The 228,185-nt window shown below is 66.7% G+C and carries 203 protein-coding genes, 1 pseudogene and 3 riboswitches (1 of these 207 running past the window's edge); of the genes and pseudogenes, 110 read left to right on the top strand and 94 right to left on the bottom strand.

Features of this window, described 5'->3' with window-relative positions:
• On the top strand, positions 1-1,547 hold the 3' portion of the coding sequence (locus tag Q1A36_RS09890) for a TRAP transporter large permease subunit (RefSeq protein WP_299842893.1). It extends 400 nt beyond the left edge of the window; the window shows 1,547 of its 1,947 coding nt (coding positions 401-1,947); its start codon lies beyond the left edge, outside the window; its stop codon occupies positions 1,545-1,547.
• Here Q1A36_RS09890 and Q1A36_RS09885 read toward each other — a convergent pair.
• Together Q1A36_RS09885 and Q1A36_RS09880 are read right to left on the bottom strand one after the other, a co-directional pair.
• Positions 1,544-1,687, bottom strand: a complete 144-nt coding sequence (locus Q1A36_RS09885; protein ID WP_299842890.1) for a hypothetical protein — start codon at positions 1,685-1,687, stop codon at positions 1,544-1,546. The two genes, Q1A36_RS09890 and Q1A36_RS09885, sit on opposite strands and share 4 nt — an antisense overlap.
• A complete protein-coding gene (locus Q1A36_RS09880) occupies positions 1,684-2,913 on the bottom strand; it encodes an MFS transporter (protein ID WP_299842888.1) in 1,230 nt (409 codons plus the stop codon). Before Q1A36_RS09880 ends, Q1A36_RS09885 begins: the two co-directional genes overlap by 4 nt.
• Positions 2,914-3,048: 135 nt before the next feature.
• On the opposite strand from Q1A36_RS09880, the gene Q1A36_RS09875 reads away from it, so the two are divergent.
• Together Q1A36_RS09875 and Q1A36_RS09870 are read left to right on the top strand one after the other, a co-directional pair.
• A complete protein-coding gene (locus Q1A36_RS09875) occupies positions 3,049-3,510 on the top strand; it encodes a MaoC family dehydratase (protein ID WP_299842885.1) in 462 nt (153 codons plus the stop codon).
• A 3-nt stretch (positions 3,511-3,513) separates the two neighbouring features.
• Positions 3,514-4,104, top strand: coding sequence for a TetR/AcrR family transcriptional regulator (locus Q1A36_RS09870; protein ID WP_299842882.1), 591 nt, complete (start codon positions 3,514-3,516; stop codon positions 4,102-4,104).
• Here the strand turns inward: Q1A36_RS09870 and Q1A36_RS09865 are convergent.
• Positions 4,101-5,693, bottom strand: coding sequence for a gamma-glutamyltransferase family protein (locus Q1A36_RS09865; RefSeq protein ID WP_299842879.1), 1,593 nt, complete (start codon positions 5,691-5,693; stop codon positions 4,101-4,103). The two genes, Q1A36_RS09870 and Q1A36_RS09865, sit on opposite strands and share 4 nt — an antisense overlap.
• Positions 5,694-5,820: 127 nt before the next feature.
• Positions 5,821-8,265 carry an AMP-binding protein gene (locus Q1A36_RS09860; RefSeq protein ID WP_299842876.1) on the bottom strand — a complete coding sequence of 815 codons (2,445 nt, stop codon included), beginning with the start codon at positions 8,263-8,265 and terminating at the stop codon, positions 5,821-5,823.
• 776 nt (positions 8,266-9,041) lie between these two features.
• Here Q1A36_RS09860 and Q1A36_RS09855 point away from each other — a divergent pair.
• The 3 genes from Q1A36_RS09855 to Q1A36_RS09845 all read left to right on the top strand — a co-directional run bounded on the left by Q1A36_RS09855 (position 9,042) and on the right by Q1A36_RS09845 (position 12,282).
• On the top strand, positions 9,042-10,181 hold the full coding sequence (locus tag Q1A36_RS09855) for a carbohydrate porin (protein WP_299842873.1): 1,140 nt from the start codon (positions 9,042-9,044) through the stop codon (positions 10,179-10,181).
• 264 nt (positions 10,182-10,445) lie between these two features.
• Positions 10,446-11,483, top strand: a complete 1,038-nt coding sequence (locus Q1A36_RS09850; protein ID WP_299842870.1) for a Dyp-type peroxidase — start codon at positions 10,446-10,448, stop codon at positions 11,481-11,483.
• Position 11,484: 1 nt separating this feature from the next.
• On the top strand, positions 11,485-12,282 hold the full coding sequence (locus Q1A36_RS09845; RefSeq protein WP_299842867.1) for a family 1 encapsulin nanocompartment shell protein: 798 nt from the start codon (positions 11,485-11,487) through the stop codon (positions 12,280-12,282).
• Between the two features lie 57 nt (positions 12,283-12,339).
• Here Q1A36_RS09845 and Q1A36_RS09840 read toward each other — a convergent pair whose 3' ends face one another.
• From Q1A36_RS09840 to Q1A36_RS09825, 4 genes are all read right to left on the bottom strand, one after another.
• A complete protein-coding gene (locus Q1A36_RS09840; protein WP_299842864.1) occupies positions 12,340-14,400 on the bottom strand; it encodes a calcium-binding protein in 2,061 nt (686 codons plus the stop codon).
• Positions 14,401-14,853: 453 nt separating this feature from the next.
• The gene (gene glcF / locus Q1A36_RS09835) at positions 14,854-16,149 is read right to left on the bottom strand and encodes a glycolate oxidase subunit GlcF (protein ID WP_299842861.1); all 1,296 of its coding nucleotides are present in this window, start codon (positions 16,147-16,149) and stop codon (positions 14,854-14,856) included.
• Position 16,150: 1 nt separating this feature from the next.
• The gene (gene glcE / locus Q1A36_RS09830; protein WP_299842979.1) at positions 16,151-17,251 is read right to left on the bottom strand and encodes a glycolate oxidase subunit GlcE; all 1,101 of its coding nucleotides are present in this window, start codon (positions 17,249-17,251) and stop codon (positions 16,151-16,153) included.
• Between the two features lie 14 nt (positions 17,252-17,265).
• Complete coding sequence (locus Q1A36_RS09825; RefSeq protein WP_299842976.1) at positions 17,266-18,708, bottom strand: FAD-linked oxidase C-terminal domain-containing protein; 1,443 nt, start codon at positions 18,706-18,708, stop codon at positions 17,266-17,268.
• Between the two features lie 148 nt (positions 18,709-18,856).
• Here Q1A36_RS09825 and Q1A36_RS09820 point away from each other — a divergent pair, with 148 nt between their 5' ends.
• On the top strand, positions 18,857-19,633 hold the full coding sequence (locus Q1A36_RS09820) for an FCD domain-containing protein (protein ID WP_299842858.1): 777 nt from the start codon (positions 18,857-18,859) through the stop codon (positions 19,631-19,633).
• 61 nt (positions 19,634-19,694) lie between these two features.
• On the opposite strand, the gene Q1A36_RS09815 is transcribed toward Q1A36_RS09820, so the two are convergent.
• The 8 genes from Q1A36_RS09815 to Q1A36_RS09780 all read right to left on the bottom strand — a co-directional run bounded on the left by Q1A36_RS09815 (position 19,695) and on the right by Q1A36_RS09780 (position 29,711).
• On the bottom strand, positions 19,695-20,732 hold the full coding sequence (locus Q1A36_RS09815) for an HlyD family secretion protein (protein WP_299842855.1): 1,038 nt from the start codon (positions 20,730-20,732) through the stop codon (positions 19,695-19,697).
• Positions 20,729-22,312, bottom strand: a complete 1,584-nt coding sequence (locus Q1A36_RS09810) for an MFS transporter (protein WP_299842852.1) — start codon at positions 22,310-22,312, stop codon at positions 20,729-20,731. Before Q1A36_RS09810 ends, Q1A36_RS09815 begins: the two co-directional genes overlap by 4 nt.
• Positions 22,313-22,404: 92 nt before the next feature.
• Entirely contained in the window at positions 22,405-22,827 is a 423-nt protein-coding gene (locus tag Q1A36_RS09805) for a MarR family transcriptional regulator (protein WP_299842849.1), read from the bottom strand.
• A gap of 498 nt (positions 22,828-23,325) precedes the next feature.
• A complete protein-coding gene (locus Q1A36_RS09800; protein ID WP_299842846.1) occupies positions 23,326-23,691 on the bottom strand; it encodes a hypothetical protein in 366 nt (121 codons plus the stop codon).
• 331 nt (positions 23,692-24,022) lie between these two features.
• Positions 24,023-25,885, bottom strand: a complete 1,863-nt coding sequence (locus tag Q1A36_RS09795) for an OmpA family protein (RefSeq protein ID WP_299842843.1) — start codon at positions 25,883-25,885, stop codon at positions 24,023-24,025.
• A 130-nt stretch (positions 25,886-26,015) separates the two neighbouring features.
• Positions 26,016-27,275, bottom strand: a complete 1,260-nt coding sequence (locus tag Q1A36_RS09790; RefSeq protein WP_299842840.1) for a phosphatidylserine decarboxylase — start codon at positions 27,273-27,275, stop codon at positions 26,016-26,018.
• Positions 27,276-27,368: 93 nt separating this feature from the next.
• The gene (locus Q1A36_RS09785) at positions 27,369-28,502 is read right to left on the bottom strand and encodes a CaiB/BaiF CoA-transferase family protein (protein WP_299842837.1); all 1,134 of its coding nucleotides are present in this window, start codon (positions 28,500-28,502) and stop codon (positions 27,369-27,371) included.
• Between the two features lie 9 nt (positions 28,503-28,511).
• The gene (locus Q1A36_RS09780; protein WP_299842834.1) at positions 28,512-29,711 is read right to left on the bottom strand and encodes an acyl-CoA dehydrogenase; all 1,200 of its coding nucleotides are present in this window, start codon (positions 29,709-29,711) and stop codon (positions 28,512-28,514) included.
• 115 nt (positions 29,712-29,826) lie between these two features.
• On the opposite strand from Q1A36_RS09780, the gene Q1A36_RS09775 reads away from it, so the two are divergent.
• Positions 29,827-30,720, top strand: coding sequence for a LysR family transcriptional regulator (locus Q1A36_RS09775; protein WP_299842973.1), 894 nt, complete (start codon positions 29,827-29,829; stop codon positions 30,718-30,720).
• 10 nt (positions 30,721-30,730) lie between these two features.
• Here Q1A36_RS09775 and Q1A36_RS09770 read toward each other — a convergent pair whose 3' ends face one another.
• The 3 genes from Q1A36_RS09770 to Q1A36_RS09760 are packed head-to-tail and all read right to left on the bottom strand — an operon-like array spanning position 30,731 to position 33,130.
• Positions 30,731-31,459, bottom strand: a complete 729-nt coding sequence (locus tag Q1A36_RS09770; protein WP_299842832.1) for a ribonuclease activity regulator RraA — start codon at positions 31,457-31,459, stop codon at positions 30,731-30,733.
• Between the two features lie 37 nt (positions 31,460-31,496).
• Positions 31,497-31,916, bottom strand: a complete 420-nt coding sequence (locus Q1A36_RS09765) for a RidA family protein (protein ID WP_299842829.1) — start codon at positions 31,914-31,916, stop codon at positions 31,497-31,499.
• Positions 31,913-33,130, bottom strand: a complete 1,218-nt coding sequence (locus Q1A36_RS09760; RefSeq protein WP_299842826.1) for a pyridoxal phosphate-dependent aminotransferase — start codon at positions 33,128-33,130, stop codon at positions 31,913-31,915. Before Q1A36_RS09760 ends, Q1A36_RS09765 begins: the two co-directional genes overlap by 4 nt.
• Before the next feature lie 111 nt (positions 33,131-33,241).
• On the opposite strand from Q1A36_RS09760, the gene Q1A36_RS09755 reads away from it, so the two are divergent.
• Positions 33,242-34,099: a LysR substrate-binding domain-containing protein gene (locus Q1A36_RS09755; protein ID WP_299842824.1), complete on the top strand. Its 858-nt coding sequence runs from the start codon at positions 33,242-33,244 to the stop codon at positions 34,097-34,099.
• Positions 34,100-34,117: 18 nt separating this feature from the next.
• Here Q1A36_RS09755 and Q1A36_RS09750 read toward each other — a convergent pair whose 3' ends face one another.
• The 5 genes and pseudogenes from Q1A36_RS09750 to Q1A36_RS09730 all read right to left on the bottom strand — a co-directional run bounded on the left by Q1A36_RS09750 (position 34,118) and on the right by Q1A36_RS09730 (position 37,089).
• A complete protein-coding gene (locus Q1A36_RS09750) occupies positions 34,118-34,561 on the bottom strand; it encodes a TRAP transporter large permease subunit (protein WP_299842822.1) in 444 nt (147 codons plus the stop codon).
• Entirely contained in the window at positions 34,558-35,253 is a 696-nt protein-coding gene (dctP, locus tag Q1A36_RS09745) for a TRAP transporter substrate-binding protein DctP (protein WP_299842970.1), read from the bottom strand. The genes Q1A36_RS09750 and dctP (Q1A36_RS09745) overlap by 4 nt, the downstream gene beginning before the upstream one ends.
• 71 nt (positions 35,254-35,324) lie before the next feature.
• Positions 35,325-35,426 (bottom strand): annotated as a pseudogene (locus Q1A36_RS21465) (hypothetical protein); the annotation flags it as partial.
• 395 nt (positions 35,427-35,821) lie between these two features.
• Entirely contained in the window at positions 35,822-36,784 is a 963-nt protein-coding gene (locus Q1A36_RS09735; RefSeq protein ID WP_299842820.1) for an AMP-binding protein, read from the bottom strand.
• The gene (locus Q1A36_RS09730; RefSeq protein ID WP_299842818.1) at positions 36,781-37,089 is read right to left on the bottom strand and encodes a citrate/2-methylcitrate synthase; all 309 of its coding nucleotides are present in this window, start codon (positions 37,087-37,089) and stop codon (positions 36,781-36,783) included. The genes Q1A36_RS09735 and Q1A36_RS09730 overlap by 4 nt, the downstream gene beginning before the upstream one ends.
• A 233-nt stretch (positions 37,090-37,322) precedes the next feature.
• On the opposite strand from Q1A36_RS09730, the gene Q1A36_RS09725 reads away from it, so the two are divergent.
• Positions 37,323-37,868 (top strand): cupin domain-containing protein, encoded by a 546-nt coding sequence (locus Q1A36_RS09725; RefSeq protein ID WP_299842815.1) that lies wholly within the window; start codon positions 37,323-37,325, stop codon positions 37,866-37,868.
• 100 nt (positions 37,869-37,968) lie between these two features.
• The gene (hisD, locus tag Q1A36_RS09720) at positions 37,969-39,261 is read left to right on the top strand and encodes a histidinol dehydrogenase (RefSeq protein WP_299842812.1); all 1,293 of its coding nucleotides are present in this window, start codon (positions 37,969-37,971) and stop codon (positions 39,259-39,261) included.
• On the opposite strand, the gene Q1A36_RS09715 is transcribed toward hisD (Q1A36_RS09720), so the two are convergent.
• From Q1A36_RS09715 to Q1A36_RS09650, 14 genes are all read right to left on the bottom strand, one after another.
• Positions 39,249-40,601 carry an amidase gene (locus Q1A36_RS09715; RefSeq protein ID WP_299842809.1) on the bottom strand — a complete coding sequence of 451 codons (1,353 nt, stop codon included), beginning with the start codon at positions 40,599-40,601 and terminating at the stop codon, positions 39,249-39,251. The two genes, hisD (Q1A36_RS09720) and Q1A36_RS09715, sit on opposite strands and share 13 nt — an antisense overlap.
• The gene (locus Q1A36_RS09710; protein ID WP_299842806.1) at positions 40,588-40,749 is read right to left on the bottom strand and encodes a hypothetical protein; all 162 of its coding nucleotides are present in this window, start codon (positions 40,747-40,749) and stop codon (positions 40,588-40,590) included. Before Q1A36_RS09710 ends, Q1A36_RS09715 begins: the two co-directional genes overlap by 14 nt.
• Positions 40,749-41,444 carry an RraA family protein gene (locus tag Q1A36_RS09705; RefSeq protein ID WP_299842804.1) on the bottom strand — a complete coding sequence of 232 codons (696 nt, stop codon included), beginning with the start codon at positions 41,442-41,444 and terminating at the stop codon, positions 40,749-40,751. Before Q1A36_RS09705 ends, Q1A36_RS09710 begins: the two co-directional genes overlap by 1 nt.
• Entirely contained in the window at positions 41,444-42,136 is a 693-nt protein-coding gene (locus tag Q1A36_RS09700) for an alpha/beta fold hydrolase (protein WP_299842801.1), read from the bottom strand. Before Q1A36_RS09700 ends, Q1A36_RS09705 begins: the two co-directional genes overlap by 1 nt.
• 10 nt (positions 42,137-42,146) lie before the next feature.
• The gene (locus Q1A36_RS09695) at positions 42,147-43,118 is read right to left on the bottom strand and encodes a cupin domain-containing protein (RefSeq protein ID WP_299842967.1); all 972 of its coding nucleotides are present in this window, start codon (positions 43,116-43,118) and stop codon (positions 42,147-42,149) included.
• Positions 43,119-43,141: 23 nt separating this feature from the next.
• The gene (locus tag Q1A36_RS09690) at positions 43,142-44,146 is read right to left on the bottom strand and encodes an ester cyclase (RefSeq protein WP_299842798.1); all 1,005 of its coding nucleotides are present in this window, start codon (positions 44,144-44,146) and stop codon (positions 43,142-43,144) included.
• Complete coding sequence (locus tag Q1A36_RS09685; RefSeq protein WP_299842796.1) at positions 44,143-45,117, bottom strand: nuclear transport factor 2 family protein; 975 nt, start codon at positions 45,115-45,117, stop codon at positions 44,143-44,145. Before Q1A36_RS09685 ends, Q1A36_RS09690 begins: the two co-directional genes overlap by 4 nt.
• Entirely contained in the window at positions 45,117-46,136 is a 1,020-nt protein-coding gene (locus Q1A36_RS09680) for a LacI family DNA-binding transcriptional regulator (protein WP_299842793.1), read from the bottom strand. Before Q1A36_RS09680 ends, Q1A36_RS09685 begins: the two co-directional genes overlap by 1 nt.
• Complete coding sequence (locus Q1A36_RS09675; protein ID WP_299842790.1) at positions 46,136-46,900, bottom strand: SDR family oxidoreductase; 765 nt, start codon at positions 46,898-46,900, stop codon at positions 46,136-46,138. The genes Q1A36_RS09680 and Q1A36_RS09675 overlap by 1 nt, the downstream gene beginning before the upstream one ends.
• Before the next feature lie 3 nt (positions 46,901-46,903).
• Positions 46,904-48,232, bottom strand: coding sequence for a histidinol dehydrogenase (gene hisD, locus Q1A36_RS09670; RefSeq protein WP_299842787.1), 1,329 nt, complete (start codon positions 48,230-48,232; stop codon positions 46,904-46,906).
• 69 nt (positions 48,233-48,301) lie between these two features.
• The gene (gene ugpC, locus Q1A36_RS09665; protein ID WP_299842785.1) at positions 48,302-49,354 is read right to left on the bottom strand and encodes a sn-glycerol-3-phosphate ABC transporter ATP-binding protein UgpC; all 1,053 of its coding nucleotides are present in this window, start codon (positions 49,352-49,354) and stop codon (positions 48,302-48,304) included.
• A 6-nt stretch (positions 49,355-49,360) separates the two neighbouring features.
• Positions 49,361-50,242 (bottom strand): carbohydrate ABC transporter permease, encoded by an 882-nt coding sequence (locus Q1A36_RS09660; RefSeq protein ID WP_299842782.1) that lies wholly within the window; start codon positions 50,240-50,242, stop codon positions 49,361-49,363.
• Positions 50,243-50,246: 4 nt separating this feature from the next.
• Complete coding sequence (locus Q1A36_RS09655) at positions 50,247-51,275, bottom strand: sugar ABC transporter permease (RefSeq protein ID WP_299842780.1); 1,029 nt, start codon at positions 51,273-51,275, stop codon at positions 50,247-50,249.
• Positions 51,276-51,366: 91 nt separating this feature from the next.
• Positions 51,367-52,605 carry an extracellular solute-binding protein gene (locus tag Q1A36_RS09650; RefSeq protein WP_299842777.1) on the bottom strand — a complete coding sequence of 413 codons (1,239 nt, stop codon included), beginning with the start codon at positions 52,603-52,605 and terminating at the stop codon, positions 51,367-51,369.
• 208 nt (positions 52,606-52,813) lie between these two features.
• Here Q1A36_RS09650 and Q1A36_RS09645 point away from each other — a divergent pair, with 208 nt between their 5' ends.
• Positions 52,814-53,881: an ester cyclase gene (locus tag Q1A36_RS09645; protein WP_299842775.1), complete on the top strand. Its 1,068-nt coding sequence runs from the start codon at positions 52,814-52,816 to the stop codon at positions 53,879-53,881.
• A gap of 62 nt (positions 53,882-53,943) precedes the next feature.
• Here the strand turns inward: Q1A36_RS09645 and Q1A36_RS09640 are convergent, their stop codons facing one another.
• From Q1A36_RS09640 to dctP (Q1A36_RS09625), 4 genes are all read right to left on the bottom strand, one after another.
• On the bottom strand, positions 53,944-55,110 hold the full coding sequence (locus tag Q1A36_RS09640; protein ID WP_299842773.1) for an ester cyclase: 1,167 nt from the start codon (positions 55,108-55,110) through the stop codon (positions 53,944-53,946).
• A gap of 133 nt (positions 55,111-55,243) precedes the next feature.
• Complete coding sequence (locus Q1A36_RS09635; RefSeq protein WP_299842769.1) at positions 55,244-56,542, bottom strand: TRAP transporter large permease; 1,299 nt, start codon at positions 56,540-56,542, stop codon at positions 55,244-55,246.
• Between the two features lie 5 nt (positions 56,543-56,547).
• Positions 56,548-57,063, bottom strand: coding sequence for a TRAP transporter small permease (locus Q1A36_RS09630; protein ID WP_299842766.1), 516 nt, complete (start codon positions 57,061-57,063; stop codon positions 56,548-56,550).
• Positions 57,064-57,092: 29 nt separating this feature from the next.
• Positions 57,093-58,106, bottom strand: coding sequence for a TRAP transporter substrate-binding protein DctP (gene dctP / locus Q1A36_RS09625; RefSeq protein ID WP_299842763.1), 1,014 nt, complete (start codon positions 58,104-58,106; stop codon positions 57,093-57,095).
• Between the two features lie 315 nt (positions 58,107-58,421).
• On the opposite strand from dctP (Q1A36_RS09625), the gene Q1A36_RS09620 reads away from it, so the two are divergent.
• From Q1A36_RS09620 to Q1A36_RS09610, 3 genes are read left to right on the top strand one after another with little or no spacing between them, the layout of a single operon-like run.
• The gene (locus Q1A36_RS09620) at positions 58,422-59,363 is read left to right on the top strand and encodes a dihydrodipicolinate synthase family protein (protein ID WP_299842964.1); all 942 of its coding nucleotides are present in this window, start codon (positions 58,422-58,424) and stop codon (positions 59,361-59,363) included.
• Position 59,364: 1 nt separating this feature from the next.
• Positions 59,365-60,711, top strand: coding sequence for an FAD-binding oxidoreductase (locus tag Q1A36_RS09615; RefSeq protein WP_299842760.1), 1,347 nt, complete (start codon positions 59,365-59,367; stop codon positions 60,709-60,711).
• 28 nt (positions 60,712-60,739) lie between these two features.
• Positions 60,740-61,699: a LysR substrate-binding domain-containing protein gene (locus tag Q1A36_RS09610; protein WP_299842757.1), complete on the top strand. Its 960-nt coding sequence runs from the start codon at positions 60,740-60,742 to the stop codon at positions 61,697-61,699.
• Between the two features lie 26 nt (positions 61,700-61,725).
• Here the strand turns inward: Q1A36_RS09610 and Q1A36_RS09605 are convergent, their stop codons facing one another.
• Positions 61,726-62,139, bottom strand: a complete 414-nt coding sequence (locus Q1A36_RS09605) for a cyclic nucleotide-binding domain-containing protein (protein ID WP_299842754.1) — start codon at positions 62,137-62,139, stop codon at positions 61,726-61,728.
• A 12-nt stretch (positions 62,140-62,151) separates the two neighbouring features.
• Entirely contained in the window at positions 62,152-64,011 is a 1,860-nt protein-coding gene (locus Q1A36_RS09600; protein WP_299842751.1) for a SulP family inorganic anion transporter, read from the bottom strand.
• A gap of 465 nt (positions 64,012-64,476) precedes the next feature.
• Between Q1A36_RS09600 and Q1A36_RS09595 the strand changes: the two genes are divergently transcribed.
• Both Q1A36_RS09595 and Q1A36_RS09590 read left to right on the top strand, forming a co-directional pair.
• On the top strand, positions 64,477-66,054 hold the full coding sequence (locus Q1A36_RS09595) for a hypothetical protein (RefSeq protein ID WP_299842748.1): 1,578 nt from the start codon (positions 64,477-64,479) through the stop codon (positions 66,052-66,054).
• A gap of 23 nt (positions 66,055-66,077) precedes the next feature.
• Positions 66,078-71,348: an AAA family ATPase gene (locus Q1A36_RS09590; protein WP_299842744.1), complete on the top strand. Its 5,271-nt coding sequence runs from the start codon at positions 66,078-66,080 to the stop codon at positions 71,346-71,348.
• A gap of 164 nt (positions 71,349-71,512) precedes the next feature.
• On the opposite strand, the gene Q1A36_RS09585 is transcribed toward Q1A36_RS09590, so the two are convergent.
• The 8 genes from Q1A36_RS09585 to Q1A36_RS09550 form a co-directional block, all read right to left on the bottom strand.
• Positions 71,513-73,342, bottom strand: coding sequence for a Hint domain-containing protein (locus Q1A36_RS09585; protein WP_299842742.1), 1,830 nt, complete (start codon positions 73,340-73,342; stop codon positions 71,513-71,515).
• 623 nt (positions 73,343-73,965) lie between these two features.
• On the bottom strand, positions 73,966-75,030 hold the full coding sequence (gene ugpC / locus Q1A36_RS09580) for a sn-glycerol-3-phosphate ABC transporter ATP-binding protein UgpC (protein WP_299842740.1): 1,065 nt from the start codon (positions 75,028-75,030) through the stop codon (positions 73,966-73,968).
• Positions 75,031-75,033: 3 nt separating this feature from the next.
• Positions 75,034-76,023, bottom strand: a complete 990-nt coding sequence (locus Q1A36_RS09575) for a levansucrase (RefSeq protein ID WP_299842737.1) — start codon at positions 76,021-76,023, stop codon at positions 75,034-75,036.
• Positions 76,024-76,041: 18 nt separating this feature from the next.
• The gene (locus Q1A36_RS09570; protein ID WP_299842734.1) at positions 76,042-76,920 is read right to left on the bottom strand and encodes a carbohydrate ABC transporter permease; all 879 of its coding nucleotides are present in this window, start codon (positions 76,918-76,920) and stop codon (positions 76,042-76,044) included.
• Entirely contained in the window at positions 76,920-77,990 is a 1,071-nt protein-coding gene (locus Q1A36_RS09565; protein ID WP_299842731.1) for a sugar ABC transporter permease, read from the bottom strand. Before Q1A36_RS09565 ends, Q1A36_RS09570 begins: the two co-directional genes overlap by 1 nt.
• Before the next feature lie 55 nt (positions 77,991-78,045).
• Positions 78,046-79,305 carry an extracellular solute-binding protein gene (locus Q1A36_RS09560; RefSeq protein WP_299842728.1) on the bottom strand — a complete coding sequence of 420 codons (1,260 nt, stop codon included), beginning with the start codon at positions 79,303-79,305 and terminating at the stop codon, positions 78,046-78,048.
• A gap of 51 nt (positions 79,306-79,356) precedes the next feature.
• The gene (locus Q1A36_RS09555; RefSeq protein WP_299842725.1) at positions 79,357-80,400 is read right to left on the bottom strand and encodes a LacI family DNA-binding transcriptional regulator; all 1,044 of its coding nucleotides are present in this window, start codon (positions 80,398-80,400) and stop codon (positions 79,357-79,359) included.
• Between the two features lie 146 nt (positions 80,401-80,546).
• Positions 80,547-81,443 (bottom strand): LysR family transcriptional regulator, encoded by an 897-nt coding sequence (locus Q1A36_RS09550; RefSeq protein ID WP_299842722.1) that lies wholly within the window; start codon positions 81,441-81,443, stop codon positions 80,547-80,549.
• Between the two features lie 132 nt (positions 81,444-81,575).
• Between Q1A36_RS09550 and Q1A36_RS09545 the strand changes: the two genes are divergently transcribed.
• Both Q1A36_RS09545 and ygiD read left to right on the top strand, forming a co-directional pair.
• Complete coding sequence (locus Q1A36_RS09545) at positions 81,576-81,983, top strand: DoxX family protein (RefSeq protein WP_299842719.1); 408 nt, start codon at positions 81,576-81,578, stop codon at positions 81,981-81,983.
• Positions 81,984-82,035: 52 nt separating this feature from the next.
• Positions 82,036-82,860, top strand: coding sequence for a 4,5-DOPA dioxygenase extradiol (gene ygiD, locus Q1A36_RS09540; RefSeq protein WP_299842716.1), 825 nt, complete (start codon positions 82,036-82,038; stop codon positions 82,858-82,860).
• 76 nt (positions 82,861-82,936) lie between these two features.
• On the opposite strand, the gene Q1A36_RS09535 is transcribed toward ygiD, so the two are convergent.
• Positions 82,937-83,653 carry a helix-turn-helix domain-containing protein gene (locus tag Q1A36_RS09535; RefSeq protein ID WP_299842713.1) on the bottom strand — a complete coding sequence of 239 codons (717 nt, stop codon included), beginning with the start codon at positions 83,651-83,653 and terminating at the stop codon, positions 82,937-82,939.
• A 352-nt stretch (positions 83,654-84,005) separates the two neighbouring features.
• On the opposite strand from Q1A36_RS09535, the gene Q1A36_RS09530 reads away from it, so the two are divergent.
• The 3 genes from Q1A36_RS09530 to Q1A36_RS09520 are packed head-to-tail and all read left to right on the top strand — an operon-like array spanning position 84,006 to position 86,835.
• Positions 84,006-85,043: a TRAP transporter substrate-binding protein gene (locus tag Q1A36_RS09530; RefSeq protein WP_299842710.1), complete on the top strand. Its 1,038-nt coding sequence runs from the start codon at positions 84,006-84,008 to the stop codon at positions 85,041-85,043.
• 6 nt (positions 85,044-85,049) lie between these two features.
• Positions 85,050-85,541 (top strand): TRAP transporter small permease, encoded by a 492-nt coding sequence (locus Q1A36_RS09525; protein WP_299842707.1) that lies wholly within the window; start codon positions 85,050-85,052, stop codon positions 85,539-85,541.
• Positions 85,534-86,835: a TRAP transporter large permease gene (locus tag Q1A36_RS09520; protein ID WP_299842704.1), complete on the top strand. Its 1,302-nt coding sequence runs from the start codon at positions 85,534-85,536 to the stop codon at positions 86,833-86,835. The genes Q1A36_RS09525 and Q1A36_RS09520 overlap by 8 nt, the downstream gene beginning before the upstream one ends.
• Positions 86,836-86,937: 102 nt before the next feature.
• Here Q1A36_RS09520 and Q1A36_RS09515 read toward each other — a convergent pair whose 3' ends face one another.
• From Q1A36_RS09515 to Q1A36_RS09505, 3 genes are all read right to left on the bottom strand, one after another.
• A complete protein-coding gene (locus Q1A36_RS09515; protein WP_299842701.1) occupies positions 86,938-87,387 on the bottom strand; it encodes a MarR family winged helix-turn-helix transcriptional regulator in 450 nt (149 codons plus the stop codon).
• A 162-nt stretch (positions 87,388-87,549) separates the two neighbouring features.
• Positions 87,550-89,043, bottom strand: coding sequence for a sodium:solute symporter family protein (locus tag Q1A36_RS09510; protein ID WP_299842698.1), 1,494 nt, complete (start codon positions 89,041-89,043; stop codon positions 87,550-87,552).
• Positions 89,040-89,225, bottom strand: coding sequence for a hypothetical protein (locus Q1A36_RS09505; protein ID WP_299842695.1), 186 nt, complete (start codon positions 89,223-89,225; stop codon positions 89,040-89,042). The genes Q1A36_RS09510 and Q1A36_RS09505 overlap by 4 nt, the downstream gene beginning before the upstream one ends.
• Positions 89,226-89,934: 709 nt before the next feature.
• On the opposite strand from Q1A36_RS09505, the gene Q1A36_RS09500 reads away from it, so the two are divergent.
• The 16 genes from Q1A36_RS09500 to Q1A36_RS09425 all read left to right on the top strand — a co-directional run bounded on the left by Q1A36_RS09500 (position 89,935) and on the right by Q1A36_RS09425 (position 109,301).
• Complete coding sequence (locus Q1A36_RS09500) at positions 89,935-91,431, top strand: 6-hydroxynicotinate reductase (RefSeq protein ID WP_299842692.1); 1,497 nt, start codon at positions 89,935-89,937, stop codon at positions 91,429-91,431.
• Positions 91,428-92,312 carry a UPF0280 family protein gene (locus Q1A36_RS09495; RefSeq protein WP_299842689.1) on the top strand — a complete coding sequence of 295 codons (885 nt, stop codon included), beginning with the start codon at positions 91,428-91,430 and terminating at the stop codon, positions 92,310-92,312. Before Q1A36_RS09500 ends, Q1A36_RS09495 begins: the two co-directional genes overlap by 4 nt.
• Positions 92,299-92,880: an amino acid synthesis family protein gene (locus Q1A36_RS09490; protein WP_299842686.1), complete on the top strand. Its 582-nt coding sequence runs from the start codon at positions 92,299-92,301 to the stop codon at positions 92,878-92,880. Before Q1A36_RS09495 ends, Q1A36_RS09490 begins: the two co-directional genes overlap by 14 nt.
• Positions 92,877-93,461, top strand: coding sequence for an amino acid synthesis family protein (locus Q1A36_RS09485; protein WP_299842683.1), 585 nt, complete (start codon positions 92,877-92,879; stop codon positions 93,459-93,461). The genes Q1A36_RS09490 and Q1A36_RS09485 overlap by 4 nt, the downstream gene beginning before the upstream one ends.
• Before the next feature lie 106 nt (positions 93,462-93,567).
• On the top strand, positions 93,568-93,897 hold the full coding sequence (locus tag Q1A36_RS09480) for an antibiotic biosynthesis monooxygenase family protein (RefSeq protein ID WP_299842680.1): 330 nt from the start codon (positions 93,568-93,570) through the stop codon (positions 93,895-93,897).
• 118 nt (positions 93,898-94,015) lie between these two features.
• Entirely contained in the window at positions 94,016-94,342 is a 327-nt protein-coding gene (gene fdxA / locus Q1A36_RS09475; protein WP_299842677.1) for a ferredoxin FdxA, read from the top strand.
• A 33-nt stretch (positions 94,343-94,375) separates the two neighbouring features.
• Positions 94,376-95,197, top strand: coding sequence for a ferredoxin--NADP reductase (locus Q1A36_RS09470; RefSeq protein ID WP_299842674.1), 822 nt, complete (start codon positions 94,376-94,378; stop codon positions 95,195-95,197).
• A gap of 103 nt (positions 95,198-95,300) precedes the next feature.
• A complete protein-coding gene (locus Q1A36_RS09465; RefSeq protein WP_299842671.1) occupies positions 95,301-96,500 on the top strand; it encodes an amidohydrolase family protein in 1,200 nt (399 codons plus the stop codon).
• A gap of 87 nt (positions 96,501-96,587) precedes the next feature.
• A complete protein-coding gene (locus Q1A36_RS09460; protein ID WP_299842668.1) occupies positions 96,588-97,076 on the top strand; it encodes a (2Fe-2S)-binding protein in 489 nt (162 codons plus the stop codon).
• Positions 97,069-100,506, top strand: a complete 3,438-nt coding sequence (locus Q1A36_RS09455; RefSeq protein WP_299842665.1) for a molybdopterin cofactor-binding domain-containing protein — start codon at positions 97,069-97,071, stop codon at positions 100,504-100,506. Before Q1A36_RS09460 ends, Q1A36_RS09455 begins: the two co-directional genes overlap by 8 nt.
• 569 nt (positions 100,507-101,075) lie before the next feature.
• Positions 101,076-102,044 carry a TAXI family TRAP transporter solute-binding subunit gene (locus Q1A36_RS09450; RefSeq protein WP_299842662.1) on the top strand — a complete coding sequence of 323 codons (969 nt, stop codon included), beginning with the start codon at positions 101,076-101,078 and terminating at the stop codon, positions 102,042-102,044.
• Between the two features lie 94 nt (positions 102,045-102,138).
• Positions 102,139-104,040: a TRAP transporter fused permease subunit gene (locus tag Q1A36_RS09445; RefSeq protein WP_299842659.1), complete on the top strand. Its 1,902-nt coding sequence runs from the start codon at positions 102,139-102,141 to the stop codon at positions 104,038-104,040.
• 54 nt (positions 104,041-104,094) lie between these two features.
• Positions 104,095-104,931 carry a carboxylating nicotinate-nucleotide diphosphorylase gene (nadC, locus tag Q1A36_RS09440; RefSeq protein WP_299842656.1) on the top strand — a complete coding sequence of 279 codons (837 nt, stop codon included), beginning with the start codon at positions 104,095-104,097 and terminating at the stop codon, positions 104,929-104,931.
• Between the two features lie 39 nt (positions 104,932-104,970).
• Complete coding sequence (gene phnN, locus Q1A36_RS09435) at positions 104,971-107,049, top strand: phosphonate metabolism protein/1,5-bisphosphokinase (PRPP-forming) PhnN (RefSeq protein WP_299842653.1); 2,079 nt, start codon at positions 104,971-104,973, stop codon at positions 107,047-107,049.
• Entirely contained in the window at positions 107,046-108,068 is a 1,023-nt protein-coding gene (locus tag Q1A36_RS09430) for an AbrB family transcriptional regulator (RefSeq protein WP_299842649.1), read from the top strand. Before phnN ends, Q1A36_RS09430 begins: the two co-directional genes overlap by 4 nt.
• A 168-nt stretch (positions 108,069-108,236) precedes the next feature.
• Positions 108,237-109,301 carry a tyrosine-type recombinase/integrase gene (locus tag Q1A36_RS09425; RefSeq protein ID WP_299842646.1) on the top strand — a complete coding sequence of 355 codons (1,065 nt, stop codon included), beginning with the start codon at positions 108,237-108,239 and terminating at the stop codon, positions 109,299-109,301.
• A 4-nt stretch (positions 109,302-109,305) separates the two neighbouring features.
• On the opposite strand, the gene Q1A36_RS09420 is transcribed toward Q1A36_RS09425, so the two are convergent.
• The 4 genes from Q1A36_RS09420 to Q1A36_RS09405 form a co-directional block, all read right to left on the bottom strand.
• Positions 109,306-109,614, bottom strand: coding sequence for a type II toxin-antitoxin system RelE/ParE family toxin (locus Q1A36_RS09420; protein WP_299842643.1), 309 nt, complete (start codon positions 109,612-109,614; stop codon positions 109,306-109,308).
• On the bottom strand, positions 109,601-109,846 hold the full coding sequence (locus Q1A36_RS09415; protein ID WP_299842640.1) for a type II toxin-antitoxin system ParD family antitoxin: 246 nt from the start codon (positions 109,844-109,846) through the stop codon (positions 109,601-109,603). Before Q1A36_RS09415 ends, Q1A36_RS09420 begins: the two co-directional genes overlap by 14 nt.
• Before the next feature lie 185 nt (positions 109,847-110,031).
• Positions 110,032-111,147: a ParB N-terminal domain-containing protein gene (locus Q1A36_RS09410; protein ID WP_299842637.1), complete on the bottom strand. Its 1,116-nt coding sequence runs from the start codon at positions 111,145-111,147 to the stop codon at positions 110,032-110,034.
• Entirely contained in the window at positions 111,144-112,445 is a 1,302-nt protein-coding gene (locus Q1A36_RS09405; RefSeq protein WP_101754527.1) for an AAA family ATPase, read from the bottom strand. The genes Q1A36_RS09410 and Q1A36_RS09405 overlap by 4 nt, the downstream gene beginning before the upstream one ends.
• A 523-nt stretch (positions 112,446-112,968) precedes the next feature.
• On the opposite strand from Q1A36_RS09405, the gene Q1A36_RS09400 reads away from it, so the two are divergent.
• From Q1A36_RS09400 to Q1A36_RS09385, 4 genes are all read left to right on the top strand, one after another.
• Positions 112,969-113,655 (top strand): DnaA N-terminal domain-containing protein, encoded by a 687-nt coding sequence (locus tag Q1A36_RS09400; protein ID WP_299842632.1) that lies wholly within the window; start codon positions 112,969-112,971, stop codon positions 113,653-113,655.
• A gap of 79 nt (positions 113,656-113,734) precedes the next feature.
• A complete protein-coding gene (locus tag Q1A36_RS09395) occupies positions 113,735-113,953 on the top strand; it encodes a hypothetical protein (protein WP_299842629.1) in 219 nt (72 codons plus the stop codon).
• On the top strand, positions 113,953-114,417 hold the full coding sequence (locus Q1A36_RS09390) for a nitrous oxide reductase accessory protein NosL (RefSeq protein WP_299842627.1): 465 nt from the start codon (positions 113,953-113,955) through the stop codon (positions 114,415-114,417). Before Q1A36_RS09395 ends, Q1A36_RS09390 begins: the two co-directional genes overlap by 1 nt.
• Positions 114,418-114,481: 64 nt before the next feature.
• The gene (locus tag Q1A36_RS09385) at positions 114,482-115,162 is read left to right on the top strand and encodes a Crp/Fnr family transcriptional regulator (protein ID WP_299842624.1); all 681 of its coding nucleotides are present in this window, start codon (positions 114,482-114,484) and stop codon (positions 115,160-115,162) included.
• Between the two features lie 5 nt (positions 115,163-115,167).
• Here Q1A36_RS09385 and Q1A36_RS09380 read toward each other — a convergent pair whose 3' ends face one another.
• Positions 115,168-116,343, bottom strand: coding sequence for an NnrS family protein (locus tag Q1A36_RS09380; RefSeq protein WP_299842621.1), 1,176 nt, complete (start codon positions 116,341-116,343; stop codon positions 115,168-115,170).
• 212 nt (positions 116,344-116,555) lie between these two features.
• Between Q1A36_RS09380 and Q1A36_RS09375 the strand changes: the two genes are divergently transcribed.
• Entirely contained in the window at positions 116,556-117,443 is an 888-nt protein-coding gene (locus Q1A36_RS09375) for a cation diffusion facilitator family transporter (protein ID WP_299842618.1), read from the top strand.
• Here the strand turns inward: Q1A36_RS09375 and Q1A36_RS09370 are convergent.
• The 8 genes from Q1A36_RS09370 to Q1A36_RS09335 all read right to left on the bottom strand — a co-directional run bounded on the left by Q1A36_RS09370 (position 117,440) and on the right by Q1A36_RS09335 (position 125,903).
• Positions 117,440-118,900 carry a mannitol dehydrogenase family protein gene (locus Q1A36_RS09370; protein WP_299842615.1) on the bottom strand — a complete coding sequence of 487 codons (1,461 nt, stop codon included), beginning with the start codon at positions 118,898-118,900 and terminating at the stop codon, positions 117,440-117,442. The genes Q1A36_RS09375 and Q1A36_RS09370 overlap by 4 nt on opposite strands.
• 2 nt (positions 118,901-118,902) lie before the next feature.
• A complete protein-coding gene (gene uxuA, locus Q1A36_RS09365; protein WP_299842612.1) occupies positions 118,903-120,105 on the bottom strand; it encodes a mannonate dehydratase in 1,203 nt (400 codons plus the stop codon).
• Positions 120,102-121,274 carry an alpha-hydroxy acid oxidase gene (locus Q1A36_RS09360; protein ID WP_299842609.1) on the bottom strand — a complete coding sequence of 391 codons (1,173 nt, stop codon included), beginning with the start codon at positions 121,272-121,274 and terminating at the stop codon, positions 120,102-120,104. Before Q1A36_RS09360 ends, uxuA begins: the two co-directional genes overlap by 4 nt.
• Positions 121,275-121,278: 4 nt before the next feature.
• A complete protein-coding gene (locus Q1A36_RS09355) occupies positions 121,279-122,322 on the bottom strand; it encodes an L-idonate 5-dehydrogenase (protein ID WP_299842606.1) in 1,044 nt (347 codons plus the stop codon).
• Position 122,323: 1 nt separating this feature from the next.
• Complete coding sequence (locus Q1A36_RS09350; protein ID WP_299842603.1) at positions 122,324-123,601, bottom strand: TRAP transporter large permease; 1,278 nt, start codon at positions 123,599-123,601, stop codon at positions 122,324-122,326.
• Positions 123,598-124,101 (bottom strand): TRAP transporter small permease, encoded by a 504-nt coding sequence (locus Q1A36_RS09345; protein ID WP_299842600.1) that lies wholly within the window; start codon positions 124,099-124,101, stop codon positions 123,598-123,600. The genes Q1A36_RS09350 and Q1A36_RS09345 overlap by 4 nt, the downstream gene beginning before the upstream one ends.
• 106 nt (positions 124,102-124,207) lie before the next feature.
• Positions 124,208-125,197 (bottom strand): TRAP transporter substrate-binding protein, encoded by a 990-nt coding sequence (locus tag Q1A36_RS09340; RefSeq protein ID WP_299842597.1) that lies wholly within the window; start codon positions 125,195-125,197, stop codon positions 124,208-124,210.
• Between the two features lie 25 nt (positions 125,198-125,222).
• Positions 125,223-125,903, bottom strand: coding sequence for a GntR family transcriptional regulator (locus tag Q1A36_RS09335; RefSeq protein ID WP_299842594.1), 681 nt, complete (start codon positions 125,901-125,903; stop codon positions 125,223-125,225).
• 162 nt (positions 125,904-126,065) lie between these two features.
• Between Q1A36_RS09335 and Q1A36_RS09330 the strand changes: the two genes are divergently transcribed.
• Positions 126,066-127,301 (top strand): Hsp70 family protein, encoded by a 1,236-nt coding sequence (locus Q1A36_RS09330; protein WP_299842591.1) that lies wholly within the window; start codon positions 126,066-126,068, stop codon positions 127,299-127,301.
• Between the two features lie 39 nt (positions 127,302-127,340).
• On the opposite strand, the gene Q1A36_RS09325 is transcribed toward Q1A36_RS09330, so the two are convergent.
• Together Q1A36_RS09325 and Q1A36_RS09320 are read right to left on the bottom strand one after the other, a co-directional pair.
• Complete coding sequence (locus Q1A36_RS09325; RefSeq protein WP_299842588.1) at positions 127,341-128,111, bottom strand: YbaY family lipoprotein; 771 nt, start codon at positions 128,109-128,111, stop codon at positions 127,341-127,343.
• A gap of 117 nt (positions 128,112-128,228) precedes the next feature.
• Positions 128,229-129,275: a LacI family DNA-binding transcriptional regulator gene (locus tag Q1A36_RS09320; RefSeq protein ID WP_299842585.1), complete on the bottom strand. Its 1,047-nt coding sequence runs from the start codon at positions 129,273-129,275 to the stop codon at positions 128,229-128,231.
• 310 nt (positions 129,276-129,585) lie between these two features.
• Here Q1A36_RS09320 and Q1A36_RS09315 point away from each other — a divergent pair, with 310 nt between their 5' ends.
• The 31 genes from Q1A36_RS09315 (at position 129,586) to Q1A36_RS09165 (ending at position 167,365) form a co-directional block, all read left to right on the top strand.
• A complete protein-coding gene (locus Q1A36_RS09315; protein WP_299842582.1) occupies positions 129,586-130,854 on the top strand; it encodes an amino acid ABC transporter substrate-binding protein in 1,269 nt (422 codons plus the stop codon).
• Positions 130,855-130,986: 132 nt separating this feature from the next.
• A complete protein-coding gene (locus Q1A36_RS09310; protein WP_299842579.1) occupies positions 130,987-131,682 on the top strand; it encodes an ABC transporter ATP-binding protein in 696 nt (231 codons plus the stop codon).
• Positions 131,682-132,410, top strand: a complete 729-nt coding sequence (locus Q1A36_RS09305; protein WP_299842576.1) for an ABC transporter ATP-binding protein — start codon at positions 131,682-131,684, stop codon at positions 132,408-132,410. Before Q1A36_RS09310 ends, Q1A36_RS09305 begins: the two co-directional genes overlap by 1 nt.
• A gap of 11 nt (positions 132,411-132,421) precedes the next feature.
• Complete coding sequence (locus Q1A36_RS09300; RefSeq protein ID WP_299842573.1) at positions 132,422-133,300, top strand: branched-chain amino acid ABC transporter permease; 879 nt, start codon at positions 132,422-132,424, stop codon at positions 133,298-133,300.
• Positions 133,300-134,346 (top strand): branched-chain amino acid ABC transporter permease, encoded by a 1,047-nt coding sequence (locus Q1A36_RS09295; protein WP_299842570.1) that lies wholly within the window; start codon positions 133,300-133,302, stop codon positions 134,344-134,346. Before Q1A36_RS09300 ends, Q1A36_RS09295 begins: the two co-directional genes overlap by 1 nt.
• A 4-nt stretch (positions 134,347-134,350) precedes the next feature.
• Positions 134,351-135,160 carry a glutathione S-transferase family protein gene (locus Q1A36_RS09290; protein ID WP_299842567.1) on the top strand — a complete coding sequence of 270 codons (810 nt, stop codon included), beginning with the start codon at positions 134,351-134,353 and terminating at the stop codon, positions 135,158-135,160.
• Between the two features lie 28 nt (positions 135,161-135,188).
• On the top strand, positions 135,189-136,115 hold the full coding sequence (locus Q1A36_RS09285; RefSeq protein WP_299842564.1) for a dioxygenase: 927 nt from the start codon (positions 135,189-135,191) through the stop codon (positions 136,113-136,115).
• A gap of 9 nt (positions 136,116-136,124) precedes the next feature.
• Entirely contained in the window at positions 136,125-136,877 is a 753-nt protein-coding gene (locus tag Q1A36_RS09280) for an SDR family oxidoreductase (protein WP_299842561.1), read from the top strand.
• Positions 136,877-137,755 carry a 3-keto-5-aminohexanoate cleavage protein gene (locus Q1A36_RS09275; RefSeq protein ID WP_299842558.1) on the top strand — a complete coding sequence of 293 codons (879 nt, stop codon included), beginning with the start codon at positions 136,877-136,879 and terminating at the stop codon, positions 137,753-137,755. Before Q1A36_RS09280 ends, Q1A36_RS09275 begins: the two co-directional genes overlap by 1 nt.
• 29 nt (positions 137,756-137,784) lie before the next feature.
• A complete protein-coding gene (locus Q1A36_RS09270; protein WP_299842555.1) occupies positions 137,785-138,789 on the top strand; it encodes a zinc-binding alcohol dehydrogenase family protein in 1,005 nt (334 codons plus the stop codon).
• 6 nt (positions 138,790-138,795) lie between these two features.
• A complete protein-coding gene (locus Q1A36_RS09265) occupies positions 138,796-139,128 on the top strand; it encodes a cupin domain-containing protein (protein WP_299842552.1) in 333 nt (110 codons plus the stop codon).
• 23 nt (positions 139,129-139,151) lie between these two features.
• Positions 139,152-140,210 (top strand): alpha/beta hydrolase, encoded by a 1,059-nt coding sequence (locus Q1A36_RS09260; RefSeq protein WP_299842550.1) that lies wholly within the window; start codon positions 139,152-139,154, stop codon positions 140,208-140,210.
• A 185-nt stretch (positions 140,211-140,395) separates the two neighbouring features.
• Positions 140,396-141,640 carry an acyl-CoA dehydrogenase family protein gene (locus tag Q1A36_RS09255; RefSeq protein ID WP_299842547.1) on the top strand — a complete coding sequence of 415 codons (1,245 nt, stop codon included), beginning with the start codon at positions 140,396-140,398 and terminating at the stop codon, positions 141,638-141,640.
• A gap of 57 nt (positions 141,641-141,697) precedes the next feature.
• A complete protein-coding gene (locus Q1A36_RS09250; protein WP_299842544.1) occupies positions 141,698-142,447 on the top strand; it encodes an electron transfer flavoprotein subunit beta/FixA family protein in 750 nt (249 codons plus the stop codon).
• Positions 142,447-143,394, top strand: coding sequence for an electron transfer flavoprotein subunit alpha/FixB family protein (locus tag Q1A36_RS09245; protein WP_299842541.1), 948 nt, complete (start codon positions 142,447-142,449; stop codon positions 143,392-143,394). The genes Q1A36_RS09250 and Q1A36_RS09245 overlap by 1 nt, the downstream gene beginning before the upstream one ends.
• A gap of 50 nt (positions 143,395-143,444) precedes the next feature.
• On the top strand, positions 143,445-144,413 hold the full coding sequence (locus Q1A36_RS09240; RefSeq protein WP_299842538.1) for an AraC family transcriptional regulator: 969 nt from the start codon (positions 143,445-143,447) through the stop codon (positions 144,411-144,413).
• On the top strand, positions 144,410-144,883 hold the full coding sequence (locus Q1A36_RS09235) for a 2Fe-2S iron-sulfur cluster-binding protein (protein WP_299842535.1): 474 nt from the start codon (positions 144,410-144,412) through the stop codon (positions 144,881-144,883). Before Q1A36_RS09240 ends, Q1A36_RS09235 begins: the two co-directional genes overlap by 4 nt.
• On the top strand, positions 144,880-146,979 hold the full coding sequence (locus Q1A36_RS09230; RefSeq protein WP_299842533.1) for a molybdopterin cofactor-binding domain-containing protein: 2,100 nt from the start codon (positions 144,880-144,882) through the stop codon (positions 146,977-146,979). Before Q1A36_RS09235 ends, Q1A36_RS09230 begins: the two co-directional genes overlap by 4 nt.
• A 132-nt stretch (positions 146,980-147,111) precedes the next feature.
• A complete protein-coding gene (locus tag Q1A36_RS09225) occupies positions 147,112-148,950 on the top strand; it encodes a phosphoenolpyruvate carboxykinase (GTP) (protein WP_299842530.1) in 1,839 nt (612 codons plus the stop codon).
• Positions 148,951-148,971: 21 nt separating this feature from the next.
• Positions 148,972-150,660 carry an amidohydrolase gene (locus Q1A36_RS09220; protein WP_299842527.1) on the top strand — a complete coding sequence of 563 codons (1,689 nt, stop codon included), beginning with the start codon at positions 148,972-148,974 and terminating at the stop codon, positions 150,658-150,660.
• A 117-nt stretch (positions 150,661-150,777) separates the two neighbouring features.
• Complete coding sequence (locus tag Q1A36_RS09215) at positions 150,778-152,406, top strand: MFS transporter (protein ID WP_299842524.1); 1,629 nt, start codon at positions 150,778-150,780, stop codon at positions 152,404-152,406.
• A 318-nt stretch (positions 152,407-152,724) separates the two neighbouring features.
• Positions 152,725-154,125, top strand: a complete 1,401-nt coding sequence (locus Q1A36_RS09210; RefSeq protein WP_299842521.1) for an NAD(P)/FAD-dependent oxidoreductase — start codon at positions 152,725-152,727, stop codon at positions 154,123-154,125.
• Positions 154,126-154,147: 22 nt separating this feature from the next.
• On the top strand, positions 154,148-154,738 hold the full coding sequence (locus Q1A36_RS09205) for a cytochrome c3 family protein (protein ID WP_299842518.1): 591 nt from the start codon (positions 154,148-154,150) through the stop codon (positions 154,736-154,738).
• A gap of 132 nt (positions 154,739-154,870) precedes the next feature.
• On the top strand, positions 154,871-156,133 hold the full coding sequence (locus Q1A36_RS09200) for an ABC transporter substrate-binding protein (RefSeq protein ID WP_299842515.1): 1,263 nt from the start codon (positions 154,871-154,873) through the stop codon (positions 156,131-156,133).
• Positions 156,130-158,103, top strand: coding sequence for an ATP-binding protein (locus Q1A36_RS09195; protein WP_299842512.1), 1,974 nt, complete (start codon positions 156,130-156,132; stop codon positions 158,101-158,103). Before Q1A36_RS09200 ends, Q1A36_RS09195 begins: the two co-directional genes overlap by 4 nt.
• On the top strand, positions 158,093-159,388 hold the full coding sequence (locus tag Q1A36_RS09190) for a sigma-54 dependent transcriptional regulator (RefSeq protein ID WP_299842510.1): 1,296 nt from the start codon (positions 158,093-158,095) through the stop codon (positions 159,386-159,388). The genes Q1A36_RS09195 and Q1A36_RS09190 overlap by 11 nt, the downstream gene beginning before the upstream one ends.
• A 135-nt stretch (positions 159,389-159,523) precedes the next feature.
• Positions 159,524-160,846, top strand: a complete 1,323-nt coding sequence (locus Q1A36_RS09185) for an extracellular solute-binding protein (protein WP_299842507.1) — start codon at positions 159,524-159,526, stop codon at positions 160,844-160,846.
• Positions 160,847-160,958: 112 nt separating this feature from the next.
• On the top strand, positions 160,959-162,710 hold the full coding sequence (locus Q1A36_RS09180) for an iron ABC transporter permease (RefSeq protein WP_299842504.1): 1,752 nt from the start codon (positions 160,959-160,961) through the stop codon (positions 162,708-162,710).
• A gap of 21 nt (positions 162,711-162,731) precedes the next feature.
• The gene (locus Q1A36_RS09175; RefSeq protein ID WP_299842502.1) at positions 162,732-163,796 is read left to right on the top strand and encodes an ABC transporter ATP-binding protein; all 1,065 of its coding nucleotides are present in this window, start codon (positions 162,732-162,734) and stop codon (positions 163,794-163,796) included.
• Between the two features lie 177 nt (positions 163,797-163,973).
• Positions 163,974-164,504 (top strand): SCP2 sterol-binding domain-containing protein, encoded by a 531-nt coding sequence (locus Q1A36_RS09170; RefSeq protein ID WP_299842499.1) that lies wholly within the window; start codon positions 163,974-163,976, stop codon positions 164,502-164,504.
• A gap of 80 nt (positions 164,505-164,584) precedes the next feature.
• Positions 164,585-167,365: an AMP-binding protein gene (locus tag Q1A36_RS09165; RefSeq protein WP_299842496.1), complete on the top strand. Its 2,781-nt coding sequence runs from the start codon at positions 164,585-164,587 to the stop codon at positions 167,363-167,365.
• Here Q1A36_RS09165 and Q1A36_RS09160 read toward each other — a convergent pair.
• Positions 167,338-168,108 (bottom strand): SDR family oxidoreductase, encoded by a 771-nt coding sequence (locus Q1A36_RS09160; RefSeq protein WP_299842493.1) that lies wholly within the window; start codon positions 168,106-168,108, stop codon positions 167,338-167,340. The two genes, Q1A36_RS09165 and Q1A36_RS09160, sit on opposite strands and share 28 nt — an antisense overlap.
• Before the next feature lie 134 nt (positions 168,109-168,242).
• Positions 168,243-168,469: riboswitch (cobalamin riboswitch) on the top strand.
• 84 nt (positions 168,470-168,553) lie between these two features.
• Here Q1A36_RS09160 and Q1A36_RS09155 point away from each other — a divergent pair.
• From Q1A36_RS09155 to cobJ, 7 genes are read left to right on the top strand one after another with little or no spacing between them, the layout of a single operon-like run.
• Positions 168,554-168,919, top strand: a complete 366-nt coding sequence (locus Q1A36_RS09155) for a DUF1636 domain-containing protein (RefSeq protein ID WP_299842490.1) — start codon at positions 168,554-168,556, stop codon at positions 168,917-168,919.
• Positions 168,912-169,946 carry a cobalamin biosynthesis protein CobW gene (cobW, locus tag Q1A36_RS09150; RefSeq protein WP_299842487.1) on the top strand — a complete coding sequence of 345 codons (1,035 nt, stop codon included), beginning with the start codon at positions 168,912-168,914 and terminating at the stop codon, positions 169,944-169,946. Before Q1A36_RS09155 ends, cobW begins: the two co-directional genes overlap by 8 nt.
• A gap of 8 nt (positions 169,947-169,954) precedes the next feature.
• Complete coding sequence (cobN, locus tag Q1A36_RS09145; protein WP_299842484.1) at positions 169,955-173,200, top strand: cobaltochelatase subunit CobN; 3,246 nt, start codon at positions 169,955-169,957, stop codon at positions 173,198-173,200.
• Positions 173,197-174,333 (top strand): precorrin-3B synthase, encoded by a 1,137-nt coding sequence (cobG, locus tag Q1A36_RS09140; protein ID WP_299842480.1) that lies wholly within the window; start codon positions 173,197-173,199, stop codon positions 174,331-174,333. Before cobN ends, cobG begins: the two co-directional genes overlap by 4 nt.
• Positions 174,333-174,962: a precorrin-8X methylmutase gene (locus Q1A36_RS09135; RefSeq protein WP_299842477.1), complete on the top strand. Its 630-nt coding sequence runs from the start codon at positions 174,333-174,335 to the stop codon at positions 174,960-174,962. Before cobG ends, Q1A36_RS09135 begins: the two co-directional genes overlap by 1 nt.
• A gap of 2 nt (positions 174,963-174,964) precedes the next feature.
• Entirely contained in the window at positions 174,965-175,705 is a 741-nt protein-coding gene (locus tag Q1A36_RS09130; protein ID WP_299842474.1) for a precorrin-2 C(20)-methyltransferase, read from the top strand.
• The gene (cobJ, locus tag Q1A36_RS09125; protein WP_299842471.1) at positions 175,702-176,439 is read left to right on the top strand and encodes a precorrin-3B C(17)-methyltransferase; all 738 of its coding nucleotides are present in this window, start codon (positions 175,702-175,704) and stop codon (positions 176,437-176,439) included. Before Q1A36_RS09130 ends, cobJ begins: the two co-directional genes overlap by 4 nt.
• On the opposite strand, the gene Q1A36_RS09120 is transcribed toward cobJ, so the two are convergent.
• On the bottom strand, positions 176,412-177,164 hold the full coding sequence (locus Q1A36_RS09120; protein WP_299842468.1) for a cobalt-precorrin-6A reductase: 753 nt from the start codon (positions 177,162-177,164) through the stop codon (positions 176,412-176,414). The genes cobJ and Q1A36_RS09120 overlap by 28 nt on opposite strands.
• Between Q1A36_RS09120 and cbiE the strand changes: the two genes are divergently transcribed.
• From cbiE to Q1A36_RS09085, 7 genes are all read left to right on the top strand, one after another.
• Positions 177,163-178,356, top strand: a complete 1,194-nt coding sequence (gene cbiE / locus Q1A36_RS09115) for a precorrin-6y C5,15-methyltransferase (decarboxylating) subunit CbiE (protein ID WP_299842465.1) — start codon at positions 177,163-177,165, stop codon at positions 178,354-178,356. The two genes, Q1A36_RS09120 and cbiE, sit on opposite strands and share 2 nt — an antisense overlap.
• A complete protein-coding gene (locus tag Q1A36_RS09110; RefSeq protein WP_299842462.1) occupies positions 178,338-178,718 on the top strand; it encodes a cobalamin biosynthesis protein in 381 nt (126 codons plus the stop codon). Before cbiE ends, Q1A36_RS09110 begins: the two co-directional genes overlap by 19 nt.
• Positions 178,715-179,494, top strand: a complete 780-nt coding sequence (gene cobM / locus Q1A36_RS09105) for a precorrin-4 C(11)-methyltransferase (protein ID WP_299842459.1) — start codon at positions 178,715-178,717, stop codon at positions 179,492-179,494. Before Q1A36_RS09110 ends, cobM begins: the two co-directional genes overlap by 4 nt.
• Positions 179,491-180,831: a cobyrinate a,c-diamide synthase gene (locus tag Q1A36_RS09100; RefSeq protein ID WP_299842456.1), complete on the top strand. Its 1,341-nt coding sequence runs from the start codon at positions 179,491-179,493 to the stop codon at positions 180,829-180,831. Before cobM ends, Q1A36_RS09100 begins: the two co-directional genes overlap by 4 nt.
• Positions 180,832-180,895: 64 nt before the next feature.
• A riboswitch (cobalamin riboswitch) is annotated at positions 180,896-181,112 on the top strand.
• Between the two features lie 33 nt (positions 181,113-181,145).
• On the top strand, positions 181,146-181,817 hold the full coding sequence (locus Q1A36_RS09095) for an energy-coupling factor ABC transporter permease (protein ID WP_299842454.1): 672 nt from the start codon (positions 181,146-181,148) through the stop codon (positions 181,815-181,817).
• Positions 181,818-181,888: 71 nt separating this feature from the next.
• Positions 181,889-182,647: a precorrin-6A synthase (deacetylating) gene (gene cobF, locus Q1A36_RS09090; RefSeq protein WP_299842451.1), complete on the top strand. Its 759-nt coding sequence runs from the start codon at positions 181,889-181,891 to the stop codon at positions 182,645-182,647.
• Between the two features lie 85 nt (positions 182,648-182,732).
• Positions 182,733-186,620: an ExeM/NucH family extracellular endonuclease gene (locus Q1A36_RS09085; RefSeq protein WP_299842448.1), complete on the top strand. Its 3,888-nt coding sequence runs from the start codon at positions 182,733-182,735 to the stop codon at positions 186,618-186,620.
• Between the two features lie 19 nt (positions 186,621-186,639).
• On the opposite strand, the gene Q1A36_RS09080 is transcribed toward Q1A36_RS09085, so the two are convergent.
• The 14 genes from Q1A36_RS09080 to Q1A36_RS09015 all read right to left on the bottom strand — a co-directional run bounded on the left by Q1A36_RS09080 (position 186,640) and on the right by Q1A36_RS09015 (position 198,752).
• Positions 186,640-187,368, bottom strand: a complete 729-nt coding sequence (locus tag Q1A36_RS09080) for an ABC transporter permease (RefSeq protein ID WP_299842445.1) — start codon at positions 187,366-187,368, stop codon at positions 186,640-186,642.
• Between the two features lie 11 nt (positions 187,369-187,379).
• Entirely contained in the window at positions 187,380-188,102 is a 723-nt protein-coding gene (locus tag Q1A36_RS09075; protein WP_299842441.1) for an ATP-binding cassette domain-containing protein, read from the bottom strand.
• Positions 188,099-188,776, bottom strand: coding sequence for a TenA family protein (locus tag Q1A36_RS09070; RefSeq protein WP_299842438.1), 678 nt, complete (start codon positions 188,774-188,776; stop codon positions 188,099-188,101). The genes Q1A36_RS09075 and Q1A36_RS09070 overlap by 4 nt, the downstream gene beginning before the upstream one ends.
• A complete protein-coding gene (locus Q1A36_RS09065) occupies positions 188,773-189,720 on the bottom strand; it encodes an ABC transporter substrate-binding protein (RefSeq protein ID WP_299842435.1) in 948 nt (315 codons plus the stop codon). The genes Q1A36_RS09070 and Q1A36_RS09065 overlap by 4 nt, the downstream gene beginning before the upstream one ends.
• Complete coding sequence (locus Q1A36_RS09060) at positions 189,717-190,709, bottom strand: HesA/MoeB/ThiF family protein (RefSeq protein ID WP_299842432.1); 993 nt, start codon at positions 190,707-190,709, stop codon at positions 189,717-189,719. The genes Q1A36_RS09065 and Q1A36_RS09060 overlap by 4 nt, the downstream gene beginning before the upstream one ends.
• Positions 190,706-191,302, bottom strand: a complete 597-nt coding sequence (locus Q1A36_RS09055; protein ID WP_299842429.1) for a thiamine phosphate synthase — start codon at positions 191,300-191,302, stop codon at positions 190,706-190,708. Before Q1A36_RS09055 ends, Q1A36_RS09060 begins: the two co-directional genes overlap by 4 nt.
• A complete protein-coding gene (locus Q1A36_RS09050; RefSeq protein ID WP_299842426.1) occupies positions 191,299-192,063 on the bottom strand; it encodes a thiazole synthase in 765 nt (254 codons plus the stop codon). Before Q1A36_RS09050 ends, Q1A36_RS09055 begins: the two co-directional genes overlap by 4 nt.
• Positions 192,064-192,066: 3 nt before the next feature.
• Complete coding sequence (gene thiS, locus Q1A36_RS09045; RefSeq protein ID WP_299842423.1) at positions 192,067-192,261, bottom strand: sulfur carrier protein ThiS; 195 nt, start codon at positions 192,259-192,261, stop codon at positions 192,067-192,069.
• Positions 192,258-193,235, bottom strand: a complete 978-nt coding sequence (gene thiO, locus Q1A36_RS09040) for a glycine oxidase ThiO (RefSeq protein WP_299842420.1) — start codon at positions 193,233-193,235, stop codon at positions 192,258-192,260. Before thiO ends, thiS begins: the two co-directional genes overlap by 4 nt.
• The gene (gene thiD, locus Q1A36_RS09035) at positions 193,232-194,035 is read right to left on the bottom strand and encodes a bifunctional hydroxymethylpyrimidine kinase/phosphomethylpyrimidine kinase (protein ID WP_299842417.1); all 804 of its coding nucleotides are present in this window, start codon (positions 194,033-194,035) and stop codon (positions 193,232-193,234) included. The genes thiO and thiD overlap by 4 nt, the downstream gene beginning before the upstream one ends.
• A 66-nt stretch (positions 194,036-194,101) precedes the next feature.
• Positions 194,102-194,206, bottom strand: a riboswitch (TPP riboswitch).
• Positions 194,207-194,216: 10 nt separating this feature from the next.
• On the bottom strand, positions 194,217-195,434 hold the full coding sequence (locus Q1A36_RS09030) for a glycosyl transferase (protein ID WP_299842414.1): 1,218 nt from the start codon (positions 195,432-195,434) through the stop codon (positions 194,217-194,219).
• The gene (locus tag Q1A36_RS09025) at positions 195,431-196,333 is read right to left on the bottom strand and encodes a glycosyltransferase family 2 protein (RefSeq protein WP_299842411.1); all 903 of its coding nucleotides are present in this window, start codon (positions 196,331-196,333) and stop codon (positions 195,431-195,433) included. Before Q1A36_RS09025 ends, Q1A36_RS09030 begins: the two co-directional genes overlap by 4 nt.
• Positions 196,330-197,376 carry a glycosyltransferase family 2 protein gene (locus Q1A36_RS09020; RefSeq protein ID WP_299842408.1) on the bottom strand — a complete coding sequence of 349 codons (1,047 nt, stop codon included), beginning with the start codon at positions 197,374-197,376 and terminating at the stop codon, positions 196,330-196,332. The genes Q1A36_RS09025 and Q1A36_RS09020 overlap by 4 nt, the downstream gene beginning before the upstream one ends.
• Complete coding sequence (locus Q1A36_RS09015; protein ID WP_299842405.1) at positions 197,373-198,752, bottom strand: hypothetical protein; 1,380 nt, start codon at positions 198,750-198,752, stop codon at positions 197,373-197,375. The genes Q1A36_RS09020 and Q1A36_RS09015 overlap by 4 nt, the downstream gene beginning before the upstream one ends.
• Positions 198,753-198,781: 29 nt before the next feature.
• Here Q1A36_RS09015 and Q1A36_RS09010 point away from each other — a divergent pair, with 29 nt between their 5' ends.
• Positions 198,782-198,946, top strand: a complete 165-nt coding sequence (locus Q1A36_RS09010) for a hypothetical protein (protein WP_299842402.1) — start codon at positions 198,782-198,784, stop codon at positions 198,944-198,946.
• Between the two features lie 13 nt (positions 198,947-198,959).
• Here Q1A36_RS09010 and Q1A36_RS09005 read toward each other — a convergent pair whose 3' ends face one another.
• Complete coding sequence (locus Q1A36_RS09005; RefSeq protein WP_299842399.1) at positions 198,960-199,715, bottom strand: sugar transferase; 756 nt, start codon at positions 199,713-199,715, stop codon at positions 198,960-198,962.
• 622 nt (positions 199,716-200,337) lie between these two features.
• Here Q1A36_RS09005 and Q1A36_RS09000 point away from each other — a divergent pair.
• The 15 genes from Q1A36_RS09000 to paaZ all read left to right on the top strand — a co-directional run bounded on the left by Q1A36_RS09000 (position 200,338) and on the right by paaZ (position 216,360).
• Positions 200,338-201,012 carry a PIG-L deacetylase family protein gene (locus tag Q1A36_RS09000; protein ID WP_299842396.1) on the top strand — a complete coding sequence of 225 codons (675 nt, stop codon included), beginning with the start codon at positions 200,338-200,340 and terminating at the stop codon, positions 201,010-201,012.
• Positions 201,013-201,039: 27 nt separating this feature from the next.
• The gene (locus Q1A36_RS08995; RefSeq protein WP_299842393.1) at positions 201,040-201,942 is read left to right on the top strand and encodes a sulfotransferase; all 903 of its coding nucleotides are present in this window, start codon (positions 201,040-201,042) and stop codon (positions 201,940-201,942) included.
• Positions 201,939-203,234, top strand: coding sequence for an O-antigen ligase family protein (locus Q1A36_RS08990; protein WP_299842390.1), 1,296 nt, complete (start codon positions 201,939-201,941; stop codon positions 203,232-203,234). Before Q1A36_RS08995 ends, Q1A36_RS08990 begins: the two co-directional genes overlap by 4 nt.
• Before the next feature lie 2 nt (positions 203,235-203,236).
• A complete protein-coding gene (locus Q1A36_RS08985) occupies positions 203,237-204,091 on the top strand; it encodes a sulfotransferase family 2 domain-containing protein (protein ID WP_299842362.1) in 855 nt (284 codons plus the stop codon).
• Positions 204,088-206,292 (top strand): exopolysaccharide transport family protein, encoded by a 2,205-nt coding sequence (locus Q1A36_RS08980; protein ID WP_299842359.1) that lies wholly within the window; start codon positions 204,088-204,090, stop codon positions 206,290-206,292. Before Q1A36_RS08985 ends, Q1A36_RS08980 begins: the two co-directional genes overlap by 4 nt.
• Positions 206,293-206,380: 88 nt before the next feature.
• Positions 206,381-207,400, top strand: coding sequence for a GSU2403 family nucleotidyltransferase fold protein (locus Q1A36_RS08975; RefSeq protein ID WP_299842356.1), 1,020 nt, complete (start codon positions 206,381-206,383; stop codon positions 207,398-207,400).
• Positions 207,401-207,477: 77 nt separating this feature from the next.
• The gene (locus tag Q1A36_RS08970) at positions 207,478-208,323 is read left to right on the top strand and encodes a PaaX family transcriptional regulator C-terminal domain-containing protein (protein ID WP_299842353.1); all 846 of its coding nucleotides are present in this window, start codon (positions 207,478-207,480) and stop codon (positions 208,321-208,323) included.
• 151 nt (positions 208,324-208,474) lie between these two features.
• Positions 208,475-209,680, top strand: a complete 1,206-nt coding sequence (gene pcaF / locus Q1A36_RS08965; RefSeq protein ID WP_299842350.1) for a 3-oxoadipyl-CoA thiolase — start codon at positions 208,475-208,477, stop codon at positions 209,678-209,680.
• 15 nt (positions 209,681-209,695) lie between these two features.
• Entirely contained in the window at positions 209,696-210,688 is a 993-nt protein-coding gene (gene paaA, locus Q1A36_RS08960) for a 1,2-phenylacetyl-CoA epoxidase subunit PaaA (RefSeq protein WP_299842347.1), read from the top strand.
• A gap of 24 nt (positions 210,689-210,712) precedes the next feature.
• A complete protein-coding gene (gene paaB, locus Q1A36_RS08955) occupies positions 210,713-210,997 on the top strand; it encodes a 1,2-phenylacetyl-CoA epoxidase subunit PaaB (protein WP_101754588.1) in 285 nt (94 codons plus the stop codon).
• Positions 210,997-211,848: a 1,2-phenylacetyl-CoA epoxidase subunit PaaC gene (paaC, locus tag Q1A36_RS08950; protein WP_299842343.1), complete on the top strand. Its 852-nt coding sequence runs from the start codon at positions 210,997-210,999 to the stop codon at positions 211,846-211,848. The genes paaB and paaC overlap by 1 nt, the downstream gene beginning before the upstream one ends.
• Before the next feature lie 6 nt (positions 211,849-211,854).
• Positions 211,855-212,385: a 1,2-phenylacetyl-CoA epoxidase subunit PaaD gene (gene paaD, locus Q1A36_RS08945; protein WP_299842340.1), complete on the top strand. Its 531-nt coding sequence runs from the start codon at positions 211,855-211,857 to the stop codon at positions 212,383-212,385.
• Between the two features lie 31 nt (positions 212,386-212,416).
• Positions 212,417-213,493, top strand: a complete 1,077-nt coding sequence (gene paaE / locus Q1A36_RS08940; protein WP_299842337.1) for a 1,2-phenylacetyl-CoA epoxidase subunit PaaE — start codon at positions 212,417-212,419, stop codon at positions 213,491-213,493.
• Between the two features lie 23 nt (positions 213,494-213,516).
• Positions 213,517-214,269 (top strand): Phenylacetic acid catabolic protein, encoded by a 753-nt coding sequence (locus Q1A36_RS08935; protein WP_299842335.1) that lies wholly within the window; start codon positions 213,517-213,519, stop codon positions 214,267-214,269.
• Positions 214,270-214,308: 39 nt separating this feature from the next.
• Positions 214,309-216,360 (top strand): phenylacetic acid degradation bifunctional protein PaaZ, encoded by a 2,052-nt coding sequence (paaZ, locus tag Q1A36_RS08930; RefSeq protein WP_299842333.1) that lies wholly within the window; start codon positions 214,309-214,311, stop codon positions 216,358-216,360.
• Positions 216,361-216,437: 77 nt separating this feature from the next.
• On the opposite strand, the gene Q1A36_RS08925 is transcribed toward paaZ, so the two are convergent.
• Genes Q1A36_RS08925 through paaG form a run of 4 tightly spaced genes read right to left on the bottom strand, consistent with a single transcriptional unit; the run spans position 216,438 to position 219,675 of the window.
• Entirely contained in the window at positions 216,438-217,037 is a 600-nt protein-coding gene (locus Q1A36_RS08925) for a TetR/AcrR family transcriptional regulator (RefSeq protein WP_101754595.1), read from the bottom strand.
• A 40-nt stretch (positions 217,038-217,077) separates the two neighbouring features.
• Positions 217,078-218,388 carry a phenylacetate--CoA ligase PaaK gene (paaK, locus tag Q1A36_RS08920; RefSeq protein ID WP_299842327.1) on the bottom strand — a complete coding sequence of 437 codons (1,311 nt, stop codon included), beginning with the start codon at positions 218,386-218,388 and terminating at the stop codon, positions 217,078-217,080.
• Positions 218,389-218,419: 31 nt separating this feature from the next.
• On the bottom strand, positions 218,420-218,884 hold the full coding sequence (gene paaI, locus Q1A36_RS08915; RefSeq protein WP_299842324.1) for a hydroxyphenylacetyl-CoA thioesterase PaaI: 465 nt from the start codon (positions 218,882-218,884) through the stop codon (positions 218,420-218,422).
• Positions 218,881-219,675, bottom strand: coding sequence for a 2-(1,2-epoxy-1,2-dihydrophenyl)acetyl-CoA isomerase PaaG (gene paaG, locus Q1A36_RS08910; RefSeq protein WP_299842320.1), 795 nt, complete (start codon positions 219,673-219,675; stop codon positions 218,881-218,883). The genes paaI and paaG overlap by 4 nt, the downstream gene beginning before the upstream one ends.
• Positions 219,676-219,874: 199 nt before the next feature.
• Here paaG and Q1A36_RS08905 point away from each other — a divergent pair, with 199 nt between their 5' ends.
• From Q1A36_RS08905 to Q1A36_RS08885, 5 genes are all read left to right on the top strand, one after another.
• Complete coding sequence (locus Q1A36_RS08905) at positions 219,875-221,020, top strand: ABC transporter substrate-binding protein (protein ID WP_299842317.1); 1,146 nt, start codon at positions 219,875-219,877, stop codon at positions 221,018-221,020.
• A gap of 81 nt (positions 221,021-221,101) precedes the next feature.
• Positions 221,102-221,974 (top strand): branched-chain amino acid ABC transporter permease, encoded by an 873-nt coding sequence (locus tag Q1A36_RS08900; protein ID WP_299842314.1) that lies wholly within the window; start codon positions 221,102-221,104, stop codon positions 221,972-221,974.
• A 2-nt stretch (positions 221,975-221,976) separates the two neighbouring features.
• Positions 221,977-222,933 (top strand): branched-chain amino acid ABC transporter permease, encoded by a 957-nt coding sequence (locus Q1A36_RS08895; RefSeq protein ID WP_299842311.1) that lies wholly within the window; start codon positions 221,977-221,979, stop codon positions 222,931-222,933.
• Positions 222,930-223,736 carry an ABC transporter ATP-binding protein gene (locus Q1A36_RS08890; RefSeq protein ID WP_299842308.1) on the top strand — a complete coding sequence of 269 codons (807 nt, stop codon included), beginning with the start codon at positions 222,930-222,932 and terminating at the stop codon, positions 223,734-223,736. The genes Q1A36_RS08895 and Q1A36_RS08890 overlap by 4 nt, the downstream gene beginning before the upstream one ends.
• Positions 223,723-224,424 carry an ABC transporter ATP-binding protein gene (locus tag Q1A36_RS08885; protein ID WP_299842305.1) on the top strand — a complete coding sequence of 234 codons (702 nt, stop codon included), beginning with the start codon at positions 223,723-223,725 and terminating at the stop codon, positions 224,422-224,424. The genes Q1A36_RS08890 and Q1A36_RS08885 overlap by 14 nt, the downstream gene beginning before the upstream one ends.
• 7 nt (positions 224,425-224,431) lie before the next feature.
• Here the strand turns inward: Q1A36_RS08885 and ade are convergent, their stop codons facing one another.
• Together ade and Q1A36_RS08875 are read right to left on the bottom strand one after the other, a co-directional pair.
• Positions 224,432-226,135: an adenine deaminase gene (gene ade, locus Q1A36_RS08880; RefSeq protein ID WP_299842302.1), complete on the bottom strand. Its 1,704-nt coding sequence runs from the start codon at positions 226,133-226,135 to the stop codon at positions 224,432-224,434.
• Between the two features lie 158 nt (positions 226,136-226,293).
• On the bottom strand, positions 226,294-228,185 hold a 1,892-nt coding region (locus tag Q1A36_RS08875), incomplete at its 5' end, for an autotransporter domain-containing protein (protein WP_299842299.1).

Below are 228,185 nucleotides of genomic sequence, written 5' to 3'. Positions count from 1 at the left end.
GGGAATATATCGGCTCCACCGGCATCTTCACCATGCCGACCTGGCCCTTCAAGCTGCTGACCGCCATCGGCTGTCTTGCCACCACCATCCAGTTCGCGCTGGAAGCAGTTGAAACCGCCCGCCGCCTGCCGCAGCTGATGACGCAGCGCGGGCGTTGGCTGATGCCGGTGGCTCTGGGCATCCTCGCCTTTGCCGCCGCTGTCGCACTGGTCGCACTGGGCGATGTCAGCCGCATCGGGCTGGGGCTGCTGGCAATTGTCGCGCTGCTGGTCCTGCTGATGGCCGGGATGCATGTGGCGGTGGTGCTGGGCGTGGTCGGCGTCGTCGCCATCTGGCTGATCCGCGACAACCCGAACGTGGCGCTGAACGCGCTGAAGACCTCGGCCACCGGCACCATCAACAAGTTCGATTTCGGTGTGGTGCCGCTTTTCGTGCTGATGGGTCTGTTCACCGACATTTCCGACATCGGCCGCGACGCCTATCGCGTGGCGGCGTGGTGGACGCGGAAGCTGCTGGGCGGTCTCGGCATTGCCACCGTTGCCGCCAATGCCGTCTTTGCGGCGGTAACGGGCATCTCCATCGCCTCCTCGGCCATCTTCTCGCGTGTCGCCGTGCCGCAGATGATCGCCCATGGCTATACCCCGCGCTTCGCCACCGGCACGGTCGCCGGCTCGTCGGTGCTGGGGATGCTGATCCCGCCGAGCCTGCTTCTGATCATCTACGGCTTTGTCACCGAGACCTCGGTCGGCAAGCTGTTCCTCGCCGCGCTGATCCCGGGCCTCATGATGGCGATCATCTTCTGCGTGACCATCCTGCTTCTGGCGAAGTTCCGCCCCGATTTCGTCGGCCGTCCCACAGGCAATGACGATCTGGAGCCGGAGACGCTGATCAGTTCCGCCCGCCGGCTGCTGCCCATCGCAGTGCTGGTCTCGATCGTCCTGGGCGGCATCTACCTGGGCTTCTTCACGCCCACGCAGGCGGGCGCGGTCGGGGCCTTTGCCACGCTGATCGTGACCGTGCTGCGCCGCCGGCTGACCCGCAGCGCATTGTGGGACGTGCTGCGCGAGACCGGGCAGATCAGCGTGACCGTGCTGTCGCTGGTGATCGGTGCCAGCGTGCTGACCAAGGCGCTGGTCATGTCGACCCTGCCCGCAGTCATGGTGCAGTATGCGGTGGATTCTGGCTTTAGCCTCTGGGGGGTGATGGCGCTGTTCCTTCTGGTCGTCATCGTCATGGGAATGTTCCTCGACTCGACCTCGATCATCGTCATCACCGTGCCCATCGTCGCACCGCTGATCGTCACGCTTGGCACCGCCACCATCGGCCCCGACGTGCTGATCTGGTTCGGCCTCATCACCGTCATCGCGGTCGAGATGGGGCTGTTGACGCCGCCCTTCGGGATCAGCGTCTTCGTGGTGAAAAGCACGGTCGGCGATCTGTGCAGCCTGCAGGACGTGTTCGCGGGCGTGATGCCCTATGTGCTGGCCATGGCGGTGCTGATCCTGATCTGCATGGCCTTCCCGGTGGTGGTCACGGGGATCCTCTAGCAGAGCATCCCGCCGCTGGTCAGCGCCACCGGCAGGCCATAGGCCCGCCACAGTGCCAGACCGGCGACCAGCAGAAGCAACAGCCCGGCCGCCGTCAGAACCCGCTGCGGCCGGGTCAATGGTGCCAACTCGCCGTTCATGCCACGGCCTCGCGCCGCAGCAGCGGCGCGTCCTTGATCGGCCAGTTCAGCGCGGCGGCCAGCACCGCGATGACGATCGACAGCTGCCAGGCGAGGTCATAGGAGCCGGTGACGCGATAGGCATAGCCCGCGCCCCATGCCCCGAAGAACGACCCGACCTGATGCGACAGGAAGACGATGCCGAACAGCATCGACATGTGGCGGATGCCGAAGATCTGACCCACCAGCCCGCTGGTCAGCGGCACCGTGCCAAGCCACAGAAAGCCCATGGCGCAGGCGAAGAGTGTGGCGCTGAGCGGCGTGATCGGGAAGGCCAGAAACAGCGCCATCACCACCGCCCGGCCCAGATAGATCGCCGCCAGCACATGCTTCTTGCGCCAGCTGTCCGCCGACATGCCGAAGACATAAGAGCCGAGGATGTTGAACAGCCCGACCAGCGCCAGTGCCCGCGCGCCGATGGAGGGGTCCAGACCCTTGTCGACCAGAAAGGCCGGCAGATGGGTGCCGATGAAGGCGACGTGGAAGCCGCAGACGAAGAAGCCGGCGTTCAGCAGCCAGAAGCCCGAATGGCCGGCGGCCTCGCGCAGCGCCTCGCCCAGACCCTGCGCCGGGGCGGCCGGGATCGTGGCGGGCGCGGCGGGACGACCGGCGATGCCGATGGCCAGCGCCACCATCACCGCCGCCAGCCCGGCATAGATCATCAGCGTCTCGCGCCAGCCAAAGGCGCCGATCAACCCCTGCGCCACCGGCACCAGCAGGCTTTGCCCGACCGAGCCGCCCGCCGTGACGATGCCGGCCGCCAGCCCCCGCCGCTCGGGCGGGACCGCGCGGACCGCCGCGCCGATGGCGACAACGAAAGTCACCCCGGCCATCGAGATGCCGACCAGCCCGCCAAGCGTCAGGTTCAGCCCCAGCGCGCTCGAGACCGTCGAGGTCAGCGCCAGCCCCAGCGCGTAAAGCGCCCCGCCGATGGCCGCGACGCGCCCGGCCCCGTGCTTGTCGGCCAGCGCGCCGACGAAGGGCTGCGCAAGGCCAAGGATCAGGTTCTGCACCGCGATGGCCAGACCGAAGGCCTCGCGGCCGATGCCGGTCTCGAGTTCGATCGGGCGCAGGAACAGGCCGAAGGACTGGCGGATGCCCATGGCAATTGTGACCAGCGCCGCCGCGCAGATCAGCACGATCCAGGGGTTGCGGGGGATAAGCGGGGTGTTCGGGGCAGCGGACATGAAGGCGCCTTGTGACCAAGCGGGACAGGGGATCGGATCGAATCGGGCTTGAGCTAAATAGATAATCGATATAATCTATTCTGGCGAGTCCCGATCTTGTCCCGGGGCAGCCCCGGTCCGCGAAGGAGAAACGGCATGAAAGACAAGGACGTGACGCAGCGCCTTTATCTCGACGATCTCGAGGTCGGACAGGAATTCCTCAGCGGCGAATACGCGCTGGATGCGGACCAGATCATCGCCTATGCGCGCCAGTTCGACCCTCAGCCCTTCCACACCGACCCCGAAGCCGCGCGCGAGACCTTCTTTCAGGGCCTCGCCGCAAGCGGCTGGCACACCATGTCGCTGACCATGCGGCTGTTGGTCGAGTCCGTCCCCTTCGCCCAAGGGGTCATCGGCGCGGGCGGCGAGGTCAGCTGGCCGCAGCCCACGCGTCCCGGCGACATCCTGCGGGTGAAAAGCCGCATTCTCGAGATCAGGCCCTCCCGCTCGAAACCCGACCGGGGGCTGGTCAAGGTGCAGAGCCTGACCCTGAACCAGGCGGACGAGGTGCTGCTGGACCTGACCGCAAACCTGCTGGCCTTCCGCAAGGAGGCCTAGGCGATGGGGCGGTCCTCGGCCGAACAGGCACAGCAGAACCGGGCACGGATCGTCGAGGGTGCAAGTCGGCTGTTCCGCGAGCGCGGGGTCGAGGCGGTGTCGGTGGCCGAGATCATGGCCTCGGTCGAGATGACGGTCGGCGGCTTCTACAAGCATTTCGCCTCGAAGGAGGCGCTGGTCGAAGAAGCGGCGGGCAGGGCCTTCGCCGATGCCGGGGCGTTGTGGGACCACAGGCTTGCCGGCGACCAGAGGCCTGCGGCGCTGAGGGCCAAGCTGGTCGCGCAGTACCTGTGGCCGCGCGCGGGGCGGCAATGCCCGATCATCGCCTTCGCGCCCCATGCGGCGGGCGAGGGGGCGATCTTGCGCGACATCTATGGCCAAGGCACCGGCGCGCTTCTGGAAAGATTTTTCAACAACCCGGGCGACGAGGCCGATCTGGCCCATGCCGATCCCCGGACGCTGCTTCTCTTCGCCGCCATGGTCGGGGCGCGGGTGATGGGCGAGGCGGCGGGTGACGCCCCCTGGGTCGAGGCTGTGAAGCAGGCCGTGGCTAACGAGGCCGAGCGTCAGGCCGCGCGGGGCGCGACGGGTTAAAGCCCCAGCGCCGCCCCGTCCTTGCGGCTGTCGGACGCGCCGGTCAGCACCCCGGTTTCCGGGTTGATGCGGATTGCCTGCGCGCCGCCCGTGGGTCCGTCGATGACGCTGATCCTGTGGCCGCGCCGCGCCAGCTCGTCGCAGATCTCGGGCGGCATGGTCGCCTCGACCTGCAGCACGCCGTCAAAAGCAAAGCTGCGCGGTTCCTCCATCGCCGCCTGCAGGTCCAGCCCGCGATCGATGATGGCCGACAGATAGGCCGCCTGGCCTGCCGCCTGATAATGCCCGCCCATGACACCGAAGGGCATCAGCCCGCCATCGGCGTCGCGCAGCATTCCCGGAATGATCGTGTGCATCGGGCGCTTCCTCGGACCAATGCAGTTCGGATGGCCCGGCTCCAGTCGGAAGGAGGCCCCGCGACTGTGGAAGAGCACCCCGGTTTCCGGGTCCAGCCGGGTCGAACCGAAGGCGTGGAAGATCGAGTTGATGAAGGAGATCGCATTGCCCTCGGCATCGACCACGCAGAGGTAAATGGTGTCCTTGTGCTCGGGCTCGGACCAGAGGGCCGGGGGCTGGGCACGGGCGGGGTCGATGCGGGTGCGCAGCGTGTCGATCACCTCATCCGACAAGAGCAGGTCGACCAGCCCCACGGAATGATCCGGGTCGGCGATCAGCGCGTCGCGGTGGTGATAGGCCAGCTTCGTCGCCTCGGCCTGCAGGTGGATGCGGTCGGCCAGTGGCACATCGGGGCCCATGTCGAAGCCCTCGAGGATGCGCAGGATCATCAGCGCCGCCAGCCCCTGACCGTTCGGGCCACATTCCAGCACCTCATGGCCGCGATATCGGGCACTGATCGGGTCTTCCCAACGAGCGGCAGTTTCGCCCTCGTGGAAATCCTCGAGTGTGTGCAGCCCGCCCAGCCCCTGCAGGTGGCGGGTCATCCGTTCGGCGGTCTCGCCATGGTAAAAGCCCGCCGCGCCCTTCTCGGCGATCTCGCGCAGGCGTTCCCCCAGCAGCGGCTGGCGCAGCACATCGCCAGCGCGGGGTGGCTGGCCACCCGGCAGGAACAGGCCCGCAGCATGGGCGTCACCGCGCAGCACCTCGGCATTGGCGACGAAATCGCGGGCGACGCGGGCCGAGACCGGGAACCCCTCCTCGGCATGGCGGATGGCCGGGGCGAAAAGCCGCGAAAGCGGCAGGCTGCCATGGTCGCGATGCAAGAGGCACCAGGCCGAGATCGCGCCGGGGATGGTGATCGCGTGAGCGCTGGTCTGCTCCAGCCCGGTCACGCAGACCTGCGCCAGCGCCTCGGGCGTGGCCGCCGCCGGGGCGCGGCCAGAGCCGTTCAGCGCCCGCACTTGGCCATCTTTCGGCGCATAAAGCACAAAGCAATCGCCGCCGATCCCGGTCATGTGCGGATCGACCACGCATTGCACCGCCACCGCCGCCAGCGCCGCGTCGACGGCATTGCCACCCTCGGCCAGAACCGCGAGACCCGCCGAGGTCGCCAGCGTGTGCGAGGTGGCGATCATCGCGCGGCTGGCATAGCTGGGCGGGCGGCGGCCCGAGAGAAAGTCGAATTGGGTCACGGCAGCGCCTTGATCAGGAACGGGGAAATCGGACCGACCATGCCCGCTGTAGACGCCCGGTGCAATCGCTCTGGTCGGTCCGCCGGCAGATTTCCCAACGCCGCCCAGCCATCATCTGTCTTGACGTTCACTCGCTGCGGGTAGCGATGGGAACGTCGGTATCCATGCCAGACATCCGTCGATAGGCCAAAACAACCTGACGCGAGGCCCAAGTGTAAAGATGCATCAGGATGACCCCGGCGATGATCGCTGCGATCAGCGTCACCCAGGGCCGCTCCTCGCCGAATATCTTGCGCACCACGGAGATCATCACCTCATGGTTGAGATAGATGAACAGCGAGGCCGCAGCGATCTCGGCCACCAGCACCTTCACGGGAGCCGGAACCGGGATCGACGGGACGAACAGGATCAGCGCACTGCCACCGGCGACGTAATAGGAAGCTGAAGAGAAACCCCAGTTGATCAGGGCCATGACGATCGCCACGGCCATAGCCAACAGCCTCGTCTGAAGATCCTTGGCGCTCGCCAGAACAATGCCAAGGGCGAAGGCCCAGGCATAGGTCCAGGGGGTCCGGTGGTAATTGTAGTCGAAATCCCAGATCGTATTGATTCCGCGACCGATGAGTGTGGCAGCCGCCAGCAGCACCAGCGCGCTGACCACCGGGCGGGTCTTGAACGCTTGCTGGACCTGCGGGATCGAGAAGAACAGCGCGGCAAGTATCAGCAATTGCAGATAAAATTCAGCGAAATAGAGCAGAAATCCCTTGAGGCTGGCGGGATCGAGATAGTTCGAGATCAGCAGCAGGGGCATGATCTCGAATCTCTGGGTTGCCACCTGAAGGAAGGCGACCATCAGAAAGGTCGGGATCGCCACATATCTGACCGTCCCCCACAATGTCTTGACACTGCCGGTCCGGATGATCTCGGGCAGCTGGAAGCGGGCGACCGAATAGCCGGCGAGCAGGATCAGGAAAAACGCCGCGCCCCAGTTAGAGCTGTAAATGAACGCATTGGTGTGCAGGGCAACGATGCAGATCATGAAGAAGGCGCGGGTCAGGGTCGGCGTTTCCAGCCGCCGCCAGCTGGTCTTCTCGATCTGGCCAAGGCTCTGCTGCAGCTGGGCCACGCTGAGGCTTTCCCAATGGTCCGGCAAGGTCCCGAACCGCTGCTCGAAGGCCAGAGTGAACTGGATGTAGTGCAGGGAATCGCCGCCGAGCGATTCAAAGCTGTCGTCAGGCTTGACCGTCTGCCCGGGGAATTCGTGCTGGAACAGGGCGAGCACGTCGCCGATCTCGTCCCCTGACGTATCGACCCGGGCGGCTTCAGCGGGTTGTTGCGCAAGGAACTGTTCGGCCAGCAGCTTGCGCTGGACCTTGCCGGTGCCGGTCATGGGAATGTCGTCGACGGCGACCACATGCAGCGCGCTGCCGGCCACCACACCCATGCCCTGGAGCGCGGAGATCGCAAGCTCCTTCACCTTCGCGGTTCCCGCCGCATCGCCCTCGACCGCCACCAGAATCCCGTCGCCCCGCTGCGCATCGGGAACCTTGGCAACCGCGATTTTCGTTCCGGGCAGGGTGCCCGACCGGATGCGCTCTTCCAGCTGGTCCGGGGACACTTTCACGCCGCCGCAATTGATCAGATCGTCGGCCCTGCCGTCGAAGAACAGATGGCCGTCCTGAATCCGGCCGAGGTCATTGGTCTGCAGCCAGCCCTCGGTATCCTGCAGGTCATGCAGGCCCTCGGCATCGATGCGCGAGCGGGCAACATGGGGGCCACGGATGCGGATGCGATTGTCGGGGCCGAGGGCGACCTCGCTCTGCCCATTGGTCCGACCGACCGAGTGCAACAGCGCCTCGGGCGCGTCCGAGACCGTCAGGAACGTACTGCGCGAGGCCTCGGTCAAGCCGTAATGCTGGACGATCCGGGCATTGGGGAACATCTTGCGGATGCGCAGCTTCTCATCCGCAGTCATGTGCTGCGAGCCGATTTCCATCCAGCGCAGCTTCTTGCCCGCCTCGCCGATCAGGCCGGGGGCGTCCAGAAGGATGCGCAGCAGCGTGGGCACCGCCGACAGCGCATTGACCTGACCCGCCGTCAGCATCCGCGCCAGTTCCATCGGGTCAAAGCCGCGCGGCGGCAGGTAGGCCTGCCCGCCCACGGCGCTGATCGCCCGGTAGCGCCCCATTCCAAAGCTGAAGGTCGCCGGTACCCCCACATATTCCCGGATCTCGGCGGTCATCTGCATCACCTCGATGATCCGCTCTGCGGCGTCGGCGAGGTTCTGATAGGTCAGCAGGATGCCCTTGGGCAGCCCCTCGGTGCCCGAGGTATAGCTGACCTGCGCGGGCAGGTCGTCATGGACCAGCGGATGGCGGGCCGTATACCAGCCCGATTGCTCGACCGGCACGATGCAGCGATCGATGACGATGCCGGACAGGGTTTGCGCCTGCGCCTCGTCATTGACCATGACCAGCGGACGGCGCGCCGCGTTCAGGGCAAAGACCTTATCGATGAAGTCGATCGAGTTCTTGCGGACCACCGCTGTGGCTTCGAGCTTCTGGAAATCCATTTGTCTCTGCACTCTCGTTACGTGACACCTTGCAGGCAGCCGGTACCCTTCTTGGCCGCCATCCGTTCATTCCCCGGCTTTGGCGGGGTGATCCCGGGCATGGACCGGTGCCGGAACAGGGCCGGGATGGTCCTTGATCGAACAACGGTGAAACTCAGGCTTGCGCGACCCGCCCCCGCAGGGGGCAGGCAAGAGGGCCTCGCGATGGAAAACGGCAGCGATGGCTTCAACAACCCTGCACCCTCAAGATCCCCATGCCGCGAAGGGCATTCGGCCGAGAACCGGAAAACACGCACATGATACCATACAGGTCAGCCTGGAAACCTGACCACCCGCCTATCAGCAAAGATTTAAATATCGCAAGCAATTTGATCGCCCCGGCTCGGTGAGTTGCCCTTTTCGACAACTGCCAGAGATTGCGCTGAGGCGGGGAAGGTCGCCAAATGCGGCAGGCTCGGCACTGAGCCATAGACTGTCGGACCTGCGCTGCAACGCGACGGTCCGGCTGCGACAAATTGCCCGCGTGGGTTGCGGCTGCGGTTCGTTGACCCGTTAGGCGGTCAAGAATATCGTTAACGACAGCTTGCAATCCCCTCTGAACGAGGCCGCAGATGCGCAATCGCACTGTCTTTCACACCATATCCGGCCGTCGTCGTCCCGAGCAACATCGTCGGAATCTGCGTGCGGCGAGGACAGGCCGGTCCTGGCCTTTCCCGCTTTTTGCGCTCGCCCTCGCGGCTTTTCCCGCCCATGCGCAGGACGCCCCGCGAACCACGTTGACCAATGACTGGTGGGGGCAGGGCGCGGCGATGCGACAGGCTGGCGTCGATATGCAGCTGGAATGGCGGCAATATGTGCAGGGCATGACCAAGGGGTCGGGCGATGTCGATCCCGCCTATGGCAGCCAGTTCTCGCTGAAAACCAATCTCGACCTGTCGAAGATGGGGTTCTGGGACGGGTTCAGCCTCAGCGCGCAGGCGCTGGCGAAGACGGGCTATGGCCTCAACAATACCGGGGGCATGCTGCTGCCGGTGAATGCCGGCCTGTTCTTTCCGGGTCGACATGGTGCAGACCGCTATGACCTGGCCTCGCTGTTCGTGACCCAGCAGTTCAGCGACACGGTCAGCGCCAGTTTCGGCAAGTTCTACACCGTCGAGATGGCGCGCGGCACGCCGATCCGTGGCGGTGTGGGCTCGGACGCCTTCTGGCATCTGCAACTGACCGCGCCGCTCAGCGGGCTGATCCCGCCGCAGATCAACGGCGCGGTGGTCTCGGTCGCGACGCAGCCGGTCAGCTATACGCTGATGGTCTTTGACCCCAAGGACGCGACCAACAGGCCGCTGTTCGAGGATCTGTTCGACAGCGGCGTGAATGTCGTCGGCACCGCGACCTATGCTACCAAGCTGGGTGGCAATAACGGCTTCTACAGCCTGACCGGCATGTACAGCACCAAGGAGGGCGCGGATTTCAGCCAGCTGGTCGTGCCACCGGGCACCGAGATCGGCACCCGCGACGGCTCCTGGCTTCTGGGCGCCAGCTTCCAGCAATACCTGCACCAGGACCCGGCCAACCCGGCGCGCGGCTGGGGCGTGTTCGGCGAGTTCAACGTGACCGACGGCAACCCGAACCCGATGGACTGGTCGGCCAGCCTCGGCGTCGCCGGCAATGACCTGATCCCCGGCCGGCCTGATGACAGTTTCGGTCTGGGCGTCTTCCATGTCGCCACCAGCGATGCGCTGAAGGACGAGCTGGCACCCTATTTCGATCTCGAGGACGAGACCGGCGTCGAGATGTTCTACACCGCCGCCATCCGGCCCTGGTTCCATGTCACGCTGGATCTGCAATATGTCGATCCGGCACCCGGGATCGCCAAGGACGGGGTCTTCGTCGGCCTCGGCAGCAGCCTGCGCTTCTGATCCGTGCGGCGAGGTCGCCGCATCCTGCCCGCACATCGGCGTTGAACCGAACGCGCCTTGGCACTGCGATTGACGCGGGCCACGGCTTTGCGCGTTCTGGACAAGGCCGATAAGCCCGATAAACTGGCGCCATGACTGGACAGCCCGGCAGGCTGACGGACAGCGCGGGCAATGTTCACCTGATCCGGTCAGAGCCATTGGCCTGACCGGGGCCGAGACGCGGAAACTGCTGGGCGGCACCCGCACAGACCGACAGGAGAGACCATGGCGCCACAGCCGCAACCCGTCACCTTCTCGCTGACCCGTTCGGCGATCTTCCTTGTTGTCACCCTGAATGACGGAGAGGCTGCCACGCGCGAGGTTCAGGGGCTTCTGGCCGATGTCTCGGGACTGGTGCGCGCCACGGGCTTTCGCCGCCCCGATGCGGCGCTGTCCTGTGTCGTGGGGATCGGGGCCGGGGCCTGGGAGCGGCTTTATCCCGGTCCGCGCCCGCGCGAGCTTGCTCCCTTCGCCGCCATCGAGGGCGTCCATACCGCCCCCTCGACCCCTGGCGATATCCTGTTCCACATCCGCGGCATGGAGGTGGACATGTGCTTCGAGCTGGAAAGCAACATCCTCACGCGGCTGGCAGGTCATGTGACCGTCGTGGACGAGACGCCGGGCTTCAAGTTCTTCGACAACCGCGACCTGCTGGGCTTTGTCGACGGCACCGAGAACCCGGACGGGCAAGACCGCGTCGAGGCGGTGGTGATCGGCGACGAGGATCCCGATTTCACCGGCGGCAGCTATGTCATTACCCAGAAATACCTGCATGACCTGGCGAAATGGAACGCCATCCCGGTCGAGCAGCAGGAACGGATCATCGGTCGCAAGAAGCTGTCGGATGTCGAGTTGCTGGATGCCGAAAAGCCCAGCTATGCCCATAACGTGCTGAACGTGATCGAGGACGAGGACGGCAACCAGCTGGATATCCTGCGCGACAACATGCCCTTCGGGCGCCCCGCTTCGGGCGAGTTCGGCACCTATTTCATCGGCTACGCCCGCAGCCCCAGCCGCACCATCCGGATGCTGGAAAACATGTTCATCGGCCTGCCCGCCGGGAATTACGACCGCATCCTCGATGTCAGCGACGCCGTCACCGGCACACTGTTCTTTGTCCCGACCGTGGAGATGCTGGGTGACACCGGCACCGTGCCAGAACCCACCGCCGCACCTACCGCCGAACCCGCGGCCGCCCCGGCCAAGGCGGACAAGGCCGCACCCGCCGCCTCGCTGGGGATCGGCTCGCTGAAAGGAGACTGACATGGACAACCTGCACCGCCCGCTCGCCCCCATCAGTGCCGCCGCATGGGAGGATATCGACGAGGAAGCCCGCCGCACGCTCCGCCGCTATCTGGGCGCGCGGCGGGTGGTCGACCTGGTCGGGCCCGAGGGCTACGACCATTCCTCGGTCAACCTGGGTCACATCCAGTCGATCAAGAGCGGCTTCGACGGCGTCACCATGGCGCAGCGCGCCGTCCTGCCGCTGGTCGAGATCAAGGTGCCCTTCACCCTGAACCGGGGCGAGATCGACAATGTCGCCCGCGGCGCACAGGATTCCGACTGGCAGCCGGTGAAGGATGCGGCGCTGAAACTGGCGACGGCGGAGAACCTGATGGTCTTCGAGGGGCTGAAATCGGCGGGGATCGAGGGGATGCGGCCCCTGTCCTCGAACAAGCCGGTGCCTATGCCCGAGGACGACGACGATATCCCCGAAGCCGTCGCCCGCGCGGTGGACACGCTGCGCGAAGTCGGCGTTCAGGGGCCCTATGCGCTGATCCTTGGCGACGATGTCTTCACCCGGATCACCGGCGGCTCGGACGAGGGCTACCCGGTGATGAAACATATCCGCGCACTTCTGGATCGTGACGTGATCTGGTGTCCGGGTCTGACCGGCGGCATCGCCCTGACCCTGCGCGGCGGCGACTTCCAGCTGCATCTGGGGCTGGACACCGCCATCGGCTATGACAGCCACAGCGCGGACGAGGTGGTGCTTTACCTGCTGGAAACCGCCGCCTTCAAGCTGCAGACGTCGGAGGCGCTGGTCTCGCTGCCCTCCTAGGGATGGGGCAATTCCCCTGCCGCCCGACGGCGGCAGGGGATGATCCGGGCCACCGGGTCAGATCATCAGGTCGTCGACAAGATCGCCCAGATGGGTATTGCGGACCGTCAGCACGTCACCGCCGCCAAAGTCGAACAGGACATCATGGCCCTGCTGGCTGGCGCGTGACATGGCCGCGGAGGCCGAGCTGAAGTTGAAGGCCCGCAGGTCGAGATTGTCGACATCATCCTGGAAGTCGTTGACGGCAAGCCGATCATGGCCGGTGCCAAAAACGAAGGTATCGGCACCGGCACCGCCGACCACGATATCTGACCCGGCGCCACCGTTCAGCACATCGTTGCCCGCATTCCCGTACAGCACGTCATGTCCCGAGCGGCCATAGATTGTATCGTTGCCGGCGTTGCCCGAGATCACGTTGCGACCATTGTCACCCACCAGCACGTCATTGAAGCGCGAGCCAGACAGGTTCTCGACGCCGGAAAAGCTGTCGCCGGCAGCTTCGCCCGAATTCAGATCCGCCCGCAGAAGATCGACCCGAACGGCCGCCGCAGCGTAGGAATAGATGGCATTGTCGACGCCCGTACCGCCGTTCAGGACATCCCCGCCGAGGCCCCCATTCAGCCGGTCGTTTCCATCGCTGCCGATCAGCAGATCATTCCCGCCGCGTCCGTGGATCCAGTCATCCCCGGCACCGCCGTTGAAGATGTTGTTGCCGTTCGACCCGGCGAGATCGTCGTTGAACCGCGACCCGAAGATGTTCTCGATGCTCGTATATCGGTCTCCGGCAGCCTCGCCGCGATTGAGTGCCGTTTGCAACAGATCGACCCGGACAGCCGCCCCGGCGAAGGAATAGATGGCGCTGTCGCTGCCGCCTCCGCCGTTCAGCGAATCGCTGCCCGCGCCGCCATTGAGCGAGTCGTTGCCCTCGCCGCCGATCAGGACGTCATTTCCAAGGCGTCCATGAAGCCAGTCGCGCCCGGTTGCCCCGTCGATGACATTGTTGCCGTGGGTCCCGGCGAGGTCGTCGTCGAAGCGCGAGCCGATCAGATTCTCGATGCTGCTATAGGTGTCCCCCACAGCCTCGCCGCGATTGTTGCCGGTCAGCAGCAGGTCGGCGCGCACATCGGCGACGGCAGTAGTATAGATGGCACTGTCGATCCCCGCACCGCCTTCGTGCCGATCCGCGCCGAGGCCGCCATAGAGCGCATCGTTCCCGCTCTGACCCATCAGCAGGTCATCACCGGTTCCGCCCGAAATCAGGTCATTTCCGGTGCCACCATCCAGCGAGTCGTTGCCGCCATCACCGCGCAGGACATCGTGCCCGCTGCCGCCCCAGATCCGGTCATTGCCCGCGAGGCCCGACATGACATCATTGTTCAGCCCGCCGGCCAGCAGGTCGCCGTTGTTGGTGCCGAAGATGGTCCTGAGGATGCTGGCCCTGCTGATCAGCGAGCCGTCGGCATTCTGATAACCACCGGTATGCATGTCATCGTCGTTGACGATGATTCCACCCTCGGCCTGGACGCCATGCGGGACATAGTTGTTCTTGTAGACGAAGGGGACCTCCTTCAGCTTGCTGAAGTCGGGCATGTAGTCCCGGTCGACGAAATGCGCCTCGGAATTGCCGTTGTTCGAGATGCCGTCCCCGTTCATGTCGGCCCGCGCCCCCTCAAGCGCGTAGAAAATCTTGCCGCCGGTTGGGGTGGTAATCAGCAGCCATTGCTGCGGCGTCGCGCCGGGGTCGTTATGGGCGCCGTTGAATTCGACGATCTTTACGTTTCTCGGCAGGTTGAAAAGGTCGATATCGCGACCCTCGATCTGGATCCGGTCCCGGCTGTAATCGAGGTCCTCGATCCGGCCGACGACCAGCTGTCCGGCGCGCACATTGCTGATATTGGTGAAGTTGAAAATGTCTTGCCCGCGATTTGTTGCCATATCGGCATCGCCGCGCGCGTGATGACCGAGCCAGAAGTTCTTCGTGCCGGCGGCAAAATCCAGGTGCACAACATCATTCCCGCCCTGCGCATAGATATGCCGTGCGCCCCCCGGCCCGGCGAAAGTCGTGGCGACGATGTGGTTGTCCTGTCCGTCGCCCATGTCTCTGTGTTCATGTTCCATGGATCTGGCTTCCTTAACGCTTCCTCGTGGTGGCGATGCCCGGCGAGGAGACGACCCCCACGTTCCTTTCGCGCAATCCCGATCCGCCCGGTGAATCCGGGGATATGAACTGTCGCAAAAGTTGAACGCTTGCCAGACACCTGCAGCATTTGCCGCGAGGTGATTAGTCACGTGCGTTGGTTAACTTAGTGTTAACCGCAGGTAGAAAACGTTAACTTATGGCCCGCGCATCTGGCGTGAGGCGGTGGTTCCGGTCGCGTCCGGCGGAACGGAAGCCATTGAGGTTAACCAATAATTACCCGCGGCCAAATCCGCATCCGGGTCAGACTATGTGACGTGATTTTTCTGAAGTATTCCGGGATACGCCGCTTCGCATTCGCCCGATCGGCATGTCCTGCCGAATCGCATAGGTTGATTCGCGCGGCGCAACGAATCAACCTCAGGGTCGGTGGATCAGACCCGCCCGCGCAAGGCCTGCGGCTCTGGGCCGCCGGTGGCCCAGTCCAGCAGCTCGGCGGTATGGACGACCGGGACGCCGGTGCCCGAGCCGATCTGCATCATGCAGCCGATATTGCCGGCGCTGATGACCTGCGGGGCCAGCGCCTCGAGCGTGGCGACCTTGCGGGATTTGAGTTCGCCCGAGATCGCCGGCTGCATCAGGTTATAGGTGCCGGCGGAGCCGCAGCAGAGATGGCTGTTCTTCGGCTCCAAAACGGTAAAGCCGGCGGCCTTCAACAGATCCTTGGGCGCGGATTTGATCTGCTGGCCATGCTGCAGCGAGCAGGCGGCGTGATAGCCGACGCGCAGGGCCGGGGCGTGGGTGGCGTCCTTGAGGCCGAGGCTGGCCATGACCTCGCTGATGTCTTTCGCCAGCGCCGAGACGCGCTTGGCGTCGGCTTCCAGCGGGTCGCCTTCGAACATGTGGCCGTAATCCTTGACGGTGGTGCCGCAGCCCGAGGTGTTGATGACCACGGCGTCCAGCCCGCCCGCCTCGATCTCGGCGGTCAGCGCCCGGATATTGGCCGCTGCCGCGGCGTGGCTGTCATCGGTGCGGCCCATGTGATGGGTCAGCGCGCCGCAGCAGCCGACGCCCTTGGGGATCACCACCTCGCAACCGTGGCGGCGCAGGAGGCGGATGGTGGCGTCGTTGATATCGGTGTTCAGCGCCCGCTGCGCGCAGCCGATCAGCAGCGCCACCCGCTTCACCCGCGGCTCGGTGGCGGGAAAGACCTGCGGGTCGTCATTGCGGCTGGGGGCGGGGATGTGGCGGGGCGCCATTTCCAGCATGGCGCGCAGGCGTGCATCGGGGATGAACCGGCGGAAGGGGCGGCCGAGTTTCGCGCCCAGAAGCGCCAGCCGGAAGCGGCTTGGATAGGGCAGGATGGCGGCCAGGACGCGGCGCAGGACCCGCTCGGACAGCGGGCGGCGGTAGTTCTGTTCGATATATTCCCGCGCGTGATCAACGAGATGCATGTAGTTCACGCCCGAGGGGCAGGTGCTCATGCAGCTGAGGCAGGAGAGGCAGCGGTCGATATGGCCGACGGTCTTGGCATCGGGGACACGACTGTTTTCCAGCATGTCCTTGATGAGATAGATCCGGCCGCGCGGGCTGTCCAATTCGTCGCCCAGCACCTGATAGGTCGGGCAGGTGGCGGTGCAGAAGCCGCAATGGACGCAGGTGCGCAGGATCTCGTTGCTGCGGGCGATGGCGGGGATGGCCAGCTGTTCGGGGGTGAAGGTGGTTTGCATGTCAGCCGTCCATCAGTCCGGGATTGAGGATGCCCGCCGGGTCGAAGCGGCGGCGCAGGCCCTGCGAAATTTGTGCCACGGGACCGGCTTCGGGCGGGAAGGCCGGGCCATTGAGGCCGCCGCGCCGGATCAGCGTGGCATGGCGGGCGATGGCCCGGATCTGCGCCGCCTCGCCCGGTCCGTGATACCAGATCAGCCCGCCGCCCCAGTCGAGCGCCACCTGACCGCCAAGCGCCGCGAGCAGGGCCGAAAGGGCAGGGGCCTCGGTCGGGCGGCAGAGGATGCGCCAGAGGGGGGCAGGGGAGCCGGCGAAGGCCGAGGCATCGCGCAACCCGCGCCAGAGCCGGTCGCTGTCGGACTGGTCCAGCAGCTCGGGCCTGTGCGCGGGGAAGAGTGCCATGAGACGATCACGGCGATAGTCGAGCTGCGGGCCGAGGCCTTCGATGCGCAGGAAGGCGGTGCCGTCCTGCCAGGCGGCGCCCGAAACCTCGAACGGGGTGGCGAGGGCGGTGGAAAAGATCGCCACGGCAGCGGCGGCAGCGACGCCCGGAAAGGCCAGTGTCGCACGGCGGGCGGGCAAGGGCAGGGTCTTCATCGACACTTCCGTCAGCGCGCCAAGCGTGCCCTGCGCCCCGGCCATCAGTTTCGACAGATCCAGCCCGGTGACGTTCTTCATCACCCGCCCGCCATTCTTCAGCACGCGGCCCTGACCGTCGACGAAGCGCACCCCCAGAAGGTGATCGCGGCAGGCCCCGGCCAAGAGCCGGCGCGGGCCGCTGGCATTGGCGGCCACCATGCCGCCGATGGTCGGCACGCCGTTGCTGCCCGAGATGCCGCGCAGATCTGGCGGCTCGAAGGCCAGCGATTGCCCTTCGGCGGCCAGCATCTCCATGACATCCGCCAGGGGCGTGCCGGCGCGGGCGACCAGCGTCATCTCGCCCGGCGAATAGGTCACGACGCCCGACAGCCGCGCGAGGCTGAGCGCCGCGCCGGCGCCGGGATTCTGGGTGCGGGTGCCGCCGCCGACGATCCGCAGCGGGGCGGCGCGGGCGAAGTGGTCGGCAACCAGCTCGGAGAGTTCTGCCTCGGAGGCGGGGGCCAGCAACTCGGTGACGCTCATTCCGCCGCCCTCGCGCGATAGGGGGCGCTGGCCTCGAGCGGCCAGACCTTGGCGGGGTTCAGCAGCCAGCCGGGATCGAACACGTCCTTGACCTCCATCTGGATCGCCAGATCCTCGGGCGCGTATTGGTCGCCCATCAGGTCGCGCTTTTCGATGCCCACGCCATGCTCGCCGGTCAGGCAGCCGCCGACCTCGACGCAGAGCCGCAGGATATCGGTCCCAAGCGCCTCGGCCCGGGCCAGATCGCCGGGGGTGTTGGCGTTGAAGAGGATCAGCGGGTGCATATTGCCGTCGCCGGCATGAAAGACATTGGCGACCTCCAGCCCGTGCTGGCGCGACAGTTCGCCGATGCGTCGCAGGGTGAAGGGCAATTGCCCGACCGGCACCGTGCCATCGAGGCAGATGTAATCCCCCAGACGGCCCATGGCGCCGAAGGCCGATTTGCGGCCCTTCCAGATCGCCGCCGCCTCGTCGGCGCTGCGGCTTTCGCGGAACTCGACCGGGTTCAGCGCATCGGCAATCTTGCGGATCTCGCCCAGCTGATGATCGATCTCGCCCGGCGAGCCCTCGACCTCGACCACCAGAACGGCGGCACAATCTGGATAGCCGGCATGGGCGAAATCCTCGACCGCGCGCAGGCAGGGTTCGTCCATGTATTCGATCGCCACGGGCAGCACGCCCGAGCGGATGATATTGGCCACGCATTCGCCCGCCACCTCGGCATTGTCGAAGCCGATCAGCACCGGCCGCGCGCCCTCGGGCCGTGGCAGGATTTTTAGAACTGCCTCGGTGACGATACCCAGCTGGCCTTCCGAACCGCAGAGGAGACCCAGAAGGTCGAGACCTTCGGGGGCAAGTTCCGGGCCGCCCAGTTCGATGACCTCGCCGGTGGTCAGCACCACGGTCGCGCCCAGCAGATTGTTGGTGGTGACGCCGTATTTCAGGCAATGCGCGCCGCCCGAGTTCATCGCGATATTGCCGGCGATGGTGCAGGCCAGCTGCGAGGAGGGGTCGGGGGCATAGAAGAAGCCATGCGGCTCCAACTCGGCGCTGACCGACAGGTTGGTGACGCCGGACTGCACCCGGATGAAGCGGTTCTGGGTGTCGATCTCGAGGAAATCGTTCAACCGCATGGTGCCGATGACGACGCAATCGGCGGTCGGCAGCGCGCCACCCGCCAGCGAGGTGCCGGCGCCGCGCGGCACCACCGGCACGTTCATCCGCGCGCAGACCTGCATCGCGGCGGCGACCTCGGCGGTCGTGCGCGGCAGGACCACGGCCAGGGGCGGGCAGCGATAGGCGGTGAAGGCGTCGCATTCATAGGCGCGGGTTTCCTGCAGGTCGGAAATCACCGCATCGCCGGGCAGCACCGCGCGGAGCGCGGCGACGATCTGGGGGGCGCGGTCAAGGATGCGCGGGTCGGGCTGGGGCATGGCGATGCCGGACATGGGTTCCTCTCGCTTTCCGCTGGCTGGCGTGTTGGTATTATTTTTAGACCATATCTGTCAAACGGTATTTCTGATGAACCAAACCTTGACCCCGAACGGGGATAGGCTAGTCTCTGCATAGCACAGGCGGAGCCATGCGATGACCCAATCTGCGGTAAAATCCGAGCGCGCGGCCGAGGCCGTGGCCCAGCATATCGAGGCGTTGATCCTTGAAGGCACGCTGAAGCCCGATGCCCGGCTGCTGCCCGAGCGCGAGCTGGCCGAGCGGCTGGAGGTGTCGCGCTCGACGCTGAGGGACGGGCTGAAGATCCTCGAGGCGCGGGGGCTGCTGGTTTCGGGCGGGCGCGGGGCGCAGGTCGCGGCGCTGGGGGCCGAGGCGATCACCGATCCGCTGATCGCGCTGCTGGCGCGGCACAGCGAGGGGGCCGACGATTACCTGGAATTTCGCGGCATCATCGAGGGGGCGGCGGCCGGGCTGGCGGCGGAACGTGCCACGCCGGTCGAGCGCGAACGGCTGCGGGATCTGATGGAGCGGATGGCGCGGGCGCATGAGGCCGAGGACCCGACCGCTGAGGGCGAGGCCGATGCCGAGCTGCACCTGATGATCTACGAGGCGAGCCACAACCTGACGCTCTTGCAGATCATGCAGGCGCTGTCAGGGGTGGTGCGCGCCGATGTGCTGCAGAACCGGGCGCGGCTGTTCGCCATCCCGGCGATGCGGGATGTGCTCTATGCCCAGCATTGCCGGATCGGCGAGGCGGTTCTGGCCGGGGATGCGGCGGCGGCGAGCGCGGCGGCGCTGGAGCATCTGGCCTATCTGCGCGCCGCGCGGCAGGAACTGAGTGCCGCCGATGCGCGGCTGGACCTGTCGATGCGGCGGCTTGGCGGCGGCGGATTACAGGCAACGAACAAGTGATAATGCGAATTATGGAACCGACTATCCTCATCGCACCGACCCGGCTTCGGCGCATGCAAGGTCAGTTCGCCCTAGTCTCCACATGGACGATCACCGACAGGCCCGGGGCCAGCAGCTCGGCCATCTCCTGACCCGGATCGATGGCGATTCGGACCGGCAGGCGTTGGGCGATCTTGGTGAAATTGCCCGTGGCATTGGTCCCTGCCAAAAGGCTGAATTCCGAGGCTGTGGCCGGCGAGAAGGAGGCGACATGGCCGGTGAACGCGCGCCCCCCCAGTGCGTCGACGGTAAAACTGACCGGCAGGTCACGCTTCATGCCGTTCAGCCCGGTCTCCTTGAAATTGGCGATCACCCAGACATCGCTGCCGACATGGCTGACCAGCGCCGTGCCCGGTGTCACATATTGTCCGACCCGGGCCGAGACCTGACCCAGACGGCCATCGGCCGGGGCGCGGATCACGGTGTTCTCCAGATCGATCCGCGCCAGCTGCACCGCCGCCTCGGCGCTGGCGATGCTGGCCTTGGCCGAAGAAACCTGGGTCTTGGCGCTGTTGATGTTCTCCTGCTGCACATCCAGCGTCGCCTGCGCCTGGCTGACGCCGGATTGCGCCTTTTGCAGCGCCAGCACGGTCTGCTCGCCGGCGGCCTGGCTGGCGACCCCGCGCGCCTTCAGCGCCTGGGTCCGCTGGTCGTCCGATGTCGCGGTGCTCAGCGCGGTTTGGGCGGCGGTCAGCGCGGCCTCGTCGGCGCGCCAGACAGCTTCGGCCGACTGGATGTTCTGCTCGGCCACGGCAGAAGCTGCGCGGGCGGTTTCCAGCCCGGCCTCGGCCTGCGCCAGTTTCTGGCGATAGATCCGGTCATCGATGCGGGCGATCACGTCGCCCTTGGCGACGGTCTGGAAATCCGCCACCTCGACGGCGGCAAGATAGCCCGACAGCTGCGGCGCCAGCGCCGTGACCTTGCCCCGGATATAGGCGTTCTCGGTGGTGGGCTGGGCCGGTCTGAAGGGCGGCAGGTGCCAGGCGAAGAGCAGCAGCAGAACGCCGGCGATGCCGATCAGCGTGGCGATGGCGGTGGGCAGGATCTTGGTCAGGGTCATGATGCGGTCTCGGTTTCAACAGGGGCCAGCCGGGCAGACAGCCAGTTGCGCAGAAGGTGCAGCAGCAGTGCCGCCGCCGCCCCGCTGGCCAGCAGGAAGGTCAGGAAATATAGGTCGTTATAGGCCATCACATAGGCCTGGCTGGCGGTCTCCTGCGCGATGCTCGACACCGCCTGCGCCCGGCGCAGCGCCGGGTCGGCGATCTGCGGGGCAAGGGCGGCCATGCGCGCGGCGATCTCGGCCATGGTCGCGGCACTGGTCGCCTGCAGCTCTTCGGTCAGAACCTGCAGGTGGAAGGCCTCGCGCCAGTTGATCAGCGTGGTGAAGCCGCCCGATCCGATCACCCCGCCGATGGACTGGGTGGACAGGAAAACGATGACGAAGGACAGCATGTATTGCGGTCCCTTGGCCAGCGCGGCGCCAAGCCCGGCCAGCGTCGCCGGGGTCAGGAACAGCAGGCTGGCGAAACCGATCAGCGCCTGAGAAATGATCATCTGCTCGGGCCGGGTGTCGACCGTGGCCTGCGCGTCCATCCACGCCCCGGCGGCGATCAGCAGAAGCGCGACCAGGTGGAACTTCGCCACCCGGTCGGGCCGGATCCAGGCGATGCAGGCCAGGCCGCCCATCAGGCAGGCGATGCAGATGACGGTGAACAGCGCGACCATCTGCGAAGGCGCCACGCCCAGAAGCTGGAACATCCGCGGCGCGCCGGCGCTTTGCTCGGACAGGATCAGGCGGAACAGGAACAGGGTGATGGTCAGGTGCAGGATCTCGGGCGTGACCAGCCAGCGCAGGTCGAAGATCGGGTTCTTGCGGTTCAGCTCCAGCACCGCCACGGCGGTCAGGGCCAGCACCGAGGCGACCAGCAGCCAGCCGATCCAGTCCTGCGCCGTCCACCAGTAGGTCGGCCCGATGATGAAGGCGACGATGAGGCCGCCAAAGCCGATGCCCAGAAGCAGCAGGGTGAGAAAGTCCAGCGGCTCGATCACCTTCTGATGCGGCACCGGGCGCAGCGGCAGCCGGAAGACCAGCGCCAGCGACAGCATCGCGAGACCAAGCGAGGTCAGATGCACCCAGGTCAGCCCGCCATCTCCGATCAGCGCGGGCGAGACCACCCGCGCCAGCAACGGGCCGATGGTGATGAAGGTCAGCGCGATCGGCAGGCCGAGGCGGATCTTCCACGCCGCGCCCAGAGGCTCCAGCGCATAGAGAAAGGCCAGCGTGGTCAGCGGCGCGGCGGCCATGCCCGAGAGGAATTGCAGCACCATGGCCGAGCGCAGGTCGGTGACCCAGATGGTGATGAAGGAGATCACGAGAAAGGCCACGATGCCCACCTCGGCGAAACGGCGCAGGCCGTACTGGGTGCGGATCTTGATCAGCATCAGCGGCAGCACCGCGCGCGGGATCATGTAGACGGCGGAAAGCCAGCTGGCCTGCGTGGTGGTCGCGCCCAGATCGCCGGCAACCTGCGGGATGTTCACCGAGACGAAGCCCTGCCCCAGCCCCTGAGTCAGCGCCAGCACGATCGAGGCAAGGATATAGGGCAGCGCCTGATGAAAGGGCAGGCCAGGAGGGGGCATCATCGGCGCGGCTGGCGCTTCCGCCGGAGGGACAGAAACGGCCTCGGGGGCGGCCTGTGGCGGGGCCGCCGGTACAATGTCGGGACGGGTGGTCATCGGTTCAGCTTCGCGGCGTTCTCGGCGATGCGCTCCAGCACCACGGCCAGTTGCACCTGTTCCTCGGGCGAGACACCTTCCAGCACCTCGTCACGGATTCGGTCCATGAACAGGCTGATCCGGGCCGAACGGCCCTTCACGGTCAGAAACAGCGCCCGCTTGCGCGCATCGCCCTCCATGCCCCGCCGCTCGAGGAAACCCTGTTCCTCCAGCGCGTCGATCTGGCGTTTCAGCGTCGGCGCCTCAATGCCCAGATCGGCGGCCAGCTCGGCCTGCGTCGCCCCCTCCATCCGCGCCAGCGCCGTGATGACCCGCGCCCGCGACATGGTCAGGCCAACCTCGACGGCGCTCTGGTCGTAATGCAACCGAAGCTCGCGCATGGCGCGAAACAGCGAATTGAGCAGCGGAGAGCTTTCCATGGCAAGCACGCTAATTGATTATCATGCTAACTAACTAGGATGATAACTTACCGGCTGCAAGGGGGACGCGGAGGCGCATGAAAAAAACACGGGCGGCAAGGTGCCGCCGGTTCTAGCCAGTTCTGTGGAAGGCGGGAATCAATGGTAGGAGCAAAGGTGGGATTAGAAACAAGGCGGAGATGAGATCGTGGAGGAGGAGATCCGGGGTCGGCCGGATACAGGAAAACTAAAGCTGGGCTGATCTTTCTGAAGGATTCTGCAGGATAGTGACCCGATCTCTACCAAGATGTCACACCCCGTTGTGTCAAATGACGCTGCGGTCTAAATTCACGTCCGTGGTCGGGCATGATGGCGCGGGATGGGCTTACCTTTCGCCCGGTTTCGAACTCGTGCTATGGTTCAGGCACTGATCCCGACAATCAGCGTCCAACTTTGGGCGGAATTTCGGTTCCGTCCCATTTTCATTTCAATGGATGGGGCGCGTCCCGCGGATATCCGTCAGACCGGGTGGATCTCCAGCCGGGTCATGGATTCCAGCTCCAGAGCCGCGCCCAGAAGCCGCAGCGCCGGGTTCACCTCGCCGTCCCGCGCCAGCCGCGTCACCAGCGCCCGGTGCAGCGCCTCAGCTTCCCGCTCGAGATCCCGCTGCCGTCGCTGAAGCCCCTGAAGCTGCTTCCGCTCTTCGGCCGTGTAGGGGTCAAACGCCTCGCCAAGCTCGCCCCGCTGCTTCCAGGCGAGCCGTTCCAGCGGGGTCAGCTCCTTCAGCCGCGCATTGAGCCGAGCCATGTATTGACGGGTCTGGGCGCGTCGGCGCTCTTTGGGGTCGGTCTCGGAAGGGACGGGGGAGTTCGGGTCGCTGAACATGGGTGGCCTTTTGGATTGTGGACCCGAACATAACGGGTTTTCAGGGGGCGGAGAACGGGTAAACAGCCGGGTTCGTTAATCGTCTTTGTCCCCATCACAGGCGATCGGTATCTCGGCGCTGCGCCGCCGACCATGATCCTCTTTACCAGCCAGAAGGTCCTCGGACTGGGCCGGGTCATGCTCCGATCCGGCGGCATGACCCTATATTGCCTGCTCACCCCCCTGGGTGCCGCATTGCCACACTACGGGGTCCGGTTGATCCCGAGCGTCCCTAAAGAACACGGGCGGCAAATGCCGCCCGTGTCGAGATCGTGTCAGGACGCGAAAGCCCTCAGTTCGACGCCTGCTGCAGCAGCCCGGTGATGCGGCGGACCGAAGCACGGCGGTTTTCGCGCACGTCGCCCTCGGTTTTCACCTTCAGGTCCTGCTCGCCATAGCCCTGCACCACCATGTTCTCCGGCGGCACGTCGAAATACTCGGTCAGGGCCAGCGCCACCGATTCCGCCCGGCGGTCGGACAGCGCGAGGTTGGCGGCATCGGTGCCCACGGTGTCGGTATGGGCCTCGATCAGGAAGACCTCGGCGGGGTTCTCGGCGATGCTTTCGCGGATGACATTGCCAAGGCCCGACAGCTTCTGAGCTTGATCTGGATTGATCGCGGCCGAGCCGGTGTCAAAGGTGATTGCGTCGATATTGATCGGCGCGGCCAGCCAGCGGACCTGCGGGATGTCGCGGACCTGTGCCAGCGAGAACTGGCGGCCGGCATCGGATTCGCGCATCAGCGCCGCACGCAGATCGGCCTCGCTCATCTCGCTCGCGGCGATGGCGCTGGCCTCGGCGGGCGAAGGCAGGGTCGCCAGATCCACCGGCAGGGCGCCGGTATCGTCGATCAGCCGGGTCTGGGTACCATCGGCCGAAACCAGCGTCCGGCGCAGCACGCGCAGGTCGGCGTCGCGGATGGTTACGACCTTGCTGCCGTCGGCGCGTGTCACCGTGGTGCGCGAGGAACCGTCATCGAAATTCTCGGTGGTGACGGTCGAACCCGGCTGACGCAGCAGCGCCACCTCGTCCTTGATGATCTGCTGGGTGCCATCGGCGCGGGTCACGACCACGCGGTCCGGGCTGCTGAGCGCAACCTGACGGTTGTTGTTCAGCATGGCGCCCACGGCGAGACCGCCCAGACCGAAGAGCACGGCCTTGGTCAGATCGCTGTTGTCGTCATCATCGTCGTTGTTGCTGGCCTCGGCCTGCTGGGTCTCGCCACCCTGGGCGGCCAGCGCGTCCTTGAGCGCGGTGGTGAAATCCTCGCTCGACGAGCGGGTGTTTTCCTCGGTGACCTGTTCCTCGGTCACTTCGCCCTCGCCCTCACCGGCGTCGAGCGCGGCCGCACTGGTCGCCGCTGCTGCCGCAGCCGCTTCCTTGGCAGCCTCGGTCACGACCGGGTCCGGGGTTTCGGCTTCGGCCTCGGCAGTCGGTTCCGCCTCGGTTTCGGTGGTGGCTTCGGTCTTGGCCTGTTCTTCGGCCAGCGCCTTTTCCAGCTCGTCGACCTCGGCGGCTTCCTCGGTCATCGGCGCTTCGGCTTCCGCCTCGGTGGTGGCTTCGGCTTCAGCCGCTGCCGGGGCTTCCTCGGCTTCGGTGGTCGGCTCGAGCGCCGGCTCGATGGGTTCCTCGGCTGCGGCTTCCTCGGCCGGGGCAGGCTCTGCCTCGGGGGTCACGGCCTCGGCTTCGGCCTCGACGGCGGGTTCGGCGGCGGGCTCCTCGGCGGCGGCTTCGGCCTCGGGGGCCGGCTCAACCGCGGGCGCTTCGGCGGCAGCCTCCGCCTCTGCCGGCGCAGCTTCCGGAGCGGCGGCATCAGCCGGGGCTTCTTCGACCGGCGCGGTTTCCGCGGCAGCTTCAGCCTCGGGCGCGGCCTCGGCCTCGGCCTCAACCTCGGCCGCTGCTTCCGCCTCGGCGGCGGGGGCTTCCTCGGCGGCAACCTCGCAAGGCGGCTCGCTGCCATCGGCGCAAGCCCCGGTCACGGCCTCGACCGCTTCGGCCACGGCATCTGCCGCGGCTTCCGCTTCGGCGGCGGTATCGGCCTGTACTTCAACCTGTGCGTCCGCCTCGGGCGCTTCGGCCTGAGCCAGGGCAGCGTGCGGTGCCAAAAGCGAGAGGCAAGCCGCGATGGCGGTGGTGTTCTGAATGATCCGGCGCATGTCTGCTCCTTGTTGCCGTTCGGGCGTATTGTCTGGCGAGTGAACGGGTCGGAGCGGGATCGGTTCCGAAGATGACCATTTCTTGAGCGTGAACCCGCCGGATGTGACCGGCGGGATCAGGCCAGGGCGGTCAGCCCTTCGGCGGCGTCACCGTCGCCACCAGCGAGCCATAATGCGAATAGGGCGGCGGGGTCTGGAAGAAGGCCGGATTATAGGTGACATCGACCCCGGCCTGCATCAGAACGATGATGTCGGACCCGCCAAAAGTGAAATAGCCGAACTCGTCGCCCTTCAGACAGGGCTGGTCCACCAGATGCGTCATGTTCACGCCCGAGACCTGACACATCCCCACCGGGATCGCCGCGACGATGCCGACATTGCCGAAGGCCGAGGCGGAGCTGTCGATGGTGATGATCCCCCGCGCCTGCAGGAATTCATATCCGTCATCGGAACTGTCGGCGGCCTGAAACTGCCCGCCGCCAAGCGTCACCTTCAGATAGACCTGCCCGGTCAGCGGATAGCATTCCTTCACCACCCCCGCGACCGGGGTGTGGAAGCGGTGATAGGAATAGGGGCCAAGGAAGAAATGGATGAAATGGCCGCCATTGAATGCATCGGCATATTGGCTGCCCGACAGAAGCATCTGCACCGTCGCATAGCTATGGGTGCCCTTGATGGTGATCGGCGGCTGGATCTCGCCATTCGCGCCGATCTGGTAATGCTGCTTGTAGGTGCAATCGGCGGGGGCGACGATGGTCCGGTTATCCGCCGGGTTCACGATCGGCCGCAGCCCCGGATTCAGCTCGCGGGCGAAGAACTGGTTGAAGGTCTTCCAGCCGCTCGGCTCGTTCGGGCGCGGCGGAGTGCCGATCAGCGAATCCTGCACCCGGTATTCCGGGGAATCCTGCAGGAAGCTTTGCAGCGTCTGGTCATTGAAGGACTCGGTGCTGTCCAGAAAATCGCCCCAGACCGCCGCATAGCCGCGCAGGAACTCGGCGAACCAGGGGATGTCCTGAATGACGAGGCCATTGGGGCCCACGGGCTGGTCGATCAGCCAATAGCAGAAGCACAGCCGGTCATAGATTTCCTGATGCTCGCCAAGGGGCGAATCCGGCGCCAGCCAGGCCGGATCGGAACTTTGCTGCGGAATCCAACGCGAGAATCGCGCCAGGTAGGTCAGGTAGTCGTCCAGCGTCAGCGGCCAGGCCATGTCGGCAAAGGGCAGCGCCGCGTAAAGCAGCGGATCGAGGCTGGCCATCGCCTTGGCATTGGCCTCGGCCAGCGACAGCTGCAACAGTGCCACGAAGTCCGCATCCGCGCGGTGCTCCAGCAGCGGCTTCAGTTCCGGGATGCTCTCGGGGGTGGGGGTGGGAAAGTCGGGAATCGGCATAGCAGATCTCCTTTCACTCTCCCCAAGGTAGCACGAGTCGCCCTGTCCCGGTGGAACTCTGACGACAGTTGCGGCCCTGCTATGCCAAGCCCCCTAGCCTTTCCCGCCCAGCATCGGCGCGGCGCGGTCCAAGACCATCGGGCTGCGCGAAAAGCGGATCGGCGTGCGCAACCCGGCGATCCCTTCGGGTGCGATCTGCATCCCGCGCGCGACCAGCTGCGGCTCGGCCAGCGCCTCGGCGACGCTGTTGATCGGGCCGCCCGGCACACCGGCAGCTTCCAGCGCGGCGATCAGCTCTGCCTTGGGGCGCAGCGCGGTGCGGGCAGAGAGGCGCGGGGTCAGCGCGTCGCGATGCGCCACCCGCGCCGGGTTGGTGGCAAAGTCCGGTTCTTCCGCCAGCCCCTCCAACCCCAGCACCCGGCAAAGCGCGGCGAATTGCCGGTCATTGCCGCAGGCGATGATCAGATGCCCGTCGGCGGCCGGAAAGACCTGGTAGGGCACGATGTTCGGATGGGCATTCCCCAGCCGCGTCGGCACCTTGCCCCCAAGAAGGAAGTTGGTCGCCTGATTGGCCAGCACCCCCACCCCGCAATCCAGAAGCGACAGGTCGATCTGCTGCCCAAGGCCCGAGCGTTCGCGCTCGGCCAGAGCCGCCTGAATGCCGATGACGCCGTAAAGCCCGGTGAAGATGTCGATCCAGGCAACGCCGACCTTTTGCGGCTCGCCCCCCGGCTCGCCGGTCAGATCCATGATCCCGCACATGCCCTGGATCAGGAAATCATAGCCCGGCTGTTTCGCGCGCGGCCCATCCTGACCGAAGCCGGTGACAGAGGCATAGACCAGACGCGGATTGAGCTGCGCGAGGCTGGCATAGTCGAGGCCGAATTTCGCCAACCCGCCGACCTTGAAATTCTCGACCAGCACATCGGCTTCCGCGATCAGATCCCTGAGGCGCGCCAGATCATCCGCATCCGAGAAATCGCAGGTAAGCGAGGTCTTGCCGCGATTGGCGGCGTGGAAATAGGCCGCGACCTTTTCGATGCTGCCATCGGGGCGGGTCCGTTCCAGAAAGGGCGGGCCCCAGGTCCGGGTGTCATCACCCTCAGGCGCTTCGATCTTGATGACCTCGGCGCCGAGATCGGCCAGCGTCTGGCCGATCCAGGGACCGGCCAGAATGCGGGCCAGCTCGACGACCTTGAGGCCCTTCAGCGGGGCGTCATGGGTCATGGTGCTGGCTCAGGAAAAGGCTTGAAGATCGGTGATCGCCCGGCCGAGGATCAGCGCGTGAACGTCATGCGTGCCCTCGTAGGTGTTCACCGTCTCGAGGTTCTGGGCATGGCGCATGACGTGATAGCCGATCTGGATGCCGTTGCCGCCATGCATGTCGCGGGCCTGACGGGCGATATCCAGCGCCTTGCCGCAGTTGTTGCGCTTGACGATGGAGATCATTTCCGGCGCGAACTTGCCCTCGTCGAACAGCCGGCCCACGCGCAGGCTGGCCTGCAGGCCAAGCGCGATATCGGTCTGCATGTCGGCCAGTTTCTTCTGGTACAGCTGCGTCGCGGCCAGCGGGCGGTTGAACTGGTGGCGGTCCAGACCGTATTGCCGGGCGCGGTGGAAGCAATCCTCGGCCGCACCCATGGCGCCCCAGCTGATGCCGTAGCGCGCGCGGTTCAGACAGCCGAACGGCCCGCCCATGCCCTCGATATTGGGCAGCAGAGCGTCTTCACCGACCTCGACATTCTCCATCACGATCTCGCCGGTGATCGAGGCGCGCAAGGATAGCTTGCCCTCGATCTTCGGAGCCGAAAGCCCCTTCATGCCCTTTTCCAGCACGAAGCCGCGGACCTTGTTGCCATGCGCCTCGGACTTGGCCCAGACCACGAAGACATCGGCGATCGGTGCGTTCGAGATCCACATCTTCGACCCGTTCAGCACATAGCCGCCCTCGGTCTTCTTGGCGCGGGTCTTCATCCCGGCCGGGTCGGAGCCGGCATCGGGTTCGGTCAGGCCAAAGCAGCCGATGAATTCGCCCGAGGCCAGTTTCGGCAGGAATTTCTGCTTCTGCGCTTCGCTGCCATAGGCTTCGATCGGGAACATCACCAGCGAGGACTGCACCGAGGCCATCGAGCGATAGCCGCTGTCGATGCGCTCGATCTCGCGCGCCACGAGGCCATAGGAGACATAGGAGGCCCCTACCCCGCCATATTCCTCGCCCACGGTGACTCCCAGCATCCCGGCGGCGCCCATCTCGCGGAAGATCTCGGGATCGGTGGTCTCGGTCAGATAGGCGTTTTCCACGCGCGGGGCGAGGCTCTCGGCGGCGAAGGCGGCGGCGCTGTCGCGGATCATCCGCTCTTCTTCGGTCAACTGGTCGTCCAGCAGGAAGGGATCGGCCCAGTTGAAGGCAATCCCCTTGTGAGATTTCGTCGACATGCGCTGTCCTCCGGTCGGTCTGATGGTGATATCATTCAGGTTTCATCTCATATCAGTAGTCAAAGGCCGAAAACACCGATATTTCCGCATATGAACATGCAAAAACGGAATGCACATGCGGCCCCGGCGATTTCTTCCCTCGATCCGTCTGCTGCTGGCGCTGGACGCGGTGGTGCGGCACCGATCCGTGACGGCGGCGGCGGCGGAACTGGACCTGACGCAAAGCACCGTCAGCCGCTTGATCCTGTCGCTGGAAGAGCAGTTGGGCAAGGAATTGTTCACCCGGCAGAAAAAGCGGCTGATCCCCAATGCCGCCGCCCTGACCTATCAGCGCGACATCGCCCGCGCGCTGGACATGATCCAGAAGGCCAGCACCTCACTCGTCGCCAATCCCGATGGCGGCACCATCTCGCTGGCGGCGCTGCCGACCTTTGCCACGCGCTGGCTGGGGCCGCGTCTGGGGCAGTTCCTGCAACAATCGCCCGGCGTGGCGGTGAACCTCTCGACCCGGGTGCAGCGGTTCGATTTCGCCAGCGAGGTGTTCGACGCGGCGATCTATTTCGGCGAACCGGACTGGCCCGGCACCGGGCAGTTGAAGCTGTTCGACGAGCGGGTGACGGCCTGCGCCTCGGCCCGTTTCATCGCCGCGCATGACCTGTCAGAGCCGGCGAAACTGGCACGGCTGCCGATCCTCTATCTGGAGTCGCGCCCCAATGCCTGGCCCGACTGGTTCGCCGCCCATGGCGTCACCACCGAGACGGGCGAGGGGATGCTGATGGATCAGTTCTCGATGATGATCCAAGCGGCGATCTCGGATATCGGCATCGCGCTTTTGCCCGACTACCTAGCGCAGATCGAGATTGCCGAGGGCCGGCTGCTGCCGATCCACCGGCAGGCGGTGCCGATGCGCGGCGCCTATTGGCTGGTCTGGCCCGAGGAGCGCAAGGATTTCGCCCCGCTGATCGCCTTTCGGACCTGGCTGGAGCGGCAACTGGCCGAGGGGGCCTGACCCCGCTCGCCTATTCTCCAGCCTTGAAAGCCTCGTATCTCGCCTTGTTCTCGGCATTGGCCGGATAGAGGCCCGGCAGCGGCACCCCGGCCTCGACCTGGCTCATGATCCAGCCTTCCAGACGCTCCTGTTCGACCGCCTCTTCTGTGACCGCCTCGACCAGAGCCGCCGGGATCAGCACCGCGCCGTCATCATCGACCACGATCATGTCACCGGGAAAGACTGCGACCCCGCCGCAGCCGATCGGCTCCTGCCAGTTCACGAAGGTCAGGCCGGCGACCGAGGGCGGGGCGGCCACGCCGCTGCACCAGACCGGCAGGCCGGTGCCGCGCACGCCTGCCACGTCGCGCACCACGCCATCGGTGATCAGCGCCGCCACCCCGCGCCTGGCCATCCGGGCGCAGAGGATATCCCCGAAGATGCCGGCATCGGTGGTGCCCATGGCATCGACGACGCAGATGCAGCCCTCGGGCATGGCCTCGATGGCGGCGCGGGTCGAGATGGGCGAGGACCAGCTCGCCGGGGTTGCCAGATCCTCGCGCGCGGGGACGAAGCGCAGGGTAAAGGCGCGGCCGACCAGCCGGGGCTGGCCGGGGTCAAGGGGCAGCGCGCCACGGATCCAGACATTGCGCAGGCCCTTCTTCAGCAGGATGGTGGTCAGCGTCGCGGTGGTGACACCGGACAGGGCAGCGATCAGCGCGGCCTCGTTTTCGGGGGTATTCTCGGGGGTGTCGGGCATCGGGAACTCCTCTGGTCTCGGGTGATGGTGGCGCAGCTCAGACGGCGGCGACAAGCGCGATCTCGATGGCGGCATTGCCAGGCAGCGTCGCCACACCTACGGCCGCGCGGCTGCCGATGCCGGCCTCGCCCAGCTCGGCACGCAGATCGGCCGAGGCGATGTCGGCCAGCCGGGAATGGGCGGTAAAGCCGGGTTCCGTCACCAGATAGACGGTCAGGCTGAGGATGGCACTGATCGCCTCGCCCTCGGCCAGCGTCGCACGCGCGGCGGTCAGGGCATTGCGGCAGGCGAGCCGCACGGCGTCGGCATGATCCTCAAGCGGATCGCTGGCGCGGATCGGGCCGTGATGGGTCAGCACGCCGGCCTCGCGCGGGGTCATGCCCGAGGTGAAGATCAGGTCGCGGTGACGCCGCGCGGGCAGGTAATCGCCCTGCGGCACGGGTGGGGGCGCGCTCATGCCCGATACCGTTCGACCAGCCCTGCCAGCCGCTCGACGGCGGCGACGGCGGCACGGTGGTCTTGACTGAAATTCAGCCGCAGGCTGTTAGCGGCATTGGGGCTGAACTCGGTGCCCGGGGTGACGGTGACGCCGGCCTGCAGCCGCAGGATCCTGACGAAATCGGCGGGCGGCACCGCCAGCGCGGGCAGGCGCGGGAACAGGTAGCTGCCGGCCTGCGGGGTCCGCGCAAAGGCCCCGTCGATGCCGCGCAGCACCGACAGCAGGTCATCGCGGATCGCCTGGTGCTGGCGGATGCGTTCCCTGAGCCAGCCCGCCGGTTCGGCGAACCAGGACCGCAGCACCGCCTGGCTGTATCCCGCCGCCCGCAGCGACACGACCGCCTGCAGCTTCTCCATCCGCGTGATGATCTCCTTCGCCCCGAAGGCCACGCCAAGACGATAGCCGCTGAGCGATTCGGTCTTGGACGGGCCCATGATGGTGATGACATTCGCGGGGTCGATGTCACCGGCGCGCAGATGGGTATAGCTCGCGCCGGCGTAGAGCAGTCGGGAATAGAGCTGGTCGACGATCACCACCGCGCCATAGCGCCCGGCCAGCGCGGCGATGCGGGCGATTTCCCCGGCCGAATAGACCACCCCGGCGGGGTTGTTCGGGTTCGAGAACAGGAACACCCGCGCACCCGCACTGAAGGCGGCTTCCAGCCCGTCGAGATCCAGCCCGGCGCGATCCTCGCCCGCGGTCTCGTAATGCAGCTGCACCGGGACGATCTCGGCCTCGAAGAACTCGACCAGCTTGCGATTGGCGAAATAGTCGGGTTGGACGATGGCGACCTTGTCGCCACAGGTGACGGTCGCGGCCACGGCCAGAAACAGCGCGCCCTGCGTGCCGGGCGTCACGATCATCCCGTCGCGGGGATCGACCGGGGCGCCGGTGAACGCGGCCAGCCGCTCGGCCACCTGCGCGCGGATGCCGGGCTCGCCGCGATACTCGGTGTAGGCCTGCCGTCCGCCCGAGGCGACGCCCTCCGCGAACAGGTCGAACGCGCCCGGGGTCGGCTCATGCGCATCGACATCGCCATGCGAGAAATCGACCGGCGAACCGGCAAGCGTTTCGCCGCGCAACAGCGCATCGATGCCCTGCGCCGACTGCCGACCCTCCTGCCCGGGGGCGTTGTCGGTGGCCAAACGGGCGAACTTGCTGGACAGGCTCATGGTCAGGTCGTCTCTCTGGTGGGGGACAAGGCAACTACTACTGTTCTAGGCGGTGTCGGGAAACAGGAGAAGCTAGCCAATCCTACTTTCAGAGCATAGAAAATCTATCTTATGGATCTGCGCTTCCTCGAAAGTTTCGTCACCATCGCCGAATGCGGCTCGATCGCCGAGGCGGCCCGGCGGCTGAGCCTGACACCCGCCGCGCTGGCGCAAAGGCTGCGCACGCTGGAACAGGAGCTGGGTCAGCCGCTGGTCAGCCGCGTCGGGCGCACGGTCAGGCCGACGGCCTCGGGGCTGGCGGTGCTGGGCCATGCACAGGGGCTGATCGAGGCCGCCCGCGATCTGCGCGCCATTGCTGCCGGCGACCGGCCCGCCGGGCAATTGCGGCTTGGCGCCACCGCAACCGCGCTGACGGGGCTTCTGCCCGAAATCCTCGAACGGCTGCGGGCGCAGTTTCCGCAGATCGAATATTTCATCCGCCCGGGCCCTTCCGCCGAGCTTTACCAGGGGGTGCTGGCGGGCAATCTCGACGCCGCGCTGATCGTCAGGCCGCAATTCCCGATCCCCAAATCCGCCGGCTGGCTGGGGCTGAGGGACGAGCCGCTGATCCTGATCGCGCCGACGGGGCTGGGCGTCGAGGATCCGCTGGAAACGCTGCGCCGCCAGCCCTTCATCCGCTATGACCGCAACCAGTGGGGCGGGCATATCGTCGACCGCTTCCTGCGGCAGAACGCGCTGGAGGTGCAGGAATGGCTGGAGCTTGACGCGCTGGACGCCATCGCCGCGCTGGTCAGCCGGGGTCTTGGCGTCTCGATCGTGCCGGACTGGGCACCGCCCTGGCCCGAAGGGCTGCGGCTGCAGAAGCACCCGCTGGCCGGCGCCGCCCTGCGCCAGACCGGGGTGCTTTGGAACCGCTCGGGTGCACGGATCGCCGCGGTGCGCGCCTTTGTCGAAAGCTGTAGCGGCTGAACCTCCGCAGATCCGGCTCTACATCAACAGCGCCGGCAAGCTCAGCGACAAGGCCGGGATCATGACCAAGAGCGCCACCCGTACGAAATCCGCCGCCAGATAGGGCAGCACCCCGAGCGCCACCGTCTCGAAGCGCATGTTGGGCGCGGCGGCGGCGATGACGAATAGATTCATCCCCAGGCGTGGGATGGTCAGCCCGATCTCGACCACCGAGACCACCAGCACGCCGAACCAGATCGGGTCATACCCCAGCGACGGGACCAGCGGAAACACGATGGGCAGGGTAATCAGCATCATCGACAGGCTGTCGAGGAAACAGCCGAGGATGACGTAGATCAGCAGGATCATGATGATGACGCCGACGGGCGGCAGGCCAAGCGCCGCGATCCACTGGACGATCACCCGGGGCAGGTCCGAGGTCTCGACGAAATATTGCAGGATCGCGGTGCAGAAACGGATCATTCGGACCTGTCCTCGGCGACGGCTGCCGTGATCCCGCTGGCTTGCTGGCAGGTGGTCACAGCACCGAGGATCTGGGCGTAGAGTTCCTTGGCCGCATCGACCTCCATATCGCCATTCACGTTCAGAAAGGTGTCGACCACCGGCGCCAGCCGCTCGTGCCAGGCCTCGCGCTCTTCGGCGCTCATCGGGGTGATCTCGTCGCCATCGGCCGTGGCAGCGTCGATCGCCTCCTGATCGGTTTCCTTCCAGATCCGGCGCCAATCGGCGAAGACCTCGGCGCTGGTCTCATCAATGAGACCCTTCAGCTCATCAGGCAGCGCGTCATATCTGCGCGGGTTCATCACCGTATACATCGCCACCAGTTTGATGCCGGGATCGATGTGATAGTCCAGCACCTCCCACAGCTTGAAGGCACCGATCGGACCCCAGGGCGCGATATTGCCCTCGATCACGCCGCGCTCGACGCTTTCATAAATCTCGGCCGGCGGCATTCCGACCGGGGTTGCCCCCACATGCTCCAGCATGGCCGAGATGGCCGGCGTCGGCGTGCGGATGCGCATGCCCTTGAGGTCATCCAGCGCGACGACCTTCTTGCTGGTATGACGCCGCTCGGCTCGGTCACGGTCGGCGACAGGACATGGGTGCCCGGATAATCGGCCTGGAAGGCATCGACCATCGACATCAGCGCGCAGGTGCCGATCTCGGCATCGGGCAGGGTAGAGGGCAGCTCGACCGGCACGCTTCGGGGATGACGGCCACGCGGGATCGCGGGGATGCCCACAGCGAAATCGACCGCGCCCGCCCGCACCTGATCGAATTGCTTGCTGGCATTGCCAAGCGCCGAACCGGCGGGGAAGAAGGTGATCTTGACGCGCCCGCCCGATTTCTCCTCGATCTCCCTGACGCAAGGGTCCAGCGCCAGTTCCTGGATGAATGGGTCGAGGATACATGCTCGATAATTTCAGCTCGAATTCCGCCGCGCCCGCATCGGTCGCCCGCGTCGCGAAGGCCGTCCCTGCCAGCAGAAATGCCAGTGATTTCATTGTCTCTCTCCCTTTGACTGCCGTGTTCAGACCTGTCCTTTGCCTCTCACCCGGCGTCGGACCAGTCGATGAGCTTCGATTTGTAGTCGGTACGCGGCAGGCTGCCCGCCGGCACCAGCGTGATCTCGGTCAAGACGATGAGGGTGTCGCGGATGCGCTTCTGCATGACCTCGGCCAGCTCGACCGCAACCGGCAGAGGCGGCGCCTGCTTGGTGCCCTACTTCAGCGGCCGCCACACGCCCATTGAGACCCGCACATGATCGCGGCTGCGGAAACGCAGCAAGGGCGCGGCGTGCTGGCGCAGATGGGTATAGACCATTTCGCCCTCGGCCCCTTCCTCCAGCGGCACCACGGCATCGCTCTCGGAATCGATCAATTCAAAATGCACATAGCCGCTGCCCGAGAAATGCATCCCCCGCTGCGCCTCGCATTCCCCCCAAACCGAGACCCCGTTATCGCCGATGCCCATGGCCTCGGTCACTTTCGCGCCCCATGCGGCCTCGAGCTGCACCCTCAGCTCCGGCTCGCCGCCACCGGGTTCGCCTGCGACCAGAATGCGCTGAACCGAAGAGCCCGGCAGGTCCATGCCCCTCGCCTCGCCCCATTCGGCCAGATGCAGCGCATAGGAGGGGCTCAGTGCCAGCGTGCTGGGCTTCAAAAGCTTCACCGCCGCCATCAGCCGCTCGGTATTGCCGGTTCCGACCGGGATATCACAGAGCCCCAGCCGGACAAAGGCCTCGAGTGCCACGCCCGCCACGAAAGGCCCGGCACTATATGCCGAAACGATCCGGTCGCCCTCCCGCACTCCGGTCGCGCCAAAGGAGCGCGTCGAGACAGTGACCCAATCGTCCAGATCCTCGGCCGTCAGCGGGATATAGCTGGGCGTGCCGGTCGTGCCCGAGGTCGAGAAGACACGCGCGATCTCGGACATCGGCGCGGCCAGACGGGTGCCGATGGGATAAGTCTCGTCGCCGGTCTGGCGCAGCTCTTCCTTCTCGGTAAAGGGCAGCGCGGCGATATCGGCGATGCCGCCGACCGTCTGCGCGATGTCAAAGCCCGCTTCCGCCAGTTTCTCGCGGTAGAAGGCCGAGTTGGCGAACAGGGGGGCGATCTGTTTGCGAAACAGGGCGTCATCACCCTCGGCACTGAACACCGCCTCGCGCGTAGCTGGCAGGGTCATTTGTCCTCCGCCTGATAGGAAATCGCCGCCTCGGCATGGCCGGCCATCAGGAAGCCGATCGGTTGCGCCTGTTCCTCGGCCAGATGCGCCAGAAGGCTGGCGGCGCGGCCCATAATGGGGATGGCCTTCAGCATCGCGGGCGGAAATTCGAGATCCAGCAGCACTGCGGCAATCGCCTTCGAGACATTCATCGGCAGCGCCTTGCCCCAGACCTCGGGGATCTCGCGCTCGGCGATGCGGGCCAGATCGCGGATGCCATCCGTGCCGGCGACCAAAAGGCCGCTGATGCGGCGATCCGCGCGCATCTGACCCGCGCCAGCAAGCTGGCACCGCCGCCGCCCTCGGGCGTTTTCGACCGGGATCAGCAGGTCGGTTGAGCGGATTTCGAGCCTCGCCCGGTCAAGCCGGATGAACCAGTTGCTGCGAGCGGCGGCGGTGCCGTCCGGCAGGCTGAACCCACCGCCAACAGGGGATTGCGACCAGACGGCAGAGCGGTCAGTATTTTCACCACAGACCCGTTCACCGGCAAGGAGCACCCATGTCCCGCATAGGCCACCGGCTCAGCGATCTTCGGCAGCGGCGACAGCTCAGCATCCGCTTGCTGGCGGCGCGATCGGGCGTGTCGCATTCGACCATATCGCTGATCGAGCGCGATCGGATCAGTCCAACGATCGACACCCTTACGGCCATTCTCGATGCTTTGGGGACGACGCTGGCGGGCTTTCTGTCGGAGGGTGAAGCAGCCCGGGCCGCGCCATTCTATCGCGCCGAGGATTTACCAGAAATTGGCAGATCTGACGGAATTTCCTACAAGATCATAGGATTGAACTATCCTTCGCGGCGCTTGCAGGTGTTGAAGGAAAGCTATCAGCCGGGCGCGGATACGGGCGGTGGCCTTAGTCATGCGGCAGAAGAGGCCGGCTATGTCATCGCCGGTCGGATCGAACTGAGCGTCGGCGAGCAGACCGCAATTCTGGGGCCGGGCGATGCCTATTACTTCGACAGCCGGCAGAGCCACCGCTTTCGCAATATCGGCGAGACCGAGGCCGAGATCGTCAGCGCGATCACTCCGCCAAGCTATTGATACGGTGCATATACTGGACGAGCCCGGCCGGGTGAATTGACCTTGTTGCGGTCGGGTCGCTAGCCTCGGGCAGCAGCGATTGCAACAGGGATCAGCGATCATGATCGACAAGCCGGGCCTTCCGAAAGGCGTCACCCACCTGAGAAGGCCAGCGCGCAGCGCCAGCGGCGACAATGCCCCGGTCGAGGCCGCCGTGCGCGACATCCTCGCTGATATCCGCACCCGCGGCGACGCCGCCGTGCGCGACTATTCGCAACGCTTCGACGGCACCGCGCCCGAGACATTCGAGGTTTCCATGGCCGAACGTGAGGCTGCCGTTGCCGCGCTTGATCCGCAGACCCGCGACGACACCGAATTTGCCATCGCCAATGTCCGCGCCTTCGCCGAGGCCCAGCTTGCGACCATCGGCGCGCTGGACGATGTCCAGCCCCGCCCCGGCGTGCATATGGGCCATCGGGTGATCCCGTTGGCGCGGGTCGGCTGCTACGTGCCGGGCGGGCGCTATCCGCTGCTGTCGGCGCCGATCATGACCATCGTTCCGGCCAAGGTCGCGGGCGTCGGCGAGATCATCGCCTGCCTGCCGCCCAATGCCCATCCCGCAATGATCGCCGGCTGCCACCTCTCGGGCGCTGACCGCATCTTCCGCATCGGCGGGGCGCAGGCCATCGCCGCCATGGCCTTCGGCACCGCCTCGGTGCCGCGCGTCGACAAGATCGTCGGCCCCGGCAATGCCTATGTGAACGAGGCCAAGCGGCAGGTGTTCGGCCCGGTCGGCATCGACCAGCTGGCCGGCCCCTCCGAGATCTACATCCTCGCCGACGAGACCGGCGATGCGGCAATGATCGCCACCGACCTGCTGGCGCAGGCCGAGCATGACGTGCGCACCCGCGTCGGGCTGATCACCACCGATGCGGCCCTGGCCAAGGCGGTCGAGGCCGAGGTGGCGCGCCAGCTTGAAACCCTCTCCACCGCCGAAACCGCGGGCGCGGCCTGGCGCGATTATGGCGAGATTGCGGTCTGCGAGGGCGAGGCGGCGATGATCGCCTATTCCGACGTGATCGCGGCCGAGCATCTGCAGGTTCATACCCGCGACCCACAGGCGATGGCGGCCAAGCTGCGCAACTATGGCTCGCTGTTCATCGGCCCCCTGGCCAGTGTCGTTTACTCCGACAAATGCGCCGGCACCAACCACACGCTGCCGACCATGGCGGCGGGACGCTATACCAGCGGGCTGTGGGTCGGGGCCTATGTGAAGATCGCCACGCATCAATGGCTGACGCCCGAGGGTGTGCGCGAGGTTGCCCCGCCCGCCGCTCGGCAAAGCGCCAGCGAGGGGCTGGAGGGTCATCGCCGCGCCGCGCAGTTGCGGCTGGATTTGCTTCAGGCGAAATAGGGCCGCTGCGCCGAGTGGTCGGTCGCCGCCTCAAAGCCGGCGCCGACGCGGCAGATCATCGCCTCGGCCCGATGCTTCCCGATGATCTGCATCCCCAAGGGCAAGCCGCCTTCGAAGCCGATGGGCAGCGACAGCGCCGGATGGCCGGTCAGGTTGAAGGGCAAGGTGCGCATCGCCGTCCAGACGGTTTCCTCGCGCTGGAACGCGGCCACGGGCGGGGCTGCGGCCAGCGTGCTCGGGGTGACGATCACATCGCAATCGGACAGGATGGCATCGATCGCAGCACGGATCGACACCCCCGCCTTGCGGGCGCGGGCGATGCCGGCTTTCGACAGCGCCACCCCAGCAGCAAGGCTCTGTCTCGCCTGACGTCCGTAGCCGTCCAGCTGCTCAGCCAGCATCCTCCGATGCAGGTGCAACGCCTCGGCATGCAGGATCACCGCACCGGCGGCTTCGGCCAGCGCATAGTCGGGCATGGCGATCAGCCGGATCTTGGCCCCCAGCATCGACAGGACCGACACCGCCTCATCCATCGCCGCAACCAGTGCCGGCGCGGCGGCGGGGTCATCGGCGAACCAGTCGCGGGCATAGCCGATGCGCAAGCCGCGAACGCCCTGCGCCAGCCCATCCAGCCCCGACGTCCCCGGCGCCATCGCTTCCAGCATCAGCGCGGCATCGGCGACGCTGGCCGCCAGCGGCCCGAGATGATCGAGACCGGGCGACAGCGGAAACACCCCTTCCATCGGCACCAGCCCATAGGTCGGCTTCAGCCCCACCACGCCGCAATACGCGGCAGGGCTGCGCACCGAGCCGCCGGTATCGGTGCCAAGCGCGATGCGCACCAGCCCGCCGGCAACGGCGGCGGCCGAGCCCGAGGACGAACCGCCGGTGATGTGCTCGACGTTCCACGGGTTCCGCGCCGGCGGATAGGCGCTGTCGAAGGTCGGGCCGGTCAGCGCGAATTCATAGGTGGCGACCATGCCAAGCGGGATTGCCCCGGCCCGGCGCAGTGCAGAGATGACGGCGGCATCCGTGGTGGCCACGCGGTCGGCGAAGATCCGGCTGCCGCAGGTCAGGGGCTGGCCCGCGACCTCGACCAGATCCTTGACCGCAAAGGGAATGCCCATAAGCGAACCAGCGCCCTGCCCCGCATCCAGCGCGGTGTCCGCCTGATCGGCGGCGCGGCGCGCGCCTGCGGCATCCAGCGCCACGAAGGCGCCGATACTGCCGTCGCGCGTCGCGATCCGGTCCAGATGCGCCTCTACCAGATCGCGGGCGCGAAGCTGGCGGGCGCGCAATCGCGCAGCAGCCTCGGCAAGCGGCAGGTCAGCGGGGTTCATGCGTGGTTGCCTCGGCAGATTTCAGCAGCGCGCAGGACGCGGCAAGCGCGCGAAAGACCGGCAGGGCCGCCGCCCTGTCGCGTGCATCCAGCGCGATCCCCGCCTTGTCCAGCGCCTTGTCGAATTTCGCCTCGTCGCGCGATGCCATCAGGTCCGTGCCTTCTCGAAGGCCGACCATGCCGCCTCGAACGCCGCGAAATCAAAACCCTCGGCCCGGGCAGGCTCCAGTACCAGCCTTTCGGTCTCCAGGAGCTTCTTGATCGAGGCAGCCAGCACCGGGATCACCTCGGCCGGCACCACCAGCGCGCCGTGGCGGTCGGCATGGATCAGCTCGCCCTCGGCCACGGTCAGGCCGAAGACCCGCACCGGCTGGCCGACGCTGCGCAGATGCACATAGCCATGGCTTGGCCCGACCGAGCCGGCGATCACCGGATAGCCCTTGGGCAGATCGCCCAGATCGCGCACCACGCCATTCGTCAGCGTGCCCGCCAGACCGAAGCCCTTGTGGACCGTCACATTGATCTCGCCCCAATAGGCGCCGATGGCGTTCGGGACATCCAGATCCTCGACCACGGCAATGGCGGGTTTCGGCGCTTCGGCCATGTAGCGGTAATAGTCCATGCGCCGCGCCCGGATGACCTCGGACGGTTCGGTCGGGGGCGCGATGGCCGAGAGGCTGGCAGTGCGGGCATAGCCCACGATGGCGCCGGCATCGGGCTCGGTGCAGATGACCGTGCCACGGGTAAAGCGGTCAAAGCCGCGCCGACCTTGCGCCACCTCGATGGCGTTGCAGACCGTGGGGGTGTCGACCGATTTCAGCAGGTCCAGCAGGGCGGTATCCATCATGCCTCCAGCCAGCGGACCAGCGCCGCCGTGGTGTGTTCGGGTTGTTCCAGCGTGGGCAGATGGCCCGCGCTTTCGATGATCTCCAGCGTCGAGCCGGGCACCAGCCCATGCATCAGCTCGTGGCGTTCGACCGGGCACAGCCGGTCCGCGCGCCCACAGAGGATCAGCGTGGGCATCCGCACACCGGCCAGAACCTCCTGCCGGTCGGGCCGGTCGCGCAGCGCCAGCGACTGACGGGCAAAGACCTGCGGACCAAGGTCCAGCGCCATGTCCATGCAGAGATCGATGATCTCGGGATGGGACGCCGGATCGGCCAGATAGTTGGGGATCATCTGCTCGGTCATGACCTGACGCAGCCCGCCCGCCTCGACCGCCGCGATCTGCGGCGCGCGGCGGGCCTGAACCTCGGGCAGTTCGGCACGGGGATTGGTGTCCAGCAGCGCCAGCCGCTCGATCCGCTCAGGTGCCTGCGCCAGAACCTCCATCGCCACGATCCCGCCCATCGACAGGCCCGCCAGCGCGAAACGCGGTGGGGCTGCGGCCAGCACCTCGGCCGCCAGCGCGGCGGTCGCGATGTGGCCGCTGATCGGCGCGACGCGAACCTCGCGCGTCTGGCCCAATGCGGCGATCTGCGGGCCGAACAAACGGCCATCGCACATCATCCCGGGCAGAAGGATCAGCGGCGTCATCAGTGACGGCTCAGGCTGCCGGGGCCCAGGTCGCACCGGCGGGATCGGCGGTCCCGACCGAGCGGTAGAGCGCCGCCTCGCCGGTCATCGAGGGGGTCAGACTATAGGGCAGGTTCTCCGGCACGCTCATCGTATCGCCCGGTGCCAAGGTGGCGCTGCCGTCCGCCCAGACCACCTTCCAATGCCCCTTCACCGGCATCAGCACCGCCGGATGGTCATGGCTCTGGCTGGCTTCCGAGGCCGAGCGGTTGGTGATGAAATCGACCTCGAATCCCGGCTTGTCGCGCAGCTTGCCGTTCTCGCCGATGACCCGCGCCGGCTGGCGGTCGGCCAGCGCCATCAGGTCCAGATAGCGCGCGACGTAATGCGGGACCACATCGGCGGTCGTCGGTTCGGGGAAGGCCTTCAGCTCGTCCTCGGTCAGCAGCGGCATGGGCTTTTCTCCTTCGGGCAGCGCCTGACCCTTCTTGCTGTCGTAAAGCTTGCCCCTGGATGACAGGATCAGCCCGTGGTCGCGCGCGTCCTCGATCACCTGCGGCGCCCAGATCACCCCGCCCCCGGCATCGTCGCCGCCGAGGATCGCCATGATCATGCCGTAATCGGTGCCGATATTCTCGAAGCCGCGGAAGATGCCGGTGGGGATGTTGAAGATGTCGCCCTCTTCCAGCACCACCTCGCCCGCATCCCCGTGACGCCCCCAGAAAAAGCGCCAGCGGCCCTTGAGGACGAAGAACACCTCGGCCGTGCGGTGCGAATGCAGGCTGTTGCGGCATTTCGGCGGCTGGCCGGCGGCACCGATGTTGAAGCCGTGCGGGATCGAGATATGCACATGCTGGTCCGGGCTTTCGCTGACCCCGCCGCCGATGATGGTGAAGTTCTCCTTCTGGTTCGACCCCGGCGTATGGGCATCGATGAAGGCGGTCTTGCAGGGCTGCAGGTCGCCATAGCGGACGATGCGCGCCTCCATCTCGGCGCTGGTGATGCGGTCTCGTTCGAGCGTTTCCATCAGATGTCTCCGGTGTGCAGATGGATCTGTTTCCAGATCGCGACTTCGTCAAACAGGGTGAATTCGCGGCGCAGCCCCCAGGGGCCGAACTCGGCATGGGTGAAGCCCATGACATGAACCGGCGCGCCGGTGGGTGGGCCGAAGCGGCCGAAGCCATCATGGCTGCCGTCAAGGCTCCAGCGGATCGCGGCGCGGTGCGGCTGGTGCGGGTCGGATCGGCCGATGACGTGGTGGATCGCGAAGCGCGCCGAGGGAAAGGACGAGCGCAGCCGCATCCACATCGCCTCGGCTGCCTGTTGGCCCCAGCCGCCATGGCCGCCGGCATGTTCGATGCGCACGGCGCGGTCATATTCGGGACGGATCACCGCCACGTCCTTGTCCATGATACGCGTCAGGATTTCGGCCAGCCGCGCGCCCCATTCGCTGTCATTTCCGCGCGCCAGATAGGGTCCGGGCCGGTCCTGATCGGGGGTGAAGGGCCGCAGCGCCTTGTCCGGCCCGCCCTCGGCGATGATCCGGGCGCGGGCGAAATCGGCGGGGTCATGGCCCAGCTGCCGGGCCTGGTCGCCGGTGTCATAGGCCAGCCATTCGTCGTCGATCACCTCGTCCAGAACCGAGCAATCGGCGATGCAGCGCACGGTGAAGCGCTTGCCCGAGGGCGGGCCCCAGACGCCGTGGCCGGTATGGGTGCCGGTGATGACGCTGCGATGGGACGAGAGATAGCGCCCGTTCGGATCGCCTGACCAGATCACATCCTCGCCGAGGATCTCGAGATCGGGAAAGGCGGCCATCTTGGCCAGGGTGTCATTGATGACCGACTGGTTGCCGATCTTCATCCCGCCGGCATTTCGCATGATCATCTGCGGCCCATAGGCGGTTTCCAGCAGCGCGATGCCGCGATCTTCCCAGATGTCCTTGGTGATCCCGAGGATATAGCTGACCGGGTCGTCATAGCGCGGCGCGGGGCGCGCGCCCTGCTCGACCGGGTTCGGATCGGCACTCATAGCTCACCCGTATGCAAAAGGATTTGCTTCCAGATCGCGGTCTCATCGAACAGCACCCATTCGCGGCGCAGCCCCCGGGGACCGAACTCGGCATGGGACATGCCCATGACATGCAGCTCGGCCCCGGTCGGACGACCAAAGCCGCCCCAGCCGGAATGTTTTCCGGTCAGGCTCCAACGCAGGGCGGCGCGGGGCGGCATCATCGGATCGTCGCGCCCGATGACGTGGTGGATGGTGAAACTGGCCGTGGGCAGCGCGGCGCGCAGGCCCATCCAGAAATGATCGGCCGCCTCGCGGCCATGTTCGGCCACGCCGCCCGGCAGTTCCAGCTGCGCGGCGCGGTCGTATTCCGTGCCGATGACGGCCATGTCGGCGCCCATGATCCGGGTCAGCAGGTCGGCATAGCGCTGGCCCCATTCATTCTCGTTGCCGCGTCCGAGATAGGGTCCGGGCCGGTCCGTGGCGGGGGTCAGCGGACGCGATGCCGACTCGGCCCCGCCCTCGGCGGCGATCTGGGCGCGGGCAAAGTCGCGCGGGTCCAGACCCATCTGGCGGACGATGGCGCCCTGATCGCGGATCAGCCATTCATCGTTGATCTGGTTGGCGATGGCATGGCAGTCGGCCAGAATGCGATAGCGCAGCTTGCGCCCGGTGGCCTTGCCATAGACGCCGTCGCCCGAGTGGGTGGCGGTCGAAAAGACCCGGTGCGAGGACAGCATCCCCTCTTCGGGCGTGCCGGACCAGATCACATCCTCGCCCAGCAATTGCCGGTCGGGGAACTCGGCCAGCGTCGCCATCGTTGCCGCGATCACATCGCCATTGCCCACCACAACCGAAGAAGGCGAGCGCACGACGATATCGGGCGCGTAATACCGGTGCAGCGTCGCAATGCCGCGTTCTTCCCAGATCTCGCGGGTGATCCCGAGGATATAGTCGGGGAAGTCGCGGAACTTGGGGTCGAAATCCTTCATCATTGCCATCCTTCCGGTATCCGGGCCGAGCCGCGCAGGATCAGCGGCCCGTCGATCTCGATCTTTTCCGCCTGCCGCGCCGGGTCCTCGATCTTGCCAAGGATGGTCTCGACCGTGGCCTGAACCATACGGTTGACCGGCTGGCGCACCGTGGTCAGGCTGTAGGCCGGCCATTCCGCCAGCGGCACATCGTCATAACCGACGATGGAAACGTCCTCCGGGATGCGCAGACCCAGCTCGAAGCGCAGCACATCCATGACGGCAAAGGCCATGTGGTCGTTGCCGACGAAGATCGCGTCGGGCGGCTCGGACATTGCCATCATCTCCCGCGCGGCCTCGGCGGCGGCCTCGCGCGCATACATGCCGTCGATCACCGCGACGGGCTGGTGCCCGGCAGCGGCCAGCGTGTCGAGGAAACCACGCCGACGGTCGCGCCCCGTGGATGATCCCTCCCATCCGGCGATATGGGCGATGCGGCGATGACCGCCGGCCAGCAGGAATTCCGCCACCTTCACCCCGCCCGCGACGTTGGCCGAGGTGACGGAGGAATGGGTCGTGCCGTCCTGTCCCCGGTTGAACATCACCACCGGAATGCCGGCGGCGGCGCAGCGCGCGGTCAGGTCATTGGTCATGGCGACCGAGGCGGTGATGATGCCGTCGACCTGATAGTCGATCAGCTCCTGCATCACCTCGGCCACCTGACTGTCCGAGTTCTCGGCCATGAAAATCAGGATGTGATAGCCATCGGCCTGCAGCGCGCGCGACAGGCGCTCGATGGCGACCGGGTAGAACTGGTTTTCCAGATAGGCCACCACCAGCCCGATGATCCGCGAGCGCCCGGTGATCAGCGAGCGCGCCAGCACATTGGGCCGATAGCCCAGCTGATCCGCCGCCGCCCGCACCTTTTTCGCCATGGCGGGCGAGACCGAGGCGCCCGGGGTAAAGACCCGGCTGACCGCCGACTGGCTGACCCCGGCCAGCCGCGCCACATCTTGCGAAGTTACCTTTTCCACCGTCATCAGTCCGCCGTCCAACCTCCGTCAACCATCAGCGCCGAACCTGTTACCAAGGCCGAGGCATCGGAGGCCAGATAGATCACCGCGCCCATGATGTCCTCGACCTCGCCGACGCGGCCGAGCTTGATCTTTTCCTCGATCCAGCGGACGCGCTCGGGGTTGGCAAAGGTCGCCTCGGTCAAGGGCGTGCGGATGAAGGTCGGGCAGATGCTGTTGATCCGCACCCGGTCGCGGCCCCATTCCAGCGCCATCGACTTCAGCATCCCTTCCAGCCCGTGCTTGGTGGCGCAGTAAAGCGCCCGGTCAACGCCGCCGACATGGCCCATCTGGCTGGAGATATGGATGATCGAGCCGCCCTGTCCCGCCGCGATCATCTTGCGGGCGACGGCAGCCGAGAGGAAATAGGCGCCGCGCAGGTTGACCCCGACCACCGCATCGAAATCCTCGGGCTTGGTGTCGAGCGCCGGCGAATGCCGCGCCAGCCCGGCCGAGTTCACCACCACATCAAAGCCCGGTTCGGCTTGAAGCGTCGCGGCCATGGCAGCGGGGTCGGCCACATCCAGCGCCAGCGCGCTGGCGCTCTGCCCTCGTGCGGTCAACTCGTCCACCACCGCCTGCAGCTTTTCCACGCCCCGCGCGGCGCAGACCACATGCGCCCCCTGCCCGGCCAGCGCCGCCGCGCAGGCGGCACCGATGCCGGACGAGGCGCCAGTGACCAGTGCCCGGCGGCCGTCAAGGCGGAAGGAGGGAGAAACGGGCAGGCTCATGATCTACTCGGCCGCATCGTGATAGGGGGCGGGCGCGCCATAGGGGACATTGATCCCGCCATAACGGCGCACCCGGATATTGCATTGCTCGGCATGGCCGACGAAGCCCTCGAGCAGGCAGAGGCGCGAGCCATATTCGCCGACCAGCGTCGCCGCCTCGTCGGTCGTCACCCGCTGATAGCTGTGGGTCTTCAGGAACTTTCCCACCCACAGCCCGCCGGTATAGCGCCCTGCCTTCTTGGTCGGCAGCGTGTGGTTGGTGCCGATCACCTTGTCGCCATTGGCGACATTGGTGCGCGGACCAAGGAACAGCGCGCCATAGCTGTGCATCTTCTCCAGATACCAGTCGTCGCGGTCGGTCATCACCTGCACATGCTCATAGGCCAGATCATTGGCCAGTTGCAGCATCTCGTCATGGCTGTCGCACAGATAGACATCGCCATAGTCGCGCCACGAGGCCAGCGCCGTCTCGCGCGTGGGCAGAAGGTCCAGAAGCCGATCGATCTCGGCCAGCGTCCCCTCGGCCAGCTTGCTACTGTTGGTGATGAGACAGGCGGGCGAGTTGTAACCGTGTTCGGCCTGACCCAAGAGATCGGTGGCGCACAGTTCCGCGTCCACCGTGTGATCGGCGATCACCATGGTCTCGGTCGGACCGGCGAAAAGGTCGATGCCGACGCGCCCGTAAAGCTGGCGCTTGGCCTCGGCGACGAAGGCATTGCCGGGGCCGACCAGCATATGCACCGGCTCGATCGTCTCGGTCCCGATGGCCATGGCGCCGACCGCCTGCATCCCGCCGAGAACATAAATCTCATGCGCGCCGCCCAGATGCTGGGCGGCAACGATGGCCGGATGGGGCGCACCGTTGACCGGCGGCGCGGCGGAGACGATGCGCGGCACCCCGGCAACCGAGGCGGTCAGCACCGACATATGCGCCGAGGCGACCATCGGGAACTTGCCGCCCGGCACATAGCAGCCGACCGATTGCACCGGGATATTGCGATGACCCAGCACCACGCCCGGCAGGGTCTCGACCTCGATATCCTGCATCGAATCCCGCTGCGCCTCGGCAAAGCGGCGGATCTGGGTCTGGGCGAAACGGATATCCTCCATGTCCCGCGTGCTGACCTGCTGCATCGCGGCCTCGATTTCCGAGAGAGTCAGGCGGAACGACGGCGGGTCGTATTTGTCGAAGGTCACCGAGAGATCGCGGATCGCCGCATCGCCCCGCGCCTCGATATCCTTCAGCGTCGCCTCGACCGTCGCGCGGACGCGCGCATCATCCTCGGCCCGCTGATCGGCGGGCTTGCCGGACTTCAGATGTTGAATTGCCATAACTTCATGCCTTCTCGAAATGCGGGCGCTGCCGCGTCTGTCCTGTTCACCGGGGGCGGCCTTCTGCCCTCACCCGGTCATGCGCTGGCCGGTCCTGGCGTCGAACAGGTGGCACATCCCCGCGGGAATGCTCGTGCCGACCGTTTCGCCGATCTCGGCGCGGAAATCCTTGGGGGCCTTGATCGAGACCAGCGCCTCGCCGATGCGGTAGGAGATCATCGAGGACTCGCCCAGAAGCTCCATCGAATAGACCGGCGCGCTCAGCTCGCCCCCGTCCGAGGCCAGCGACACGTCCTCGGCCCGGAAGCCCAGGATCACCGGCCCGTCATGAGCCGCGTCGAGTCCCGGAACGCGGATGCCCTCGGCCTCGAAGACGCCGTTTTGCAGCCTGCCCTCGACCAGATTCATCGCCGGGCTGCCGATGAAGCTGGCCACGAAGGTATTGGCGGGGTTGTCGTAGATATCCGTGGGCGTGCCGACCTGCTGGATCTTGCCCTTGTTCATCACCACCACGCGATCTGCCAGGGTCATCGCCTCGATCTGGTCATGGGTGACATAGATGGTCGTGGTCTTCAGCTTGTGCTGCAGGTTCTTGATCTGCGCCCGGGTCGAGACGCGCAGCTTGGCGTCGAGGTTCGACAGCGGTTCATCCATCAGGAAGACCGTGGGCTTGCGCACAATGGCGCGGCCAAGCGCCACCCGCTGGCGCTGCCCGCCGGACAGCGCGGCGGGGCGGCGGTCCAGAAGGTCGGTCAGTTCCACCATGGCGGCGGCGGCCATGACCTTTTCGTGATGCTGCTCCTTCGGGACCTTGCGGACCTTCAGCGGGAAACGGATGTTCTCATAGACCGAGAGCTGCGGGTAAAGCCCGTAGGACTGGAACACCATGGCGATGTCGCGGTCCTTGGGCTCCAGCTTGTTGACCATGCGGTCGCCCAGCCAGATCTCGCCCTCGGTCACGTCCTCCAGTCCCGCGATCATCCGCATGGTGGTGGACTTGCCGCAGCCCGACGGGCCCAGCAGCACGATGAATTCCTGATCGACGATATGCAGGTCGAAATTGTCGACCCCGGTATAGGCGCCCCAGCGCTTGGAGATGTTCTTGAGACGAAGTTCAGCCATCTGATTTCAACCTTTCACGGCGCCGGCGGTCAGGCCGCTGACGATCTGGCGCTGGAAGACCATGACAAGCACGAAGAGCGGCGCCATCGCCGAGACGGCGGCGGACACGGCCAGCATCACCTTGCCTTCCTGCTGGGTCGAGCCGAGGAAGCTCGCGATTTTCGGGACCATCGTCTGGTTTTCCTGCGTCAGCAGCATCGAGGTGACGGTGAAGTCGTTATAGGCGAGAAGGAAGCTGAAGAGGCCCGTCGTCACCACGCCCGGCCACATCACCGGGATCACCGCCAGCCGGAAGGCCTGGAACCGGGTGCAGCCATCGACCAGCGCGCTTTCATCCAGATCCTTGGGGATGGTCATGAAGAAGGAATGCAGCATCCACAGGGTAAAGGGCTGGTTGATCGCCACCAGCACGATGATGGTGGTGGGCAGATAGCCCCAGATGTTCATCTCGAAGAACGGCAGCAGATAGCCCGAGACCAGCGTCACATGCGGCATGGCCCGAAAGATCAGCGCCGCGATCAGAAGCCAGAAGGTATAGCGGAACCCTGAACGCGCCAGCGCATAGCCCCCAAGCGTGCCAAAGGTCAGAGAAATGGTGACGACCGCGACGACGACGATGCTGGTATTCAGCACGGCCTTCCAGAAGCCCTGCTGAATCCACGCAGCTTCATAGGCATCGCCGGTAAATGTGCCGCCGGTCTGCTGCAGCGTCTTCGGCCCGAAGATCGCGTTCATCCAGTCGGTGCGCGAGAAGAAATCGGCCTCGACCTTGAACGAGCCCCAGGCGGTCCAGACGAAGGGAAAGGCCGCGAGCAGCACCCACAGGATGACGAAACCCGTGGACAGGGCGACCAGCGGCAGCGGTCTTTGATGCAGTGCCTTTGCCATCGGATCAGCCCTTTCTCTTGAATTCGCGCCAGGTCCGGATCAGCACCGGTGTCAGCAGGATCACCACCCCGCCGATGGTCAGTATCGAACTGGCCGCGGCCGAGCCGAACAGCGGGAAATCACCGGATCTGAGATCGGAGTAGATCAGGTAGCTGAGCGAGGTGGCATTCGCTTCGGCCGAGAAGCCGATGATCGGCTCGAAGACGCGGAAATTGTCCATCAGCTGCATCAGCGCGATGAAGGTGGCGAGCGGCATCAAATAGGGAATGGTGACAAAGCGGATACGCTCCCACCGGCTGGCGCCATCGACCATGGCGCTTTCCAGCGTGTCCTGCGGCACGGTCTGCAGCCCGGCATAGAAGACCACGAAGGCAAAGGGCGCGCTGTGCCAGACGCCATAGACGAACAGCGTCACCCAGGTCAGCGTCGGAGAGGCCTTCAGCGACAGTTGCGGATCGTTGAACACCTGCTGCAGCGTCGCCCCGATCACGCCCCGCGCATCGATCATCCAGAACAAGACCAGCGCCCCGATCAGCGGCGTCACGATCATCGGCAAGAGCGAGAAGAAGATCACCGGCCCCTTCAGCCGCGCCGAGACGGTGTTGACGGCAATCGCGATGCAGAAGCCCAGGACGATGACCAGCGGCGTGACGATGAAGGTATAGGCCAGCGTGAAGAACAGCGCCTTGTAGAAGGGCAGGTTCATCACCAGCCTGAGGAACTGGCCGAAACTCTCGCTGCCGCGCCAGGCTGCGCCGACCTCGTCAAAGGCCAGATGGCTGGGGTTCGTGTAGGTGCCCATGCCGTTGTACCGCCCCATCGGGCTTTCGGCGCGCAATTCGCTCATGGCGGCGGCATCGACCCGCCGCTCGGTCTTGCAGCCGAACGGGCCGCAGCTTTCCACCTCGGTCATCATCTGCGGATGCTCGACGAACAGCGACTGATAACCGACCGAGAGGATCGGGATCGCGATGAACAGCACCATGGCCAGAAGCGAGGGCCAGATGAAGGCAAGGAAGGTTCTGTGCGGCATCGGTCACTCCGTCGAACAGGTCCGGGCGGATGGGCGCCTCAGGGCGGGCGAAGCGGGCGGGACCGGATGGCCCCGCCGTGCTGGGGATCGGTCAGTCGAGGAAGCCGGCTTCCTTCGCCGCTGTGTTATAGGCGGCGGTCACATCGGCCAGAGCCTGTTCGGCGCTTTCCTGGCCCTGCATGAACTCGGCCAGGTTGTCGCCAAGTGCGGTGTGCAAGAGCCCCATATAGGGCACCATCGGATAGGGCCGCGCCCCCCCCTGCATGTCGGCCACCACGCCGACGGCGGCCGGCGTCGCCTCGTAGCCCTTGACCAGCCAGACGGCCGCATCGGCATTGGCCTCGGCCGTGGCGGGCGAGATGCCGACCATCATCGCGCGGAACGAAGCCTCGGCATCCTCGTCCGAGATGTTCTTGGCGATGACGAACCCGTCCCACCACAGGGCGGCCGAGGGGATCGTCCCGCCGCCAATGGTCGGCGCGGCGGCGAATTTCGTGGCCTTGGCAATCTCGGGCGAGGGGCTGTCCTCGGCGATATAGGCACCCGTAACCGAGCCCCAACCGATCTGCATGGCGATATCACCCGCCTCCCAGATGGGGCGCATTTCATTGGCATTATAGGTGACAAAATCGGGGCTCATGTAGGTGCTCATTTCCTTGAGCGTTTCCAGAGTCTTGATCCCGTTATCATTGTTGATGTCGGCCTCGGCGCTGCCTTCCTTGAAGAATTCGCCGCCCGTGCCGAGATAGGTGTTCACGAACTCTGCCGCGAGATCCCAGCCCGGCTTGTAGCCCGAGGCCAGCGGGTTCTGCATCACGCCCTTGTCGCGCAGGGTCTTGGCCGCCGCCAGCACCTCCTCATACGAGGTCGGCACAGCGATACCGTTATCGGCCAGAATATCCTCGCGATAGAAGAGGTGCTGCGCATTGGCCATGAAGGCGATCGCCATGATCTTGCCATCCACACGGATCAGCTGGCTTTCCTGCAGGTCCTGCCCCCATTTCGCCACATAATCATCCAGCGGTCGCACCAGATCGCCGGTCAGCAGCGGCACCACCGAGTTGGTGGCGATGACCGCCACGGTATAGCTTGCGGGATTAGTGGTCAGCGCCGGCACCTGGATGTTCTTGTGCTCGGAGGTCTGGTTCTTCGTCACCTTGACCGTATCGCTGGCGCAGGTCTCGGCGGCCGTGGCGATGGCGTGAAGGGCGGCGAAATCATTCGACAAGATGCGCACCGACCCCTTTTCGATACCGCATTCCGCCGAGGCGATCCCGGCCGAAGCCAACAGGGCAGTGATCGCGACCGAGGCTTTCAGGAAGTCTTTCATCATCCGTCTCCTGGTGTGTGTTGCCCCGGCGGTCCGGGGCACAAGCTGACTTCGGCGCGGCCGTCTGGCTGCCCGGCGCGAAGCCCTGGATTTTTCCCGCAGCGGGGTTGATTCCCGTTAACGCAAGGTCAATGCTAGCGGTGCTTGCATACGAATGCAAGAAATATTGGCGCCGCCACGAAATCACCGGCAAACCACTGGTATCACGATGCAAACCGATCTAATCGCGACCAAGACCCGACTGCTTCACGACCTGTCCCGTCTGGCAGATTCGCCCTCCGACCGCCTGTCCGACCGTCTCTCCGCGCTTTATGCGCCGGATGCCGAATGGCGCGGGTCACATCCGCTGAACGAGATGCGCGGCACCGAGGCGATTGCCGGAGCGGTCTGGGAACCGCTGCTGCACGCCTTCCCCGATCTCGAGCGTCGGGACCTGATCCTTGTTGGCGGCTCCTATGAGGGCCGAGATTACGTAGCGGCGGTCGGCCACTACTGCGGCACCTTCCGCCGCGACTGGCTTACCATCCCGGCAAGCCGCAAGACGGTCTTCCTGCGCTATGGCGAGGTGCACCAGCTCCGCGACGGCCGGATCGTGCAGTCGACCTGCCTCTGGGACATTCTCGACCTGATCCGTCAGGCCGGGTTCTGGCCGCTGGCACCCAGCCTCGGGGTCGAGGGCCTATGGCCCGGCCCGATCACCGGCGACGGGCTGGTGCTGACTCCGCAGGACCCGGAAGAAAGCGCCGCCAGCCTGGCCCAGACCCTGGCGATGCACGCGACGCTTGGCGCCTATAACGACACCACCGGCGCCGGGCGCGAGGGGTTGCTGACCATGCCGCAGCGCCAGCACTGGCATCCCCGGATGATGTGGTATGGCCCCAGCGGCATCGGCACCACGCGCGGGCTCGAGGGTTTCGTCGATGACCACCAGTTGCCCTTCCGCATCGCCTTCCCGAACCGCAAGGGCGGCGGGCAATGGGACGAGATCGGGGCGCTGAAGGCCCAGCATGGCGGCGGGCATTACATCCGCATCGGCGACGGCCCCTATTCCGTCACCGGCGGCTGGCCGAGCGTCTTTGCCCTGCATCAGGGCGGCGGCTTCCTTGGCCTTGGCCCCACCGGCCGCGCTGTGACCATGCGGGTGATGGATTTCTACCTGCATCATCAGGGCCTGATCCGCGAGAACTGGGTGCCGCTCGACGTGCTGGACCTGCTGAGGCAGATGGGCGTCGACGTGCTGGAGCGGATGCAGCGCCAGTTTCGCCGGGGCGCCTGAAGCCCCCGAAACGCAGAACGCCCCGCCAGACGGCGGGGCATTTCGCAATTCAGGCCCTACGCCTATTCCGCGCCGGAGATGGTCGCCGCCGGCGCATCGGCCAATTGCGCCAGCTTGATCTGCATCAGCAGCGACAGCTCGTCATAGACCCGCCATTCATCGACGATCTTGCCATCCTTGTAGTGGTAATGGCTGATCCCCAGCACCTGCACCCGCTTGCCGGTCGGCTCGCCCAGCCCCTGCAGCAGGCCATAGCCCAGATGGTGCCCCTCCATGATCCAGCGGACGGCAACCTTGGTGCCGCCCTCCTCGCAGGGGGTCGAGCAGATGTGCAGCGGCGTGAAGCCGGCATCGGGCAGCGAGCCAATCAGCCCCAGCGTCTGGTGGGTAACGGCGGCGATGCCATACATCTCGGCCATCAGCGGCCCGTGATACTGGCAGGTCGGCGCATAAACGTCCTTGATCCGCCCCAGCATCCGCTGGTTCCAGACCGCGTGCAGCCAGTCGAGTGTCTGCCGCTCGAGATCGGTCTTGGCGATGGACAGATCAGCCTTGGCCTCGGGCGGATATTGCCCGACCATGCGGCGGTTCTCGCCGATATCGACCGAGACCAGCCCCTTTTCGAAGAGCTTCTGCGCCACCTTCAGCGCAAAGCCGTTCGGGTCCAGCCCCAACTGCCGGATGACCGCCATCTGATCGGCCACGACCCATTCGCGATAGATCTTGTTGGCGTGGATCATGCAATCGGCAATGGTCCGCGAGGTGAAGGTGCGGCCGGTCGGCGGGCCGTAATGGCCGTATTGAGTATGCCGCCCCGAGCCAGTGACCAGATGCGAGGTATAGAATCCCTGCTGGTCGTCGCCATCCCAGATCACATGGGTCGCCATGCCCCGCCGTTCCGGCAGGCTGACCAGCCGCTGGATGGTGTCGCGCACCACGTCCTCGCGGTCATAGAGCGTGCCCATCGTGCCATAGAGCACGCAGTTATGGGTGTAATGGGTATAGATCAGGCCGATGTCACGCTCGTCCCAGATGCGATGGGTGCAGCGGACGATATAGTCAACGATGTCGGTATAGATCTCGTCGAAGCCCTGCATCTTCTGGACGCGCGGCCGGTTCTCGGGAACCAGTTCGACGAAGTCGCGCCGCTCGACCTGCAGCACGGCCTCGGCCTTGCCACGTCCCGCCCCCGGCGCGTCATCCTCGGCCGTCCGATCCTTCGCTGACATGTGAGATCCTTCCCGTCTGTGCCCAGCCAATCCTCGATTCCCTCAAGGCTAGCAGATTTGCATACGCATGCAATAACCGATCCGAACGAGACCGCCCCGCCGCGCGACCGAGGAGCGGCAGGGCGGAAAGGGGTCACTCCATGAAGCCCAGGAGACGCGGCAGGAACAGCGCCAGCGGCGAGTAGTAGGTGGTCAGCAGCATCACCGGCAGCGCCGCGAAGCCCATGAAGTAGAAGGCGGGCTTGATCACCTGCGACATGCCGACATCGCCAACCCGACAGGCCATGAACAGGATCGGCGCCATCGGCGGGCTGTTCGCGCCGATCACCACGCTGGTGCCGATGATGGCGGCGAAGTGGATCGGATCGACCCCGATCTCGGCCATGACCGGCACCATCAGCGGGCTGACGATGGCAATGACGCTGACATCATCCATGATCATGCCCAGAAGGATCAGGAAGACGTTGACCATGAGCAGGATCACGATCGGGCTTTCGAAGCTGCCCAAGAGGAAATCGGTCAGCTGCTGCGGCACCCGCTCGACGGTGAAGATGCGGCTGGCGACGAACGAAAAGACCAGGATGATCATGATGACGCCGGTGGTGGCAGCGGCCTGAACCACGGCCTCGAAGATCATCCGCGGATTCAGCTCGCGATAGACGAAAAGCCCGACCGGGATGGCATAGACGACGGCCACGGCAGCCGCCTCTGTCGGCGTGAAGAAGCCGCCATAGATGCCGCCCAGGATGATGACCGGCAGGACCAGCGCCGGGATTGCCCGCCAGCCGGTCGTGCCGATGCCCGCCAGCCGCTCGCCCCAGGGCATCTTTTCCTCGTTGCCGCCCAGATGGCGCGCGACATGGAAGCGGTTCAGGATCGACAAGAGGATCATCAGAACGATGCCCGGCCCGATGGTCGCCAGGAAACAGGCCGCCACCGATTGCCGCGTCACCACGGCGTAGAGGATCATGGTGATCGAGGGCGGGATCAGCAGGCCCAGAAGCGATGACACGGCCAAGAGCGCGCTGGTATAGCCGCGGCTGTAGCCATGGCGCTCCATCGGGCGGATCATGATCGGGCCGATCGAGGCGACGGCCGCCGAGGCGGTGCCCGAGATCGCGCCGAAGATGCCGCAGGAGACCACCATCGAGGTGCCCATGCCGGTCTTGGACTTGCCGACCAGCGCCTCGACGAAATCGACCAGACGCTTGGCGATGCCGCCGGTCTGCATCAGGTAGCCGGTCATCACGAACAGGGGCAGCGCCAGCAGGATGACCGAGTTGACGGTCCAGTAGCCGGTGATCATCGGCATCGACCAGCTGACGTCATAGGCATAGGTCAGGATCACCACCATGGCGGCGAAGGAAAACACCACCGGCACGCCCAGCAGCATGAAGATGATCAGGGCGGCAATTGCGAAGAGGGATTCCATGGCGATTATTCCTTTGCTTCTGCGGCGTCCCGCGCGGGCATTCCGCCCCGCAACAGCACGACCAGATCGCGGATCAGATAGGCGGTCAGCAGGATCGCGGCGACCAGCACGCTGGCCTGCGAGACCCAGAAGGGAATGGCGAAGACCGGGGTCGACTGCCCCCTCGACAGGCTGAAGCTGAGAAAATCCGTCGCCCAGTAGCAGAAGGCCAGCGAGGCGAAGATCGAGATGATGGTCGAGAGGATCGCCGCCACGCGGCGGATGCCGGCATTCTCGGTCATCACCTCGACGAAATCGGCCCGCAGATGCGATCCCTCGCGCGAGGCCAGCGTGGCGCCCAGCATGTAGAACCACATGATCGCCAGAAGCATGATCTCTTCCAGCCCGAAGACCGGCGCGCCCAACAGGCTGCGCGACAGGATGCCGATGACCAGCATCAGCGCCACGCCAAGTCCGATCATCACCACCACCGGGCGGATCAGCCGGCCGATCCCGTCATCGATTTTTCTTAACAAATCCATATCACTCCTCCCTCTCGTCCCGCGCTGGATCAGCCGCCGGTGCCGGGGGCCGCAGCCTCGCCCGGCACCGCCGCGTTCCGGCGCACCACATCCATGATTTCACTGCCGAGACTTGCCTCGATCTGCGGCCAGACCTCGGCCCGGACCCGCTCGACCCAGGCCAGCTGCTGCTCGGGGGTCGGCACGATATATTCCATGCCGCCTTCCTGCGCGGCGGCGATCCAGCGCTCGTCCTCGGCCCGGGCTTCAAGGAATTGCTTGTCGATCACCGCGCGGGCCGCGCCCATGACGATCTCGCGGTCGGCCTCGTCCATCTCGTCCCAGAGACTGTCGCTCATCAGCAGCGAGAAGGACGAGAAGTTGTGTGAGGTCTGCACGAAGTAATCCAGCACATCGCCGAAATACTCGTAATCCCAGTAGATAACGTTCGAGGAATCGCCATCGACCACGCCGGTCTGCAGCGAGGTATAGACCTCGGCCCAATCGATCGGCACGGCCTGAAAGCCCATGGCATTGACGGTCTGGGGCAGCGGAAAGACCGGCTGCGAGCGGACCTTGATGCCCTGCGCCTCGTCAAAGCCGGTGGCATAGCGGCCCTGCGTGGCGATACCGCCGAAGCCTTCCGGGAAGGGGCCGATGTATTTCAGCCCGATCTCTTCATAGATCGGGGCCATCAGCTCCTGCACCCAGCCATCGGGGGCGAACGCGGCGATGGCATCGTCCCAGCCCAGCACCAGATAGGGGATGTAATTCACCCCGATCCGCTCGTCATAGGAGGTCTGCGGCCAGGTAATCATCATGTCGATATTGCCGCGGATCAGCTGGTCGAACAGTTCCTGCTGGCCGCCCAGCTCGCCCTGATAGAAGACCTCGACCTGAATGCGGCCGGCGGACTCTTTCTCGATCAGCGATTCCCACAGCCGCATCGCATTGCCCAGAGGCGAGACCGGATCGCCCGCCTCGCTGGTCAGGATCAGCTTGTATTCCCTGTCGCTGGCCTTGGCCGCAGGCGCTGCCGCCGCGACGGCGGCCAGTGCGATCATGCATATGCCAGGTGCTCTCGGCATGTGGTCCCCTCCCTTGCTCCCAGACCACGACCAGGGTCGCGGTGATGGGGCGCAACATCCGGGAAAGGGGGAGTTTGGCGCAAACGAGAATACCCACTGGTGAGGCATAAGCTGGAACTAATGCGGTCCCTGCAAGGATGCTTCTCCGCGCGGGAATGTCGGGCAAGACGCCCATAGTTTTGCTAATGCCAGCCCGTTGAACATTCTGCTTTGCCGGGGCGGGCCTCGCTCAGCTACCACCATCACATGCAAATTCGCTGCTCGAGAGGAGGCACTGACATGGCAACCCGGATGACCCTTGAAGGGATCTATACCCCGCTCATCACCCCGTTCCACGCGGACGGATCGTTTGATCTGGACTCGCTGGCCGATCTGGTCGAGCGACTCATCGGCGCCGGCGTTCACGGGCTGATCTCGGGCGGATCGACCGGCGAGAACTATGCCGAGACGGTCGAGGAGCGGCTGGACCTGGCGCGCTTCATCACCGAACGCGCCAAGGGCCGGCTGCCGGTCATCGTCGGCACCGGGGCGATGCGCACGCCCGAATCGATCGCGCTGGCCGAGGGCGCGCGGGCGATGGGGGCCGATGCGATCCTGCTGGGCACCCCGCCCTATTCCGTTCCGACCGAGGCCGAGAATGCCCAGAACGCGCTGGCCATCGACCGCGCGGCCGGTCTGCCGATCATCCTCTACAACTATCCGGCGCGGATGGGCGTCGAGATGGGGCGCGAATTCCTGGACCTGGTGAGCGTGTCGAAGAACGTCATCGGCATCAAGGAAAGCTCGGGCGACATCAACCGCCTGCACCTCCTGACCCAGCACTATCCGCAGATCCAGACCTCTTGCGGCATGGACGATCAGGCGCTGGAATTCTTTGCCTGGGGTGCGCAGAGCTGGATCTGCGCCGGCTCGAACTTCCTGCCGGGCGAGCATATCGCGCTTTATGAGGCCTGCGCCCTCAGGGGTGATTTCACCACCGGACGCCGGATCATGGCGGCGATGCTGCCCCTGATGGCGGTGCTGGAGCAGGGCGGCAAGTTCATCCAATGCGTCAAGCACGGGGTCGAAGTCACCGGCATCAACGCCGGCCCGATGCGGCCGCCGCTGACCGGGCTGAACGCGGACGAGAAAGCCGCGCTGGAAGCGGTGATCGGCACGCTGAAGTCCGAAGTGGCCGCGATCCTCGCCGAGGGTGCCGCGCAGGGCCGTCCGGCCGCCGCAGCGCGAGCCTGAGATGAGCCTGCATCGCGCCAGCCGGACCCCGGTCTTTAACGGCCCGGCAGGATGGAACGCCATCCTGCCGCCCGCCGCGCCCCGCGCCCGGCTTGAGGGGCAGACGGGCTGCGACATCGCCATTCTGGGCGGCGGCTTTGCCGGCCTCTCCGCCGCCCGCCGCCTGCACCAGATCGACCCCACGCTGCGGATCGTCATCCTCGACGCCGCCCGCATCGCCGAGGGCGGCACCGGACGCAATTCCGGCTTCATGATCGATCTGCCGCATGAACTGACCTCGTCCGATTACGCCGGTTCGGGCGACAGCCATGACCGCAGGCTGACCCGGCTGAACCGCCATGCCATCGATTTCGCCGAGGGCGCGGTGCAGGATTACGCCATTCCCGAGGGCTATTTCCGCCGCATGGGCAAGATCAACGGCGCCGCTTCGGATGCCGGCATCGCCTCGAACCGCAGCTATGCCGCGCATCTGGGCCAGTTGGGCGAGGCGCATGAGGTGCTGGACGCGCAAGCTATGCGCGAGGTGACGGGCACAAGCTATTACCACGGTGGCCTCTACACCCCCGGCACCACCATGCTGCAACCCGCCGGCTACGTGCGCGGCTTTGCCGCCGGGCTGGAAGCTGGCGGGGTGCGCATCTTCGAGAACTCGCCGGTGCTGCGGCTGGAAAGCAATGCCGGGGGCTGGCTGCTCGCGACCGAACATGGCGCGGTGCAGGCCAGCCGCGCGATCATGGCCAATAACGGCCACCTGGAAAGCTTCGGCTTCAAGCGCGGGCGGTTGATGCATATCATGCTGAATGCCTGCATGACCGAGGAGCTGTCGCCCGAGGATATCCGCGCGCTTGGCGGCGAGGAGTGCTGGGGCGTCACCCCGGCCGATCCGATGGGCTGCACGGTGCGCCGGATCAGCCCGGCACAGGGCGGCAACCGCATCATCATCCGGCAGGGCGGCTATTACCGCCCCGAGATGCAGACCAGCGCCGCCGATCTGGCCCGCGTCACCCGCGCCATGCGGCAGAAGTTCGACGCCCGCTTTCCGATGCTGAAGCATGTGGGCTTCGCGCAAAGCTGGTCCGGGCATCTCTGCCTGTCGAAGAACGCGGTCTCGGTGATGCGCGAGCTTGAACCCGGCCTTTACGCTGCCTGCGTGCAGAACGGGCTGGGCACTGCACGCGGCACGCTGACCGGGATCGGCGCGGCCGAGCTGGCCTGTGGGCAGCAGAGCGCCATTACCGAGTTCTTCACCGCCGAGGATGAACCCTCGCGCCTGCCGCCCCATCCCTTCGACACGATCGGGGCAAATGCCTATCTGCGCTGGAAAGAATGGCAATCGCGGCTAGAATGATCCTCCAGCCTGACCGCAGGAGGTTCCCATGCCCGCCATCAAGCGCCGCTACCTGCCCTCGCTTGGCGCCTTCGCGACCTTCGAGGTGGCGGCGAAACATCTGAGCTTCACCCTCGCCGCCAGGGAACTGAACGTGACCCAGGGCGCGGTCAGCCAGCAGATCCGGCTGCTGGAACGCGCGCTCGAGACCGAGCTGTTCGTCCGCAAGCACAACGCGCTGGAGCTGACGCCGGAAGGCGCCAGCCTGCAGGGGGCGGTCACGGCGGGACTCGACACGATCAGCACGGCGGTCTCGGTGATGACCGGCGACGAGGGGCCGCAGCCGGTGACGATCACGGCGACCGACGGCATGGCCAGCTATTGGCTGAAGCCACTGATCGACGGGTTCCGCACCCGCCACCCCGCGACCGGCTTTGTGGTGTTGGCTTCGGACAGTGACGATGCGATCCGCAACTATTCCGAGGTGGATATCTCGCTGCTCTGCGGGAACGAGCGTTGCGAGGTCGGCGAGGACCTGCATTTCCTCTTCCACGAGGTGGCGCAGCCCGTGTGCTCGCCGGGCTTCCTTGCGGAACATGGCCCCTTCGACAGCGCCGAGGCGTTCAACCACGTGAACCTGCTGCATCTCCACGACCGGCATTGGAGCGCCGATGCCATCGGCTGGCAGCCCTTGGGCTGGCCCGAATGGTTCCGCGTGCAGGGCGCCGAATGGGACAAGTCGCCCGCCAGCCTGTCCACCAACAAGGTCGGTCTGCTGATCGAGGCCGCGCTGGCCGGCGAGGGCGTCATGCTGGGCTGGCACCACATGGTCCGCGCGCCCATTGCCGAGGGCAAGCTGGTCTTCGCCCACCCGGCCCAGATCACCGCCGGGCGTGGCAATTTCCTGAACTGCAAGCAGAAATCGATGAAGCGCCCGGCGGTCGCGGCCTTCGTGGCGCATGTGCTGGAGGCGGTGGAGGGGCCGGTTGGATCGTCCCTGACGGGTTGACCCCCGCTGCCCGAAGCGTCTCGGGCCTATCGGATCGCGCGGGGGGCGGCGCGCGGTGCCCGCATGTCGCCGATCAGGACATTCGCCTTCAGAACCTTCAGCGCCAGAGCATGGGCCAACACCTTGTAGAGCAGGGCCGAGAGGACAGGATCACCGTCGAGGATCTCGCCGATCGCCTGTTCATCCAGACGGTGGACGACCGAGGCCGTCGCCGCCAGAACCTCGGTGCTGCGCGGCAGATCGAGGATATGCGCCATCTCACCGACAACGGCCCCCGACCCCAGCGACCGGACCCGCAGGCCGCTACCCGAGGCCGAGGCCGAGGCCGAGGCCGAGGTGATCAGGACCGACAGCCGGCCGCTTTCAACGAAGAAGATATCCGCGCTCGGATTGCCCTTCCGGATCAGCACGTCACCGGGCGCGAGTTCCATGCGGGTCATTCGACGGGCCAGTTACCCCGCGCGCGGATGGGCATTGCTCAGCTCGGCCAGCAGCGCGTCCAGCGTCTTGCCGACAACCGGGTCCCTCTGCTCGAGCAGTTCGTCCTCGCAGGCCTCAAGCGCGTCATCAACCGTCGGGGCGGTGCGGATCCCAAGCACCCGGTCCACCTCACCCCGGGTCTGGGGAGCCCATCGCTCCAGCGCGCTGCGGTTGGAGTGGCTCAGTCCCGCAATGACGGGGGTGATGCCACGCCGTTTCAGCAGTTGGCGCAGCTTGGTCAGGCCGGCGCAGGCCGACGCGTCGATCAGATCGACCTCGTCGCAGTCGAGAATGACGAAGGCCGTGCGGGGCGCCTTGGCCAGAAGTTGGCCGGTGATGGCAATGAGGTTCTCGACCGAGCCAAAGAACAACGCACCCTGCAAATGCAGGATCTGGATGCTGTCGCCCTGCTGGCCGAGGCGGTCGTTCTCGGCAAGCGAGCGATCGACCACGCTGCGCCGGGTCCGGCCATCGGTGATGAAATCGACGACCGGCAGTCGCGCACTGGTGACGGCAAAGCTGAGCACCGCGAGGAACAGGCCGACAAGCACGGCGGGCAGAATACCCAGAACCAGCGTCATCGCGACGATCCCGCAGATGATCGCCCAATCGACGGCGCGCAGGCGGTTGCGGGTCTGGAACAGCCAGCTTTCGATCATGGTGATGCCGATGAAGATCAGCAGGCCGGTCGCCACGAAGATCGGCACGGCACCGGCCAGCTTGGTGGCAAAGAAGCAGGCCACGCCCAGGACCAGAAGATACCCGGCACTCAGCGCGCCGCGCTGCGCAGCCATGCGGCCGGCAAAGATATTCGCACCGCTTTGGGCGAAGGCAGCAACACAGCCGAAGGCGCCGACCAGCAGGTTGGTTGCCCCGGCGATCCTCAGCTCGCGGTCGACATCGACATCGGATTCAAGCGCAAGCTCGATCCCGGTGGTGTTCAGCAGGATCGCGACCAGATTGATCAGCGCCACGCTGGCGATGATCGGCGTGGCATAGGCCACCGCGTTCCAGTCCACCTCACCCAGGGACAGCTGCCCGAAGCCGATCGGACCATCACCGCCGAAATTCGGCAAGAGGTGCAGGCCGCGCGCCGTGCCGGCATCGATCCCCCACCAGGCAAGGCAGGCATAGAAGCCGGCAAGCGCGAAGGCGACCACGGCCAGCATGCCGACAAGACCGCCGAACCAGTGGATCGCCACCAGCAGCGCAAGGGCAAAGACGACCGCCGGGATCAGGCTGGTCCAGACCAAAGGGTCCATGATCGCGGCTGTCCACTCGGCTTCGGATGAACCCGCCAGCAGGATGGACAGCGCGGCCATCACCAGCAGGCAGCCCGAACTGGCAAGGAACCCCGCCGCCACGGGATAGGGAAAGGCCCGCACGATGCGCCCAAGGCCAAATCGCCCGACCGCCCAGAACAGCAGGCCCGAAACAAACGCCGAAAGGCCGAGGACAGCGAAGGTCGTGATGACATTGGCCTCGAGCGGTCCGCTCGCCATCAGCCCTGCGGTGATCGCCGCCGGCGCCAGCAGCGAGATGCTGGTATCCTGCGCTATGGCCAGCGACAGCGGCAACCGCCCAAGCAGCGTCTGGCTCAGCGTTGCGATCACGCTGCCCAGAACGAACACGGTCGCGCCAAGCCCCAGCCCGACACCCAGCCCGCCCGCAAAGCAAAGCGTAGCCAACGCGATGCAATGGCCCACCGCGTCAAGACCCAGCACGGCACCCAGTGCGGTCGATCTGACAGCACTTCCCTGAGGGTTCACGGCTGACACGGCGGATGGCCGCGCCACCCCACCCGGATCGTCAGTGTCGCTGTCGGGATTCATCAAGCCTACCGCCGCCTTATTCCCGAACGGTAGCCAGAGATGTCACGCCGCGCAACAATTGCGCGCGGGACCGGAAACCTGGCAAGAGCATTTGCCGAACGAGAAGGTCAAGCGACGGCATGAGTTTCATCTTCGGAAAATCATCCTTCGACGCAGACCAAACGGATTAATCAGCCGAATCCGCTGCCCGGTGAAATTCACCCACAACCAGAAATTGTTTTCCGCCGCGCGAGACTATCATACACCGAAGAAATACCATTCATACTCAGGAACATATGAAAGTCCTCGGCCGGCATTTACCTTGACTCGCAGGCGATTTACTGGCGTGATCGTTTGCGGGTGCTTGTCGGGTAACAATTCCCTCGACCGCGGGGTTGATGCGTCCTGCGATGGCAGCGGAGGCCGGATCGGTCATCTTTATCGCACACACGCCCGGGATGCCTCTGAGCCAATGGGAGACGGCGCATGACCATGAGCGACCTGCCGGACCAGTTCCTCTATGCGCGCAAGGGCCCCTGGCCGCAGCCCTCGCCGTCGCATCCGCTGATCTGCGCCGACGAGGTGCTGAACATCCCGCCGATGGAGGCCTTGCTGTTCAACGAAGCCATCGGTGCGCGCTATCTGCAGGCACGGATCGGCTATCCGGCCTATGCGGCGCAATATGCCGCGGCGGTCTCGGCATGGAAGGGTGTGACCACCGAGCGCTTCAACGAGATCATGACGACCACGCTGTTCACCCGGTTCCGGGTCCGCATGCAGGACGAGGAAATCGCTGCCTGCCGCAAGGCCTTTGCGGATGAACCGGATATCATCGAGGCACTGAACAGCGGCCTCTGGACCAAGTACGACTTCACCGCGATGAAGCTGATCGACCCGCTCGAGGGGATGCATGTCGCGCCCACCAAGGTCTTCTTCCGCGAGGATGGTCAGGGCAGGAACTGCTGCCGCATCATCGAGGTCGATGGGCTGTTGATGCGCGATACCGACAGCTCCTTTGGTATCGCCATGGTCTACGGGTTGCAGGGCGCCTCGTATCACGTGCTGTTCGTGGTGCATCCGGCGCTGCATTTCCCGATGAATTCGGTGAACGCGATCACCAAGACCGAATTGCCGATGAACCATCCGATCTTCCAGATGCTCGCCCCGCACAGCGCCTATTCGCTGGCGCTGGACAATGCGGTTCTGGAAAGCGCGGAATCCGTGGTGAACAACAATGCCCAGGGCACGCGCTTCGATCCGCTGACCGGAAATGCCTATAACCTGAAGCTGCTTTTCGGCGCGGGCTATTCGGGCCTGACGGCGGAAAAGGGATATGATCCGGTTGCCTATCCCGAATACGATTACATGAACCCGCAGATGTCCAATTCGCAGCATCCGCTGTTCGACACATTCTACGGCAATTGGCTGGCGCGTTATTTCGAGGATGCCTTTCTGCCCTTCTGCACTGTCGTCGCCGATTACATCAAGCAAAATGGCGACATGCTGGCCTATACAAAGCTTTGGGCACGCTATCTGAATACCCATGTGCGCGGTTTTCCCGGTGCCGAGCAGATCACCGAGGGCGACACGCTGGCGCGGGTCATGGCCATCTACATGTGGAACGGCTCGGTCTCGCATGGGGGCGATCACTGGAGCTTCTCGAACCAGATCACAGCGGTCGAGAAATGCCTGCGCATCCGCCGCGCACCGCCGAAGACACGGAACGAAGCGCCGGTCGACAACACGAAGGATCCGATCTTCAGCCCCAATGACATGCAGCGGGCGGCCCTGTGCCAGTACATGTTCTTCCAGGCCTGGGCGATCGAGCCGAACCTTGCCGATACGAAATACGCGCTGCCGATCCCCGCGCTGTTACAGGCGGCGGCCGCGTTCAACCAGAACCTGAGAAAGATCAACCAGGCGCTGCTGAAGGCGGTGCCGGCCAGCGCCGACCCGCTTGGCCCGACTGCCGTCACCAATTGCCAGCCGCTGGAGCCGATCGATGCGCCACCGGCCCAGAGCGTGCCCTATGCGCGCACGATCCCGCAAAGCATCCAGTACTAGCGGCGCATCGCGGGGCGCCGGACATGGATACCGCGATACCGAACGACAGGGCAGAGAATCACCTCGATCAACTGGTTGCAAGGGATGCAACCGGCACGGTCTGGCGCGGTCGGGACAGCGACGGGGCCGCTGTCTGGTTTCTGGTGCCGGATCGCGGGACCACAGGCGACGAGCAGGTTCTGGCCGCGCGGTTTCGCCTGGCAGCGCAGCTGGCGCTGCGCGCCGGTGGGGCGCTTTGTGCGCCGCCCCTGACAGGCCTTGGCCCGGCCGATGCCTGCCTTCTGGTGATCGCCGATGACGGTCGGTCCCTGCTGGCCGAGATGATCCCGCCGGCGGGTATGCGCATCGCGCCATTGCTCGACAGCATGCTGGCCTTGGCGCGGCTGACCGCCGGGCTGCACGGCGCGCGCATCCTGCACCGCGACCTGCGCCCGGCACGTCTGCTGATCCGGCCCGGCGGAGGGAACGCGCAATGCCTCAGCCTCGATTGTGCCACCACGCATTGGGGACAATCGGGCCTGGCCGCCGCCGATATCGGTGCCTCGGCCCACTATGCCGCGCCGGAACTGACCGGCCGGATCGAGCTTCCCATCGACGACCCGGCCGACCTCTACGCCCTCGGCGCAACCTTTGCCGAGATGATCAGCGGCAGGACATTGTTCGGCGATCTCGATCCCCGCGATCTGGGCTACGCCCATGTCGCCCGCGCTATCCCGGAATTCGATCAGGGCCGCGACGACCTGCCGGCGATGCTGGCGCGCATCACCCGGCGGCTGCTGCAGAAGGATCCCGATGACCGCTATGCCAGCGCCTTCGGGCTGGTCCGCGACCTGGAACGCTGCGCCGACCAATTCGCCCGCACCGGCACTATCCGCGAGTTCGACCTTGCGGCGCGGGGGCTGACGACGCGCTTTCGCCCTGGCGACCGGCTCTATGGGCGTGAGGCCGAGCAGGCACGGCTGCTGGCGGCGGTCGATGACGGGCCGCTGCAAGGCCGGCGGACGGTGGTTTCGGTCGCCGGACCCAGTGGCATCGGCAAGACGGCCTTCGTCCTGCAGATGCACTGGCATCACATGGGCGACGGTGTTCGGTTGCTGTCGGGAAAATTCGACTGCTTCAAGCGCGACCAACCCTATCTGGCCTTCCTGCAGGCGGCAGGTGGCCTGCTGCGTCCGGTTCTCGGTGCCGATGAGACCACACTGAGCGGGTATCGGGTCGCGTTGCAGAAGAGGCTGGGGCGGTTTGCCGGGCTGTTGACCGAGCTGATCCCGGAACTGGAGATTCTGATCGGCCCGCAGCCCAAACCCGAAGACATCCCGCCGGCCGAGGCGAACCGCCGCTTCATCGGGGTCGTCGCCCGGTTCATCGAGGTTTTCGCAACCCCGCAAACCCCGATGATCCTGTTTCTGGATGATCTGCAATGGGCCGACCATGCCTCGCTGCATCTGTTGCAGGCCATTGCCACGGTGCCGGAGCTGACGCATGTGATGCTGATCCTCGGGTATCGCTCGAACGAGGTCGATCCCGCGCATCCCGCCTGGCGGGTCATCCAGCGTTGCCATGCGGCGGCAGACCGATCCGAGATCATCGAACTGGCCCCGCTGACCACGGCCCATGTCGAGCAGCTTCTGGAAGCCAGCCTTGCCCGCGACCGGGCCGACTTGCGCGATCTGGCCCGGCATGCGCATCAGGTGTCACAGGGCAATGCCTTCTTCCTGCGCGAATACCTCACCTCGCTTGCGGCGACCGGGGCGCTCGTCTTTGACCCGCACCTGCCGGGCTGGCAGGTCGACATGGATGCGCTGACCGGTGCTGAGGTGCCGGCTTCGGTGGCGGCACTGTTGACCGGTCGGTTGCAAACCCTGCCGCGCGCCACGCTGGACCTGCTGGAGAGCGCGTCCTGCATCGGCAGCAGTTTCGATCTCGAGACGCTTGCCTGGGTTGCCGGCCTGCCCCTGCCGCAGGTCGCTACCCTGTTGTCGCCCGCCCTCGACGCAACCGTGATCCGCGCGCTGGACACGGATCACGCCGTCTTTGCCGCCTTGCCCGCAGAGACAGACCTGCGGGCCGGGCCGCGCACCGCCTGGTACAGGTTCCGCCACGACCAGATCCGCCAGGGCGTCCACGACCGGCTTGCCGATGCGTCGCGCAGCCAGCGTCATCTGCGGATCGCCCGGCTGATGCTGCAATCGGTGCGCGATCAGGACCTGCCGCGCCGCGCCGTCGAGATCTTCGGTCATGTCGCCGTTGCCGGTACCGATGGCCTCGCGCCGGATGAGATCGCTCGCTTTGCCAAGCTGGGTCTTGTCGCCGCCGAGCAGGCGCAACTTGGGCTGGCTTTCGATACTGCGTGGCACTATCTCGGCACGGTCGAGGAGCTGATGGGCGGCGGCTGGAACGAGGGGCATCCGGCGCTGTGCCTCTGGCTCTACCGGTCCAAGGCCAAATGCGCCTTCGCCCGGAACGACCGCGCCGCGCTTGAGGCGAGTGCGCTGGTGGCGCTGGCCCATACCGATGATCCTAATGACCTCGCCGATATCCAGGGGATGCGCATTCGCTATCTCTCGACCGGCAATCAGGGGCGCAAGGCTGCCGATCTGTGCATCAGTGTCGCCGCCGAACTCGGGGTGCGCCTGCCGCGCCATCCGGGTCAGGCACAGGTGCTGGCCGAAGTGATGCACACGCTGGTGCCGCTGGGGCGGCGCGATCTGGGCCGCTTTGCCGACCTGCCCGAAGCCGACGATGCCCGGATCCGGGCCGCCGTGCAATTGATGGCGCAATCCGCCCCTGCCGCCTATTTCGCCGAGCCGAACCTGTTCCCGGTTCTGGCTGCCGCAGCCACCCGGCTGTCGCTGAAGCATGGGATGAGCCCGCAGGCGCCCTATTGCTTTGCCATGCTGGGGCTGGTGCTCTGCGGCGGGCTCGGGATGATCGACCGGGGCTACAACTTCGGCGAGCTGGCGATCCAGACTGCCGCGCGCTATGACGGCACCCCGCAATCGAAGCCGAAATTCGTCTTCGACACCTTCATCCGGCACTGGAAAGAGCCGCTGGAGAGCGTGGTCGAACATCTGACCGACAGCTGGGCCAGAAACCGCGAGGCGGGCGACCAAGAGGATGCCACCTATTGCGCCGGAGTGGCGCTTTATGCCGACTTCCTCTCGGGTCGCCAGGTCGACACGCCCGGACGCCATCCGGAACTGCTCGACTATCTGCGCCGCACGGAAATGCCGCATGTGAAGGATTGCTTCCTCGCCTGGGGCCAGTTGCTGCACCTGCTGGGCAGGCCCGATCTGCCCCCGGAGCTAAGCGGCGATGATTTCGACTATCCGACGAAATTCGCCGAGTTCCAGCGGCTCGGGAACGGCGTCCAGATCGCCATCAGCTCCATCGCCGCCGGCGTTCTTGACCACCTGGCCGGCCGCTATCAGCGCGCCGAAGATCGCTTTGCCCTCGCGGCGAAGCACGAAATCCACATCATCTCGCAAGTGCTGGTGCCGGGGCTGGCGTTCTTCCGGGCGCTGAATGCCTATGCGCTGGCGGCCGCTGATCCTGCGCAATCGGTGCGGATGCGCCGGATCGCATGGAGGCAGACGCTGCGGCTGAAATTCTGGAACCGCAGCGGCCCAGTCAATCTGGCCCATCGTCTGGCCCTGCTGAAGGCCGAGCGGCTGGCCGCCAAGGGTCAACTGGCGGCGGCCTTGATGGCCCTGCATGAGTCCTGCACGCTGGCCGGACCGCAGGCGCCGTTCTTTGCCTGTGTTGCCCATCGCCGCCGTTTTCATCTTCTGCGCCGCGCCGGCCACCCAAGCGAAGCGCGCGAGGCCGCCCGTCAGGCGGAACGCGCGGCCCGGGATTGGGGCGCGCCCGGCCTCGCCCATGCCATCCGCGCCGAGGCCGGGCTTCTGGATGGTCCGGCCGACCCGGTCGCGAGTTCCGCGCTCGCCGCTGCCGACCTGCAAGGCTTCATGGATCTCGTCGGCACCCTGACCGATGACGGCACGCCGGACGATCTGCTGGCGCGAATTGCCACCCTGGCGATGCGGATCGGAAACGCCGATTTCTGCGCCGTGGCGCTGGAGAACGGGCAGCAGGGGATCAGCCTGTCCTGTCATTCGGTCGAGAGTGGCAAGGCGCATCCGATCCCCAGCACCCCGACGGCGCCGATCAGGCCGGTCATTGATCTGTGCCTGCGCACCCGCGCCATGGTCCAGTCCGACAGGCCCGAGACCGAGCCCTATGCACGCGGCATCTGCGGTGCTTTGCCCAAGGCCATGCTCTGCGTTCCCCTGCAGCAGGGCGACAGGCTTCTGGGTGCGCTCTACCTGTCGAGCCGGCAAAGCCGCCATGTCTTCGCACCCTCGCGTCGCAGCCTTGTCGAGGCTCTGGCCAGACAGGCGGCGATCGGGCTTCAGAACGGACGGCTTCTGGCGGAAGTGCAGACGGCGCTGGAGTCGCAGATGCGCCAGACCCTGGCGAACCGACGATTCGTGCCGGATCACCTGATGCAGGCCCTCGGCCAGACCAGCATCACCGAGGTCGAGCTGAGCCAATTTGCCGAGACCGAGATGACGGTAGTCTTCGTCGATATCCGCGGTTCGACCGGCATCGCCGAGGAAATCGGGGCGCGGCGCACGATCGCGATGATCAACCGTTATCTCGAGCATGTGCAGCCGGCGATCGCGGCGCATGGCGGGTTCGTCGGGAATTACATGGGGGACGGGGTTTTGGCACTGTTTCCGGACGGCCCTGACAGGGCGCTGTTCGGCGTGGCGGCCATGGCGCGCGGGTTGTCGGGGTATAATGCCAATCGTGGCGACCTGCCGCGTCTCGCCTTTGGTGCCGGGCTGGATCTGGGTCCGCTGACCTTGGGAATGATCGGAGACCCCGATCATATCCAGGTCGGCGTTCTGGGAACGCCGGTGAATGTCGCCGCCCGTCTGGAAGTTCTGAACAAGGACTATGACAGCCGGGTTCTGGTTTCCGGTGCCTGCCACGCCCGGCTTGACCACCCCGAACGGCATACGTTGCGCTTCCTCGGCACTGCCCGGTTGGGCGGGCTGCCGACAGCGATTGCTGTCCATGAACTGCTCGATGTCCATGATGAGACTCAGCGCCTTGCGCTGGTCGCGGCACGGGGCATTTTCGAACGGGCGGTGCGTGCGATGCAGGCCGGCGAAGCCGATCTGGCCGCACGTCTCTTTGCCGAGGCCGAGGCGGCAGCGGGACAGGATCCGGTTGCGGCGCGGATGGCCCTACGCTGCAGGGACAGTCGGTCGGGCCGCCGGCCCTGACGCCCGCCGCCTCAGCGTCGGCGTCAGCAAGTCATCCTTTCGGTCTGGCCGGCCTGTCAACTCCCAGCCCCGGGGCATGGCCCACCGCAACGGCGAGGAGCGGGCCGGGCCATCATGCCCGACACCTCCTGCGCGTTCAGTGCCGTTCGCTGAGCAGTCGCCGCTCAGTGCGGACCACAGAGCGCCACCTTGTTCTTGGCGTGCCGCATCGCCAGCTTGTTGCAGAGCTTCCCCGGAGGGAAGATCCGCGCCGAGGGTGCCTTGTAGGTGGCATCCGCAAGCTCGGGGAACAGCGCCATCACCTCGGCCCGGGCCTCGGCGCCGATCGCCTCCAGCGCGCAGGGGCCGGCATAGAAGGACTCGGTCTCGGCGCCGTTCGAATAGACGATCTCGTGCTGGTCGAAGAGGATGTGGATATAGGTCACTTCGTCGCAATCCGTCACCAGATCGATGCCCTCGGCATCCAGCAGCTTCTTGGCGGGAACCAGCGCCTCGTCGGTGCCGATCACGTTGCGGACGATCCGCGACCTGACCAGGATCCGGTGCTGCTGCGAGACATAGAGATCCGTTTCGGGAAAGCCGGACCCCAGGGCACCCGCGCTGATCCGCACCGGCAGAAACCGCTTGTCGGGCTGCCCGGCAAGGGCGACGGTCTGCGACCCGATCCACAGGATCGGTTTGTAGCCATTGTCCTTGGTGCGAACCATGTCGCCGGTCTGCAACTGCTCGACCGGTTTCAGGCCGTGAATGGTCTCGATCAGCGTTCCCGAGACGAAGCAGACCGGCGCAGGAAGCTCGCCGATGTTCGCGGCCTGCACCGCGACCTGCGTGATCGGCCCGCCGGTCGTCAGTTCCTGCGTCGTGTAGATCATCTTCACGCCGCTCGACAGCGTGGTGACGTCGTTGCTCGATTCCGCATAGGTCCCGTTGAGATAGCCCGTCCAGGTGATGCCCGAGCTCGTGTCGGTTCCCTGGCTGTCGAACCTCCAGGTCCCGTTGCTGCTGATCTGGTAAACCTTGGTCTGTAGCTGCTGGTTGCCATCGCGGCCGATCAGGTAGACATAGCCATTCTCGCCATAGACGAGATCGCTGCCGTAATGGAACGTGGTTCCGTCGGTACCACCCGGGTGGTCCTCATACAGGAAAGCCCCGGTATGGGGGTTGATGACCTGCACACCGTTCGTGGTGCTGAAGACCATGTTTCCATAGGGATCCATGGAGACTTCGCCCCGCGTCAGCGCGCCAAGCCGGCCCGTACCGCTGGCCGCGGTCGAGGTCGGGACCCGGATGGCCGAACCCGGGACATAATTGCCGGTCGTCGCATCAATCTGGTAGATGTAGGTGTTCTCGATCAGCGGAAAGCCGGCGGAACTGAAGTTGACCAGGTATTGCGACCCATCGGGGCCAGTGACCATTCTCGTCGCGGTGGTGTCTGCCGTCGACCCGATCGGACTGGTAAAGCTTGTTCCGGTCGACGACCACGAATTGGTATCCCAGTTCCACTGGTACTTGGTAAAGACCTGGTCGGTCGGCGAGGCGCCGTAACCGTAGACATTGCCATCGGTGGTCTGGAAGGCCTCGAAATCCATCGGATTGCCGGTGACGCCGCCAGCAACGCCCCCGGGGTCATAGGAAACCGACCAGGTCGAGGTGGTCTTGTTGTAGGTCAGGGCAGCAACACCTCTGCTGTCACCATCAAAGCCCGTCACCTTCGTCCCGTCCGGGCTGGTAAAGAACCTGTACTGGTCAAAGTCGCCGGCCTCGTACTCACTGGGCACGATCGGCCAGGTCAGATAGGTCGGCGTCGACAGCGCGCCGGAGGCCGAATCGATGTTGAAGATCGCAACACCGTTCGCGTCGGCATCGACGATCAGGAAGTCCCGCCCATCGATGATGACGTGTTGCGGAACCCCGGTATATTGGCCGATGGCCTGCAGATCATTGACCCTGGCGGTGGTCGGGCTGGTCACATCGGTCGGAGAGATAGGAGGCATGTCTAAGGTCCGGGCTTACGCGGTGGGCTGCGGTTGGTTCAGGTCTTGGCCGTCCTGCGGGCATCAGTTGCCGGGATGGCAAGGTTCCGCATCTGGGTCGAAGCCGCGAAGGAAGGGGGTGAAGTGGGTACTCTTGACCAGGTCACTCATTGCTTCAGCCACCCCCCGACGCTCCAAAAATATCGAAGCGATATTTCATATGCAGACGCCAATGTTAATACTCGTTAATGAGCGATTTACCATGCGTCAACATGCAAGCTGAGGTTGTTCCAGGTCGGTGGTCGAACGCGGGATCGGGCAGGCATCTGGGTCGCCATGGCCAAGTCCTTGATCTGACTTGCGGATCGCCCCTAACCGCGTTTCCGACCGTGGGGCCTGTGACATTCTGTCGCCATCGCCTTGGTATCGTTAGAACAATTGATCATAATCAGCGATATGGCGGGCGAGGGTCGATCGGAATGAAACGCGCCCGCCGGGTGTTCCGGCGGGCGCGGGGATTGTCGGGTGTGGCGCAACCTGTGGTGGATCAGCTTCGACCATATTGGCTGTGCGCCTCGAAGCTCACGGTCTCTTGACCCCTTCAGGAATGGCAGCGCGGCGCGCCCAATGCGCCGCGCCGGTATTCACTCGGCGAAAAGATGCGTCGATGCCGGATCAAAATCGAAGCCAACTTCCTCGCCCGGGCGCATCACCCGGTCCTCGGCGATGGCGGCGATGATCTGGCTGCCGTCGCGCAGCGTCACATCGACGACCGTCTCGGTCCCCAGTCGTTCGGTCAGCGCGACCTTGCCATGCAGCATGGCGCGCGCCGGATCGGCCGGTTTCAGGTATTGCGGCCGCAGCCCCAGCGCCGCCTTGCCCCCCGCCGTCACGCCCGCATGGGCCATCGGCACCGAGATCGGCTCCAGCGAGGCGCTCTGCACCTGCGCCTGTCCATCGCCCGTCTGCACCACCTCGACCGGGATGAAGTTCATCTTGGGCGAGCCGAGGAAGCCGGCGACGAAGCGATTGGCCGGGCGGTGATAGAGATCCATGGGCGAGCCGACCTGCTGCACCGCGCCATCCTTCAGCACCACGATCTTGTCGGCCAGCGTCATCGCCTCGACCTGGTCATGGGTGACATAGATCATCGACGCGCCCAGTTGCTGGTGCAGCTTGCCGATCTCGAGCCGCATATCCATGCGCAGCGCGGCATCGAGGTTCGACAGCGGCTCGTCGAACAGGAACACCTTTGGCTTCCTGACGATGGCGCGACCGATGGCGACGCGCTGGCGCTGGCCGCCCGAGAGCTGGCTGGGACGGCGATCCAGAAGGTGCTCCATCTGCAGGATGCGCGCGGCCTCCTGCACCTTGGCCTCTTTCTCGGCCTTGGAGGCGCGGGCGATGGTCAGGCCGAAGCCCATGTTCTCGCGCACGGTCATATGCGGGAAGATGGCATAGGACTGGAACACCATGGCGATGCCGCGATCGGCGGGCTGGATGTCGTTCACCACCTTGCCATCGATCTCCAGCGTGCCGGAACTGATATCCTCCAGCCCCGAGATCATGCGCAGCAGCGTCGATTTCCCGCAGCCCGAGGGGCCGACGAAAACGGTGAACTCGCCATCCTCGATCTCCAGATCGACGCCCTTGATCACATCGGTGGCGCCAAAGCTCTTGCGGACGTTCTTCAGGGAAACATGGGCCATGGTCTACTCCGCCGTTTCGGTCTGGGGTTCGACGCTGAGCAGCCCGTTGCGGCCGATCAGGACGGGCTCGGGGTCCATGACATAGCCGCCGAAGCCCTCGGGGGTATGATCGGCAAAGCCAAGGATGCGCAGACCCTGATCGGTCTCGACGATCCGCGCGGCATAGCGTCGGCAGGGCAGTGCGCCGTCGAGAAAGCCATCGGCCACGCTCCACGGTCCGCGCGGGCTGTCGCCAATCAGGTAGTGGTTGCCGGTGACCGGACCGCCCGGGGTCGCCGCCGCGCGGTCTTTCGAGAAATGCTCGGCGGCGGTGCAGAAGAGGCAATACCATTGCCCGCCGACCTCGAAGACCTGCGGCACCTCGAGCTGGCCGTAATCGCCCGCGAAAACCGGCGGTTGCAGGGTCCAGGTCATCAGGTCGGGTGAAGTGGCGAAGCCGATGGCGCCACCGGCATTCGCCTCGGCCACGCCCGGCACGCGGGCGGTGAAATACATCAGCCAGCCCGCGCCCTCCGGGTCGCGCATGACCCAGGGGTCGCGCATGGCGCGGTCGTGCCAGAAGCCCTTGGCGTGCTCGGCCTCGTAGGCCTCGGCCCCCGGCCCGGTCAGGTCCAGCGCCAGCCCGTCGCCGACGCGGGTCCAGTTGTGCAGATCGTCCGAGACCGCATGGCCGATGCGCTGGTAAAGCCCCCCATCCGCGCGCGAGGTGCCGGTGTAGAACAGGTGCCATCGCCCGTCATCGCCGCGCGTGACCGAGCCGGTCCAGGTGGTGAAATCGTCCCAGGCCGGGCTGGGGGCGGGGGTGAGGCTGGTGCCCAGATGCGTCCAGTTCACCAGGTCGTCGCTGACCGCATGGCCCTGCGTGGCGTTGAAATGGCGCAGCTGCGGATCGCCAAGGGATTTCGGCGCCTTCAGGAAGTAACCATGCCAGCGGTCTCCGTCATGGACATACCAGCTGTCCCAGATCCAGTCGTTTTCGAGTTTGATCGTCATGTCAGGTATCCTTGAGGCTCAGCCCTTGACGCCGGTCGAGGCGATCGAGGCGATGAACGAACGTTGAAGAACAAGATAGAAGGCCAGCACCGGCACGGTGATCAGGGTCAGATAGGCCATGATCTCGCCCCAGGCGGTGTTGAGCTGGAAGAAATACTGCAGGCCCACCATCACCGGGCGATAGCTTTCCTCCTGCACCACGATCAGCGGCCAGAGATACTGGTTGTACATCACCAGGAATTTCAGGATCGCGGCGGTGGCGATGACCGGGCCGGACAGCGGCATGACCACGCGGGTATAGACCTGCCCCCAGCTTGCGCCCTCGGCGCGGGCGGCCTCGATCAGGTCGCGCGGCAGGTCCTTGAAGAACTGAACGAACAGGAACACCGTCAGCCCGTCGGCGATCCACGGAATGATCTGCACGCGATAGCTGTTGAGCCAGCCCCATTCGAAGCCGTCGAGCCCCAGCCATGGCAGCTTGGAACAGATCATCAGCAGGGGAATGGCAATGGTCTCGAAGGGCACGATCAGCGTGGCCAGGATGATCGACAGCAGCAGCCCCTTGCCGGTCCAGTCGAGGAAGGTGAAGGAAAACGCCGCCAGCGAGCAGATCAGCAGCGACAGCGCCACGGTGATCCCGGTGACAAGCACCGAGTTCATCACGAACAGCCGGATCGGCGCGCGGTCGAAGGCGGCGGCATAGTTCGCCAGGCTCAGATCGCCCACCGGCAGGAAGGCCCGCATGGACGAGGTGTCGTCCAGCAGCTGCGCATCGGGCTTGAAGCTCGAGACGACCATGAACAGCAGCGGCAGCACGAAGATCAGCGCCACGAGGATCAGCACCAAGTAACGCAGCGCCAGCCGCAGCCCGTGATTGTCATGGGAAATGGTGGCCATCAGTTCCGCTCCCGCGTCAGCCAGCGCTGGATCAGCGAGATCACCAGCACCAGGATGAAAAGAATGACCGAGATGGTCGAGCCGCCCGAGATGTCCTGCCGGCCATAGCCGCGCTCGACCGCCTGGAAGACCAGCGTCTGCGTGGAATCCAGCGGGCCGCCATCGGTCATCACGTCGATCTGCGCGAAGAGGGCAAAGGCCTGCATGGTGATGACGATGAGCACCAGAACGGCGGTGTTCCTGAGCCCCGGCCAGGTGACATAGCGGAAGGTCTGCCATTTCGACGAACCTTCGATGGCGGCGGCCTCGTAAAGCGTGGGCGAGATGGTTTGCAGCCCGGCCAGCCAGATGACCATGTGAAAGCCCACCGCCTGCCAGATCGACATGGCCATGATCGCCGGCAGCGCGGTGTTCGGATCACCCAGCCAGTCATGGCCGGACAGCGCGCCGAAGCTGAGCTTCGAGATCATGCTGTTCAGCAGCCCGTCCTGCCCGTCATAGATGAACCGCCACAGCAGCGAGACCACCACGATCGAGACCACGACCGGCATGAAATAGACCGTGCGGAAGACATTGATGCCGCGCAGTTTCTGGTTGATTAGCAGCGCCAGCCCCAGCGCCAGCCCCGCCTGCAACGGCGCCACCACCGCCACGAACAGCAGCGTGTTGGCCAGCGCCTTCCAGAAGGTCACGTCCGAGGCCAGCACCACCTTGGCATTGTCGCCCGATTGCCAGCGGAACCACTCGGTCATGCCGCGATATTGCGGATAGTCGTCCGAGCGGGTCAGCGAGCGGACGCGCGGGTATTCCGGCGCGCCGGCCTCGTCGCGCTTGATCTCTCCGGCCTCGTCGCGCTCGGGTTCCAGCGTCAGCAGGCCGATGCCGAGAAGATTTCGGTAATTGTCTAGGCCGACATAGGCGGTCGGGTTGGGCGAGACCAGCCGCTGGTTGGTCAGCGACAGGCCGAAGGCGAAGAGAAAGGGCAGGATGATGAACACCGCGATCAGGCCAAAGCCCGGCAATGCGAAGGCCCATCCGGCCCGGTTGGATCGGGTCAGTCTGGAGGACATGGCAGTTGCTTTCGATTGAGGGGGCGCGGCAGGGCAAACCCGCCGCGCCGGGGTGTCAGTGCCCGTAGCCCTGGTTGCGCTCGATATCGGTGTCGATTTCGTCCACCGCCGCATCCAGCGCATCGGCCACATCGGCGCCGTCGGCGATGTCGGTCAGCGCCTTGCGGAAGGCCAGCGCCTCGACCACGTAGCCCGGCGTCACCGGACGCTTCATCCCCTGTGCCTCGCTGAGACCGTAGAAGACCTCCATCGGCGCCCCGGGGGCATAGTATTTGCTCATCGCCGCGGCCTCCTTGGTCGGCGGGATCAGCCCGATGCCATCCGAGAAGGCGGCCAGATACTTGTCCTGAATGGCGAATTCGATGAAATCGGCGGCGCCGTCGGGATGTTCGGTCTTGGACGAGATGGCGAACTGCCAGCTGGCCGCGCCGATCTTCGAGCCGGCACCGAAATCGGGCGCGGGCAGGAAGACCACATCGTCGAAGGCCTCGAGATAGGGCAGCGCCTTCCAGTTGCCGTTCCAGGTGATGGCGTAGTCGCCGTTCTGGAAACCGTTGTCATGGGCGGCCATGTCCTGACTGGTGCCGGGCACCAGCTCGCGGTCGAAGAGGCTTTTCCACCACGCGCCAAAGGCCAGCGCCGGATCGCCGTTCAGGACGCCCTCGGCCGTGTCATAGGTCTCGCGGTTCACCATGTCGCCGCCAAAGCTCCACAGGAACGGGCCATAGGCATAGGGATACCACTCGCCCTTGTCGGCCATGCCCAGATCCAGCGGATAGGCGAAATCGCCCGATGCCTTGATCTTCTCCAGCGCGGCGTCGAATTCCTCGGCACTCCAGGGCTCCTCCAGCGTGGGGGTGCGGATCTCGTATGTGTCCAGAATGGATTGCCGGGTGGTCATGGCCACGGCGGCATCCCAGAGGCCCACCGAGTAAAGCTGGTCGTTCCAGGTGCCCAGCACGCCGGGCAGAAAGCCCTCGATCGCGGTCTGATCGATGGGCAGCGGCTGCAGATAGCCGGCCCAGGCCCAGTTCGGCATGTTCGGCCCGTCCACGTCCAGGATGTCGGGCAGGTTGCCGGCCAGCGCGGCGGCGACGACCGAGTCGTTATAGCTGTTCTGCGGGAAGCTTTCGATCACCACCTGGAACTCGGTCTGGCTGTCGTTGAAATCCTTGACGATGCCGTTCAGGATCTCGGCCTCGACGGCGTTTCCGGCGCCGTGATACCACATGGTCAGCTGGGTCTGGGCCGATGCGGCGCCGGTCAGGGTGGCCAGCGCGATGGCAGCGGCGGACGTGGTCGCAAGCAGTTTCATGTCTTCCTCCTCGGGGTGAATTGTCGTGTGTCGGGTCAGGCTCTCGGATGCTCAGGCGGTCAGGCGTCGGACCGACTGGCGCCAGCGGACCGGGCCGGGCACCAATGTCTGCTGCGGCAGATCGCTTTGCCCCTCGATCCGGGCGAGCAATTGCGCGGCCGCGACCTCGCCCAGCTGACGATAGGCCAGCTCGACCGTGGTCAGCGGCGGGAACAGCGTCTCGGCGATGGCGCGGTAATCGTCATAGCCCGCAACCGAGATGTCATCGGGAATCGCCAGCCCGCGCGAGCGCAGGATGCCATAGCCGCGCATCGCCATCTCGTCATTGCCGAAGCAGATGACCGTGGGCGGCCGGTCCAGCGCCAGAAGCGCGTCGATGGCGTTTTCCACCAGCGCGCCGTCCTGGGCATAACCCTCGCGGTAGCCGGCGGCGACCAGCGCCGGGTCGGCGGCGATCCCGGCCCCGGCCAGCGCGTCGTGATAGCCCTGAAGCCGCAGCCGCGTCGCCACCATCTCGCCCATCAGCGTGACATAGGCGATGCGGCGATGGCCGGCGGCGATCAGGCTTTCGGTCAGCCCCTGCTGGCCGGCGCGGTCATCGGGGATGATCGCCGGGGTGCCTGCGGCATCGAAGCAATTGGCCAGCACCAGCGGCACCTGCGACGGCACGCCGGGCGAGGCGATTTCCTTGTGATGGTCGGCGACATAGATCAGCCCCTCGACCCGGTGCTCCAGAAAGGTGCGCATCAGCCCCGGCACGCTGTCCTGCCGCCCGGCCGTATCGGCGATCATCAGCGTCTTGCCGGCCTTGGCCAGCACCGCCTGAACCCCCTGCACGATAAAGAGATCCGGCAGGCCCGTGGGTCGGGTCGGATCGATGGAGGTCGAGATCGCCCCTGTCACCAGCCCGACCAGCCCCGAACGCGTCGCCCGCATCATCCGCGCGGCGTTCGAGCGGACATAGCCCAGTTCCGCCATCGCCGCCTCGACCACCTGCCGCGTCTCGGCATTGACCGGCCCGTCGCCGTTCAGCACCCGGCTGACCGTCTTGGGCGAGACCCCCGCCTGTTTCGCGACATCGTAGATCGTGGCCAAAGCGAGCTCCCCTCCGATTCTTCCTCCGTTGTGACATTGATGTCATGACACCGATGTCATGTCAAGGCGCAGAGGGCCTGTGCCGCGCACCCATCTGCTGCCATCCTGCCATTCAAGGTCGAGAAACAGGGCGCTGTCGGACCCGACTAGAGGATATCCGCCTGCCGGATATCCTCGGCGGCGAAGTCGATCAGGGCGCGGATCTTGCGTGGCAGGACGCGTCCTTCCAGGTAGACCGCGCTCAGCGGGATGGCTTCGCCGGGGTGATCGGGCAGGACCGGCCGCAACAGACCCGCCGCCAGCGCGTCATGCAGCGCAAAGCGCGGGACGAAGGCCAGCCCTTGTCCCCGGACCGCCAGTTCGACCGCCGCCCGGGCCGAGTTCACCTGGAACCGCCCGCTCACCACGACCTCGCTGACCCCCTTGCCCTCGCCCAGCACCCATCGCCGAGGACTGCGGCGGTTGCTGTCGATGATGCAGTCATGCGCCGCCAGATCGGCCGGACCCTGCGGCATCCCGCGCCGCGCCAGGTAGTCGGGGCTTGCCGCCACCATCGACTGGAACCGGCCCAGCCTGCGCGCCTTCAGCGATTGGGTCTGGCTCTGGCCCATGCGGAAGGCGAGGTCGATCCCCTCGCTTGCCAGGTCGACATGCCGGTCGTTCAGCCGCAGATCGAAGGACAGGGCCGGATGCGGACGGGCGAAACGCTCCAGCATCCCGCTTACCCAGATCTCGCCGAAAGTGACTGGGGCCGAGACCCGGATCACACCGGAAAAGCCTTTCGAACCCTCGGATACCTCGCCGATCAGCTCGTCCAGATCGTCAAGCAGCGCCGGGGCGCGGGCCAGCAGATCCGCGCCCGCCGGGGTCAGCCCGACCTTGCGGGTGGTGCGCTGCAACAGCCTGACCCCCAGCCGCGCCTCGAGCTCGGCCACGTATTTCGAGGTCAGCCGGTTCGAGACACCCAGTTGCCCTGCCGCCGCGGTGAAGGAGCCGGTCTGGGCCGTGGCGACGAAGGCCTTCAGCGCGTCGATCAGGTCCATGGCGGATCAATTCGGAACAAATCACGGATAGTCATTCCGCAATGACGCCATTTCAGGATGAATGGTCAAGCTCTATCTTCGGGTCATCACATCATCCCGCCGCGAGACGGCGACCCGGAAAAGGAACCTGACATGACCTCGACCACCGATATCGCCGCGCTGGTGCTGCGCGTTTCCAGCGGCGCCCTGTTCATCGCCCATGGCCTCTTGAAGGTGCTGGTCTTCACCATCCCCGGCACGGTGGGCTATTTCGAAAGCCTCGGCCTGCCCGGCTTTGTTGCCTATCTGACCATCTTCGCCGAACTGGCCGGCGGTCTGGCTCTGGTGCTGGGCATCGGCACGCGGGCCGTGGCGTTGGCACTGATCCCGGTGCTCCTGGGCGCGGTCTGGGTGCATTCCGGCAATGGCTGGCTGTTCTCGGGCGAGGGCGGTGGCTGGGAATTCCCGCTGTTCTGGGCGATCATCAATGCGGTCATCGCGCTTCTGGGCAGCGGCGTGCTGGCGCTGAAGCCCTCGGCCCCGGCGCTTGCCACGGCCTGATCTCCGCTGGCCGCCTCTGTTGAGGCGGCCCCTTCCCCCGAAAGGACAGACGATGAGTGCGAACCAAGATCTTCACAACCTGCGCGACCGGCTGGCCCCTTCGGCGCGGATGCCGGTGGTGTTCCTGGGCCATGGCAGCCCGATGAACGCGCTGCAGGATACCGCCTACAGCCGCGCCTGGACCGCGCTCGGCCAAAGCCTGCCGCAGCCTGCCGCCATCCTCGTCGTCTCGGCGCATTGGATGACGCGCGGCACCACGCTGGTCGATGTCTCGGCCCTGCCCAAGACCATCCATGACTTCTACGGCTTCCCGCAGCCCTTGTATGACATGACCTATCCCGCCCCCGGCAACCCGGAACTGGCGCGCGAGGTGGTCAGCCTTCTGGCCAGCCATCACGCCGCCGAGGATGACACCTGGGGTCTGGATCACGGGGCCTGGGCTGTGCTGCGTTTCCTTTATCCCGAGGCGAATGTGCCGGTGTTTCAGGTCTCGATCGACATGTCGCGCGGGCTGGATCATCAGCTCGAGGTCGGGCGCACCCTGTCGCAACTGCGCGACCGTGGCGTGCTGATCCTCGGTTCGGGCAACGTGGTGCACAACCTGCGCCTGATGCGCCCCGGCGGCGCGCCGCAGGATTTCGCGCTGGAGTTCGACCAGCTGTTCACCAGCCGGCTCGAGGATCGCGACCTTGCCGCACTGGCGGATACGCACAAACTGGGAACACTGCTGCCGATGGCCCATCCGACGGTCGATCACTACCTGCCGGCGCTGACCATCGCCGGCGCTTCGGACAAGGCTGACCGGCTGACCTTCATGACCGATGCCATCGACCTCGGCTCGGTCTCGATGCGGTCCTTCGTGTTCCATGCCGGATAGGCCTCACTGATCACGGCAGGCCGATCCGCCGTGTCGTTCGACCAGCCGCGCGCGCGCGGGACGGATCTCCGCCTTGTCACGCGTTCATCTGTGCGGCCAGCGCATCGGCGGCGGACATGACCAACCTGGCGATGCGATCCACGTCCAGCGCGCCAAGGGTCACGATGCCGACCGAGGCCTCCAGCCCCGGATGGCGCAGCCGCGACAGGGCGACCGCAGCGGCGATCCCGGTGGCGCCGCGCTCCAGCTCGCCCTTCGTATGGGCGAAGCCATCGGCACGCACCTGCGCCAGACGCGGATCGTCGCCCTCGCACGGCGCGCGGGCCGCCAGGATCGAGATGCCCGCCGCCCCCCGGTCGAGCGGATGGCGCGAGCCGACGCGATAGTTCACCTCCAGAAAACCGCTGACCGGCACGGCTGAAAACATCGCCACGCATTCATCGCCCTGCGCCACCGACAGGAAGGCGCAGCAGCCGCTGGCCTCTGCAAGTGATTCGAGAATCGGCCGGGCATGGCCGCGCAGCCCTTGCTCGACCTGCGCCGCCAATGTCAGCAGCCCGGCCCCCAGATGCAGCCGCCCGCTGGCAGAGCGGTGAACGGCGCTGTGATCCTCGAGCGTGCTGACGATGCGATAGGCAATGGCCCGTGCAATTCCAAGCGAACTGGCCAATTCGGCCACGCTGACCCCGTCAGGAGAGTCGGCAATGACCCGCAGCGCGCGCAGACCCCGATCCAGCGTCTGCAGACGGTTGCTTTCGGGGCCCGAGGAAGAGTCGTTGACAGATGCACACATTTCGACGTATCTCTTTAATCGAACATCATTGTTCAATAATAGTAAATCTGATGCAGCGCAAGGGAGGGCGCATGGCAATCAGCAAAAAAGCGCCACCGGCAGCCGAGACACAATCGGACCGGCAGGGCGCGACCGCTCAGATCAACGTCATCCGGGACCGCGCCCCCAGCGCGGGGGACAGCGCCACGGCCTCCACCCGGCCGCCGCGTCCGCAGCCCTGGACCCAACCCCTGCCGGCCCCGCCCGCAGCCGGTTGATCCGCACCCGCGCGCAGAAGACGCGCCGGGCTGCGACCGTCGTTCACCCTCACATCAGTTCCAAGCCACTCACGAACCCCTCCGGGAGGAAACCCATGACCATCTCCAAGACCCTGCTGGCTTCGGCCGCGATCGTCGCAGTGCTGCCGCTGTCGGCTGCGGCCGAAGTGACCAAGCTGAAGCTCAGCCACTACCTGCCCGCCGTCCATGGTTTCCAGGTCGATTTCATCCAGCCCTGGACCGAGCAGGTCGCCGCCTGCAGCAACGGCGAGCTGGAATTCGAGATCTCGGGCGCCGGCAGTCAGCTGGGCAACGTCGCGCGCCAGCAGGAGCAGGTTATGGCCGGCGTCAGCGACATCGCCGTTGGCCTGACCGGCCTGCCGCGCGGCCGCTTTCCGCGCACCTCGCTGATCGACATGCCCTTCCTCACCGCCGATGCCGGTGCCGCCACCTATGCGCTGTGGAAGGTGTTTCCCGACTACCTCGCCCCGGAATATCAGGGCCTGAAGGTGCTGGGTCTCTTTGCCCATAACGGCGGGCTGATCCACACCAGCGCCAAGGAAGTTAAGACGATGGAGGACATGAAGGGCCTGCGCATCCGCACGCCCAGCCCCGCCGTCTCGGAAATGCTGACCTTCCTCGGTGCCGATCCGCAGGGCCTGCCGCCGGGCGAGGTCTATGAGAACCTCCAGAAGGGCGTCATCGACGGCACCGTCTTCCCCTGGGACCCGGTGAAAAGCTTTGGCCTGAACGAGGTGCTGAAATACCACCTCGATGCCGGTGCCTATACCGTCTCGTTCTTCTTCGTGATGAACCAGAACAGCTATGACAAGCTGAGCGAAACCGCGAAAAGCTGCATCGATCAGGCCTCGGGCGACGCGCTGGAGCCGAAATTCGGCGACTGGTGGGATGCCTGGGACAAGCCGGGCCGGGAAGAGGCCGAAGCCAGCGGCCATGTCATCACCAAGCTGAGCGAGGACGAGCGCGCGAAATGGCGCGAGGCGCTGCAGCCGATGATCCAGAACTACATCAAGACGGTCGAGGGCGAAGGCGTCGAGAACGCCGCCGAGATCTACAAGGCGATGCAGGACGCGGTGGCCGAATACGAGGCCCAGCACCCGAACGAAAGCTGATCCCGGATGCAGCGTCTCGACAAGTTGGTGCGGCTCTTCGCCGTGCTGGGGGTGGCGGCCTATTCGGCCGCCGCCCTGATCACGGTGGCCGACATCCTTGGCCGCCGCTTTGGCGCGCCGATCATCGGCGTGGTCGATATCGTGCAGCTTTGCGTCTTCACCGGCGCCTGGCTGGTGATGCCCTTCGCCTTCCTGACCGGCGCGCATGTGGGCGTCGATGTCATCGTCGGCGCGGTGCCGCGGCCGGTCGCGCTGGTGCTGCGCGGCTTTGCCACGCTGGTCACATTGGGCCTGCTGGTCCTGCTGCTGTGGCATGGCTTTGCCACCTTCAAGACCCGCACCGCCTTTGGCGATGTCTCGCAGCAGCTTGGCATTCCCATCGCCTGGTTCTGGTATCCGCTGCTTGCGGGCATGGCCATCAGCCTGATCGGCGCGGCGCTGCATTTCGCCGGCATCCTGCGAAACGACCAACCGACGGAGCCTGCGGCCCATGTCTGATCCTGTTCTTGGCCTTCTGGGCTTTTTCGCGGCGCTTGGGCTGATCGCCCTCGGCCTGCCGGTCGCCATCGCCATGGGGGCCGTCGGCGCGCTTGGCTTCTGGTGGATGAACGGCTGGGGCGGGGTCGCCTATGTGCTGGGCTCGGCTCCGTTCGAGGCGATCTTTCCCTATTCCTTCTCGGTCATCCCGCTGTTCGTGATGATGGGGGTCTTTGCCAGCCATGCCGGCCTGTCGCGGGCGCTGTTTCAGGCCATCAATGCCTGGATCGGCCATGTGCGGGGCGGTCTGGCAGTCACCTCGGTCGGGGCCTCGGCGCTGTTCGGGGCGATCTGCGGATCGTCCCTGGCAACGGTCGCCACCATCGGCCGGGTGGCGATGCCGGAAATGGCCCGCCATGGCTATTCGCCCTCGCTGGCCTCGGCCACGGTGGCGGCGGGGGGCACGCTTGGCGTGCTGATCCCGCCCTCGGTGATCCTCGTGGTCTATGGCCTCTTGACGCAATCGAGCATCGGTCAGCTGTTCATCGCGGCGCTGATCCCCGGCATCCTCGGCGCGGTGCTTTATGCCGTCGCGGTCATGGTGCAGGTGCGGCTGAAGCCGGAACTGGCACCCCCCAGCCCGCGCCATGACTGGGCCGAGCGTATCCGCGCCACGCTGAAGATCTGGCCGGTGGCAGCGCTGTTTGCGGTGGTGATCGGCGGCATCTATGCCGGCTGGTTCTCGCCCACCGAAGCCGCCGCCGTGGGCGCCGTCGGCGCCTTCATCCTCGCGCTCTTCTCGGGCGGGGTGAACCGGGCAACGCTCAAATCATCGATCGCCGAGACGGCAGGGCTGACCGGGATGATCTTCTTCATCCTGATCGGCGCGGCCCTCTTCAACTTCTTCCTCGAGGGCACCGGCCTGCCGCAATACCTGATCGGGCTGATCGAACATGCGGGGCTGGGGCCGATGGCGGTGCTGCTGCTGATCCTCGCCTTCTACATCGTGCTGGGCTGCTTCATGGACAGCATGTCCATGGTGCTGCTGACAGTGCCGCTGCTCATGCCGATTGCCGCGCAGATGGGTTACGACCTCATCTGGTTCGGGATCATCGTGGTGACAGTGGCCGAGATCGGATTGATCACGCCGCCCATTGGCATGAACCTGTTCGTGGTGCAGGCGACCCAGCCCGGGCTGAAGATGGGCACCGTGGTCCGCGGCATCCTGCCCTTCATCCTGGCCGATATCGTCCGGCTGGCGATGCTGGTCGGCATCCCGGCTCTGGCGCTGTGGCTGCCCGGCCAGATGGGCTGAGCGCACTGCCAAACAAACCCCCACCGCCCGCTCCTCCGGATGCCGGGCGGTGACACCTTCGATCCGGCATGACCGGCAATCCGCGCGGCGCCACCAATCCGGTCAGGTCAGCTTCTTCAACAGGCGCAGCAGCGAACGCTGCTCGGCAGGCGTCAGCGGGCTCAGGGTCTCGCGCGTGATCTCGGCACCGATCTCGCCAAGCCTGGCGATCAGATCGCCCTGTCCAGGGGCCAGAGACACGATCAGCCGCCGCTTGTCATTGGGATCGGCGGCCAACTCGACCAGCCCCTTGGCCTTCAACCGGCCGACGACCCCCTTGATCGTGGCGACATCCATCGCCGTCGCCCGGCCCAGCTGGTTCTGCGAACATTCGCCAAGTTCGGCCAAGCGGACCAGCGCCGAGAATTGCGTCGGCGTCAGGTCAAGGATCGTCCGCTCCATGAAGATCGAGGAATGGCGCTGGTTCGCAAGGCGAAAGAGATAGCCGATCTGGTCGCTCAGAACATAATCGTCCTCGGGCCTGTCGGGATCCGGGTCTGCCGATGGCGTCATCAAACTCACATTCCGTCTGTTCCAATTCATTTGCAGACTAATCGACTCGGCGCGCTCTGCCTATAGCGGAGGCACCGGCCCTGACGCGGCGACAGCCTTGCGCAGAATTGGCGAGGGGCGCGGACCGTCCTGCCGCGCCCCCGTCCGTCCTGTCATGTCGGTTCACTGCGTCGTGGCCGGAACCTCGACCCCTGCGCTGTCCAGCACGGCATCCGCCTCGCGCATGAATTCGTCGGCGCGTGCCAGATCCGGCTTGGTCATCAGGCTGACGATGCAAAAGAGCACCGCCGAGACCGGCAGGCCAAGGATGCCGGCATTCAGCCCGAACAGCTTGTTGCCGGTCAGATACATGGCGATGACGAAGCCGACGCCGCCGATGATCGACGCCAGCGCCCCCGCCGCCGTGCCCCGACGCCAGAAGAAGGCGGCGATGGTGGCGGGAACCACCACGACCAGACCGACCGAGGCCGCGACCGACAGGACGGCGATCATGCTGAACTCCATCGCCGCGAACCCCAGCGCCATCAGCGAGATGACCGGGATGACCAGCTTGCCGATCAGCAGCTGGCGGTGGTCGTCGGAATCACCGGTGACATTGCCGTAGACATCGCGGGCGAAGACCGAGGAGAGCGTCAGCAGGATCGAATCGATGGTCGAGACGGCGGCGGCAAGAATGCCGATCATCACGATCACCCCCAGCACCGGCGGCACGAAATCCGACGACAGCAGCACCGAGGTGGCGAGGTCGGGATTCTCCAGATCGGGGAAGGCGATGAAGGCCGAGAAGCCCCAGACCACGGCGACGATGGTGTAGATCAGGCCGAAGCAGAGGAAGATCAGCAGCATCTTGCGCAGCGCCGCCAGCGAGGCCGGCATGTAGAGACGCTGACTGACCTGCGGGTTGGAGATGGCGAAGAAGAACCAGGGGATGGTCAGGCCAAGGAAGGTGGTGAAGCTGAAGAGGCCCGGTCCGGGCACCTGCAACATCTCGGGCTTGCGTTCGGCAATCGTGGCAAACAGCGTGGTGAAGCCGCCGAGTTCATAGACGACAAGCGCCGCGACCATGACCGAGGCGATGATCATCATCAGCGCCTGAAGGCTGTCGGTCCACATGACCGAGCGGATGCCGGCGATATAGGAAAAGACGATGGCCAGAATCGTGGCGATGACGATGCCGAGGCCGAAGGAGATGCCGCCGCCGGTCATGCCCGACAGCAGATATCCGACGCCCGCAAGCTGCACCGCCGAATAGGGGATCAGGAAAACCAGCCCCACCAGCCCCGCCGCAACCGCGACCCAGCGGCTGTTGTAGCGATGGCCAAGCATTTCGTAGGGGGTGACATAGCCGTATCTCGCGCCGACGGCCCAGAAACGTGGCCCGAAGACCGCGACCAGAGAGACCCCGGCGAAATAGACGATCTCGAACCCCAGCGCCCCGACCCCGCCGCGATAGGTCAGACCGGCAAGGCCGACCATCATGAAGGCGGAATAGGTGGTGGCGGAATAGGACAGGGCCGAGACCACGCCGCCCATCGAACGGTCGCCGAGGAAATAGTCCGCCATGCTGGACGACGGCCCGGCCCGCGACAGCCAGGCCACGGCCAGCGACAGGGCGATATAGATGGCGATGCCGGTGACGACCAGGGTGACGCTCATTTCCCGGCCCCCTTGAAGCCGGCGGTGGCGACGGCGTTCAGGACGATGACGGCAAGGCCGGCGAGGCACCAGAACAGGAAGGCGCCCTGCCAGGACGCGACCGATCCGAGAACGGCATAGGGAACCAGATAGCAGGCGACGATGACGACGCCGATCAATTTCAATGCTGTCTTGCGGGACATGGAATTCCTCCTCCGTAGATGGCAGTCCAGCCATGCGAATGCGCCCGGATGCCCTGCGGCTGACGGCGTGGCGACGGTGGCCCGTATGGCTGGATCAGGTGATGAGTCCGGAACAGCTGTTACGCGGATCGTTCCGACCGCCCGGCCCGGATCACCGATGGTGAAATCGATGCGCCACGCCGATACGACATGAATCAGACAGCTCCTCCTCGTCTGAATATCATTTGTATGCTAACATAATCGCTGATCAGATCAAGCCTCTTTCGACAGGACCGCAGACGACGGAATTGCGTCGCTCCGGGATCTTTGCGTCACAGAACCGCGTACCAGATGAAATTTCTGCAAAGCAGGGCCTTGCGCCTGAGGAATGATCGCAAAGCCCCGCCGCATCGCGGACGGGGGCGATCTGTGAAAATCGGGCCGGATCTGGGGCGCGGGTGGTCAAAGAAATCTTGACAGGGCCCGCGACTCGAAATATCGTTTGTATACCAACGAAATGATCGAGGGCCACAAGAGTTCTGCGCCAGGTCGATGCATCCGCAGGCCGGTCCGCGCGCCGCCGCCGGGTGGGGGCGGGACGGCACCGCTGCATCGGATCGCCCGCATGGGCTTTGCTGTATCAGACGGGATCACCGGCCCGTGAAACCCGTCCGAATTGTCTGATCGCAGCCGCAGGGAACCGCCCGGCCGCACATCAAGGAGTAGGGAAATGTCAGAGGCTACCACCGCAAAGCCCGAAAAGATCCGCTGCGACGCCTGCCCGGTCTTGTGCTATATCGCCGAGGGTCGCTCGGGCGCCTGTGACCGCTATGCCAATCACGACGGCAATCTGGTTCGCCTCGACCCGCTGACCATCATCGAGAATGCCATCGACAAGGGCGTCAAGGCGGTGCCTTTCCTGCGCGATACCGATGGCAATGACTGGGACGGCGATCTGGTGCAGGGCAAGCGACCCTTCATCACCGCGGTCGGTGCCGGCACCACCTATCCCGATTACAAGCCCGCCCCCTTCATCGTCAGTCAGGACGTGGACGGGGTCGACATGGTGACGGTCGTGACCGAGGGTATCTTCAGCTATTGCGGCGTTAAGGTGAAGATCGACACCGACCGCTTCCTCGGCCATGAACGCGCCATCGTGCGCGTCGATGGCGAGCCGATCGGCCATGTGATGACCAGCGAATATGGCTCGAAGATGCTGTCGCTCGGCGGCGTCGAGCATCTGACCGGGGGCAGCAAGAAAGAGGGCCGGATCACCTGTGACGCGCTCTTGCGGCTGTGCAACCGCGAGGCCGTCGAAATGACCATCGACGAGGGTGCGACCGTGGTGGTGCAGGCCGGCAAGGCGCCGATCGTGAACGGGGTCGAGGAGCATCTGATGCGCGTCGGCTGCGGCTCGGCCACCATCGGCATGTTCGCCTCGGATTGGGCCCAGCATGTCGACGAGGTGGTGGTCGTGGATGACCACATCACCGGCGTCCTGTCCGAACATCAGGCCGGCAAGCTTCTGAACGTGCCGCCAAGCGGCATCCGGGTGAACGGCCGCCGCTCGACTCCGGGGCGCTATTTCCAGGTGGCCGATCCCGGCACCGGCTGGGGCGGCACCAATATCGAGGACCCGCTGTCGATCCTGCGCGAGCCCGATCCCGAGGTGGCCTGGCAGGGACTGCGGTTGCTGATGGTCTCGACCACGGGCGAGCAATATGCCTATTTCGAACTGGACGAGACCCTGAAGCCGGTCGCCACCGAGATGCCCGAGGACCTGAGGGCTTCGGTGCTGGCCATTGCCGAGAATTGCGAACCCTCGATCTGTTCGGTGCTGTTCATGGGCGGGGCCGGCGGCAGTCTGCGCGCCGGTGTGACCAAGCGGCCGGTCGGGCTGACCAATTCGGTCAAGGACTCGCTGACCCATGTCACTTGCGGCGGTGCCGATGCCTATGTCTGGCCCGGCGGCGGCATCACCGTCATGGCCGATGTGCTGAACATGCCGACCAATTCCTTCGGCTATGTCCCCACCCCCGCGCTCGTGGCCCCGATCGAGTTCACCATGCGGCTGGCGGATTACGCCGCGCTTGGCGGGCATATGGATCACGTCCGCACGCTGGCCGAAGCCATGCCGCGCGAGGTGCGCCGGGTCGAGCCGATCGATCCCGATGGCGATCCGACCGCGCGCAGCAACTATCGCTGGAAAGCGGACCGTCCCGCATGACCGGCGCGGTGGCAGCGCGTCTCGGGGATGGCAGCCGGCTGCATCTTCAGCATGGCCCCATCGACCTGATCATCGGGGCCGATGCCGCCCCGGGCGGCGACCGCGACCGGGCCTTCGCGGCGGCGGTGCGGCGCTTTGACGGGCTGCTCGAGGAACTGGTGGCCGAACTGCCGCTGCTGCGTGCCGAGCTTCTGCCGGATGCGCCCGAGCCCCGTGGCCCGGTCGCGCGCCGGATGCACCGGGCAGCCCTGCCCCATTCGGGCGCGATCTTCGTCACCCGCATGGCCGCTGTCGCCGGTGCCGTCGCCGACGAGATCCTGGCCGCGATGCTCGCCGCCGAGCCGCTGCATCGGGCCTATGTGAACAATGGCGGCGATATCGCCCTGCATCTGGCGAACGAGGCCGACTATACCAGCGCCATGGCCGGAACCGACGGCACCGATCTGGGCCGCATCCGGATTCACGGCGGGGACGGAATCGGCGGCATCGCCACAAGTGGCAGCGGCGGGCGCAGCCTTTCCTTCGGCATTGCCGACAGCGTGACCGTGCTGGCCCGCAGCGCCGCTGCGGCGGATGTGGCCGCGACCCTGATCGCCAATGCCGTCGATCTGCCCGGCCATCCCGAGATCCGCCGCACCCCGGCCAGCGCATTGCAGCCCGACACTGACCTTGGCGACCGCCCGGTCGTCACCGGCGTCGGCCGGCTGTTTTCATCCGAGATCGATGACGCCCTGTCCGCCGGTGCCGCGCGGGCGCGCGCAATGGTCGGCAAGGGGCTGATCGCCGCCGCCGCCCTGTTCCTGCGCGGCGAGGAATGGCTGGTCGGGCGCCCGTTCCAGTCGGAAATTCACGAGAGAGAGGTGAGATATGTCCAGGGTTGATCTGCGCAAGCAAGTGCTGGTGGTCGAAGAGATCTTCCACGAGGGCGGCCCCGCAGCCGAGACGCCGCATCTGCGCGGCGCGGCCTTCGCGGTGATCCGCAATCCCTTCGCCGGCCGCTACGAGCCCGATATCCAGAGCTTCATGGAGGATCTGAAGCCGCTCGGCGTCGATCTGGCCACCAAGCTGGTCGAGGCGCTTGGCGGCGCCGACAGGATCGAGGGCTATGGCAAGGCCTCGCTGGTTGGCTCGGCGGGCGAGCTGGAACATGGCGCGCTGTGGCACGCGCCCGGCGGCTATGCCATGCGCGAGGCCATCGGCGGCACCAAGGCGATCGTGCCCTCGGCCAAGAAGGTCGGCGGCACCGGCGCGCGGATCGACGTGCCGATCACCCATATCAATGCCAGCTATGTGCGCAGCCATTTCGACTCGATGGAGGTCGGGATCAACGATGCGCCCCGCGCCGACGAACTGCTGTTCGCGCTGGTGATGACCACCGGCCCGCGCATCCATTCCCGCTCGGGCGGGCTGGAAGCCTGGGACATCAAGGGCGAGGACGGGCTGAAATGAGCGCCGAGATCAGGAAGATCTGCACCTGGGTCGAGGAGACCCATCAGGAGGCTGGCCGAGCCATCGTGCCGCCGACCCGCAAGGCGGTCGCCGCCGCCGTCATCGCCAATCCCTTCGCCGGGCGCTATGTCGAGGACCTGACGCCGCTGATCGAGATCGGCGCCGAACTGGGCGGGCTTCTGGGCGCGAAATGCGTCGCCGCGCTGGGGATCGAACCGGGCCAGGCCGAAAGCTATGGCAAGGCGGCGATGGTCGGCGAGAATGGCGAGCTGGAACATGCCGCCGCCCTCTTGCACCCCAAGATGGGCGCCCCGCTGCGGCAGGCGGTTGAAAAGGGCGCGGCACTTGTGCCCTCGTCCAAGAAGCGCGGCGGGCTGGGCCAGGATCTGGATATCCCGCTGGGGCACAAGGATGCGGCCTATGTCCGCAGCCATTTCGACGGGGTGGAAATTCGACTGAACGACGCCCCCCGCGCCAACGAGATCGTCGTGGCCGTGGCGGTGAGCGACAGCGGCAGGCCGCTGCCCCGCGTGGGCGGCCTGACCCATGGCGAGGCCAAGGGCGAAGACGGGCTGCGCTGAACGCGACCCCAACGGACGGCCCCACCCGCGCTCCCCTGCGGCGGCGGGGCCGCCCCTCCGTGTCTATCCGGCAGCGCCGGACCCCATGCGATCACAGGAGAATGACATGCTGAGCATCGACGAGCGTCCCGACCGGCAGACGGTCATCACCACCTATGATGTCACCCCCGGCACCTTTCTCGACCTGCTCGAGCGGCTCAGGGATGCCTACGAGACGTTCCTTCGCCACCAGCCGGGATTTCTGGGCGCGGGCCTGCATGTGAACGACGCCCAGACCCGGATCGCCAGCTACTCGCAATGGCGCAGCCGCGAGGATTTCCAGAACGTGCTGCGCAGCCCCGAGATGCGGGAACGGAATCGTGAATTCTCGGCGCTGAGCAAATCCTTCGAGCCGGTCCTGTATGACGTGCTGGAAACCTTCGCGTCAGGCCGATAGCGCGCAGGAAATCCTTTTCGATAAGCCATTTAGCCGTGTTTGATCGGCGCGCGGCTTCGTCCTTGACAATCGGATCATCTCGCGTATTTTCGTTTGTATACTAACAATAGGCCCCGCCATGACCTACATCGTCACCGAGAGTTGTATCCTGTGCAAATACACCGATTGTGTCGAAGTCTGCCCCGTGGACTGCTTCTACGAGGGCGAGAACATGCTGGTCATTCATCCCGATGAATGCATCGACTGCGGCGTCTGCGAGCCCGAATGCCCGGTGGACGCGATCAAGCCCGACACGGTGGCGGGGCTTGACAGCTGGCTTCAGCTCAATACGCGGCTGGCCGGACAATGGCCCAATATAACCCAGAAGATCGATCCGATGCCCGAGCATGAAAAATGGGCCGAGGTCGAGGGCAAGCTCGCGCATCTTTCGGAAAACCCGGCCTGACGGTCGCGACCAGAACCAAGTGAGGATCAAGACATGACCGAGATCAGCCTGACCGCGACCGAGACCCCGGCAGCCTTTCCCATCCCGACCGGTGTCTTCGCCGAGACCGTGACCGAGGTGCAGCATTATACCGACCGGCTGTTTCGGTTCCGCATCACACGTCCCGCCAGCTTCCGCTTCCGCTCGGGCGAGTTCGTGATGATCGGCCTGCCCAATGCCGAAAAGCCGGTCTATCGCGCCTATTCCATCGCCAGCCCCTCCTGGGACGAAGAGATCGAGTTCTACTCGATCAAGGTGCCCGACGGGCCGCTGACCGAACATCTCCAGAAGATCCGCGAAGGCGACACCGTGCTGATGCGCAAGAAGCCTACCGGCACGCTGGTCCATGACGCCCTTCTGCCGGGCAAGCGGGTCTACATGTTCTCGACCGGCACCGGCATCGCGCCCTTCGCCTCGCTGATTCGCGACCCCGAAACCTACGAGAAATTCGACGAGGTGATCCTGACCCATACCTGCCGCGAGATCGAAGAGCTGACCTATGGCGAGAACCTGGTGCGCGAGCTGCTGGAAGATCCGCTGGTCGGCGAGATGGCGGCGGGGCGGCTGCGCCACTATGCGACGGTGACGCGCGAGGCCTATCACCAGACCGGCCGGATCACCGACCTGATGCGCAGCGGCAAGCTGTTCGAGGATCTGGGTGTGCCGCCGATCACCCCCGAGACCGACCGCGGCATGATCTGCGGCTCGATGGCCATGCTGCATGACACCAAGCAGGCGCTCGAGGAATTCGGGCTGGTCGAGGGGTCGAACAACAAGCCGGCCAGTTTCGTCGTCGAACGCGCCTTCGTCGATTGATCGCGGATCGGCCCACCCGCAACAAATATCTTGATCGAGTCCCGTTTGTCGTTAGCATACCAACAATAATCAACGGTTGAAGCCCATCGGAGGAGCATCGGCAATGGACCCCACCACCCCAACCGACGACGGCCCGCGCAAGCTTGTCATTCGCAATATCGGCCTGTTGCTGACCGGCAAGATCGAGGCGCCGATTGCCGATGCGGATTGCCTCATCGCCATCGACGGCAAGATCACCGCCATCGGCCGCGAACGCGATCTGGATCTCGAGGGTGCGACCACGCTGATCGATGCCAATGGTGTCACCCTCGCTCCGGGGCTGATCGACAGCCATATCCATCCGGTCGTCGGTGACTACACCCCGCGCCAGCAACAGCTGAACTGGATCGATTCGACGCTGAACGGCGGCGTGACCACGATGATCTCGGCCGGCGAGGTGCATATGCCCGGCCGGCCCAAGGATATCGTCGGCCTTAAGGCCATGGCGATCGCGGCGCAGCGCTGGTACGAGAATTTCCGCCCCTCGGGCGTCAAGGTTCTGGCCGGCGCCCCGGTGATCGAGCATGGCATGGAAGAGCATGACTTCAAGGAACTGGCCGATGCCGGGGTGAAGTTTCTGGGCGAGGTCGGCCTCGGCTCGGTCAAGGATGGCAAGACCGCCAATCAGATGGTCAGCTGGGCGCGCAAATACGGCATCCAGTCGACCATTCATACCGGCGGCCCCTCGATCCCCGGCTCGGGCCTGATCGATGCCGCCATGGTGCTGGAAACCGGCGCCGATGTCGTCGGCCATATCAATGGCGGGCACTCGGCCCTGCCCGATGACCAGATCGTCTGCCTCTGCGAAAGCTGCCTGAAGGGGCTGGAGATCGTCCATAACGGCAATGAGCGCGCGGCGCTTCTGACGCTGAATACCGCGCGGGAACTGGGCAAACTTGATCAGATCATTCTGGGCACCGACGGGCCGGCAGGCTCGGGCGTGCAGCCGCTTGGCATCCTACGCATGGTGTCGATGCTGTCGAGCCTCGGCAATGTCGCGGCCGAAACCGCCTTCTGCTTTGCCACCGGCAACACCGCGCGCCAGCGCGAACTGGATGTGGGCCTGATCGAGATCGGCTATTGCGCCGATTTCGTGCTGATGGACCGCGCCCAGCACGCCCCCGGCAAGACCATTCTGGAAAGCGTGCAGCTGGGCAACCTGCCGGGTGTCGGCATGACCATCATCGATGGCCGCGTCACCAGCCAGCGCAGCCGCAATACCCCGCCGGCAGACCGCATCCCCGCCCTCGTCACGGGACACTGAGTCGGGGCTGCTGCCAACCGCGCTTTTCGTTGGTATGCACGCAAACATCACCTAAACTGATCGTTGCAGCGCAAGGGGGGCAGCGCGATGGAGTTGAGTTTCGAGCTGAACGGCCGGCCTGCCCATGTCCGGGTCGACCGGCACCGGACGCTGCTGCAGGTCCTGCGCGACGATCTGGGGCTGAACGGGCCGAAATATGGTTGCGGGCTGGCGCAATGCGGCGCCTGCACGGTGCTGGTCGATCAGGCCCCGGCGCGCGCCTGCGTGATGCGGGCGGCGCGGGTCGCCGGTCGCCGGGTCAGCACGCTGGAGGGGCTGGCCGATCGGGAAACCGGGCGTCTGCATCCGGTGCAGCAGGCCTTCATCGACTGCCAGGGCGCGCAATGCGGCTATTGCCTGAACGGCATGGTGATGACGGCCTGCGCCCTGCTCGCCGGCAATCCCGCGCCAGGCGAGGCCGAGATCCGTCAGGCGATGCGCGACAATCTGTGCCGCTGCGGCGCGCATCAGGAAATCATCGCCGCCATCCAGCGCGCGGCCATCCTGCTGAGGAATGACGAGGCCGCGCATGGCTGACGCGGCACCGGCGGGGCGGATCTCGGTCTATGAGGACCGGCCCGAGGGCCGCATCACCTTCCTGCAGCTTGATGGCGATGGCATCGCCACCGGCTTCAACGGCCATGTCGATCTGGGAACCGGCATCGAGACGGCGCTGGCCCAGATCATCGCGGAAGAACTTGACCTGCCGCTCGACCGGGTCGGCGTGGTTCTGGGCGATACCGCCCGCACCCCCGATCAGGGCGCGACCATCGCCTCGGAAACCATTCAGGTCGCGGCCCTTCCACTGCGCGCCGCCGCGGCGCAGTTGCGGCAGGTGCTCAAGGATCGGGCCTCGCAGCGGCTGAACGCCGCGCGGGACGAACTGGTGCTGACCGACGGCACGGTCCGCTGGCGCGACATGGTGCTGGATTATGCCGGGCTGGTCGGCGGGCTTGATCTCGCGCTGCCGCTGGATCCCGATGTGCCGCTGAAATCGCCGCGTGATTACCGCATCGTCGGCCAGCCGGTCGGACGCCGCGATCTGCCGGCCAAGGTGACGGGCGCCTTCACCTATATCCACGATCTGCGCATCGAGGGCATGTTGCATGGCCATGTCATCCGCCCGCCCTATGCCGGGCGCGACAGCGGCGCGTTCATCGGCCAGAGCCTTGTCGGCGTCGACGAGGACTCGGTCGCCGGGCTGCCCGGTCTTGTCGCCATCGTCCGCGAGGGGGATTTTCTGGGCGTGGTGGCGGAAAGCCCCGAGCAGGCGCAGGTCCTTGCCGAGACGCTGATCGCCCATTGGCGCATTCCGCCACCCCTGCCGGACATGGGCGATCTGAAACAGACGCTGAAGGACTTTCCCTCGACCCCGCGCCTTCTGGACGCCAGCGGCGATTTCGACCGGGGGTATGAGCAGTGCGGCATCCGGCTGGAGCGGACCTATCTCTGGCCCTATCACCTGCATGGCTCGATCGGCCCCTCCTGCGCCGTCGCCGACTGGAATGCCGGTCAGCCGATCGTCTGGAGCGGGACGCAGAACCCGCATATGCTGCGCGACGATCTGGCGCTGCTGGTCGGACTGGCGCCGGATGCCATCGATCTGCGCCGGCTTCAGGCCGCCGGCTGCTATGGCAGGAACTGCGCCGATGATGTCTGCGGCGATGCGCTGCTGATGGCGCGCGCGGTGGGCCGGCCGGTCAGGGTGCAGCTGACGCGGGCGCAGGAACATCTGTGGGAACCCAAGGGCGCGGCGCAGCTGATGGAGGTCAAGGGCGGCATCGGTGCCAATGGCGATCTGGGTGCCTATGCGCTGGACAGCTGGTATCCCTCGAACCGTGGCCCCAATCTGGCGCTATTGCTGACCGGACGGATCTCGCCCGCGCCGCATCACGCGATGATGGGCGACCGCACCATCGTTCCGCCCTATCGCGTGCCCAACAAGCGCATCACCTGCCATGACATCGCGCCGATGGTGCGGGCGGCGTGGATGCGCGGGGTCTCGGCCCTGCCCAACACCTTCGCGCATGAGAGCTTTGTCGACGAGCTGGCCTTTGAGGCGGGCGAGGACCCGGTCGCCTTCCGCATCCGCCATCTGGACGATCCGAACGAGGCCGATCTGGTGCGCCGCACCGCCGAGGCCGGTGGCTGGCAGGAACGGGACGGCCCCCGCTTCCGGCGGCAGGGGCGCATGGCCTATGGTCAGGGCTTTGCCTTCGCCACCTATGTCCACGGCCCCTTCCCCGGCACGGCGGCGGCAGCGGCGGCCTGGGTCTGCGATGTCGTGGTCGATACCGAAACCGGCGAAGTTACGCTGACCCGGGTCTTTGTCGGTCAGGATCAGGGGCTGGTCATCAACCCCGATGGCGTGCGCGCCCAGATCCACGGCAACGTCATCCAGACCGCCAGCCGCGCGCTGCGAGAAGAAGTGACCTTCGATCAGATCTCGCCCACGCCGAAAAGCTGGGCCAGCTATCCGATCCAGACCTTCGACGAGGTGCCCGAGATCGGCACCCTGCTGATCGAGCGGCCCGAGGCCCCGGCGCTTGGTGTCGGCGAAAGCGCGGCGGTTCCGGCGGCGGCGGCCATTGCCAATGCGATCTTCGACGCCACCGGCATCCGCCTGCGCGAGGCGCCCTTCACCCCGGAAAAGGTGCGCGCGGCCCTGGCCGAGCCGGACCCGCCCCGCGCTGCCGCGCTGCTGCCCCTCGCCCCGAAGGCAAGCCCCATCGCCCGGCTGCGCGACGTCGTGACCCGCCGTCCGCTGGCTGTGGCCAGTGCCATCGGCGGGGCGCTGACCTTTGGCGCGCTGGCCCTGCCGCTGCACTCCGGCATTCCCCCCCTGCGCGCGCCTGCCGCCGAAACCTTCTCGGCCGAGACGATCGAGGCCGGGCGGCAGGTTTTCGCGGTGGGCGATTGCGCCGTCTGCCACACCGCCGAGGGCGGCACCGCCAATGCCGGCGGGCGGCCGATGCAGACGCCCTTCGGCACGGTCTATTCGACCAACCTGACCCCGGACCCCGAAACCGGTCTCGGGCTGTGGAGCTATGCCGCCTTCGAGCGTGCGATGCGCCACGGCATCAGCCGCGATGGCAAGAACCTCTATCCGGCCTTTCCCTATACCGCCTTCGCCAGGATCCGTGACGAAGACATGTATGCGCTCTATGCCTATCTGCAGACCCTGCCGGCGGTGGCCTCCGAAACCCCGCGCTCGGCCATGCTTGCGCCGGTGAACCTGCGGCCGGTCAATGCAGTCTGGAACCTGATGTTTCACGACCCGGAACCGCTGCAGGACGACCCGGCGCAATCCGAGGCGTGGAATCGCGGCCGCTCTCTGGTCGAGGGTGCCGGCCATTGCAGCGCCTGCCACAGCCCGCGCAATCCGCTGGGGGCGGAAAAGACCGGCGCCGCGGCCTATTCCGGTGCGCTGGTCGATGGCTGGTGGGCGCCCGCGCTGGCCGGCACCGCCGCCGGCAAGCGCGGCTGGACCGAGGACAGCCTCTATGGCTATCTGCGCAACGGTCATGCGCCGGGCATTGCCAGCGCCTCCGGCCCGATGGGCGAGGTGGTCCACAGCCTCCAGGGCGCCGCCGATGCGGATCTGCGGGCCATGTCAACCTATCTCGCCTCGCTGCTGACGCCCACCGAGGCCCCGCTGCTCAGCGAGGGCCGCCCCCTACCGGGACAGGGATCGCAGATCTTCCGCGCCGCCTGCGCCAGCTGTCACGAGCCCGGCCTGCCGGGCGCGGAAACCGCCGCGCAACTGCCGCTCACGCTGTCCACCGCGATCCGCGCGCCGCGCCCCGACGGGCTCGCCACCGTCATCCGCGAGGGCATCGAGGCGCCGCTGTCGCTGAACCTGCGTGACATGCCGGCCTTCGCCCCGGAGCTGAGCGATACCCAGATCGCCGAACTGACGCAGTATCTGCGCGCCAGATTCGCCCCGGATCTGCCCGCCTGGCGCTGAGCCTGGCGGATGGCCGGAAGCCGGGTCATCACCTCCGGCGCAGCTTCAAGTGGAAATCACCCCTGCCCGCCCGCCGAACCGGCAGCCGCAAGGCGCCAAGGCACAGGCCACCGCGCCCCGGACGGCTCGGCCACGGGCCGCCCCGCGCGGTCCCGCCTGCGGCACCGCGCCACCGCGCCCCCGTCCGTTTTCAAAACCTGCTGTCAAATGAATGCAGTACGGGTGATACGACCAGCCGTCCGCCAGGTGACGCCAACCGGCGAAGCGGCGGTTCCCTGAGTCACGGCGGCGGCAGCGTCCCGGACGACCCCATCAACAGCCCGGAGAGGCCAGGAATTTCCGCCTTCCACAACCCTGCGGCGAACCATACCGAACGGTTCGAAAATCTGTAAAACGGTTCGAAAAATTACTTGCGTACTAACGAGTTTAGTGGTTCCATCAAACCGGGAAGAGACTCGTAAATTCGCAAAAATCGCAGAGAACCAAGATAATCCGCCGGTCATGTGACGGGCCGGACAGGGCGCGATGATGCCCGGAACAAAAGCGCATTCCGTCAGGAGGAGGACGTTATGAAGGCTGTATTCGCCACGGCACTGATCGGTGCGGCGGGGCTCAGTGCCACCACCGCTTCGGCTGCGAACATCACGCTCTGCGGGGCATCGCCCGGCGGGCTCTGGAGCCTGATCGGCGTCGGCCTCGATGCTGCGGTGCGGGCCGAGGATCCGTCCTCGACCGTCACCTATCAGACATCCTCGGGCGGCTTTGCCAATATCGCCCAGATCAAGGCCGGCGGCTGCGACATCGGCATCGTCCATGTCGGCGAGGCGCTGATCGCGGCCAAGGGCGAGGCGCCCTTTACCGAGCCGGTCGAAGGGATCGGGGCGGTGGCGCTGATGTATGACAAGGCGCCGATGCATTTCCTGATCTCCAAGTCCTTTGCCGAGAAATACGGGCTCAGCTCGATCGCCGACCTGAAGGACAAGGGCGCACCGCTGAATCTTGTGTCGAACCGTCGCGGCATCCTGCCGGCGATCCTGCTGGAAAAGTCGCTGGAAAAGGTCGGCGTGACCTATGACCAGATCAAGAAGGATGGCGGCTCGGTGCAGTTCGAGGGCAGCAGCGGCGCGCAGGAGATCATGACCGACGGCCGGGCCGACATGTGGGTGAACGCCACCTTCATCGGCACCTCGGCGATCGAGGCCATTGCCCAGGCCAACCCGATGACGCTTCTGTCGGTGCCGCCCGAGGTCAGCGCCGAGATGGCCAGCGAATACGGCTCGCAGATCGTCACCATCCCGGCCGGCTCCTATGAATGGCTGGAACAGGACGTGCAGACATTTGGTGCCCGCGCCGCCATCGTTGCCGCCAACGACGCCAAGCCCGAAGTGATCGAGCTGATCGCCCGCGCGATCAAGAACCATCCCGAGAAGATTGCCGAGGTCCATGCCGAAATGGGCGGCTTCACGCCCGAATTCGCGGCCTCGCTGGATGTCATCGACTATGTGCCGGGCGTTGCCGAGATCTACGCCGCAAACTGATCCACTGCGCCACAAAGCCACTACGAGCCTTGCCACCCCTTCCTTGCCGGAAGGGGACGGCTGCTTCATGAAGCGCAAGACGTGAAGGGATTCCATGCAGTTTCTGGCATATCTGTTCGACACCAGCTTCCGGCGCCGCCCGCAGGGCTGGATGGTCTGGCCGATGACGCTCTACTGCGCCGGGGTCGCGGTCTGGGTCATCTCGGCCGCGACCTGGATGCGGGTCGATTCCCTCGCCATGACCATCATCTTCCTGTCGCTGATCCTCGTGCCGTCCTTCCTGCTGGTTGCGGCGAGCCCGCGCTCGAACCCCAGGCACGCCTCCTGGCTCGACTGGATCCTGTCGGCGGCGGCGGCGGCCTCGGCGGTCTATTTCATCATGAACATCTCGGTCACGGCCGAGCGGGTGTCGCTGCTGACCCCGCTCAGCTGGCACCAGTTCCTGTTCGCCGGGATCATGATCCTGCTGACGCTCGAGATCACCCGCCGCACGGTGGGGCTGTTCCTGATGCTGCTGGTGCTCAGCTTCATCACCTATAACCTCTTCGGGCATCTGCTCAGCGGTCCGATGGCGCATGGCTATATCTCGCTGCAGCATTTCGTCGATATCAACGTCTATACCTCGGACGGGCTGTTCGGTGCGCCGGTGCGTGTCGCCGCGACCTATGCGTTTCTCTTCGTGCTCTTCGGCACCATTCTCGAGCGCGCCGGCGGCGGGGCCTTCTTCTTCGGCCTGTCCTCGGCCCTGACCGGGCGCTCGCCCGGCGGCCCGGCCAAGGTCGCGGTGGTGTCCTCGGCGCTCTTCGGCACCATGTCGGGCAGCCCAACCTCGGATGTGGTGGCGACCGGCTCGATCACCATTCCGATGATGAAGAAGCTGGGCTACCGCGCCGAAATGGCCGCCGGCACCGAGGTCGCGGCCTCGACCGGGGGCAGCCTTCTGCCGCCGGTGATGGGTTCGGCCGCCTTCATCATGGCCGAAGTCACCGGACTCGATTACCTGGCGATCTGCTTTGCAGCGATCGTTCCGGCGGTGGTCTATTACATCGGCATCTACATCCAGGTGCATATGCGCTCGACCACGCTTGGTCTGAAGCCGCTGGACGAGGCCGATGTGCCCAAGCTGCGCGATGTGATGATCTCGGGATGGCCCTATCTGATCCCGCTCGTGGGCATGACCGCAATGCTGGTGATGCACTATTCACCCAGCCTCACCGCCGTCGCCGCCTCGGCCATGGTCTGGATCGTGGCGCTGGCCCGCCGCTCGACCCGGCTGACGCTGGTGCCGACCATCGAGGTGCTCAGCGAAACCACGATCCGCATGATCGGCGTCACCGGTGCCTGTGCGGCGGCGGGGCTGGTGGTCGGCGGCATCACCATGACCGGGCTGGCGTCGAAATTCTCGGTTCTGGCCTTTGGCATGGTCGGTGACAGCACCTTCATGATCCTGCTGCTGTCGGCGCTGGTGACGATCATCCTCGGCCTCGGCATGCCCACCCCCTCGGCCTATGTGCTGGCGGCGGTTCTGGTCGGGCCGACACTGGTGAACGAGTTGGGACTGCCGCTGATGTCGGTGCACATGTTCATCCTCTATTACGCGGTGCTTTCGGCGATGACGCCCCCGGTCGCGGTGGCCAGTTTCGCAGCGGCGGCGATTGCCGATGCCAACCCGATCAAGATCTCGCTCGAGGCGATGCAGCTGGCCGTGACCGCCTTCATCATGCCCTTCGCCTTCATCGCCAATCCGGGCGTGCTGCAACCCTGGGCCTCGACCGGCGATGCCATGCAGGCGCTGAGTGTGATCATGGGCTGCATCATCATCGCCATCGGCGCGGAAACGGCGCGGCGGACCACGCGGGTCTGGGGCTGGCTCGCCATCCTCGCCGGCATCTGCCTGCTGTCGCCCTGGATCGAGGCCAAGATCGCCGGTCTGGCGCTTGCCGCCTTCGTCACTCTCCGGCTGCGCCAGAAGCGCATCCAGCTTCCGGCCGCCTGAGGCCGGGGCACCCTGCAACCACTCATCTCTACAACACGTCAGAAAAGGAACGCCATGCTGATCGATATGCGCAAAGTTGACCAACTGATCGAACTCTGGTTCGACGAGGACAACAACTATTTCGACCTGACCGCGAAGATCATGGTGGATGACGATGCCGTGGCCACCTTCGGGATGAACGCGCGCGAGGATATCATCCTCTCTGGCCTGCCCATGGCCGAACTGATCTTCAAGAAGCTCGACCCGAATTGCACCTTCGAGGCGCTCTACAAGGATGGCGACCGGATCACCGCCGGCACCACCTTCGCCAGGATCAGCGGCAATGCCCAGGCCCTGCTGACCGCCGAGCGCGTGGCGCTGAACCTGATGCAGCGGATGAGCGGCATCGCCGGCGTCACCGCCGATTACGTCAAGGAAATCGAGGGCACCGGCGCCTTCCTCGTCGACACCCGCAAGACCACGCCGGGCCTTCGGATGCTCGAGAAATATGCCGTCACCTGCGGCGGCGGGCGCAACCACCGTCTGGGTCTGGATAACGGCATCATGCTGAAGGACAACCACATCGCGGTGGCCGGTTCGATCACGGCGGCGGTTGCGCGGGCCAAGGCCCATGCCCCGATCCTGACCAAGATCGAGGTCGAATGCGACCGGCTCGATCAGGTCAAGGAGGCGCTGGAGGCCGGGGCCGATGTCATCATGCTGGACAACATGACCAACGAGGCGATGCGCGAGGCGGTGGCCTGGGTCGCCGGCCGGGTGCCGCTGGAATGCTCGGGCGGGGTGCGGCTCGATACCATCCGCGGCAAGGCCGAGACCGGCGTCGACTTCATCTCGGTCGGCCGCATCACCCAGTCCGCGCCCTGCGTGGATATCGGGCTGGACGACGTCTGATCCGTCGCCGCCACGAGCAAGACAGAACCGGAGCCATTCATGTCGTTCAAGGGAACCCTCTTTCTGGTCGTCGGCCCCAGCGGCGTCGGCAAGGACACCTTGCTGGACGGTGCCAGGGACAGGCTGGGACGGTATGAATTCTACCGGTTCTGTCAGCGCTACATCACCCGCGACCCCGAGGCCGGGGGTGAGGATTACGTGGCCGTCACCACGGCGGAGTTCGAGGCCTTGCGGGACGGGGGCGCCTTCTTCCACCAGTGGCAGGCGCATGGCCTCAGCTATGGCCTGCCGATGGATCTGCTGGACGATCTCAGGCGCGGGGTGAACGTGATCGTCAACGGTTCGCGCCGCGAGCTCGGGCAGATCGCCGCGCTGTGGGACCAGACCCTGATCGTCTCGATCGAAGCCTCGCCCGAGGTGATCGCGGCACGGCTCAGGGCGCGCGGCCGCGAAAGCGAGGCCGAGATCCAGCGCCGCATCGCCCGTCAGGCCGAGATCCCGCAGGTCGGGCGCGGCGTGGTCCGGGTGCGGAACGATGACAGCCCCGAGGCCGGGATCAATGCGCTGGTGCAAGCCATCGTCGGCAGCGCCCGCCAGCATTTCCACGGCAAGGCCGCCAGCCTGAAGACGGCGAACGGCAATCTCTGCATCATCTCGAACGACCATCCGGTCGCCGAAATGATGCGCGCCCAGGGCAGCCGCGTCGAACTTCTGACCCGCTCGGGCCGGGCGCTGGTCGCCGAACTGGCCTATGAGACCGCGCCCGCCTTTCCGGCCGATACCTGCCTGCTGGACGTGAAACTTGCCAGCCAGCTTGACGTCGAGGGCGATGCGCTCCTCGAGATGCGGCCCTCGCCCTCGCCCGCCAGCCGCGAGGTGTTGCGCCGCAAGATCCGGGGCGAGGAACTGTCGGCCGAGGATATCGAGCAGGTGGTGGATGACATGGTGCGCGGCCGCTATTCGCGCAGCGAGCTTGCGGGCTTTCTGGTCAGCGCCGCCAATGGCCTGACCACCGAAGAGGTGGTGGCGCTGGCCAAATCCCGCGCGCGGCGCACCGAGAACGTGCATTGGGATGCGCCGGTCGTGGTCGACAAGCATTCGATGGGCGGCATTCCCGGCAACCGCATCACCCCGATCATCATTCCGATCGTCACCGCCGCCGGGCTGATCATGCCCAAGACCTCGTCCCGGGCGATCACCTCGGCCTCGGGCACGGCGGATGCGATGGAGGTTCTGGCGCGCGTCGATCTCTCGCCCGACGAATTGCGCCGGGTCGTCGGCGAGGTCGGCGGCTGCATCGCCTGGAACGGCAATCTGACCCACTCGCCCGTGGATGACGTGATGAACGCCATCAACCAGCCGCTGGGGCTGAAATCGGCGCAGCTCGACGTGTCCTCGATCCTGTCGAAGAAGCTGGCGGCGGGTTCCACCCATGTGCTGATCGACATGCCCGTCGGACCCGAGGCCAAGACCCGCAGCAGTGCCGAGGCCGCCGCGCTGGAGACACTGTTCCTGACCGTGGCGCGCGAGCTGGGCATCAGCGCCCATGTGATGATCACCGATGGCAGCGGACCGATCGGCCGGGGCATCGGGCCGGCGCTGGAAATGCGCGACGTGATCGCGGTGCTGGGCAATCACCCCGAAGCGCCGGCCGATCTGCGCGACAAGGCGCTGCTCTATGCCGCTGCTATCCTTGACTGGGCGGCACCCGAGGCCGGGCGAACCGGGCGCGAGCGGGCCGAGGCGCTGCTGGATTCGGGTGCCGCCGCCGCGCAATTCCGCCGGATCGTCGCGGCGCAGGGCGCGCGCGCGAATGGCCTGCCGGCACCCGCGCCGCTCTCCGAGGTGATCGCCACCGACAGCGACATGATCATGCCGGGTTTTGGCGTCCGTGCCATCGCCGCCATCGCCCGGACCAGCGGCGCACCATTGGTGCCCACAGCCGGGGTGGACCTCCTGGCCCTGCCGGGTGATCAGCTAAAGGCCGGGGCGCCGCTGCTGCGGATCCACGCCGCCACCAGCTTTGCGCTGGAACGGGCGACGGCGCGGGCGCATGAGGCACTCAACAGCGGCAGCCTGTTCCGTCGTCCCACCCCGCCCCCGGCGCCGACCAGATGAGCCTTGACCGGCGCCGGCTGATCGGCTGGGGCCTTCTGTCGTTTCTCACCCTGCTGATGGGCGCGGCCCTGTCCCGCGCCGGCCTGCCGGGGGCATGGCTGCTGGCCGCGATCCTCGCCGGCATCCTGCTCGCTGTGATGCGCCCGACCCCGCGCCTGTCCGTCCCCGACAACCTGTTCAACGCCGCGCAGGCCGTCATCGGCTGCACCATCGCCGCGGTGATCGACCCGGACTTGCTCATGCAGTCGCCCGAGGTACTGGTCTGGGCCGGTTTAAGCTGTCTCGGCACGCTTGCCGCCGGGATGCTCGCAGCTTTGCTGGTGGCGCGGATCAGCCGCATCGATCTGCGCGATGCCATCTGGGGCTTCATGCCCGCCGTGGCCGGCGCGATGATCGTCATGAGCGAAGGCCGCGCCAGGGATTCCCGCATGGTGGCGGTGATCCAGATCCTGCGGCTGATGGTGGTCCTGGGCGCGCTGGCCGGGATCAGCGCGGCGCTCAGCCTTGGAACCGCGCCGACCCTGCCCCCGGCCGAGCCGCATTTCCCCGTGGCGCTGCTGGTCGTGGCGCTGCTCGTCCTCGCCGCGCCGCGCCTGCGCGCGATTCCGGCGCTGCCCTTCGTCGGACCGCTGCTGATCGGCACGGCACTCGGGACGACGGGTCTCGACCTGTCGTTGCCACCACTGCTGGTGGTGCTGGCCTTCGTGCTGGTCGGCTGGCAGGTCGGGCTGCGCTTTACCCCTGAGGTGCTGAAACAGGCCGGTGCCGCCCTGCCGGCGATCCTCCTGGGTTCGGTCCTGCTGGTCGGCTGTGGGCTCTTGCTGGCGGGCAATCTGATCCTGATCGCCGGCAAGGACCCGATGACCGCCTTTCTGGCGACCGTGCCCGGAAGTCTCGACAGCCTGTCGATCATCGCCATTCAGACCGAAGCCGAGCTGACCTTCGTGCTGACGTTGCAGGTGACGCGGATGTTCGCGGTCCTGCTGCTGACCCCGCTGCTGTCGACGCGATTTGGATAGCCCCGCCCGCTATGGCCGCCTTCGCCGTCAGCCCCGCAGGGCGGCGCCACCACGTCCCATGACGGCGGTTATGGCCAGATATTTAGCCTGCAAGCGCCGCATCCTGCGCAAGCTGTCTGTGTCCAATAATCTTGCCTTATCGGACCTGTATGGAGTATCCTCCGCGACATGAACAAAAGCCCTCTGAAACCGCCCTCGCGCGCCGCCGATCTCCTTCCCGGCGGGGAAGGTGACGACAGCGCGACCCTGCCCGTCTCCGCCGCCCTGCCCGTCTCTGCCGCGCTGGACCGGCTGACCGAGACCGCCCGCGACTATGCGCGCGGTGCCCTCGCCCCGAATACCGCCCGCGCCTATGCGCGGGACTGGGCCGATTTCGCCCGCTGGTGCCGGCGGCGCGGCGCCAGTCCCCTGCCCCCCTCGCCCGAGCTGGTCGGGCTTTACCTCGCCGATCTGGCCGCCTCGCTCTCGGTCGCTTCGATCGAGCGGCGGCTCTCGGGGCTCGGCTGGACCTACACCCAACGCGGCCAGCCTCTGGACCGCGCCAACCGCCACATCGCCACCGTGCTGGCCGGCATCCGCCGCAAACATGCCCGCCCGCCCAAGCAGAAAGAGGCCATCCTGCCCGGCGATCTGATCGAAATGATCGCCACCCTGCCCCATGACCTGCGCGGCCTGCGCGACCGGGCGATCCTGCTCATTGGCTTTGCCGGCGGTTTAAGGCGGTCCGAGATCGTCAGCCTCGATCACGGGCGCGAGGATACGCTGGACCAGGGTGGCTGGATCCAGATCCTGCCCGAAGGGCTGCTGGTCACGCTGAACGGCAAGACCGGCTGGCGCGAGGTCGAGATCGCGCGGGGGTCGTCCGACCAGACCTGCCCGGTCCATGCGCTGGAACAGTGGCTGCACTACGCCCGGATCGGTTTCGGCCCGGTCTTCGTCGCCGTCACCCGCGACGGGCTGAAGGCGACCTCCAACCGGCTCAGCGACAAGCACATTGCCCGGCTGGTCAAGCAGACGGTCCGCGACGCCGGCATCGGCCCCGACGCACCCGAGGCGGAACGGCTGGCGCGCTATTCCGGCCACAGCTTGCGCGCCGGTCTGGCCAGCAGCGCCGAGGTCGATGAGCGGCATATCCAGAAGCAACTGGGCCATGCCAGCGCCGAAATGACCCGCCGCTACCAGCGCCGCAGGGATCGGTTCCGGGTGAACCTGACCAAGGCGGCGGGGTTGTGAGAGGTCAGTCCTCCAGAAGATAGGCCATCAGGTTCTGGTGGCCATGCAGGATGCGGATGATCTCGACCCCCTGCCCGTCCCATCGGTAGATCACCAGATGCGAGCCATTGGGATGGATCCTGACGGGCGGGGAAAACTCCGTCCGCTCCCGGGCCAGGTCCGGAAAGGCGGCCAGAAGGTCGAAGACCGCGAACAAGCCGTCCGTATAGCGCTCTGCCTGTTCCACACCGCAGGTCGCGGCGCCTTGGCGCCAGATTTCTGACAGGTCGGATTCAGCGGCGGGCCGAAGGGTCCAGCCCTCACTTTCCGGCATGTTCCGCGCGTATCCGGGCCTTGAAAGCCGCGCGGTCAAGCGGCTTGGCGGGGCCGCTGGCAACCCCGGTTTCGATGGCGGCCTGGATATCGGTGATCGCCTGCTGGCGCTGCCGGTCGCGCCGGATCAGATCGCGCACGTAATCGCTGGAATTCGCGTAACGCCCTGATTTCGCCTGATCTTCAACCCAGGACTTCATCGGGTCCGGGAGAGAGATGTTCATCGTGCCCATGGCGGCCTCCTTCCAGCCGAAGATATGGCAAAGTTTGCCATATGGCAAGCGATAGCCGGGATTCGCGTCAGGGGCATCGAGATGGAAATCCCGCGATGGCGAAGGGCCAGAGAGACCTTGCTGGCGGGGAAGTCGGCAGGTCAATGAAAGCCGACCTTCCCCGACAACCTTCCCTGCGGGGAAGGTCACTCGATCTGGTCGAGAAGCGAGGCGACGGCGGCCTCGAGCCGGCGGCGGTCGACGGTCGAGAAGTCGCGCGGCAGGCGAATCTCCAGACGGCCATTGGCGGCGGTGCATTTGGCACTGCCCTGCGGGCGGGTCAGCTGGAAGGTGGTCTTGGCCTTGCCCGCTGGCACCGGCGCGGCGGGTTTCTTCGGCGCCGGTGCGGGCTCGCCGAGCGGATCGTCGCCCTGCCCCGCGTAACGCCGCAGCACGTCGAGCTCGTCCTTGACGCTGCGATTGTCCCAGTCCTTCAGCTCGGCCTTGATCGCTGCCACCATGCCCGGCACCTCGTCGATGCGGGCCGCCAGCGCGATGCCAAGGGCGCGCGGGATGTCCTGCGGAAAGAGCAGGCTTTCCCAGAGCCGCCGGACCAGCGGGATGAAATTCCGGATATAGCTGCGCTTCTGGTAGCCCGCCGATTTGAACAGGATCGCCACGGCCTTTTCCGGGTCGGTCTCGGCGGTGCCGGGGTCCATGGCATAGTCCACGGCCAGCTGTGCCATCTCGGCAAAGGAGATGTCCTTGCGCACCAGGTTCTCGTCCACCATGCGGCGATACAGCTGTTCGAGATGATCACCGCGCGCGATGATACCGGCGGGGATCTGGCCCCAGGCCTCGGCGTCGCCGGTTTCCTTCAGAAGCTCGCGATAGGCCGACAGACGGCGCCAGCCCTGCACCAGCTCGTAACGACCCTCACCCGCTGGCTCGACGCGGATCGGGTTCGAGAGGCCGATCTCGCGGATCGAGGCGACCAGTTCGGCCAGTTCGAAATCCGGGCCGTTCTTGCGGTCGCGGGTCAGCTTGTAGGTCTGGATGCTATCGAGCGGGATCAGGTCGGTGATCAGCCCGGCGCGCTTCATCCGCACATGTTCCTGTGCCAGGGCGTCATTCTCGGCCCGGATCTTCGCCTCGACCTCGGCCCGGTCGCGGCTCGATTCGGCGGTTTCGGCGATGGCGGTGGCCATCGGGCCACGGCGCGGCTCGGGCGCGGCCTTCTCTGCTTCGGCCTTCCCCGCGGGGAAGGTTTCAGACGCCTCATCCGGCATCTCGATCTCGAACATGCGGCGCTTGCGGCTCATGCCTCACCCTCCAGCTTGTCCCATGCGGTCAAGACGTGACCACGGAATTCTTCATAGGCCTGATCGAAACTGGCGCGCGCGCGGCGCCAGGTTCCGCGCGTCATCTCGCGGTAATCGATCTCGTAGATGGAACTGAGGAAGCGGCCCGACTGCTCGACCGCGCGCGTCAGCTCGATCGGGTGCTGCGCCATGCGGTCGCCGAAGACCTGCTGGAAGGCGCCGAGCATGGCCTGATGCAACTCGTTCGACGGCTCGTAGCGGGTCATCAGGAAGCGGACATCGGCGAAGGCCTTGGGCAAGGCGATCTTCCCCGTGGGGAAGCTTTCGAACCCGTGGGACAGATCCTCCAGCGCCTCGGCCAGCTGGCCGATGAAGCTGGTGGTGGAATCGTATTCCCAATAGCCGGGGCCGGAGGGGATATAGAGCATGTCGGCGGCGAAGACCGCGTTCATCGACTGGTAGCCGATGGCCGGGGGGCAGTCGAAGAGGATCAGGTCATAGGCGTCGTCAGCCAGGCTGTCGAGGAAGCGCGAGACGGCGCCGAAGAAGGTCCATTCCGGGTTCAGGTGGCGATACTGGGCGCTTGCGAACTCGACGAAGGCGGCATTGGCGCAGCTGGGAACAATGTCGATGGTGGGCCAGGCGGTCGGCTTGATGAAATCGGCCGGGCGCAGCGTGCCAAGACCCATGTCGCGGATCGAGGCCGGCAGCTTGCGCTGGGGCAGGGCGGTCCCGCTTTCGGCACCCGCCGCACTGCCATTCATCCGGTCGGTCTCGCGTTCGAGGTCGCGGGCCATGATGCCCCAGACGGTGTGATCCTCGCCCACATCATTGAGGCCCATCGAATGGCTGAGCGTCGCCTGCGGGTCGAAATCGACGACCAGCACGCGATAGCCATCCAGCGCAGCGGCATGGGCGAAGTGCAGGGCCACGGTGGACTTGCCGGCGCCGCCCTTGAAATTGGCGATGGCGGCGCGGAAGGCGCGCTTGCCCTCGGGGCGCGGCGGCATCAGCGTCTTCTTGTTGATGCGGATGCGGCGGCGCAGCTCGTTGATCTCGTCGAGGCTGAACCAGCGCTGGCGGCCATCCTCTTCGACTTCCCCGAGGGGAAGGTTCAGGTCGGCCAGCTTGCCGCGGAAGGTCGACTGGTTGATGCGGAAGATGAGCTCGGCCACCTCCCAGGAGGAGAAGCGGCGCAGGGTCTTTTCCAGCTCGGGCGAGAAGGTCTGCCGACGGATCCAGCCCTGCATCTTGAGAGATTGTGCCTGAAGCTGCGCGAGGTTTTCGTGCGTATACATGTTGTGCCTGTATTTGCGGACGCTAATTACTGCTATATTGGCTTTTACGCCGGATTTGCGCTTTTGGCAAAAGGCAAGTTAAGGTGAGGGCAAGAATAACCCAGGTCAGCGCCTGTTGCGCGAATCGGGGATGCAACGCCCGCAGGGTGCCGCGCGTTGCACACCGTGGAATGGGGGACGCGCTTGGGTAATCTGCAAGATATTGGGTGACATCCAAGGCGAATAGGGTGTCATCCAGCATGTCCCCCTATACCAGTGATACCGTTTTTTTCTTGTCGGATTTGGACCGGGAAAGACGCAACAGTTCAAATGGCTTGACAGAATCGCTGATCCGGACGCAAATGCTGTAAGGATGGTGAAAAGCGTTTTACGCAGCACAAGACCAGCGGGGCGGAAGACCCCGAGACGCATCCCCAGAGGCAAAGGCCCGGCAAGGGTCACGAGACAGAAGCCCGAAACGGGCACGAGGCAAACGCCCGAAAACGGGCATGAGGGGCCGGGTCAGCCGGCGGGCAGGACCGTGATGCAGATCATTCGGCCGGTGGGTCGTGAGGCGTCAGCGAAGAAATATGACCTCCTGTCGGCGCTGATGGCACATGCGCTGGCCGGGGACCAGCATCGGCAAAGGCTGGTGCTGCGGCTGATGGCGCTGATCACCACCCGCTATAACTGGCAGCGCGACGAGCTGACCATGGGCCAGCGCGAGATGGCGCGGCTGTGGTGCGTGGACGAGCGCACGGTGAAGCGCGACATGGCGCGGCTGAAGGCCCTGGGCTGGGTCGTCGTCAAGCGGCAGGGCGCGCGGGGCAGGGTGTCGGTGCTGGGCCTGGGCCTCGAACGGATCATGCTGGATACGCGGGCCGAGTGGGCGCATATCGGGCCGGATTTCGTCGAAAGGGCAGGGGGGGCGGCACCGGTGCCGGAGAGCACGGTGGTGCCGTTCCGCCCGCGCGGCGCGGTCGAGGCCGGGGACGGCACCTGGGGCGCGGCCTGCCGGCAGCTCGCGGGCGAGGACCCGGCGCTCTACGAGGCCTGGTTCGCGGCGCTGAGCGAGGCGGGCTGCGAGGGTGGCGTGCTGGTTTTGATCGCGCCGACGCGGTTCCATGCCAGCTACGTTGCGGGACATTTCATCGGCCGGCTGCTGAGCGCGGCCAGCCGCGCCGATCCGGCGATCCGCGCGGTGCGCATTCGCAGCGCGGGGGAAGGGTAGGGGGAAGCCCTTAACAAAGATTTAACCGACTTTGATGCAGATCAATGTTCCGGTTGAGCAGGCCCGGTAGATCGCCCGCATGAGTTGGGTGTTACAGCATGAACGGCCAGTGCCTGCGGGCCTCGATCGGGGGGTTGCGGCTGCGCCGGTGCTGGTCGCGGTGGTTTGGTGGGTAACAACTCTGCTGGCAGGGGCCGTCTATGCCCTGCCGGCTTCCACCGCCCCGCTGCTGGACATCCAATTCACCGAGTCTCCGGCCGCCAGCTTGGTGGCCGGGGCCGAGGGGGAGCGTCTGTGATGCGGCGCGTGCTGGCCGTGATCCTGCTGCTGGTTCTGCCCGGCTGTCGCGAGGAGCGGACGCAGAGCGTTGATCCGCTGCCGCTGACCGGGGCGGCAGTTGGCCAGCCCGGCCCCAAGGCGCAGGTGCATCTGAAGGGTCTCGAGGGCGCGCCCTTGTTCTTTGCGCAGGTGCGCGACGCCGTGGCCTATTCCCGCCATCCCGATCGCAGCCATCCGGTCCTTGCGATCTGGGTCAGCGACATGGGCGCGGCCGGTGCGACATGGGAAAAGCCGGGGGCGATGAACTGGATCCATGCCGGGGCGGCGCATTACGTTGTCGGCTCGTCGCGAAGGGGCGGGTCGGGCGAGCCGGAACTGGTGCCTTTCGCGCAGGAAGCGGCGGCAAGGGATTTCGCGGCGGCGCAGGGCGGGGTGGTGATGGACCTGGTGACGATCCCGGATTCGGCGGTGGACGGGGAATAGCGCATTCCCTCGGCCCGCCCGTCATGCCACAGTCGGGCTTCCCGTCCCCGGTTCCCTGTTGCCCATGTCCGAACCTGTCCCCGAGATCCTGCGCAAGTCCCTGCTGCTCAGCGGGCTGAGCGAGGCCAACCGGGCGCATGTGCTGACGAGTGCGCTGCGCCGCAGCTATGGCGCGGGGGAGACGGTCTTCCTGCAGGGCGAGCCGGCGCGGGCGGTGTTCATCGTGCTCTCGGGCGCGGTGAAGCTGGTCAGGATGACGCCCTCGGGGGCCGAGGCGGTGGTGGCGATCATCGGGCGGGGGCGCAGCTTTGCCGAGGCGATGGTGCTGCGGCGGACGCCCTATCCGGTCACGGCCGAGGCGATCACGGCTTGCACGCTCATGCAGATCGACGGCACGCGGCTCAGGCAGTTCCTGGTCGAGAACCCGGAATTCGCCATCGATCTGCTGGCCTCGACCTTCGTGCATCTGCAGGGACTGGTCGAGCAGGTCGAAAAGCTGAAGGCGCATAGCGGGGTGCAGCGGCTGGCCGAGTTCCTGGCCGGGCTGGCCGAGGCCGAAAGCGGTTCCTGCGCGGTGGAACTGCCCTATAGCAAGCGGCTGATCGCCGGGCACCTGGGGATGCAGCCGGAAAGCCTGTCGCGGGCCTTTGCCAAGCTGCGCGAGAGCGGGGTCGAGAGTGAGGGCAACCGCGTCCTGATCGCCGATCTCGAGGCTTTGCGCGCGGTGGCGGCGGGCGAGCGGTAGGCCGGTCAGGCGGGAACGCGGCTGCGCGGGGCGAGGAAGACCGGCAGCATGGCGGCGAGATAGCAGAGGAAGGCGAGGCACCAGAGCAGGCCCGAGCCATAGACGCCGATCTGGTGGAACCCGCCCGCGCCCGCCGATCCGGCCCATCGGAGCGCCACCGCCAGCGGCATCAGGGCATAGGCCAGCGCCACCGCGCGCGGCGCGACCAGCGCCCGGCCGGAATGCCCCAGCGCGGCGCGGCTCATCACCGCAAGGGTCATGCCGCCGACCGCGCCGATGCCCAGCACATGCAGCGCCCCGGTCTCCGAGCCATGGCCCATCAGCGCCAGCCCCCAGAGCCCGAGGCCGAGCGCCAGCAGGCCATAGCCCAGATGCAGCGACCAGAGGATCGGCTGGCGGGCGGTCTGCAACCCGCGCCAGCCCGACAGGCGCAGCGCCGCGACCAGCCCGGCCAGCAGCGCCAGCCCTCCGGTCAGGGGATCGGGCAGGCCCGCCAGTGCCGCGAGCGCGGTCAGGATCGCCAGCGCGATGCCGGTGCCGGTCAGGACCGGCTGATCGACCGGCAGGCCGTCCGTCCGCCCCTCGCGCGTCAGGGCATTGCGGGTAAAGACCGGCGTCACCCGCCCGCCCAGCACCGCGATCATGGCGCAGAGCGTCAGCAGCCCGCCGCGCAGCCCCTGTCCGCCGGTCGAGGCGAGGCCAAGCCAGTCGAGATGCAGCATCAGGTTCGCGGTCCAGAGGAGCGATAGCATCCCGAGAAGCATCAGGTTCTGCGGCTTTGGCCGTTCCATCAGCTGCATCAGCACCTTGCCCGCAAGGACCGGCAGGAAGGCCAGATCGACCAGCGCGACCACGAGCGGCGGCAGGAGGCCTGTCAGGCACAGCGCCAGACGCCCGGCGAGCCAGAGGCACAGGGCCAGCAGGATGAAGCGCGGTCCCGCCGGTGTTGCACCGGTCCAGTTCGGCACGGCGGTCAGGAAGAAGCCGGCAATGGCGGCGCTGGCATAGCCGAAGATCATCTCATGTGCGTGCCAATAGGAGGGCGCGATGCCCAGATGCGTGCCGCCGCCCAGATAACCCGCCAGCCACAGCATCCAGACCGCGACCGAGATCACCGCCCAGAGACCTGCCGCAAGGAAGAAGGCGCGCCAGCCGACGGCGAAGAGGGGGATGGCGGTCATGGCGTTCTCTCTCTCTCTCTCTGTCAGGGCGGCGGCGCGCAGTCGCCTTGGTGATGACGCAGCCGGGCCGGCCCCGCCTTGATCGATGTCAAGTTGCCATGGCTCGGGCGGATGCGCGCTGACCGGCCGCCAAGGCGTTGAGATTCCGCGCGCGATCTGACAAAGCCTTTGGAAAGAACGGGAATCGGCAGAAGAGACGCAGGCGGATGAGCATGTCCCGAACCATCAGGATCGCCCTTGGAAGCATCGTCGTGGGCCTCGTGGTCCTCGGGCTGAAGCTCTTGGCCTGGTGGCTGACGGGTTCGGTCGCGCTCTTGTCGGATGCGCTGGAAAGCACGGTGAACGTGGCTACCGCCTTTGCCGCGCTGATCGCCATCTATGTCGCGTCGCGCCCCGCCGATGCCGGTCATCCCTATGGCCATCACAAGGCCGAGTTCTTCAGCGCCGTGCTGGAGGGGGTGATGATCATTGTCGCCGCCCTGCTGATCATGCGCGAGGCGTATTTCGCCTTCCAGCATCCGCCGGTGATCGAGGCGCCTGCCATGGGCATCGCCATCAACGCCGCCGCCGGGGTGCTGAACGCGGTCTGGTGCTGGGTGCTGATCACAAAGGGCCGCAAGCACAAGTCGCCGGCGCTGGTCGCGGACGGCAAGCATCTTCTGTCCGACGTGATCTCGTCGGGCGGGGTGCTGTTTGGGGTGATCCTTGCGGTCGCGACCGGATGGGCGATCCTTGATCCGCTGCTGGCGGGGCTGGTGGGGCTGAACATCCTCTGGTCGGGCTGGAAGGTCACTGCCTCGTCCTTGAGCGGGCTGATGGACGAGGCCGTGCCCGAGAAGACGCTGGAGACGATCCGCGCCATCATCTCGGACAAGGCCACCGGCGCGATCGAGGCGCATGACCTGCGCACCCGCCACGCCGGCAAGGTGACGTTCATCGATTTCCATCTGGTGGTGGATGGCCAGACCACGGTCGAGGATGCGCATGAGATCTGCGACCGGATCGAGCAGTCGCTGCGCGCGAAACTGCCCGAGGCGCAGATCACCATCCATGTCGAGCCTGACCACAAGGCCAAGCATTCCGGCGTGCTGGTGCTTTAACCGGCCAGCTCGGTTGCCAGCACGGCGCGCAGCCCCTCGGCCCGGATGCGGGTCAGCAGGCGGCTGGTCGCCCCGGCGAAGCCCTCATCCCAGACCAGTGCATCGGGGGCGAGGCCGGGCAGCGACAGGACCGAAGCGGTCAGCGCGCCGGCATCCGGTCCAGCCTGACCCACCAGCTGCATCAGCCGGGCGGCGCGGGGATCGTTCGGTTGCTCGCCCTTTGCCGCCAACTCAGAGAGCCAGCCGAGCCAGACGGCGGTGGCGAAGGCATAGGGTCGCAGGTCCCCGCCGCTGCCGAGCAGGTCGACGGAGGGCGAGAACCAGCGTTGCGGCAGCTTCTCGGTGCCGTCCATGGCGATCTGGCGGGTCTCGTGGGCGATGGCGGGATTGCGGAAGCGGTCCATCAGCGCCTCGGCATAGCTGGGTGCGTCAAGTCCGGCATTGCGGGGCAGGGTGGTTCCCGCCGCACGCATGTGGCGCAGGACCAGCGCCGACAGCGCCCGGTCGGCCACCACATCGCGGACATAGCGCAAGCCGAGCATCTGCCCCAGATAGGCAATGAGGGAATGGCTGCCGTTCAGCATCCTCAGCTTCATCGCCTCATGGGCGCCGACATCATGGACGAACTCGGCCCCGCCGGCTTCCCATGCCGGGCGGCCCTGAGGGAAGTGATCCTCGATCACCCATTGGGTGAAGGGCTCGGTCTCGACTGCCGCCAGATCGCGATGGCCGGTCAGCCGTTCGACATCCGACAGCGTGCGGTCGGTGACGGCGGGGGTGATGCGGTCGACCATGGTGGCGGGGAAGGCCACCTGATCGGCGATGCGCGCCGCAAGGTCCGGGTCAAGGCGGCGCGCCATGCCCAGCACACCGGCGCGCAGAAGCGTGCCGTTATCGGGCAGGTTGTCGCAACAGAGGACGGTGAAGGGGGCATGGCCCGCCGCATGTCGCGCGGCCAGGGCTGCGGTGATGATGCCCAGAACGCCCTGCGGCGCATCGGGTCGGGCCAGATCGGTGGCCACCGCCGGGTGCGTCTCGTCAATGTCCATCGCCGCCCGGTCGATGCCATAGGCCTTTTCCGAGACGGTCAGCGACAGGATGCGGATGGCCGGGTCGCTGGCGGCCTTGAGGATCCCCGCCGCATCGCCGCCGATGGCCTTCTGCCCATGCGCGCCGATCACCCGCAGCCGGTCGGTCTCGGACCGTTCGAGCAGCGAATAAAGCCCGTTCTGCGCCGTCATCGCCTGCGGCATCTCGGTGCTGCGCAGGTTGGCGCCGAGGATGCGCCAGTCGCCGCCCTCGGCCGCCAGCGCGTCATCGGTATAGACCGCCTGATGCGCACGGTGAAAGGCGCCAAGGCCCAGATGCAGGATGCCGACCCCCAGTGCGTCCCGGTCATAGCCGGGGCGGATGACGCTGGAGGGCAGGTCGGTGAGATCGGTCAGCAGCGCAGTCATCGTCAGGCTCCGTGGGACAGCGCGGCCTCGACGCCGCGCAGCTCGGCCAGACCCTTGAGGCGGCCGATGGCGGGATAGCCGGGCTGGCCGCCGCGGCCGATATCGTCAAGGATATCCTGCCCGTGATCGGGACGCATCGGGATTGTTGCATCCGGACGCCCGGCCTCGCGCCGCCGCGCCTCTTCGCGCAGCACGGCCCCGACCAGCGCCACCATGTCGGTCTGCCCGCCCAGATGCTCGTCCTCGAAGAAGGACCCCCGGATGGCGTCGCTGTCGCGGCGGACATTGCGCAGATGCAGAAAATGCACCCGGTCCCCCAGGCGGTCCATCATGCCGGGCAGGTCATTGTCGGGCCGCGCGCCAAGCGAGCCGGAACAGAGGGTGATGCCATTGGCAGGCAGGTCCACCGCCGCCATGCGCTCGACATAATCGGCCTCGGTCGACATGATCCGCGACAGGCCCAGAAGGCCGAAGGGCGGATCGTCGGGATGGCAGCAGAGCCGCATCCCCAGATCCTGCGCGACCGGGGCGACCTCTTCGAGGAAGGCGTGGAAATTGCGGCGCAGGACCGCATCCGTCACCGGGGCATAGCTGTCCAGCAGGTCGCGCACGTCCTGAAGGGTGAAGCTTTCGGCGGCGCCGGGCAGGCCGAAGACGACATTGCCGGCCAAGGCTTCGCGGGCGGCGTTGTCCATGGCGGCGAAGCGGCGCGCGGCCTCGTCCCGGACCTCTTCGGGGAAGTCCTCGGCGGCGCCCTTGCGCTGCAGGATATGGATGTCGAAGGCGGCGAAATCGGTGAAATCGAAGCGCATGCAGGTCGCGCCGGTCGGACGCCGCCAGGCCAGATCGGTGCGGGTCCAGTCGAGCACCGGCATGAAATTGTAGCAGATCACGTCGATCCCGGCGGCTTTCAGATGCCGCATCGAGGTGATCCAGTTCTCGATATGCGCGCGCCAGTCGCCGGTCTGGGTCTTGATCGCCTCGCTGACCGGCAGGCTTTCGACCACCTCCCAGTTCAGGCCCGAGGGGCTGCCATCCGTCATCCGCGCCAGATCGTCCTGACGCCTGGCGATCTCGTCCGGCGTCCAGACCGCGCCGGTCGGGACGTGATGCAGCGCGGTGACGACGCCCTGCACCCCGGCCTGCAGCATGTCATCGATGGAAACCCGGTCCTTCGGGCCGAACCAGCGCCACGTGTGTCTCATGTCAAACCTCCGTTTGCGGCCGCGCCCGGGTCGTCCGACCACAGGCAATCCGGCCCGAAATTCCTGATATCGCTGACGCCGCACAGCGCCATGGTGATGTCCATCTCGCGGGCGAGGATCGCCAGCGCGGTTTCGACGCCCTTCTGCCCCATCGCCCCCAGCCCATAGGTGAAGGCGCGGCCGACAAAGACGCCATTCGCGCCCATGGCGATGGCCTTCAGCGCCGCCTGTCCCGACTGGATGCCGCTGTCGAGATAGAGCGGATAGTCCGGCCCCACCGCGCGGCGGATCGCCGGCAGGGCGCGGATGGTCGAGGGCGCGCCGTCCAGCTGCCGCCCGCCATGGTTCGAGACGAGGATCGCCCCGGCCCCGGTCTCGACGGCGCGGCGGGCATCCTCGGGGTCATTCACGCCCTTCAGGATCACCGGCCCGCCCCATTTGCGGATGATCTGTTCCACCCGCGCCCAGTCCAGCCGCTGATCGAACTGGCGCGAGGTCCAGTCCATCAGGTCGCCCATGCTGTCCACGCCGCGCGCATGGCCGATGATATTGCCGAAGCTGCGCCGCTTCGTGCCAAGCATCCCCAGCGCCCAACGCGGATGGCAGGCGATGTTCAGGAGATTGGCCAAAGTCAGCCGGGGCGGGGCGGTCATGCGGTTCTTCAGGTCGAGATGCCGCTGGCCCTGAATGGTCAGATCCAGCGTCAACACCAGCACCGTCACCCCGGCGCGGCGGGCGCGGTCAAGGATCTTGTCCAGAAACTCCTCGTCCCTGAGCGTATAGAGCTGGAACCAGAAGGGCGCGCCGGTCGCCTCGGCGATATCCTCGAGCGAGCACATGGACATGGTGGAGAGCGTGAAGGGCACGCCCGCCGCCAGGGCCGCGCGGGCGGCATGGATCTCGCCATCCGGGTGCTGCATCCCCAGCAGCCCGACCGGCGCCAGCGCCACCGGCATCGCCACCTCGCGCCCCATCATGGTGCTGGCGAGGCTGCGATTCTCGATGTTGCGGGCGACGCGCTGGCGGAACAGGATCGGGTCGAAATCGTCGCGATTGGCACGGTAGGTGCTGCCGGTCCAGGCGCCGACATCGACATAGTCATAGAACATCTTCGGGACGCGCCGCCGGTGCAGGCGGCGCAGGTCCTCGATCTCGGTGACGACGGGCATCGGTTCAGGCCGCGAAGTCCAGTTGCACCTTGACCGCCTGCGCCCGGTCGCCGGCCAGATCGAAGGCGCGGACGGCCTCGCGAGCGGACAGGACCTGCGTGACCATTGGCGAGAGATCGATCTCGCCCGCGCCGATCATGCGGACGGCTTCGAGGAATTCCACGTCAAAGCGGTGCGTGCCGACGAATTTGAGTTCCTTGCTGACGATCAGATTGAGGGGCAGGGCGGTGCTGCCGCCGACGCCGATCTGCACCACGGTCCCCTGCGGGCGGGTGACGGCGATGGCCCCGGCGATGGCATGGGCATTGGCCGAGCATTCCAGCACCACATCGATGCGGCCCTTGTTCGGGGCATAATCCGCCAGCCCGTCGGGGTTCGTCATCACGTTCACCACCCGGTCGGCGCCGAGCCTCTGCGCGATGCCGAGGGTGAAGTCCTGCACATCGGTCACAACGATCTCGGCCGCGCCGCGCAGGCGGGCCAAGGCGGTGCAGATGGCGCCGATCGGCCCTGCGCCGGTGATCAGCACCCGCTGGCCGCGAAGATCGGGCGCATGGGTCAGGGCGTGCAGGCAGACCGACAGCGGTTCGGCCCCGGCGGCTGCCTCGGCGCTGGTGCCATCGGGCAGGGGGATGCATTGCGCCACCGGATGGGCGATCTGGCTGCGGAACATCCCCTGTTCATGCGGCATCCGCATGGCCGAGCCGTTGAAGCGCATGTTGAGGCAATGGCGCTCGATCCCGGCCTTGCAGAACTCGCATTCCCCGCAGGGACGCGAGGGCGAGAGCGAGACCAGTTGGCCGACACGAAGACCCGAGCCTTCGGGCGCGGCCTCGACCACACCGGCGGCCTCGTGGCCGAGGATGATCGGCTCCTGCACCCGGATCGGGCCGAAACCGCCATTGTGATAGTAATGCAGGTCCGAGCCGCAGATGCCCCCGCGCGCAACGCGGATCAGGGCAAGGTCAGGGGCGAGGACCGGATCGGGCTGATCCTCGATCCTCAGGTCATGGGCGGCGTAGAGACGGCAGGCAAGATCGTCGGTCATGTCACTTGTCCATCAATGAGGGAAGCCAGGTGCTGATCGCCGGAATATAGGACACCAGCAGCAGCACACCGATATTGGTGATGAGATAGGGCACCAGCGCGCGGATCACCGGGGCCAGCGGCAGGCGGGCGATATTGGCGCAGATGAACATGCAGACCCCGACCGGCGGCGTGGTCAGGCCGATCATCAGGTTCAACACGGCGAAGACCGCGAAATGCAGCGGCTCGATGCCCACGCCCTGCGCCAGCGTCATCAGCGGCACGAAGAGGATGATCAGCGCGGCAATGGTCTCCATGAACATGCCGACGACCAGCAGGATCACGTTGATCAGGAGGATCACCAGGAACTTGTTGTCGGTGACGGACAGGACCGCATCGGCGATCATCTGCGGGATGCGCTCGCTGACAAGGATCCAGCCGAAGACATTGGCGGTGCCGACAAGGGCAAGGATGCCCGCCGAGGACACCGCGCTGTCGATCAGGATGCTGGGCACCCGCCCCAGCGGCAGCTCGCGATAGATGAAGGCACCGACGACCACGGCATAGATCGAGGCGACGACGGCAGTTTCGGTCGGCGTGACAAAGCCCGACAGCATGCCGCCGACGATCAGCCCGGTCATCGCCAGCGCCCAGAAGGCACCGAGGAAGGACGATCCAAGCTCGCCCCAGCCCTGCCAGGCCTGACGCGGGAAGTTGCGGCGCACGGCGATGATATAGGTTGTCACCATCATGGCGACGCCCAGCAGGATGCCGGGCAGGGCGCCGGCAATGAACATCTTGCCGACCGAGATGCCCGACAGAGAGCCCACGATGATCATCGGCACCGAGGGCGGGATGATCGGCCCGACAGTGGATGAAGCAGCGGTCACGGCGGCGGAGAAATCGGCCGGATAGCCGGCCTTCTTCATGCCGGGGATCATCATCCCGCCGATCGAGGCGGCATCGGCGACGGCGGTGCCGGAAATGCCGCCGAACAGCATCGAGGAGGCGACGTTCGTTTGCGCCAGGCCGCCACGGACCCAGCCCACCAGCGCCTGAGCAAAGCGGATGATCCGGCCGGTGATGCCGCCGCCATTCATCAGGTTGCCGGCGAGGATGAAGCCCGGGATGCACAGCAGCACGAAGCTGTCCATGCCGGCGAACATCTTCTGCGGCACCACGACCAGCGGCATGCCCATGTAGAGCAGATAGGCGATGGACGAGAGGCCAAGGGTGATCGCCACCGGCATCCCGATGATCAGGCCGAACAGGAAGGTGACGCCAAGAACCGCGAGGCTCATTCGATCTCTCCAATCAGGTTTTCGGGGCGGCCATCGGTGGCACCGGTCAGCATGCCGATGATCCGAAGCGCGGCGGCCAGCGCCAGCATGACCAGAAGCAGCAGCACGCTGCCATGCACCCAGTCCATGCGCAGGCCCATCGCGGGCGAGGTCTGCATCGCGCCGATCTGGGTAAAGCGCAAAGCCGGGCCGATGGTCAGCGCGCAGAAGGCCAGCACCAGCGCGGCGGAGACCAGCCGCAGCACCCAGGGTCCGCGTCCGGGCAGCCCCTCGCTGAACAGATCGACATTGACCAGATCGCCGGTGAACAGCGCCATCCCGGTGCCGAAACCGGCAAGATACAGCAGCGCGAAGCGCGTCAGCTCCTCGGTCCAGACCGGCGAGCCGCCGACAAAGCTGCGCGACACCACCTGCACGGTGACGGCGACGATCAGCACCAGAAACGAGATGCCGGTGCCGAGGCGCAGGAACGCGCGCATCCAGCGGATCATATGTGCCATCTCTTCCTCCCTTGGGACAAAGCCCTGACGGACCGGTGCCCGTCACGAGCCCGGTTTGCGGATCACGGGCGGCCGGGGTTCAGCCCGGCCGCGATGGGTCAGGGGATCAGCCCTGCGTGGCGAACAGCTCTTCGACCACCGGCTTGATCTCGGGGCTGACATTGCCCAGCACCGCATCCTTGGCCTTGGCGGCGAAGGCGGCCTTGTCGCTGTCGACGAAGGTCATGCCCTTGTCCTTCAGCGACTGTTCCAGCCGCGCCTCATCCGCAAGGAACAGCTCGCGCTCGGTTGTCTGGGCGGTGGCGGCGGCCTGCATCACCGCCTCGCGGTCAGCCTCGGACAGGCGGCCCCAGCTGAGTTCCGAGATGGTCAGGTAGATCCAGGACCGCACATGCTCGGTCTTGTTCACGAATTTCTGCACCTCGTTGAAGTTCGCCGATTCGATCAGCGCCAGCGGGTTTTCCTGCGCGTCGATGGTGCCGTTCTGCAGCGAGGTGAAGACCTCGCCAAAGGCCATCGGCGTCGGCGCGGCGCCAAGCGCCTGCCAGACATTCACGAACAGCGGCACGTTCGGCACGCGCAGGCGCAGGTTCTGCAGGTCATCCGGCGTCACGATCTCGCGGTTCGAGGTCAGGTTGCGCGGGCCGCGGGCGAAATAGGTCAGCGGGCGGACCTGCGCCTTGGCCAGGATCTCGGCCTCGATCTGCTTGCCGATATCGCCCGAGGCGACCTCGTCCATCTGCTCGAGCGAGTTATAGGCATAGGGCACGGCCAGCAGGGCGGCCATCGGCGCCCAGTTCTGCAGGCTTTCGCCGGTGATGGTCATGTCGGCGGTGCCAAGCTGCATCCCGTTGATCAGATCGACCTCTTTCCCCAGCGATTCATTGGGGAAGACCTCGACGGCGACGCGGCCCTCGGTCAGCTTCGCCACTTCCTCGGCGAATTTCAGCGAGGCGAGGTGCCAGCCGTTCTGTTCATTGGCCAGGTGGCCCAGCTTCAGCGTGATCTCGGCGGTCTGCGCCCCGGCGCGGATCGCGGGGGTGGCCAGCAGGGCGGCGCCGGCAAGGGCGGTGAAATGGCGGCGGGTCAGGTTCATGGTCGGGTTCCTCCGGTCGTGATGGTCATTTGGTGAAAAGTTCGGGGCGGCTGCTGGCGACCTCGGGCAGATCGGCCAGCAATTCGCGCAGGTGCAGGCGCATCGCCTGTTCGGCGGCATCGGCATCGCGCTGGCGCAGCCCTTCGACAATGGCGGCGTGCTGATCGGTCAGCCGTCTTGCGTCAAAGGCTCGCGCGGTGATGTGGCGCAGCCGGTTCATGTGGGATTTGAGGCCCTCGAGCACGGTCCAGACGGCCTCCTGTTCCGCGGCCGAGGCCAGAAGGAAATGGAAGCGGTCATCCAGCCGCACGAACTCCTCGATATCGTCGCGGTCGATGGCGGCGCGCTGCATCTCGATCTCGCGGTCGAGCCGGGACAGCAGCGCGTCATCGGCCCGGTCACAGACCATGCGGATCAGGTCGCTTTCCACCGCCTCGCGGATCAGCCGGGCCGACAGAACGGCCGACAGGGAAATCCGGCTGATGAAGGTGCCGCGCTGCGGGCGCACCTCGGCCAGACCTTCCGAGGTCAGGCGGATGAAGGCCTCGCGCACCGGCTGGCGGCTGACGCCGATCTGCTTGCCGATCTCGCCCTCGCTGACCCGGCTGCCCGGCGGCAACTCGCCGCGCAGGATCGCGTCGCGCAGCCAGTCATAGACCTGCGGGGCCGCCGAGATGGTGAGATCGAGCACGGGCTGCATTGACATGATTCCTCCCCTTGCCGTGTTGTATTGCATACTTCCATACTAGTAAATCAATTTCTTTGCGTGATCGCGGCGAAGTGTCGGCCACCGGCGCGCTGCCGGGTTCTTGTCTGCCCGCGTCCTGCCTGCTATCAGCCCCGCCTTTCTCGGAAACGGCGGTGAGACATGCCCAGGCTTGGGATCGACTTCGGCACTTCGAACAGCGGCGCGGCGATTGCCGTGGATGGCAAGGTGCGCCTTCTGCCGCTCGAGCCGGGCAAGTCCACGCTGCCGACGGCGGTCTTTCTCGATTATGACACGCGCGAGACGCTTGTGGGCAGCGATGCCGTCGCCGCGATGATCGACGGGCGCGAGGGGCGCTTCATGCGGGCGCTGAAAAGCATTCTCGGCACCCCGCTGGCGCGCGAGCGGCGGCAGTTCCTGAACCGCCGGCTGACGCTGCTCGAGATCGTGGCCGAATTCCTCAGCGAGGTCCGGCTCAGATCCGACGCCGCGACCGGGCTGACCTTCCGCAGCGCGGTGGCCGGTCGGCCGGTGCATTTTCACAGCAGCGACGCCGGGCGGGATGCGCAGGCCGCCGCCGATCTGGACGAGTGCTATCGCATGGCCGGGTTCGACGATGTGCGCTTTCTGAACGAGCCCGAGGCGGCGGCGCTGGCCGCTGGTCGCATGCCGGGGCTTTCGCTGGTTGTCGACATTGGCGGCGGCACCTCGGATTTCACCCTGTTCGAGGGCAGCGACGGGGCGGGCCGGGTGCTGGCGAGCCACGGGATCCGGCTTGGCGGCACCGATTTCGACCGGGCGCTGAGCCTCGGGCGGGTGATGCCGCTGCTGGGGCTTGGCGGTGAGTTGCGCAATGAGATCGGGACCGGCCGTCACGATGTGCCGCGCGCGATCTATCACCAGTTGGCGAGCTGGGAACGGATCGCCTTTCTCTACAGCCCGGCGACGCTGCGCGCGGCGCGGAAGATGGAGAAGCTCGCCTGCGACCCCGTGCGGCTGGCGCGCCTGGTGCGGGTGCTGGAGGATGAGACCGGCCATGACATCGCCTTCGCGGTCGAGGCGGCGAAGATCGCGGCCAACAGCGGCGCGGCGGCCGGCATCGACCTGACGCCGGCCGAGCACGGCTTGCGCCCCGGTCTGTCGCCGGCTGATCTGGTCGAGTTCTGTGGCCCCCTGGCGCTGCGCATCGGGCAGGCCTTGGCCGAGACGCTGAAGCTGGCCGGTGTCGCGCCGGATGCCGTCAGCCGGGCCATCCTGGTCGGCGGGTCCAGCCTGCTGGCCACGGTCGATCTTGCCGTCCGCGCCGAACTGCCCGGCGCCGCGATCGAGCGGGGCGATGTCTTCACCGCCGTTCTGAGCGGGCTGGCCTTGTCCGGAGGCTCTGCCGGGCCGGGCTGAGGCCCCGATCCTTCGCAAGCCGATGCGGGTCTGGGGTCGCTATTGCGGCGCGAGGCGCATCAGCGCCTTGCCCTCAGCACCCAGCAGGATCAGCTTGCCCAACTCGTCGATCTGCCAATTGCGCGTCGCGGCGAGGGCGGCGAAGAACTTGGCCTCCTGATCGCCAAGCGCCGGAACGCATCCCATGCGCGTCGATGCGATCGGGCCGAAGCTCAGGGCATCGCCCTCGATCACGGCAGTGCCGGTCATGCGATTGCAGCCGCCGCTGCCGGTGACGGTGCCATCGGCGGCAAGCTCCAGCAGGCTTTGCGCATTGTCGATCACCCCGCCGCCGCCGATATCCTCGGCCAGCCAGCGGCCCGTGGGGGTATCGGCGGGGGTATCGGCGGGCGCGGGTTCGGGGCTGGCGGCAACCCGCTCGACCACGATATCGGTGGCATCGGGTTCGGGGCCGAAGACCGCGTGTCGGCTGGTGTTGATGAAGAGCAATTGACCCGCCACGGTGATCCGCGCCTGCAGCGCATAGCTGTGGCCCTCGGTCAGATCGGCATCGTCATAGGTGATCTGGAAGGGCACCGGCACCTGATGGCTGGGCGTGAGGGTGGTTTCGCCCAGCAGCGTCGCGGGCGCATCGGCCAGCGACACATCGACCAGCTGCACGGTGATCTCGGCCTCGGGCGGCAGGGCCATGCGCTCGCGATAGGTAACGGTGCCGTCCAGCGTGCGCGTCTCGGCCAGCGCCGCGACCGGGGCGGCCAGGGCGGCTGAAAGGGTCGTCCCCAGAAGGATGGTCTTGAAGGACAGGGTCATGATCGTCTCCGTGCAGATGTCGGGCAGACCCTAGCGGTCTGGCCGGGACAAGCCAGAGGATGCACCAAATGGTGATGAGCGGCGACGTGGCGAAAGCGCCCGCCGGCGCCGGATCTGTCAGCTGTCGGCGCAACGGGCGGTGCTGTCGCGGATGACCAGCTCGACCGGCAGGATGGTTTCCAGCGGCGCCTCGGCCCCGGTCTCGGTCCCGGTCTCGGCGGCGATCAGCTTCAGCAGCACGTCGGCGGCGGTACGGCCGGCGTCATATTGCTGGATGCGCACGGTGGTCAGGCGGGGGCGGATCAGTTCGAGAAAGGACATGTCGTTGAAGCCCGTGACCGAGACATCGGCGGGGCAGGCGAGGCCCTGCGCGGCCAGCCCGTCGATGGCGCCAAGCGCCAGACGGTCGTTGGCGCAAAGGATCGCGGTGAAGCGCGCGCCCGAGGCCAGCAGATCGGTGGCGGCGCGGCGGCCCTCGGCCTCGTCGAAGCGGCTGGCCTCGACGATCAGCCGCTCGTCCAGGTCCAGTGCCAGTTCCTCTGCCACCTTGCGAAAGGCGGCTTGCCGCAGCTGCCCGGTGGACAGGTGCTGCGGTCCGGCCAGATGGGCGATGCGGCGATGGCCAAGGCCGATCAGGTGCTGCAACATGCCCCTGACCCCGGCTTCCTCGTCATTGATGACATAGGGAATGCGCGAGTTTTCCACCATCCGGTTCAGGGTGACGACGGGCACACCATCCTCGGCGGCATGGGTGATGCAGGGGTCGCTCAGCAGCACGGCGGCGTGGATGATGCCATCGACGCCGCGATCGCGCAGGACATTCAACAGCCGGTTCTCGCGTTCGGCCTCGCTGTCGGTATTGACGATGATCGTGGCATAGCCGAGCGGCTCCAGCACGCTTTCGATGCCGCGCAGGATCGGCGGGAAGATCACGTTGGTGATGTCGGGGATCATCACGCCCACGGTCATGGTCCGGTTGGTGCGCAGCCCGGCGGCGATTCGATTCGGCCGATAGCCGAGGGAATCGGCGGTGTCGCGGATTTTCGTGACCACTTCGGGGGTCAGTGTGTCGCTGAGCGCCGGGTCCAGCGCGCGCGAGACGGTCGAGACATGAACCCCCACCTCGGCGGCGATATCCTTGAGGGTTACGCGTTTTTTCACCATGTCCACTCTCCGTCTCGACAGCGCCAGTATAGGGTGATCCGCGCCACACGCAATCGTTTGCGCAATTCTGTTGACGGACCATTTGCCGCATGTTACCTCATTACGCAATCGTTTGCGTGAAGCGGCGATCTGGGCGCACAAGGCCCGGAGGAGACATCGGAGACAATCGGTTCCGCCGGGCTGGAGGGCAGGGGGAACCGGATGCGGCGGGCGGGGAAGCCTGTCCGAAACGGGCCGCCTCACGGGCGGGGCTGCCGGGATGCCTTGTGCATTTTGTATCTGGGAGGATGCGATGAGATTAGCAAAATTCATGGCCACGACCGCAGTCGCGGCATCGATGGCCATCGGCGCGGGCGCGGCCAGCGCGCAGGCGATCAAGATCGGGGCCTCGCTGCCGATCACCGGCGGGTTGTCGGTCAGCGGCGAAAAGCACCGCCGCGGCTACGAGCTTTGCACCAAGCTGATCAACGAGGCGGGCGGCATTCTGGGGCGTCCGGTCGAGCTTCTGGTGTCCGACAACCGCTCGGACCCGGCGACGGCGATCAACCAGTACGAACGCTTCATCAATGTCGACAAGGTCGATGCGGTCTATGGCACGTTTTCCAGCCGGCTGACCTTCCCGGTGGCCAGCATCCTGTCGAAATACAACATGGTGCATCCGATCCCCTCGGGCGGCGCGCTGCGCATCTATGAACAGGGTTACAAGAACCTGTTCTATTTCCAGGTCAATGCCGCTGAATATACCGGCAAGGACGTGGTCGGTGTGATCAATGAATATGTCGCCGCCGACCAGAAGCCCAAGACCGCCGCGATCGTCCATGCCGAGGACTTCTTTGCCAATGCCATCGCCGCCGGGCTGATGGGCGAGAAGGTCACTGATCCGGCCACCAATCAGGAAATCGCCGATCTGGCGCCGGGCTATCTGAAGGAGGCCGGGATCGAGGTGGTGATGACCGAGATCTGGCCGGAAGAGGGGTTCAACGACTGGTTGAACCTGGCCAATTCGGTCAAGCGTTCGGGCGCCGAGATGATCATCGGCCTGACCGCCTCGGCCGAGGAGGCGGTGCAGCTGACCCGCGCCTTCAAGACCGTCGGCGCGACGCCGAAGCTGGTCTATCTCAGCCAGGGCGCGCAGAACGAATATGTCGAGGGTGTGGGCGCCGAGGCGGCCGAGGGCGTCCTGATCCACACCACCTGGGATGGCGGCGTGCCCTTCCAGGGCAAGCTGGCCGGCCAACCCTACAGCAATGCCGATTTCATCGCCGCCTTTACCGCCGAATATGGCGTTGCCCCGGACGAGGACAGCGCCATTCCCTTTGCCGTCTGTCAGGGGATCGAACAGGCGATCAACGGCGCCGGCACGACCGACAATGCCAAGATGGGCGAATGGCTGCATGCCCGCACGCCCGAGGATCCGGTGCAGACGGTGCTGGGCAATTTCTCCTGGGACGAGGTCGGGCTGCCGCGCGAGAAAAGCCACGTGATGACCCAATGGCAGGGCGGCGAGCTGAAATTCGTCTTCCCCACCGGCGAGTTCGAGGGGGTCGTGCCCTTCGAATTTCCCAAGAACACCTTCTGACCCGTGAGAGCCGGGCGGGGGCCTTGGCGGTCCCTGCCCATCCCGAACCGCAATCGACTCGTATCAAGAACGGAGACCAAGCCGATGCTTGACGTCAGGAATCTGTGCAAACATTTCGGAGGGATCCGCGCCGTGGATGGTGCGAGTTTCACCGTCGAGAAGGGATCGATCACCGCGCTGATCGGACCCAACGGCGCCGGCAAGACCACCGCCTTCAACTGCATCAGCCGCACCGCGCAACCGACCTCGGGCGAGGTCTGGCTGGACGGGCAGCGGATCGACCAGTTGCGCCCCCACAAGATCACCGGCCGCGGCCTCAGCCGCACCTTCCAGATCTCGCGCAATCTGGGCGACATGACGGTGCTGGAAAACGTCATCGTGCAATCCAAGGTCGACGGCCTGCGCGGGTTGTTCCGCCCCGCCTTCAGCAGCGCGGAAAAGGACAAGGCGATGGGAATCCTCGATTTCCTCGGCATCACCCGGATCGCCTATGAGGACGGCCACAACCTGTCCTATGGCCAGAAGAAGCTGATGGATCTGGCGGCGCTTCTGATGTCGGACCCCAAGATCATTCTGCTGGACGAGCCTGCTGGCGGGGTGAACCCCTCGCTGCTGGAAGAGATCATCGATCATATCCGCGCCCTGAACGAGAAGGGCCTGACGGTCCTGATCGTCGAGCACAACATGGACCTGATCATGCGGCTGTCGCACAAGGTCGTGGTCATGGCGCAGGGCAAGGTGATCTGTTCCGGCACGCCCGAGATGGTGCGCGAGGACCCGCAGGTGCTGGACGCCTATCTGGGCGGCGTGCTGGAGGAGGCGGCCTGATGACCGATCTTCTGCAAGTCACCAATATCACCGCAGGCTATGGCGACGGTCCGGCGATCCTTGACGGGGCGCATCTGACGGTCGAGCCGGGCAAGGTCCATTGCATCATCGGCCCGAACGGCGCGGGGAAATCCACGCTGCTGAAGTCGATCTGCGGCATGCTGAGCATCCGCAAGGGCGACGTGATCTTCAAGGGCGAGCGGCTGAACGGGCTGCGCCCCGACCAGATCCTGCGCAAGGGCATCTGCTTCGTGCCGCAGGAACGCGCGCTGTTTCCCAAGATGACGGTGCGGGAGAACCTGCGCATGGGCGGCTTCACGCTGGATGACAGCAAGGAGCTGGACCGCCGCGTCGGCGAGATCATGGAGCGTTTCCCAATCCTGAGGGAACGCGCCGACCAGTTCGCCGGCACCATGTCGGGCGGGCAGCAGCAGACGCTGGCCATGGCCCGCACGCTGATCATCAAGCCCGACATCATCATGCTGGACGAGCCCTCGCTCGGTCTCGCGCCGAAGATCGTGCAGGAGATGTTCGACATCATGAAGATGATCTCGGACGAGGGCGTAACCGTCCTTCTGGTCGAGCAGAACGCCCTGATGGGGCTGAGAAATTCCGACTATGGCGTGGTGCTGGATCTGGGCCGCACGCTGTTCGAGGGGCCGGCGCCCGAGGTTCTGGCCGATCCCCGCATTCAGGAACTCTATCTCGGCGGCAAGAAGGCCGCCTGAAGGAGCAATTCATGGCTGAGATCATTCAAATCCTCATCCTCGGACTGGCGCTTGGCGGAGTCATCGCGCTGATGGGCTCGGGCCTGTCCCTGGTCTTCGGGGTCATGCATATCGTGAACCTCGCGCATCCGGCGCTGATCGTCGCCGGGGCCTATGTGACCTTTCTGGGCTTCCGCTATCTGGGGATCGATCCGATCCTGATGATGATCCCCTCGGCCATCGTCATGGCCGTGGTGGGCGTCGTCATCTACAAGCTCATTTTCGAGAAAGAGGCGCGCAGCGCCAAATACTCGGAAATGACGGTGCTTCTGACCTTCGCGCTGGCCATGTCGGTCGAGGGTCTCTTGGGCGTCCTCTTCACCAATACCCACCGCGTCACCTCGCCCGCCTATGCGACCGACGCCTTCTTCATCGGCAATGTCTTCATCCCCAAGGGCCAGCTTTACGCCGGGGTGATCTCGCTGACGCTGATCGCCGGGGTGGCGCTGTTCCTGAAATACTCGCGCCTCGGCTATGCCATCCGCGCGACCACCCAGAACCGCGAGGCGGCCGAACTGCTGGGCGTGAACGTGAACCGGATCAGCATCATCAGCTTCGCGCTTGGCCTTGCGCTGGCCGGGGCAGCGGGGTCGCTGGTCAGCTTCGTCTTTTCCTTCTTCCCGGCGAAACATTGGGAATGGATCCCGATGCTGATGTCGGTCGTCGTGCTGGGCGGCATGGGCAGCATCCTTGGCACCGTCGTCGGTGCGCTGGTCCTGTCGGTCATCGCCGCCTTTGTCGGCACCTGGATCGGCGCCACCTGGTCCACGATGACCTTCTTCCTCGCCCTGTTCGTCATCCTGCTGGTCCGGCCGCAAGGCCTGTTCGGCGAGAAACCGGAGATGTCCTGATGACTGCCACCCATCTGCAAACCACCAGCGCCAGTGCCGTCGTCGAGGCGCGCCGCGCCCATAACCTGAAACTCGCCCGCAAATCCGACCAGAGTCGCGCGACCTGGTTCCCGCTGGTGCTGCTGGCGGTGCTGACCGCCCTTCCGCTGCTGCAATTCACCGGCAATTACAACTACCTGCTGCATCTGGTGCTGTTCACCGCCTCCTATGCGGCGATGGCCTCGGGCTGGAACATCCTCGGCGGCTTTACCGGCTATGTCTCGCTGGGGCACGCGGTCTTCTTCGGCATCGGCGGCTATGTCTCGGGCATGATCCTCGCGCGTTACGGCGTCAGCTCGCTGATCACCGCGCCGCTGGCCGGTCTGATCGCCGCGATCATCGGCTACGGCGTCGGTCTGATCACGCTGAAGGTGCGCGGGCCCAGCTTCATCATCTCGTCGATCGCGCTTCTGATGATCGCCCGAATTCTCTTTGACAACTGGGGCTTCATCGGCGGGGCGAACGGGCTGACGCTGCCCACCAACAGCCTGTCGGCGGAATGGAGCAAGCTGCCCTATTACTATGCCATGCTGGTGATCGCCGCCGTGTCGGTCTGGGCCAGCTACCGGATCAAGCATTCCAAGTTCGGCCTTGGGCTGCGCGCCATCGCCAAGGACGAGATCAAGGCCGAAAGCGCCGGTATCAATACCCGCTTCTACAAGGTGCTGGCCTTCGCACTCTCGGCCTTCTTCGTCGGCATGGCGGGCGCGGTCTGGGGCGAATACCTGACCTATCTGCGGCCGAACATCTTCCTCTTGATCGGGGTCTCGGCCAATCTGGTGCTGATGTCGATCCTCGGCGGCAAGGGCACCATCGCCGGGCCGGTCATCGGTGCCATCCTGATCGTCGCGCTGAACGAGATCTTCGTGGCGCTGCTGGGGGCATCCGAGATCAACATCCTCGGCACCGGCGTGGTGATGATCCTGGTCCTGATGTTCTTCCCCCTGGGCATCGTCGGCACGCTGGCCAAAAGCGGCCGCCTGCCCCGGCTGCTGAACTGGGACTGAGGCCATGACCCATCCCGACCTCGGCTCGCTGGTCCTCTACAACGCCCCGCAATCGACCTGCAGCCAGCGCGTCCGCTATGCGCTGCACCACAAGGGGCTGGGCTTCGAGGAGAGGAAGCTGGACCTTTTTACCGGGGATCAGCTGAAGCCCGACTATCTGGCTCTGAACCCCAATGGCGTGGTGCCGACGCTGCTCCATGACGGCGAGCCGGTGATCGATTCCGCGGTGATCCTGGAATATCTCGAGGATGTGGCGGGGGATCTTGCCCCGCTGCGCCCGAAGGATCCGCTTGAGATCGCCCGGATGCGCGCGATGATGCGCTTCATCGACGAGGTGCCGGCAGGGGCGATCCGGGTGCCGTCCTACAACCTCGCCTTCCTGCCGCATTATCAGGCGATGACCGAGGGAGAGTTCCGGGCGCTCTGCGACAGCAAGCCCCTGCGCCGGGAATTTCTGATGAAGATGGGCCGCACGGGCTTCCCGAAGCCCGAGATGGACGAGGCGCTGAGCCGTCTGCAACGCGGCATCGACCGCATGGCCGGCTGGCTGGCCGAGAGCGGCGGGCCCTGGCTGATGGGCCGCGAGCTTGGCCTTGCCGATGTCATGATCCTGCCGGTGATCGTCCGGATGGAGGATATCGGCCTTGACCACCTGTGGCGCGATGCGCCGCAGATCGGCGACTGGCAGATCGGCGACTGGCTTGCCTCCATGCAGGCCAGCCCGGCCTATCGCAAGACCTATTACCACGGGTCGCTGCTGACCGAGAAATACCCGCATCTTCGGCAAAGCCTGAAGGCGGGAAGCGCGGCCTGAGGCCGCCCCATCGCAAAAGGAGATCGACATGAAAGACGAATTTCTGAAAGCGGCGCTGATTTCGCGCGAGGCCCAGGTGACTGACGTGGTCCTCGCGGCGATGCAGAACACCGATGACGCGCGCCTGAAAGAGCTGATGGCACTGGTTGTGCGGCACCTGCACGCCTTTGTCCGCGAGGCTCGCCCGACCGAGATGGAGTTCGAGGCGGCGCTGCGCTGGATCGCCGGGCTGGGTCAGGCGACCAACGAGTCGAACAACGAGGTGGTGCTGGCTGCCGATGTGCTGGGCGCCTCGACCCTGATCGACCTGATCAACAACAACGGGATGCAGGGCGAGACCATGTCGGCGCTGCTTGGCCCCTTTTATCGCGGCGAGGCGCCCCACTGCGCCAATGGCGATTGCATCGCGCGTTCGGACACGCCGGGGCCCAGCCTCTATTTCACCGGCCGTGTGACCGAGACCGACGGCACGCCGATTGCCGGGGCCAAGCTGGATGTCTGGCAAGCCTCGCCGGTCGGGCTCTATGAAAACCAGGATACCGGGCAGGACGATTTCAACCTGCGCGGCGTGCTGCACAGCGATGACGAGGGGAATTTCAGCTTCGCCTCGGTGAAACCCGCTGGCTATCCGGTGCCAACGGATGGCCCGGTGGGCGATCTGCTGCGCGCCCAGAACCGCGAACCGATGCGGCCGGCGCATATCCATTTCATCGTCACCGCGCCCGGCCACAAGACGCTGATCACGCAAATCTTCTCGGACACGAACGAGGCGCTGGTCAGCGATGTGGTGTTTGGCGCGAAACTTCAGATCGTCGGCGATTTCGTCGAGCATACGCAGCCCGACCCGGCCTATCCCGATGCGACGCTGCCCTTCTATACCTGCAATTACGACTTCAAGCTGGTTCCGGGCACGCCGACCTATCCGGTGCCGCCGATCACCGGCAAGACAAGCTGAGGCGGACCCATGACACAGACGGAGATCCTGAAGGGCAAGGTCGCGGTCGTCGCCGGCGGCTCGGGCGGCATCGGGGCGGCGACCTGCCGCCTTCTGGCCGGGGCCGGGGCAACGGTGGTGGTGGGCTATCGCTCGGGCGAAGACCGCGCGCGGGCCATCGTCGCCGAACTGGGCGGCGGTGATCATCTGGCCCTGCCGGTCTCGATCGAGAATACGGGTTCGATCAATGCCTTTCGGGATGCCGTCCTGTCGCGTCTGGGGCGGGTTGACCTGCTGGTCAATACCGCCGGCACCACTCAACCCGTGCCGCATGACGATCTGGACGCGCTGACCGACGAACTGATCGACCGGGTTTTCATCAACAACTGGCGCGGGGTCTTCGCCACGATCCGCGCCTTCGCCCCGGCGCTGAAGGCCACGGGCGAGGGGCTGATCGTCAATGTCTCCTCGATCGCCGGGTTTACCGGCGTCGGCTCGAATGTCGCCTATTGCGGCGCCAAGGCGGGGCTCGACATCATGGCCAATTCTCTTGGTCGGGCGCTGGCCCCCGAGATCCGGGTGATGAATGTCTCGCCCGGGGTGGTCGATACCGAATTCGTTCCCGGCCGCGGGCAGGCGTTCAAGGACAAGGTGGCGAAATCCACCCCGCTCAGGCGCGTCACCTCGCCCCGGGATGTGGCCGAGGCGATCCTGTCCTGTGCCACCGCGCTGACATTCTCGACCGGCACCAAGATCATCGTCGATGGCGGAAGGCACCTCTGATGACGCAGAAGACCATCATCACCTGCGCCGTGACCGGCAATCAGGCCACGCGCGAGAACCATCCGGCCCTGCCGGTCACACCCGAAGAGATCGCGACAGCCTGCCTCGAGGGTGCCGATGCCGGGGCGGCCATCGTCCATATCCATGTGCGCGATCCCGAAACCGGCGCGCCCTCGATGGAGCTGGCCTATTACCGCGAGGTGGTCGAACGCATCCGGGCCAAGAACAACGCTGTGATCCTGAACCTGACCACCGGGCCGGGCGGGCGCTATCACCCCAGCGATCATGACCCGGCGGTTCCGGGGCCGCGCACCAACCTGCTGGTCCCCGAGAAGCGGGCCGAGCATATCGTGGCGCTGAAGCCCGAGATCGCCACGCTGGACCTGAATACCATGACCTTCGGACGCGAGGTGGTCATCAACACGCCGCGCAATGCCGCAACCCTGGCCGGGATCATCCGCGATGCCGGGGTGAAACCCGAGATCGAGGTGTTTGACAGCGGCGACATCCGGCTGGCCCATGACCTGATCGATCAGGGTGCGCTGACCGGGCCGGGAATGTTCTCGATCGTCACCGGGATCAAATACGGCTTTCCCTCGACCCCCGACATGATGGCCACGGCGGCGCGGATGCTGCCGCAGGGGGCCGCCTGGACCGGCTTCGGCGTCGGTCGCATGTCCTTCCCCATGGCTGCGCAAAGCTGGCTTCTCGGCGGGCATGTGCGGGTGGGGATGGAGGATAATTCCTATCTGTCCAAGGGCGTGCTGACCAAGGGCAATGGCGAATTGGTCGAGCGCGTGCGCGCCATCATCGAGCAGCTGGGCGGCCAGATCGCCGGGCCGTCGGAAGCCAGACACATGTTGGGACTTGCGGCCTGAAGGGGCGCGCGATGCAAGGAGGACTTCGCATGAACATCTCTATCGATACGAAACTGTCGCAGGCGCTGCGGGTGTCGCAGAAATCGCCCGATCTCGACAATGTGCTGATCGACATCGTCGATGTCGACATCCCCCGCCCCGGCCCCGGTCAGGTGCTGGTCGAGGTCATGGCCGCCGGGGTCAACCCCAGCGACGTGAAGGCCTCGCTTGGTCATATGCCCCACGCGATCTGGCCGCGCATTCCCGGCCGCGACTTTGCCGGCATCGTCCGCGACGGCCCGGACAGCATGATCGGGATGGAGGTCTGGGGCGGCGGCGGCGAGCTGGGCATCACCCAGGACGGCAGCCATGCGAAATGGCTGGTGCTGGACCAGAAGGCGGTGCGTGCCAAGCCCGCGAACATGACCATGGAAGAGGCCGGTTCGATCGGGGTGCCCTTCATCACCGCCTTCGAGGGGCTGCGCGAGGCGGGCGGCGTCCAGCCGACCGATGTGGTTCTGGTCTGCGGCGGCAATGGCAAGGTCGGGCAGGCGGTGATCCAGCTCGCGACCATGGCCGGGGCGACGGTCTTTGCCGTCGAACATACGCCGCAGCCGCTGATGGGTCATGCCAATGGCCCGGTCGAGATGTTCGATCTCAGCGCCCAGGACGTTGCCGAACTGGTGCGCGAACGCACCGGCGGGCATGGCGCCGATATCGTCTTCAACACCGTCGGCAGCCCCTATTTCGAGATGGCGAACAAGGCCCTGGCCAAGCAGGGACGGCAGATATTCATCTCGACCTTCGACCGCGCCGTGCCTTTTGACATCTTCACCTTCTTCCGGGGGCGTCACAAATTCATCGGCATCGACACGCTGGCGCTGAGCTCGGTCGACGGCGCTAAGATCTTCGACAGGCTGAAGCCGAAATTCGAGGCCGGGTTGCTGAAGCCGTTCCCGATCAACCCCGAAACCTGCTATGCCTTCGATGACGCGGCCAAGGCCTTTGCCTCGGTCCTGCGCGGCACGCCGGACCGGGTGCTGCTCAGGCCCTGACGCCAGATGCAGGTCACTCGCTATGCCGAGGCGCGTCCCTATGAGGCGCCGGAACATTACGACATGCGCTGCCTGCGCCTGCAGGGCAAGGAGGCGACAGAAACCGACACCATCTGGATCGGCCTGTCGCATCTTCTGCCCGGCGGCCACACCTCGCTGAAGGATGCGGCGGTCGAAAAGATCTATATTGTCATCGCCGGCGAACTGGTCGTGGAGACCGTGGGCGGTTCGGTGACGCTGGGGGTGCTGGACAGCTGCCGTCTGGCCCCCGGCGAGGCGCGGGCGCTGGTCAATCGCAGCAATGCCCCCGCCTCGGTGCTGCTGGCCATGCCGACATGACGAGCAAGACAAGGAAGACTGCCGTGAAGGATCAGGAAAACCGGCTGCTGAGCGTGGTCGAACATTGGTTGCCGCGCATCGAGGTTGCGGGCATCCCCTCGGCCACGGCGAAGGCCGTCATCGATCGGGCAGGAACATGGGAGAACTGGCTGCCCGCCTGGAGTGCCGAGGGCGAACGCCATGCCGTGCAGGCGGAAGCCGCGCTGGAGAACGGCCACCGAGTCACCGCAGGCGAGGGATTCGCGCGCGCGAGCCTTTTTTATCATTTCGGCCAGTTCATGGCCTTTGACGATCTGGGCGCGAAAGCCGCCGCCTCGGCCCGCAAGGTGGCGCTCCATCGGCGCGCCCTGCCGCTGCTCGACCCGCCGGGCGAAGTGATCGAGGCGCGTTTCGAGGGCGGCGTCCTGCGAGCGATCCTGCGCCTGCCGCAGGGTCCGGGGCCGCATCCGCTGGCGGTCATCATTCCGGGCTCGGATTCCACCAAGGAGGAATTCCCCGCCTTCGAGCGGCATTTCCACGCCCGTGGCATCGCCACGCTGTCGATGGACGGCCCCGGTCAGGGCGAGGGGCGCGAGCATGGCCATCTGCGCGCGGATTTCGGCCCGGCCTATACGGCGATGGTGGCGGCGATTGCGGACCGGCCCGGGCTGAACGGTCAGCGCGGGCTGGTCGGCATGGCCTTTGGCGGGCATCTGGCGCTGAGGATCGCGCGCGGGATTGCCGGGCTGGCGGGCGTCGTCTCGATCAACGGCTTTCACGATCTGGGCAGTTTCTGGACCGCGCTGCCGCAGGTCTATCGCGACAATATGGGCTTTGCGCTGGGGCAGGACGAGACCGAGGCGCGGGCGCGTGCCTTCACCCTGTCGGGTGCGGTGCCGGTCGCCGCCCCGGCGCTGATCCTGCATGGCGGCAAGGACAAGATCTTCCCGCCGATCGAGGCGCAGCGCAGCGCCGAAGCCTGTGCCGGGCCGGTGGAATTGCACATCTTTCCCGACGGCAACCACGTCTGCAACAACATCCCCTGGCTCTATCGTCCGATGCTGGCCGACTGGCTGGCCGACCGTTTCGCGGCGGCTATGTGACACCGAATCCGGGGGTGGCGGAAACGCGAATCAGCCACCCCGGATCACGGAAATCTCCACCAACAATCGGACGATAATCCACCAAAAGCGGACGCCACGGCCTGATCCGATTTTCGCCCCGATGCTACCCCTGACCTTGGACATGCAAACTCGCCGCGAGGCTGCGGCGCCGAGGAGGAACCCCGATGATCTATGCCGATGACGGCTCACTGTCCGAAGAACAGCGGTTGATGCGCGAAAGCTGCCGGTCCTACATCAACGATGTCGTGACCCCCTTCATCCGCACCAACTGGCAGCGCGAATGGGACATGACCCCGGGCGAGCGGCTGTCGCCTGAAATCCTGCAGGGCGCCGAAGAGATCGGCGTGCGAACCCTGGGCGTGCCCGAGGAATTCGGCGGCATCGATCTGGAGCGCGAGACCGAGGTGCGGACCTTTGCGCTGATTTCCGAAGAGATCGCACGGGGTGATTCCGGGCTGGCCGACAAGCTGGTGCAGAACTGGAAGGTCTCGATCCTGCTGCGCGAATTCGCGCCGAAGCACCTACAGGAGAAATGGTTCCCGAAGCTGCTGGAAGACCCGCAATTCCTGCTGGCCCATTGCCTGACCGAGCCGCGCGGCGCCTCGGACCGCTGGCTGCCCTATAACGTGCCGGAAGCCTCGATGAACACCCGCGCGGTGCTGGATGGCGACCATTGGGTCATCAACGGGCGCAAGCAGTTCATCTCGAACGGCTATGATGCCAGCCTCTATGTCGTCTATGCCAATACCAATCCCAAGGTCGGGATGCTGCAGGGCACCTCGAACTTCCTCGTGCCGCGCGACACGCCTGGCTTCACGGTCACGAAATGCAACGAGACCATGGGCTGCCGCTTCATGAACAATGGCGAACTGGTCTTTGAAGACTGCCGTATTCCCGCCGATCACCTTCTGGTCAAGGATGCCGCCATGGGCAGCGCCGGGCAGTATTTCCGCGCCGGCAAGATCATCCAGGCGGCGAAGAACCTGGGCGTCGGTGTCGCCTGCTTCGAGCGCACCGCCGATTACGTCCAGAACTATGTTCAGGGTGGCCGCATCCTGATCAAGCATCAGGCGGTGGCGATCCGGCTGGCCGATATGGCGACCCGGATCGAGGCGGTGCGGGCGCTGATCGAGCGCGCGTCGAAGGCGGTGGACGAGGCCCATCCCGATGCCGACATCCTGTGCAACATGGCCAAGGTCTATGCCTCGGAAGAGATCATGAAGGTCGCCACCCATGCGCTGGAACTGCATGGCGGCAATGGCGCGATGCTGGAGTTCGGCATCGAAAAGCTGTTCCGTGACGCCGCGATCTTCCTGCACATGGATGCGACCGTGGATGTCAGCAACATGAAGATCATCAAGAACATGTTCCCGAAAACCGCCGGCAAATACGCCGGTCCCGAGGAATAAGGCTTTTGGCGGCGGGCGCGGGTTCACCTCGCGCCCTGCCGGGATGGAGGAGATGAAATGAAGATAATCGTAGCCGCCAAGATGGTGACGGATCCGAACATCAAGGTCCGGGCGCTGAGCGATGGGTCCGGCCCGGATCTCGCCTCGGTCAAGATGGCCATGAACCCGTTTGACGAGATCGCGGTCGAGGAGGCCGTGCGGCTGAAAGAGGCGGGGATCGCGACCGAGGTGGTGGTGGTCTCGATCGGCCCGGCCAAGGCGACCGAGACGCTGCGCACCGCGCTGGCCATGGGCGCCGACCGGGGCCTGCTGATCCGCGCCGACCAGCCGGTCGAGCCGCTGGCGGTGGCCAAGCTCTTGAAGGCCGTCGTGGCAAAGGAAAGCCCCGATCTGGTGCTGACGGGCAAGCAGGCCATCGATGACGACAGCAACCAGACCGGCCAGATGCTGGCCGCGCTTCTGGGCTGGGGTCAGGCGACCTTCGCCAGCAAGGTGACGGTCGCGGATGGTGCTCTGCAGGTCACGCGCGAGGTTGATGGCGGCCTGCAGACGATCAGCGTCCGCCTGCCCGCCGTCGTCACCGCCGACCTGCGGCTGAAGGAGCCGCGCTATGCCAGCCTTCCGAACATCATGAAGGCGAAGAAGAAGCCGATCACGGAAAAGACGCCCGAGGATTACGCCGTGAACGTCGCCCCGCGCCTGACGGTGATCCGGGTCGAGGAACCGCCCGCGCGTCAGGCCGGGATCAAGGTCGCCACCGTGCAGGAGCTGTTCCAGCGGCTGCACAGCGAAGCAGGAGTTTTGTGATGAGCGTTCTCATTCTCGCAGACCATCAGGACGAGCGGCTGGACGAAGCCACGGCGAAGGCCGTCTCGGCGGCAGGCCAGGTCGGAGGTGATGTGCATGTGCTCATTGCCGGGCAGAATTGCCGCCCCGCCGCCGAAGCCGCCGCCCGGATCGACGGCGTCGCCAAGGTGCTGATCGCCGATGATCCCCGGCTGGCGAACCGGCTGGCCGAACCCGTCGCGGCGCTGATGGTCGAGCTGGCGGGGGGCTATGACACGCTGGCCGCCCCGGCCTCGACCTCGGCCAAGAACATCATGCCGCGCGTTGCCGCGCTGCTGGATGTGATGCAGATCTCCGAAGTGGTCGGGATCGGCGCGGATGGCAGCTTCCAGCGACCGATCTATGCCGGGAACATCCTGCAGACCGTCACCAGCGCCGATCCGAAACGGGTCATGACCATCCGCACCTCCGCCTTCCCGGCGGCGGGGGCGGGCAATGCCGCGCCGATCGAGACAGTGACCCTGACCGACAGTCCCGATCTGTCGGGCTTCATCGGCAGCGAGCTTTCAGCCTCGGAACGGCCCGAGCTTGGCGGCGCGAAGATCATCGTTTCGGGGGGCCGCGCGCTGGCCTCGGCCGAGAACTTCCAGACGGTGATCGCGCCGGTGGCCGATGCGCTTGGCGCGGCCATCGGGGCTAGCCGGGCGGCGGTCGATGCGGGATATGTCTCGAACGATCTGCAGGTCGGGCAGACCGGCAAGATCGTCGCGCCCGAGCTCTATATCGCCTGCGGCATCTCGGGGGCGATTCAGCACTTGGCCGGGATGAAGGATTCCCGGATCATTGTCGCCATCAACAAGGACCCCGAGGCGCCGATCTTTCAGGTGGCCGATTACGGGCTGGTGGCCGACCTGTTCGAGGCGCTGCCCGAATTCCGGGCCGAGATCGACGCCAAGGCCACGGCCTGAGCCGTGCGGGCCGGAGACCCCGGCCCGCGCCATCCCGAGGAGGTAACGCGATGACCCGACCGGACCCCGCCAAGCCAGGGCGCAACCGCCGCGACCAGCAGCAGGCGCCGGTGCGCTCCTATGCGCTGGACCGTGCCGACAGCCCGCGCTTTCACATCCGGGTGGTCGAGGAGACCCAACGGCTTTATCCGGCGCACAAGCACGATTACTTCCAGATCGTCTATTTCATGACCGAGGCCCCGGCGCTGCGCATCGGGCTGGCCTCGCATCACCCCAAACCCGGCTCGATCTATTTCATCGCGCCGATGGTGCCGCACCAGATCCGCTTTGATCAGGCGACGCGCTGCGTGGTGATCTATTTCGATCTCGACCTGCTGCGCCCCGGCATCACCCGCTCGACCCCGATGGCCGAACTGATCCACCGCGCGCCGGAACTCACGCCCTTCGCCTGTCAGAACCACGTTGATTTCGATCTGCCGCCGGAACTGGCCGAAGCGGTCGAGCGCGCCAACGAAGCGATGCTGGCCCAGCACGATTCGCCCCGCATCTGTGCCGGCGAGATCATCCGGGCGGAATTGCTGCTGATGCTGGGGACGCTGTGCCAGCACTACGAGGAGGAATTTTCCAGCCTTTCGACGCAATTGCCGGTGATCGGCCGCGACAGCCTGCACATGCGGCGGATATCCGAATTCATCGGCAGCAACTATACCCGTGCGCCCAGTCTCGACGAGGCATCCGAGGCGGTGAACCTGTCGAAAAGCCGGTTCTGCGGGCTGATTCGGCAATATACCGGCACCACCTTCAACGCGCTGATCCGCGAGATGCGGATGGAGGAGGCGCGCGAGCGGCTGGTGCTGACCGACGAGTCCATCGGTCAGGTCGCCTATGCCGTCGGCTATCAGGACGAGAAATACTTCCTGCGCGCCTTCAAGACAGCGACCGGCATGACCCCAACCGCCTATCGCCGCAAGCGCGCCGAGGAAAAGGCCGATCTCGACCGGGTGAGGGCGGCGCAATGAGCGGCACTGTCACCTTCACCGTCAACGGCCAGCCGGTCACGACCGAGGCCAGTGATGAGCCGCTGCTGCTGGTGCTGCGGAACCGTCTCGGTCTCAGGGCCACGCGCTTTGGCTGCGGGCTTGAGCAATGCGGGGCCTGCATGGTCGAGATCGACGGCGCACCCCGCTTCGCATGCGGCACGCCGGTCGAGGTGCTCGAGGGACGGGCGGTGACGACGCCCGAGGGGTTGGATGATCCCGTGGGTGTGGCGCTGCGCGATGCCTTTGCCGCGGAAAGCGCCGGCCAATGCGGCTATTGCCTCGCCGGGATCCTGATCAGCGCCCATGCGCTTCTGACGGGCAATCCCCGGCCCTCGCGCGACCAGATCGTCGCGGCGCTCGACGGTCATCTGTGCCGCTGTGGCGCGCATGGGGCGATCCTGCGCGCGGTCGCCCGCGCCGCCGAACGGTTACAGGGGGCCGAGGCATGAAGATGAGGACCTTGCCCCTCAGCCTTCAGGCCAACCCGCTCTTGGGCCAATGGCTGTCGCTGGACACGCCCGGCCGCCTGACCATCAGCCCCGGCAAGGTCGAACTTGGGCAGGGCATTGCCAGCGCGCTGATGCAGATCGCCGCCGAGGAACTGGACCTGTCATTTGGCCGTCTGACCCTGCGTCCGGTCGATACCGGGGCTTCGGCCAATGAGGGCATCACCGCAGGCAGCCAGTCGGTCGAGGTCTCGGGCGCGGCGCTGCGTCTGGCGGCGGCGCAGTTGCGGGCGGCCTTGCTCGATGCAGCGGCGGTGCGGCTTGGGGTGCCGGTGGCCGATCTGTCCCCTGCCGATGGGGCAATCCTGCGGAAGGGGGCGGCGACGGGGCTGGATGTCTGGGCGCTGGCGGACAACATCGATTGGCAACAGCCGATCAGCGGCGAGATTGCACCGAAGCCCGCCGCCGAATACACCGTCGTCGGGACCAGTCTCCCGCGCGACGACCTGCCCAGGAAGGCCACCACGGGCGGCTTCATCCATGATCTGACCTTCCCTGATCTTCTGCATGTCCGGGTGGTCCGCCAGCCCTTCCGCCTGGCCCGGCTGGCCGATCTGGACGAGGCGCGGCTGGCCCGGCGCTATCCTGCGGTAACGGCTTTCCGGCGGGATGATTTTCTGGCGCTGGTCGGCACCGATGAGCATCAGGTGCAAAGCGCCCATCTGGAGTCCGAGTTCTTCACCCGGTGGGAGGATGCAGGCCGCTGGACCCCGCCCGAGACCCCGGGCACCGCTGTCTTGCTTCCGCCCGAGGAGGACGCGCGCCCTGCGCCCGGCAACCGGCGGCTGTCGGCGCGCTACTCCCGGCAATCCATCGCCCATGGCTCGATCGGGCCATCCTGTGCGCTGGCGATCCTCGAGGGCGAGCAGCTGACCGTCTGGAGCCATTCGCAGGGCATCTTCCCGCTGCGTGCGGTAATCGCCAAGGTGCTGGGCCGGGCAGTGGACTCGGTTCGGGTCATCCATGCCGATGGCGCGGGCTGCTATGGCCATAACGGCGCCGATGACGCGGCACTGGATGCGGCGCTGGTGGCGGTCGCGCATCCGGGGCGGCCTGTCCGCGTGCAGTTCTCGCGCGCCGATGAGCTGGGCCGCGCGCCGCTTGGCGCGGCGATGGCCACGCGGATCGAGGCGGGGCTGGACGCGGAAGGCCGGATCGTCGACTGGCAGCTGTCAGTGACCAGCGCCCCCCATGCGCAGCGGCCGGGTTTTGGCGGTTTCGCCAACCTGACCTCGGCCGAGGCGCTGGACCCAGAGGCCCTCCCCCGGAAGGTCGAAGACCTGCCGCCCGCCAGCGGCGGCGGGGCGTCGCGCAATGCCGTTGCGATCTATGATCTGCCGGGTCAGTCGGTCGAGGTGACGCTGGAAGCCGCAAGCCCCGTGCGCACGTCGTCGCTGCGCGCGCTTGGCGCGCATGTGAATGTCTTTGCGATCGAATCAGCGATGGATGAATTGGCCGCTTTGGCCGGGGCTGATCCGCTGGCGTTTCGTTTGGCGCATCTCAGTGACCCGCGCGCAAGGGCGGTGCTGGAGACGGCGGCGCAGATGGCCGGTTGGCCGGACCCGAACCCCGAAGGCACCGGCAGCGCCAAGGGGCTGGGCGTCGCGCGCTACAAGAACAAGGGCGCCTGGCTGGCCGCCGTGGCCGAGGTCACTGTTGACGAGGCGATCCGGGTCGAAAAGCTGTGGCTGGCTGTCGATGCCGGGCTGCTGATCAACCCCGAGGGCGCGCGCAGCCAGATCGAGGGCGGCGCGCTGCAATCGCTCAGCTGGACGCTGAAAGAGGGGATCGACCTGCTGGATGGCCGCGTGCCGGTGCTGGACTGGGACAGGTATCCCATCCTGCGCTTCTCGGACGTGCCCGAGATCGAGACCCGCTTTCTCATCAACCCGAACCACCCGCCGCTTGGCGCGGGCGAGGCTGCGCAAGGGCCGGTCGCCGCCGCCATCGGCAATGCCGTCACACGGGCCTTGGGGGCGCGGATGCGCGATCTGCCCATGACCCGCGAGCGGCTGATGCAATCGCTGCTTCAGGCGTGAGGAGGGCGCCCAACGCGAAAAAACGCGAATATCGGACGAATGGGACAGGCCCGACATGTCACCGCCACCCCGTTCCTCCCTCTGTGACGACGAGTTCCTGATTTCTGCCCGGTCATCTCAAGGAAGAAGAACATGCCCATCATTGCCCAGAACAAGGATTTGAACGCCTGGATCGAAGAGATGCAGGCCCATTGCCGACCTGATGCCGTCTATCTGTGCGACGGCAGCGATGCCGAGTTTCAGCGCATCTCGTCCCAGATGGTCGAGGCCGGTTCGCTGATCCGGCTGAACCCGGATCTCAGGCCGAACAGTTTCCTCGCCCGCTCGGACCCCGCCGATGTGGCGCGGCTGGAACATCGCACCTTTGTCTGCACCACCACCAAGGACGAGGCCGGGCCGACCAACAACTGGGCCGAGCCTGCCGCCATGCGCGCCGAGCTGGACGCGCTTTTCCGGGGCGCGATGGCCGGGCGGACCATGTATGTCATTCCCTTCTGCATGGGGCCGATGGGCTCGGATCACGCGCTGATCGGGGTGCAGATCACCGATTCCCCCTATGTCGTCATCAGCATGAAGCTGATGGCCCAGATCGGCACGCCGGTGCTGGATTTGCTCGGCGAGGGCGAATTCACCCGCTGCCTGCATTCGGTCGGCGCACCGCTGGCACCCGGTCAGGCGGATGTGCCCTGGCCCTGCAATGCGGATCACAAATACATCGTCAGCTTTCAGGATGACGGCTCCATCACCTCTTTCGGTTCGGGCTATGGCGGCAATGCGCTCTTGGGCAAGAAATGCCTGTCGCTGCGCACGGCCTCGTACCGCGCCCGGAACGAGGGCTGGCTGGCCGAGCATATGCTGATCGTGGGTCTCGAGGACCCGGCGGGCGAGACCACCTATGTCGCCGGTGCCTTCCCTTCGGCCTGCGGCAAGACCAATTTCGCCATGATGCTGCCGCCCGAGGGGATGGAGGGCTATACCGTCAAGACCATCGGCGACGACATCGCATGGATCCGTCCGGGGGCGGATGGCCGGCTCTGGGCGGTGAACCCCGAGGATGGGTTCTTCGGCGTGGCACCCGGCACCAATGGCAAGACCAATCCGAACATCATGCAGGCGCTGACCCGCAATGTGATCTTCACCAATTGCGCGCTGACGCCCGAGGGGGACATCTGGTGGGAGGGCCTGACCGATCAGCCGCCCGCACAGTTGACCGACTGGCAGGGCCGCGACTGGACGCCGGAGGCCGGCCGCCCCGCCGCCCATCCGAATGCCCGCTTCACCGTCTCGCAGGCCAGCGCCCCCAGCATGGACCCGGCCCGCGCAGATCTGCAGGGGGTGCCGATCTCGGCCTTCATCTTCGGCGGGCGGCTGTCGCATACCTATCCGCTGGTCTTCCAGTCGCGCGACTGGACCGAGGGGGTTTACTGGGCGGCGACGCTCGGCTCGGAAGCCACGGCGGCGGCCGAGGGCCAGACCACGCGGCGCGATCCCTTCGCCATGCTGCCCTTCTGCGGCTATAACATGGCGGATTACTGGCAGCACTGGCTGGATCTGGGGCAGGAGCTTGCGAACCCGCCGGCGATCTTCCGGGTGAACTGGTTCCGCCGCGACGCGGACCGCAAATTCATCTGGCCGGGCTTCGGCCAGAACCTGCGGGCGCTGAAATGGATCGTCGACCGGGTGAAGGGCCGCGCCGGGGCCGAGGAGGCGGCGATCGGTGAGGTGCCGGGTCACGGCGACCTCGACTGGACCGGGCTCGACTATGGCCGGGACCGCTTCGCGGCGCTGATGGCGCTGGATGCGGAAGAACTGGCGCGCGAGATTGCCGATCACCGCGATCTCTTTGCAGAGTTCGGCGACAGGCTGCCGCCGGCGCTGGACGAGGTGCATCGGCGATTGTCCGAAAGCCTGACACCAGGCCAGACTGGCGATCACACAAGGTCGACGGCACGGCAAGTGGCCGTCGGCTAGGCAAGCAATGGAGGCGCCGACATGATCCGACATCCCCTTCGCTCCGCCCTTCTGGGGCTGGGCCTCGCGTTGCTGGCCCTCGGGCCGGCAGCGGCTGAGACGGCCGATCTGATCCTGCGCAATGGCCGCATCATCACCATGGATCCCGGCCAGCCACGGGCCGAGGCCGTCGCGCTGGCGGGCGAACGGATTCTGGCGGTCGGATCGGACGCGCAGATCGCGGCGCTGGCGGGTGATGGGGTGAAGACCGTCGATCTGGAGGGCAAGACCGTCATCCCCGGGCTGATCGACACCCATACCCATGCCATCCGGGGCGGCCAGACCTTCCACGATGAGACCTATCTCTTCGGGATCACCTCGCTGCCTGGCGCCTTCGACCAGTTGAGGGCGGCAGCGGCAGAGCGGGGGCCGGAGGGCTGGGTGGTGGTCGGCGGTTCGTGGCATCCGAACCAGTTCGAGGAAAAGCGCGCGCCGACCGTGGCGGAACTGGGCGAGGCGCTGCCCGACCATCCGATCTATCTGCAATATCTCTATGACTACGCACTGGTGAACCCCAAGGGGATCGAGCTGCTGGGCCTTGATGAACCGGGTGCCGATCTGGGCCATGGCCTGAGGATTGAGCGCGACGCCGATGGCAAGGCCACGGGCCGGCTCTTGGGCGGGATCGGGTCGTTCAACATGCTGATGGGCCAGTTGACCGCGCATGATGAAAGCCAGCGGACCGAAAGCCTCGAGGATTTCTTTGCGGCGCTGAATGCGGCGGGGCTGACCGGCGTCATCGATCCGTCGGCCGGATCGCCGGCCAGCTATGAACCGCTTTTCGATCTGCGGGACCAGGGCAAGCTGAGCCTGCGCGTCGGCTATCGCATCCCTGCCGCTGTGCCGGGAAGCGAGGCCGAGTGGTTCCAGAACATCATGGCCTTCCGCCCGCCGCATTGGGATGACGGGGCGCTGGCCTTTCTGGGACTGGGCGAGAACCTGGTCTTCGGTGTGAACGACGGGGTGCAGATGGGGCCGGGCTTCGACCCTTCGCCCGAGGCGCGGGCCGAACTGGTCAAGGTCGCCACCTATGCAGCCGAGCGGCGCATCCCGGTCGAGATCCATGCCTATACCGACGATGCCGCCAGAGTCATCCTTGACGCCTTCGAGGAGGTGGCGAAGACCAATCCGCTTGACGACCTGCGGTGGGCCATCGCCCATTTGAACACCGGTTCGGCCCGGACGCTGGACCGAATGAAGGCGCTGGGGCTGGCCTATTCGGTGCAGATGGGCCCCTATTTCGAAGGCCCGGCCATTCTGGAGGCGAACGGCCCCGAGGTCTCCGCGCTGTCGCCGCCGGTGCGGCTGGCGCTTGATCGCGGCATCCGGGTTGCGGGCGGTACCGATTCCACCCGGATCGGCGTCTTCGGCGTCTGGCAGGCGATCGAATATCACCTGACCGGCACCTCCCTTGGCGGCGGGGTGCAGCGCCCCGATGACCAGCTGCTGACGCGTGACGAGGCGCTGGCGATGTATACCCGCGACGCCGCCTGGCTGGCCTTTGCCGAGGCCGATCGCGGCACCATCACCGCAGGCAAGCTGGCCGATCTGGTGGTGCTCGATCAGCCCTATGAAACAATCCCCGCAGATCAGGTCCACGGCATCCGCTCGGTCCTGACGTTGCTGGGGGGAAAGCCGGTCCATGATCCCTCTGGCCTGATCGGGCAATAAGGGCAGGGGGATCACACCGGGCGGGCGCTTGCGCCCTCCGCCCGGGATCGGACCGCTGGCGGGGCCATCCTTTGCGGTGGCCCCGTTCGGTCATTTTGGTGAACGGGGGTAACGATCATGGCAGAGACCAGTCAGGCCGCAGCAAAGCCCAATGCCTCCAGCTGGGCGCCCTTCCGGCACCAGCCTTTCACCGTGCTCTGGATCGCCACCACGATCTCGAACATGGGCATGTGGATGAACGATGTCGGCGCCGGCTGGCTGATGACCACGCTGGACCCCTCGCCGGCCAGGGTGGCATTGGTGCAGACCGCGACGGCGCTGCCGGTGTTCCTGTTCGCGCTGCCTGCCGGGGCGCTGGCGGATATCGTGGATCGTCGCCGGATGCTCTTGCTGGTGAACCTGATGGCCTTCCTGACGGCGGTGGTCTTTGCCGCTTTCGTGGCGATGGGCTGGGTGACGGTGCCGGTGCTGCTGGCTTTCACCTTCCTCTTGGGCTGCTGGCAGGCCTTCATGCAGCCGGCCTGGCAGGCGATCGTGCCAAGCCTTGTCCCGCGCGCCGAACTGCCTGCCGCCGTGGCGCTGAATTCCATGGCGGTGAACATCGCCCGCGCCACCGGCCCGGCGCTGGCCGGCGCGATCATTGTGCCGCTGGGGATCGCGGTCCTGTTCGTCTTGAACGCAGTCAGCCGGGTGGCGGTCCTGGCCGGCCTGTTCTGGTGGCGCCCGCCCGCGCCGGCCGAGCGCAGGCTGCCGCCCGAGCCGGTCGGTCGCGCCATCCTGACCGGGTTGCGCTACGCCAGCCGCAGTCAGCCATTGAAGATGACGCTGATCCGGGCGGTCGCGTTTTTCGGCTTCGCCAGCCTCTACTGGGCGACGCTGCCGCTGATCGCGCGCGAGCAATTGCAGGGCGGGCCATCGACCTATGGCTTGCTTCTGGGGCTGATCGGGCTGGGGGCGCTGGTCGGCGCGCTTGGCCTGCCGCGGCTGCGCGCGCGCTTCGACATGGGGCGGATCGTGATGATCGGCTCGCTGGGGACGGCGCTGGCCATGGCGATCTTTGCGCTTGGCGGGTCGCTGATCCTCGGCTTCCTCGCCGCCTTCATCGCCGGGGTGGCCTGGATGGCGGTGCTGTCGAGCCTGAATGTCAGCGCCCAATCCGCGCTGCCGGACTGGGTCAGGGCGCGGGGGCTGGCCATCTTCATCATGGTCTTCTTCGGCACCATGTCCTTCGCCTCGCTGGCCTGGGGCCAGATCGCCGCGCGGTTCGGCCTGACCGCCACGCTTCTGGCCTCGGCCATCGGGCTGGCAATCAGCGCCATCTGGTCGCTGCGCTTTGCGCTGCCCGATCAGGGCAAACTGGATCTGCTGCCCTCGTCGCATTGGCCCGAGATCCTGCCCAAACTCGAGGTTGGTCATGATCGCGGCCCGGTCATGGTCGAGATCACCTATCAGATCGACGTGGCCGAGCGGGACGATTTCCTCGCCGCGCTCTACGCCTTCCGCGAGGAACGCTATCGCGACGGCGCCTATGACTGGAACGTCTTCGAAGATGTCGAGTCCCCGGGCCTGATGACCGAATATTTCCTTGTGGGAAGCTGGCTCGACCATCTGCGCCAGCACGAGCGGGTGACGCGCTCGGATCGGGACCTGCAGGCCGAGGTGCGGAAATTCCATCGCGGCGCGGTGCCGCCGGTCACTCATCACCGGGTCGCGCCCGAGCCGCGCGGGGCCTGGCGATCGCGCTGAAGGGCGGAAGGTCGTTCGACTTGTTCGCACGGTCACGTTTCCGCCCGTTCGCAGGAGGGAAAAACCGAAACTTGCAGACTCGGCAGAAAAGCGGTTGACGAATCGGACATATCGGCACGACCATCGATCCAATCTCAACCTCAGGCGGCCAATTTCGGGCCATTGCCGGGGAGGATCAGATGACCAACAGACGGGATTTCCTGAAGTCGGCGGGGCTTGCCTCGGTCGCGCTTCTGGGGGCGGCGCGGGCCGCCTCGGCGCAGACGGGCGGGGCCGTGCGGCCGGATACGTTCGACTATGTGATCGCCGGGGCGGGGCATGATCGGTGGCGGTGCGAAGACTGCCGAGGTGCTGCTGCCCGGCTTCTTCGAGGATCTCTGTTCCAGTTCGCATCACGTCTTTGCCCGCAATCCCGCCTATCGCGACAACGAGATCGAGATCCGCGATTTCGGCTATGAGCTGTTCGATCCCGAGATCGTGGTGCATTACCCCTTTGCCGACGGCGACTCGATGACCGTCTTCCGGGGCGATCTGGCGCAGACGGCGGCCTCGATCGAAAAGCTGTCGAAAAAGGATGCCGAAACCTTCCGCCAGCTTGCCGCCGCCCGCGAGAAGGTGGCGGGCGAGGACCCGGACAGCGCCGATCCCTCGCGCGAGGCGATCTTCTTCCAGCGGCTCGAGGTGCTGTCGGGCTTCGATGCCGCGCGGCAATTGTGGGAAAGCCCGCAGATGCAGGCAGCGAACATCTCGGGCGGGCGCTGGGGCGGGGTGCAGGGCAGCGATCCGGGCAGCGGGTCGCAGGCCTGGTCGATGCTGACCCATATGAACGGACGGCCGATGCCCAAGGGCGGCTCGGGCATGGTCAGCACCTCGCTTGGCCGCTTCATCGAGGCGCATCAGGGCACGGTGCTGACCAATAGGCCGGTGGTGGCGCTGATGATCGAGGACGGCCGCTGCACCGGCGTCGAATGCGCCGATGGCAGCCGCTTCCGGGGCCGCAAGGGCGTGGTCTCGACCATCCATGTCAAGCATCTGATGCAGATGGCGCCCTCGGACCTGTGGGGGCAGGCCTTCACCGACAGCGTCGAGATCTGGCAGCCAGAGATGGCCATGTTCGCCTTTCACTTCGCGCTGAAGGGATCGCCGGAATACCCGCTGGCGGGAGGCGGCTCGGTGACGGGGGCCGAGGCTTCGATCATGGAGCGGCCGGAAAGCATCTTCAAACTGAACGAGGACAATGCGCGGGGCGAGCTGACGCTGGAGGATTATCCGCTGCAGATCGTCCATGCCGCCGGCTATGACCGCAGCCGTGCGCCCGACGGCTTTTCTTTGCTGAAGATCGAGGGCGGGATGCCCTATGCGCTGAAGGAAAGCCCCGAGCATTGGGACGCGATCAAGGACGAAGTTGCCGATCAGGTGCTGCACCGTTACCTGCGCTATACCCCGAACCTCACGCGCGAGAATGTGCTGGCGCGGGTCATCATGAGCCCGATCGACATCGAGCGGATGAACCCCGCCATGTGGCGCGGCAGCGTGCATCATCTGGACAAGCGCTGGGGCAATTTCGCGCCCTACCGGATGCCGATCCCGGGACTTTACCAGACCGGGGCCTGCACCGCGCCGGGGGGCTCGGTCACTGGCCAGCCGGGCCGCAACGCCGCCATCGCCATTCTGGAAGATGACGGCAAGACGCTGGCCGAGGTGGTCGGCAAGAGTTGAGGTTCAGTAAGGGGGGCATCTCATGCGCCGTTGGATTGCTTTCACCGGGCTTGCCGCGCTTGCCGCCGGCATCGCCCTGATTACCGTTGCGCCGGTCATCGCGCAGCAGGAGACACCGCCGCCGGCCGCACGCCTGGTCGAGCCGGTGCAGGCCAACCCGAACCCGCCGGCTCCGCCTAACCAGCCCTTGCCCTACAGCCATCAATGGCATGTGGGCGAGCTGGGGCTCGACTGCACGACCTGCCATGTGAACCCCGATCCCGGCACTATGATGACCTTCCCCGACACCCAGACCTGCATGGATTGCCACAGCGACATCGCCACCGAGAAAGAGCCGATCCAGCGGCTGACCCAGTATCACGAGGCCCAGGAACAGATCCCTTGGGAACGGGTCTATCAGGTCCTGCCCGGCGTCACCTGGAGTCATCGCACCCATATCGATGCCGGGGTCGATTGCACCTCGTGCCACAGCGCGGTTTCGGAGATGCCGCAGATGCAGGAGGTGACGGCAGTGACCAGCATGGCGAGCTGCGTGACCTGCCACGAACAGCAGGGCGCGCCGAATACCTGCGTCACCTGCCACAGCTGGCCCAATGCCGCCAATACGCCGTAGGGGCGGCCCCGTCCCCCAGGTCTGGGGGGCCGTGTCAGAACTGACCCATTTCGTCGCAGCCCCGGTCTTTCTGTTGCGGCAGGGCGGCAGAGGGATCATTTAGGGGCGGGGCGGCGACGGGGAGGCAGCGGCTTGCAGCGATGGCATCTGGCCGCTTGGCGCGGGCTTCTCGCATTCGGCCTGCTGGCGGGGCTGGTGACTTTTGCCGAGGCGCGGCAGCTGCGCATCCTGACCTCGATGCCGCCGGCGCTGACCGATCCCTTCATCGCCGGGTTCCGCAAGCTGCATCCCGAGGCCGATGTGCTGGTGCTGAACAAGAACACCAATGCCGGCATCGACGAGATCGCCCGCGGCAATGGCCGGGGCTTCGACATCTTCTGGGCCTCCTCGCCCGAGGCTTTCGCGGTGATCGGCCAGCATCAGGGCTTTGACGCGACCGACTGCCCGGCGCTGGACGGCTCGGGTCATGCCAGTTTCGCCCTCTCCTCGATCGGATGGGCGAGGCGGGCCGATGCGCAGGTCTTCATGCCCGGCGATTGGGACGACCTGCTGCTGCCCGCCTATCACGGCCGCATCGGCATGGCGCTGCCCTCGCATTCCGGCACCACGCATATGCTGGTCGAGCGGCTGTTGCAGGTGCGGGGCTGGGACGAGGGCTGGCGCTATTTCCTGAGGCTGACCGAGAACCTCTCGACCCTGACCGCGCGCAGTTTCGGCGTCATCGACGGGGTGAAATCGGGGCGCTTCGACATCGGGCTGACCATCGATTTTCTTGCCGGCGTCGAGCCCGAACTGGACTTCCGCTATGGCAAGCCGGTGATGATCTTCCCGGCCCAGATCGGGCGGCTGGCCCGTGCGATGGAACCGGCGCTGGCCTGCGACTTCGTCGGCTTCGTGCTGTCGGACGAGGGCCAGCAACTGCTGATGCAGCCGGGCGTCGGGCGCATCCCGGTCTCGGACCGGTTGCGGGCCGAGGCCGGTACCGCCATCCCCGCGCCGATGCAGGATGCCATCCGCCACCAGTGGCAGACCTATGACGCTGCGCTTGCCGCCGGGCGCTACTGGGCGGTGAATGCGATCTTCGACATCTTCATCTCGGACCAGCTGCCGCGCCGCCGCGATCTCTGGGCGCGGCTGAGGGCGCTGAGGGGGCAGGTGCCGGCGGCGGAACTGGCCTCGGTCGAGGCGCTGCTGACCAGGCTGCCGCTGAGCGAGCACGAGGCCGACCGCGCGGCGCTGAACAGCCAGCCGGGGCGGATCTCGGACCTGATGGCGCTGGCGCCGGAACAGGAAGCGGCGCAGGAACGGTGGGCAGCGGCGGCTGCGGCGCAGCTGGACGCGATCGGGGCGGGGCTGGCGGCACTGGAACGCCGCGCGGCGCGGCGACAGCCATGAGGCTGATGCCCCGCCTTTTTCCCCGCCTTGGCGTCTGGCAGCGGCTGATGCTGCTGATCGGCGGCACGCTGGCGCTGATGTGGCTGGGGCTGGCGCTGACCAGCGTCACCTTTGCCCGGTTCCAGACCCAATTCTCCGGCCTCGCCGCCTCGCAGGTGCCGCGCATCGCGCTGACCGGGGAACTGGCCGGCCATTCGGCGCAACTGGCCGGGCTGACCACGCGGATCATCGGCGGCGAGGGCGAAAGCGCGGCGCAGCTGGCGGAACTGTCCGAGGTTGCGGCGCGGCTGACGGCCGCGCTGGCCGATCCGGGGCTGCGCCTGCCGCCGGACAGCCAGATGCCGGGCCGGGTCGCCGCCCTGCAACGCGATCTGGCGGCGCTGCCGCCGCTTTACGGCAGGCGGCAGGATCTGGCCGCCGCCAATGCCCGCGACATCGATGCGCTGCGCTGGCTGAATGTCGATATTCAGGACGAGGTCGATCCGCTGCTGGATGACTATGATTTCAACATCCGCGCGCGGATGCTGGAGCTGGAGGACGAGGATGACAGCATCCTGCGCAGCGCGCTGGTCGATCAGGTCGAGCGCGACCGGCGCCTGCGCGATCAGGTGTTCCAGGTCGGCACCGAGGCCGGGACGGCGGTGACGTTGCTGTTGCAGATCGCGGTTTCGAGTGACGCGGCGCAGATCGATCAGCTGGCGGGCCTCGCATGGGACATGATGGCGCGGCTGGGGGAAACCGTCGGCGCGCTGCCCGAGCGGACCGAGTTCCTCACCCTGCGCCAATCCTATGACCGGCTGCGCGGGCTGGCCGATCCGGGCGAGGGGCTGGTCCAGCGGCGGCGCGCGGCGGTGGCGCTGCAGGCGCAGACCTATGGCACCATCCAGTCGGCGCAGGACGGGGTGGCGCTGCTGCAGGACACGCTGGCGGGACTGGCCGCCGAGGAGAAGTCGCAGGTTCTGGCGACCATTGCCAAAACCGCCGAACGGGCGCGGGGCACCATGGCCGGGCTGGTGGCGCTGACGCTGGCCTTGGGGCTGATCGGGCTGGCCATCGTCTCGGGGGTGATGCGCAGCCGGATCGTCGCGCCACTCAGGGCACTGATGGGGCGGATGCTCGACATCTCCGAAAGCGCCGGGACGGAGGTGCCGGCAACGGCGGCCACCGACGAGATCAGCCGCATCCGCGCCGCGGTCGATGAATTCGGCCGCGCCATCACCGCGCGCGATCAGGCCATCGGCAAGCTGAAGGATACGCAGGCCGATCTGGTGCAGGCGGGCAAGATGGCGGCACTGGGGAACCTCTCCGCCGGGATCAGCCATGAGCTGAACCAGCCGCTTGCCGCCCTGCGCTATCGCACCATGCTGCTGGAGCGCGCGGGCGCCTCGGGCGATGCCGCCGAGGCGCGGCGGCAGCTGGACCGTATCGCCGGGCTGACCGACCGGATGGAGGCGATCATCTCGCATCTGCGCCGCTTTGCCCGCCGCGCCGACAATGCCCGCGCCCCCCTGCGCCTTGGCGAGCCGATCGAGGGGGCGCTGTCGCTGCTGCAGGGGCGGATCGAGGACAGCGGGGCGACCGTCACGGTCAGCCCGGCAGCCGAGGCGGCGCGGGTCATGGGCGACCCGATCCTGATCGAGCAGGTGGTCATCAACCTGGTCGGCAATGCGCTGGATGCCATTGCCGAGACCGAGGGCGCCGGGCGGATCGCGCTGGACGTGACCGAGGCGGATGGCTTTGTCGATCTGACCGTCCGCGACAATGGCGTCGGTCTGGGCGATCTGTCACCGGAAGAGGCGGTCAATCCCTTCGTCACCTCGAAAGAGGCCGGGCGCGGCATGGGGCTGGGCCTGTCGATTTCCTACAATATCGCAAAGGACATGGGCGGCGACCTGTGGCTTCAGCCTGCGCCCGACCGGGGCGTGGTGGCGCGGCTGCGCTTGCCGGCGGTGAAACCCGATGACAGCTGAACCGAAGATATTCGTCGTCGATGACGATGCCGACCTGCTGCCCGCCATGGTCGAGGTGATCGAGGCGGCGGGCCTGCCGGCGCGGGGCTTCGCGCGCGGCCGGGCGATGCTGGCGGAACTGGACCCGGAATGGGAGGGGGTGATCCTCTCGGACATGCGGATGCCCGAACTGTCGGGGCTGGATCTCTTGGCCGAGGCGCGGGCGATGGCGCCAGGCGTGCCCTTCGTGCTGATTACCGCCCATGGCGATGTCCGCAGCGCGGTCGCGGCGATCCAGCGCGGGGCTTTCGATTTCATCGAGAAGCCCGCCCCACCGGAATACCTGCTGGCCGTCATCCGCCGGGCGCTGGAGACGCGGCGCTTGCTCTTGGAAAACCGGCGGCTGAAGGAACGGATCGCGCGGGGGACCGACCTGCGCGCGCGGCTCTTGGGCCGCTCGGTCGCCATGCGCAACTGCCGCCGCGAGCTGGCGGCGGTGGCGCCGCTGGAGGTCGATGTGCTGCTCTACGGCGAGCCGGGCACCGGCAAGCAACTGGCGGCACGGGCGCTGCATGACTTCTCGGGGCGCGAGGGCGAGTTCGTGCCGGTCGATGCCGGGGCGCTGAGCGAGGCGAATTTCGGCGCACTGATGCTGGGCGAGGGGGCCGAGGCGCCGGGGGCCATCCCGCTCGCCCGCGATGGCACCCTCTATCTCGAACGGGTGAACCTGCTGGCCGCGCCCTTGCAGCACCGGCTGCTGACGCTGATGGAGGGGCGGGCAGAGGGGTCGCGCTTTCGGGTTATCGCCTCGGCGGATGGCGGGTTGAACGACCTGCGCCGCGCCGGGGCGATGAGCGATGATCTCTACTACCGCCTCAGCCTCGCAGAGGTGGAACTGCCGCCGCTGCGGAACCGCGAGAACGACATCTACCTGCTCTTGGCGCAATTCCTGCGCGAGGCGGCGCAGCGCCACAACCGCCGCTTTCCCGAGCTGACCCAGCAGGAGCTGCGCCCCTATCGCAGCTATCACTGGCCGGGGAACCTGCGCGAACTGCGCAACGTGGCGGAAAAGCTGGTCATCGGGCTGAAGGTCACGCTGCAACCGCCCGCACGCGGGGGCGGGGTGGCGGTGGATGATCTGGGCTATGACGAGGCGATGCGGGAATTCGAATCATCGCTGCTGCGCGCCGCCCTGCAGAAGACCGGCGGGCGGAAGACCGAGGCGGCCGAGGCTTTGGGCATCCCGAGAAAGCGGCTTTACCTGAGGATGCGGGCCTGTGGGATGCTGCCTCCGGGTCAGGATTGACCCGTGCCGCGTGTCGAAACTGACCCATTTTATCCTGAATTATCGCAATAAATCAAATGCTTGATCCGCCATGGTGGGCTTGGCAACCTGTCCCCAGATCCGCGCCAATGCGGACAACAGGGAGGATATCCAGAGATGAAGAAACTGCTGACCAGCAGTGTGGCGGCGCTTGGCCTGATGGCAGGCGGGGCGCTGGCCGCGGAAAAGATCGTGGTCGTGACCTCGTTCCCCGAGGAAATGACCGCGGTGATCGAGAAGGCGTTCGAGACCGCCCATCCCGACTACGACATCGAGATCCTGAACAAGAGCACCTCCTCGGGGGTGAAATACATTCAGGAGATCGCCAGCGCCAATACCGCCGATGTCTTCTGGGCCTCGGCCCCGGATGCCTTCGAGGTGCTGAAGGGCGACGGCAAGCTGGCCAAGATCGCGCCGAACGCCACCGGCATTCCCGACATGATCGGCAGCTACCCGATGAACGATGCAGACGGCCATTACTACGGCTTCGCCGCCTCGGGTTACGGCATCATGTGGAACACCCGCTATGTCGAGGCCAATGGTCTGGAGCCGGCGAAGGAATGGGCCGATCTGGAGAAGCCGGAATATTTCGGCCATGTCGGCATGTCGGCGCCCTCGCGCTCGGGCACCACGCATCTGACGGTGGAAACCGTGCTGCAGGGCGAGGGCTGGGAGAAGGGCTGGGCCGACTGGAAATGGATGGGCGGCAATTTCGCCTCTGTGACCGAGCGCAGCTTTGGCGTGCCGGACGGGGTGAATACCGGCAGCTTCGGCTTTGGCATCGTCATCGATTTCTTCGCCTTCTCGTCCAAGGCCTCGGGCTTCCCGGTGGAATTCGCCTATCCGACGGTGACGGCACTGGTGCCCGCGAACGTGGGCGTCATCGCCAATGCGCCGAACGAGAAGGGCGCCGTCACCTTCGTCGAATACCTGCTGTCGCCCGAGGGCCAGAAGGTGCTGTTCGACCCGGCGATCATGCGTCTGCCGGTCAATCCCGAGGTCTATGCCGAGGCTCCCGAGGGCCTGCCGAACCCGTTCGAGGACAAGTCGATCGGCGCGGCGGTCAAGTTCGATGTCGATAAATCGGGCGCGCGCTACTACGTGGTCTCGTCGCTCTTCGACGTGATGATCACCTATCGGCTCGAGGATCTGAAGGCCGCGGTGAAGGCCGTGCAGGAGGCCGAGGCGAAACATGCCGACGGGTCCAATGCCGAGGCCAAGGCGCTGATCGAGGAAGCCCGCGCGCTGATCGAGGCCATGCCGATCACCGAGGAACAGAGCCTTGACCCGGCCTTCAACGCCGCCTTCACCGCGGTCCGCAAGGAAGCCGGCGATGCCATCGAGGCGCGTCAGGCCGAGATCGAACAGCAATGGGATGCGATGGTGACTGAAAACTATCGCAAGGCGAAGGAGCTGGCCGAGAAGGCCGCCGCCCTCTGATCGGCAGAGCCGCGCCCGCGTGAACCCACCGGACGCGGGCCAGGATCGACCATCCGGCAGGGACGAGCCATCGCCCCTGCCGCCCTGACATCCTCACATCCGGACAAAATCCATGCCCCAAGACACCCCGCGCCCGGCGGACGGGACAGGTCTGGCCGATCGCCTGCCCGCGTTCCTGTTTCCCCGGCTCAGCGGCGCTGCGCTGGCCGGCCTTCTCATCGCCATCTTTCTGCTCGGCTTCCTGATCTTCCCGGTTCTGCAGGTGGTCTATGTGGCCTTCATCGATCCGCGCAGCGGCGGGCTGACGCTGCAGAACTTCGCCGATTTCTTCGCCACCAGCCTGTTCCGCGAAAGCTTCGTCAATTCCTTCTACGTCTCGGCCATGTCGGTCGTGGTGGCGACGATCATCGCCCTGCCGCTGGCCTATATCACCACCCGCTTCAATTTCGGCGGCTCGGCCCTGATCCAGAGCCTCGGCTTCATCCCGCTGATCATGCCGCCCTTTGTCGGCGCGGTGGCGATGTCGCTGATCTTTGGCCGGAACGGCACGGTGAACCTCATGCTGCGCGAGCATCTGGGTTTCACCATTCCCTTCATGGAGGGGCTGAACGGGGTGATCCTCGTGCAGTCGATCCATTATTTCCCCTTCATCCTGATCAACCTGTCGGCGTCCTTGCGCAATATCGACCGCTCGATGGAGGAGGCGGCGCAGAATCTCGGCTCCTCGGGGCTGCGGCTGTTCCGCAAGATCGTCTTTCCGCTGGCCATGCCGGGCTATATCGCCGGGGCGGTGCTGGTCTTCATCAAGGTCTTCGACGATCTCGGCACGCCGCTTCTCTTGAACGTCAACAACATGCTTGCGCCGCAGGCCTATCTGCGCATCACCTCGGTCGGCATCAGCGACCCGATGGGCTATGTCATCTCGGTCATTCTCGTGGCCTTCTCGATCCTGTCGCTCTGGGCCTCGTTCCTGGTCATGCGCGGCAAGGATTACGCCACCGTGCAGAAGGGCGGCGGCGGTCTGGCCAAGCGTGACCTGAGCGGGCGCGAGAAGGTCATCGCCTATGGCGCGGTGCTGTTCATCCTCGCCCTCGTGCTGTCGCCGCATCTGGGGCTGCTGCTGCTGTCCTTCAGCACGATCTGGAGCTTTGCGCCGCTGCCCGACGGCTATACTTGGGCCAATTACATCCGCATGTGGGAAGGTTCGCAGGACTATATCCTGAACACGCTGCTTTATGCCGGCATCGCTGCCTTGGGCGACGTGATCCTTGGCACTGCCATCGCCTATATCGTCATGCGCACCGGGATCGTGGGCCGCAAGTGTCTGGATTACATGGCCACCGCCGCGCTGGCCGTGCCGGGGGTGGTGCTGGGCATCGGCTATCTGCGCAGCTTCCAGGGGATCGAGGTGCCGTTCCTCGACAAGCCGCTGGCGCAATGGTGGGTGATCATCGCCATCGCGCTGATGATCCGCCGTCTGCCCTATGCGCTGCGTGCCTGCATGGCGGCGCTGCAACAGGTCAGCGTGGCGCTGGAGGAGGCGGCGGAAAGCCTTGGCGCCACCAAGTCGCGCACCATTCGCCGCGTGGTGGTGCCGCTGATGACCGGGGGCATCCTTGCCGGCTTCGTCACCAGCTTTGCCACCGCGGCGGTCGAGCTGTCGGCGACCATCATGCTGGTCTCGTCCGAGGCCGACAGCCCTCTGGCCTATGGCATCTACCTGTTCATGCAGACGCCATCCGGGCGCGGGGCAGGGGCCGCCCTTGGCATCGTCGCGGTCATCATCGTGGGTCTGGGGACGTTCCTGGCGCAGATCATCATCGAGCGCGACAAGAAACTGAAAACATCCGGCACCGAGCACTGAGCGCCGAGAGGGAGTCTGACCATGAAAACCGAAATGCTTGGCATCGAGATCGAGAACCTTCACCTGGCCTTCGGCCCGACCAGGGTGCTGACCGGCGTGAACCTCAGCATCAAACCGGGCGAGTTCTTCGCCTTCCTCGGGCCCTCGGGATCTGGCAAGTCGACGCTGCTGCGCTCGATCGCCGGGTTCGGGCCGCGCCCCAGCGGGGCGATCCGCATCGGTGGCCGCGATGTGCTGGACCTGCCGCCCTGGAAGCGCAACGTGGGCATGGTGTTTCAGTCCTACGCGCTCTGGCCGCATCTCTCGGTGCAGGAAAACGTCGCCTTCGGCCTGCGCGAGCGCAAGCTGCCGGGGGCCGAGATCACCCGCCGGGTCGAGGAGGCGCTGGACCTCGTGGGCCTGTCGCATCTGGCCGCACGGATGCCCAATCAGCTGTCGGGCGGGCAGCAACAGCGGATCGCGCTGGCCCGGACGGTGGTGATCGAGCCGCAGGTGCTGTTGCTCGATGAGCCGCTGTCGAACCTTGACGCCAGCCTGCGCGTGCAGATGCGCCGCGAGTTGCTGGCGCTGCAGCGCAAGCTTGGCCTGACCACGATTTTCGTCACACATGATCAGGAGGAAGCCAACAGCACCAGCGACCGCATGGCGGTGCTGGACAAGGGGGTGATCCAGCAGATCGGCCGCCCGCAGGAGCTGTATGACCATCCGGCGAACCTGTTTGTCGCCCGCTTCCTCGGCACCGCCAATGTGCTGGAAGGCCGCGTCGAGAAGCGTGGCGAGGCGCTGCGGTTCGTCACCGGCTCTGGCGATGCGCTACCCTTGCCGATGGCGGCAAAGGCAGGCCCGTCCTCGATCGTGCTGAGGCCGCAGAACATCACCATCTCGCCCCTCTGCGGTCCCGACACGATCATCGGGCAGGTGCTGCACAGCGAGTTCCTGGGCAGCCAGATCCGCTATATCGTGCAGGCGGCGGGCAGCGATCTGGTGATCGACAAGAGCCATCACATGAGCGAGCCAACCCTGCCCACGGGCGCCGAGGTGGCGTTGCAGGTGAACATGGACAGCGCGGTTTTGCTGAACGCGTGATGGCGCGCGGATCGGCGCGTCGGGGGGCGCGCGGATGAACGGGCGGCGCGAGGGCGAGACCTTGCGTCGCCCGGGCAACGCTACGGCCCGTGGCAGATCGCCGCACGAGGGCGGGTCGGCCGGCCCCTTTGATCTGGATCAACGCAAGTCCGGGTGGTTGGGAATAAGGCGCGCCGCATGACCATTGCATCACGGCCCGGCGCGTTCACCCGACGCCTTCCGCCCCCGCCCCTGGCGCCGCAGCTTCTGGGGCTGGCCCTCGGTGCGGTCCTGTCCCGGATCACCGCCCGCCATCCCTCGATCCTTGCGCATCTGGGGGATCAGGCGAACACCCGCTTGCTAATCGATGTGCGGCAGCTGGCGGTGCTCTTGGTCATGACCCCCGCCGACGGACAGGTCGGGATCTTCCGGCGCGGCGCGCGCATCGATCATGACGCGGCCATCCGGGGCGATCTGGCGGATTTTCTCGCCCTGCTGCGCCGGGTCGCGCCGGACGAGACAGCCCTCGCGCCGGATGCGCTGGAGATCGACGGCGATCTGGCCGCCGTGCTGGCCCTGCGCGATGCCATCGGTGCGGCGGGGCTGGATCTCGCCGAGGAACTGGCAGCGATCCCGGGCGAGCCCTACCAGGGCTGGCTGCGGCAGGTCGCGGCCCCTCGACTGCGGCGCTGTGTCCCAGCCCTGTCGCGGCGCGATTTCGCGCAGTGAACGCCCGGCGCACTTGACCTTTGGTCAATTTGCGCGGACGTAACCGCAACCCGTCCCGTCCCACAACCCTGGATTGCCCCATGCAAGACGACCCCCAGTCGGTTCCCGCGGAACTTGCAGAGGCGCTGACCCGCTTTCGCGGCAACATGGCGCTGTGCGATGCGGAGCTTTCGCTGAACTATGGCGAACTGGCCGCCTTCGTTGCCGCCTGCCAGCCGCATCTGGCCGGGGAGCGCGCGGTCGGGGTCTTCGGCGCGCCCGGCGCCCTCTTCGGGGCGCTGGCGACGGCCTGCGTCATCGACGGGCGGCCCTTCGTGCACCTGGACCCGGCCATGCCGCCCTCGGTGCTGTCGAACATCCTCGACGAGTTGCAGATCGGCCTGATCCTGACCGCCGAGGCGCCGAAGCCGGGGCAATTGCCCGAAGGGTGCCGGGTGATCGACGGGGCCACGCTCTTGGGCGGTCCGGCGGTTGACCGGATCACGCCGGGACAGGTCGCGCCGCAGGATGCGATTTACCTGGTGGCCACCTCGGGCACGACCGGGCGGCCGAAATGCATCCCGGTGACACAGGATTCGGCCTTCCTCTCCTATCGCTGGCGCGATGCCTATACGCCCTATGCCGCGGGGATGCGGGTCGGCATCTATATCTTCGCCATCTGGGAAATGTTCCGGCCGCTCAGGAACGGCGCCGAGATGTGGTTTCCGCGTCTCGACGACCTCTTGTCGCCGCAGGCGCTGGCGCGGTTCATCGCGGCCCATGATCTCACCGAGATGCTGTTCACGCCCTCCTTCTTCGGCAAGGTCCTGCAGGGCATAGACGCGGCGACCGGCGCGGCGCTGCCGCTCGAACGGGTGATCCTCAACGGCGAGGTGGTCAGCGACCGGCTGGTTGCCGAGGCACGGGCCAAACTGCCGCAGGCGGTGCTATGGAACCTCTACAGCATCTGCGAGACCCATGACATCTGCATGTCGGAAATGACCGGCGAGGAGCCTGCCGGGGAGGGCGTCCGGGTGGGGCGCGCCATGCCGCATCTGCGGGCCATCGTTCTGGACGATCACGACCGGCTCTGCCCGCCGGGCATACCGGGCCTCCTGCATTTCGAGGGGCCGAGGATGCTGGGGCCGGGCTATGTGAACCGGCCCGAGGAAACCGCCCGCCGCTTCCGCGATCTGGTGATCGAGGGGCAGGCCTTGCGGCTCTATGACACCGGCGACCGGGGTTTTGTCGATGCGTCGGGCGAGATCGTGGTGTTGGGCCGCGATGCGCATATGCTGAAGCTGCGCGGCTACAGCATCCAGACCCGCGAGCTGACCGAGACGCTGGCGGGGCTTCTGGGCTTTTCCCATGCGATCCCCTGGGTGCAGCCGGTCGGCGAGCATGATCAGGCGCTGGTCTTCTATTTCACCGCTGATGCGGATCAGGACCGGGCGAACCGCGAGAACTGGGGCATCGAGGCGGGGCAGCAGCGCATTCCGGCACCGCTGGCTTCGGCGCTGCGCGAGGTGCTGCCGGCCTATTGCATCCCGACCTGGCTGGTGCGGCTCGACGCCATTCCGATCCATCAGGTCTCGGGAAAATGCGACTACAGGGCGCTGCCCGCGATCGTGGCCGAGCCTCTGGCCGAGGACGCCGATGCGGTCCCCGCCCTCGCCCATGCCGCGCGGCTCTTGCGCTGCCCGGTGGCGGATCTGGACCCCGCCCGCTCGTTCCACGATCACGGCGGCGATTCGCTCATGTGCGTCGACCTGATCCTGTCGCTGGAAGGCGCCTATGGCCGGAATGTCGATTTTGACTGGGCGCTGAACCTGCCGCTTCAGCGGCTGCACGACCTGCTGTCTGCCGAAGCCACGACGGTCGCCTCGGTCTTCGACCGGCCCGGCATCCTCTTGACCGGCGTCACCGGCTTCCTGGGCCGGCATGTGCTGGCGGCGGCGTTGGAGAGCCTGCCGGCGGATCAGGTGGTCTATTGCCTCGTCCGCCCGAGGAACAACGACCCCGTGCGGCGGTTGGCGGCGATTGCCGAGGCCATCGGCGCCGCGCCGGAACGGGTGGTGCCGGTGCCGGGGGCGATCGATGATCCGCGCTTCGGGCTGGACGGCGACCACTACGCCGATCTTGCCGCGCAGGTTTCGACGGTCATCCATTGCGCCGCGACGGTGAACCTTGCGGTCGAGCGCGTGCAGATGCAGGCCTGGTCGCGCGCGGGCATTGCCCATGTGCTGGACTTCTGCCGGGCGGCGGGGGCGAACCTGCGGTTTTCCTCATCGACGGCGGTCTTTCCCGAGACCGGCGGACCCTTCGCGGAAGCCCCGGCGCGCCATTTCGACGCCTGCACCGGCTATGGCGCGGCCAAGATCGAGGCCGAGGGGTTGATCGCCGCCTCGGGCATTCCCGCCGTCCTCGTCCGGCTGCCCTCGCTTTACGACCTCTCCGCGCCCAATCCCAAGGATGTCTACGAGATCATCCTTGCCGCCTGTCGCGCGGCGGGGGCGCTGCCCGAGGGGCTGGCCTTCCCGATGATCGATGTCCGGGCGGCGGCGCAGTTTCTGGTGCGGGTCGCGCCAGGCGAGGGGGCGGGGTTCTATAACCTGACCGCCGACACCCCGGTCACGGGGGACGTGCCGGGCTATGACCGCCTGACCGCCGATGACTGGCTGAAGCGGGTGGACCTGCCCGAGGGGCTGGCGCGATTGCTGACCGCCGATCCGCAGACGCTGCGTGTTGATGCGATCTACGAAACAGCGGCGGCCAAGGCCGCATGGCGGCAGGCGGGGCTTGGCCCGTTCGGCACGCTCTCGGATGGCGCGGCGCTGCTGGCCCGCCGCCTCAGCTACCAGGGCGAGCCGGCATTGACCTGATAGTCGGCCATGGTCATCGCCCGGCCCGCATCGCTGACCAGGAAGGCCACCAGCTCGGCGATCTCGCCGGGCTGGACCAGTTGGCCCTGCGGGTTCGAGGCCTCGTATTTCGCCCGCACCTCGACATAGGGCGCGCCCTCGGCCACCTCGGCGTCGATATAGGATTGCAGCATCTCGGTCTCGACCCAGGTCGGGCTGATGCTGTTGCAGGTGATCCCCAGCGCCGCCCCTTCCAGCGCGACACAGCGGCCCAGCCCCAGAAGCCCGGCCTTGGAGGCGCAATAGGCGGCGTTGTTCGCCATGCCGGTATGCGCGGCGGTCGAGGCGATGTTGACGATCCGGCCCCATTTCTGAGCGGTCATCGACGGCAGCACGGCGCGGATCATCTTGAACGTGCCGGTCAGGTTGGTGTCCAGCGTGTCGTCCCAGATGCGGTCGGGATGGTCCATCACGGCGGCTTCCTCGTAGACACCCGCCGCGTTCACCAGGATGTCGACGCGGCCATGCCGGCCCAGCACCCCGCCCACGAATCCCGCGCAGCTGTCGCTGTCGCGCACATCCAGCCGGGCGACGGCGAAGCGATCGCCAAACCGCGCCTTGACCGGATCGGTCAGCTCGGCCAGATCCCCGCGCCGCGCCCCGACATGGACCTGCGCGCCCCCCTCCAGCAGCCGCAGCGCCACGGCACGGCCGATGCCGGTCAGACCGCCGGTGACGATCGCGATTTTCGGGGTCTGGGTCATGGCATCGCTCTGCTGCTGATTGATTGTTATGGCATCCACCTTGTCGTGCTAGTTGCACGAACCGCCCCTTGCGTCCAGTGCGGCGGGCTGTCCCGACCCCCGATCCTGCCTTGACAGAACCCCGTCCAGCCGCGATGGAGGGCCTGTGCGCTGGTGTCTGTCCTCGGGCAGGCGAAAAGGGAATGTGAAGGGTGTTTCGGTCCGTCGGGCCGGGGACCTCAAGCAGCCGCCCCCGCGACCGTGACCGGAAAGGTCTGCCCATTGCCACTGGCCGCAAGGACCGGGAAGGCGGGCAGGGCGCCGGGGCCCTGCGCCCCGATATCCGCAAGCCGGGAGACCTGCCAGCGCCGGACTGAAACGCGCGGACGGGGTGTGCCGCGACCTTCGGATCAGAGGGCCCGCCCCTCGCCGTTGGCCAGCCCCGTTCGTCCTGATGAGGGTTGGCATGGCCGCAATTGTTCACGTCTGCATGACCTGCCGCGCCGGTCAGCCGGTGCCCGAGGGCAGCGAGCCTCCGGGCCGGTTGCTGCATGACGCCCTGACTGCCGGACCCGCGCCCGAAGGCGTCATCATCCGCCCGGTCGAATGTCTCTCGGCCTGCGATCATGGCTGCAACATCGCCATCACCAAGCCCGGCGGCTGGTCCTATGTCTATGGCCGGCTGACGCTGGAGGACGTGCCCGAGATCCTGCGCGGCGCCGCACTTTATGCCACCGCGCCCGAGGGCATCGTGCCCTGGCGCGAGCGCCCCCAAATCTTCCGCAAGCAGAGCCTTGCCCGCATACCCCCGATGGAGTCCCCGAATGACTGACCTGACCAAGATCCCCGTCACCGTGATCACCGGCTTCCTCGGCTCGGGCAAGACCACGCTGATCCGCCACCTGATGCAGAACCCGCAGGGTCGGCGGCTGGCGGTGCTGGTGAACGAATTCGGCACCGTGGGCGTCGATGGCGATATCCTGAAATCCTGCGCCGATGCGAATTGCCCGGTCGAGAACATCGTCGAGCTGGCCAATGGCTGCATCTGCTGCACCGTTGCCGATGATTTCATCCCGACGATCGAGGCGCTGCTGTCGCGCCCCGAACGCCCCGACCACATCCTGATCGAAACCTCGGGCCTGGCCCTGCCGAAGCCCTTGCTGAAAGCCTTCGACTGGCCGGCGATCCGGTCCAGGATCACCGTGGACGGGGTGGTGGCGCTGGCCGATGCCGAAGCCGTGGCGGCGGGACGTTTTGCCCCCGATGTGGCCGCCGTCGATGCGCAGCGCGCCGCCGATGACAGCATCGATCACGAGACGCCGCTGTCCGAGGTGTTCGAGGACCAGATCGCCTGTGCCGATATCGTGCTGCTGACCAAGGCCGATCTGGCCGGCGAGGCGGGACTGGCCGCCGCCCGCCAGGTCATCACCGCCGAGGCCCCGCGCCCGCTGCCGATGCTCGCCGTCACCGATGGCGCGCTGGACCCTCGGTTGATCCTTGGCCTTGGCGCCGCTGCCGAAGATGATCTGGCCGCCCGCCCCAGCCATCACGACGGCGCCGACGATCACGAGCACGACGATTTCGACTCGGTCGTGATCGACCTGCCCGAGGTGGACAGCGTCGAGGACCTGGTCGCCCGGGTGCAGCAACTGGCGCGCGAGCAGAACATCCTGCGGGTCAAGGGTTATCTCGCTGTCACCGGCAAGCCCATGCGCCTCTTGCTGCAGGCCGTGGGCGAGCGGGTCCGGCACCAGTTCGACCGGCCCTGGGGTGCAACGCCCCGCGTCTCGCAACTGGTGGTCATCGCCGAGCATCACGACATCGACGAGGCCGCGATCCGCGCCACCCTGGGGGCCTGACCCGCGCCATGCATGTCGTCTTCCGCGAAAGCCATGGACTGGATCAGGCGGAAACGCCCTACGACCCGGGGCAGGACCCGGCGGATCTGGTGGTGCTGTCCTTCTCGGACAGCGACCTTGGCGCCTTCGCGGCAGGCTGGCATCGGGCCGGGGGCAAGCTGCCCCCGCTGCGACTGCAGAACATCGTTGCGCTGAAACATCCGGTTTCGGTCGATACCTATGTCGAGCGCACCCTGTCGGGCGCGAAAGCCATCCTGATCCGGCTGATCGGGGGCGAGGCCTATTGGCCCTACGGCATCGCCTCGATCCGCGATCTGGCCTGGCGCAAGGGGCTGGCCCTGGCGGTGCTGCCGGCGGATGGGCGGGCCGATCCGGCGCTGGATGCGGCCTCGACCGTGCCGGTCTCGGTGCTGCGCCGGCTGGCGCAGCTTTGCGATGCGGGCGGCGCGGTGGCGGCGCAGGCGGCGCTGGCGCAGCTCTGCCTTGCGGCGGGGATCTATGCCGGGCCGGTGCCGGGCGACAAAAGGGTCCCGGATGTCGGCTTCTACGACCCGGATCGGGGGATAGTGGCCGCGCCCGAGGCTGACGGGCGCCCGCTGGTGCTGGTCAGCTTCTACCGCAGCTATCTGACCGCCGCCGATACCGGCCCGGTCGATGCGCTGATCCATGCCCTGCGCGCGGCGGGTTTTTCCGCACTTGGCGTCTTTGCGCCTTCGCTGAAGGCACCGGGTTTTTCGGATTGGCTGCGGCCCCTGCTGTCGGAGCGGCAACCGGCGGCGATTGTCAATGTCACCGCCTTCTCGGCCAAGGGCGATGACGGGGCCACACCCTTCGATGCCTGTGACTGCCCGGTCTTTCAACTCGCCCTCTCCACCGCCCGGCGGCGCGACTGGATGACCTCGGATCGAGGCCTCTCGCCCGCCGATCTGGCCATGCATGTCGTGCTGCCCGAGGTGGACGGACGGCTTTTCGCCGGGGTCGCCTCGTTCAAGTCGCCGGGCCGCCGCGATCCCGACCTGCAATTCTCGCGCTTTGCCCATCGCGCTGATGAGGGGCGCATCGCTGCCATCGTCGCCAAGGTCTCTGCATGGCATCATCTGGGCGTAACCCCGCCGGAAAAACGGCAGCTTGCCGTGGTGCTCTCGACCTATCCCGGTCGCCCGCATCAGATCGCCCATGCCGTCGGGCTGGATGCGCTGGCCTCGACCGAGGCGCTGCTCTCGGATCTCGCAACCGAGGGGTTTGACACCGCAGTCGGCGAGGGGTTGGCGCAGGCGCTGCGCTCTGAAACCCTAGACTGGCCGCTCTCCGACTATTGTTCAGCCTTGCAAACCTTGCCCGAAGCCCTGCGCCAGCAACTGCACGAGGCATGGGGCAACCCCGAAGACGATCCCGCCTGCGCTGGCAAAAACTTCCGCTTCGCCGCCCTGCGTCGCGGCAGGGTGCTGGTGGCGCTGCAGCCCGAGCGCGGTGACAGCCGGGCGCGGGACGATGACTATCACGACCTCGCCCGCGTGCCGCGTCACGCCTATGTCGCCTTCTACCTCTGGCTTCGCTCGCAGCACCTGCAGGCGCTGGTGCATATGGGCGCGCATGGCACGCTGGAATGGCTGCCGGGGAAGTCGGTTGCGCTGTCGGAGGCGTGCTGGCCCGAGGCGCTGATCGGTGCGCTGCCGGTGATCTATCCCTTCATCGTCAACGATCCGGGCGAGGCGGCGCAAGCCAAGCGGCGCATCGGCGCGCTGACCCTTGGCCACCTGCCGCCGCCCTTGAAAGCCGCGACACTGCCCGATGGCATGGCCGGGCTGGAGCGGCTGCTGGACGAATATTCCACCGCCGACGGGCTCGACCCGGCGCGGCGCGACCGGCTGATCGCGGGCATCCGTGACGAGGCCCGCGCGCTGGGGGTCGAGGAGGATCTCGGCATTCCGCCGGGCGCCGGCGCGGCCGAGGCCATCACCCGCATCGACCGCTTCGTCTGCGACATCAAGGAAAGCCAGTATGGCGAGGGGCTGCACGTCCTCGGTCGGGGCGCCTGCGGGACCGAGGAGCGCGCGGGGATGCTGGCCGCGCTTGCCGGTCGCCGGGTTTCACCGGGACCGTCCGGCTCGCCCTCGCGGGGCCGGTCGGATGTGCTGCCGACCGGGCGCAATCTGTTCGCCGTCGATCCCCGCGCCGTGCCAAGCCGCGCCGCCCATGCCCAAGGGGTGAAACTGGCCGAGGAACTGCTGCGCAAGCATCTGCAGGACCATGGAGACTGGCCGCGCGGGCTGGTCGTCGATCTGTGGGGTTCGGCCACGATGCGCACGGCAGGCGAGGAATTCGCCATGGCGCTGCATCTGGCGGGGCTCGCGCCCTTGTGGGATGCCGGGTCGGGGCGCGTCAGCGGGGTCGAGGTGCTGCCGCTGGCGATGCTGAACCGCCCCCGCATCGATGTGACCCTGCGGGTCTCGGGCCTGTTTCGTGATGTGTTTCCGGGGCTTGCGGGGCTGTTTGAAACCGGCGCCGCAGCCTTGGCCGGGCGCGAGGAACCGGCCAGCGAAAACCCCTATCTCGCCCCCGCACCCCGGGTCTTCGGCCCGCGACCGGGCCTTTACGGGCTGGGGATGGGGGCTGCCTTGGAAGATTTTTCCAATGAGGCGCGGGCGGCGGCGGGTGAGGCGTGGCTGGCCGCCTCGTCTTGGGCCATCGGCCCGGATGGCCGGTCGCAGGAGAACCGGGACGCGCTGGAGGATCGGCTGCGGCAGGCCGACAGTTTCGTTCATGCGCAGGACCTGCCGGAAAGCGATCTGCTGTTGGCCGCCGATTACGCCGCGCATGAGGCGGGCTTTGCCGCCGCGCTGGCCCGGCTCGGGTTCGACTCCCCGGCGCTCTATCACCTCGACGCGACGCAGCCCGACCGTCCGCGCGCCCGGACCTTGGGCGAGGAAATCGCCCGCGTGGTTCGCGCGCGCGCCGCCAATCCCGCATGGGCCGATGGCATGGTGGCCCACGGCTTCCGTGGTGCCGCCGAGATCACCGCCACCGTCGAGCATCTGGCCGCATTCGCCCATCTGGCCGGTGTGGTGCCGCCGCATCTCTTCGACCTGACCCATCAGGCGACGCTGGGGCGCGACGATATTTGCGATTTCATGGCGCGCGAGAACCCGGCGGCGCTGGCGGCGCTGGAGGACCTGTTCCGGCGGCTGAACGAGGCCGGGCTGTGGGTCACGCGGCGCAACTCGATCGCCGCCACGCTGGGGGCCGGGGGATGAGCGGGTTTCAGGTGCAGGGCTGGTGCCCCGGCGCGCTGCGCCCGATGCTGTCGGGCGACGGGCTGGTGGTGCGGCTGCGCCCGGTGCTGGGGCGCTTGAACCAGACGCAGGCAGAGGGGCTGGCTGCGGCGGCGGTCAAGCATGGCAACGGGCTGATGGACCTGACCGCACGCGGCAACCTGCAACTGCGCGGGGTCCGCGAGCAGAGCCACGCGGCGCTGATCTCCGAATTGCAGGCGCTGGGGCTGGTCGATGCCGATCTGCAAACCGAGGCCCGGCGCAACCTGCTGGTCACGCCCTTCGCCGATGCTGTCACCGAGGCACTGGCGCTGGCCGTGACCCGCGCGCTGGCCGCTGGCCCGGACCTGCCCGGCAAATTCGGCTTTGTCGTCGATTCTGGCCCCGCGCCGGTGCTGTCGGCGACGGCGGGCGATATCCGGCTGGAACGGGACGAGACGGGCGGCCTGATCCTGCGCGCGGACGGGGCGGAGCTGGGTGCCCCGGTCAGCGCCGAGAACGCGCCCGAGGCCGCAGTTGCCCTTGCCCGCTGGTTCCTCGCTGCCGGCGGGGTCCGAGACGGAAGGGGCCGCATGGCCGCGCTGATCGCTCGCGGCATCCATCCCGAGGGCGCGCTGGCCGGAACGACCCGCCCCGCCCCCGCGCCGCCACCGCCCGGACCGGGGCTTGTCCCCCAAGGGGCGCTGGCGGCGCTGGAATTCGGGCAGGTCGAGGCCGGGGCGCTGGCCGCGCTCGCCGCCATCGGCCCGCTGCGCCTGACGCCGTGGCGGATGCTGCTGATCGAGGGGGTGCAACAGCTGCCCGACCTGCCGGGGCTGATCCTCTCGGGCGATGATCCGCGCCTGCGTGTCGTGGCCTGCACCGGCGCGCCCGGCTGCCGTCAGGGGCATCGCGCGGTGAGGGGTCTGGCGCGGGCGCTGGCGGCGGATGTGCCGCCGGGGCGCGTCCTGCATGTCTCGGGCTGCGCCAAGGGCTGCGCCCATCCGGGACCGGCCGATCTGACCCTGATTGCCACGTCCGAGGGATTTGATCTGGTGCGGAACGGCCGGGCGCAGGATAAGGCCGGGCAGCAGCTGCCTGCCGATGGGCTGATTGATCTGAAAGGACTGTTCTGATGCGTCACAGCTATGAAACCGATGGCGCGAAGATCTATGAACAATCCTTCGCCACCATTCGGGCCGAGGCCGATCTGGCCGGCTTCACCCCCGAAGAGGAGGTGGTCGCCGTCCGCATGATCCACGCCGCCGGCATGGTCGGGCTGGAGCGCCATATCCGCTTTACCCCCGACATGGCGATCATCGCGCGTCAGGCGCTGGAGGACGGCGCGCCGATCCTCTGCGATGCGCGCATGGTCAGCGAGGGCATCACCCGCCCGCGCCTGCCGGCGAATAACGCGGTCATCTGCACCCTGCATGTGGCGGGCGTGCCGGACATGGCGCAGGCGATGGGCAATACCCGCTCGGCCGCGGCGGTGGAGTTGTGGCGGCCGCATCTCGACGGCGCCATCGTCGCCATCGGCAATGCGCCGACCGCGCTTTTTCACCTGCTGAACATGCTGGAAGACCCGGCCTGCCCGCGCCCGGCGGCGATCATCGGTTGCCCGGTGGGCTTCATCGGTGCCGCAGAGTCGAAAGCCGCGCTGATGGCCGATCCGCCGGTGCCCGCGCTGATCGTCGAGGGGCGGTTGGGCGGTTCGGCCATTACCGTCGCCGCCGTCAACGCGCTGGCCAGCCGAAAGGAATGAGCATGGGCCGCATCCTCTGCGCCGGGCTGGGGCCGGGCGATCCCGACCTGATCTCGGTCCGCGCCGACCGCGCCATCCGGTCTGCCCGCCACGTGGCCTATTTCCGCAAGGCTGGCCGCGCCGGTCAGGCCCGGCGCATTGTCGAGGGGATGCTGGCGGAGGGCGTCACCGAACATGCGATGGAATACCCGGTCACGACGGAACTTCCGTTCGACAGCCCCGATTACATCCGGCTGCTCGCGGATTTCTATGACGACTGGACCCTGCGGCTCGAAGCGCTGGCACAGGGCGGGGCCGAGGTGGTGGTCCTCTGCGAGGGCGATCCGTTCTTCTATGGCTCGTTCATGCATCTCTACACCCGTCTGAAGGACCGGGTGCCGGTCGAGGTGATCCCCGGCATTCCCGGCATGGTCGGCTGCTGGCACGCCAGCGGGTTGCCGGTGACATGGGGCGATGACGTGCTGTCGGTGCTGATGGGCACGCTGCCCGAGGCGGAGCTGGTCAGCCACATGCGCGGGGCCGATGCGCTGGCGATCATGAAGACCGGGCGCAACCTGCCCAAGGTGCGCCGCGCGCTGGAAGCCGCCGGGCGGCTGGACCAGGCCTGGCTGATCGAGCGCGGCACCATGCCGGGCCAGCGCATTGCCCGTCTGGCCGAGGTCGAGGCTGCCGATTGCCCCTATTTCGCCATCGTGCTGGTCCACGGGCAGGGCCGCCGCCCGGTCTCCGGGGCGCCGGAATGAGCGGCTGGCTGGCCGTCGCGGGGCTTGGTCCCGGCGATCCCTCGCTGGTGACGCCCGAGGTGACGGCGGCGCTGGCCGAGGCGAGCGATGTGGTGGGCTATATCCCCTATGTCGCCCGCATCGCCCCGCGCCCCGGCCTGACCCTGCATCCTTCCGACAACCGGGTGGAACTGGATCGCGCGCTGGCGGCGCTTGAGATGGCGGCAGAGGGGCGGCGGGTCGTGGTGGTCTCCTCGGGTGATCCGGGGGTCTTTGCCATGGCCTCGGCGCTGTTCGAAATGGTCGAGGCGCGGCCCGAATTTCACGCGCTCGACATCCGCATCCTGCCCGGCATCACTGCCATGCTGGCGGCGGCGGCGCGGGCCGGTGCGCCCCTGGGGCATGATTTCTGCGCCATCAACCTCTCGGACAATCTGAAACCCTTCGCCGAGGTCGAGCGCCGCCTGCGCCATGCCGCGCAGGGCGGCTTTGCCATGGCCTTCTACAACCCGCGCTCGTCCTCGCGCCCGCATCAATTCGCCCGCGTGCTCGAGATCCTGCGCGAGGAATGCGAGCCGTCGCGGCTCATCACCTTCGCCCGCGCGGTCTCGACGCCCGAGGAGGCGCTGGTCACGGTCACGCTGGCCGAGGCCGCGCCCGAGATGGCCGACATGCGCACCGTGGTCATTGTCGGCAACGCGGCGACGCGGCGGGTGGGGCGTTGGGTCTATACGCCGCGATCGGTCACCGGATGAGCCAGCCAGTCCATCACCTCGGTCACGGTGGCGGCGACGGGTCGCGGCGGCAAGGCGGGCCGGTCGATCAGAATGACCGGCAGGTTGCGCGCGCGGGCAGCCACCAGCTTGGCCTCGGCCCCGCTGCCGCCGGCATTCTTGGCGACCAGATGGGTGATGGCGTGATCCCGAAGCAGCGCCAGATCGCCGGCCTCGGTGAAGGGGCCGCGATCGAGGATCACGTGGGCGTCGGGCAGGGGCAGCGGCGCGGAAGGCGGATCGACGAGGCGCAGCAGGTAGTGGTGCTGCGGTTTCGGGCCGAAGGTTGCGATATTCTGCCGACCGATGGCCAGAAACACCCGCGAGGGCGTCTCCGGCAGCGCCGCGACGGCGGCATCCATGTCTGCCACGCGGGTCCAGTTGTCGCCGGGCCGCTCCGTCCAGCCCGGGCGTTCAAAGGCCATGAGCGGGAGGCCGGTGGCATCGGCCGCCGCCACGGCATTGCGGCTCATCTGCGCGGCAAAGGGATGGGTGGCGTCGATCAGGTGGGTGAAACCGCCCACGCGCAGGAAATCCGCCAGCCCCTCGGCCCCGCCGAACCCGCCCACGCGCAGGGGCAAGGGCTGCGCCCGCGGCGTCTCGGTGCGCCCGGCATAGGAGAAAAGCGCGGGAATACCGGCAGTCGCCAGCGCCCCGGCCAGCTGGCTCGCTTCGGTCGTTCCACCCAAGAGAAGGATGCGCGTCATGGCTGAGCCCTGGCTGTCGATCATCGGTCTGGGCGAAGATGGCCCGGCGGGGCTGACTGAAGCAAGCCGGGCCGCGCTGGCGGAGGCGGAAATCGTCTTCGGCGGGCCACGGCACCTGGCGCTGGTCGGTGCCGGCGCGCGCGGGCAGGAATGGCCGGTGCCGTTCTCGCTGGCCCCGGTGCTGGCGGCGCGGGGGCGCAGGGTGGCGGTGCTGGCCTCGGGCGATCCGTTCTGGCATGGCGCGGGCGGGTCGCTGATGGCCGAGCTTCACCCCGGCGAATGGCAATCCTTCCCGGTGCCGTCCAGTTTCGCGCTGGCGGCGAACCGGCTTGGCTGGCGGCTGGAGGAGGTGGCCTGCCACGGGCTGCATGCCGCGCCCTTCGAGCGCCTGCTGCGGCAGATGGGGCGCGGTCAGCGTCTGATCTGCACGCTGCGCGATGGCGCGGCGGCGGCGGATCTGGTGCAGTGGCTGGTGGCGCAGGGCGCGGGCGATGCCCGGCTCTGGTTGCTGGAACGGCTCGGAGGGCCGGGTGAGCGCATCCGCTGCACCACGGTGGGCGGGTTTGACCTGAGCGCGATCGAGGTGCCGGTGATTGCCGCCGTCGAGATCGCCACCCCCGCTGGCCTGCCGCTGACCCCCGGCCTGCCGGATGAGAGCTTCGCCCATGACGGGCAGATCACCAAGCAGCCCGTCCGGGCGCTGACCCTCTGCGCGCTCGCGCCGCGCAAGGGTGCGCTGCTCTGGGATCTCGGCGCGGGGTCGGGGTCGATCTCGGTCGAATGGTGCCTGCAGGGCGGGCGGGCGATGGCGGTCGAGGCGCGGGCGGATCGGGCCGCGACCATTGCCGAGAATATCGCCCGCTTCGGGTTGCAGGACCGGATGCAGGTCATCGCCGCGCGGATCGAGGGTGGCGCGCTGCCGGATGCCTTGCGCGATACCCGTCCCGATGCCGTCTTCATCGGCGGCGGCGCGGATGCGGCGCTGTTGCAGGTGCTGTTCGACACCCTGCCCGCCGGCACGCGGCTGGTGATGAACGCGGTGACGCTGGAGACCGAGGCGCTGGTGCTGGACGCACAGGCGCGGCACGGCGGCGCGCTGATGCGGATCGAGCTTGCGCGCGCAGCCCCCTTGGGCGGGATGCGCGGCTGGACCCCCGCGCGTCCGCTGGTGCAATGGAGCGTGGTCCTGTGATCGTCGCCGGGATCGGGCTGCGGGCCTCGGCCACGCTGGACGGCCTTCGCGCGGGCCTCGCGCTGATCGGCGGGATGCGGCTTTCGGCGCTTGCGACGGCGGAGGACAAGGCCGATCACCCTGCTTTGCGGATGCTCGCCGGTGAACTCGACCTGCCGCTGATCGCGGTGCCGCTGGCGGCGCTGCGGCGCCAGACCTGCGCGACAACGACCCCTAACCAACCCGACCGCTATGGCACCGGCTCGGTCGCCGAAGCCGCGGCGCTGGCAGCCTGCGGAACAGGCGCAAGGCTGGTCCGGGCCAGACAGATCGCGCCGGGTGGCTTTGCCACCGTGGCGCTTGCAGAAGGAACCGACCCATGACCGTTCACTTCATCGGCGCGGGGCCGGGGGCGGCCGACCTCATCACCCTGCGCGGGCGCGACCTGATCGCGTCTTGCCCGGTCTGCCTCTATGCCGGTTCGCTGGTGCCCGAGGCGCTCTTGGCCCATTGCCCGCCCGGCGCGCGGATCGTGAACACCGCGCCCTTGAGCCTCGACGCCATCATCGACGAGATCGCGGCGGCCCATGCGGCGGGGCAGGACGTGGCGCGGCTGCATTCGGGCGACCTGTCGATCTGGTCGGCCATGGGCGAGCAATTGCGCCGGCTGCGCGCGCTGAACATCCCCTATGACGTGACCCCCGGCGTGCCCGCCTTTGCCGCCGCCGCCGCAGCGCTCGGGGCGGAACTGACCCTGCCCGGCGTGGCGCAATCGCTGGTCCTGACCCGCACCTCGGGCCGCGCCTCGGCCATGCCCGAGGGGGAGACGCTGGAAAACTTTGCCCGCACCGGGGCGACGCTGGCCGTTCACCTGTCGGTGCATGTGCTGGCCGAGGTGCAGGACCGTCTGACTCCGCATTACGGCCCGGATTGCCCGGTCGCCGTGGTGTTCCGCGCCAGCTGGCCCGACCAGCGCCTCTACCGTGCCACGTTGGCGACGCTGGATCCGGCCATTGGCGAGGGCGAGCGCACCGCGCTGATCCTCGTCGGCCCGGCGCTCGGGGCCGAGGATTTCGACGAAAGCCGCCTCTATGCCGGCGACTATGACCGCCGTTACCGCCCCGTCGGCACCAACCCGCGCTTTCCGGAGGCGCCATGACCGCGCCCGGCCTGATGATCGCCGCCCCCGCCTCGGGCACCGGCAAGACCACCGTGGCGCTTGGGCTTCTGGCCGCCTTCCGGGCGCAGGGCCTCAGCGTGCATCCGTTCAAGAGCGGGCCGGATTACATCGATCCGGCCTTTCATGCCGTGGCGGCGGGCCAGCCCTCGATGAACCTCGACAGCTGGGCCATGTCGCCCGGCCGCATCGCCATGCTGGCGCGCGGGGCCGAGGGGGCCGATCTGGTGCTGGCCGAGGGGTCGATGGGCCTGTTCGACGGGGTGGCGAAACCGGGCGAGACCGGCAGCGGGGCCAGTTCCGATCTGGCGGCGCTGTCGGGTTGGCCGGTCATCCTGGTTCTCGATGTCTCGGGACAGGCGCAATCGGCGGCGGCGGCGGCGGCGGGTTTCGCGCGGTTCCGCAAGGATGTGCGGATCGGCGGGGTGATCCTGAACCGCGTCGCCTCGCCCCGGCACGAGGCGCTGACCCGCGCCGGCATGGAAGAGGCCGGGTTGACGGTGCTGGGCGCACTGCCGCGCCGGCCCGATGTGGAACTGCCCGAGCGGCATCTGGGGCTGGTTCAGGCCGAGGAATTGCCTCGACTGAACGCCATTCTCGAGGATCTGGCGGGCTTCATCGCCCAGCATTGCGATCTGGCGGCGATCCGGGCGCTGGCGGTGCACGGCGCGTTTTCGGGCGCGGATGCCGCCCCCGTCCCGCCACCGGGCGAGCGCATCGCGCTGGCGCGGGATCAGGCGTTTTCCTTCATCTATCCGCATCTTCTGGCGGACTGGCGGGCTGGCGGGGCAACCATCCTGCCCTTCTCGCCCTTGGCGGACGAGGCGCCCGATCCCTCGGCCACGGTCTGCTGGCTGCCGGGCGGCTATCCCGAGCTTCATGCCGGACGCCTGGCGGCGGCCGAGACCTTCCGTGCCGGGCTGACCCGCTTTGCCCAAAGCCGGCCGGTGCATGGCGAATGCGGCGGTTACATGACACTTGGCGCCGGGCTGGTCGCGGCTGATGGCACGCGGCACCGGATGGCGGGGCTGTTGGGGCTGGAGACCAGCTATGCCAAGCGCCGGATGCATCTGGGCTATCGCCTTGCCGCGCGGGCGGCGCGGCCCTTGCCGGGGCTGGCGGACGCGGCGGGCCTGCGCGGGCACGAATTCCACTATGCCACCATCCTCGATCAGCCCGACGCGCCGCTGGCCGAGGTGCGCGATGCCAATGGCGATCTTGTGCCCGAGACCGGGTCGTTCCGCGACAGCGCCGGCGGCGGTCGGGTCAGCGGCACGTTCTTTCACCTGATCGCGCCAGCCAGCGCGGCGGCGGCGTGACCTTCTGCCGCGCAATCACCTGAAAGGGAACCGGGAATCCGCCTTGACCCGCAGCGCGCCCCGGCGCAGAAAGATCGGACGAGGTGTCCCGGACCGCAAGGAACGGGGCTGAAACGGGAATGGGGAAGGGCGTCCCAGCAAGCGACGCCTGTGCCTCAGCCGCCCCCGCGACTGTAAGCGGAGAGCGGCCATCCGATTGCCACTGGTCCCTTTGGGCCGGGAAGGCGGGTGGTCGCCATGATCCGCGAGCCAGGAGACCGGCCTCGACGCAATGAAACCCATAGGTCGTCGGGTGTGACGACAAGGAGACAGACATGCATATCGAACCCGGCATCGTTCACGGTGCCAAGATCGTCCTCAGCTATGCCACCGCCGCCGGAGCTGCGGCGACCGGGCTGTTCATGCTGGGCCAATCGACCCGGCAGAGCGGCCTCGCCTCGGTGGCGCTGCGCAGCGTGATCGCCACGGTCGCCACCTTCGGCTTCTTCCAGGTGCTGCCGCATTACCCGGTCGGGGTCAGCGAGGTGCATCTGATTCTCGGCTCGACCCTGTTTCTGATCCTCGGCGCCGGTCCGGCTGCACTGGGTCTGGCCATGGGCCTCTTGCTGCAGGGCCTGTTCTTCGCCCCCTTCGATCTGCCGCAATACGGCATGAACGTGACCACGCTCTTGGTGCCGCTCTTCGCCGTCGCGGTTCTGGCACAGCGGATCATCCCGGCTGGCACGGCCTATGTCGATCTGCGCTATGCCGATGTGCTGAAACTCTCCTTCGCCTACCAGGGCGGCGTGGTGGCATGGGTCGGCTTCTGGGCCTTCTACGGTCAGGGCGCCTCGGCGCTGGCCGGGATCGGCATGTTCGGCGCGGCCTATATCACCGTCGTGCTGATCGAGCCGCTGGTCGATCTGGCCATCCTCGCTGGTGCCAAGGCGCTGGCCGGGCGGATGCCCGCCTCGCTCGTCACGCCGCGGCTGTTCGCTTCGGCCTGATCCGGGCTTCGACGAAATCAGGGGCGCGGGCCTGCGGGACCGCGCCCTTTATCATGACGCGCAGGCAACCCATGATCCAGCTTTCCCTCATTGGCATCGGCACCGGCAATCCTGACCACCTGACCGGCGAGGGGGTGAAGGCGATGAACGCGGCCGATCTGATCCTTGTGCCGCTGAAGGGCGAGGACAAGGCCGATCTCGCCGGTCTGAGGCTGGCGATCTGCCGCGATGCGCTGACCAATCCGGCAACCCGGGTCGAGACCTTTGACCTGCCCGCGCGCGATCCGGCGACCCCCGATTATCTCGCGCGGGTGCAGGACTGGCATGACGCCATTGCCGGGGTCTGGGAGGATCGCATCCGCGCGCATCTGGACGCGGGTGGGGGGCCGCGCGTAGCCCTGCTGGTCTGGGGCGATCCCTCGCTTTACGACAGCACCCTGCGCATTGCCGGGCAGGTGGGCCGCCGCCTGCCGCTGACCTTGCGCGTCATCCCCGGCATCACCGCCATCCAGGCGCTCTGCGCCGCCCATGCCATCCCGCTGAACGATCTCGGCGCGCCCGTCACCATCACCACCGGGCGACAGTTGCGCGCGGGCGGTTGGCCCGACGGGGCGTCAACCATCGTCGTCATGCTGGATGCGGGCGGTGCCTTCGAGGCGCTGGACCCGGCGGGCCTGACCATCTGGTGGGGCGCCTATGTCGGCATGGTTGAGCAGCTTTTGATCGCCGGGCCGCTCTCCGAGGTCGCGGCGCAGATCGTCACCATCCGGGCCGAGGCGCGGGCGCGGCATGGCTGGATCATGGACATCTACCTGATCCGGCGCGGCTGAGCACAACCCGGACGCGAGGCTGGTCACATGGCTGTCACCTGACTAGGGTCAAAGGGGTCAATGTCACGAGAACGGGAGAATCGTCATGGCCTCGAACCGCGCGCAGAAGGGCAATGCAGCAGCCGACCGGGGAGGGCCGTCGCTGATCCTCGGCAACCAGCGGGGCAACCTGCTTGAAGGTGGCGCGGGCAAGGACATGATCCTTGGACTGGGCGGCGATGACACCATCCGCGGCGGCGGCGGCGATGACCGCATCCTTGGCGGGGGCGGAACGGATACGGCGGTTTATGCGGGCGGGGTCGATGATTACGCGATCAGCCGGCTTGGCGGCATCACCCGGGTCGAGGCGCTGTCGGGCAACGACGGCAGCGACTGGCTGCAATCGGTCGAGGCGCTCTATTTCGAAGGCGACGACTACACGCTGCATCTCGATGGCCGGAACAATGCCGTGCTGGCCGGGGATGATGCCGTTTCGGCAGACGAGGACGGGGTGAGCCTCTTCGACACCGCCGATCTTCTGGCCAATGACCGCGAGTTTGACGGTGACGCGCTGACCATCACCGGGGTGTCCGCTGCGGCCTCGGGCGCAGTTATGACGCTGGAGGGCGGCCAGATCAGCTATGACCCCGGCACCCGTTTCGACCATCTGGCCGAGGGCGAGACGGCCACCGACAGCTTTACCTATACCGTCGATGACGGGAAGGGCGGCACCGATACGGCGACGGTCACTGTCACCATCACCGGCCAGAATGACGCGCCCACGCTGACCGCCACCACCAGCGTCACCGTGGCGGAAAACCAGACCGCCGTGCCTGCCGGCCTTTCGGCCACCGACCCCGACAGCAGCGACCTGAGCTATGCGATCAGCGGCGGGGCCGATGCGGCGCTGTTCCAGATCGATCCCGAAACTGGAGAACTGAGCTTCATCACCGCGCCGGATTACGAAAATCCGGGCGATGCGGGCGGCGACAATGTCTATGACGTGACCGTCAGCGTGACCGATGGCGACGGCGCCAGCGACAGAGCAGATATATCGGTGACGGTCGAGGACGTGACCGAGACGCCGCCGATCGTCGCCCGGATCAACGAATTTCACTATGACAATGCCGGCGCCGATGCGGGGGAGTTCATCGAGGTCCGCGTGAACGCGGGCGATGATGCCTCGGGTCTTTCGGTCGAGCTTTACAATGGAAGCAATGGCGGGGTCTACGGCACGCTGTCGATTGCCGATGCGACGATGACCAGCGACGGGACGCATGATTTCTATGTCTGGAACCTGCCCGCGAACGGGTTGCAGAATGGCGCGCCGGACGGGATGGCGCTGGTGAATGACGGCCAGGTGGTCGAGTTCCTGAGTTACGAGGGCGAGATGACCGCCACTGGCGGCGCGGCCAATGGCTTGACCTCGACCGATATCGGCGTCTTGGAGGCCAGCGATACGCCCCTCGGCCAATCCTTGCAGCGGAACGCGGATGGCAGCTGGCGCGCGCCGGAAACGGCAACCGCAGGCGCCAGCAATGACGCCGCTGAACCTGAATTCGCGGCGCGGATCAACGAATTCCACTATGACAATGCCGGCACCGATACCGGCGAGTTCGTCGAGGTCCGGGTGACGGCGGGCGGCGATGCCTCGGGTCTGTCGGTGGAACTCTATAACGGCGGCAATGGCTCGGTTTACGGCACGCTGTCGATCGCCGATGCCACCATGACCAGCGACGGCACCCATGATTTCTATGTCTGGGACTTGCCGGCCAACGGGCTGCAGAACGGCGCGCCGGACGGGTTGGCGCTGGTGAACGGTGGCGAGGTGATTGAATTCCTCAGCTATGAGGGTCAGATGACCGCCACCGGCGGCACGGCGGCGGGGATGACCTCCAGCGATATCGGCGTGGCGGAAACCGGCGGCGATGCGCCGGGCCTGTCGCTGCAACGCGATGCGGACGGCAACTGGGCCGCGCCCGCCGACGCGACCAAGGGCGCGGCCAATCGGGGCGATGGCGGCGGCGGCGAGACCGCGACGCCGCAGCTGATTTCCTTCATTCAGGGGTCAACCGATGCCTCGACGCTGATCGGCCAGCGGGTCGAGGTGACGGCGGTGGTCGTCCATATCGCGGCGAACGGTTTCTATCTGCAGGAGGAAGACGCCGATGCCGATCTCGACGCGCTGACCTCGGAGGGCATTTTCGTCTTCACCGGCGGCGGCGAGGCCGTGGCGCTTGGCGATCTGGTGCAGCTTGATGGCACCGTCACCGAATTCGGCGGGCTGACCGAGCTGACCGCCGTCACGGATGTGATGATCATGTCCAGCGGCAACGAGCTGCCCACGGCGGCGACGGTCGAGCTGTCGCCCGAGGGCTTCAACTATGAATCGGTCGAGGGGATGCGGGTCTCGGTCATCAGCGGCACCGACGCGCCGCTGACGGTGATCGAGAATTTCGATTTCGACCGCTATGGCGAGATCGTGGTGGGCGCAGGCGTGCAATACCAGCCGACGCAGATCTTTGACGCGCAGACCGAGGCCGCCGAGGTCGCGGCGCTGGCCGAGGCCAATGCCCAGAACCGGCTGATCATCGATGACGGCATCAGCACGCAGAACCCCGACGCCTTCGAATACATCCCGAACACCACGCCGGGCGACAATGGCAACGGTTATCTCGATGCGGGCGATGAGTTCGGCGCGGGCGGCGCGACGCTGCGCCTTGGCACCCAGTTCACCGGCCCGATCGAGGGGGTGATGACCGAGCAGTTCGGCGATCACGCGCTGATCCCGACCGGGCAATTGCCGATCGACGAGGCCACCAATTCCGGCGCGCGGCAGGAGGTGCCCGAGGATGTGGGTGGCGAGCTGCAGGTGGCTTCGATCAACGTGTTGAACTATTTCACCACGCTCTCGGGCGGCACCGGCCCGGATGGCACGCTGTCGCCGCGCGGGGCGACGACCGAGGCCGATCTGGCCCGGCAGACGGAAAAACTGGTTTCGGTCATGACCGGCACCGGGGCCGAAGTCTTTGCCCTGCAAGAGATCGAGAATGGCGGCTTTGGCGAAGGTTCGGCCATCGACGCGCTGGTCGATGCGCTGAATGCCGAGGCTACGGCCACCGGCTCGGGCGCGGTCTATGCCTATGTCGATCCGACCGGGACCGGCGGCTTTGTCGGTGAGGATGCGATCATGACTGGCATCGTCTATGACAGCGCCGCGCTGACGCTGGTTCATACCGATTACATCGAGTTCGACGAGAGCACGGCGGCGACCACCTATCAGCTGGCCAAGGTTCTGGATGACGCGCTGCCGCAATCGACCTATCTGGGCGATTTCCAGCGCAACCGCCCCTCGGTCGCGGCGACCTTCGAGGATGCGGAAGGGAACCAGTTCACCGTGGTTTCGTCGCATTTCAAGTCCAAGGGCGACAGCGGGCTGGTTGCGCTCTCCAATGCCGCGCAGGCCTATCTCGACGCCAATGGTGCGGCGGCGGGCTTTACCCAGGCCGATATCGACGCGCTGCGCGCCGATGCGAATTTCGATCAGGGCGACGGTCAGGGCTTCTGGAACGGCGTCCGGGCCGAGGCGGCGGTGCAACTGGCCGACTGGCTGGGCACGGAATATGCCGGTGGCGGGGTCAGTGACTATCTGCTGATGGGCGACATGAACGCCTATGCGCAGGAGGACCCGGTGCAGGCGCTGCGCGAGGCCGGGCTGGTCGATCTGATCGACCAGTTCATCGGGCAGGATCAGGCCTATAGCTATGTCTTTGACGGCCAGCGCGGCACGCTGGATCAGGGGCTGGCCTCGGCGGGTCTGGCGGACAACGTGACCGGGGCGACCGAATGGCATGTGAATGCCGATGAGCCGGACCTCTTGGGCTACAGCTCGCAGTTCAAGGATCCGGGCTTCTACAATGACGGGCCCTTCGCCGCCTCGGACCACGATCCGCTGATCGTCGGGCTGACACTGGACGATCCGCTGGTGGCGTAAGTCGGTTCAGACCGGGGAGTTAGCCGAAGCGCGCGAACCCCCGGCTCACCAGACGGCTGACCAGTGCGTGAAAGCCAAGCGCGATCAGCGTGACGAGGGCCAGCGCGGCAAAGGCCAGATCGGTGCGCATCCGGCCATTGGCATGGATCATCACCGCGCCCAGGCCCTCGGAGCCGCCGACCCATTCGCCGATGACCGCGCCGATGGGGGCATAGACCGCCGCCAGCGTCAGCCCGCTGCCCAGCATCGGCAGGGCCATGGGGATGCGGATATGCGCCATCTCGCGCCAAGGGCTCGCCCCCATCGTCCGCGCCAGATCGAGACAGGCGGGCGAGCTGCGCATCAGCCCGTCCAGGAAGGCCGAGGCGACCGGGAAGAAGCAGATCAGCGCCACCACGGTGATCTTCGGCGCCATGCCGAACCCCAGCCACAGCGTCAGGATCGGCGCCAGCGCGAAGATCGGGATCACCTGCGACAAGAGCAGCACCGGGCGCAGCACAGCGGCGAGCCGGGGAAAGCTGGCCATCAGCACGGCGAGGATCGCGCCGGTGCCGGCCCCGAGCGCGAAACCCGCGAGGATCTCGGTCAGGCTGGTCAGCGCGCCCTGCGCCAGCACCTCTCGATGGGTGACGATGGCCGACGCGACCGCCCCCGGCCCGGGCAAGAGGAAGGGCGGCAGGCCGGTGAGAAGGACCAGTGCCTGCCAGCCCGCCAGCAGGCCCAGCCCGACAGCCAGGGGCGTCAGCATCTGCCGCGCGCTCATGCGGCGGCCCCGGCGATCAGGCGCGACATCAGTGCGCCCTGACAGCGCAGAAGTTCGGGATGTGACGGTGCGCGCGGGACGGGAAGCGCAGGGGTTTCCACCGCGCTGAGGCCCGCCTCGGTCAGCACATGGATGCGGTCGGCCAGACGCGCGGCCTCGGCCGGGTCATGCGTGACCAGCAGCACGGTGCGGCCCCGCAGCAACTCGGCCGCGAGGTCCTGCATCTCGAGCCGCAGCCGCACATCCAGCGCCGAGAAGGGTTCGTCCAGCAGCACCACCGGGCGATCCTCCATCAGCGTCCGCGCCAGCGCCACCCGCTGTCGCTGGCCGCCCGACAGTTCCACCGTGCGCTTCCCGGCATGGGCCGCCAGCCCGGCGCGGTCGAGAATGGCGTCGAGCCGCGCGGCATCGGCGGCATCGCCGCGCAGCCGCGCACCAAGCGCCGCGTTCTGGCGCACGGTCAGCCAGCCGAGCAGCCCCGGATCCTGCGCCATCAGCGCGACGGGCTGGCGGAACTGCACCAGGCCCCGGAACTCTCCGCCGATCGGCAGGCCGGCGATCAGCCTGAGCAGCGTCGACTTGCCCACCCCGGAATCGCCCAGAAGCGCCGTCCATTGCCCCGGCTCGAGTCGCAGGCGGATTGGCGGGAAAAGCGCCCGGCCCGACATGACGACCTGCCCCGACAGGATCACCGGCGCAGTCCTGTTTGGTGCGCTCATGCCCGGCCCAAGCCCCAGAAGCCGACCTCGAGCCGGGTGGCGGTGGCAAAGCGATGGGACAGCTGCTGCCAGCGCGGCAGTTTTTCCGGCGCCGGCCCCAGCCGATCCGCCACCGCCTTGTCGATCATCGTGCCGCGCGCGTGGCACATCGCCTGATAATCGACGCCGCCATAGGTCTCGATCCAGTCGCGATAGGGGGTGTCGCCAGCCTCGACCATCAGCCGCGCGCCGATCTCGCCATAGCCCAAGACACAGGGCGCGAGCGCGGCCAGCAGGTCGAGGAAATCGCCGGAATAGCCGGTCTCCAGCACATAGCGGGTATAGGCAAGGTTTTCCGGTGCCTCCTCGGTCGCCAGCAGATCGGCCTTGCTGATCCCCGCCGCTGCGCAGATCGCCACATGCAGCGCCATCTCGCCGTGCAAAAGGTTTTGCACGGTGGCGGCTGCCGCCTGCATCTCCTCCAGCGTGCCGGCCTTGACCACCGCAAGCGACCAGGCGCGCGAGAAGTGGATCAGGAACAGGTAATCCTGCCGCAGGTAAGTCAGGAAGGCGGCGCGGGGCAGGCTGCCATCCTTCAGCCCCTCGACGAAGGCATGGCGGGTATAGGCGGACCAGTGGTCGGCGCAATCCACCCGCCAGAGGGCAAAGCTGCGGCCGTAATCCGGGGCGCTCATTCCGCCGCCCCCGGGTCCAGCGCCAGTTTCGACACCGGCAGGGTCGCGTCGATCATCCCGGCGTCGAGCAGGAATTTCTCGAACCTCGCATAACGACCATGATCCAGCGCCGCCGGGCTATGGGCGAAACGCGGCAGGGTGTCCTTCCACGCTTGGGTGTTCAGCTCGTCGGAAAGATCGGGACCAGAGGCGGCGAAGGTCGCAAACGCCTCGTCGGGGTGGTTCAGCATGTATTCGGTGCCGCGCTCGATGGCGGCGAGGAAGCGGGTGATGCGGTCGCGATCAAGGCTGTCGGCATTGGCGACGAAGATCAGCTCGTCATAGCTGGGCAGCCCGGCCTCTTCGGGGAAGAAGCAGCGGCCATTGCCGCCCGCCAGCCGCATCTGGGTCAGTTCGAAATTGCGGAAAGCCCCGATCACCGCATCGACCTGGCCCGTCATCAGCGAGGGCGTCAGCGACCAGTTCACATTGACCATCTCGACATCGTCCGCCGTCAGACCGGCGCTTTGCAGCATGGCCGCCGTCGTGGCGCTTTCCACGCCCGAGACCGAATAGCCGATCTTCCGGCCCTTCAGATCGGCGAGGCTCTGGACCGGCCCATCGGCATCGACCATCAGGCAGTTGAGCGGCGTGGCAACCAGCGTGCCGACGCGCACCAGCGGCAGCCCCTCATGCACCTGCAGATGCAGCTGCGGCTGATAGCTGACCGCCAGATCGGCCTTGCCCGCCGCCACCAGCTTCGGCGGCTCGCTGGGGTCGGCGGGGGCGACGATCTCGACCGCCAGCCCCTCATCGGCGAAGAAGCCCTTTTCCTGCGCCAGAATGATCGGGGCGTGGTCGGGATTCACGAACCAGTCGAGCAGCAGGGTCATCTTGTCCTCGGCCAGGGCCGGCGTGGCGAGGGTCAGGCCGGCCAGCGCGGCGAGAAGGCGGGTGGGGATCATCTTGGGTCTCCGGTGGAATGGGGTGCAGGATCGGCCAGAAGGGCGATCTCGCCCGGCCAGACCGCGCGCAGCCGGTCGGCGGCGCGCCAGGCGCGCAGGCCCGAGCGGCAGGTGAAAACGGCGCGCTGGCCGGGGGTGGGGATCGGGCCGGCGGGGCCGAAATCCTCGACCGACTGGCGGCGGGCATGGGGGGCGACGGGCTGTGGCGCTTCGGTGGGGTCGCGCAGCTCGATCAGGAAATCACCGGGGCGCAGCGCCGAGGCGGCGATGAAGGGGTGCGGCGCGGCTTCGGGTTCGGGGGCGGCGTCGAAGCGGAAGGAGGAGGTGCGAAACCCCGCCATGTCAAAGCGCAGCAACTGCCCCAGCGGCGAGGGTTGCAGCCCCAGCACCACGGCCAGCGCCATCTGCGCCTGAACCGCCCCCAGCATCCCAACCACCGGACCCAGCACCCCGGCGCTGGCGCAGGTGGCAAGGCTGTCGGGCAAGTCGGGAAAGACCGCGCGCAGCGAGGGGGCGGTATCGCAGAAGCCGCCGACATAGCCGGAAAGCCCTAGCGCCGAAGCGGAGATCAGCGGTTTTCGCAGTGCAAGGCAGAGGTCCGACAGTGTGTAGCTTGCGGCGAAACTGTCGGCGCAATCGAGGACCAGATCGGCACCGGCCACCAGTTCCGGGGCATTTTCCGGAGTCAGCCACGCGACCAGCGGCGTGACCGCAACCCCGGGGTTCAGCGCGCGGGCGAAGCCGGCGGCGGCCTCGGCCTTGGGCTGGCCGAGGCTAGGGCCATAGATCGGCTGGCGGTGCAGGTTCGTCGCCTCGACCCGGTCGGGATCGATCAGCGTGATCCGCCCGATGCCCGCGCCGACCAGATATTGCAGCGCCGGAACGCCAAGGCCCCCCGCGCCGACCACCAGCAGATGCGCCGCGCCGATCCGCGCCTGACCCTCGGCGCCGATTTCGGGCAGGATCAGCTGGCGGGCATAGCGGTTCATGCCGTCGCCCGCAGCCAGTCGCGCACCCGTGCCTCGGGGTCGGGGTTCAGGGTGATGTCGGTCACGGCTGACACGACATCCGCACCGGCGGCAAAGGCCAGTGGTGCGCGGTCGAGGTTCAGCCCGCCAATGGCGATCAGGGGAATGCCGCCGATCCGCGCCTTCCACTCGGTCAGCTTTTCAACGCCCTGCTGGTGCCATTTCATCTTCTTGAGGATGGTGGGCCAGACCGGGCCGAGGGCGATGTAATCGGGCACCAGCGCGAGCGCGCGGACCAGTTCCGCCTCGTCATGGGTCGAGACGCCCAGCCTGATGCCCGCCGCGCGGATGGCGGACAGGTCGGCGCCGTCCAGATCTTCCTGCCCAAGGTGGATCCAGTCGCAGCCCTCGTCGATGGCGAGCTGCCAATGGTCGTTCACCACCAGCAGCGCCCCCGCCGCGCGGCAGAGCGCCTGAGCCCGGCGGATCTCGGCGCGGGTCTCGGCGTCAGGCCGGTCCTTCACGCGCAGCTGCACCAGCCTCACGCCAAGCGGCAACATCCGCCCGATCCAGTCGGCGGTTTCAAAAATCGGGTAGAAGCGGGGCAGGGTCATGCGAGGAAGGCCTTTCCGAGAACGGGGGTGGATGGCGCGGCCATGTCGCGCGGCTCCATCGGGTCGGCCTCAAAGGCCGCGCGCCCGGCCTCGACCGCCAGCGCCATCGCCCGCGCCATGCTGACCGGATCGCCCGCCTTGGCGACGGCAGTGTTCAGAAGCACCGCGTCGAACCCCATCTCCATCGCCCCCGCCGCATGGGAGGGCAGGCCGATCCCGGCATCCACGACCACCGGCACATCGGGAAAATGCGCGCGCAGGCTGCGCAGCCCATAGGGATTGTTCAGCCCCAGACCCGAGCCGATCGGCGCGCCCCAGGGCATCAGCACCTGACAGCCGACCTCGAGCAGCCGACCGCACACGGTCAGATCCTCGGTGCAATAGGGAAAGACCTCGAACCCCTCGCTGGTCAGGATGCGCGCGGCGTCGACCAGCCCGAAGACATCGGGTTGCAACGTGTCGGCATGGCCGATGACCTCGAGCTTGATCCAGCTTGTGTCAAAGAGTTCCCGCGCCATCTGGGCGGTGGTGACGGCCTCCTTGACCGTGTGGCAGCCGGCGGTGTTGGGCAGGATGCGGGTGCCAAGTCCGGCGATCATGTCCCAGAAGACCTGCCCGCCGCCGGCCTCGCGGCGCAGGCTGACCGTGGCGATGCCCGCCTGCGAGACGCGGAAGGCTTCGGCGAGGATCGCAGGCGAGGGGTATTGCGCCGTGCCCAGCATCAGCGCGCTGTCGACTTGGGTGCCATAGAAGACCGGCATGGCTCAGCCCCCCTGCATCGGTGCGACGACCTCGATCCGGTCGCCCTCGGCGATTGGCGTGGCGGCGCGCAGGGCGGCAGGGACGAAATCGCCATTGCGGGCGGTGGCGACCTTGGCACCAAAGCCGCCTTCGGCCAGCAGGTCCGACAAAGTGGCGGCTTCGGTCGCCAGCACCTCGCCGTTGAGGGTGATCATCATGCAAAAACCTCGTCCATGAATTCGGGGATGATGCCGCGCTCCAGATGATCCGCCGCCATGGCGGCGACGGCAGGGGCCAGCAGGAAGCCATGGCGGTAAAGCCCGTTGGCATAGAGCGTTGACCCGACACGCCGCAGCCGCGGCAGGTTGTCGGGAAAGGCCGGGCGGGCATCGGCGCCGGTTTCCAACAGCTCGGCCTCGCCAAAAGCCGGCAGCAGCGCATAGGCGGCTGAGAGCAGTTCCAGAACCGAGCGCGCCGTCACCACCCCGCGCCGGTCGCTTTCGATCATCGTCGCGCCCAGCATGAAGACGCCATCACCGCGCGGCACGATGTAGAGCGGGATGCGCGGATGCAGCAGCCGGATCGGGCGGTTCAGGGTCACGTCAGGGCAGCGCAGCACCAGCATCTCGCCGCGCACCCCGCGCAGGTCGGGCAGGGCATCGCGGGCGGCAAGGCCACGGGCGTCGATCAGCTGATCTGGTTTGCCGGCGGTCGGCGCGCGGTGGATCGCCACGCCCTTGGCCTCGAGCCGGCGGCGCAGTTCCGTCAGCGCCGCGCGGGGCGACAGATGCGCCTCGGTCTCGTAGAACAGGCCCGAGGTGAAGCGCCCGGCGAGATCGGGTTCCAGCGCGGCGATGGCGTCACTGTTCAGCATCCGGTGGCCACGACTGCGGCGGGCGAAGCGGGCAAGCTCGCCCCGGTCGCGGTTCAGCGCGAGGACCAGCGTGCCCTGACGGCTGACGCCGCCGGTCTGTCGCTGCCACCAGTCGATGGCGGTCAGGCCATGCCGCTCGACCGGCTCCTCGGCGGATTCGCCCTCGCAATAGGGGGCGAGCATGCCGCCGGCCCACCAGGAACAGCCATGCGGGCCGGGGGCGGGTTCGGGATCGACCAGTTCGACACTGTGGCCACGTGCGGTCAATTCAGTGGCCAGCGTCAGGCCCATCACACCGACGCCGAGAATGCGGATCATGCGCCATCCCCCCAGAGCGCGTGGAAATGATGCACCGGCCCATGTCCCGATCCGATGCACAGCCGGTCGGCGGCGGCGATGGCGCCCTGCAGATAGGCATGGGCGCGGGCCACCGCCTCGGGCACCGTGAGACCCTGCGCCAGCCCGGCGGCGATGGCGGCAGAGAGGGTGCAGCCGGTGCCGTGGGTGTTCTTCGTGGCGATGCGCGGGGCGGTCAGGTGACGGATCTCAGGCCCAAGCAGCAGGTCGGTGCAGACATTCCCCGCGTCATGGCCGCCCTTCATCAGCACCCAGTCCGGCCCCAGCGCCAAGAGCGCGCGGCCCTGCACCTCGCGCGCGCTCAGGTCGGCGGCGGGTTCTGCACCGAGCAGCTCGCCCGTTTCCGGCAGGTTCGGGGTCAGCACGGTCGCCAGCGGCAGCAGCTCGCCCCGCAGCGACGCGATCGCTTCGGCGGCCAGCAGCCTGTCGCCGGATTTCGCCACCATCACCGGATCAAGCACTACCGGCAGGCCGCGCCCGGCAAGCCCCTCGGCCACGGCGCGGATCACCAGGGGATCGCCCAGCATCCCGATCTTCACCGCCTTCACCGGCAGATCGTCGAAGACGGCATCCATCTGCGCCCGGATCATCGCGGGCGACAGCGTCTCGGCGGCGGTGACGGCGCGGGTGTTCTGCGCTGTGATGGCGGTCAGCACGCTGGCGCCATAGGCACCAAGCGCGGAAAATGTTTTCAGATCGGCCTGAATCCCCGCACCGCCGCCGCTGTCCGAGCCTGCGATGGTCAAAGCTATATCCGTCACGTCGCCCCCCTTTCGACCGACGGATGGATTGGGGGAAAGACTGGCGCAGGGACGTGATCGCCCGGCATCGTCAAGCTACCCGTTCCCTCCGCCGGTATTAACCGGATCAGGTTCGATGGGTCGGCATTCGCCTCTCAGCCCCGGTCAAGCGGGGCACCCCAACGAGTAAGTGCGGCGGAAGCTAGTGGGAAAGCCGGGGATGGGCAAGGGGGGTCGTCGGCGGGACCGGACGGGCCGGGGCGAGGAAGGGCAGCACGTCGCGGGCGGCCTGCACGAACTCCGCGGCGGGGCGCGACAGCAGGGCGGCGCGCTCTTCAGCCAGTGCTGCGGGGGTCAGCCGCGACAGCAGTGCGGCCAGATCCTCGGGCCGGGGCGCATCGATGACATGACCAAGCCCGTCGGCGGCGATGCGCCGCCCGGTCTCGGTTGCCTTGAGCGCCACCGAGGGGCAGCCGCACCAGCTGGCCTCGTAGATGCGGTTCGGAAGCAGCCAGTCGGAATTGGTGCCGCGCTGCCACATGTCCTGCGCCCAGACCAGATCGCAGCCGGCATAGGCCCCCGCCAGCCCCTGCGGATAGGCATAGGGGCCGGTCCATTCGACATTCGGACGGGCGGCGACGGCCTGATGAAAGCCGGTCAGCGCATGCTCATGCAACGCGCCCGAGATGCGAACCCGCAAGCGGTCGCCCATCAGGTCGGCGGTCTGCGTCAGCAGATCGACCGAGGCCTGGCAGCGGATCGAGCCGACGAGGCCGAGGGTCAGGGGGGCGTTCGCGGTTCGGGGTTCGGGTTGCGGGCGGGCCGGACGGCTGGCGGGGTCGAGGCCGAGCCACAGCTTGTTCTCGACCACCGCGACCGGGCCGTCATAGCCCTGCATCGGCGCGAAATACTCGCGGATGAAACCCGGCGAACTGACCACCAGCAGCGCCGCCTGAGCCAGCACATGACGCTCCGCCCGGCGCATGATCTGCCCGGCGCGGCCCGGACGGGTCATCAGGTCGTGGATGTCGAGGCATTCATAGACCAGCGGTGCCGGTCGCTTGCCCGCGCGCAGCGAGGCCAGCCGCCGCGCCGCCAGCGCGATCAGCGCCATGTCGAGATTGCGGGCGATGATCACCTGCGCATCCGCAAGCTGCCGCCATCCCGCCAGCGCCAGCCGCACCGAGCGCGCCGCCGCCCGCGCCCGACCGCGAATGTCGCCATGCCGGACCAGCCCCAGATCGATGTTGCGCCAGTCCGGTGTGATGTCCGGGCTGCCCTCGCGTCGCTGGCAGAACGAGGTGACGTCGCAGCCAAGCGCGATCAGCGAACGGATGCGGCGGATCTGCGCCGGCTCGGCCAGATCGATGCCGAAGACGGCGACCGGCAGCCCGGCAAGGTCTGAAGGGGCAGGGCTCATACCGGGTCATTGCCGTAAAGCTGCGGCTGCGGCTCGTCGCGCAGGCCCGCGACAACGCCGCGATGCAATTGCCCGCGCAGATACCAGAAAATGCGCTGCGTCTCGTCCGGGGACAGTTTCTCGCGCAGGCGGCAGAAGGCCGCCTTGGCCGAGGCGGTGACGAACAGCCCCGCGCGCTCGGCCCGGGTCTCAGCCGTGATGATATGGGTCTGCCCCATGCGGAAGCGGCGCACCCCCAGCCAGTCCAGCGACTGCCGCCCCTGTGGCACCGGCTCGGTCACGATGGCGCGCGGGGCAGGCAGCAGCCGCGCACCCATGCCGGTGAGGCGCAGGAAGAACTCGGTATCCTCGCCGCCCGACTGGCCGCGCGACAGGTCATAACGCTGATCCTGCCAGGGTGTGCCCTGCCAGCGCAGCGCCACATTGCCGCTGTTGCCGGTGCGGATCGGCAGCCGCATCCGCTCGGGATGCGAGGAATGGAAATCGAGGCGGCTCAGCCAGCCGGGCGCGCCCTCGGGGTAAAGCGCCTGCACCTTGCCGAAGGCGCCATCGGCTTGACCGGCGACTGCCATCAGCTCGACCAGCCAGTCGGGATGCATGGATTCGTCATCGTCGAGACTGGCGATCCAGTCGGCGCCCCGGGCGCTGGCGGCATCGAGGCAGGCATTGCGCGCCAGCGAGATATTGCGGGCAGGCGCATGGATGTAGAGGCAGGGATAGGGCAGGGCCTGTGCGGCCTCGGCCACCACCTGCCTTGCGCTGTCGGTGTCGTCATTATCGGCGATGACCAGCCGCACATCGCTGTCCGGCGGCAGGCGCAGAGCGGCCAGCGTGGCGATGGCCTCGGCCACGGCGGGGCGGCGGAAGGTGCACATCAGGATGTCGATCTTGGTGGTCATCGGGCGGCTCCCTTCAGAATGCCGGTCAGAAACCCCGCCCCCCAGGGCAGGTGCATGGCAGCGAGAGCCGGCCCGGCCCAGAGGCCGGCCGGATCGCGGTGGCGCTTGGCCATCCACAGCGAGGCGCTCAGCAGCAGGCCGGCGTAAAGCGCGGGCCAGATCGCGCCGAGCGCGGTCAGCCAACCGAGGCCGGTCATCAGACCCGTGAGGATCAGCGCTGCGCATGCGAGCAGCAGCATCAGGTTCACCGCCGGGGCCAGTTGTCGCAGGCGGGGCCTCATCCGGTGCTTCAGCACCGTGCGCGCCCGGCCCCGGCCATAGGTCCAGTATTGCCGGGCCAGCGCCCGGAACCCGGGCCGCATCTGGTAATCCAGCCGCAGGTCGCCCGCCATCCAGATCCGCCCGCCGGCCGCGCGCAGCCGGTGATCCAGCTCGGCATCCTCGTTATGGCTGAAGCCGGGATCATAGCCGCCGGTGCTGCGGAACCAGCCCAGATCCATTGCCGCATGATGGCCGTGATCGACCTCGCCCGAGCGATGCCCACCGCGATGGGCCGAGCCACCCGAGCCGAGCGGCGTATCGACGATCCAGGCGGCGGCGCGGGCGAAGCCGGTCTGGCCGCGGGAATCCATCGGCACCACCACCGAGGCCATGCCCAGTTCCGCCAGCCGGTCGGCGGCGGCCATGGCATAGCCCGGCGGGTAGATCGCATGGGCATCGGCGCGGACGAGGATGCGGTGCTGCGGCAGCGCCGCCTCGGCCACGGCGCGGTTGATGCCCGCCGATTGCAGGCGTTCGGGATTGTCGATCAGGTGCAGGTTCGGGAACTCGGCCTGCAAGTTTGTGACAATCGCCTGCGTGCCGTCGCGGCTGCCGCCATCGGCGACGACCAACCTTGCATGGGCCAGACGCGGATCACCCGCCATCAGCGAACGCAGGCAGGGATCGATCGCGCGCGCCTCGTTCAGCGCGGGGACGACGATCAGCACCTCATGCCCGGTCAGGGCGGTCGCGCGGGAAAGGTCGGGGCGGTAATGGGTCATGATGCGGTCTCGCTCGCGCTGCGGCGCAAGTGGCGCAGGCTCATCAGCGTCGGGTCGATGCCCAGGAGGCGGCGGGATTGTGCGGCCATGATTGCCAGCGCGATGGCCTGGCCCAGCACCGCGCCAAGTGCAGCGCCGGTCAGGCCGAAGCCCGCGCCGCCGGCAAGGATCGCCGCCACGATGGCCAGCGCGCCCAGCATGTTGCCGGTGAAATCGGCGCGACCGAGGCCGCGCGCCGACAGGATGACCGAGGCCGGGCCGAAGAGGATGGCGGTGGCGGGCAGCGCCAGCAGGATCATCAGTGCCGGTCCGGCGGCGCGGTATCCGGCCCCGAACCAGCCCAGCACCCATGGCCCGAGAAGCGCGGTGCCGAGGACGCCAAGGGTCAGCCCCGCCAGCTTGATCGCCGCCGAGCTGGCCAGCAGCCGGTCGCGGTTGGCGGGTTCATCTGCCGCCATGGCGCGGGCGATGCGCGGGCTGAAGGCCACATCCACCGCGACCACGCCGAAATTGATGATGTTGATGATCGAGAAGGCCACGGCGAAGAGGCTCAGCTCGGCCGGGGTCAGCACCAAGGCTGTGGTGGCGATCAGCAGGGCCTTGCGATACTCGCTCATCATCAGCCCCGGCGAGAGCCAGAGGCCAAGCGAGATCCAGCCGCGCCAGCCCGCCATCGGGGTCGGCTGGCCCGCCAGCGGTGTGAAGGCCTGGCGCAGCAGGCGGTGCTGGATCAGGACGGTCAGCCCCTCGGACAGCGCGAAGAGGGCGGCGACATGCCAGGGCAGCAAGGGCGTGGCGGTAGCCCATGCGAGACCCAGCCCGAGGGTCAGCACGATGGGTCCGGTCAGAAGCCGTGGCAACAGTCCGCGCCGCATCGCGCCAAGCGCGGTGGCGTGCCGCGCGGTCAGCCGCGCCAGTGCCACCATGAGTGCCGCGACGGCGATCCAGCCGACCAGCAGCCCGTTGCCCTGAAGCTGCGCCCAGATCACGGCGGCCAGCGCGAGGATCGGCGCGGTCAGCCAGACCATGCGGCGGTTGAAGCGGATGAAGCCCGCCGCCTCGTCCAGGCGGCCCTGATGCAGGGCCGGGACCAGAAGCCGCATGGCGCCGGATTCGACGTTCAGCGTCAGGAGGATCGAGGCGATCTGCGCCAGCGCGATGGCATGAAAGGCAATGCCCGACAGCTCGGGCTGGACCAGCCGGGTCAGAAGCAGCGTCCAGACCAGCGCCAGCAGGTTGGCCCCGACGCGGGCAAGGATCAGCAACAGCGAGTCGATCAGCCCGCCGGCATGGTCGCCCGACAGGCGGCCGCGACCCGGCCTGTGCGCGGTGGCTGGCGCAGGGGAAGCCTCGGACAAGCGAATTTCCGCTGGCATTGGCCCCGGTTCCATGATGCTATCGGTCGATGCCATTGGGTTTGTTGATATCCGGATTTCTGCTTGGGTTGGTCGCCGCGATCGTGGTCTGGACCCTGTGCGATGCGAGCATTCTGATGTCGCTGCTGGTGCTCGTGGTGGTGTCGAACCTGTTCGCCGGGCTGGCCGCGCTGTGGCGGTCCCGCCGCCGCTGAGGGCGGCGCGGGATTATCGACCCGTCGCGCCCAGCACCACGCCCACCGTCTGGACCAGGATCCCCATGTCGCCCCAGAAGCCGAAGCTTTCGGCATAGGTGCGGTCGATCTGGATGCGCTCGTCATAGCTGATGTCATTGCGGCCGCTGACCTGCCACTTGCCGGTCAAACAGGGGCGCAGCGCCAGATAGGCGGCCCGCGCCTCGCCATACATCGCCAGTTCGGCCTCGGTGATCGGACGGGGCCCGACAAGGCTCATCTCGCCCCTGAGCACGTTCACCAGCTGCGGCAATTCATCGAGGCTGCTTTTGCGCAGCACGTTGCCGATGCCGGTGATGCGCGGGTCGCTGAGCAGCTTGCGGGTCTCGTGCCATTCGCGCCGCGCCTCGGCATCGCGCTCGAGCAACTCGGTGAGGCGCAGGTCGGCATCGGGCACCATGGTGCGGAACTTGAGGCAGCCGAATTCCTCGCCGCCGCGCCCGACGCGAAGGTGCTGGAACAGCACACCGCCCGGCTGGATGACCTGCATCAGCACGATGACGAGGATCAGCGGCAGGAAGACCAGGATCAGGACCAGCGCGCCGATGATGTCGAGCCCGCGTTTGCCATAGCGGCCATAGAAACCGTTCAACCGGTCATGGACCAGAGCCGGGGTCTGCGCCGATCGGCTGCGCATCGCTTCGGACGGGCGGGCGGTCGTCTCGCTTGCATGGCGCAGCGCGGGGGGGCGCGAGGGGCTGCGCGTATCGTCCAGGGCATCAAACATCATGAAATCTACTCACCACAGGCACAGGAACCGCACCGGGCCCGGACACTGGCACGCAGATGCGCGCCGGATCGGGTCTGGGCAGCTCATTATTTCGGGCGGTAGACCCGCCTGCTTCAAACTTGCAATCACGGCAAACAAGATCAATCGGCCCATAACATCATTGGTCCTGTCTCGGCCAATTCCTGCTGCATTTCATCGCCGGGTTGAGGGCGTTCACCGGCGCCTCCGCTTACTGGAAAGCGGCATCGAAGCTGTTCACGAAGCCGCCGCAAAGGTCGCCTGAAAAATCATGAACTCTTTTCGCCTCTTGGCCTGCGTTTTCAGGGCTCAAAGCCATTTTGGATCGGGTTCCATCACAGGTCGAACATTGGTCGCATAGGAGGATTTCCGCCGATGCTAGTCAATCTAAAGTTGATTTATGCCATTCAGAACGCACGCATAACGCGTTGATTTTGTGATGTAAACGGTTCAGTTTTGAATTTTCACGGGACAGAATCATGGTTTGTTGTGTTGTTGCATGACACTGGCTGCTCAGCGTCGGCAACGTCACGGAACGCAGGTGGTGACGGGACCGGCGACGTTGCGGTCCTTAATGATTTGAGGAAGGGTTCTTCGCACTGCCATGCTGTTTCAGACCACGCACCAATCGCCCCGCACGGCGCTGACCATCTTTGCCCACCCGGATGATGCCGAGATCTCCAGCTTCGGCTTCCTCTCCAAGCTGCGAAAGCAGGGCTGGCGGGTGGTGGTGCTGATCGTCACACGCGGCGAGAACGGCGCGGATCCGAGCGAATGGGATCGCCGGCTCGAGGCCGAGGCGGCGGCGGGGCTGATCGGTGCGGAACTTGTCTTCGGCGACTTCCCCGATGGCTTCGTCGCGCGCAACAGCGAGTTGATCTCGTGGCTCGAACGGGTGCTGGACCGCGAGCGTCCCGAGGTCATCGTCACCCATCATGTCGGCGAAAGCCGGACGGCGCATCAGGATCATGTTGCGGTCGAGGCCGCCGTGCAGATCGCCGTGCGCCGTGCCGACTGGACGCCGACCCTGCTGTTGGCCGAGGGGCCGGACAATGATGCCACCTTCCGTCCCAACTGGTTCGTGGACATCACCGACGAGTTCGAGACCAAGCTGGCCGCCATCGGTCTGCACCTGTCCCAGGGCCGCAAGTATTACATGCAGCCTGACTATCACGAGCTTCGCTCGCGGCGCTGGGGGCTCAGCGTGCTTGCGGGGCGCGAGCGCCCGGGCATCAAGGCCTATTGGGAGGCCTATTTCCTGGCCCAGCAGGTCAACTGAGCCGCATGGACAAGCACTGAGATCCAGATGACGAGCGAGACGAAGATCAGGGCGGCCGAGCAGGCTGGGCCGGCGAACATGGCTATCGCGCCCCGCACCCGCCGGGCGCCGGTCGATTTCATCGTGCTGGGCGCCATGCGCGCCGGCACCACCACGCTGCATGGCCTGCTGTCCCGCCATCCCGCCATCTCGATGGCGCGGGACAAGGAGACCGACTATTTCATCGCCGAGAAGAACTGGCCGCAGGGCGCCGACTGGTATCGGCAACAGTTCGACCCGGCCCGTGCGCTTTGGGGCGAGGCCAGCCCGAACTATGCCAAGGGCCGGGATTTTCCCGGCGTGCCCGAGCGCGTCGCCCGCCATGCGCCCAAGGCGCGGCTGATCTACCTGGTGCGCGATCCGCTGCGCCGGGCGGTCTCGCAATATGGCCACAGCTGGACCATGGGGCTGCTCGACATGCCCCCCGGCGATCTGCCCGACAGTCACGAGTATCTGAGCCTGATCGACGCCAGCTGCTATGCAAGGCAGCTGGACCTGTGGCGCGCGCATTTCGACGGCGGGCAGATGCTGATCGTCGATTTCGACGCGCTGATCGCCGATCCGCAGGGGCAGATCGACCGGGTTCTGGCCCATATCGGCGCCGCGCCGATGCAGATCGACGCGCTCAACCGGGAAAATGGCGGCGGCGAGCTGTCGCGGGTGCCGCGTGGGGTGCTGAAACTGGCGCATGGGCCATTGCGCCCGGTGCTGACCGGGCTTTTCGGCCATCGCAGCCGCGCGGCGATCCGCAGGCTTCTGGCGCGCGGCCCTGAACGGCGGCCCCCGGCCTTCCCCGAGGCGCTGCTGGCGCGGATGCGCACCGATCTGGCCGAGGACGCGGCGCAGTTCCGCGCCATGACCGGGATGGAGCAGGCGCATTGGTCGGTGTGACGGCAGAAAACATCCCGCAGCGGACCGAGTTGCCGGGTGCCGGCCTGTCCCGTCCGGGGCAGCGGTCGCTGTGGGTCCTGCTGGATGTCGGTCTGGCGCTGTTGGTGCTGATCACCGCCGGAGACATTCCCAATCGCTGGGGGGTCAGCTCTGCCCTCTGGGCGCTGATCTATGGGCTGACGGTGCTGCGCATCCTGTCGGTCTGGCCGGCCTTCTTCCGGCTGCTGACCCGGAACTGGGTCTATCTGCTCTATCCCGCCATCTGCCTGATCTCGGTGGTCTGGTCGGTCGCGCCGAGGACCACGCTGGTCGGTGGAGTCCAGATCACCATGTCGGTGCTGATCGCCTGCTTCCTCGGCTGGCGATTCGACCCGCGCCGGCTGATGCTGCTGGTCTTTGCGACCACCTTCGCCGGCGCGCTGGCCTCGATGCTGAACTATGCCAGCGGCGGGGCGATCACCCGGCCGCTCTACAGCGATGTGGGCGGTCTGCTGGGGATCTATACCAACAAGAACATGCTGGGCCATTATTCGGGTCTTTGCGCGCTGATCGCGATGATCTTTCTGCTGGCGCCCCGGACGCAGGTGCCGGCCCTCGCGCGGCGGGCGGCGCTGCCGGCGCTGGTTCTCTGCATGATCGCGGTGATCCTGTCGAAATCGATGACGGCGGTCTTGCTGCTGCCGCTTTATCTCGGCCTTCTGCTGCTGCTGGCGCGCAACCGGCTGCCGGGCTGGCTGCGCTATGGCGCGATCGGCGCGATCATCCTGACCGTGGCGCTGGCCCCGGCGCTGATGGCGCTGGCCGATTTCGACCCGGCGGCGGCCTTGTTCGCCTCGACCGGCAAGGACGCGACCCTGACCGGCCGGACCGAGCTTTGGGCCATCGCCGCCGGCGAGATCGCCAAGGTGCCGCTGATCGGCTATGGCTTCGGCGCTTTCTGGGCCGCGCCGCGGTTCGAGCACCTGCATTTCCTCGTCCTGCAGGCCGGGGCGACCGCGCCCACCTTCCACGACTTCATCGCCGATGTGGGCATCGGCACCGGCTTCATCGGGATCATCGCCATCCTGGCGCTGGTCATCACCACCCTGCGCCGGGCCCTTCGGCTGTGGCGCTGGTCCGGTTCGGTCTTTGCCGCCGGCTGTCTCGTGACCGTGCTCTGGCCGCTGAACCTGGCACTGGTCGAACCCTATCTCTACCGCCAGCACGAGTTGATGCTGGGCTGGATGATCATGATGGGGGTCAGCCTCGGGCAGCTTCGCCGGGCCGACCTTCATCCCAAGCGTAAAGAGTGACCATGAGAGAACTTCCTCCCTTCGCCCGTTTCAAGCAACGCTCGAGGCTCTATGCCGGGCGGTCCCTGCGCACCGTCGCAGGCCAGAGCCTCAGTGCGCCCTGCGTCTTCCTGCATGTGCCGAAATGCGGCGGCACCTCGGTCTCCGAGGCGCTCTATGCAACCGTGCCGCTGCATCGCAAGATCGGCATCCTCGACTCGCCCTCGATCCGTCGGGCGCTGGCGATGCAGGCCACCGGGCAGGACGATCTGTCCTTCCATGACGAGGGCCCGAATGCCGAGGCCACGACCCGCTTCCGCGAGGCGCTGGTCCTGATGCACATGGCCCATCAGGCGACGCTGATCCACGGCCATTTCCTCTGGTCCGAGACCGCATGGCAGCATTTTGGCGACCGTTACCGCTATGTCACCATCCTGCGCGACCCGGTGGCGCGGACGATTTCCAACTATCGCATGGACAAGCGCAGCGGCACCTTTACCGGCGATTTCGACGCCTTCCTCGACAGCGCCGAGGGCCGGCGCAAGGCGCTGCACAAGCTGCGCTATTTCAGCGGCATGGCGACGGTAACGCCGGATGAGGAGGCCGAGGCGCTGGAACTGGCGCGGCGGAACATGCAGCGGTTCACCCTGATCGGCTTTCTGGATGACCTGCCGGGCTTTGCCAGCGATTTCGCCCGCATCTTCGGCCCGCGCCCGCGCATCCCGCATTACAACATGGCCGAGGATCGCCCCGTTCAACTGACTGATGATCAGATGGATCGGCTTCGCGCCCTCTGCGCCCCCGATCTGGAGCTTTACCAGCTTGCCCGTGAAATCGCGCCCGGCCTGCCGGCGCGCGCCCGCGAGGATGCCGCATGATCCAGAGCGATGGACCCTTCTGGCGCCGCGACGGCGTCAACCGCGACCCCGAGGCGGTGCCCGAGGTCGATCTGGCCTCGACGCTGCGCGCGCTGCGCGGCGGCCTTGGCCGACGCTGGCGGCTGATCGCCGGGGTGACACTGGCCCTGACACTTCCGGCGCTGGTCTATGTGCTGCTGGCCACGCCGAAATACACCGCCCGGGCCGAGCTGGTGGTCGATCCGCGCATCTCGAACTCGCTCTCTGGCCCGGAATCGCCGACGCTGTTGCTGTCGGACGCGCTGGTCGTCGACAGCGAGCTGAAGGTTCTGTCCTCGCGCGAGGTGACGACGCAGGCCGCCGAAGATCTGGGCCTTTTCGAGGTCGTGGCGGAGGACGAGGCACCCGGCCTGATCGGCCGGACCTTCGCCGCGCTCGGCGATCTTCTGGGCGGGGACGACGAGGAAGCCCCGAGCGCCGAGAGTGCCGAGAATATCGAGGCCACCCGGCGCGAGGGCATCCGGCGCGAGATGATGCAGGATTTCGACATCACCCGCGACGGCGGCACCTATGTCATCGACATTTCTAACACTTCCGAGGACCCGGTCTTCGCGATGGAGGCGGTGAACACGCTGATCGACGCCTATTTCCAGGTGTCCTCGGACGCGGCGCTGTCGGATACCCGGCGCATCGCCGGCTGGCTGGACCAGCGCGTGGCGGTCTTGGGCGACGAGGTGCAGAAGGCCGATGTGAAGGTAACGGAATACCGACGCGAGAACGATCTTTTCACCATGCGCGACGACGTGCTGCCGTCCGAGGCGGAACTGTCGGATGCAACCGACCGGCTGATCCGCCTGCGCTCGCAGCTGATCGAGATCGCCACCAAGTCCGACAAGATCAAGGGCATTGCCGGCACCGATTCCGTCGCCGCGCTGATGGACGGCACGCTTGGCGGCGATGTGGCGAGCCCGGCGCTGAAGGACTTCCAGACCCGCTATGCCGGACTGGTCGCGGAAGAGCGTGATCTGGCTAGCCGCTTTGGCGCGAACAGCGATTCCGTCGCCCGCAACCGGCAGGACCAGACCCAGCTGCGCGACCTGATGCTGGAGGAGGCCGCCCAGATTGCCGAACGGCTGGACACCCAGCAGGAGGCCACGCGGCGCGAGATTGCCGCCACCGAGGCGCAGGTCGAGGACCTGCGCGCCCGCGCCAATGCCGATGCCGAGAAATCGATCCGGTTGCGCGAGTTGGAACGCGATGCCGATGCCAAGCGCAGCCAGTATGTGACCATGGCGCAAGAGATGATCTCGGCCTCGCAGCGCGAGACCTTCCAGCGCGCCCCGGCGCGCGTCATCGCCCGCGCCGTGCCGCCCGATCAGGTCTCCTCGCCCAATGCCAAGCGGCTGTTGATCCTGACGATCTTCGGCGGGCTGGTGCTGGGCTCGGGCCTCGCCTTCCTGCGCGAGGTGATGGACAACCGCCTGCGCCGGGTCAGCGATCTGGGCGAGGGGCTGGGGCTGCGGTACCTGGGCTTCGTGCCGGGCGTGCCGCTGCTGCGGCGGCGTCTGCGCGGCTTCAAGGGGATGCTGGTCCCGCCCGCGCGTGACAGCGGCGAGGCCGCCGATACGCTGCGCAACCTGATCGCCGAATTGCAGCGCCGCAAGACCGGCGAGGCGGCGCTGATCACCGGCGTCACCTCGATCCGGCGCGGCGAGGGTCGGGCGGTGCTGGCCGGCTGGCTGGCGCAGGGTCTCTGCGACCGGGGCAGCCGGGTGGCGCTGGTCGATCTGGACCCGCGCGCGGGCAGCCTGTCGGCGGAGCTGCCTGGGCGGATCACGCTTGGCGATCCCACGGCGGAACCGGATCTGGCGCGGTTTCGCGAGGGCGCGCAGCCGGGGGCGCCGCTGATCCTCGGGCTGGCCGAGGGTGCCGACCTGCTGGACCGGGCCGAGCAGCAGCGGCTGGCCGGGCTGATGGGGGCCTTGCGCGGCGATCTGGATCAGGTGCTGGTGATCCTGCCGCCGTTGTCGGACCGGGCCGAGGCCGAGACCGCCGCCGGGCTGATCGATGGCGCGATTCTGGCGCTGCGCTGGGGCGAGGATGCGCTGCGCCCCGCCGAGGCCACCGTCTCGGCCAGCGGCGCGCTGCGGCCCAAGCTGATCGGCGCGGTATTCACCGCCACACGATCGGCGGGGTTCCAGCAGTATAACCGCGAGGGGTAGAGACCGGGCAGTCATGTTCAACAGTCTTGCGATCTGTTGAACATGACTGTATTCAACAGTCCAGACGATTGTTGAACACGGCCTTTCCATGATCCAGCGCCACAGCCCGATTGCCCATGCCGCCTATCACGACCTGCTGCGCGGGCTGAAGGACGAGGCGGTCAGCGCGTTGCGCGGCACCCCCACGCGGGTCGAGCGCAATGGCCGGGCCTATTGGTATGACAGCTTCCGCGTCGGCACCGATGTCCGCAAGCACTATATCGGCGAGGACAGCCCCGAGCTTGGCGCCCGGCTCGCGGCGCATCGCGCCGCGCGCGACGATGCCCAGACCCGCCGGCGCAACCGCGCAAGGCTGGTGCGGCTCTTGCGCGCCGAGGGGTTTCTGGGTCTCGATCCGACCACCGGCAGCCTGATGGCCGCGCTGGCCGGGTCGGGGGTGTTCCGCCTTGGCGGCACGGTCATCGGCACCCATGCCTTCCGGCTTTACGAGGGCGAGCTGAACCTGCGCTATGACCTGAGCCAGACCGCGCAGACCGACGATATCGACATCGCCAGCTTCGAGCGCCTGTCGCTGGCGCTGGAGGATGCCGCCAGCCCGCCGGTGCAGGAGGTGCTGGGGGATTTCGCCTTCGCCCCGGTGCCGAGCCTTCAGCCGGGCAAGACGTGGCGCTGGAAGCAGACCACGGGCAACACGCTGATCGAATTCCTGACCCCGGCCTTCGATGCCGAGGAGGGGCTGCGGCCCCTGCCCGCGCTCGGGGTCGAGGCGCAGGCGCTGCATCACCTGAACTATCTCATCGCCGAGCCGATCGCCGCCGCGCTGCCCTATCGCAATGGCGTGCTGGTGCAGATCCCGCGCCCGGAACGCTTTGCCATCCACAAGCTGATCGTCGCCGACCGGCGCCGCAAGGATGACCGGCTGAAGGCCGAGAAGGACCGGATGCAGGCGGCCTTCCTGATCGACGCGCTGGCCCTTGACCGTCCCGAGGATCTGGCCGAAGCCTATGAGGAGGCGCTGGATCGCGGGCCGAAATGGCGCGAGCGGATCGCGGCCAGCCTGTCGCGGATGCCCGAGACGGCGGTGCGGCTCGAGGCACTGGCGGGATAGGTCGCGACGAAACCCTTGGCAGGGTGAGGGGCAAAGCCTTACAGATATCGCCTGAATGACCGCAAAGGTGTGACGGATTGTCTTCCGCAGACAGGGACATCATCGCCGGGCTGCTGGATGGGCTGGATATCCGCTCGGCCGGGTTCATCGTGACCGTCTATGGCGATGTCGTGGTGCCGCGCGGAGGCGTGTTGTGGACCGGCACGCTGATCGCGATCTGCGGCGAGGTCGGCATCAATGAATCGCTGGTGCGCACCGCCGTCTCGAGGCTGGTCGCCGCGCATCGACTGACCGGCGAGCGGGCGGGGCGGCGCAGCTATTACCGGCTGGATGCCTCGGCCCGGCAGGAATTCGACGCCGCCGCCGCGCTGCTCTACGCCGAGGACAAGCCGGCGCGGGGCTGGCAGATTTTGCACGCGCCGGCGATGACGCCCGAGGCGGCGCGGGGCCTGCGGCTGGGGCATATGGGCGGGCCGGTCTGGATCAGGCCCGACCGGGGCCGGCCCGCGCCCGAGGGTGCGATCTGTTTTCCTGCCGCTGATCCGCCGGTGCTGGGCGAAGTGGCGCAGTTCTGGGACCTGTCGGATCTGGACCTGCGCTACCGCGATCTGCTGGCGCGCTTCGGGGATCTGGCCGGGATCGCGCCCGATGGCGGGCTGGCCGACCTGACCGCGCTGGTGGCGCGGCTGCTGCTGGTTCATGTCTACCGGGGCGTGATGCTGCGCGACCCGCGCCTGCCGCAAGGGGCGCTGCCGCCCGGCTGGAAAGGGCAGGAGGCGCGCGCGCTGTTCCGGGGTCTTTACGCGGCGCTGACGCCGCAGGCGGAACGCTATGTGGCTGCGCATTTCGAGGGGGTGGGCGGGCTTCTGCCCGCGCGGACGCCGCAGACCGAGGCGCGTTTGGCCGGTGTTCTGGCCTCCTAAGCCGTTGAAAAGAGGGCAGGGGAGAGTGCTGCCCTTAATACATCACAGATTTCCGCAAGAATTTTCTTTTCTGTGATGCATTGACGCGGTATAAGCTGACCAAGCGGTCGGTGAATGAGGGGATTCGCCGTCCGGACCAGGGGAGATTTTCATGACCGACGCCTTCATCTGCGACGCCATCCGCACGCCCATCGGCCGCTATGGCGGGGCGCTGGCCTCGGTCCGGGCCGATGATCTGGCGGCCCTGCCGCTGAAGGCGCTGATGGAGCGGAACCCCAATGTGGACTGGTCGGCGGTCGATGACCTGATCCTCGGCTGCGCCAATCAGGCGGGCGAGGATAACCGCAACGTCGCCCGCATGGCGGTGCTGCTGGCCGGGATGCCGATCAACGTGCCGGGCACCACGATCAACCGGCTTTGCGGCTCGGGCATGGACGCGGTGGGCATGGCGGCTCGCGCGATCCGGGCGGGCGATTGCGATTTCATGGTCGCCGGCGGGGTCGAAAGCATGACCCGCGCGCCCTTCGTCATGCCCAAGGCCGACAGCGCCTTCTCCCGCGCCAATGCGGTCTATGACACCACCATCGGCTGGCGCTTCCCCAACCCGGCGCTGAAAAGGGCCTTCGGCACCGACTCGATGCCCGAGACGGCCGACAATGTCGCCGCCGATTTCGGCATCAACCGCGCCGATCAGGACGCTTTCGCCGCCCGCTCGCAGGCGCGGTGGGAAGCGGCGCAGGCGGCTGGCGTCTTTGCCGACGAGATCGTCCCGGTGACGATCCCGCAGCGCAAGGGCGATCTGCTGGTCGTCACGGCGGACGAACACCCCCGCCCTGGCACCACGGCCGAGATGCTGGCCCGGCTGAAGGGCGTGAACGGCCCCGACCTGACCGTCACCGCCGGCAATGCCTCGGGCGTGAACGATGGTGCGGCGGCGCTGGCGATCCTGTCGGGCGAGGCCGCGGCGCGCCACGGGCTGACGCCCAAGGCCCGCATCGTCGCCATGGCGGCGGCGGGGGTCGAGCCGCGGATCATGGGCATCGGCCCGGTCCCGGCGGTCCAGAAGGTTCTGGCCCGCGCCGGGATGACACTCGACCAGATGGATGTGATAGAATTGAACGAGGCCTTCGCGGCGCAGGCTCTGGCCGTGCTGCGGCAGCTTGGCCTGCCCGATGACGCCGACCGGGTGAACCCCAATGGCGGCGCCATCGCCCTTGGTCATCCCCTGGGGATGTCGGGGGCGCGGCTGGTCACGACCGCGATGTATCAGCTGCATCGCACCGGCGGGCGCTATGCCCTCTGCACCATGTGCGTCGGTGTCGGTCAGGGCATCGCGATGATCATTGAACGCGTCTGACCGGGAGGCAGGACCATGTATGCTCAGATGGTGAAATCGGAAGGCATGAAGTCGCGCGACGAGATGAGCGCCGAGGAACAGGCCTTTCAGGACCGCATCGACCGGGGCGAGAAGATCGAGCCCAAGGAATGGATGCCCGAGGGCTATCGCAAGACGCTGATCCGCCAGATCGGCCAGCACGCCCATTCCGAGATCGTCGGCCAGCTGCCCGAGGGCAACTGGATCACCCGCGCGCCCACGCTGGAGCGCAAGGCGATTCTGCTGGCGAAGGTGCAGGACGAGGCCGGCCACGGGCTGTACCTCTATTCCGCCTGCGAGACGCTTGGCGTCACCCGCGACGAGCTGATGGAACTCTTGCACGCCGGGAAGATGAAATATTCCTCGATCTTCAACTATCCCACCCTGACCTGGGCCGATATGGGCGCGGTCGGCTGGTTGGTCGATGGCGCGGCGATCATGAACCAGGTGCCGTTGCAGCGCACCAGCTATGGCCCCTACAGCCGCGCGATGATCCGCATCTGCAAGGAGGAAAGTTTCCACCAGCGGCAGGGCTATGCCATCATGATGAAGATGGCCTCGGGCACGCCGGCGCAGAAGAAGATGGCGCAGGATGCGCTGAACCGGCTCTGGTATCCCTCGCTGATGATGTTCGGACCTTCGGACAAGGACTCGGTCCATTCGGCGCAGTCGATGTCCTGGAAGATCAAGATGAACAGCAATGACGAGCTGCGGCAGAAATTCGTCGACCAGACCGTCCCGCAGGCCGAATATCTGGGCCTGACCGTTCCCGATCCCGCACTGAAGTGGAACGAGGATAAGGGCGGCTACGATTTCTCGGAGCCCGACTGGTCGGAATTCTATGATGTGCTGGCCGGCAATGGCCCCTGCAACAAGGACCGTCTGGGGGCGCGGGTGAAGGCCTGGGAGGATGGCGCATGGTTCCGCGACGGTCTGGTCGCCCATGCCCGCAAGGCCGCCGCCCGCCGCACCCCTGCCGCCGCCGAGTAATCACGCTTTTTGAGGGAGAGACCCATGTCCAAGGAATGGCCCCTGTGGGAGATTTTCATCCGTGGTCAGCACGGGCTGAACCATCGCCATGTCGGCAGCCTGCACGCCCCTGATGCCGAGATGGCGGTGTTGAACGCCCGCGATGTCTATACCCGCCGCAACGAGGGCGTGTCGATCTGGGTGGTCCGCTCGGCCGATATCACCGCCTCGAGTCCGTCGGAAAAAGGCCCGCTGTTCGAGCCGGCGAATTCCAAGGTCTATCGCCACCCGACCTTCTTCGACATTCCCGATGAAGTGGGGCATATGTGATGCCCTCGCTTCCCGACATGACCACGGCCGACGCCGCCGATCTGGCGCGCGCGCAGGCCGCCGCCCATCCGGGCCAGACCGCCCCCCGCCCCGATGCCGACCAGGAGGCGCTGTTCGAGGCGCTTCTGCGCATCGGTGACAGCACGCTGATCCTTGCCCATCGCGTCTCGGAATGGTGCGGCCATGCCCCGGCGCTGGAGGAAGATATCGGCCTTGCCAACGTCGCGCTGGACCTGATCGGTCAGACGCAGATGTGGCTGGGACTGGCCGCCGAGGTCGAGGGCGAGGGCCGGACCGACAATGATCTGGCCTATCTGCGCGACGCATGGGATTTCCGCAACCTGCTGATCGTCGAGCGTCCGAACGGCGATTTCGGCCAGACCCTGATGCGGCAATTCCTGTTCGATGCCTGGCATCTGGAACTGCTGACGGCGCTGATGCAATCGGCCGATCCGCGCGTGGCCGAGATCGCCGCCAAGGCGGTGAAGGAAGTGGCCTATCATCTGGAACGCTCCTCCGATCTGGTCATCCGCCTTGGCGATGGCAGCGAGGAAAGCCACCGCCGGATGCAGGACGCGCTGGACGATCTGTGGCCCTACACCGGCGAGATGTTCCTGTCGGACGACAAGGATGTGACGCCGGCCGCCGAGGGCGTGATGCCCGACCCCTCGAGCCTCCGGGCGAAATGGGAGGCGGTGGTGCGCGAGGTGCTGGACGAGGCGACGCTGTCGATCCCCGAAAACGACTTTGCCCACAAGGGCGGCAAGCAAGGCGTTCATACCGAGCATCTGGGCTATATCCTTGCCGAGATGCAATTCCTGCAGCGCGCCTATCCCGGCGCAAGCTGGTAAGCGGTCGTGGAACAACTCGCCGCCGCACAGCCTGATCTGGCGCAGGTCTGGGACTGGCTGTCCGAGGTGCCGGACCCCGAGATCCCGGTCATCAGCCTGACCGATCTGGGCATCATCCGCAATGTCGAGTGGCAGGGGGATGTGCTGGTCGTCACCGTCACGCCCACCTATTCGGGCTGCCCGGCGACCGGCATCATCAACTTGGATATCGAGACGGCTTTGCGCGAGCGCGGCATCGAGAAGCTGGTGCTGAAACGGCAGATCTCGCCGCCCTGGACCACCGACTGGATCAGCGCCGAGGGGCGCGAGAAGCTGCGCGCCTATGGCATCACGCCGCCGGTCGATGGCACTGCCGCCGATGGCCGGCTGGCCGGGCGTGTGGCGCGGATGGCGGGCGGGTCGAACCTGACCATCGAATGCCCGCGATGCGGCTCGACCAAGACCGAAAAGGTCAGCCAGTTCGGCTCGACCCCCTGCAAGGCCAGCTATCGCTGCACCGACTGCCTCGAGCCCTTCGACTATTTCAAATGCATCTGAGACTGCATTCCGCATCAGGAAGGATACCCACATGGCACGCTTCCACCCGCTGAAGGTGACGGATGTGCGTCGCGAAACCCGCGATGCGGTCGTCGTGACCCTTGCGCCTTCGGACGAGCATCGCGAGCTGTTCGATTTCACCCAAGGCCAGTATCTGACCTTCCGCCGCGATTTCGACGGCGAGGAATTGCGCCGTTCCTATTCCATCTGCGCCGGCAAGGACGAGGGCGCGCTGCGCGTGGGCATCAAGCGCGTCGATGGCGGGGCCTTCTCGACCTGGGCCAACGAGAACCTGCAGCCCGGCGACGAGATCGAGGCGATGCCGCCGATGGGCCGCTTCAGCACCGCGCTGGACCCAGACGCCGCCCGCACCTATCTGGGCTTCGCCGCCGGTTCGGGCATCACCCCGGTCCTGTCGATCATCAAGACGGTGCTGGCGCGCGAGCCGAAATCGCGCTTCACGCTGGTCTATGCCAACCGCCAGATCAACTCGATCATGTTCCGCGAAGAGCTGGAGGATCTGAAGAACCTCTATCTCGGCCGCTTCGCCGTCATGCATATCCTCGAGACCGAGGGGCAGGAGATCGACCTGTTCACCGGCCGGATCGATGCCGAGAAGATGGCGGGCCTGTTCAAGCACTGGATCGAGGCCGAGGGGGTGGATACCGCCTTCATCTGCGGCCCCGAGCCGATGATGCTGACCGTGGCGCAGGGCTTGCGCGATCACGGGCTGGGGGACGAGCAGATCAAGTTCGAGCTGTTCGCCAGCAGCCAGCCGGGCCGGGCCAAGGCCAAGGCCGTCTCGCGCGACGCGGTGGAACCGGGCAGCGGCACCGAGGCCACCGTCACGCTGGACGGCGCCACCCGCAATTTCCAGATGCCGCGTCAGGGAGAGACCATTCTGGACGCCGCCATCGCCAACAGCATGGACGCGCCCTATTCCTGCAAGGCCGGGGTCTGCTCGACCTGCCGCTGCAAGGTGCTGGAGGGCGAGGTCGAGATGGCGGTGAACCACGCGCTGGAAGATTACGAGGTTCGCGCCGGCTATGTGCTGAGCTGTCAGGCCTATCCGCTGAGCGAGCGGGTGGTCGTGACCTATGACGAATGACCGGCAGGGGGGGGAGACCAGCCATGACCGAGACCATGAACATCGAGGACTATCTCGCCAAGGGTGGCGTCCTGACCGCGCCGGGGAACGCCCCCGCCCGCTATCGTGGCGAGCTGATGCGGCTGATGTCGTCCTTCGTTGACAGCGAGCTGGCCGGTTCGGCGGGCTTTGCCAATGCGATCAACTTTGCCCCCGGCATCAAGGAACGCATCGCCGCCAGCCGGATCACGCTGGAAAAGGCCGACCATGCCGGCCGCGTGCTGGAGGTGATGGCCGATTTCGGAACCGACATGGCCCGCTATCAGGCGCAGCACCAATGGGATGCGCGGGTGGCGCGCGATGCCGATCTGGGCACCACGCGCCAATCGGGCGACATGCGCCTGTCGGTTCTGCACTACCCGATCACCGGCTGGACCGATGCGGTGGTGATGAACGTGCTGCAGGGTCTGGCGACCGATGTGCAGATGACCGAACTGACCCGCGTCTCCTATGGCCCCCTGGCCGAGGTCTTCCGCCAGATCGCCCCGCGCGAAAAGCGCCATGCCGAGCTGGGTCTGGAAGGGCTGGAGCGGATCGTGGCGACCGAGGCGGGCAAGCGTGAGGCGGTGAAGGCCATCGCCTATTGGCGCCCGCGCGTGGCGGCTGGTTTCGGCATGGCCCATTCGGGCCGCTTCGAGACGCTGAAGAAATTCGGCCTGCGCCATGCCACGAACGAGGATCTGCTGGCCCGCTGGCAGAACCTGACCGGCGGACATCTGGCCGCGCTTGGCCTTTGACCCGCATCTGATCCCCCAAAGAATTTCCGAGGAAAAGCCATGACAACACCGCGCCGACTTGAAAGCTATGTTGGTGGTCGCTGGACCGCCGGCGCGAAGGACGGAGTGCCTTTGCTGGATGCCGCCACCGGTCAGACCGTGGCGCTGATCGACTCGACCGGCATCGATTTCGGCGCCGCGCTGGCCTATGGCCGTGAGGTCGCGGGGCCGAAGCTGCGCGCCATGACCTTCCACGAGCGCGCGGCGATGCTGAAGGCGCTGGGGCTGGCGCTGATGGCGATGAAGGAAGAATTCTACACCGAAAGCCTGCATACCGGCGCCACGCGCGCCGATGCCTGGGTCGATATCGAGGGCGGGATCGGCACCATGCTGACCTTTGCGTCCAAGGGCCGGCGCGAATTGCCGAATGCCCGGGTCATGGTCGATGGCGATGTGGAACTGTTGTCGCGCGACAATACGTTCAGCGCCCAGCATATCCTGACGCCGCTGCAGGGCGTGGCGGTGCATATCAACGCCTTCAACTTCCCGATCTGGGGGATGCTGGAAAAGATCGCGCCGACGCTGCTCGCCGGGATGCCCTGTCTGGTGAAGCCCGCCAGCCAGACCGCCTATCTGACCGAGCTGATGGTGCGCCGCATCGTCGAGACCGGCATCCTGCCCGATGGCGCGCTGCAACTGGTCAGCGGCTCGGTGGGCGATCTGCTGGACCATGTGACGGCGCAGGACGCGGTGACCTTCACCGGCTCGGCCTGGACCGGGCGCAAGCTGAAGGCGCATCCGGCGATCATCGCCAATTCGGTGCGCTTCACCATGGAGGCCGACAGCCTGAACGCCTCGATCCTCGGTCCCGATGCCGCGCCGGGAACGCCGGAGTTTGACCTGTTCGTGAAAGAGGTCGCGCGCGAGATGACGGTGAAGGCCGGGCAGAAATGCACCGCCATCCGCCGCGCCTTCGTGCCGCGCCAGCATGCCGACGCGCTGATCGCCGCGCTTGGCGAGCGGCTGGCGAAAACCGCCGTCGGCCTGCCGGGGGACGAGGGCACGCGCATGGGGCCGCTGGCCAGCCAGGACCAGCGCGAGGAGGTGCGCGAGCGCATCCGCGAGCTGCAGGCGGTGGCCGAGATCGTCGCCGGCGATCCGGGCGCGGTGCGGCTGAGTTCCGGCGATGCCGAGGCCGGGGCCTTCCTCAATCCGGTGCTGATGTATGCGGAGAAACCCTTCAACGCCGCGCCGGTTCATGATGTCGAGGCTTTCGGGCCGGTGGCAACGGTCATGCCCTATGACGGGCTGGACGAGGCGATCGCGCTGGCGAAACTGGGCAAGGGCTCGCTGGTCTCCTCGGTCTTTACCGACGATCCGCGCGTGGCCGAGGAACTGGTTCTGGGTGTCGCGCCCTGGCATGGCCGGGTGCTGATCGGCAACCGCGCCTCGGCCAAGAGCTCGACGGGGCATGGCTCGCCGCTGGCACCGCTGGTCCATGGCGGGCCGGGCCGCGCGGGTGGTGGCGAAGAGATGGGCGGCATTCGCGGTGTGAAGCATTACATGCAGCGCAGCGCCGTTCAGGGTGCGCCGCGTCTGCTGTCAGCCGTGACCGGGCGCTGGATCGAGGGCGCCGATACCCAACAGGGCGAACATCCCTTCCGCAAGTCGCTGGCGGAACTCAGGATCGGCGACCAGCTGGTCACGGCCAGCCGGGTCATCACCAAGGACGACGTGGAACATTTCGCCCATTTCACCGGCGACACCTTCTACGCCCATATGGACGAGGCGGCGGCCAAGGCGAACCCGTTCTTCGATGACCGGGTGGCGCATGGCTACCTGATCGCCTCCTTCGCGGCGGGGCTGTTCGTCGAGCCCAATCCCGGCCCGGTGCTGGCGAATTACGGCGTCGACAACATGCGCTTCCTCACCCCGGTCTATTTCGGCGACAGCCTGCAGGTGCGGCTGACCTGCAAGGAGGTCAATCCGCGCGAGTCGGCCGAACATGGCGAGGTGCGGTGGGATTGCCGGGTGACGAACCAGAAGGACGAGGTCGTGGCGCAATATGACGTGCTGACCATCGTGGCAAAGACCTGGCCATTGGCCGGCTGACAACAGGGCAGGGGGACGCTGCCCCCCGTCCGTGCCGGACTCCCCCCGGGATATTTGCGCCAAGATGAAGCCGAAGGTCAGCGGACCGACTTGATGCCCTCGAGGATCAGCGTCGTGGCCACGTCGGCATAGTCGTCGCGGCTGATCCGGCCGCCATCCTTGAACCACATGTAGACCCAGTTCATCATCCCGAAGAGCGACATGGTGACGGGTTGCAGCAAGGGCCGTTCGCGGTCGTCGAGGTCGGGGTTGATCTCGCGCAGCACGGCGGCAAAGCGGCGGACGATGCGGCGCTCGATCTCGTGGATCTGGGCCTTCTGTTCGTCCGACAGCTGCGAGGCGGCGTTCAGCTGAACCTTGTGCTGGTTGTCGGCGCCGCGATATTGCATCAGCACGCTGCCCACCAGCACCCGCAGCCGCGCCTCGGGCGTCAGCGCCGGGTCATCGGCGGCCTCGATCGCCTCGTCCAGCTCCTGCAGATGGGTGATGATGATCGCGAAGATCAGCGCGTCCTTGCCGGGATAGTAATGGTAAAGCAGCGCCTTGGACACCTGCCCATGCGCCGCGATCTGGGCCATGGACGCTTTTTCCATGCCCTGTTCGGCGAAGACCTCGGCGGCGCTGTCCAGGATGCCGCGTCGTTTTTCCTCGAAATCGATCGCTCGTGTCCGAGCCATGAACTCTCCTTCGCGTCACCTGCCCCGGGGCAGTCTGCTGTCATTCCTTGGGGCGGTTGTCCACCACCCGCTTGGCCTTGCCCTCGGACCGCGCCACGCCATTCGGCTCGAGCACGTTGACCTTGGTCGAGACGCCGACCACGCTCTTGATGTGATGCACCAGGTCCTTCGCGGCCTTGGCCCGGGCGTCGTCGCTGGACTGATCGGGGGTGCATTCGACATGGACGGTCATGGTGTCCATGCGTCCCGCACGGGTCAGCTCGATCTGGAAATGCGGGGCGAGACCGGCGCATTTCAGGATCTGTTCCTCGATCTGGGTGGGGAAGACGTTGACGCCGCGCAGGATGATCATGTCGTCGCTGCGCCCGGTGATCTTCTCGATCCGGCGATGGGTGCGGGCGGTGCCGGGCAGGATGCGCGTCAGGTCGCGGGTGCGATAGCGCACCATCGGCAGGGCTTCCTTGGTCAGCGTGGTGAAGACCAACTCGCCCATCTCGCCATCGGGCAGCACCTCGCCGGTCTCGGGGTTGATGATCTCGGGATAGAAGTGATCCTCCCAGACATGCAGCCCGTCCTTGGTCTCGACGCATTCCTGCGCCACGCCCGGCCCCATGATCTCGGACAGGCCATAGATGTCGACCGCCTGCATGTTGAAGGCCTGCTCGATCTCTTCGCGCATGGCATTGGTCCAGGGCTCGGCCCCGAAGATGCCGACCTCCAGCGAGCTTTCGCGCGGATCGAGGCCCTGACGGTGGAACTCGTCGAGGATCGACAGCATGTAGCTGGGCGTCACCATGATGATGCGCGGCTTGAAATCGTTGATCAGCGTCACCTGCCGCTCGGTCATGCCGCCCGACATCGGCACCACGGTGCAGCCAAGGCGCTCGGCCCCGGCATGGGCGCCGAGCCCGCCGGTGAAGAGGCCATAACCATAGGCATTGTGCAGCATGTCGCCGGGCCGCCCGCCCGCCGCCCGGATCGAGCGGGCGACGAGATTGGCCCAGTTGTCGATATCGCCAGTGGTATAGCCGACCACGGTGGGCTTGCCGGTGGTCCCGGACGAGCCATGGATGCGCGCCAGTTTCGATTGAGGCACGGCGAACATGCCGAAAGGATAGCTGTCGCGCAGGTCCTGCTTCACGGTGAAGGGGAACCTGGCCAGATCGGCCAGCGTCTTCAGGTCCTCGGGGTGGATATCCGCCTCGATGAAGCGCTTGCGGTAGAAGGGCGAGTTTTCATAGGCATGTTTCAGCGATCGCTTCATCCGGTGGAATTGCAGCGCCGCGATCTCGTCGCGCGAGGCGGTTTCGATCGGGTCGAGCTCTCGGGTCTGGCGGGATGTGGGGTGCATGGAATCCTCCCTTGCAAAGATCGCGGTCCGGTCAGTCCTCGACCGGCAGATGGGTGCCCTTGACGCTGCGCGAATGGCCGCGGAATTCGGCCACGTGCACGCCGTCCTGGTTGGTCAGGCGAATGTCGTAGATGCCCGAGCGGCCGCGGCGCGACACCTCGGTCGCGGTGGCGGTCAGCCGGTCGCCGATGCGGCCCGGTTCCAGGAAGGTCACGCTGCAATGCTGCGCCACGGTCAGGGTGTTGTAGCTGTTGCAGGCAAAGGCAAAGGCGCTGTCGGCCAGCGTGAACATGTAGCCGCCATGGCAATTGCCATGGCCGTTCGACATGTCGGCGGTGATGGTCATCGACAGCGTCGCCGCGCCCGGGGCGATGTGGTCAAGGCTCATGCCAAGGCGCTGGCTGGCCGAATCGTCGTTCCACATGGCGCGGGCCGAGGCCTCGGCCAGTTCCTGCGGGGTCATCTCGCGGACGGGTTTCATTGGCGCGTTTGTCATTGACCCGTGAACTCCGGCTTGCGTTTCTCGAGGAAGGCGGTGACGCCCTCGGCGTAATCGGCGCTGTGGCCGGCGCGCTGCTGGGAGTCGCGTTCCAGATCGAGCTGCTCGTCGAAACTGGTGGTCGCGGCGGCCTGGATCAGCTCCTTGGTCAGGCCCAGCCCAAGGGTCGCGCCGGCGGCCAGCCGGGCGGCAAGGGCATGGGCCTCGGTCATCAGCGCCTCGTCATCGACGGCCTTCCAGATCAGCCCCCAGTCGGCGGCAGTCTCGGCTATCAGCGGCTCGGCGGTGAGCATCAGCGCCTTGGCGCGCGGCTCGCCGATGATCCGGGGCAGGCTCCAGGTGCCGCCGGAATCGGGGACCAGCCCGATCTTCGAGAAGGCCTGGATGAATTTCGCCGAGCGCGCTGCCAGCACGATGTCGCAGACCAACGCCATGTTCGCCCCGGCCCCCGCCGCCACGCCGTTCACCGCGCAGATGACCGGCTTCGACAGTGAGCGGATCATCCGCATGTTGGGATTGTAGAACCGTTCCAGCGTCGAACCCAGATCGGGCTTCGGCCCGCCCTTGCGCGGATCGCGATTGCCCAGATCCTGCCCGGCGCAGAAGCCGCGCCCGGCCCCGGTCAACAGCACCGCCCGCACGTCCTGATCGTCATGCGCCCGCTGTAGCCCTTCGCGCAAGGCAAGGTGCATCTCCTCGTCAAAGGCATTCAGCTTGTCGGGGCGGTTCAGGGTCAGCGTCAGCACGCCATCGGCAAGCGCCGACAGCACGGTCCGGGAACTGGTCATGGTCGTCCTCCTTGCCCGAAAATTGTCGGGCCCTCGCAGAAATGTGTTGCATAGACCGACCGGTCGGTCAATGATAAATGTAACGCAACGTCAGGACCGCCTTGGGGGAGGAGCGCATGACGACAATCTGCGACGGCCGCCGACCGGTCAACAGGACGAACGCGCGCTGACCCATAATCAACGCTCTGGGAGGAGCCCCATGAAAACGACCCTGACCACCACCGCCCTGTCCACGCTGCTGGCGCTTGGCCTTGCCTCGGCGGCCTCGGCCGAGATCCGCATCGGCGCCACCCTGTCGGCCACCGGCCCCGCCGCCTTCCTTGGCGATCCCGAGGCGAAGACGCTGGAGATGCTGGTCGAAGAGGCCAATGCCGCCGGTGGGCTGAATGGCGAGGAAATCGCGCTGGTCCTCTATGACGACGGCGGCGATCCGAACAAGGCGCGCACCTTCGCCACCCGTCTGGTCGAGGATGACGAGGTCGTGGCGATCATCGGCGGCTCGACCACCGGCACCACCATGTCCATCGCCTCGGTGGCCGAGGATGCCGAGATCCCGTTCATCTCGCTTGCCGGTGCCATCGAGATCATCGACCCGGTGCGCCCCTTCACCTTCAAGACCCCGCATACCGACCGCATGGCCTGCGAAAAGATCTTCGAGGACATGCAGAAGCGTCAGATCACCACCATCGGCATGATCTCGGGCACCGACGGCTTCGGTGCCTCGATGCAGGCACAGTGCAAGGACGTGGTCGGCGATTACGGCATCACCATCGCCGCGGACGAGACCTATAACCCGACCGATGCCGACATGACCGCGCAGCTGACCAAGATCAAGAATACGGCGGGCGTCCAGGCGGTGCTGAACCCGGGCTTCGGCCAGGGCCCGTCGATCGTCACCCGCAACTACAAGCAGCTGGCGATCGAGCTGCCGCTTTACCAGTCGCATGGTGTCGCCTCGGACGGCTTCATCGAGCTGGCCGGTGCCGATGCCGCCAATGGCGTGCGCCTGCCGGGCACCGCGCTGCTGGTGCCGGGCCTTCTGGCGGCGGATGACGCGCAAAAGCCGGTCGTCGATGCCTACAAGACTGCCTTCGAGGGCAAGTACAGCACCCCGGTCAGCACCTTCGGCGGCTATGCCAATGACGCCTGGCTGATCCTGTCGAACGCCATCACCACCGCGGGCGAGGCCGATCCGGCGGCGATCCGCGATGCCATCGAGGCGACCACCGGCCTGGCCGGCACCACCGGCATCTACAACATGAGCGCCGAAAACCATCTGGGTCTCGACCTCTCGGCCTTCCGCATGCTGGAAATCAAGGACGGCGGCTGGACCCTGGTCGAGTGATCCGAGCGCCCCGCGCCCCTGACGGGCGCGGGGGCTTTCACCGGGCCGCGTGACGGCCTGCCCTGCCTGCCGGAGAGCCTCATGTCCGAGCTTCTGCAATTCCTCTTCTCAGGGGTGACTGTCGGCGCGGTCTACGCGCTGGTCGCGCTTGGCTTTACCATCATCTACAACGCCTCGGATGTGGTGAACTTCGCCCAGGGCGAGTTCGTCATGCTGGGCGGGATGCTGACCTTTGCCGGTTCGGCGGCGGGGCTGCCGCTTCTGCTGGCGGCGGTGATCGCCATCCTAGCCACGGCGGCGATGGGCGTCCTCATGAACAAGCTCGCCATCGAGCCCGCGCGCGGTGCGCCGGTCGTGTCGCTGATCATCATCACCATCGGCGCCTCGATCTTCATTCGCGGCGGGACACAGCTGATCTTCGGCAAGCAGATCCACACCTATCCCTCGATCTCGGGCGACACGCCGATCCGCATCATGGGCGCGACGATCCTGCCGCAAAGCCTGTGGGTGATCCTGGGCGCGGTTCTGGTCTTCATCGGACTGTGGCTGTTCTTCACCCGCACGCTCCTGGGCCGCGCGGTGCTGGCGACCTCGAACAACCGGCTGGCGGCGCAGCTTGTGGGGATCAACACCAATTTCGTCATGACCCTCTCCTTCGCGCTGTCGGCGGGCATCGGCGCGCTGGCCGGGGTGCTGATCAGCCCGATCACCATGACCTCCTATGACGTGGGGCTTGCCTTGGCGCTGAAGGGTTTCGCCGCCGCCATGCTGGGCGGGATGGGCAATCCCAAGGGCGCCTTGGTCGGAGGGTTGTTGCTGGGGCTGATGGAGGCGCTGACGGCGGGATATCTCTCCTCGCAATACAAGGACGCGGCGGCCTTCATCATCATCCTCGCGGTCCTTTTCTTCCTGCCGCAGGGCCTTTTCGGCCGCAAATCGACCGAGCGGGTGTGACCATGAAGCTTTCCTCCAAACATGTCACCCTGCTGGTCCTGCTGGCCCTCGTGGCGATCAGCCCGATGCTGTTTCCCTCGGGCTATTACTACCGCGTCGGCGCGCTGATCTTCGTCAACGCCTTCGCCGTCACCGGCATCGTCATCCTGACCGGCTATGCCGGCCAGATCAGCCTTGGCCATGCGGGCTTTGCCGGGATCGGCGCCTATGCCTGCGCGCTGGCCCCGGTGCATCTGGGCCTGCATCCGGCGCTGGCGGCGGTGCTGGGCGCGCTGATCTCGGCGGTCCTTGCTTGGCTCGTCGGTCGCCCGATCCTGCGGCTGAAGGGCTATTACCTCGGCGTCGCCACGCTTGGTTTCGGCATCCTCGTCTCGATGGTGCTGAACAATGAACGCCAGCTGACCGGCGGTCCCGACGGGATGGAGGTGCCCGATCTGGGGCTGCGCGGGGTGCTGAAGGACTGGGGCCTTGATCTCAGCAACGGCCAGTTCTGGTATTTCTTCAGCGGCATCTGCCTGCTGATCGGGGCCTGGCTGGCGCTTAACCTCTATCACAGCCCCACGGGCCGGGCGCTTCGGGCGCTGCACGGATCGGAAATCGCCGCCCGCGTGGTCGGCGTCGATGTGGCCCGCGAAAAGCTGAAGGCCTTCGTCATCTCGGCGGTCTATGCCTCGGTCTCGGGCTCGCTGCTTGCGTTGCAGAACAAGTTCATCACCCCCGATGTCGCCGGCTTCATGCACTCGATCGAGATGGTGACGATGGCGGTTCTGGGTGGCGTCGGCTCGGTCCTTGGCGCGGTCTTCGGCACGGCGGTCCTGACGCTGCTGCCGCAGGTGCTGACCGCCTTCGGCGAATATGAACAGCTGATCCTTGGGCTGGTGATGATGCTGGTGATGATCTTCCTGCCGGCGGGCCTGCTGCCGTCGATCCTGCGCAAACTCCGGGGGGCCGAGGCATGAGCGAGCATCTTCTGTCGATCGAGGGGCTGGGCATCACCTTCGGCGGGCTGAAGGCCGTCGATGATGTCAGCTTTACCGTCCGTCCGGGCGAGATCGTCTCGGTCATCGGCCCGAACGGGGCGGGCAAGACCACGCTGTTCAACATGATCTCGGGCATCTACCTGCCGGGGCGCGGCAAGGTCATGCTGGGGGGCGAGGACGTGACCGGCCTCTCGCCGAACCTTCTGGCGCAGCGCGGCATGTCGCGGACCTTCCAGAACCTGCAGATCTTCCAGTCGATGACCGTGCTGGAAAACGCCATCGCCGGCTATCACCTGACCGAGCGCGGCTCGGTGCTGGCCGATCTTCTGAACCTGCCCGGCTCGCGCCGGCGGGCAGCGGCGGCGGCGGAGGGCGCGCGGGCGCTGCTGACCCGCGTCGGTCTGGACCGGGCGGCGGATCGCGAAGCCGGCAGCCTGTCCTATGGCGCATTGAAGCGGCTGGAAATCGCCCGGGCGCTGGCGCTGTCGCCGAAAATCCTGCTGCTCGATGAACCCGCCGCCGGCTGCAATGCCGTCGAGACCGAGGAAATCGACCACCTGATCGCCGAGGTCGCGGCGTCGGGCGTCGCGATCCTGCTGGTCGAGCATGACATGAAGATGGTCATGCGCATCTCGAACCATATCGTCGTGCTGGATCATGGCGAGAAGATCGCCGAGGGCGACCCGGCCACGATCAGCCGCGACCCGGCGGTCATCGCCGCCTACCTGGGAACCGATGCCCAAACCGCCTCAGAAACGGAGACCGCCGATGCTCAAGGTTGAAGGCTTGCGGTCGAAATACGGCCGGATCGAGGTGCTGCACGGTATCAATCTGACCGTCGATTCGGGCGAGATCGTGACCGTGGTGGGTGCCAATGGCGCGGGCAAGACCACGCTGCTGAAATGCCTCTCGGGCATCCAGCCGGTCTCGGCGGGGGCCATCCATTTCCGCGGCGAGGCGCTGACCACCGTGCCGGCCTACAAGCGCATCCATCGCGGTCTGGCGCAATCGCCCGAGGGGCGGCAGATCTTCACCAACCTGACGGTCGAGGAGAACCTGCGGCTTGGCGCCTATCAATACCGCGATGACCGGGTCGAGAAGGACATGGACGAAGCCTTCCACATGTTCCCGATCCTGCGGGAAAAGCGCAACCTGGCGGCGGGCGGGTTGTCGGGCGGTCAGCAGCAGATGCTGGCCATGGCCCGCGCGCTGATGGCACGACCGGCCTGCCTGTTGCTGGACGAGCCGTCGATGGGGCTTGCGCCGATCATCGTGCAGCAGATCTTCGATGTGGTCAGCGAGCTGAAATCGCTTGGCGTCACCGTGCTCTTGGTCGAACAGAACGCCTTTGGCGCGCTGAAGATCGCCGACCGGGGTTACGTGATGGAGACCGGCCAGATCACCATGGAGGGCCCGGCGGCCGAGCTGATCGCAGATCCGCGCATCCGCGAAGCCTATCTGGGGGTGTGACCCCCGGCTAGGGCATCACCTCGAACCGGTCCACGTCGACCATGCCGTGATCGGTGATCTTCAGATGCGGGATCACCGGCAGGGCAAGGAAGGCCATCTGCAGGAACGGCTCCTCCAGTGTGACCCCCAGCCCCAGCGCGGCGGCGCGCAGATCGCGCAACTGCTGTTCGACCACCTCGAAGGGTTCGAGGCTCATCAGCCCGGCGATCGGCAGCGCCAGTTCCGCCTGCACCTTGCCGCCCTCGGCCACGACAAAGCCGCCCTCGATCTCGGCCAGCCGCTGTGCGGCCAGCGCCATGTCGGCGTAATCGACGCCGACGGCGATGATGTTGTGGTGGTCATGGCAGACGGTGGCGGCGATGGCACCCTTGGTCATGCCGAAGCCGCGCACGAAGCCATTGGCGATATTGCCGTTCCTGCCATGGCGCTCGATCACAGTGACGCGGGCGAGGTCACGGGCCGGATCGGGGCGCTTGTCGCCGCTTTCGGGGGTGATGTCCTCGGTCAGATGCTCGGTGATGATCTTGCCGGGCAGGATGCCGATCACCGGCGTCTCGGCCCGGTTGCCGGCATAACGGAAGGACTCGGCGCTGATGGCCGGCGGTTTCACCGAATGTCGCGCCACCGGCGCAACCGTGCCGCGCGCGGCGAAGGCCGCATCATCGACCACCCGTCCGCCGGCGATCACCAGGTCCGCCCGGCACTCGGCCAGATCGCCCAGCACCACGATATCGGCGCGCTTGCCCGGCGCGATCTGGCCGCGATCCTTCAACCCGAAGGCCTCGGCAGCCGACAGGCTGGCGGCGCGATAGGCGACCAGCGGCGCGACGCCAGCCGCGATGGCGGTGCGGATCATGTAATCCAGATGCCCGTGCTCGGCGATGTCCAGCGGGTTGCGGTCATCGGTGCAGAGGCAGAGATAGGGGGAATTCCGCTCGGTCATCAGCGGGATCAGCGCGTTGAGATCCTTGCTGACCGAGCCCTCGCGGATCAGCACCCGCATCCCCTTCTGCAACTTCTCGCGCGCCTCGGCGGCGCTGGTCGCCTCGTGCTCGGTGCGGATGCCGGCGGCAAGATAGGCGTTCAGGTCGCGGCCCCGGACCAAGGGCGCATGGCCGTCGATATGGCGGCCACGAAAGGCCTCGAGCTTCGCCAGCGCGCCCGGGTCCTTGTGGATCACGCCCGGGTAATTCATGAACTCGGCCAGCCCGATCACCGCCGGATGATCCATCAGCGGGGTCAGATCGCCCACCTCCAGCCGTGCGCCCGCCGTCTCCATATTGGTCGAGGGCACGCAGGAGGAGAGCTGCACCCGGATATCCATCAGCGTATGGGCGCTGGCGTCGAGGAAATAGCAGATACCGGCGAGGCCCGCGACATTGGCAATCTCGTGGGGGTCGCAGATGGCGGTGGTGACGCCCTTGGGGCACACGCAGCGGTCAAATTCGAAGGGCGTGACGCAGGAGCTTTCGATATGCAGATGCGTGTCGATGAAGCCCGGCACGAGGATCTTGCCGCTGACGTCGATGACCTCGCGGCCCTCGTATTCCGCGCAGGTGCCGACGATGGTCGTGCCGCAGATCGCCACATCGCCCTCGAGCAGATCGCCAGTCACCAGGTCCAGCACCAGCCCGCCGCGCAGGACCAGATCGGCGGGCGCGCGGCCATGGGCCTGGTCGATCAGGTCAGGAAGGGGCGGAAGGGTCGGCATGGCGGCTCCTGCATCAGCCGGGATGACTGACCTGCGGTTGTCGGCCAAGGGGCGGGCCTTGTAAAGAGAGGCGCCGGCCACCGGGACGGCGGGCGGGGCAGTCATGCGGTGCAGGCAGGCGGGCAGGCAGGCGGCGCAGGCAGGACTGGCCGTCGCGATCAGAACTCCTGCCGATAGGTCAGGTCGATGCTGCAGGCCTTGTAGTCTTCCTGCCCGATCCCGTCATAGCGGGCCGCGAGGCGCAGCCACCCCCGGTTCGCCATGTCGTAGTCGACCCCCAGCTCGATCGCGCCGCGCCAGTTCTCACGGCGCACGTTCAGGGCGCGGGTCCGCGAATAGGTCCCCGACAGCCCGCCGCTCAGCGTCATCACCCCATTCTTGACCGCGACCGGCACCTCGAGACCCAGGCCGAATTCGGCCTCGATCATGACCAGCTGCTGCCCGGCCACGACATCACCGCGGCTGTCGCGATAGGCGTCGAGACTGTCCTTCAGATGCGACAGGTCCAGCGAGGGGATCAGCACGGAACCATTGCCGATTCCATGGCGACCCTCGACCCCGGCGGTCATGAGCCAGCGTTCGCCCTCCACATCATCCTCGGTCAGACCCGGCAGGGTGACGGTGTTGGCGGTCTGCCCCCAGAGTGCAGAGGCCGAGAAGACCAGCGGCTGATCGGTCAGCCGCCCGGCCCAATAGGGGCCGACCAGCCAGCCATCGCCTTCAAACCGGCCTATGGGTTCACGGACATCGGTCATGCTGCGGTCAAGTTGCAGCATGAGGCCCATCAGGTTGTTGGTGCCACGATAGACATGCGCCCCCAGCGTCAGGTTCACATAGTCGCTGTCGGCCCCCTCGATATCGGACCATTCGCCCTGGGCATTGACCCACCAGCCCGCCTCCGAGACATAGGCGATATCGATCGTACCGGCACCCGCCAGCATCATCGCGTCGCCGCTGCCGCCTGCGGGATCGAAGAAGCTGCGCAGCCTGGGTTGCGCGGCGATCAGCGCGCGACCGCGTGCCGTCATCCCCTGCGCCGCGACCTCGCGGGCCATTCCCGCCAGATTGGCGCGGATCGTCAGCGGCCGGACGGCAAGGCTGAGATTGCCCGCCGCATCCTCGGCCGCACCCTCGGGCAGGGCGACCGTCAGGTTCTCGCCGGTGGCGGGAGTCGCGATCCGTGCGCTGTAGCTTGCGCCCGTGCCCGACAGCGATACCACCCGGCCATTGCCGCGCAGATCGCCCGCCGCCAGTCCGCTGACCGGTTCCGAGAAGCTGATGGTGACGGCGATGGTCTCGCCCGGCACAAAGCTGTCGCCGGCATAGGCCAGTTCGGCGGTCGGCGGCGTGGTATCACCGGGCGGCAGCACCATGACCCGCAGGCTATCCGCCGGTGACGGATCGATGCCGTCATGCACCGAGAGGCTGAAGCTCAGCGCCTCTGCCGCTTCGCCCGGTTGGAGCAGGGGTGCGGTGAACTGCGCTGTGGACCGGTCGGCCCCGCTCAGCACCACCGGCGGACCACCGGTCTGGCGCCAGGCGAAAGTCAGGCTCTGGCCCGTGTCATTGGCCGAGGAGGCACCCCCATCCAGCGTGACGCCGGCACCCGAGGCGACCGTCTGATCCGGCCCGGCATCGGCCGTGGGCGGGGTGTTCGCTGGCGGGGTGACGGTGATCTGAACGGTGTCGGCAGGGGAAGCCGCGACCCCGTCATTCACAACGAGGCTGAAGGTCAGCACCTGCGGCGCATCGCCCACGGCCAGCGTGGGCGCGGTAAAGCCGGGCGTGACGCTGGTGGCATTGTTGAGCGTGACAGCCGTGCCGGCGGTCTGGGTCCAGGCATAAGTCAGGCTCTGCCCGCCATCATTCGGCGTGGAGGCGCTGCCATCCAGCGTGACGCTGGCACCCGAGGCAAGAATCTGGTCCGGCCCGGCATTGGCCGTCGGCGGGGTGTTCGCTGGCGGGGTGACGGAGATCTGAACGGTGTCGGCAGGGGAAGCCTCGACCCCGTCATTCACAACGAGGCTGAAGGTCAGCACCTGCGGCGCAT

This window comes from uncultured Paracoccus sp. (genome assembly GCF_947487305.1).
Classification (GTDB): domain Bacteria; phylum Pseudomonadota; class Alphaproteobacteria; order Rhodobacterales; family Rhodobacteraceae; genus Paracoccus.
Note: the sequence above shows the minus strand (reverse complement) of the source record. Positions and strands in the feature narration are given on the sequence as shown.

Coding starts and splice junctions, on each gene's coding strand:
- Q1A36_RS09450 (WP_299842662.1), top strand. CDS start 101,076: ATGAAGGCTGTATTCGCCACGGCACTGATCGGTGCGGCGGGGCTCAGT.
- Q1A36_RS09860 (WP_299842876.1), bottom strand. CDS start 8,265: ATGGATTTCCAGAAGCTCGAAGCCACAGCGGTGGTCCGCAAGAACTCG.
- Q1A36_RS09055 (WP_299842429.1), bottom strand. CDS start 191,302: ATGACCCTGCCCCGCTTCTACCCGATTTTTGAAACCGCCGACTGGATC.
- Q1A36_RS09795 (WP_299842843.1), bottom strand. CDS start 25,885: ATGCGCCGGATCATTCAGAACACCACCGCCATCGCGGCTTGCCTCTCG.
- Q1A36_RS09275 (WP_299842558.1), top strand. CDS start 136,877: ATGACGCAGAAGACCATCATCACCTGCGCCGTGACCGGCAATCAGGCC.
- Q1A36_RS09010 (WP_299842402.1), top strand. CDS start 198,782: ATGCCATTGGGTTTGTTGATATCCGGATTTCTGCTTGGGTTGGTCGCC.
- Q1A36_RS09420 (WP_299842643.1), bottom strand. CDS start 109,614: ATGCCGGAAAGTGAGGGCTGGACCCTTCGGCCCGCCGCTGAATCCGAC.
- Q1A36_RS09120 (WP_299842468.1), bottom strand. CDS start 177,164: ATGACGCGCATCCTTCTCTTGGGTGGAACGACCGAAGCGAGCCAGCTG.
- glcF (WP_299842861.1), bottom strand. CDS start 16,149: ATGCAAACCACCTTCACCCCCGAACAGCTGGCCATCCCCGCCATCGCC.
- Q1A36_RS09015 (WP_299842405.1), bottom strand. CDS start 198,752: ATGCCAGCGGAAATTCGCTTGTCCGAGGCTTCCCCTGCGCCAGCCACC.
- Q1A36_RS09590 (WP_299842744.1), top strand. CDS start 66,078: ATGGATACCGCGATACCGAACGACAGGGCAGAGAATCACCTCGATCAA.
- Q1A36_RS09265 (WP_299842552.1), top strand. CDS start 138,796: ATGCAGGTCACTCGCTATGCCGAGGCGCGTCCCTATGAGGCGCCGGAA.
- Q1A36_RS09620 (WP_299842964.1), top strand. CDS start 58,422: ATGACCCTTGAAGGGATCTATACCCCGCTCATCACCCCGTTCCACGCG.
- Q1A36_RS09570 (WP_299842734.1), bottom strand. CDS start 76,920: ATGGCCACCATTTCCCATGACAATCACGGGCTGCGGCTGGCGCTGCGT.
- Q1A36_RS09600 (WP_299842751.1), bottom strand. CDS start 64,011: ATGAATCCCGACAGCGACACTGACGATCCGGGTGGGGTGGCGCGGCCA.
- Q1A36_RS09560 (WP_299842728.1), bottom strand. CDS start 79,305: ATGAAACTGCTTGCGACCACGTCCGCCGCTGCCATCGCGCTGGCCACC.
- Q1A36_RS09500 (WP_299842692.1), top strand. CDS start 89,935: ATGTCAGAGGCTACCACCGCAAAGCCCGAAAAGATCCGCTGCGACGCC.
- paaA (WP_299842347.1), top strand. CDS start 209,696: ATGTATGCTCAGATGGTGAAATCGGAAGGCATGAAGTCGCGCGACGAG.
- fdxA (WP_299842677.1), top strand. CDS start 94,016: ATGACCTACATCGTCACCGAGAGTTGTATCCTGTGCAAATACACCGAT.
- Q1A36_RS09725 (WP_299842815.1), top strand. CDS start 37,323: ATGTCCCGCATAGGCCACCGGCTCAGCGATCTTCGGCAGCGGCGACAG.
- Q1A36_RS09700 (WP_299842801.1), bottom strand. CDS start 42,136: ATGACGCCGCTGATCCTTCTGCCCGGGATGATGTGCGATGGCCGTTTG.
- hisD (WP_299842812.1), top strand. CDS start 37,969: ATGATCGACAAGCCGGGCCTTCCGAAAGGCGTCACCCACCTGAGAAGG.
- Q1A36_RS09445 (WP_299842659.1), top strand. CDS start 102,139: ATGCAGTTTCTGGCATATCTGTTCGACACCAGCTTCCGGCGCCGCCCG.
- Q1A36_RS09515 (WP_299842701.1), bottom strand. CDS start 87,387: ATGACGCCATCGGCAGACCCGGATCCCGACAGGCCCGAGGACGATTAT.
- Q1A36_RS09535 (WP_299842713.1), bottom strand. CDS start 83,653: ATGTGTGCATCTGTCAACGACTCTTCCTCGGGCCCCGAAAGCAACCGT.
- Q1A36_RS09410 (WP_299842637.1), bottom strand. CDS start 111,147: ATGAGCCGCAAGCGCCGCATGTTCGAGATCGAGATGCCGGATGAGGCG.
- Q1A36_RS09495 (WP_299842689.1), top strand. CDS start 91,428: ATGACCGGCGCGGTGGCAGCGCGTCTCGGGGATGGCAGCCGGCTGCAT.
- Q1A36_RS09020 (WP_299842408.1), bottom strand. CDS start 197,376: ATGACCCATTACCGCCCCGACCTTTCCCGCGCGACCGCCCTGACCGGG.
- Q1A36_RS09770 (WP_299842832.1), bottom strand. CDS start 31,459: ATGCCCGACACCCCCGAGAATACCCCCGAAAACGAGGCCGCGCTGATC.
- Q1A36_RS09165 (WP_299842496.1), top strand. CDS start 164,585: ATGCAAGACGACCCCCAGTCGGTTCCCGCGGAACTTGCAGAGGCGCTG.
- Q1A36_RS09315 (WP_299842582.1), top strand. CDS start 129,586: ATGGCCACGACCGCAGTCGCGGCATCGATGGCCATCGGCGCGGGCGCG.
- Q1A36_RS09330 (WP_299842591.1), top strand. CDS start 126,066: ATGCCCAGGCTTGGGATCGACTTCGGCACTTCGAACAGCGGCGCGGCG.
- Q1A36_RS09305 (WP_299842576.1), top strand. CDS start 131,682: ATGACCGATCTTCTGCAAGTCACCAATATCACCGCAGGCTATGGCGAC.
- Q1A36_RS09705 (WP_299842804.1), bottom strand. CDS start 41,444: ATGGATACCGCCCTGCTGGACCTGCTGAAATCGGTCGACACCCCCACG.
- Q1A36_RS08900 (WP_299842314.1), top strand. CDS start 221,102: ATGTCCGAGCTTCTGCAATTCCTCTTCTCAGGGGTGACTGTCGGCGCG.
- Q1A36_RS08890 (WP_299842308.1), top strand. CDS start 222,930: ATGAGCGAGCATCTTCTGTCGATCGAGGGGCTGGGCATCACCTTCGGC.
- Q1A36_RS09360 (WP_299842609.1), bottom strand. CDS start 121,274: ATGCCCGTCGTCACCGAGATCGAGGACCTGCGCCGCCTGCACCGGCGG.
- Q1A36_RS09660 (WP_299842782.1), bottom strand. CDS start 50,242: ATGGCAAAGGCACTGCATCAAAGACCGCTGCCGCTGGTCGCCCTGTCC.
- Q1A36_RS09170 (WP_299842499.1), top strand. CDS start 163,974: ATGACCATTGCATCACGGCCCGGCGCGTTCACCCGACGCCTTCCGCCC.
- Q1A36_RS09730 (WP_299842818.1), bottom strand. CDS start 37,089: ATGCGCGCGGATCGCCGCATCAGCGGCCTTTTGGTCGCCGGCACGGAT.
- Q1A36_RS08975 (WP_299842356.1), top strand. CDS start 206,381: ATGATCCAGCGCCACAGCCCGATTGCCCATGCCGCCTATCACGACCTG.
- Q1A36_RS09190 (WP_299842510.1), top strand. CDS start 158,093: ATGACAGCTGAACCGAAGATATTCGTCGTCGATGACGATGCCGACCTG.
- Q1A36_RS09645 (WP_299842775.1), top strand. CDS start 52,814: ATGCAAACCGATCTAATCGCGACCAAGACCCGACTGCTTCACGACCTG.
- Q1A36_RS09415 (WP_299842640.1), bottom strand. CDS start 109,846: ATGGGCACGATGAACATCTCTCTCCCGGACCCGATGAAGTCCTGGGTT.
- Q1A36_RS09485 (WP_299842683.1), top strand. CDS start 92,877: ATGAGCGCCGAGATCAGGAAGATCTGCACCTGGGTCGAGGAGACCCAT.
- Q1A36_RS09385 (WP_299842624.1), top strand. CDS start 114,482: ATGTCCGAACCTGTCCCCGAGATCCTGCGCAAGTCCCTGCTGCTCAGC.
- Q1A36_RS09680 (WP_299842793.1), bottom strand. CDS start 46,136: ATGACGGTGGAAAAGGTAACTTCGCAAGATGTGGCGCGGCTGGCCGGG.
- Q1A36_RS09220 (WP_299842527.1), top strand. CDS start 148,972: ATGATCCGACATCCCCTTCGCTCCGCCCTTCTGGGGCTGGGCCTCGCG.
- Q1A36_RS09430 (WP_299842649.1), top strand. CDS start 107,046: ATGAGCCTTGACCGGCGCCGGCTGATCGGCTGGGGCCTTCTGTCGTTT.
- Q1A36_RS09735 (WP_299842820.1), bottom strand. CDS start 36,784: ATGACCCTGCCAGCTACGCGCGAGGCGGTGTTCAGTGCCGAGGGTGAT.
- Q1A36_RS09355 (WP_299842606.1), bottom strand. CDS start 122,322: ATGACCGACGATCTTGCCTGCCGTCTCTACGCCGCCCATGACCTGAGG.
- Q1A36_RS09885 (WP_299842890.1), bottom strand. CDS start 1,687: ATGAACGGCGAGTTGGCACCATTGACCCGGCCGCAGCGGGTTCTGACG.
- Q1A36_RS09195 (WP_299842512.1), top strand. CDS start 156,130: ATGAGGCTGATGCCCCGCCTTTTTCCCCGCCTTGGCGTCTGGCAGCGG.
- Q1A36_RS09460 (WP_299842668.1), top strand. CDS start 96,588: ATGGAGTTGAGTTTCGAGCTGAACGGCCGGCCTGCCCATGTCCGGGTC.
- Q1A36_RS09005 (WP_299842399.1), bottom strand. CDS start 199,715: ATGATGTTTGATGCCCTGGACGATACGCGCAGCCCCTCGCGCCCCCCC.
- Q1A36_RS09345 (WP_299842600.1), bottom strand. CDS start 124,101: ATGGCACATATGATCCGCTGGATGCGCGCGTTCCTGCGCCTCGGCACC.
- Q1A36_RS09070 (WP_299842438.1), bottom strand. CDS start 188,776: ATGAGCGCCCCGGATTACGGCCGCAGCTTTGCCCTCTGGCGGGTGGAT.
- Q1A36_RS09050 (WP_299842426.1), bottom strand. CDS start 192,063: ATGCCGGTCTTCTATGGCACCCAAGTCGACAGCGCGCTGATGCTGGGC.
- Q1A36_RS09405 (WP_101754527.1), bottom strand. CDS start 112,445: ATGTATACGCACGAAAACCTCGCGCAGCTTCAGGCACAATCTCTCAAG.
- Q1A36_RS09465 (WP_299842671.1), top strand. CDS start 95,301: ATGGACCCCACCACCCCAACCGACGACGGCCCGCGCAAGCTTGTCATT.
- Q1A36_RS09270 (WP_299842555.1), top strand. CDS start 137,785: ATGAACATCTCTATCGATACGAAACTGTCGCAGGCGCTGCGGGTGTCG.
- cobM (WP_299842459.1), top strand. CDS start 178,715: ATGACCGTTCACTTCATCGGCGCGGGGCCGGGGGCGGCCGACCTCATC.
- Q1A36_RS08935 (WP_299842335.1), top strand. CDS start 213,517: ATGACCGAGACCATGAACATCGAGGACTATCTCGCCAAGGGTGGCGTC.
- ugpC (WP_299842785.1), bottom strand. CDS start 49,354: ATGGCTGAACTTCGTCTCAAGAACATCTCCAAGCGCTGGGGCGCCTAT.
- Q1A36_RS09610 (WP_299842757.1), top strand. CDS start 60,740: ATGCCCGCCATCAAGCGCCGCTACCTGCCCTCGCTTGGCGCCTTCGCG.
- Q1A36_RS09215 (WP_299842524.1), top strand. CDS start 150,778: ATGGCAGAGACCAGTCAGGCCGCAGCAAAGCCCAATGCCTCCAGCTGG.
- Q1A36_RS09095 (WP_299842454.1), top strand. CDS start 181,146: ATGCATATCGAACCCGGCATCGTTCACGGTGCCAAGATCGTCCTCAGC.
- Q1A36_RS09820 (WP_299842858.1), top strand. CDS start 18,857: ATGACCCAATCTGCGGTAAAATCCGAGCGCGCGGCCGAGGCCGTGGCC.
- Q1A36_RS09350 (WP_299842603.1), bottom strand. CDS start 123,601: ATGAGCCTCGCGGTTCTTGGCGTCACCTTCCTGTTCGGCCTGATCATC.
- uxuA (WP_299842612.1), bottom strand. CDS start 120,105: ATGAGACACACGTGGCGCTGGTTCGGCCCGAAGGACCGGGTTTCCATC.
- Q1A36_RS09545 (WP_299842719.1), top strand. CDS start 81,576: ATGACCTCGACCACCGATATCGCCGCGCTGGTGCTGCGCGTTTCCAGC.
- Q1A36_RS09480 (WP_299842680.1), top strand. CDS start 93,568: ATGCTGAGCATCGACGAGCGTCCCGACCGGCAGACGGTCATCACCACC.
- Q1A36_RS09875 (WP_299842885.1), top strand. CDS start 3,049: ATGAAAGACAAGGACGTGACGCAGCGCCTTTATCTCGACGATCTCGAG.
- Q1A36_RS08895 (WP_299842311.1), top strand. CDS start 221,977: ATGAAGCTTTCCTCCAAACATGTCACCCTGCTGGTCCTGCTGGCCCTC.
- cobW (WP_299842487.1), top strand. CDS start 168,912: ATGACTGACCTGACCAAGATCCCCGTCACCGTGATCACCGGCTTCCTC.
- Q1A36_RS09615 (WP_299842760.1), top strand. CDS start 59,365: ATGAGCCTGCATCGCGCCAGCCGGACCCCGGTCTTTAACGGCCCGGCA.
- Q1A36_RS09320 (WP_299842585.1), bottom strand. CDS start 129,275: ATGGTGAAAAAACGCGTAACCCTCAAGGATATCGCCGCCGAGGTGGGG.
- Q1A36_RS09870 (WP_299842882.1), top strand. CDS start 3,514: ATGGGGCGGTCCTCGGCCGAACAGGCACAGCAGAACCGGGCACGGATC.
- Q1A36_RS09060 (WP_299842432.1), bottom strand. CDS start 190,709: ATGAACCGCTATGCCCGCCAGCTGATCCTGCCCGAAATCGGCGCCGAG.
- Q1A36_RS09530 (WP_299842710.1), top strand. CDS start 84,006: ATGACCATCTCCAAGACCCTGCTGGCTTCGGCCGCGATCGTCGCAGTG.
- Q1A36_RS09180 (WP_299842504.1), top strand. CDS start 160,959: ATGCCCCAAGACACCCCGCGCCCGGCGGACGGGACAGGTCTGGCCGAT.
- Q1A36_RS09225 (WP_299842530.1), top strand. CDS start 147,112: ATGCCCATCATTGCCCAGAACAAGGATTTGAACGCCTGGATCGAAGAG.
- Q1A36_RS09640 (WP_299842773.1), bottom strand. CDS start 55,110: ATGTCAGCGAAGGATCGGACGGCCGAGGATGACGCGCCGGGGGCGGGA.
- Q1A36_RS09235 (WP_299842535.1), top strand. CDS start 144,410: ATGAGCGGCACTGTCACCTTCACCGTCAACGGCCAGCCGGTCACGACC.
- Q1A36_RS09285 (WP_299842564.1), top strand. CDS start 135,189: ATGAAAGACGAATTTCTGAAAGCGGCGCTGATTTCGCGCGAGGCCCAG.
- ygiD (WP_299842716.1), top strand. CDS start 82,036: ATGAGTGCGAACCAAGATCTTCACAACCTGCGCGACCGGCTGGCCCCT.
- Q1A36_RS09595 (WP_299842748.1), top strand. CDS start 64,477: ATGACCATGAGCGACCTGCCGGACCAGTTCCTCTATGCGCGCAAGGGC.
- Q1A36_RS09250 (WP_299842544.1), top strand. CDS start 141,698: ATGAAGATAATCGTAGCCGCCAAGATGGTGACGGATCCGAACATCAAG.
- Q1A36_RS09375 (WP_299842618.1), top strand. CDS start 116,556: ATGTCCCGAACCATCAGGATCGCCCTTGGAAGCATCGTCGTGGGCCTC.
- Q1A36_RS09775 (WP_299842973.1), top strand. CDS start 29,827: ATGCGGCCCCGGCGATTTCTTCCCTCGATCCGTCTGCTGCTGGCGCTG.
- Q1A36_RS09025 (WP_299842411.1), bottom strand. CDS start 196,333: ATGACCACCAAGATCGACATCCTGATGTGCACCTTCCGCCGCCCCGCC.
- Q1A36_RS09160 (WP_299842493.1), bottom strand. CDS start 168,108: ATGACCCAGACCCCGAAAATCGCGATCGTCACCGGCGGTCTGACCGGC.
- paaK (WP_299842327.1), bottom strand. CDS start 218,388: ATGCACCCCACATCCCGCCAGACCCGAGAGCTCGACCCGATCGAAACC.
- Q1A36_RS09655 (WP_299842780.1), bottom strand. CDS start 51,275: ATGCCGCACAGAACCTTCCTTGCCTTCATCTGGCCCTCGCTTCTGGCC.
- Q1A36_RS09255 (WP_299842547.1), top strand. CDS start 140,396: ATGATCTATGCCGATGACGGCTCACTGTCCGAAGAACAGCGGTTGATG.
- Q1A36_RS09185 (WP_299842507.1), top strand. CDS start 159,524: ATGAAGAAACTGCTGACCAGCAGTGTGGCGGCGCTTGGCCTGATGGCA.
- Q1A36_RS09210 (WP_299842521.1), top strand. CDS start 152,725: ATGATCGGTGGCGGTGCGAAGACTGCCGAGGTGCTGCTGCCCGGCTTC.
- Q1A36_RS09290 (WP_299842567.1), top strand. CDS start 134,351: ATGACCCATCCCGACCTCGGCTCGCTGGTCCTCTACAACGCCCCGCAA.
- Q1A36_RS09880 (WP_299842888.1), bottom strand. CDS start 2,913: ATGTCCGCTGCCCCGAACACCCCGCTTATCCCCCGCAACCCCTGGATC.
- Q1A36_RS09520 (WP_299842704.1), top strand. CDS start 85,534: ATGTCTGATCCTGTTCTTGGCCTTCTGGGCTTTTTCGCGGCGCTTGGG.
- Q1A36_RS09380 (WP_299842621.1), bottom strand. CDS start 116,343: ATGACCGCCATCCCCCTCTTCGCCGTCGGCTGGCGCGCCTTCTTCCTT.
- nadC (WP_299842656.1), top strand. CDS start 104,095: ATGCTGATCGATATGCGCAAAGTTGACCAACTGATCGAACTCTGGTTC.
- Q1A36_RS09085 (WP_299842448.1), top strand. CDS start 182,733: ATGGCCTCGAACCGCGCGCAGAAGGGCAATGCAGCAGCCGACCGGGGA.
- Q1A36_RS09400 (WP_299842632.1), top strand. CDS start 112,969: ATGCAGATCATTCGGCCGGTGGGTCGTGAGGCGTCAGCGAAGAAATAT.
- Q1A36_RS09685 (WP_299842796.1), bottom strand. CDS start 45,117: ATGAAGGATTTCGACCCCAAGTTCCGCGACTTCCCCGACTATATCCTC.
- Q1A36_RS09710 (WP_299842806.1), bottom strand. CDS start 40,749: ATGGCATCGCGCGACGAGGCGAAATTCGACAAGGCGCTGGACAAGGCG.
- Q1A36_RS09675 (WP_299842790.1), bottom strand. CDS start 46,900: ATGAGCCTGCCCGTTTCTCCCTCCTTCCGCCTTGACGGCCGCCGGGCA.
- paaZ (WP_299842333.1), top strand. CDS start 214,309: ATGACAACACCGCGCCGACTTGAAAGCTATGTTGGTGGTCGCTGGACC.
- Q1A36_RS09425 (WP_299842646.1), top strand. CDS start 108,237: ATGAACAAAAGCCCTCTGAAACCGCCCTCGCGCGCCGCCGATCTCCTT.
- Q1A36_RS09785 (WP_299842837.1), bottom strand. CDS start 28,502: ATGACCCATGACGCCCCGCTGAAGGGCCTCAAGGTCGTCGAGCTGGCC.
- phnN (WP_299842653.1), top strand. CDS start 104,971: ATGTCGTTCAAGGGAACCCTCTTTCTGGTCGTCGGCCCCAGCGGCGTC.
- paaG (WP_299842320.1), bottom strand. CDS start 219,675: ATGACCAGTTCCCGGACCGTGCTGTCGGCGCTTGCCGATGGCGTGCTG.
- Q1A36_RS09100 (WP_299842456.1), top strand. CDS start 179,491: ATGACCGCGCCCGGCCTGATGATCGCCGCCCCCGCCTCGGGCACCGGC.
- Q1A36_RS09815 (WP_299842855.1), bottom strand. CDS start 20,732: ATGACCCTGACCAAGATCCTGCCCACCGCCATCGCCACGCTGATCGGC.
- Q1A36_RS09075 (WP_299842441.1), bottom strand. CDS start 188,102: ATGAGCGCACCAAACAGGACTGCGCCGGTGATCCTGTCGGGGCAGGTC.
- Q1A36_RS09340 (WP_299842597.1), bottom strand. CDS start 125,197: ATGAACCTGACCCGCCGCCATTTCACCGCCCTTGCCGGCGCCGCCCTG.
- Q1A36_RS08985 (WP_299842362.1), top strand. CDS start 203,237: ATGAGAGAACTTCCTCCCTTCGCCCGTTTCAAGCAACGCTCGAGGCTC.
- Q1A36_RS08905 (WP_299842317.1), top strand. CDS start 219,875: ATGAAAACGACCCTGACCACCACCGCCCTGTCCACGCTGCTGGCGCTT.
- Q1A36_RS09650 (WP_299842777.1), bottom strand. CDS start 52,605: ATGAAAGACTTCCTGAAAGCCTCGGTCGCGATCACTGCCCTGTTGGCT.
- Q1A36_RS09635 (WP_299842769.1), bottom strand. CDS start 56,542: ATGGAATCCCTCTTCGCAATTGCCGCCCTGATCATCTTCATGCTGCTG.
- Q1A36_RS09205 (WP_299842518.1), top strand. CDS start 154,148: ATGCGCCGTTGGATTGCTTTCACCGGGCTTGCCGCGCTTGCCGCCGGC.
- Q1A36_RS09575 (WP_299842737.1), bottom strand. CDS start 76,023: ATGACGATCAAACTCGAAAACGACTGGATCTGGGACAGCTGGTATGTC.
- Q1A36_RS08885 (WP_299842305.1), top strand. CDS start 223,723: ATGCTCAAGGTTGAAGGCTTGCGGTCGAAATACGGCCGGATCGAGGTG.
- Q1A36_RS09240 (WP_299842538.1), top strand. CDS start 143,445: ATGACCCGACCGGACCCCGCCAAGCCAGGGCGCAACCGCCGCGACCAG.
- Q1A36_RS09750 (WP_299842822.1), bottom strand. CDS start 34,561: ATGATCCGTTTCTGCACCGCGATCCTGCAATATTTCGTCGAGACCTCG.
- Q1A36_RS09155 (WP_299842490.1), top strand. CDS start 168,554: ATGGCCGCAATTGTTCACGTCTGCATGACCTGCCGCGCCGGTCAGCCG.
- Q1A36_RS09175 (WP_299842502.1), top strand. CDS start 162,732: ATGAAAACCGAAATGCTTGGCATCGAGATCGAGAACCTTCACCTGGCC.
- Q1A36_RS09300 (WP_299842573.1), top strand. CDS start 132,422: ATGGCTGAGATCATTCAAATCCTCATCCTCGGACTGGCGCTTGGCGGA.
- Q1A36_RS09585 (WP_299842742.1), bottom strand. CDS start 73,342: ATGCCTCCTATCTCTCCGACCGATGTGACCAGCCCGACCACCGCCAGG.
- cbiE (WP_299842465.1), top strand. CDS start 177,163: ATGGCTGAGCCCTGGCTGTCGATCATCGGTCTGGGCGAAGATGGCCCG.
- Q1A36_RS09130 (WP_299842474.1), top strand. CDS start 174,965: ATGGGCCGCATCCTCTGCGCCGGGCTGGGGCCGGGCGATCCCGACCTG.
- Q1A36_RS09110 (WP_299842462.1), top strand. CDS start 178,338: ATGGAGCGTGGTCCTGTGATCGTCGCCGGGATCGGGCTGCGGGCCTCG.
- Q1A36_RS09715 (WP_299842809.1), bottom strand. CDS start 40,601: ATGAACCCCGCTGACCTGCCGCTTGCCGAGGCTGCTGCGCGATTGCGC.
- paaE (WP_299842337.1), top strand. CDS start 212,417: ATGGCACGCTTCCACCCGCTGAAGGTGACGGATGTGCGTCGCGAAACC.
- Q1A36_RS09505 (WP_299842695.1), bottom strand. CDS start 89,225: ATGTCCCGCAAGACAGCATTGAAATTGATCGGCGTCGTCATCGTCGCC.
- cobF (WP_299842451.1), top strand. CDS start 181,889: ATGATCCAGCTTTCCCTCATTGGCATCGGCACCGGCAATCCTGACCAC.
- cobG (WP_299842480.1), top strand. CDS start 173,197: ATGAGCGGGTTTCAGGTGCAGGGCTGGTGCCCCGGCGCGCTGCGCCCG.
- Q1A36_RS09800 (WP_299842846.1), bottom strand. CDS start 23,691: ATGTTCAGCGACCCGAACTCCCCCGTCCCTTCCGAGACCGACCCCAAA.
- Q1A36_RS09690 (WP_299842798.1), bottom strand. CDS start 44,146: ATGAGTGCCGATCCGAACCCGGTCGAGCAGGGCGCGCGCCCCGCGCCG.
- paaI (WP_299842324.1), bottom strand. CDS start 218,884: ATGACAAACGCGCCAATGAAACCCGTCCGCGAGATGACCCCGCAGGAA.
- Q1A36_RS09335 (WP_299842594.1), bottom strand. CDS start 125,903: ATGTCAATGCAGCCCGTGCTCGATCTCACCATCTCGGCGGCCCCGCAG.
- Q1A36_RS09550 (WP_299842722.1), bottom strand. CDS start 81,443: ATGGACCTGATCGACGCGCTGAAGGCCTTCGTCGCCACGGCCCAGACC.
- Q1A36_RS09850 (WP_299842870.1), top strand. CDS start 10,446: ATGGCGCCACAGCCGCAACCCGTCACCTTCTCGCTGACCCGTTCGGCG.
- paaC (WP_299842343.1), top strand. CDS start 210,997: ATGCCCTCGCTTCCCGACATGACCACGGCCGACGCCGCCGATCTGGCG.
- Q1A36_RS09765 (WP_299842829.1), bottom strand. CDS start 31,916: ATGAGCGCGCCCCCACCCGTGCCGCAGGGCGATTACCTGCCCGCGCGG.
- Q1A36_RS09760 (WP_299842826.1), bottom strand. CDS start 33,130: ATGAGCCTGTCCAGCAAGTTCGCCCGTTTGGCCACCGACAACGCCCCC.
- pcaF (WP_299842350.1), top strand. CDS start 208,475: ATGACCGACGCCTTCATCTGCGACGCCATCCGCACGCCCATCGGCCGC.
- Q1A36_RS09370 (WP_299842615.1), bottom strand. CDS start 118,900: ATGACTGCGCTGCTGACCGATCTCACCGACCTGCCCTCCAGCGTCATC.
- cobN (WP_299842484.1), top strand. CDS start 169,955: ATGCATGTCGTCTTCCGCGAAAGCCATGGACTGGATCAGGCGGAAACG.
- Q1A36_RS09280 (WP_299842561.1), top strand. CDS start 136,125: ATGACACAGACGGAGATCCTGAAGGGCAAGGTCGCGGTCGTCGCCGGC.
- Q1A36_RS09810 (WP_299842852.1), bottom strand. CDS start 22,312: ATGCCCCCTCCTGGCCTGCCCTTTCATCAGGCGCTGCCCTATATCCTT.
- Q1A36_RS09135 (WP_299842477.1), top strand. CDS start 174,333: ATGCGTCACAGCTATGAAACCGATGGCGCGAAGATCTATGAACAATCC.
- Q1A36_RS09455 (WP_299842665.1), top strand. CDS start 97,069: ATGGCTGACGCGGCACCGGCGGGGCGGATCTCGGTCTATGAGGACCGG.
- Q1A36_RS09490 (WP_299842686.1), top strand. CDS start 92,299: ATGTCCAGGGTTGATCTGCGCAAGCAAGTGCTGGTGGTCGAAGAGATC.
- Q1A36_RS08925 (WP_101754595.1), bottom strand. CDS start 217,037: ATGGCTCGGACACGAGCGATCGATTTCGAGGAAAAACGACGCGGCATC.
- Q1A36_RS09470 (WP_299842674.1), top strand. CDS start 94,376: ATGACCGAGATCAGCCTGACCGCGACCGAGACCCCGGCAGCCTTTCCC.
- Q1A36_RS09080 (WP_299842445.1), bottom strand. CDS start 187,368: ATGCTGACGCCCCTGGCTGTCGGGCTGGGCCTGCTGGCGGGCTGGCAG.
- Q1A36_RS09565 (WP_299842731.1), bottom strand. CDS start 77,990: ATGTCCTCCAGACTGACCCGATCCAACCGGGCCGGATGGGCCTTCGCA.
- Q1A36_RS09390 (WP_299842627.1), top strand. CDS start 113,953: ATGCGGCGCGTGCTGGCCGTGATCCTGCTGCTGGTTCTGCCCGGCTGT.
- Q1A36_RS09840 (WP_299842864.1), bottom strand. CDS start 14,400: ATGGAACATGAACACAGAGACATGGGCGACGGACAGGACAACCACATC.
- Q1A36_RS08995 (WP_299842393.1), top strand. CDS start 201,040: ATGACGAGCGAGACGAAGATCAGGGCGGCCGAGCAGGCTGGGCCGGCG.
- Q1A36_RS09790 (WP_299842840.1), bottom strand. CDS start 27,275: ATGCCGATTCCCGACTTTCCCACCCCCACCCCCGAGAGCATCCCGGAA.
- Q1A36_RS09030 (WP_299842414.1), bottom strand. CDS start 195,434: ATGAGCCCTGCCCCTTCAGACCTTGCCGGGCTGCCGGTCGCCGTCTTC.
- Q1A36_RS09510 (WP_299842698.1), bottom strand. CDS start 89,043: ATGAGCGTCACCCTGGTCGTCACCGGCATCGCCATCTATATCGCCCTG.
- Q1A36_RS09805 (WP_299842849.1), bottom strand. CDS start 22,827: ATGGAAAGCTCTCCGCTGCTCAATTCGCTGTTTCGCGCCATGCGCGAG.
- Q1A36_RS09245 (WP_299842541.1), top strand. CDS start 142,447: ATGAGCGTTCTCATTCTCGCAGACCATCAGGACGAGCGGCTGGACGAA.
- Q1A36_RS09230 (WP_299842533.1), top strand. CDS start 144,880: ATGAAGATGAGGACCTTGCCCCTCAGCCTTCAGGCCAACCCGCTCTTG.
- Q1A36_RS09395 (WP_299842629.1), top strand. CDS start 113,735: ATGAGTTGGGTGTTACAGCATGAACGGCCAGTGCCTGCGGGCCTCGAT.
- ugpC (WP_299842740.1), bottom strand. CDS start 75,030: ATGGCCCATGTTTCCCTGAAGAACGTCCGCAAGAGCTTTGGCGCCACC.
- Q1A36_RS08980 (WP_299842359.1), top strand. CDS start 204,088: ATGATCCAGAGCGATGGACCCTTCTGGCGCCGCGACGGCGTCAACCGC.
- Q1A36_RS09845 (WP_299842867.1), top strand. CDS start 11,485: ATGGACAACCTGCACCGCCCGCTCGCCCCCATCAGTGCCGCCGCATGG.
- Q1A36_RS09295 (WP_299842570.1), top strand. CDS start 133,300: ATGACTGCCACCCATCTGCAAACCACCAGCGCCAGTGCCGTCGTCGAG.
- Q1A36_RS09780 (WP_299842834.1), bottom strand. CDS start 29,711: ATGTCGACGAAATCTCACAAGGGGATTGCCTTCAACTGGGCCGATCCC.
- thiS (WP_299842423.1), bottom strand. CDS start 192,261: ATGATGATCACCCTCAACGGCGAGGTGCTGGCGACCGAAGCCGCCACT.
- Q1A36_RS09755 (WP_299842824.1), top strand. CDS start 33,242: ATGGATCTGCGCTTCCTCGAAAGTTTCGTCACCATCGCCGAATGCGGC.
- Q1A36_RS09525 (WP_299842707.1), top strand. CDS start 85,050: ATGCAGCGTCTCGACAAGTTGGTGCGGCTCTTCGCCGTGCTGGGGGTG.
- dctP (WP_299842763.1), bottom strand. CDS start 58,106: ATGATCGCACTGGCCGCCGTCGCGGCGGCAGCGCCTGCGGCCAAGGCC.
- paaB (WP_101754588.1), top strand. CDS start 210,713: ATGTCCAAGGAATGGCCCCTGTGGGAGATTTTCATCCGTGGTCAGCAC.
- ade (WP_299842302.1), bottom strand. CDS start 226,135: ATGCCGACCCTTCCGCCCCTTCCTGACCTGATCGACCAGGCCCATGGC.
- hisD (WP_299842787.1), bottom strand. CDS start 48,232: ATGGCAATTCAACATCTGAAGTCCGGCAAGCCCGCCGATCAGCGGGCC.
- Q1A36_RS09000 (WP_299842396.1), top strand. CDS start 200,338: ATGCTGTTTCAGACCACGCACCAATCGCCCCGCACGGCGCTGACCATC.
- Q1A36_RS09605 (WP_299842754.1), bottom strand. CDS start 62,139: ATGACCCGCATGGAACTCGCGCCCGGTGACGTGCTGATCCGGAAGGGC.
- Q1A36_RS09325 (WP_299842588.1), bottom strand. CDS start 128,111: ATGACCCTGTCCTTCAAGACCATCCTTCTGGGGACGACCCTTTCAGCC.
- thiO (WP_299842420.1), bottom strand. CDS start 193,235: ATGATCCGCATTCTCGGCGTCGGTGTGATGGGCCTGACGCTGGCCACT.
- Q1A36_RS09630 (WP_299842766.1), bottom strand. CDS start 57,063: ATGGATTTGTTAAGAAAAATCGATGACGGGATCGGCCGGCTGATCCGC.
- Q1A36_RS09065 (WP_299842435.1), bottom strand. CDS start 189,720: ATGATCCCCACCCGCCTTCTCGCCGCGCTGGCCGGCCTGACCCTCGCC.
- cobJ (WP_299842471.1), top strand. CDS start 175,702: ATGAGCGGCTGGCTGGCCGTCGCGGGGCTTGGTCCCGGCGATCCCTCG.